This is a genomic window from Bariatricus massiliensis (assembly GCF_900086725.1).
In the GTDB taxonomy this organism is placed as follows: Bacteria; Bacillota; Clostridia; order Lachnospirales; family Lachnospiraceae; genus Allocoprococcus; species Allocoprococcus massiliensis.
The window spans coordinates 431,473-662,158 of record NZ_LT574837.1 but is presented as its reverse complement, the minus strand read 5'-3'; the positions used below and the strand labels follow the sequence as shown (position 1 = coordinate 662,158).

Annotated in this window: 210 protein-coding genes, 1 other RNA gene, 1 pseudogene, 4 riboswitches and 2 other annotated features (2 of these 218 running past the window's edge); of the genes and pseudogenes, 173 read left to right on the top strand and 39 right to left on the bottom strand. The window is 45.7% G+C overall.

Annotated features, from left to right (window positions below; translation table 11 throughout):
* The 11 genes from BN6465_RS09245 to rsmH all read left to right on the top strand — a co-directional run.
* Positions 1-1,851 carry part of the coding region annotated (locus BN6465_RS09245) for a carboxypeptidase-like regulatory domain-containing protein (protein WP_199882812.1) on the top strand (this coding region is incomplete at its 5' end). 320 nt of the annotated region lie to the left of the window's left edge, so 1,851 of the 2,171 annotated nt are shown.
* Between the two features lie 132 nt (positions 1,852-1,983).
* On the top strand, positions 1,984-3,102 hold the full coding sequence (locus BN6465_RS09240; RefSeq protein WP_154670233.1) for a metallophosphoesterase: 1,119 nt from the start codon (positions 1,984-1,986) through the stop codon (positions 3,100-3,102).
* Positions 3,103-3,264: 162 nt separating this feature from the next.
* Positions 3,265-5,202: a 5'-nucleotidase C-terminal domain-containing protein gene (locus BN6465_RS09235; protein ID WP_082891634.1), complete on the top strand. Its 1,938-nt coding sequence runs from the start codon at positions 3,265-3,267 to the stop codon at positions 5,200-5,202.
* 28 nt (positions 5,203-5,230) lie between these two features.
* Complete coding sequence (locus BN6465_RS09230; protein ID WP_066733810.1) at positions 5,231-7,819, top strand: hybrid sensor histidine kinase/response regulator; 2,589 nt, start codon at positions 5,231-5,233, stop codon at positions 7,817-7,819.
* 121 nt (positions 7,820-7,940) lie between these two features.
* A complete protein-coding gene (locus BN6465_RS09225; RefSeq protein ID WP_066733800.1) occupies positions 7,941-9,416 on the top strand; it encodes a winged helix-turn-helix domain-containing protein in 1,476 nt (491 codons plus the stop codon).
* A 350-nt stretch (positions 9,417-9,766) separates the two neighbouring features.
* Entirely contained in the window at positions 9,767-11,323 is a 1,557-nt protein-coding gene (locus BN6465_RS09220) for a sensor domain-containing diguanylate cyclase (RefSeq protein ID WP_066735201.1), read from the top strand.
* A gap of 7 nt (positions 11,324-11,330) precedes the next feature.
* Complete coding sequence (locus BN6465_RS09215; protein ID WP_066733790.1) at positions 11,331-14,039, top strand: bifunctional diguanylate cyclase/phosphodiesterase; 2,709 nt, start codon at positions 11,331-11,333, stop codon at positions 14,037-14,039.
* 130 nt (positions 14,040-14,169) lie between these two features.
* Entirely contained in the window at positions 14,170-16,941 is a 2,772-nt protein-coding gene (locus BN6465_RS09210) for an ATP-binding protein (RefSeq protein WP_066733787.1), read from the top strand.
* A 22-nt stretch (positions 16,942-16,963) separates the two neighbouring features.
* A complete protein-coding gene (locus BN6465_RS09205; RefSeq protein ID WP_066733776.1) occupies positions 16,964-17,698 on the top strand; it encodes a class I SAM-dependent methyltransferase in 735 nt (244 codons plus the stop codon).
* 19 nt (positions 17,699-17,717) lie between these two features.
* Entirely contained in the window at positions 17,718-18,614 is an 897-nt protein-coding gene (locus tag BN6465_RS09200) for a GNAT family N-acetyltransferase (RefSeq protein WP_066733773.1), read from the top strand.
* Between the two features lie 53 nt (positions 18,615-18,667).
* Positions 18,668-19,717, top strand: a complete 1,050-nt coding sequence (rsmH, locus tag BN6465_RS09195; RefSeq protein WP_066733770.1) for a 16S rRNA (cytosine(1402)-N(4))-methyltransferase RsmH — start codon at positions 18,668-18,670, stop codon at positions 19,715-19,717.
* A gap of 11 nt (positions 19,718-19,728) precedes the next feature.
* Here the strand turns inward: rsmH and BN6465_RS09190 are convergent, their stop codons facing one another.
* Both BN6465_RS09190 and BN6465_RS09185 read right to left on the bottom strand, forming a co-directional pair.
* A complete protein-coding gene (locus tag BN6465_RS09190) occupies positions 19,729-21,039 on the bottom strand; it encodes a sensor histidine kinase (protein WP_066733768.1) in 1,311 nt (436 codons plus the stop codon).
* Complete coding sequence (locus BN6465_RS09185) at positions 21,029-21,712, bottom strand: response regulator transcription factor (RefSeq protein ID WP_066733764.1); 684 nt, start codon at positions 21,710-21,712, stop codon at positions 21,029-21,031. Before BN6465_RS09185 ends, BN6465_RS09190 begins: the two co-directional genes overlap by 11 nt.
* Positions 21,713-21,852: 140 nt before the next feature.
* On the opposite strand from BN6465_RS09185, the gene BN6465_RS09180 reads away from it, so the two are divergent.
* The 5 genes from BN6465_RS09180 to BN6465_RS09160 are packed head-to-tail and all read left to right on the top strand — an operon-like array spanning position 21,853 to position 28,303.
* Positions 21,853-24,084, top strand: a complete 2,232-nt coding sequence (locus BN6465_RS09180) for an ABC transporter substrate-binding protein (RefSeq protein WP_066733761.1) — start codon at positions 21,853-21,855, stop codon at positions 24,082-24,084.
* Positions 23,993-24,910, top strand: a complete 918-nt coding sequence (locus tag BN6465_RS09175; RefSeq protein ID WP_074017783.1) for a carbohydrate ABC transporter permease — start codon at positions 23,993-23,995, stop codon at positions 24,908-24,910. Before BN6465_RS09180 ends, BN6465_RS09175 begins: the two co-directional genes overlap by 92 nt.
* Positions 24,894-25,739 (top strand): carbohydrate ABC transporter permease, encoded by an 846-nt coding sequence (locus tag BN6465_RS09170; protein ID WP_066733758.1) that lies wholly within the window; start codon positions 24,894-24,896, stop codon positions 25,737-25,739. Before BN6465_RS09175 ends, BN6465_RS09170 begins: the two co-directional genes overlap by 17 nt.
* Before the next feature lie 16 nt (positions 25,740-25,755).
* Entirely contained in the window at positions 25,756-27,297 is a 1,542-nt protein-coding gene (locus tag BN6465_RS09165) for an HlyD family secretion protein (protein ID WP_066733754.1), read from the top strand.
* Between the two features lie 13 nt (positions 27,298-27,310).
* A complete protein-coding gene (locus tag BN6465_RS09160) occupies positions 27,311-28,303 on the top strand; it encodes an ABC transporter permease (RefSeq protein ID WP_066733751.1) in 993 nt (330 codons plus the stop codon).
* A gap of 17 nt (positions 28,304-28,320) precedes the next feature.
* On the opposite strand, the gene BN6465_RS09155 is transcribed toward BN6465_RS09160, so the two are convergent.
* Complete coding sequence (locus tag BN6465_RS09155; RefSeq protein WP_066733748.1) at positions 28,321-28,656, bottom strand: winged helix-turn-helix transcriptional regulator; 336 nt, start codon at positions 28,654-28,656, stop codon at positions 28,321-28,323.
* Positions 28,657-28,791: 135 nt separating this feature from the next.
* Between BN6465_RS09155 and BN6465_RS09150 the strand changes: the two genes are divergently transcribed.
* Entirely contained in the window at positions 28,792-29,313 is a 522-nt protein-coding gene (locus BN6465_RS09150) for a nitroreductase family protein (RefSeq protein ID WP_066733746.1), read from the top strand.
* A 60-nt stretch (positions 29,314-29,373) separates the two neighbouring features.
* Positions 29,374-30,369, top strand: coding sequence for an SPL family radical SAM protein (locus BN6465_RS09145; protein ID WP_066733743.1), 996 nt, complete (start codon positions 29,374-29,376; stop codon positions 30,367-30,369).
* 38 nt (positions 30,370-30,407) lie between these two features.
* Here BN6465_RS09145 and BN6465_RS09140 read toward each other — a convergent pair whose 3' ends face one another.
* Entirely contained in the window at positions 30,408-31,022 is a 615-nt protein-coding gene (locus BN6465_RS09140; protein ID WP_066733741.1) for a sugar O-acetyltransferase, read from the bottom strand.
* Positions 31,023-31,046: 24 nt separating this feature from the next.
* Positions 31,047-32,417 (bottom strand): MATE family efflux transporter, encoded by a 1,371-nt coding sequence (locus BN6465_RS09135; protein ID WP_227183440.1) that lies wholly within the window; start codon positions 32,415-32,417, stop codon positions 31,047-31,049.
* A gap of 132 nt (positions 32,418-32,549) precedes the next feature.
* Between BN6465_RS09135 and BN6465_RS09130 the strand changes: the two genes are divergently transcribed.
* The 6 genes from BN6465_RS09130 to BN6465_RS09105 all read left to right on the top strand — a co-directional run bounded on the left by BN6465_RS09130 (position 32,550) and on the right by BN6465_RS09105 (position 39,526).
* Positions 32,550-33,446, top strand: a complete 897-nt coding sequence (locus BN6465_RS09130; RefSeq protein ID WP_066733737.1) for a helix-turn-helix domain-containing protein — start codon at positions 32,550-32,552, stop codon at positions 33,444-33,446.
* 105 nt (positions 33,447-33,551) lie between these two features.
* Positions 33,552-34,973 (top strand): MATE family efflux transporter, encoded by a 1,422-nt coding sequence (locus tag BN6465_RS09125; protein WP_082891685.1) that lies wholly within the window; start codon positions 33,552-33,554, stop codon positions 34,971-34,973.
* Positions 34,970-35,563 (top strand): cytidylate kinase-like family protein, encoded by a 594-nt coding sequence (locus BN6465_RS09120; RefSeq protein WP_066733729.1) that lies wholly within the window; start codon positions 34,970-34,972, stop codon positions 35,561-35,563. The genes BN6465_RS09125 and BN6465_RS09120 overlap by 4 nt, the downstream gene beginning before the upstream one ends.
* Positions 35,564-35,673: 110 nt before the next feature.
* Positions 35,674-36,093, top strand: coding sequence for a YbaN family protein (locus BN6465_RS09115; RefSeq protein ID WP_066733726.1), 420 nt, complete (start codon positions 35,674-35,676; stop codon positions 36,091-36,093).
* Positions 36,090-37,847: an ABC transporter ATP-binding protein/permease gene (locus BN6465_RS09110; RefSeq protein ID WP_066733723.1), complete on the top strand. Its 1,758-nt coding sequence runs from the start codon at positions 36,090-36,092 to the stop codon at positions 37,845-37,847. The genes BN6465_RS09115 and BN6465_RS09110 overlap by 4 nt, the downstream gene beginning before the upstream one ends.
* The gene (locus BN6465_RS09105; protein WP_066733714.1) at positions 37,844-39,526 is read left to right on the top strand and encodes an amino acid ABC transporter ATP-binding/permease protein; all 1,683 of its coding nucleotides are present in this window, start codon (positions 37,844-37,846) and stop codon (positions 39,524-39,526) included. Before BN6465_RS09110 ends, BN6465_RS09105 begins: the two co-directional genes overlap by 4 nt.
* A gap of 95 nt (positions 39,527-39,621) precedes the next feature.
* On the opposite strand, the gene BN6465_RS09100 is transcribed toward BN6465_RS09105, so the two are convergent.
* The gene (locus BN6465_RS09100) at positions 39,622-39,858 is read right to left on the bottom strand and encodes a hypothetical protein (protein WP_154670231.1); all 237 of its coding nucleotides are present in this window, start codon (positions 39,856-39,858) and stop codon (positions 39,622-39,624) included.
* A 305-nt stretch (positions 39,859-40,163) separates the two neighbouring features.
* On the opposite strand from BN6465_RS09100, the gene BN6465_RS09095 reads away from it, so the two are divergent.
* The 13 genes from BN6465_RS09095 to BN6465_RS09035 all read left to right on the top strand — a co-directional run bounded on the left by BN6465_RS09095 (position 40,164) and on the right by BN6465_RS09035 (position 54,853).
* Positions 40,164-41,390, top strand: coding sequence for a dicarboxylate/amino acid:cation symporter (locus tag BN6465_RS09095; protein WP_066733710.1), 1,227 nt, complete (start codon positions 40,164-40,166; stop codon positions 41,388-41,390).
* Complete coding sequence (locus BN6465_RS09090; RefSeq protein WP_066733709.1) at positions 41,387-42,475, top strand: PTS transporter subunit EIIC; 1,089 nt, start codon at positions 41,387-41,389, stop codon at positions 42,473-42,475. Before BN6465_RS09095 ends, BN6465_RS09090 begins: the two co-directional genes overlap by 4 nt.
* Positions 42,476-42,633: 158 nt before the next feature.
* Entirely contained in the window at positions 42,634-43,425 is a 792-nt protein-coding gene (locus BN6465_RS09085; RefSeq protein ID WP_066733701.1) for a hypothetical protein, read from the top strand.
* The gene (locus BN6465_RS09080) at positions 43,416-44,693 is read left to right on the top strand and encodes a glycosyltransferase (protein WP_154670230.1); all 1,278 of its coding nucleotides are present in this window, start codon (positions 43,416-43,418) and stop codon (positions 44,691-44,693) included. The genes BN6465_RS09085 and BN6465_RS09080 overlap by 10 nt, the downstream gene beginning before the upstream one ends.
* Complete coding sequence (locus BN6465_RS09075) at positions 44,690-46,258, top strand: leucine-rich repeat protein (protein WP_066733695.1); 1,569 nt, start codon at positions 44,690-44,692, stop codon at positions 46,256-46,258. Before BN6465_RS09080 ends, BN6465_RS09075 begins: the two co-directional genes overlap by 4 nt.
* Before the next feature lie 3 nt (positions 46,259-46,261).
* On the top strand, positions 46,262-47,386 hold the full coding sequence (locus BN6465_RS09070) for a DHHW family protein (RefSeq protein WP_066733692.1): 1,125 nt from the start codon (positions 46,262-46,264) through the stop codon (positions 47,384-47,386).
* Between the two features lie 20 nt (positions 47,387-47,406).
* Positions 47,407-48,042 (top strand): hypothetical protein, encoded by a 636-nt coding sequence (locus tag BN6465_RS09065; protein WP_066733689.1) that lies wholly within the window; start codon positions 47,407-47,409, stop codon positions 48,040-48,042.
* Positions 48,039-48,719, top strand: coding sequence for a polyphosphate polymerase domain-containing protein (locus tag BN6465_RS09060; RefSeq protein WP_066733687.1), 681 nt, complete (start codon positions 48,039-48,041; stop codon positions 48,717-48,719). The genes BN6465_RS09065 and BN6465_RS09060 overlap by 4 nt, the downstream gene beginning before the upstream one ends.
* Positions 48,720-48,740: 21 nt before the next feature.
* Positions 48,741-49,421 carry a DUF4956 domain-containing protein gene (locus tag BN6465_RS09055; protein ID WP_066733684.1) on the top strand — a complete coding sequence of 227 codons (681 nt, stop codon included), beginning with the start codon at positions 48,741-48,743 and terminating at the stop codon, positions 49,419-49,421.
* An 18-nt stretch (positions 49,422-49,439) separates the two neighbouring features.
* Complete coding sequence (locus tag BN6465_RS09050) at positions 49,440-50,870, top strand: CotH kinase family protein (RefSeq protein WP_066733681.1); 1,431 nt, start codon at positions 49,440-49,442, stop codon at positions 50,868-50,870.
* Between the two features lie 28 nt (positions 50,871-50,898).
* Positions 50,899-51,996: a non-hydrolyzing UDP-N-acetylglucosamine 2-epimerase gene (gene wecB, locus BN6465_RS09045; protein ID WP_066733672.1), complete on the top strand. Its 1,098-nt coding sequence runs from the start codon at positions 50,899-50,901 to the stop codon at positions 51,994-51,996.
* Positions 51,993-53,195, top strand: a complete 1,203-nt coding sequence (locus BN6465_RS09040; RefSeq protein WP_154670229.1) for a hypothetical protein — start codon at positions 51,993-51,995, stop codon at positions 53,193-53,195. Before wecB ends, BN6465_RS09040 begins: the two co-directional genes overlap by 4 nt.
* Positions 53,192-54,853 carry a fibronectin type III domain-containing protein gene (locus BN6465_RS09035; protein WP_066733658.1) on the top strand — a complete coding sequence of 554 codons (1,662 nt, stop codon included), beginning with the start codon at positions 53,192-53,194 and terminating at the stop codon, positions 54,851-54,853. Before BN6465_RS09040 ends, BN6465_RS09035 begins: the two co-directional genes overlap by 4 nt.
* A 105-nt stretch (positions 54,854-54,958) precedes the next feature.
* Here the strand turns inward: BN6465_RS09035 and BN6465_RS09030 are convergent, their stop codons facing one another.
* The 3 genes from BN6465_RS09030 to BN6465_RS09020 form a co-directional block, all read right to left on the bottom strand.
* A complete protein-coding gene (locus tag BN6465_RS09030) occupies positions 54,959-55,498 on the bottom strand; it encodes a LytR/AlgR family response regulator transcription factor (protein WP_074017782.1) in 540 nt (179 codons plus the stop codon).
* Positions 55,499-55,675: 177 nt separating this feature from the next.
* Positions 55,676-56,278, bottom strand: coding sequence for a GHKL domain-containing protein (locus BN6465_RS09025; RefSeq protein ID WP_199882811.1), 603 nt, complete (start codon positions 56,276-56,278; stop codon positions 55,676-55,678).
* A 254-nt stretch (positions 56,279-56,532) separates the two neighbouring features.
* Positions 56,533-57,420, bottom strand: coding sequence for a hypothetical protein (locus BN6465_RS09020; protein ID WP_066733644.1), 888 nt, complete (start codon positions 57,418-57,420; stop codon positions 56,533-56,535).
* A gap of 271 nt (positions 57,421-57,691) precedes the next feature.
* On the opposite strand from BN6465_RS09020, the gene BN6465_RS09015 reads away from it, so the two are divergent.
* The 21 genes from BN6465_RS09015 (at position 57,692) to BN6465_RS08920 (ending at position 80,548) form a co-directional block, all read left to right on the top strand.
* On the top strand, positions 57,692-58,213 hold the full coding sequence (locus tag BN6465_RS09015) for an FHA domain-containing protein (protein ID WP_066733639.1): 522 nt from the start codon (positions 57,692-57,694) through the stop codon (positions 58,211-58,213).
* A 3-nt stretch (positions 58,214-58,216) separates the two neighbouring features.
* A complete protein-coding gene (locus tag BN6465_RS09010; protein ID WP_227183436.1) occupies positions 58,217-60,226 on the top strand; it encodes a protein kinase domain-containing protein in 2,010 nt (669 codons plus the stop codon).
* The gene (locus BN6465_RS20755) at positions 60,226-60,363 is read left to right on the top strand and encodes a hypothetical protein (protein ID WP_154670228.1); all 138 of its coding nucleotides are present in this window, start codon (positions 60,226-60,228) and stop codon (positions 60,361-60,363) included. The genes BN6465_RS09010 and BN6465_RS20755 overlap by 1 nt, the downstream gene beginning before the upstream one ends.
* 32 nt (positions 60,364-60,395) lie before the next feature.
* Entirely contained in the window at positions 60,396-61,295 is a 900-nt protein-coding gene (locus BN6465_RS20475; RefSeq protein ID WP_154670227.1) for a hypothetical protein, read from the top strand.
* A 15-nt stretch (positions 61,296-61,310) separates the two neighbouring features.
* Positions 61,311-61,562 carry a zinc ribbon domain-containing protein gene (locus BN6465_RS09000; RefSeq protein WP_066733637.1) on the top strand — a complete coding sequence of 84 codons (252 nt, stop codon included), beginning with the start codon at positions 61,311-61,313 and terminating at the stop codon, positions 61,560-61,562.
* Positions 61,563-61,574: 12 nt separating this feature from the next.
* On the top strand, positions 61,575-62,306 hold the full coding sequence (locus BN6465_RS08995; RefSeq protein WP_066733634.1) for a zinc ribbon domain-containing protein: 732 nt from the start codon (positions 61,575-61,577) through the stop codon (positions 62,304-62,306).
* Positions 62,307-62,320: 14 nt separating this feature from the next.
* The gene (locus BN6465_RS08990) at positions 62,321-63,229 is read left to right on the top strand and encodes a zinc ribbon domain-containing protein (RefSeq protein ID WP_066733629.1); all 909 of its coding nucleotides are present in this window, start codon (positions 62,321-62,323) and stop codon (positions 63,227-63,229) included.
* 69 nt (positions 63,230-63,298) lie between these two features.
* Positions 63,299-63,946, top strand: coding sequence for a YARHG domain-containing protein (locus tag BN6465_RS08985; protein WP_066733626.1), 648 nt, complete (start codon positions 63,299-63,301; stop codon positions 63,944-63,946).
* A 27-nt stretch (positions 63,947-63,973) separates the two neighbouring features.
* Entirely contained in the window at positions 63,974-64,558 is a 585-nt protein-coding gene (locus BN6465_RS08980) for a zinc ribbon domain-containing protein (RefSeq protein ID WP_066733624.1), read from the top strand.
* A gap of 17 nt (positions 64,559-64,575) precedes the next feature.
* On the top strand, positions 64,576-66,099 hold the full coding sequence (locus tag BN6465_RS08975) for a WG repeat-containing protein (protein WP_066733621.1): 1,524 nt from the start codon (positions 64,576-64,578) through the stop codon (positions 66,097-66,099).
* A 52-nt stretch (positions 66,100-66,151) separates the two neighbouring features.
* A complete protein-coding gene (locus BN6465_RS08970; protein ID WP_066733618.1) occupies positions 66,152-68,806 on the top strand; it encodes a hypothetical protein in 2,655 nt (884 codons plus the stop codon).
* A gap of 12 nt (positions 68,807-68,818) precedes the next feature.
* Positions 68,819-70,564, top strand: a complete 1,746-nt coding sequence (locus tag BN6465_RS08965; RefSeq protein ID WP_066733615.1) for a zinc ribbon domain-containing protein — start codon at positions 68,819-68,821, stop codon at positions 70,562-70,564.
* A gap of 52 nt (positions 70,565-70,616) precedes the next feature.
* Complete coding sequence (locus BN6465_RS08960; RefSeq protein WP_066733611.1) at positions 70,617-71,618, top strand: zinc-ribbon domain-containing protein; 1,002 nt, start codon at positions 70,617-70,619, stop codon at positions 71,616-71,618.
* Positions 71,608-72,837, top strand: a complete 1,230-nt coding sequence (locus BN6465_RS08955; RefSeq protein WP_066733609.1) for a glycoside hydrolase family 3 protein — start codon at positions 71,608-71,610, stop codon at positions 72,835-72,837. Before BN6465_RS08960 ends, BN6465_RS08955 begins: the two co-directional genes overlap by 11 nt.
* Before the next feature lie 13 nt (positions 72,838-72,850).
* Positions 72,851-74,053: a zinc ribbon domain-containing protein gene (locus BN6465_RS08950; RefSeq protein ID WP_066733607.1), complete on the top strand. Its 1,203-nt coding sequence runs from the start codon at positions 72,851-72,853 to the stop codon at positions 74,051-74,053.
* Between the two features lie 125 nt (positions 74,054-74,178).
* On the top strand, positions 74,179-75,630 hold the full coding sequence (locus tag BN6465_RS08945; protein ID WP_199882810.1) for a WG repeat-containing protein: 1,452 nt from the start codon (positions 74,179-74,181) through the stop codon (positions 75,628-75,630).
* Positions 75,631-75,680: 50 nt separating this feature from the next.
* On the top strand, positions 75,681-76,082 hold the full coding sequence (locus BN6465_RS08940) for a zinc-ribbon domain-containing protein (protein ID WP_066733603.1): 402 nt from the start codon (positions 75,681-75,683) through the stop codon (positions 76,080-76,082).
* A gap of 16 nt (positions 76,083-76,098) precedes the next feature.
* Positions 76,099-76,764, top strand: coding sequence for a zinc-ribbon domain-containing protein (locus BN6465_RS08935; RefSeq protein WP_066733600.1), 666 nt, complete (start codon positions 76,099-76,101; stop codon positions 76,762-76,764).
* Positions 76,765-76,800: 36 nt separating this feature from the next.
* On the top strand, positions 76,801-78,732 hold the full coding sequence (locus BN6465_RS08930; protein ID WP_066733598.1) for a WG repeat-containing protein: 1,932 nt from the start codon (positions 76,801-76,803) through the stop codon (positions 78,730-78,732).
* A 26-nt stretch (positions 78,733-78,758) separates the two neighbouring features.
* Positions 78,759-80,270: a zinc ribbon domain-containing protein gene (locus BN6465_RS08925; protein ID WP_154670226.1), complete on the top strand. Its 1,512-nt coding sequence runs from the start codon at positions 78,759-78,761 to the stop codon at positions 80,268-80,270.
* Between the two features lie 38 nt (positions 80,271-80,308).
* Positions 80,309-80,548, top strand: coding sequence for a hypothetical protein (locus BN6465_RS08920; RefSeq protein ID WP_066733596.1), 240 nt, complete (start codon positions 80,309-80,311; stop codon positions 80,546-80,548).
* A 181-nt stretch (positions 80,549-80,729) separates the two neighbouring features.
* Here BN6465_RS08920 and BN6465_RS08915 read toward each other — a convergent pair whose 3' ends face one another.
* The gene (locus tag BN6465_RS08915; protein WP_066735186.1) at positions 80,730-82,103 is read right to left on the bottom strand and encodes a TrpB-like pyridoxal phosphate-dependent enzyme; all 1,374 of its coding nucleotides are present in this window, start codon (positions 82,101-82,103) and stop codon (positions 80,730-80,732) included.
* 103 nt (positions 82,104-82,206) lie between these two features.
* Positions 82,207-82,454 (bottom strand) — a binding site (T-box leader).
* A gap of 55 nt (positions 82,455-82,509) precedes the next feature.
* On the bottom strand, positions 82,510-83,049 hold the full coding sequence (locus BN6465_RS08910) for a methylated-DNA--[protein]-cysteine S-methyltransferase (RefSeq protein ID WP_066733595.1): 540 nt from the start codon (positions 83,047-83,049) through the stop codon (positions 82,510-82,512).
* A 163-nt stretch (positions 83,050-83,212) separates the two neighbouring features.
* On the opposite strand from BN6465_RS08910, the gene BN6465_RS08905 reads away from it, so the two are divergent.
* The 7 genes from BN6465_RS08905 (at position 83,213) to BN6465_RS08875 (ending at position 90,921) form a co-directional block, all read left to right on the top strand.
* Positions 83,213-83,527, top strand: coding sequence for a DUF6442 family protein (locus BN6465_RS08905; protein WP_066733594.1), 315 nt, complete (start codon positions 83,213-83,215; stop codon positions 83,525-83,527).
* Between the two features lie 2 nt (positions 83,528-83,529).
* Positions 83,530-83,736, top strand: a complete 207-nt coding sequence (locus BN6465_RS08900; protein WP_066733593.1) for a helix-turn-helix transcriptional regulator — start codon at positions 83,530-83,532, stop codon at positions 83,734-83,736.
* Positions 83,737-83,747: 11 nt separating this feature from the next.
* The gene (locus BN6465_RS08895) at positions 83,748-84,419 is read left to right on the top strand and encodes a response regulator transcription factor (protein WP_066733588.1); all 672 of its coding nucleotides are present in this window, start codon (positions 83,748-83,750) and stop codon (positions 84,417-84,419) included.
* A gap of 13 nt (positions 84,420-84,432) precedes the next feature.
* The gene (locus BN6465_RS08890; protein ID WP_066733585.1) at positions 84,433-85,350 is read left to right on the top strand and encodes a sensor histidine kinase; all 918 of its coding nucleotides are present in this window, start codon (positions 84,433-84,435) and stop codon (positions 85,348-85,350) included.
* A 106-nt stretch (positions 85,351-85,456) separates the two neighbouring features.
* The gene (locus BN6465_RS08885) at positions 85,457-86,161 is read left to right on the top strand and encodes an ABC transporter ATP-binding protein (protein WP_066733582.1); all 705 of its coding nucleotides are present in this window, start codon (positions 85,457-85,459) and stop codon (positions 86,159-86,161) included.
* On the top strand, positions 86,161-88,827 hold the full coding sequence (locus BN6465_RS08880) for an ABC transporter permease (protein WP_066733579.1): 2,667 nt from the start codon (positions 86,161-86,163) through the stop codon (positions 88,825-88,827). The genes BN6465_RS08885 and BN6465_RS08880 overlap by 1 nt, the downstream gene beginning before the upstream one ends.
* A 105-nt stretch (positions 88,828-88,932) precedes the next feature.
* Positions 88,933-90,921 carry a putative bifunctional diguanylate cyclase/phosphodiesterase gene (locus BN6465_RS08875; RefSeq protein WP_066733578.1) on the top strand — a complete coding sequence of 663 codons (1,989 nt, stop codon included), beginning with the start codon at positions 88,933-88,935 and terminating at the stop codon, positions 90,919-90,921.
* Here BN6465_RS08875 and BN6465_RS08870 read toward each other — a convergent pair.
* The gene (locus BN6465_RS08870) at positions 90,862-92,175 is read right to left on the bottom strand and encodes an MATE family efflux transporter (RefSeq protein ID WP_066733568.1); all 1,314 of its coding nucleotides are present in this window, start codon (positions 92,173-92,175) and stop codon (positions 90,862-90,864) included. The two genes, BN6465_RS08875 and BN6465_RS08870, sit on opposite strands and share 60 nt — an antisense overlap.
* Positions 92,176-92,385: 210 nt before the next feature.
* Between BN6465_RS08870 and BN6465_RS08865 the strand changes: the two genes are divergently transcribed.
* The 5 genes from BN6465_RS08865 (at position 92,386) to BN6465_RS08845 (ending at position 98,524) form a co-directional block, all read left to right on the top strand.
* Complete coding sequence (locus BN6465_RS08865; protein WP_066733562.1) at positions 92,386-93,444, top strand: BtrH N-terminal domain-containing protein; 1,059 nt, start codon at positions 92,386-92,388, stop codon at positions 93,442-93,444.
* A 35-nt stretch (positions 93,445-93,479) separates the two neighbouring features.
* Complete coding sequence (locus BN6465_RS08860) at positions 93,480-95,723, top strand: ATP-binding cassette domain-containing protein (protein WP_066733560.1); 2,244 nt, start codon at positions 93,480-93,482, stop codon at positions 95,721-95,723.
* A gap of 32 nt (positions 95,724-95,755) precedes the next feature.
* A complete protein-coding gene (locus BN6465_RS08855) occupies positions 95,756-96,598 on the top strand; it encodes a MerR family transcriptional regulator (protein ID WP_066733558.1) in 843 nt (280 codons plus the stop codon).
* 61 nt (positions 96,599-96,659) lie between these two features.
* Positions 96,660-97,241 (top strand): helix-turn-helix domain-containing protein, encoded by a 582-nt coding sequence (locus tag BN6465_RS08850; RefSeq protein WP_066733556.1) that lies wholly within the window; start codon positions 96,660-96,662, stop codon positions 97,239-97,241.
* A 134-nt stretch (positions 97,242-97,375) separates the two neighbouring features.
* A complete protein-coding gene (locus tag BN6465_RS08845) occupies positions 97,376-98,524 on the top strand; it encodes a DUF6070 family protein (protein WP_066733554.1) in 1,149 nt (382 codons plus the stop codon).
* A 42-nt stretch (positions 98,525-98,566) separates the two neighbouring features.
* Here the strand turns inward: BN6465_RS08845 and BN6465_RS08840 are convergent, their stop codons facing one another.
* Positions 98,567-98,956: a desulfoferrodoxin family protein gene (locus BN6465_RS08840; protein WP_066733552.1), complete on the bottom strand. Its 390-nt coding sequence runs from the start codon at positions 98,954-98,956 to the stop codon at positions 98,567-98,569.
* Positions 98,957-99,105: 149 nt separating this feature from the next.
* On the opposite strand from BN6465_RS08840, the gene BN6465_RS08835 reads away from it, so the two are divergent.
* A complete protein-coding gene (locus tag BN6465_RS08835) occupies positions 99,106-99,954 on the top strand; it encodes a penicillin-binding transpeptidase domain-containing protein (protein ID WP_066733550.1) in 849 nt (282 codons plus the stop codon).
* A gap of 22 nt (positions 99,955-99,976) precedes the next feature.
* Here the strand turns inward: BN6465_RS08835 and BN6465_RS08830 are convergent, their stop codons facing one another.
* The 3 genes from BN6465_RS08830 to BN6465_RS08820 are packed head-to-tail and all read right to left on the bottom strand — an operon-like array spanning position 99,977 to position 102,764.
* The gene (locus BN6465_RS08830) at positions 99,977-100,558 is read right to left on the bottom strand and encodes a DNA-3-methyladenine glycosylase I (RefSeq protein WP_066733547.1); all 582 of its coding nucleotides are present in this window, start codon (positions 100,556-100,558) and stop codon (positions 99,977-99,979) included.
* 29 nt (positions 100,559-100,587) lie between these two features.
* Positions 100,588-102,372: a BlaR1 family beta-lactam sensor/signal transducer gene (locus tag BN6465_RS08825; RefSeq protein ID WP_066733545.1), complete on the bottom strand. Its 1,785-nt coding sequence runs from the start codon at positions 102,370-102,372 to the stop codon at positions 100,588-100,590.
* 14 nt (positions 102,373-102,386) lie between these two features.
* Complete coding sequence (locus tag BN6465_RS08820; protein WP_066733543.1) at positions 102,387-102,764, bottom strand: BlaI/MecI/CopY family transcriptional regulator; 378 nt, start codon at positions 102,762-102,764, stop codon at positions 102,387-102,389.
* Between the two features lie 152 nt (positions 102,765-102,916).
* Between BN6465_RS08820 and BN6465_RS08815 the strand changes: the two genes are divergently transcribed.
* Entirely contained in the window at positions 102,917-103,585 is a 669-nt protein-coding gene (locus BN6465_RS08815) for an HAD family hydrolase (RefSeq protein ID WP_066733541.1), read from the top strand.
* Here the strand turns inward: BN6465_RS08815 and BN6465_RS08810 are convergent.
* On the bottom strand, positions 103,570-104,076 hold the full coding sequence (locus tag BN6465_RS08810) for an HD domain-containing protein (protein ID WP_066733539.1): 507 nt from the start codon (positions 104,074-104,076) through the stop codon (positions 103,570-103,572). The two genes, BN6465_RS08815 and BN6465_RS08810, sit on opposite strands and share 16 nt — an antisense overlap.
* Before the next feature lie 169 nt (positions 104,077-104,245).
* On the opposite strand from BN6465_RS08810, the gene BN6465_RS08805 reads away from it, so the two are divergent.
* The 9 genes from BN6465_RS08805 (at position 104,246) to BN6465_RS08765 (ending at position 113,636) form a co-directional block, all read left to right on the top strand.
* Entirely contained in the window at positions 104,246-105,499 is a 1,254-nt protein-coding gene (locus BN6465_RS08805) for an MFS transporter (RefSeq protein WP_227183422.1), read from the top strand.
* Positions 105,500-105,670: 171 nt separating this feature from the next.
* Complete coding sequence (locus BN6465_RS08800; protein ID WP_066733537.1) at positions 105,671-108,163, top strand: ATP-binding protein; 2,493 nt, start codon at positions 105,671-105,673, stop codon at positions 108,161-108,163.
* A gap of 32 nt (positions 108,164-108,195) precedes the next feature.
* Positions 108,196-109,098 carry a magnesium transporter CorA family protein gene (locus tag BN6465_RS08795; RefSeq protein WP_227183420.1) on the top strand — a complete coding sequence of 301 codons (903 nt, stop codon included), beginning with the start codon at positions 108,196-108,198 and terminating at the stop codon, positions 109,096-109,098.
* A 114-nt stretch (positions 109,099-109,212) separates the two neighbouring features.
* A riboswitch (FMN riboswitch) is annotated at positions 109,213-109,365 on the top strand.
* 272 nt (positions 109,366-109,637) lie between these two features.
* On the top strand, positions 109,638-110,300 hold the full coding sequence (locus BN6465_RS08790; RefSeq protein ID WP_066733533.1) for an ECF transporter S component: 663 nt from the start codon (positions 109,638-109,640) through the stop codon (positions 110,298-110,300).
* A gap of 16 nt (positions 110,301-110,316) precedes the next feature.
* Positions 110,317-110,808, top strand: coding sequence for a pyridoxamine 5'-phosphate oxidase family protein (locus BN6465_RS08785; protein WP_066733531.1), 492 nt, complete (start codon positions 110,317-110,319; stop codon positions 110,806-110,808).
* A 94-nt stretch (positions 110,809-110,902) separates the two neighbouring features.
* Entirely contained in the window at positions 110,903-111,142 is a 240-nt protein-coding gene (locus tag BN6465_RS08780) for a hypothetical protein (protein ID WP_066733529.1), read from the top strand.
* Positions 111,143-111,272: 130 nt separating this feature from the next.
* A riboswitch (NiCo riboswitch) is annotated at positions 111,273-111,359 on the top strand.
* Positions 111,360-111,640: 281 nt separating this feature from the next.
* Positions 111,641-111,781 (top strand): hypothetical protein, encoded by a 141-nt coding sequence (locus BN6465_RS20750; protein WP_154670225.1) that lies wholly within the window; start codon positions 111,641-111,643, stop codon positions 111,779-111,781.
* A gap of 70 nt (positions 111,782-111,851) precedes the next feature.
* Entirely contained in the window at positions 111,852-112,721 is an 870-nt protein-coding gene (locus tag BN6465_RS08770) for a cation diffusion facilitator family transporter (protein WP_066735180.1), read from the top strand.
* Between the two features lie 54 nt (positions 112,722-112,775).
* Positions 112,776-113,636: an EamA family transporter gene (locus BN6465_RS08765; protein ID WP_066733526.1), complete on the top strand. Its 861-nt coding sequence runs from the start codon at positions 112,776-112,778 to the stop codon at positions 113,634-113,636.
* A 95-nt stretch (positions 113,637-113,731) separates the two neighbouring features.
* On the opposite strand, the gene BN6465_RS08760 is transcribed toward BN6465_RS08765, so the two are convergent.
* A complete protein-coding gene (locus tag BN6465_RS08760) occupies positions 113,732-114,322 on the bottom strand; it encodes a hypothetical protein (protein WP_066733525.1) in 591 nt (196 codons plus the stop codon).
* A 206-nt stretch (positions 114,323-114,528) separates the two neighbouring features.
* Between BN6465_RS08760 and BN6465_RS20965 the strand changes: the two genes are divergently transcribed.
* Entirely contained in the window at positions 114,529-114,690 is a 162-nt protein-coding gene (locus tag BN6465_RS20965) for a hypothetical protein (RefSeq protein ID WP_199882809.1), read from the top strand.
* A gap of 2 nt (positions 114,691-114,692) precedes the next feature.
* Positions 114,693-115,352 (top strand): HAD family hydrolase, encoded by a 660-nt coding sequence (locus BN6465_RS08755; RefSeq protein ID WP_408605608.1) that lies wholly within the window; start codon positions 114,693-114,695, stop codon positions 115,350-115,352.
* Between the two features lie 105 nt (positions 115,353-115,457).
* Here BN6465_RS08755 and BN6465_RS08750 read toward each other — a convergent pair whose 3' ends face one another.
* From BN6465_RS08750 to BN6465_RS08735, 4 genes are read right to left on the bottom strand one after another with little or no spacing between them, the layout of a single operon-like run.
* Positions 115,458-115,817 (bottom strand): hypothetical protein, encoded by a 360-nt coding sequence (locus BN6465_RS08750; protein ID WP_066733523.1) that lies wholly within the window; start codon positions 115,815-115,817, stop codon positions 115,458-115,460.
* Positions 115,818-115,825: 8 nt separating this feature from the next.
* A complete protein-coding gene (gene nagA, locus BN6465_RS08745) occupies positions 115,826-116,950 on the bottom strand; it encodes an N-acetylglucosamine-6-phosphate deacetylase (RefSeq protein ID WP_066733521.1) in 1,125 nt (374 codons plus the stop codon).
* A 25-nt stretch (positions 116,951-116,975) separates the two neighbouring features.
* Positions 116,976-117,695 carry a glucosamine-6-phosphate deaminase gene (nagB, locus tag BN6465_RS08740; protein WP_066733519.1) on the bottom strand — a complete coding sequence of 240 codons (720 nt, stop codon included), beginning with the start codon at positions 117,693-117,695 and terminating at the stop codon, positions 116,976-116,978.
* Positions 117,696-117,707: 12 nt separating this feature from the next.
* Positions 117,708-118,337 (bottom strand): carbohydrate-binding family 9-like protein, encoded by a 630-nt coding sequence (locus BN6465_RS08735; RefSeq protein ID WP_066733517.1) that lies wholly within the window; start codon positions 118,335-118,337, stop codon positions 117,708-117,710.
* Between the two features lie 120 nt (positions 118,338-118,457).
* Here BN6465_RS08735 and BN6465_RS08730 point away from each other — a divergent pair, with 120 nt between their 5' ends.
* Positions 118,458-118,727: an acylphosphatase gene (locus tag BN6465_RS08730; RefSeq protein WP_066733511.1), complete on the top strand. Its 270-nt coding sequence runs from the start codon at positions 118,458-118,460 to the stop codon at positions 118,725-118,727.
* Here the strand turns inward: BN6465_RS08730 and BN6465_RS08725 are convergent.
* Positions 118,715-119,449 carry an RluA family pseudouridine synthase gene (locus BN6465_RS08725; RefSeq protein ID WP_066733509.1) on the bottom strand — a complete coding sequence of 245 codons (735 nt, stop codon included), beginning with the start codon at positions 119,447-119,449 and terminating at the stop codon, positions 118,715-118,717. The genes BN6465_RS08730 and BN6465_RS08725 overlap by 13 nt on opposite strands.
* A 257-nt stretch (positions 119,450-119,706) precedes the next feature.
* Between BN6465_RS08725 and BN6465_RS08720 the strand changes: the two genes are divergently transcribed.
* From BN6465_RS08720 to BN6465_RS08635, 19 genes are all read left to right on the top strand, one after another.
* On the top strand, positions 119,707-120,666 hold the full coding sequence (locus tag BN6465_RS08720; RefSeq protein ID WP_066733507.1) for a calcium/sodium antiporter: 960 nt from the start codon (positions 119,707-119,709) through the stop codon (positions 120,664-120,666).
* A 140-nt stretch (positions 120,667-120,806) separates the two neighbouring features.
* On the top strand, positions 120,807-122,627 hold the full coding sequence (locus BN6465_RS08715) for a sensor domain-containing diguanylate cyclase (protein WP_066733505.1): 1,821 nt from the start codon (positions 120,807-120,809) through the stop codon (positions 122,625-122,627).
* A gap of 108 nt (positions 122,628-122,735) precedes the next feature.
* Positions 122,736-122,936, top strand: a binding site (T-box leader).
* A 403-nt stretch (positions 122,937-123,339) separates the two neighbouring features.
* Positions 123,340-124,782, top strand: a complete 1,443-nt coding sequence (gene proS / locus BN6465_RS08710) for a proline--tRNA ligase (protein WP_066733503.1) — start codon at positions 123,340-123,342, stop codon at positions 124,780-124,782.
* A gap of 76 nt (positions 124,783-124,858) precedes the next feature.
* The gene (locus tag BN6465_RS08705; RefSeq protein WP_066733501.1) at positions 124,859-126,211 is read left to right on the top strand and encodes a CCA tRNA nucleotidyltransferase; all 1,353 of its coding nucleotides are present in this window, start codon (positions 124,859-124,861) and stop codon (positions 126,209-126,211) included.
* A 25-nt stretch (positions 126,212-126,236) separates the two neighbouring features.
* Positions 126,237-128,156: a diguanylate cyclase domain-containing protein gene (locus BN6465_RS08700; protein ID WP_066733499.1), complete on the top strand. Its 1,920-nt coding sequence runs from the start codon at positions 126,237-126,239 to the stop codon at positions 128,154-128,156.
* A 116-nt stretch (positions 128,157-128,272) separates the two neighbouring features.
* Positions 128,273-129,259, top strand: coding sequence for a CotS family spore coat protein (locus BN6465_RS08695; RefSeq protein WP_066733497.1), 987 nt, complete (start codon positions 128,273-128,275; stop codon positions 129,257-129,259).
* An 89-nt stretch (positions 129,260-129,348) separates the two neighbouring features.
* Positions 129,349-131,082, top strand: coding sequence for a phospho-sugar mutase (locus BN6465_RS08690; RefSeq protein WP_066733495.1), 1,734 nt, complete (start codon positions 129,349-129,351; stop codon positions 131,080-131,082).
* A 185-nt stretch (positions 131,083-131,267) separates the two neighbouring features.
* On the top strand, positions 131,268-131,543 hold the full coding sequence (locus BN6465_RS08685; RefSeq protein ID WP_066733493.1) for an HU family DNA-binding protein: 276 nt from the start codon (positions 131,268-131,270) through the stop codon (positions 131,541-131,543).
* Positions 131,544-131,622: 79 nt separating this feature from the next.
* On the top strand, positions 131,623-131,772 hold the full coding sequence (locus BN6465_RS20745; RefSeq protein ID WP_154670224.1) for a hypothetical protein: 150 nt from the start codon (positions 131,623-131,625) through the stop codon (positions 131,770-131,772).
* A 167-nt stretch (positions 131,773-131,939) separates the two neighbouring features.
* Entirely contained in the window at positions 131,940-132,179 is a 240-nt protein-coding gene (locus tag BN6465_RS08680) for an RNA-binding S4 domain-containing protein (RefSeq protein ID WP_066733491.1), read from the top strand.
* A gap of 81 nt (positions 132,180-132,260) precedes the next feature.
* Positions 132,261-132,551, top strand: coding sequence for a sporulation protein YabP (gene yabP / locus BN6465_RS08675; protein WP_066733489.1), 291 nt, complete (start codon positions 132,261-132,263; stop codon positions 132,549-132,551).
* 2 nt (positions 132,552-132,553) lie between these two features.
* Positions 132,554-132,874 carry a spore cortex biosynthesis protein YabQ gene (yabQ, locus tag BN6465_RS08670; RefSeq protein WP_227183770.1) on the top strand — a complete coding sequence of 107 codons (321 nt, stop codon included), beginning with the start codon at positions 132,554-132,556 and terminating at the stop codon, positions 132,872-132,874.
* Between the two features lie 102 nt (positions 132,875-132,976).
* Complete coding sequence (locus BN6465_RS08665; protein WP_066733487.1) at positions 132,977-133,306, top strand: FtsB family cell division protein; 330 nt, start codon at positions 132,977-132,979, stop codon at positions 133,304-133,306.
* 95 nt (positions 133,307-133,401) lie between these two features.
* Positions 133,402-134,808 carry a SpoIIE family protein phosphatase gene (locus BN6465_RS08660; RefSeq protein WP_066733485.1) on the top strand — a complete coding sequence of 469 codons (1,407 nt, stop codon included), beginning with the start codon at positions 133,402-133,404 and terminating at the stop codon, positions 134,806-134,808.
* A 13-nt stretch (positions 134,809-134,821) separates the two neighbouring features.
* Positions 134,822-136,255 (top strand): tRNA lysidine(34) synthetase TilS, encoded by a 1,434-nt coding sequence (tilS, locus tag BN6465_RS08655; RefSeq protein WP_066733483.1) that lies wholly within the window; start codon positions 134,822-134,824, stop codon positions 136,253-136,255.
* Positions 136,239-136,760 (top strand): hypoxanthine phosphoribosyltransferase, encoded by a 522-nt coding sequence (gene hpt, locus BN6465_RS08650; protein ID WP_066733482.1) that lies wholly within the window; start codon positions 136,239-136,241, stop codon positions 136,758-136,760. Before tilS ends, hpt begins: the two co-directional genes overlap by 17 nt.
* Positions 136,761-136,779: 19 nt before the next feature.
* On the top strand, positions 136,780-138,630 hold the full coding sequence (ftsH, locus tag BN6465_RS08645) for an ATP-dependent zinc metalloprotease FtsH (protein WP_066733481.1): 1,851 nt from the start codon (positions 136,780-136,782) through the stop codon (positions 138,628-138,630).
* Between the two features lie 92 nt (positions 138,631-138,722).
* Entirely contained in the window at positions 138,723-139,226 is a 504-nt protein-coding gene (locus BN6465_RS08640) for an alpha amylase N-terminal ig-like domain-containing protein (RefSeq protein WP_066733480.1), read from the top strand.
* A 1-nt stretch (position 139,227) separates the two neighbouring features.
* Positions 139,228-141,129 (top strand): glycoside hydrolase family 13 protein, encoded by a 1,902-nt coding sequence (locus BN6465_RS08635; RefSeq protein WP_242868071.1) that lies wholly within the window; start codon positions 139,228-139,230, stop codon positions 141,127-141,129.
* A gap of 75 nt (positions 141,130-141,204) precedes the next feature.
* Here BN6465_RS08635 and BN6465_RS08630 read toward each other — a convergent pair whose 3' ends face one another.
* On the bottom strand, positions 141,205-142,455 hold the full coding sequence (locus BN6465_RS08630; protein ID WP_066733478.1) for an ammonium transporter: 1,251 nt from the start codon (positions 142,453-142,455) through the stop codon (positions 141,205-141,207).
* A gap of 66 nt (positions 142,456-142,521) precedes the next feature.
* A complete protein-coding gene (locus BN6465_RS08625; RefSeq protein ID WP_066733473.1) occupies positions 142,522-142,860 on the bottom strand; it encodes a P-II family nitrogen regulator in 339 nt (112 codons plus the stop codon).
* A 327-nt stretch (positions 142,861-143,187) separates the two neighbouring features.
* Between BN6465_RS08625 and BN6465_RS08620 the strand changes: the two genes are divergently transcribed.
* The 5 genes from BN6465_RS08620 (at position 143,188) to BN6465_RS08600 (ending at position 148,009) form a co-directional block, all read left to right on the top strand.
* Entirely contained in the window at positions 143,188-144,111 is a 924-nt protein-coding gene (locus tag BN6465_RS08620; RefSeq protein WP_066733472.1) for a transcriptional regulator, read from the top strand.
* 74 nt (positions 144,112-144,185) lie between these two features.
* Positions 144,186-145,616 carry a deoxyguanosinetriphosphate triphosphohydrolase gene (locus tag BN6465_RS08615; protein WP_066733469.1) on the top strand — a complete coding sequence of 477 codons (1,431 nt, stop codon included), beginning with the start codon at positions 144,186-144,188 and terminating at the stop codon, positions 145,614-145,616.
* A 95-nt stretch (positions 145,617-145,711) separates the two neighbouring features.
* Positions 145,712-146,764 (top strand): hypothetical protein, encoded by a 1,053-nt coding sequence (locus tag BN6465_RS08610; protein ID WP_066733467.1) that lies wholly within the window; start codon positions 145,712-145,714, stop codon positions 146,762-146,764.
* A gap of 37 nt (positions 146,765-146,801) precedes the next feature.
* Positions 146,802-147,287, top strand: a complete 486-nt coding sequence (tadA, locus tag BN6465_RS08605) for a tRNA adenosine(34) deaminase TadA (protein WP_199882808.1) — start codon at positions 146,802-146,804, stop codon at positions 147,285-147,287.
* Between the two features lie 14 nt (positions 147,288-147,301).
* Positions 147,302-148,009 carry a DUF5714 domain-containing protein gene (locus BN6465_RS08600; protein WP_199882831.1) on the top strand — a complete coding sequence of 236 codons (708 nt, stop codon included), beginning with the start codon at positions 147,302-147,304 and terminating at the stop codon, positions 148,007-148,009.
* A gap of 69 nt (positions 148,010-148,078) precedes the next feature.
* Here the strand turns inward: BN6465_RS08600 and BN6465_RS08595 are convergent, their stop codons facing one another.
* Entirely contained in the window at positions 148,079-148,501 is a 423-nt protein-coding gene (locus BN6465_RS08595; RefSeq protein ID WP_066733463.1) for a bacteriohemerythrin, read from the bottom strand.
* A gap of 429 nt (positions 148,502-148,930) precedes the next feature.
* On the opposite strand from BN6465_RS08595, the gene BN6465_RS08590 reads away from it, so the two are divergent.
* The 3 genes from BN6465_RS08590 (at position 148,931) to BN6465_RS08580 (ending at position 151,098) form a co-directional block, all read left to right on the top strand.
* Positions 148,931-149,890: a CPBP family intramembrane glutamic endopeptidase gene (locus tag BN6465_RS08590; protein ID WP_066733462.1), complete on the top strand. Its 960-nt coding sequence runs from the start codon at positions 148,931-148,933 to the stop codon at positions 149,888-149,890.
* 32 nt (positions 149,891-149,922) lie between these two features.
* Complete coding sequence (locus tag BN6465_RS08585) at positions 149,923-150,705, top strand: hypothetical protein (RefSeq protein WP_066733461.1); 783 nt, start codon at positions 149,923-149,925, stop codon at positions 150,703-150,705.
* Positions 150,706-150,882: 177 nt separating this feature from the next.
* The gene (locus BN6465_RS08580; RefSeq protein ID WP_082891628.1) at positions 150,883-151,098 is read left to right on the top strand and encodes a hypothetical protein; all 216 of its coding nucleotides are present in this window, start codon (positions 150,883-150,885) and stop codon (positions 151,096-151,098) included.
* A gap of 92 nt (positions 151,099-151,190) precedes the next feature.
* Here BN6465_RS08580 and BN6465_RS08575 read toward each other — a convergent pair whose 3' ends face one another.
* Together BN6465_RS08575 and BN6465_RS08570 are read right to left on the bottom strand one after the other, a co-directional pair.
* Positions 151,191-151,619, bottom strand: coding sequence for a pyridoxamine 5'-phosphate oxidase family protein (locus BN6465_RS08575; RefSeq protein WP_066733460.1), 429 nt, complete (start codon positions 151,617-151,619; stop codon positions 151,191-151,193).
* 54 nt (positions 151,620-151,673) lie between these two features.
* A complete protein-coding gene (locus tag BN6465_RS08570; protein ID WP_066733458.1) occupies positions 151,674-152,300 on the bottom strand; it encodes a GntR family transcriptional regulator in 627 nt (208 codons plus the stop codon).
* A gap of 199 nt (positions 152,301-152,499) precedes the next feature.
* Here BN6465_RS08570 and BN6465_RS08565 point away from each other — a divergent pair, with 199 nt between their 5' ends.
* From BN6465_RS08565 to BN6465_RS08540, 6 genes are all read left to right on the top strand, one after another.
* The gene (locus BN6465_RS08565) at positions 152,500-153,783 is read left to right on the top strand and encodes an L-cysteine desulfidase family protein (RefSeq protein ID WP_066735174.1); all 1,284 of its coding nucleotides are present in this window, start codon (positions 152,500-152,502) and stop codon (positions 153,781-153,783) included.
* Between the two features lie 53 nt (positions 153,784-153,836).
* Entirely contained in the window at positions 153,837-155,249 is a 1,413-nt protein-coding gene (locus tag BN6465_RS08560) for an ABC transporter permease (RefSeq protein ID WP_066733455.1), read from the top strand.
* A 17-nt stretch (positions 155,250-155,266) separates the two neighbouring features.
* Positions 155,267-156,793, top strand: a complete 1,527-nt coding sequence (locus BN6465_RS08555; RefSeq protein WP_066733452.1) for an ABC transporter permease — start codon at positions 155,267-155,269, stop codon at positions 156,791-156,793.
* A gap of 16 nt (positions 156,794-156,809) precedes the next feature.
* The gene (locus BN6465_RS08550; protein WP_066733451.1) at positions 156,810-157,787 is read left to right on the top strand and encodes an ABC transporter ATP-binding protein; all 978 of its coding nucleotides are present in this window, start codon (positions 156,810-156,812) and stop codon (positions 157,785-157,787) included.
* On the top strand, positions 157,787-158,773 hold the full coding sequence (locus BN6465_RS08545; RefSeq protein ID WP_066733450.1) for an ABC transporter ATP-binding protein: 987 nt from the start codon (positions 157,787-157,789) through the stop codon (positions 158,771-158,773). Before BN6465_RS08550 ends, BN6465_RS08545 begins: the two co-directional genes overlap by 1 nt.
* Before the next feature lie 63 nt (positions 158,774-158,836).
* A complete protein-coding gene (locus tag BN6465_RS08540) occupies positions 158,837-160,645 on the top strand; it encodes an ABC transporter substrate-binding protein (protein WP_066733448.1) in 1,809 nt (602 codons plus the stop codon).
* A gap of 68 nt (positions 160,646-160,713) precedes the next feature.
* On the opposite strand, the gene ffs is transcribed toward BN6465_RS08540, so the two are convergent.
* An RNA gene (ffs, locus tag BN6465_RS08535) (signal recognition particle sRNA large type) lies at positions 160,714-160,977 on the bottom strand.
* Between the two features lie 117 nt (positions 160,978-161,094).
* Here ffs and BN6465_RS08530 point away from each other — a divergent pair.
* From BN6465_RS08530 to atpC, 19 genes and pseudogenes are all read left to right on the top strand, one after another.
* Positions 161,095-162,318, top strand: a complete 1,224-nt coding sequence (locus BN6465_RS08530; RefSeq protein WP_330384778.1) for a B12-binding domain-containing radical SAM protein — start codon at positions 161,095-161,097, stop codon at positions 162,316-162,318.
* A 30-nt stretch (positions 162,319-162,348) separates the two neighbouring features.
* Positions 162,349-162,917: pseudogene (locus BN6465_RS21705) on the top strand (DUF4080 domain-containing protein).
* Between the two features lie 173 nt (positions 162,918-163,090).
* A complete protein-coding gene (locus BN6465_RS08525) occupies positions 163,091-164,614 on the top strand; it encodes a VanW family protein (protein WP_066733446.1) in 1,524 nt (507 codons plus the stop codon).
* 10 nt (positions 164,615-164,624) lie between these two features.
* Complete coding sequence (locus BN6465_RS08520) at positions 164,625-165,605, top strand: AIR synthase-related protein (protein ID WP_066733441.1); 981 nt, start codon at positions 164,625-164,627, stop codon at positions 165,603-165,605.
* Positions 165,606-165,654: 49 nt separating this feature from the next.
* Positions 165,655-166,137, top strand: a complete 483-nt coding sequence (locus tag BN6465_RS08515) for an Lrp/AsnC family transcriptional regulator (protein ID WP_082891683.1) — start codon at positions 165,655-165,657, stop codon at positions 166,135-166,137.
* Positions 166,137-167,306, top strand: a complete 1,170-nt coding sequence (locus BN6465_RS08510; RefSeq protein ID WP_066733439.1) for a pyridoxal phosphate-dependent aminotransferase — start codon at positions 166,137-166,139, stop codon at positions 167,304-167,306. The genes BN6465_RS08515 and BN6465_RS08510 overlap by 1 nt, the downstream gene beginning before the upstream one ends.
* Positions 167,307-167,358: 52 nt before the next feature.
* Complete coding sequence (locus tag BN6465_RS08505; RefSeq protein WP_066733437.1) at positions 167,359-167,853, top strand: tRNA (cytidine(34)-2'-O)-methyltransferase; 495 nt, start codon at positions 167,359-167,361, stop codon at positions 167,851-167,853.
* 81 nt (positions 167,854-167,934) lie between these two features.
* Positions 167,935-168,765 carry a M15 family metallopeptidase gene (locus tag BN6465_RS08500; RefSeq protein ID WP_066733435.1) on the top strand — a complete coding sequence of 277 codons (831 nt, stop codon included), beginning with the start codon at positions 167,935-167,937 and terminating at the stop codon, positions 168,763-168,765.
* Between the two features lie 8 nt (positions 168,766-168,773).
* Positions 168,774-170,114 carry a sensor histidine kinase gene (locus BN6465_RS08495; RefSeq protein ID WP_066733430.1) on the top strand — a complete coding sequence of 447 codons (1,341 nt, stop codon included), beginning with the start codon at positions 168,774-168,776 and terminating at the stop codon, positions 170,112-170,114.
* 159 nt (positions 170,115-170,273) lie between these two features.
* Complete coding sequence (locus BN6465_RS08490; RefSeq protein ID WP_066733428.1) at positions 170,274-170,507, top strand: AtpZ/AtpI family protein; 234 nt, start codon at positions 170,274-170,276, stop codon at positions 170,505-170,507.
* Between the two features lie 31 nt (positions 170,508-170,538).
* Positions 170,539-170,931 carry an ATP synthase subunit I gene (locus BN6465_RS08485; protein WP_066733427.1) on the top strand — a complete coding sequence of 131 codons (393 nt, stop codon included), beginning with the start codon at positions 170,539-170,541 and terminating at the stop codon, positions 170,929-170,931.
* 17 nt (positions 170,932-170,948) lie between these two features.
* The gene (gene atpB / locus BN6465_RS08480) at positions 170,949-171,680 is read left to right on the top strand and encodes a F0F1 ATP synthase subunit A (RefSeq protein ID WP_066733425.1); all 732 of its coding nucleotides are present in this window, start codon (positions 170,949-170,951) and stop codon (positions 171,678-171,680) included.
* Between the two features lie 42 nt (positions 171,681-171,722).
* Complete coding sequence (gene atpE, locus BN6465_RS08475) at positions 171,723-171,989, top strand: ATP synthase F0 subunit C (RefSeq protein ID WP_066733423.1); 267 nt, start codon at positions 171,723-171,725, stop codon at positions 171,987-171,989.
* A gap of 45 nt (positions 171,990-172,034) precedes the next feature.
* Positions 172,035-172,550, top strand: a complete 516-nt coding sequence (atpF, locus tag BN6465_RS08470; RefSeq protein ID WP_066733421.1) for a F0F1 ATP synthase subunit B — start codon at positions 172,035-172,037, stop codon at positions 172,548-172,550.
* Positions 172,538-173,083 carry an ATP synthase F1 subunit delta gene (atpH, locus tag BN6465_RS08465; RefSeq protein ID WP_066733419.1) on the top strand — a complete coding sequence of 182 codons (546 nt, stop codon included), beginning with the start codon at positions 172,538-172,540 and terminating at the stop codon, positions 173,081-173,083. Before atpF ends, atpH begins: the two co-directional genes overlap by 13 nt.
* A 31-nt stretch (positions 173,084-173,114) precedes the next feature.
* Positions 173,115-174,617 (top strand): F0F1 ATP synthase subunit alpha, encoded by a 1,503-nt coding sequence (gene atpA, locus BN6465_RS08460; protein ID WP_066733417.1) that lies wholly within the window; start codon positions 173,115-173,117, stop codon positions 174,615-174,617.
* Positions 174,618-174,633: 16 nt separating this feature from the next.
* Positions 174,634-175,509 (top strand): ATP synthase F1 subunit gamma, encoded by an 876-nt coding sequence (gene atpG / locus BN6465_RS08455; RefSeq protein ID WP_066733415.1) that lies wholly within the window; start codon positions 174,634-174,636, stop codon positions 175,507-175,509.
* 34 nt (positions 175,510-175,543) lie between these two features.
* Positions 175,544-176,935 (top strand): F0F1 ATP synthase subunit beta, encoded by a 1,392-nt coding sequence (gene atpD, locus BN6465_RS08450; RefSeq protein ID WP_066733413.1) that lies wholly within the window; start codon positions 175,544-175,546, stop codon positions 176,933-176,935.
* Between the two features lie 12 nt (positions 176,936-176,947).
* Positions 176,948-177,346 carry an ATP synthase F1 subunit epsilon gene (gene atpC / locus BN6465_RS08445; protein WP_066733412.1) on the top strand — a complete coding sequence of 133 codons (399 nt, stop codon included), beginning with the start codon at positions 176,948-176,950 and terminating at the stop codon, positions 177,344-177,346.
* A gap of 69 nt (positions 177,347-177,415) precedes the next feature.
* Here atpC and BN6465_RS08440 read toward each other — a convergent pair whose 3' ends face one another.
* From BN6465_RS08440 to BN6465_RS08430, 3 genes are read right to left on the bottom strand one after another with little or no spacing between them, the layout of a single operon-like run.
* On the bottom strand, positions 177,416-178,951 hold the full coding sequence (locus BN6465_RS08440) for a xylulokinase (protein WP_066733410.1): 1,536 nt from the start codon (positions 178,949-178,951) through the stop codon (positions 177,416-177,418).
* 14 nt (positions 178,952-178,965) lie between these two features.
* Positions 178,966-180,423 carry an ATP-binding cassette domain-containing protein gene (locus BN6465_RS08435; RefSeq protein WP_066733404.1) on the bottom strand — a complete coding sequence of 486 codons (1,458 nt, stop codon included), beginning with the start codon at positions 180,421-180,423 and terminating at the stop codon, positions 178,966-178,968.
* A 26-nt stretch (positions 180,424-180,449) separates the two neighbouring features.
* On the bottom strand, positions 180,450-181,244 hold the full coding sequence (locus BN6465_RS08430) for a DeoR/GlpR family DNA-binding transcription regulator (RefSeq protein ID WP_066733403.1): 795 nt from the start codon (positions 181,242-181,244) through the stop codon (positions 180,450-180,452).
* Between the two features lie 337 nt (positions 181,245-181,581).
* Between BN6465_RS08430 and BN6465_RS08425 the strand changes: the two genes are divergently transcribed.
* From BN6465_RS08425 to BN6465_RS08380, 10 genes are all read left to right on the top strand, one after another.
* Entirely contained in the window at positions 181,582-182,613 is a 1,032-nt protein-coding gene (locus tag BN6465_RS08425) for a substrate-binding domain-containing protein (RefSeq protein WP_066733402.1), read from the top strand.
* 48 nt (positions 182,614-182,661) lie between these two features.
* Complete coding sequence (locus tag BN6465_RS08420; protein ID WP_066733401.1) at positions 182,662-183,642, top strand: sugar phosphate isomerase/epimerase family protein; 981 nt, start codon at positions 182,662-182,664, stop codon at positions 183,640-183,642.
* Positions 183,643-183,659: 17 nt separating this feature from the next.
* Positions 183,660-184,724, top strand: coding sequence for a zinc-dependent alcohol dehydrogenase (locus BN6465_RS08415; protein WP_066733400.1), 1,065 nt, complete (start codon positions 183,660-183,662; stop codon positions 184,722-184,724).
* Positions 184,725-184,757: 33 nt separating this feature from the next.
* Positions 184,758-185,732, top strand: a complete 975-nt coding sequence (locus tag BN6465_RS08410) for an ABC transporter permease (protein WP_066733395.1) — start codon at positions 184,758-184,760, stop codon at positions 185,730-185,732.
* Positions 185,733-185,754: 22 nt separating this feature from the next.
* Positions 185,755-187,260 (top strand): sugar ABC transporter ATP-binding protein, encoded by a 1,506-nt coding sequence (locus tag BN6465_RS08405; protein ID WP_066735168.1) that lies wholly within the window; start codon positions 185,755-185,757, stop codon positions 187,258-187,260.
* Between the two features lie 11 nt (positions 187,261-187,271).
* On the top strand, positions 187,272-188,513 hold the full coding sequence (locus tag BN6465_RS08400) for an oxidoreductase (RefSeq protein WP_066733394.1): 1,242 nt from the start codon (positions 187,272-187,274) through the stop codon (positions 188,511-188,513).
* 42 nt (positions 188,514-188,555) lie between these two features.
* Positions 188,556-189,317: a deoxyribose-phosphate aldolase gene (gene deoC / locus BN6465_RS08395; protein WP_082891626.1), complete on the top strand. Its 762-nt coding sequence runs from the start codon at positions 188,556-188,558 to the stop codon at positions 189,315-189,317.
* A gap of 81 nt (positions 189,318-189,398) precedes the next feature.
* The gene (gene gcvPA, locus BN6465_RS08390; protein ID WP_066733393.1) at positions 189,399-190,790 is read left to right on the top strand and encodes an aminomethyl-transferring glycine dehydrogenase subunit GcvPA; all 1,392 of its coding nucleotides are present in this window, start codon (positions 189,399-189,401) and stop codon (positions 190,788-190,790) included.
* 18 nt (positions 190,791-190,808) lie between these two features.
* On the top strand, positions 190,809-192,371 hold the full coding sequence (gene gcvPB / locus BN6465_RS08385) for an aminomethyl-transferring glycine dehydrogenase subunit GcvPB (RefSeq protein ID WP_066733392.1): 1,563 nt from the start codon (positions 190,809-190,811) through the stop codon (positions 192,369-192,371).
* A 2-nt stretch (positions 192,372-192,373) separates the two neighbouring features.
* The gene (locus BN6465_RS08380) at positions 192,374-193,492 is read left to right on the top strand and encodes an ATP-NAD kinase family protein (RefSeq protein ID WP_074017780.1); all 1,119 of its coding nucleotides are present in this window, start codon (positions 192,374-192,376) and stop codon (positions 193,490-193,492) included.
* Positions 193,493-193,834: 342 nt separating this feature from the next.
* Here BN6465_RS08380 and BN6465_RS08375 read toward each other — a convergent pair whose 3' ends face one another.
* Complete coding sequence (locus tag BN6465_RS08375) at positions 193,835-195,181, bottom strand: MATE family efflux transporter (RefSeq protein ID WP_066733391.1); 1,347 nt, start codon at positions 195,179-195,181, stop codon at positions 193,835-193,837.
* Between the two features lie 158 nt (positions 195,182-195,339).
* Here BN6465_RS08375 and BN6465_RS08370 point away from each other — a divergent pair, with 158 nt between their 5' ends.
* From BN6465_RS08370 to BN6465_RS08360, 3 genes are all read left to right on the top strand, one after another.
* Complete coding sequence (locus tag BN6465_RS08370; RefSeq protein ID WP_066733390.1) at positions 195,340-196,788, top strand: DEAD/DEAH box helicase; 1,449 nt, start codon at positions 195,340-195,342, stop codon at positions 196,786-196,788.
* 17 nt (positions 196,789-196,805) lie between these two features.
* Positions 196,806-198,290, top strand: coding sequence for a methyltransferase domain-containing protein (locus tag BN6465_RS08365; RefSeq protein ID WP_066733388.1), 1,485 nt, complete (start codon positions 196,806-196,808; stop codon positions 198,288-198,290).
* Positions 198,291-198,499: 209 nt separating this feature from the next.
* Positions 198,500-199,162, top strand: a complete 663-nt coding sequence (locus BN6465_RS08360; RefSeq protein WP_066733387.1) for a GntR family transcriptional regulator — start codon at positions 198,500-198,502, stop codon at positions 199,160-199,162.
* Positions 199,163-199,243: 81 nt separating this feature from the next.
* Here BN6465_RS08360 and BN6465_RS08355 read toward each other — a convergent pair whose 3' ends face one another.
* Positions 199,244-200,119 (bottom strand): NAD(P)-dependent oxidoreductase, encoded by an 876-nt coding sequence (locus tag BN6465_RS08355; RefSeq protein ID WP_066733386.1) that lies wholly within the window; start codon positions 200,117-200,119, stop codon positions 199,244-199,246.
* Between the two features lie 24 nt (positions 200,120-200,143).
* Positions 200,144-201,199: a zinc-dependent alcohol dehydrogenase gene (locus BN6465_RS08350; RefSeq protein WP_082891624.1), complete on the bottom strand. Its 1,056-nt coding sequence runs from the start codon at positions 201,197-201,199 to the stop codon at positions 200,144-200,146.
* Positions 201,200-201,450: 251 nt separating this feature from the next.
* Here BN6465_RS08350 and BN6465_RS08345 point away from each other — a divergent pair, with 251 nt between their 5' ends.
* The 13 genes from BN6465_RS08345 to BN6465_RS08285 all read left to right on the top strand — a co-directional run bounded on the left by BN6465_RS08345 (position 201,451) and on the right by BN6465_RS08285 (position 215,008).
* Positions 201,451-202,962, top strand: a complete 1,512-nt coding sequence (locus BN6465_RS08345; RefSeq protein WP_066733385.1) for a sugar ABC transporter ATP-binding protein — start codon at positions 201,451-201,453, stop codon at positions 202,960-202,962.
* On the top strand, positions 202,962-203,948 hold the full coding sequence (locus tag BN6465_RS08340; protein ID WP_066733384.1) for an ABC transporter permease: 987 nt from the start codon (positions 202,962-202,964) through the stop codon (positions 203,946-203,948). Before BN6465_RS08345 ends, BN6465_RS08340 begins: the two co-directional genes overlap by 1 nt.
* Positions 203,941-204,918: an ABC transporter permease gene (locus BN6465_RS08335; RefSeq protein ID WP_066733383.1), complete on the top strand. Its 978-nt coding sequence runs from the start codon at positions 203,941-203,943 to the stop codon at positions 204,916-204,918. Before BN6465_RS08340 ends, BN6465_RS08335 begins: the two co-directional genes overlap by 8 nt.
* A gap of 61 nt (positions 204,919-204,979) precedes the next feature.
* Positions 204,980-205,966 carry a sugar ABC transporter substrate-binding protein gene (locus tag BN6465_RS08330; RefSeq protein WP_066733378.1) on the top strand — a complete coding sequence of 329 codons (987 nt, stop codon included), beginning with the start codon at positions 204,980-204,982 and terminating at the stop codon, positions 205,964-205,966.
* Positions 205,967-206,004: 38 nt separating this feature from the next.
* Complete coding sequence (locus BN6465_RS08325) at positions 206,005-206,928, top strand: AEC family transporter (RefSeq protein WP_066733376.1); 924 nt, start codon at positions 206,005-206,007, stop codon at positions 206,926-206,928.
* An 8-nt stretch (positions 206,929-206,936) separates the two neighbouring features.
* Complete coding sequence (locus tag BN6465_RS08320) at positions 206,937-207,599, top strand: GntR family transcriptional regulator (protein ID WP_066733372.1); 663 nt, start codon at positions 206,937-206,939, stop codon at positions 207,597-207,599.
* A gap of 110 nt (positions 207,600-207,709) precedes the next feature.
* Positions 207,710-208,558, top strand: coding sequence for a transketolase (locus BN6465_RS08315; protein ID WP_066733370.1), 849 nt, complete (start codon positions 207,710-207,712; stop codon positions 208,556-208,558).
* Complete coding sequence (locus tag BN6465_RS08310) at positions 208,543-209,493, top strand: transketolase family protein (protein ID WP_066733368.1); 951 nt, start codon at positions 208,543-208,545, stop codon at positions 209,491-209,493. Before BN6465_RS08315 ends, BN6465_RS08310 begins: the two co-directional genes overlap by 16 nt.
* A 3-nt stretch (positions 209,494-209,496) precedes the next feature.
* Positions 209,497-210,630, top strand: coding sequence for a 4-hydroxybutyrate dehydrogenase (locus BN6465_RS08305; RefSeq protein WP_066733367.1), 1,134 nt, complete (start codon positions 209,497-209,499; stop codon positions 210,628-210,630).
* A 104-nt stretch (positions 210,631-210,734) separates the two neighbouring features.
* Entirely contained in the window at positions 210,735-211,841 is a 1,107-nt protein-coding gene (iolN, locus tag BN6465_RS08300) for a 3-dehydro-scyllo-inosose hydrolase (RefSeq protein ID WP_066733366.1), read from the top strand.
* A gap of 37 nt (positions 211,842-211,878) precedes the next feature.
* Positions 211,879-213,330: a 4-hydroxyphenylacetate 3-hydroxylase family protein gene (locus tag BN6465_RS08295; protein ID WP_066733365.1), complete on the top strand. Its 1,452-nt coding sequence runs from the start codon at positions 211,879-211,881 to the stop codon at positions 213,328-213,330.
* An 18-nt stretch (positions 213,331-213,348) separates the two neighbouring features.
* Positions 213,349-214,647, top strand: a complete 1,299-nt coding sequence (locus BN6465_RS08290; RefSeq protein ID WP_066733359.1) for an acetyl-CoA hydrolase/transferase family protein — start codon at positions 213,349-213,351, stop codon at positions 214,645-214,647.
* Positions 214,648-214,714: 67 nt separating this feature from the next.
* Complete coding sequence (locus BN6465_RS08285; protein ID WP_066733357.1) at positions 214,715-215,008, top strand: NifU family protein; 294 nt, start codon at positions 214,715-214,717, stop codon at positions 215,006-215,008.
* Positions 215,009-215,022: 14 nt separating this feature from the next.
* Here BN6465_RS08285 and BN6465_RS08280 read toward each other — a convergent pair whose 3' ends face one another.
* A complete protein-coding gene (locus BN6465_RS08280) occupies positions 215,023-215,991 on the bottom strand; it encodes a serine hydrolase domain-containing protein (protein ID WP_066733352.1) in 969 nt (322 codons plus the stop codon).
* Positions 215,939-216,829: a MerR family transcriptional regulator gene (locus BN6465_RS08275; protein WP_066735159.1), complete on the bottom strand. Its 891-nt coding sequence runs from the start codon at positions 216,827-216,829 to the stop codon at positions 215,939-215,941. The genes BN6465_RS08280 and BN6465_RS08275 overlap by 53 nt, the downstream gene beginning before the upstream one ends.
* 181 nt (positions 216,830-217,010) lie before the next feature.
* Here BN6465_RS08275 and BN6465_RS08270 point away from each other — a divergent pair, with 181 nt between their 5' ends.
* Positions 217,011-217,628, top strand: coding sequence for a hypothetical protein (locus BN6465_RS08270; RefSeq protein WP_066733350.1), 618 nt, complete (start codon positions 217,011-217,013; stop codon positions 217,626-217,628).
* A 122-nt stretch (positions 217,629-217,750) separates the two neighbouring features.
* On the opposite strand, the gene BN6465_RS08265 is transcribed toward BN6465_RS08270, so the two are convergent.
* The gene (locus BN6465_RS08265) at positions 217,751-218,938 is read right to left on the bottom strand and encodes a cation:proton antiporter (protein ID WP_066733345.1); all 1,188 of its coding nucleotides are present in this window, start codon (positions 218,936-218,938) and stop codon (positions 217,751-217,753) included.
* A gap of 48 nt (positions 218,939-218,986) precedes the next feature.
* Positions 218,987-219,058: riboswitch (Fluoride riboswitch) on the bottom strand.
* 34 nt (positions 219,059-219,092) lie between these two features.
* Entirely contained in the window at positions 219,093-220,448 is a 1,356-nt protein-coding gene (locus BN6465_RS08260) for an MATE family efflux transporter (RefSeq protein ID WP_066733343.1), read from the bottom strand.
* Positions 220,449-220,572: 124 nt separating this feature from the next.
* Between BN6465_RS08260 and BN6465_RS08255 the strand changes: the two genes are divergently transcribed.
* From BN6465_RS08255 to BN6465_RS08215, 10 genes are all read left to right on the top strand, one after another.
* On the top strand, positions 220,573-221,088 hold the full coding sequence (locus tag BN6465_RS08255; RefSeq protein WP_066733341.1) for a PadR family transcriptional regulator: 516 nt from the start codon (positions 220,573-220,575) through the stop codon (positions 221,086-221,088).
* A 29-nt stretch (positions 221,089-221,117) separates the two neighbouring features.
* Positions 221,118-223,310, top strand: a complete 2,193-nt coding sequence (locus BN6465_RS08250; protein WP_066733339.1) for a DNA topoisomerase III — start codon at positions 221,118-221,120, stop codon at positions 223,308-223,310.
* A gap of 146 nt (positions 223,311-223,456) precedes the next feature.
* Positions 223,457-223,888 carry a hypothetical protein gene (locus tag BN6465_RS08245; RefSeq protein ID WP_066733337.1) on the top strand — a complete coding sequence of 144 codons (432 nt, stop codon included), beginning with the start codon at positions 223,457-223,459 and terminating at the stop codon, positions 223,886-223,888.
* Between the two features lie 157 nt (positions 223,889-224,045).
* A complete protein-coding gene (locus tag BN6465_RS08240; RefSeq protein ID WP_066733335.1) occupies positions 224,046-224,546 on the top strand; it encodes a shikimate kinase in 501 nt (166 codons plus the stop codon).
* Between the two features lie 259 nt (positions 224,547-224,805).
* Complete coding sequence (locus tag BN6465_RS08235) at positions 224,806-226,098, top strand: UDP-N-acetylglucosamine 1-carboxyvinyltransferase (RefSeq protein ID WP_066733333.1); 1,293 nt, start codon at positions 224,806-224,808, stop codon at positions 226,096-226,098.
* 84 nt (positions 226,099-226,182) lie between these two features.
* Positions 226,183-226,280, top strand: a riboswitch (SAM riboswitch).
* 167 nt (positions 226,281-226,447) lie between these two features.
* Positions 226,448-226,645, top strand: coding sequence for a hypothetical protein (locus BN6465_RS20740; protein WP_154670223.1), 198 nt, complete (start codon positions 226,448-226,450; stop codon positions 226,643-226,645).
* Positions 226,646-226,766: 121 nt separating this feature from the next.
* On the top strand, positions 226,767-227,954 hold the full coding sequence (gene metK / locus BN6465_RS08230) for a methionine adenosyltransferase (protein ID WP_066733331.1): 1,188 nt from the start codon (positions 226,767-226,769) through the stop codon (positions 227,952-227,954).
* Positions 227,955-228,047: 93 nt separating this feature from the next.
* On the top strand, positions 228,048-229,205 hold the full coding sequence (locus tag BN6465_RS08225) for a sensor histidine kinase (RefSeq protein WP_066733329.1): 1,158 nt from the start codon (positions 228,048-228,050) through the stop codon (positions 229,203-229,205).
* Positions 229,198-229,887, top strand: a complete 690-nt coding sequence (locus BN6465_RS08220; RefSeq protein WP_066733327.1) for a response regulator transcription factor — start codon at positions 229,198-229,200, stop codon at positions 229,885-229,887. Before BN6465_RS08225 ends, BN6465_RS08220 begins: the two co-directional genes overlap by 8 nt.
* Before the next feature lie 126 nt (positions 229,888-230,013).
* Positions 230,014-230,686, top strand: partial view of a TrkH family potassium uptake protein gene (locus tag BN6465_RS08215; RefSeq protein ID WP_066733325.1) — the beginning only. Its footprint extends 701 nt past the window's final position; only the first 673 of its 1,374 coding nucleotides appear in the window; its start codon is at positions 230,014-230,016; its stop codon lies off the right edge, out of view.

The window sequence follows — 230,686 nt, the reverse complement described above, 5'->3', positions numbered from 1 at the left end:
CTTGCACCAATCCCTGCCGCCACGGTAAAGGGGACGGTTAAGGATAACGACGGGCATGCGGTTGCGGGCGCGACGGTCACGCTCACCCAAACCGGCACGGCAGGCGGTCAGGCGAAAGCATTCACCGCATTGACCGACACAGCCGGGAAGTACAGCGTGGACGTGCCGGAAGGCAGTTATGAGGCCACGGTTGAAAAACCGGGATATGTTATATCTGTGGTAAGCGGCGGCACGGTTTCCGACGTCTCCGGCGAGAAAGAGAATAATATCAAGGTGACCTGTAAGGACAGCAAATGGATTCAGATGCAGGAGCTCATCGATCAGGCAGAGGAAAACGAGGTCATTGATATTACTGCATTATGCCTTACCTCTGCGGATGTGACGCTCTCTGTTTCAAAAAACATTACGCTCAGAGTGGAGCCATCCGATAAAGCGTTCGCTGACATTGAGATAAAAAATCTATTTTTTGACTTGAGCGATAACGCTACATTGACACTGGAAAATGTGGCTATCACAAATACCCGGCTTGACAAGTCCGTGATAAGCGGAACCGGCAATGTTGTTCTCTCAAAATCAATTTTACAGCCGAGTACGGCAAACGGTACAACGACGGTATATGACCCACCTGCAACGATTGACGTGGCGGGCGACGTGACGGTCAGGACAGATGCAGAGCTGTTCAGCTGCATTGTTGCCGGAGCCACCATTTTGGAAAGAAACAGCGGTAACGCCGGTCAGGCGGGAGCCGCGATTAAAGCGGTAAATGTGACAGTCGAGGGCAGTCTTGTGCAGGGCGGCGCCAGCTTTGAATCGAATTGTGACGGCGGCGACGCGATTATTGCAAGCGGCAATGTCACCATAAGCGGCGGTGCAGAGGTACAGGCCGGCAGCATGGGGGCCAGCACGGAGAATACAACCGTAGGTCTGCCCGTACATTTCACGGAAGACCCGGACACCCAGAGAGTGTTGTCCGTGAAAAGCGCGCATGTATTTGGAAATAGCCGAAGCGAAAATGGCAGCGCCGCTCCGTATACGATTAAGATGTCGGGAAAGGATATCGCCATCATCGATGGCAGCGAGATTGGCTGGTATACGGATATCCCTGTATTTTCCGAGGGCTTTTATTATATTACGAATCCGTTGAACACAAGGGGAACTTTAGATAATGCGACAGAAGTCTATAACTTAGCTGTGACGGGCGCGGCAGTATCCGGTACAAAAGTCGTGAAACAGGGGGATACGGATATGCATTATGCCCCGAAAGACGCAGCCATTACAATTCAGGCGGATGCTCCCGCCGCCGGAAAGCAGTTTAAAGAATGGAAGGTTGTTTCAGGCGGTATCACGCTTGCCGATTCGAAGAGTGCCACAGCCACTTTTGCAATGCCGGGAAAAGATACGGCAGTAACGGTGGCTGCTGTATATGAGGATATTCCCGAGCCGCCAAAGGCTCCTGAATATTCCTATACTGAGGGCGCAAATAGTCAATGGACTGCAGGTTCTGACAAGGGCCTGACGGTGAAGACAAATGGAGATTTTGCGAAATTTAAAGGTGTGAAGGTAAACGGAGCATGGATTGACGCTTCCTGCTATACGGTGAATTCCGAAGACGGCAGCGTCACATTGAAACCGGAGTATTTGAAGACCTTAAAGGCCGGTACCTATCGTCTGGCTGTTGTCTATACGGACGGGGAAGCCGTGACGAGTTTTACAGTCAAGGACGGTGGAAAGCTTGTTGATGGCGCGGTTAAGACAGGTGATAACGCTTCTTCCGGTTTTTGGATAGTGCTCATGGCACTGGCTGCGGGAACAGCCGTGCTGACGGGAAGAAAGAGATATAAAGAAAAATAGAAGAACGGGAAATAGGAAGGGCTGCCTTTTGGGGCAGCCTTTCTGCGTCAAGTGGGAGCACAGGAAATAATTGACGGATATATTGTTTGGTGGTAAACTGATTCAAGCAATTATGAAGGAGGAGAAAATGCAGTGGTCATATTAGTCTTAGCAGGGATGATACTGCTGCTGGCATCCGGCCTGTATTGGCTGACCGGCAGATGGCTTTCGCTCTATCGGATTGATGTCAAGAAGCGGAATATCCGTCTTCTGCGGCTGGGAATTGTATTGCTTGTGGCCCTATTCTGTGTGCTGTGGAGAACAACCATTTTGCTTGTGATGCATTTGATGGCGCTGTTCCTTTTGATGGATATAGGCGCCTTTGTAATACGGCGTTTGGGCGCAAAGAACAGGGAAGAAAAATGGTTCTGCACCTTCAGAAGAATTTACCACAGCGGCCTTGTCCCTGTAGTCATCACATGTCTGATGCTGGCGTACGGGGCTTACAATATGGTACATATTGTACCGACAGAGTATACGGTTTCGACAGAGAAGGTGCAGTCAGATTACAAAGTGATTTTGCTTACCGATATTCACTATGATACGGTTCAGAGTCCGGATATACTAAAAGGCAAAATAGATGAAATCAATGCATGGAATCCGGACTTGATTGTGCTTGGCGGTGACATCGTGGAGGAAGGCACTTCAAAGGCATCTATGGAGGAGGTATTCCGGGTACTTGGCGGGTTGAAGAGCACTTTTGGCACTTACTACGTCTACGGAAATCACGACAGGCAGGATTATGCCGATGCATCTAACAGAACACGTACATATACGCCTCAAGAGCTGCAGGAGGCCATTGAATCTAATGGAATCACGGTTTTGTGCGACAGGTGGGTTCCTGTTGGAGAAGAACTGATTTTGGCCGGAAGAGACGATGCGTCCAGACTGTCCGGGCGGGCCGCCGCAGAGGAGTTATTAAAAGATACAGACAGAGAGCGGTTTATCATAACGGCGGACCATCAGCCCCTTGAGACAAAAGAGAATGCTGAGCTGGGAGTGGATCTACAGCTCTCCGGACATACCCATGCAGGGCAGATATTCCCAGTAGGCTATTTTACAGACTGGCTTCTTGAGCCTAATTATGGAAAGTATAAAGAAGATGAATGTACATTGATCGTGTCCTCCGGGACGACCGGATGGGGTTTTCCTGTCCGTACGCAAGGGAAATGCGAATATGTGGTCATAAATGTAAACTCAAAAAATAAATGACAAACAGAAGGTTGAGAGGCATGTAGAGAACATGTCTCTTTTGCTGTTTAAAGGGCAGACACAGATTGCTTTATAAGGTTTTTGATGCTATAATTTAACTGGTATTGGTTCCAAGAAATAGAAGATAAATATATCTGGTGCAGGAATGTAAGGAGAAAAAATATGGGTAAAAAGATGTCTGCTTTGCTCTGTCTGGCCATGCTTGCAGGGCTGGCGGTGGGATGTGGAGATAAATCAGGGGCGGCAGAAAATAAAACCGTAGTATCCATACTCTATATGAGCAGCTTTCCGGAGTTGGAGGAGCTGGTAGAGTCAACGTACTCGGATATTGACCTGCAATGCGAAATCATGCCTTATTCCACGGAGCAGCTTCGGCGGCTGCGAAAGGGCAACGGCCCGGATTTGGTGATTACTTCACAGCCTTCGTCCGCCGAGATGCGGCAATATCTTGCGGACATCAGCGACACCGGCGCCAGTTCGGCGTATGACGGCACCATTATGAAGCAGATGATGCTGGAAGGAAAGAGTTATCTGCTCCCTTTACCGGGGGAGTATTCGGGTTATATTGTCAATGAGACTCTGCTGGAGCAGGCGGATCTGCCGCTTCCGACAAACAATCAGGAGCTGGTCTCTACTCTGGAAAAGTTAAAAGAGCTTGGTCTGGGGGTAGGGGAGGACGATACGAATTTTGCCATTCAGAGCGCCTACTTTTCTGATTTGGGCATGTTTTATCTAGGCTATATGGTTCCGGATTTCCTTGGGAAGATGGAGGGCGTGAAGTGGCTGGCAGATTATAGGAATAAAGTGTCCACCATTGCAGAGAGCTGGGGGAATATGTTCGACTTGACGGATTCTCTGATTGAGAAAGGCCTGCTTGATAAGGAGGCGCTTGGCGGACAGCGAAACTCCATCCGCAGCCGTCAGAGGATGGGCGAGGGGACGTTGGTGGCAGTCTTTGGCAATTCCACATTATTTTCTCAATGTCAGGAGGAAAATAAAACAGCGGTTACAGAGGGGAAAGCTCCAAATTATTCTTATAGGATGCTGCCCTTCCTCAGCGATGAGGGGAACGAGCCATGGCTGATATTTTCACCCTCTGCATATATAGGCGTTAACGCCGATGCCAGTGAAGAAAAGCAGGAGGCAGGTAAGAGAGTGTTGGAGCTGTTGTCTACGCAGGAGGGGCAGGACGCGGTCATGGAAGACATGAAGATGGGGGTGTCGTGCCTGAAAAATTATGAGTCGGACGGCGCCTACATACCAGCCGGTGTGGACGAGTACGTGGAGTCCGGCTACATCTACAATGTAAATTTTCCGGATAAGATTATAGAATATATGGGAAGCAGCGCGCAAAAAATGATGGCGGATAAGATGACGAAAGAAGAAGTCCTGCAGGCCGTCGATCAATATTATTATGAAGGATCGGAGACAGTCGACTATAATCTTTCTGTCGTGGGCGTGATGGAGAAAGATTTACTGCTGCAAAATTTTAATGTCCGCAGGGAAGAGACGGAGCTTGGGAATTTTCTGGCTGACTGTGTGGCAGAGGTTACCGGTGCCCCGATTGCGGTCGTGAATGGTGGAAGTATAAGAAGCAGTCTATATGCGGGGGAGATTTATGGTGACGATCTGGAGGCTCTTTTTCCGTTCGACAACCAAATCGTTATCATGGAAATGGACGGGCAGACGCTGTGGGATATGTTGGACAACAGTGTGTCGAACTGCAGCGATGAATTCCCCGGAGGGCGGTTTCTGCAGGTATCAGGCTTACGTTATACTTTTGACAGCAGTAAACCCGCGGGAGACCGTTTGTGTGAAGTAACACTGCCGGATGGCACGGCCATTGATAAAAAAGAGAAGTATCAAATCGCGCTCAATAATTATATGACTGGTACGGTTGGATATTCAGAAGGCAACGGAGATGGGTATACGATGCTCAACTGGTATGACAGTACATTGCCGAAAGGCAGTGTAGTGCTGGTGGAGGAGACGAATCTGACATATCGGGACGCTCTGGAGCTTTATTTTGACAAGCATGAAGACAAGGCTGCCGGTGTTGAGCTGGATGGACGCATTGCAGATTTGGCGCTAGAACAATGAGCAATCCAGAGGAAGGGGGAGACTACAGTTGAAGAAGGGCAGTTCTGAGAGAGAAAAGCGGGTTGGCATAACTTTTGCCTTGGGTCTGATGCTGCTGGTTATAGTGCTCTGTGCCGTGGCATGGTCTGCATATAAGAAAGAGATGGCTCAGACCGTGTCCCAGATCAGTGAGGTTTATCTTGAAGAGATGACTAAGCAGCGAAACCAGCATTTTAAAACCAATATGGACAGCCAGTTTGCACAGATTAAGACAATGACCAATTCTCTGTCGAACGCGGAACTGGAAAATGAGAATGCCCTGTTGTCCTTTTTGGAGGAGGTTCAAAAGGATAATGGGTTTTCCCATGTGGCTATTCTGAGCAGCGACGGGATCGCATACTCTCCCGAAGGCGTGATTCCGGCTATATCTAAGATTACTGCGCTGGATGAACTGTTGGAGGGGAAAGAAGAGTTTATTTCTGTAGATGAGACAATTTGGGACAGTGATGTGATTTTACTCGGAACTTCCATTCAGCCGAAAGATTTTGGGAAAGAACAATTGATTGCGGTCATCATCGGAATTGATGCTTCTTCTATTGGGGAAAAACTGGCGCTCAGCCAGGAAGGAACGAACTCCTATGCAAACGTTATCACCAAAGAAGGGAATTTCGTGATAAAGGGCGATAATATCAACCCGGCACTGACAGGGTCAAATTTGTATTCTATTTTTGAGAAGAAGGCGGTTTTTGACAAGGGATACGATTTGGCAGAACTTCAAAGAGGGATTGTACAAGGCGAGAGCGGCATGCTGTCCATGCGGCTGGGAAAGCAGCATGAGTATTTATTTTTTGCCCCGATTGAGGACACTTCATGGTATATGATGACGAGCATGGCGTATGAGACAGTCAACTCTCAGGTCTCATATCTCAGCCGGTTCATGGTGATTGTTGGAGCGGGGATATTTGTCATTGTCCTGATTATTATTTTTGTGTTCTTTGCGCTGTATCGGCGCAGTGAGCATAAGCATCAGCTGCTCTTAATGGAAGAGAAAGAGCGGGCGGAGCAGGCGAACCACGCAAAAAGCGATTTCTTGTCCCAAATGTCCCATGAAATCAGGACGCCGCTTAACGGTATTATCGGGATGGTGGAAGTGGGGCAGCGATACATCGAGCAGCCGGAGCGGATGGCAAATTGTTTGTCCAAGATTAATCTCTCCTCACGGCATCTTTTGACATTGATCAATGACATATTGGATATGTCCAAGATTGAGCGGGGGAAGATAGATTTATGCCAAGAGCCGTTTGACTTTAACCAGATCTTGAAAGCGTTGACGGCAGTATTCTACATTCAAGCCCGCGAGAAGGGAATTGCCTTGGAGGTATATTTACTGGATATAATGGAGGAGGCACTGGTAGGGGATGTGCTGCGGCTCAATCAGATACTCAACAACCTGCTCTCCAATGCTTTAAAGTTTACCCCGGTGGGCGGCAGGATTGCGTTAACGATAAGAATACTGAAGCAGGAAAGCCAACAGACTTGGATTGAATTTGTCGTAAGCGACAGCGGATGCGGAATCGCAGAAGAAAACTTTGACAGAATATTTGAGCCTTTTACACAGGAAACCTCTGGTGTGACACGGCGATATGGCGGTACCGGTCTGGGACTGCCCATCACAAAGCGATTTATAGAGCTGATGGGGGGACACATTACGCTGGAGAGCCGGGTAGGGGAAGGCAGTAACTTTAAAGTTGAGCTGCCCTTTGAGCGGGTGGAAGCTACAGAAGATTACAGAAGATGTGGGGAAGGACAGCGAGTCCTGATATTGAACTCTGTGGGAAGAATCCGGACATATTTGACAGAGCTTTTGCGCTGGCAGTCGTTCACGGTGGAAGTGGCAGACACACTGGAAGAAGCGGCGGCCATGACGGCACAGGCATCTCGGAATGACAGGCCGTATCATTTATGCTTTTTGGGCTGGAGCTTTGAGCCGGATATGAAGAAAGTATCTCGGAAAATCAGGGAGGCGGCCGGAACCTGTGCTCCTAAATTGATTCTCACCGGCTATGACAAAGATGAGATGTCAGAAACGGCCGGTGAAATCGGAGCGTCGGGCACGGTCTCCCACCCGGTTTTCCCTTCTGATATAGCGCAACTTTTGGAAGGGCTAAATGGCGCAGGGAAAAGGACGGACGAGGAAGAAACGGTTTCCGGTTTTGAAGGGAAAAAAGTGCTGGTCGTGGAGGACAATGATATCAATATGGAGATTGTGCTGGAGCTGTTGAAATTTGCAGGGGCAAAGACAGACACGGCAGGCAATGGGCAGGAGGCTGTAGATTGCTTTGCGTCTTCACCGGAGGGATATTATGATTTGATTTTGATGGATATACAGATGCCGGTGATGGACGGCTATCGAGCCACACAGATGATTCGTGCGTTGCCGCGCAAAGACGCAGGTTCAGTGCCAATCATTGCCATGACTGCCAATTCGTTTCAGGAGGATGTGAGGAAGTGTCTGGACAGCGGTATGGATTCCCATATCGGGAAACCCTTTGTTATGGATGACATTATCAGAAAGTATGCGGAGCTCAGGAACAAAGTGGACAAGTCCACTTCAACTCCCTATATCCCTCGCTCATGAGGGACTTGTACACTTTGTGCGCCAATGTGTAGAGGAAAGCTGCCCAATATCTCGGGTTTGACCCATCGAAATTCTTGTGATAAACTGAAAGACATAACAGAAATTCACAGGTGGGTATTCGATGAAAAATGATGTAAATCTATACCAGAAAATATATGATAATCTAAAAAATAAGATAGAATGCGGCCTGCTTCCCGGCGGGTACCGGCTGCCCTCCCGGGCTAATATGTGCAAGGAATTCCAAACGTCGGAAAAGCCCGTGCGGTGTGCGATAGAAATGCTGGTAAGGGATGGACTTGTGGAGTCAAAGCCTCGCAAGCGCCCCACCGTAGCTTACCATCAAAATGTTGTACATAAAGCGGCGGAGCTCTCACTGCAGAGGGCGTCTGCTGTTCCGGCAAATGACGCATTAAAGACAGGTGTTTTGTTGTGTTACCCGGTAATTGGCCGGGGGATTTCTCTGTGCCGGGAGGAAGACTGGGTCATTCCTCAGACAATCGTGGAACATATGGATCCTCGGCAGGAGTCAAAATTCTGGAGACTTTCCAATAATTTTTGGCGGTTTTTTGTGGCCAGAAACGGCAATGAATTTATTCTCCGCACGGTGGACAGCATGGGGTATTCCGATTTAGACTCTCTGATAGGGAGCTATGAGGTCAGGGAAAGATACCACGCTACATTGAAAGAATTTTTAAATACAGTGAGAGACGGAGGGGAGCCGGGCAGTGTTCCCTTTGAGGATATGTCTTTTGTCTATGGCTTCAAGGGAGAGCAGAATAAAGACACGCCCACATACAAGGTGCCGCCGGATTCGGTTTTCGTTCTCGGGGCGGAAGAATTAGAGAAGAAGATGTGTCAGGGTGAGGAGCGGTATTCCAGTGTCTATCTGGATATCATAGGCCTGATTGCCATGGGATATTATAAGCCGGGAGATTTTCTGCCATCCCATAAAGAGATGCAGAAGATTTATGGTGTCAGTATAGACACCACATTAAAAGCTGTTAAGATATTAAAGGAGTGGGGCGTCGTGAATGCGGTACCCCATAAGGGCATTTGGGTTACGATGAGCCGGGAGGAATTGAAGGAATTTCCCATCGATCCTGAGCTGATTTCCTGTCATGTCCGTAGGTTTCTGGACAGTCTGGAGCTGCTCACTCTGATGATGGAAGGGGTGGCGGCCCATGCCATGGAACATGTAAAGGAGGAGGAAGTGGAAGAACTCTGCGCTAAGCTGGAGAGCCACTGGAGCGATTCTCTTTTGTATCATTTTTTCCCCAGCGTCCTGCTGGAATTTATCACGGAACATATTCAATATAAAATGCTTCGCTCAATCTATAACGTTCTGCGCAGGAATTTCCGTATTGGAAGAAGTATACCGAAACTTATAAGCAGAGAAAAAACAAGCGCAGACTATGATAATTATGCAAAATGCCTTAGCGCGGTCAAGACTTTGCGGGCCGGTGACGTCCACTGCTTCGTGGAGAAAATCTCGGAATTGTTTCAGCAGATTCGAGGGCAGATTATAACATCATGTAAGGATTTTGGCTATTGGGAAGCGGCGATGCAGGTATATGACGGAACAAAATTGTGGCAATAAAGGCTTGCCCCTACTTTGGTGGGGGCAGCTTTTTTTATTATATAGGAAAGTCCTTCGAACTTTCCTATATAATAAAACCCTCCGGGGGATGCACACAATGTGCAGAGGAAAGCTGCTTCGCATCCGCACATTGGCGCACAAAGTGTACAAGTCCCTCATGAGTGAGGGATATAGGGGGTTAAAGTGGACTTGTCCACTTTGTTCCAGCCCCTTTGTTCTATAGGAAACCCACTTTATTCCGTTAAAAACGACAAATACTGCAATTGAAGTATCCGGTAAACAATGTTATAATATATTATCTGGCATGAGTACCAAATGAAGTGAACAGTGAAGAAAGGTTGAATTTATATATGAATAGAGAATCTCAGAAAAGGAATAAAGGCGGGAAGTGGGAGATTTCTTTTTCGCCGATTACCCGGTACAGCATAGTATTTTGTGTAATAGTGCTAATTATTATCTTTTTTGGGGGCGCCATTTTATCCATCAATCAGATGAAGTCAAAAGCGGAATTATCTTTGACCGGAAGTGACGCATTGATTTCAGAGCGCGTCAACGGGACGATTGAGTTTCTTGAATCGCTGGCGGATTTACCAGAATTTTATGACCCGGAAGTTCCACCCATCGATAAGGTAAAAAAACTGGATCAGATGAGTCCTCATTTTGGATATATGATGATCTGCTATGTGGATGCGGATATTATCGTATATTCCGACGGCTCCGAGCCGGCAAGCCTTGCGAGCCGGGAGTATATGCAGCAGCTTTTTTCTACTGGACAGCGGCAGGTGACGGATAGTTTTGCGGCCGGTGCGGACGGCGCTACACTGAACTATACGGTAGCAGTACCCCTTCAGGATGAGGAGGGCGAGCTTACGGGATGTTTGTTCAGCGCCATCTACTTTGATGAAGTGGAGGCCATTTTGGAGCGGACGGCGCAGGCCAGCGGTTCGGATGCCACGCTGATTGGCTCTCAGGGGCAGATCATGTCTTCATCGAAGGGTGTTCCTTATGGCAGTCCCGTGATGGAGGTACTTCAAGATTATACGATTTTTGGAACCACACCTGATAAACTGCAGGAACGGATGCTGGCGATGCAGTCCGGCTCATACTGGAGCATTCAGAATGGAAGTTTATGCTATACCACTTATCAGCGCATTGAAAATACGGGCTGGGATATGTTATGTACCATCCGATTTTGGGAGGCCTTTTCCGAGATTCTTCCTAGTTTGACGTTGGTTGCATTTCTGACGATTCTTGTCTGTGGAGGGCTTTTGTGGCTTGTACGTCATTATATTGAAGGCCAGATGAAGGTAGTCGATATGCTGGTGAATTCCATAGGGGAATTGGAGAAGAAGATTTATCAAAACGAAAGGCCGGACAATGTGGACTTCAATGAGATTCTCCGGCTGACCAGCAACGGCCTTTCGGACAGCCTGACAGGCGTAGTTACCCGCTCCGTCTTTCTAAAGCGCGCGAAAGAGCAGATAAGCAAGCTGGACAGTCAGACAGTGAGCGCCTTATTATTTGTGGATATGGATAATCTGAAATATATCAATGATACATGCGGCCACAGCGGCGGGGACATTGCCCTGCAGAGTATTGCCTACGTTTTGCGCGAGTATGAGAAGAAATATGAGGGAGTGGCAGGTCGGTACGGCGGGGATGAATTTGTACTGCTGTTGACCGGTCTGGATGATGAGTCGGAGCTGCGTGGTATCTTGGATGAGATTGTACTGCGTTTTCAGTCCGAGGTAGGGTCAGGCGGCCAGAGCATTCCAATCAAGTGTAGTATAGGAGTCGCAGTTTATCACTCCGGCGCGGGGCTGGAAGAGATGATTGCCGATGCGGACGAAGCGCTCTATTACGTGAAGCATAACGGGAAAGGATATTATCATATCCACCAGAATTGAGGGAAATATGAATAAACACAAACACAAAAGACTGCGCATTTGTATCTCTATCGGTGCAGTACTGCTTGTTTTCTCTTTGGTTGGGGGAATATGGAGTTTTTTACGCCAAGAAATGATTAAAATTCGCCAAAGAGAGGCAGAAAATATTTTATATCATTATAGCGACAAAATTATGCTTCAATTACAGGGAACCTTAAATGAAGCCGAGGCTCTGGCACAGACAGCGCTTGTCATGGACAATGCCAGTACAGATTGGTTCGAGCGGGCGGCATCGAACCTTTTGGAGCGGGAAGAGGTCCGGTTTGCTTTACTGTTCGAGGGCGACACAATGGTAAGCGGATGCCCTCAGGCAGAGTTCAGCAATTTGACAGGAAGGGAGCTGAAAGATTTTTCTTACAGCTTTACTTTGGCAAAAGTTGTCAAAGATGTGGTCATTGAAGGGCCCTCTACGATGGAATTTGATTCTTCCGGGCAGGAGGTTTTTTTGTTTCTTCAGCCGATCGTGAAAGACAATGTCTATTTAGGCGAGGTGGCAGTGGCTCTTGAGCGCGGCTATGTCTTGGAGCAGCTCGGTCTGGAAAATTTATCTGAACAAGGCTATGATTATGAGCTTTGGCGTGTGGAGCCTCAGAGAGGGGCCAAGGAGATCATTGCCAGCACACAGGCGGGAATTGACTTTTCTCAGGCACAAAAAATAGTCTTTTACCTGCCGAATGAATGGAATCTGAGTATTCAGCCAAGATTCGGCTGGCTCTCTCCTGTACAGGAGATGAGCCTCATTATCGTCTGTGGGCTGCTGGCATTTCTTTTGCTATTGTTATTTGTTTTGTTGCAGCGCACACACCTCTTGAGGTGTGCTCTCAAGCAGACAGAACTTAAAGATAAACAGACCGGACTGTACAACCGGAAGGGATTTACCATTAATTTGGAGCAGTGGCTTTCATCCGGTAAGGATTCAGTTATCTTGTTTTATTTTTCAATTGAAGGGTACAGTCAGACGGCTCAGCTGGTGGGTCCAAAGGCGGAGGCAGATTTCCTTGGCAGTATCAAGGAACGATTGTGCGAATATATTCATAGTCCATTCTTAGCAGGACGAGTGAGTGATGGGGATTTTTTGGTGGCCGTCCGGGAGAGGATGGAGGAACGCCAGCAGGAGAGCTTTGCGAAAGGACTTGCCTTGGAGCTGTTGTTTAAGTATCGGCTGGATGGGCAGAAAAACTTTTTGATGCCTCGTTTTCAGTACAAACGCTGTCGGGAAAATAGGACCGGGGCGGAAGCCGAAATCAACGAATTGATTCACGATTATTATCTGCGGGTATCCAAGGAATCGCCGGTGAGAATGCTGACTGAGAAATGCCAGCAGCTCATCGAGGGAAAGAGTGATGTGGTCTTTGATGAATATACGAATTCAGAGATGCTGGAATTGTCCAAGACATTCAACCGATACCGCAAACAGGTGGAGCAGCTGGCATATTCAGACCCGGTGTTCAATGTGGGGAACCGGCTTAAATTTTTCCGGGATGCCAACATGCTTATTTCCTATGATAAGAAGCGGAGGTTCAGCCTTTTTTGTCTGGATATCTGCAGCTTCAGCCAGTACAATGAGCTGTTCAGCGCGGATGTGGGCGATGCAATCTTGCATGAGGTGCGGGGACGTCTGTCACGGCAGTTCGGCTCTTACCTCTATCGTATTAACGGGGATGTATTTTTGGGAACTTCCTTGTCCGACGAAAGTATGGAGTCTATCGCTGAGCGTCTGCTGGAAATGTTCAAAATTCCTGTTACAGTTAAGAGCATATCCTTTTCTTTGCAGGTGCGGATCGCTGCTTGTCAATACCCGTCGCACGGGGACAATCCCAGCGGTTTGATAGACCATATCCAGTCCGCCCTGCGTTTTGCCAAAGAACTGGATCAAAATATAGTGATTTACAATGACACTTTAGATGAAATAGTCCGCACGGAGACTCATATTCTGCACCGCTTGAAGGATGCTATTGAGCGGAGGACGTTGGAGATATGGTATCAGCCCATCAGACTTTTGCAGAGTGGCTGTTATAGCTCTGTGGAGGCGCTGGTCCGCCTGCCGGATGGAAAGGGAGGTTATTTTTCAGCCGCGCAGGTAATCTCACTTGCTGAGCGCAATGGGATTGTGGAGCAGCTTGGCGACTATGTGTTGAGCAGCGCGTGCTCTTTCATGAAACAGCACGGGGAGGAGCTTGGACTTCTCCGTATGGGAATCAACCTTTCTGTGCAGCAGCTTTTAGTGGGAAACAGTGCCGCCCACATACAGAGATTAATTCATGATGCCGGTGTCAAAGCAGAGCAAGTTACGCTGGAGATTACGGAAAGTATCCTGATTCAATCCATTGATCAGGCGGCAGAATCACTGGAAAGCCTGAGGTGTGCGGGAGTTCATATCGCGTTGGATGATTTTGGAGTTGGCTACAGCAGCCTGAACTACCTGTCCAATCTTCCAGTAGATATTATAAAAATCGACCGTTCTCTCACCAGACAGATTCTTACGAATTTCAAGCAGCATACGTTGTTGAAGTCCATCGTAGATATGGCTTCTATTAACGGTCTGATGGTTGTGGCGGAAGGTGTGGAGACGGAGGAAGAGCAGCAGGTAATTGCTGCGTCCGGAGTACAATATATACAAGGATATTATTATGCACGTCCTATGCAGGAGGAAGAATTAATCCGATTCCTTAGGTAAATGCCGCAGTTGACGTTGCTTTACATTTGCCCCAATGATATACTTAAATTAGTATGCTGCCAAGCATACAGATGTAAAAATGATTCTGACTGCAGTTGGTTCGACGCAGCAGAAAGGCAGGATAGAGAGTATGAATAGATTGGGAAAGATGATGACAGCAGGAGCAGCCGTTTTATTATTCTTGCTGGCCGTGATTCCGGCTTATCCGGTACATGCGGCGGATACGAGGAGGGTCGTCCGGGTGGCGTTTCCCGAAGCGGCTGGACTCAATGAGACTTATGAAGATGGAACCCGGGGCGGTACAGTCTATGAGTGGCTGATGGAGATTGCGAAGTACACAGGATGGAAGTATGAGTTTGTAGAAGGTGAAGCCATAGACTTGATGGAGGAGTTGAAGGCTGGCACCTGTGACATGATGGGGGGCATGTTTTTAAGGGAAGATTTGAAGGAGCTGTATAATTATCCCAAGTACAGTACGGGCTCCAACTATTCTTTGCTTATTTACCGTAAGGATGATGAGGATATAAAGGGCTTTGATTATTCCTCCATGAACGGAAAGAAAATAGGTGTGTTTGCAAAGGCCACAGATAAGATTGAACGTTTGAACAAATTTCTGGATTTTAACGGAATACAGGCACAGCTTGTCAGTTATGAACGAGGGGAGGAGTATGAAAGATGTCTGGAGAATCCGGATATTGACATCATGCTGGGCAGCGATGTGTACATGACGGATGCTTATAATGTGGCCGCAAAGTTCGAGTCGGAACCTTCTTACATTGTCACGACAAAGAAGGAAACGGAGCTTTGTGCGGAGCTGAGTCAGGCGATTGAGTCCATTTATTCTGCGGATCCGGAATTCAGCAAAAAGCTGTACGACAAATATTATCCGGGGCAGTATATCAATTCTATCTATTTTACAGATAAGGAGCGTACATTTATTGAAAATAATGGACCAGTGAGGGTAGCTGTGGTAAAGGACAGGTACCCTATTTGCTATGAGCAAGATGGGGAGAAAAAGGGTTCCGCAGTGACTTCCATGGAAATCATAGGGGAGAAAACAGGACTGACATTTGAGTATGTCTATGCCGATACTTATCAAAAGGCGATGGATTTGGTAAAAGAGGGAAAGGCAGACGTTATCAATGGATTTATGGACAGTGATGATACGGCCGTAGAGATGGGCATGGTTCGGACAGCGGCGTATGCCTCCATCAATTCTGTGATTCTCAGGAATAAAAATAGTTATGAGAGTGGAGAAGGACGGGTGATGGCGTTACCTCAGGGCCATAAGCTAAAGACATGGGGAAAGAATGACAGCATAAGATATTACGGCACATATGTGGACTGTCTGAAGGCGGTAAACAGTGGAGAGGCGGATTACACCCAGATGCCTACGGCATTTATGGAGGGGATGTATGCGGAAGATTATTATGCCAATGTGGTTCTGGCGTCGGATAACGATATGCCGCAGGAACTGTCTGTCGCTATGGCGGTGCCTGTCAATGTTCCCTTATATTCTATTTTGAGTAAAGCTGTCAACAATCTCTCGGAAGAGGAACGGTCTGTTATTATCGGGCAGAATACATTGGGAATACGGGAAAGTGCGGCTACATTGAAATCGCTGGTATATTCCAATCCGGTGCTGGCGATAAGTGTTTGTGCAGGAATGATACTGCTTATATCCGGTATTGCCATTTTAATTATTTCCTATAGGTCGCGGGAGAAGATTATGAAAGTTCGTTTGGAGAAGGCGGAGGAGACAAGTAAGGCTAAATCTGACTTCCTTTCCAGAATGAGCCATGAGATACGGACGCCAATGAACGCAATTATCGGTCTTACCAGCCTCACGAAAATGCAGGAGGAAATCCCCCCGGCAGTGAGTAAGAATCTGGAGCAGATAGATTCGTCAGCAAAATTTTTACTGTCCTTACTCAATGATGTATTGGATATGTCCAAAATAGACAGTAATAAAATGAAAATGGAATGCGCGCCTTTTGATTTGAATCACATTTTCGCTCAGATAAACAATATGTTCACAGCGATGATAGAAAGCAAAGAGATGAAGTTTACCATAACTTGTGATTTGAACGGGACGATGTTCAAAGGAGATGAGATGCGGCTGCAGCAGGTACTCACGAATCTTTTGTCCAATGCCTGCAAGTTTACCCCGGATGGAGGCAGGATTGAGTTGATTGTCCGGGAGGAAAGCCGCGATAAGAGGAAAGCAGTGCTTTATTTTGCAGTGAAGGATACCGGGATTGGAATTCGACAAGAGGATTGTGAGCGGATATTCCATGCCTTCGAACAGGCGAAAGAGCATCAGAGCAATACTGCCGGTACGGGGCTTGGTCTGGCAATCAGCTCAAGTCTGGTGCAGCTGATGGGCGGTGAGCTGAAAGTAGACAGTCAGCCGGGAGAGGGCTCAGTATTTTACTTTACCCTCCAGATGCCTGTTTTTGAAGGAAATCTGCCGGCAGAAGAGGAGAAGTGTGAAGGAAAGCGGTATTCCTTAAAAGGGCTGCATGTACTTTTGGCGGAAGATAATGATATCAATGCGGAGATTGCCGTGGAACTTTTGGAATTGGAAGGGATATTGGTGGAGCGGGCGGCCAATGGCCGCAGGGCGGTGGATATATTTGAGCAGAGCGCACAGGGAAGTTTTGATATTATCTTGATGGATATTAATATGCCCGATATGAATGGATTGGAAGCTACGGCTGAAATCCGTGCGATGCCCCGCTGGGATGCGTCTACGGTTCCTATCATTGCCATGACGGCCAATACATTTCAGGAGGACAGGGATGAAGCGGCAGCGGCGGGCATGTCTGGATTTTTGTCTAAACCTTTTGATGTGGAGCATCTGTATAAGATATTGGCGCACTCGGCGGGACGAAAATTTTAAAAGATTGGGAGAAGATGGTGTTATGAAAGAAAATAAATATGATGATGAGCAGTTTTTTAATAAGTACAGTGAGATGGGACGCTCGAAACAGGGACTCAAAGGGGCGGGGGAATGGTCTGAGCTTCAAAAGGTTCTTCCGGATTTTGAGGGAAAGCGGGTGCTGGATTTAGGATGCGGGTATGGCTGGCACTGCCTGTATGCGGCCGAGAACGGAGCAGATTCAGTTCTTGGAACTGACATTTCCCAAAAGATGCTTCAGGCGGCCAGAGAAAAAAATTATCATGAGAAGATAGAATATATGCAGGGCGCTATGGAAGATTTACAATTTGATGAGGGGGCGTTTGACGTTGTGCTCAGTTCGCTGGCCTTTCATTATGTGCAGGATTTTAATATGGTGGTTTCCAATATCGTCCGCTGGCTGGCTCCCGGAGGACAGCTGATATTTTCTGTAGAGCACCCGGTGTTTACTTCCTATGGAACACAGGATTGGTACTATGATGAAAACGGGAAGATTCTGCATTTTCCGGTAGACCGTTATTATTATGAAGGGGAGCGGGACGCCGTTTTTTTGGGAGAACATGTGACGAAATATCATAGAACGCTGACTACGTATCTCAACACGCTTTTGAAGAGTGGTCTGGAGATTCGGGACATTATTGAACCTCAGCCGCCCGAGGAGATGATGGATATTCCAGGAATGCGGGATGAGATGCGCCGTCCAATGATGCTGATAGTAGGAGCATATAAAAGAAAATAAAGCAAATACAAGGTGGAAAATGAAAGATAAGATAAAAAGTGAAGTTATTATCAATGGGCAAAGCTACAAGTTTTATAACCGGATTGGGGACTCTAAGGAGCTGCTGGCAAGCTTTAACAGCCTTGCTTCCCGGACATTCGGTGGATTGACATTTGACTGTGTGGGTGGATACTATGAGCCCCATGTTCTGGTAAGGGAAGGTCAGGTCTGTGCCAATATCTCAGTGAACCAGATTCCCTTTGTCTTTGACGGCAGGGAGATATTCTGTGTACAGCTAGGAACTGTTATGACAGAGGAAGCTTACAGGCAGCGGGGACTTTCGCGCTGGCTGATGGAATATATATTAAGTCAGTGGGAAGGACAATGCGATGTCCTGTACTTATATGCTAATGACAGTGTGACACAGTTTTATCCAAAGTTTGGGTTTGTGGAGGAGAAGCAGTTCTGCGTCTATAAGCAAGGGATTGAGCCGTCTGATAAAAGGGCAGAAAAGCTCCGGATGGACGAGGAGGAAAGCCGGAGGCTGGCGCTTGAAAAGTATGCTCAGGGCAATCCATTCTCCAGACTCTGCATGCGGAAAAATGACACGTTGTTTTCTTTTTACGCCAATCGTGTCATGAAGGACTGTGTTTTTTATTCGAGAGAATATGATGTTATTATTTTCGCAAGCGAGGAAGCGGGACGCCTGTACTGCTATGATATTTTTGGCCGGACAGAGGGGACATTGGAGGATATTCTGGGCGAAATCACCACGGACAAAGACCAGAAGATTTATTTGGGGTTTACGCCGAAAGAGATGGACGGCTTTGCCAGTGAGGAGTATATCGAGGAAGACACTACCTTCTTTGTGCATCGGTCGAGTGACAACATCTTCAGGGCAGATAGGCTGATGTTCCCTGTGATATCTATTGCGTAGGCGGCATTTTGAGATTCAATTAAGTGGATTTGGAAAAGGAGTATAAAAGAAGGATGGAAAATCAAGAGCAGAAGCATAAAAGACGAGTGAGATACAGTGGCACACATCCAAAAAGCTTCCAAGAAAAATATAAGGAGCACCAGCCGGAGAAATACGCGGACACTGTCGCCAAGGTCATACAGAAGGGGAGCACGCCGGCCGGCATGCATATCTCCATCTGTGTCAAAGAGATTCTGGATTTTCTGCAGATAAAACCGGGACAAAAGGGGCTGGACGCTACGCTCGGCTACGGTGGGCATACGCTGGAGATGTTAAAATGCTTGAAGGGCGAGGGGCATATTTATGCGCTGGACGTAGACCCCATTGAATCAGCAAAGACGAGGGAGCGTCTTGCCGGTCTGGGCTATGGGCCGGAGATATTGACGGTCCGGCTTGAGAACTTTGCGAATATTGACAAGATTGCGGCGGAGTATGGAAAGTTTGATTTTGTGCTGGCGGATCTGGGGGTGTCGTCCATGCAGATAGACAATCCGGACAGAGGATTTTCATATAAGACGGAAGGGCCTCTTGATCTGCGCCTGAATCCGGAAAAGGGAATTTCTGCGGCCCAGCGCCTGCGGACGGTCTCTCAGGAAGAGCTGCAGGGGATGCTGACGGAAAACGCGGACGAGCCCTACGCTCCTGAAATTGCGGAAGCCGTTGTGCAGCAGATTAAGCGGGGCGGAGAGATAGAGACTACAACGGAACTTCGCAGAGTGATTGAGAAAGCATTGGCATTTATCCCGGAAAAAGAGCGGAAGGAAATGGTCAAGAAATCCTGCCAGAGGACATTTCAAGCGCTTAGAATCGATGTAAACAGTGAATTCGAAGTATTGTATGAATTTATGGAAAAGCTTCCCGGTGTACTGGCTGAAGGAGGAAGAGCGGCTATACTGACCTTCCATTCCGGCGAGGACCGAATCGTGAAAAAGGCATTCAAACAATTACAGCGGGAGGGTGTATATTCGGATGTGGCAAAAGATGTAATCAGGCCGTCGGCGGAGGAGTGCGCGAGAAACAGCAGGGCGCGCTCCACAAAAATGAGATGGGCCATTAAAGCTTAGAAGGATTGGTGTTATAAACTTTTGAGCCTTAAAGTGAAGGTGCATCCGCCTCCGGGGGTGTCTGTCAGAGTCAGACCTGCCTCGTGAAGGTTGGCCAGCTCTTTCGCAACGCTTAAGCCCAGACCAAAATGTGACTTATCTTTGCGGGATTGGTCTGTGCGGTAAAAACGGTCAAAGATTTGCGGCTTTTTATCATCTGCAATGCCGGGGCCATGATCCGCCACAGATATTGACAGATGGTGCTTTGAGCTTTCCGCCTTAAGCTCAATGAGCCGTCCCCCTGCATCGGAGTCCGGTGATATTCCATAGGCCATGGCATTGTCTATCAGGATGGAGAGAATCTGCTCCAGACGTTCTTTGTCCCCAAGAACGGGGGGCAGAGGCGCGTCCGGCAGGCTCAGAGTCAAGTTGAGGTGCTTCGATGAGCATAGCTGCTCGTAATGTTCGTAGGTATCCAAGAGCAGGGTGTCCATGTCAACATGCTCACGTGCTACCTGCCATCCCTTAGTATCGGCGGAGGCGAGGACCAGCATATCATTCACGAGCCGGGCCATCCTTTTACATTCCTTTTGAATCGTCGATAGGAATTGCCGGCACTTTGACGGGTCTGCAAGAATAGCGGACGAAGATGCGTCGATAACCGCGAGGGGTGACCGAAGCTCGTGGGATGCGGCGGCTACGAAGGCATTCTGCTTTTCTCTATTTATTGCAAGGGGCTTTAGGGAATGGCCCACAAAGAACCAGCTGACTAGAAATATAGCTGCGATGCCGAAAAGTCCGGTGATAAGGAATACAATGCGCCCACTCATAATCTGGGCGTTTTTTTGTGCGTTATCGTGTAGCAGCACGATACTTTTAAACCCTCCATTCTGAGAGGGCAGTACCATCGCACAGGCAAGATAAGAGTCTTTGTTCGAGCCGGTTATAGCCATGACGTCTGTTCTCTGAAGAGAGGTGGAGATAGGAGCGGCATCGGTGTTCACCTGTTGTTCTCTGGCCAGCTCCTTCACTTTTTTGATGAGGCTGTCCCTGTCCGTTTGCGCGGGATAGGAACCCGGAAATAAAAAGGGTACGGCATTCTCTTCTATATGGATAATGAGCTGGTTTTCTATTTCTTGTTCCGTAAGCCAGAGCTGTGAGATGGAGCTGCTATATTGCAGCTTAGACAGGATTTCCATCGTAATTTTCTCAAAGCTGTCTGCATTGCGCTCCGATATATAATGCTCAGTCATGATCAATATCACGGCCAGCACACAGGCAAGTATCATGCCGACGGTGATTGTGTATGCCAGTGTCAGTTTTTTCCTCAGTTTATGAATCATTGGAATCCTCCATACGGTATCCGACCCCGTGAACAGTGACAATTTTTACCCGGCTGTCCAGCGATTTGAGCCGTTTTCTTAAAAAATGGATATAATTGTCCAAATTCCCGTCCTCTACTTCCGTGTCCGGTCCCCAGATATGTGTCAGTATGAGAGAGCGGGGCAAGGTCTGTCCTACATTTTTGATAAAATATTCAAATAAATCTGCTTCTCTTTTCGAGAGGGTTAAAAGCTGGCTGGAACATGAAATTTCATGCTTTTCTTTGAGCAGTGCCAAATCACCAAAGGTGAGCTTATGCTCGGACAACAGTGCGGCCGGGCGCCGGGTCAGCGCTCTCACTCTGGCCATCAATTCCATCATGTCGTAAGGTTTTACAATATAGTCGTCAGCGCCGGAATCCAATCCGTCGATCCGGTCGGAGATATTGTTCATGGCGGTGGCAAGAATGATTGGCGTCTGAATACCATTTCTTCTCATAGACTGGAGTATCGTCAAGCCGTCGATTTCGGGCAGCATCCGGTCTAGGATAATGGCATCGTACACTTGGCGCGAAGTATAATACAAAGCATCTCTGCCGGAATGGCATATATCCGTCTCATATTTTTCATTTACCAAGTGGCAGCGCACGGCCTCACACAAATCTAAATCGTCTTCGATCAGTAATATTCTCATGATGACAGCATCCTTTTTCTTTTTAGTATAACAAATATTTCTCTAAAAAATCTTTAAAAACAATCATAAACCTTAAAAGATTTTTAGAGAACTGTCTGGTAGACTTAAGGCATACTTAAAATGAAATGGAGGCTTATAAAGTGAAAATAAGAAGGTTCATAGTGGCCATGCTGGCTGTATCTATAACTATAGCGGGACTTTCGGGCTGCAGTACGAAGAAAGCCGGAGGTAAGAGCGGTGACGATGGCAAGGGCAGATATGTAGAAAAAGAGATTGAACTCCCCCTAAAAGAGAATGAAGAGGCAGTGGGGCTTGTAAAAGGAGAAGAGAAAGGCGCGGTTCTTTTTGCGCTTAATCAAGCGGACAGTACGTATCTGGCCTACCACTACGACGGGAATGCGTTTACAGAGGGCGATGCGTCATGGCTGACTCACGCAGGACAGTCAAAAGACAGGCTTATAAAAGTAATCCGGGGCGAGGACGGGAATCTCTATGCCTTGTTCAGCGACAGTGAAGGCAGATCCTATGTAGTGAAAGATGCGGGCGATGGCAGCAGCCAGCCCATTGATATACCGGCGCTGGGGATGGACAGCGGGGAAATGTACCCGTATATCACCAATCTTTGTGTGGATAAAGAGGGGAACATTTTTCTGGCGGATTTACTGACGGGTGAAACCGCAATGTATGAGCAGGGCACAGGGGAAAAAATCGGAAGCTTTGTCAGTGGGCAGTCGCTCAATGTGGCGGCGATGCCGATGGATGTCAAAGACAATAAAATCCTTCTGAGCGGCAGTGAAGACGGTGAATTATTCTGTTATGATACGGAAAGCGGGAATGAACTGGATAAAACGGTGTACGCGGATATGGACTTAGGCGGAATTGTCAAACTGGGAGACAGTGATGACTGTATTTATGCCGATTCAAAAGGACTCCACCATTTGACGCTGGGTGGCAGCATTTCTGAAGATTTGATTGGACAGAATACTTCTGGGTTCGGGGCTGCACAAGCAAGTATCGTGGATATGGTAGAAGCGGTGAAGGGCGAGTATACGTTATTGTTTTCAAATCAATCGATAAGCGGCTCGACGACATTCAAAATGTACCGCTATGTATATGACAAGACGGCAAAGGCCAAACCTTCTCAGATTTTGACGGTATATGGCCTGAATGAGAGCAGTGCAGTGCGGCAGGCCATAGCCAAATTTCAGGAAGATCATCCCGACGTAGGGATAGAATACAAGACTGGAAACGTGGGAGAGGGAACAGGGACAAAGGCGGACAGTATCCGTGCGCTCAACACAGAGCTGCTTGGAGGCAGCGGAGCGGATATTCTTATGCTGGACGGCCTGCCGGCGGATTCTTATATTGAAAAAGGTGTTCTGGCGGACTTGGGCAGTTTATTGAAAGAGATAGAGAAAAAGTCTGAGATTATGGATAATATTGTGGGGCCGTACAAAAAGGAAGGAAAAATATATCAGATTCCTACCCGCTATGGCATCCCGATTTTGGCAGGAAGCGGTGATAAGACAGAGATTTTCAAATCGGCAGATGCACTGACTGCCTATATAGCGGAACACGGATGGGAAAATGTCTTTGAGAAGACAAATAAGGAAGCAGTGATGCGCCTTCTGTTAAATATGTATTACAGGGATATTATCAATGATAAACAACAGATTGATACAAAATTACTTGCCAAATTGATTGAAGCGGCAGGAAAAGTCGAGGAATCCGACGACAACTTAAGCTTCTATGGTGAGGCCGGAGGACAGGAAGAATCTGACTGGGACGTAGGAGGCGCCGGCAGTATGGCTGAGGACGGTTCTATAAGCGCCCATGAGATCAAGGGAGTCATGGGGATGATGATGCCGTTCCATTATCTGCGGAAGATGGGAGCCGTTCCGGCGGACGTCAACGAAATCTATACACCTCACGATATTGTCGGTATTAATAAGGCGTCCAAAAATATAGAATTGGCAGAAGAGTTCGTGAAGGTGCTCCTGTCTGAGGAAATACAATCTGTGGATATAGAAGGCGGATTTCCGGTAAATATGCCGGCAATGAAGGCGTGGATAGACGATATAGATGAAGAACCCGGGGAAAATGCAGCCGAGATAGGGGTATCGTCCTCTGCCTCCGCAACCGAAGATGGAGAGCGCGGAGAACCGGTGGAAGATATTATCAGGCTTCCCTCTAAATCAGAAGTACAGTCGCTGGCTGAGCTGGGAAAGAAGCTGGTCGTGCCGGTTCAGAAGGATGATATTATAGGAGAGATGATATTAGATGGAGCTAAAACATATTTTGACGGCAGTAGATCGGCGGAAGAGGCAGCGGCGGATATCGCCGAAAAGGCAGACACGTATCTCTCGGAATAAGGCCAAACCATACCTTTTTCTTTTACCGAGCTTTATAGGAGTGGGAATATTTATTTTATTCCCATTTCTGGATGTATTCAGACGCTCCTTTCTTGATGCCATGGGAGGCAGCTTCGTAGGCGTGGATAATTATCTTACCGTGCTGGGGAAAAGCTCTTTTAAGCTGGCTGTCTCCAATACAGTACGCTTCATAGCTGTCTGTATCCCTCTGCTTATGCTGTTGTCCCTTACGATAGCAGTGTTGATAAGCAGTATTTCAAAATTGAAAGAACTGCTAAAGACCATATTTTTATTCCCTATGGCAATACCGGTTGCCTCCATCGTAGTGCTGTGGAGGCTGGTATTTGACAACAGCGGCTACTTGAACGGATTTATTGAGAAGTTTCATATCAGCCCTACCGACTGGATGAACGGACCGTCCGCATTCTATGTACTTGTATTCAGCTATCTGTGGAAGAATACGGGCTACGACATGGTACTGTGGCTGGCAGGGCTGAATGAGATACCAGAATCGCTTTATGAGGCGGCACGTATAGACGGGGCGGGGAAAAAGGAGTGTTTTTATTATATTACCCTGCCTCTTTTAAAGCCTACGGCAGCGATGATAGCGGTCTTATCGCTGGTGAATTCTTTCAAGGTATTCCGGGAGGCGTATTTGATTGCGGGGGACTATCCCCATAAGAGCATTTATATGCTGCAGCATCTGTTCAACAATTGGTTCGTGAAACTTGACATACAGAAAATGAGTGCGGCCTCTGTCATGATGGCATTGGCCGCAGCGTTGATTATGATTGGAGTGCATGTATCCCATGAAAAGAAAAAATAGAATGATTACGGCTGGCCTTGTCGTGCTGAGCAGTGTGATTTGGTTTCCGCTTTTCTTTATGGCGGCCCAGTCGCTGATGGGGAGCACGGAGCTGATAAAGAACACAGGGGCTGTGCTTGCGGGGACGGGAGGAAAGGCGCGCTTTACTCTGCTTCCTCAGTTCCCCACATTGGCGCCGTATGTGGAACTGCTTCTTGATTCACCGGGATTTTTCGTGATGTTCTGGAATTCATGTAAGCAAGTCTTTCCCATACTTCTGGGGCAGCTGCTGATAGGGATGCCGGCGGCGTGGGCTCTGGCACGCTATAAGTTCAGAGGAAGAAATGTACTGATGCTTTTATATATGATTTTGATGATTATGCCGTTTCAAGTTACTATGGTATCCGGATATCTGGTCTTGAAGAAATTCCAGATACTGGATACACACTTCGCGCTGATACTCCCGGGAATCTTTAATACGTTCCCGGTATTTATCATGACGAAGGCGTTTGCGGGGATACCAGATTCGTTAATGGACGCGGCCAGAATTGACGGAGCCGGGGAATTCCGGGTATTTACTTCCATCGGTATTCCTATGGCACTGCCGGGGATTATATCGGCTGTTATACTCGGATTTTTGGAATGCTGGAATGTAATCGAACAGCCCATGACTTTTTTAAAGACGAAGAACTTGTGGCCGCTATCGTTGTATTTACCTAATATCACAGCCGATAAGATGAACGTTTCCTTTGCCGCCTCTATTGTAATGATGCTTCCTGCGGTCTTCTTATTCTTATGGGGGCAGGCGTATCTGGAGCAGGGAATCGCGGCATCAGGGCTGAAAGAATAGAGCAAGGAGAGGCACTATGGTTCAATGGTTAAAATCTGTTAACATAAAAAATAAGCTAAAAAAGAGGGCGTTCTGGGGACAGATGCTTGGCATCTTTTTTGTGGTGATGCTGCTCTGTACCTTCGTGTCAAGGGCCGCAGACTCTGTGATTATGCCAAAAGCGCAGCTTTTCAAGCCTGCGCCGGGGAACTTGAACTATAAGATGAAGGGGGCAGGCAGTGTCGTAGCTTCGGAAGGAGAGCTTGTCACTGTGCCGGATAGTCTTAGAGTGAAGGAGATAACGAAGCCGGGGACAAACGTTGAGGCGGGAGATGTGCTTGCCGTGATAGAAACGGATGAACTGTCGAGGGTTCTTGAGGAACAGAATGCAAAGCTTGCCCAGCTTAAGCTGCAGTTGGAGGGAGAACGGGTGAATGCCACACCGGATGCGGTGACTCCCCAGACCTTTTCGGCGGGCAAGAGCCTTGCCCTAGAGCAGAAGCGCTATAATGAAGCGGCAGATAAGCTTGCGGCGGCAGTGGCGGCAGAGAAAGATGAAGCGGCGGAGAGACAGAGAAAGGCGGAGACGGATAAGAAGGCCGCCTATGATACTTTCCTCGAGCAGGGGGGAGAAAGTAACCCGGAGGCCAAAAGTATTTACGACCAGACGGTCAGCGGTATTGAGCAAGAGTTAGAGCGGGCCGCAGCGGAGAAGAAGGCGCAGATTGCTGCGCTGGAGGAGAGCAGAAATGCGGCTGCGGACGCCTTGGAGCAGGCACAGACGGCCTATGAGGTGGCTGCCAAGGAAGATGAAAATGCAAAAGCCAACCGCCAAAAAGCACAGCAAGGTTCTGATATTACACAGCAGGGACTGGAGATAGATATCCAACAGCAGCAGAAGGTGGTGGATAGGCTGGAAGCGATAATGGATGACGGGGGAGTCATTAAATCACCGGTGAAGGGAACGGTCACAGAGAACAGTCTGACGGAAGGGATGATTACTTCCGGGCAGGAATATATCAGAATCGGTACAGGTGGATATGAGTTCTTGGCTTCTGTCGACAAGGAGAATGCCCAAAGGCTTAAGGTGGGGGATACCATGGAAGTGGAATTCACTGGTCTGAAAGAGAAGAAAAAACTTAAGATTGCCGATATTCGCACCGAGATGGGGAAACAGGGAGAAGGCGGGAATGGAGATGGCACGGAAGGCAGCCCGGGGACATCCTCGAATCAGGGGGAGGTCATGTATATCACAGCAAAGCTTGAGGGGGATGAATATGCAGACGGCATGACGGGAGATTATGCCGTCAACAAGGATTCCGATATACGCTATGACTGGATCCTGCCCATGGGGGCAGTGCGTGAGGATCAAAAGGGCGTTTACTGCCTTGTAGCACGGAAAAAAAGCACAATCCTCGGAGAGGAGTATGTGGCGGAGAGGCTTAACCTTACGAAAAAGGCCAAGGATGTGGAGCAGATGGCAGTGGAAGGCGCATTCACCAACGAGACGAAAATTATAAAAGGAAGTAACAAAGAAATCAATGAAGGAGACAGGTTCAGGGTTGAGGAAGAAGATTAGGACATCTCAAATTATGTTAACGCTGCTGAGTGTATTCCTTCTGGTGTTTTCCGCCATACAATATATTTATATATATCGGACCGAAAATGTGATACGTGTCAGATTTGAGGATGATGTTATAAGTGCAGTGCAGCTCAGTGAATATTATGAGCAGAAGAAAGAGGAACCGGATATTCCGGATATCACGCTGTGGAAGCTGAAGGAGCAGGCCGAAGTAAGCACAGAAGATTGCTCCCGTGTGGATGGATTTGCGCTTATAGAGGGGTATGGAGATTTGGGAAAGGTCATGCCTGACAGGCTGGTGGAAGGAGGGTATCCTGTTAAGAGCGATACAGACGGATGCGCACTCAGTGAAGCAGGGGCAAAAGCCCTGTTTGGCAGCAGTGACGTGGTGGGAAAGCCACTGAAGTTTGGCGGTAAGGAATATATTATCCGGGGAATCGTAAAGAGCGGGAAACGGATGCTTTGGATTCAGAATCCGGCGGCAGGTTTTCCTTTCGCAGAAATGAGCTATCCGGATAGGGTGGCTGCCTCTGATGCGAAAGGCTGGCTGATGCAGCAGGGGTACGGAGAACCAAAGGTGATGCTTTCCGGTGGTGATTATTCTGCGTTCAATTTTTTGTTTATAACGTTGCCGGTATGGGTATTCTGTATACATTACTATTTCAATTTAAAAAGAACAGTCCGGCGGTTCACGAACAGATATGTAGGTTATGGACTCACATTTCTGTGGTCTGCTGGCCTGATTGTGTTAATCTTTGCCGGGATAAAGTACAGCTTTCGGTTCAGCCTTGACTATATACCAACAAGGTGGTCGGACTTCGGATTTTATAGCGGGCTGGCGGCACAACTGGCCGAGTCGGCCAGAAGCATCGCAGAATATAAACGCCTTCCCGGTGACGCGGAACTTCTGATGCACAGTAGGTACAGTGCGTATTGTGCATGGGGAAGTCTGGCGCTTATGATAGGGGCTGTCACCAGACGGGGGAGAAAACAGGCAAAGTAGACAAGAAATTCAAAGAATTACGAGTCATGATTTCCGGATTCCAGATAATCTGTCCCCCAGCGGCACATAGCGTCAAGGACAGGAATGACGGTGAGTCCAAATTCTGTGAGTGAGTATTCCGTCTTTGGAGGCACTACCGGGTAGACGGTCCTGTGAACCATATTACTGCTTTCCAGTTCCCGCAGCTGCTGTGTAAGCATTTTGGGGGTGGCCTTTGGAATCAATCGTTGGAGTTCACTAAAGCGTAAGGTTTTATCCTTTAAATGCCAGAGAATGACAGATTTGTATTTGCCGCCTATCAGGTGCAGCGTCGCTTCTACCGGATAATTGAATTGCTGTTGACAATATTTCATAAGAATCCTCCTTATAGTTTCTTTTGGATACTATATATTAAAATGCATAGTATATACCGAAATAGTGCGTTCTTGCATAAATGAAAATTAATGTTATGATTATATCACAGAATATAATAAGAAAGGATGGATAAGATGAAATTTTTAGAACTGGCAAAGCAAAGATACTCTGTACGTGCGTATCAGGACAGAAAGGTAGAGCCTGAAAAATTAGAGAAGATATTGGAGGCGGCCCATGTGGCTCCCACTGCCGCGAACCGCCAGCCGGTCCGCCTCCTTGTAGTACAAGAGGAAGAGGGACTTTTAAAGGTTGCGAAAGCGGCAAACATTTATCAGGCTCCTCTTGCTGTCATTGTGTGTGCCGACCATGAAAAGGCTTGGGTTCGCTCCTATGATAATAAGAATACCTGTGATATTGACGCCACGATTCTTACCGACCACATGATGCTGGAAGCCGAGGAGCTAGGTCTGGGAAGCGTATGGATCTGCCATTTCAGACCAGACGTGCTGCGGGAAGAATTCCAAATCCCCGATAATCTGGAGCCAATCAACATTCTGGCTGTCGGCTACAGCAGTGAATCCCCTGCAAGTCCAGAGCGCCACAGCCAGACACGAGTTCCGGTAAAAGATATAGTGCTGGGAGATTTTTCGTTATAATTCAGGCAGAAACGCAGATACTAAGAAAAACGCTGCCATCTGCCAGAGAAAGGACGAAAAATGAAATTTGACGCAGTTTATTATGAGCCGGATAGTCTCAATTATACGCTAGGAGAGAAGTTGAGGGAAGAATTTAAGAATTTGCCTTGGATAGAGATTGAAAATCACAATTCTATCAAGGAGATGCGTGAGAAACCGAATGCTGAATTCGGGCATATGAAGAGGAATCTTATAATCGGTACTCGGAAAACACATAAATATGTGGAAAACCAGAAGGTTTCCGATTATCTGGTCCCTTACACTTCTTCCGGCTGTACGGCCATGTGCCTCTACTGCTATCTGGTATGCAATTATAATAAATGCGCATATTTACGGGTTTTTGTCAATCGAGAGCAGATGCTGGACCGGCTGATTAGACGCAGTCTAAAAAGCGAGTCTCCTCTGACCTTCGAAATTGGAAGCAACAGTGATCTTGTGTTGGAGAATACGATTACGGATAATCTGCTGTATACGATTCCGAGGTTTGCAGAAGAGGGAAGAGGAAAGCTTACATTTCCCACAAAGTTCGATATGGTGGAGCCTCTCCTTGCTCTGGAACACAAGGGAAAGGTGATTTTCCGCATGAGCGTGAATCCGCAGCCGATTATCAGGAGAATTGAGCTTGGGACTTCCAGCCTCAAACAAAGAATCGATGCTGTCAATAAAATGTGTGAGGCAGGATATCCCTGCGGTCTGCTGATAGCGCCGGTAATTCTTGTGGAGGGCTGGAAGGAGATGTATACGGAGCTTTTGGAGGAATTGAATGAAAGTCTTAGTGGGAGCATGAAGAAGCAGATGTTTCTGGAGATTATTTTGATGACATATTCTTATATACACCGTGCAATCAACGGCGATGCGTTCCCCCAAGCCCCGCAGCTGTACGACAAGGAATTGATGACCGGAAGGGGAAGGGGGAGATACTGCTACCGCCCGGAGATACGGGCGGAGGCAGAGGAATTTCTCAGGGCGGAAATAAAGCGTGTACTCGGAGACGTGCCGATTCTGTATATTAGCTGAGAATGGGCGGAGACAAAGGTGCACACGGAAAACGGGAGCTATGGCTGAAGTTCTAAAGGAAATTTCCTGTCTTTAAAATAGTAGACACGGTCGTGCTCATTGATTTCCCGAAGAATTCTGCAGGGGTTCCCCACGGCCACCACCCCCGACGGAATATCCTTTGTCACCACGCTGCCTGCGCCGATTACCACATTATCACCGATGGTGATACCGGGGACAATGACTGCACCTGCGCCGATCCAGCAGTTTTTACCGATATGTACCGGGAAATTATACTGATATCCTTTTTCTCTTGATTCGGGGGCGATTGGATGCCCGGCCGTCGCCACGGTCACATTCGGGCCGAACATAGTATAGTCGCCCACATAGATGTGTGTGTCGTCCACCAGTGTCAGATTAAAATTCGCATAGACATTACGTCCAAAATGGACATGTTTTCCCCCGAAATTCGTGCGCAGGGGTGGTTCGATATAGCAGTCCTCGCCGATTTCGGCAAACATATCCTTCAGCATTTCCTGTCTCTTCTCAAGCTCGGTAGGCCGGGTCATGTTAAAATCATACAATTTATCAAGATATCCCAGCTGTTCCTTCATCAGCTGCTCGTCATTGGGATAATACAATTCACCACTATGCATTTTCTCTTTTATATTCATATTATGTTACTCCTTTTTACTGATTTATTTTGCTGTGTTGTTCGTTGTAAGGTCCTTGACCCATGTAAATTTTTTATAATGCTTATACACTGCAGGAAGTTTGATAATTTCATCCATGCTTATGATAAGATATACGGCCGGCACGGGCAGTTTCCATAGAAAGGCGGCGGCCAGACCGAGAGGAACGGTAATACACCAGAGTGTAATTATATCACATATGAGTCCGAATTTCGAGTCGCCGCCCGCACAAAAGATGCCTGCAATAGTCGCTCCATTTACAGATTTACCAATTATATAGTAAGAACATATAAACAGCATAATCTGCAGATATGTTCCGGCCCGGCTGCTGAGCGTGGACAGAGACAAAATCAAAGGACTTACTGCAAGCAGGACCAGCCCGGAACATATGCCCGCGAAGATAGATAACCTGCACAATCTGCTTCCATATTCAATGGCTCTATCGGGGCGTCCGGCGCCTAGTTCGCCGCCCACGATAATTCCGCCCCCGCTGCCGAGACCGAGGCAAAAGCAGGCGATTAGGTTTTTTACTATATTGGCTATAGAATTAGCCGCAACAGCGTCCGTGCCTAAATGGCCCATGATGACAGAATACATAGTGAACCCACAGCCCCATACCAGCTCATTTCCTAGGACCGGAAGCGTGTATTTCCAGAACGCACATTTTAGTCTAGCATCTGGGTGCAGAAGATATTCTGCCCGGACATGGATTTGGCTCTTCCCTCTAGAGTCGGCCCATACCCATATTAACTCCAAAAGACGGGCTGCTGCAGTAGCAGCCGCAGCGCCGGCAATCCCCATCTTCGGCGCGCCAAGCAATCCAAAGATTAGGATGGCATTCAGTATGATGTTCAGTATAACGGCGGTAGAGCTGATAAGACTGCTTTTTGAGGCTCTACCGGTATTTTTCATAATACAGAGATAAATCTGCGAAATACCACAGAACAGGTAGGACACACTGACAGTTCTGAGATAGACGGCGCCGTCTTTTATCAAATGAATGTCGGGGGTGAAGACCCGCATGACAGACGCTGGAAAACAAAGGGCAGCCAGAAAAAACAGGACAGATACCGTGACAGAGATGCGCAGAACAATGCCCAATATCTGCTCCACGGCGTTTTTGTCTCTTTTTCCCCAATATTGTGCCGAGAACATGCTGGCCCCGATGGTGAGGGCGGCAAGAAAAAGATTGAAGATAAACTGAACCTGACCAGCCAGCGAGACAGCGGAGAGGGAGTTTTGATTGACCAGACCCAGCATAATGGCATCAGAGGCACTCACGACGGCCAGCATGAACTGTTGAAAGGTGATGGGGAGAACAAGAGTCAGTAATTTTTTGTTAAATACTTTATCGTGCGGCAGATATTTTCTTCTCAAACAATACCCTCCTTTCCTGAAGCCGATTGACGAAAATGTTCCAGCGGAATATAATTATATCGCAAGATAATTGATAAATATATCAAAATATAAGTTAATAATATAACAAAAACATATAATGAGGTAAAAATCATGAGCGTTCTCATACAACTAAAAAGCGACCGTTCCGAGAATGTGGCTTATAATTTTCCTGATTTTCCGGTGTATATCGACAGAACCCTCTTGTCCGATTATCCTGATTATACAGCGGTCAGCCACTGGCACGATGATGTGGAATTTATTACGGTCATTTCTGGTGAAATGCAGTACAATATTAACGGTGAAACGGTGACTCTGGCATCAGGGGACGGCATTTTTGTCAATGCCCGTCAGCTGCATTATGGATTTTCTGAAAAGCGTGAGGAGTGTCAATTTATATGTGCTGTTCTGCATCCCGTGCTGCTTTGTGGGACGGCTGGGGTAGAGCAGAATTATGTTTTGCCAGTTATCACGAACGAATGCTATTCTTATAAGCTGCTCCGCCGGGAGGTGATGTGGGAAGAACGTATTCTCGAGGTATTGAGGCAAATGCATGCTTCCCTCTCCCATTCTGCTCCGCAGCTGGAAATACAGGGGCTGTTCTTCCGGCTCTGGAGTATATTATATGAACATGCGCCAAAGCAGAATATGGAGAAAAGAGATGGACGCCAGTTGGGGCTGCTCAGAGAAATGGTAGGATATATACAAAAAAATTATTCGGAAAAAATGAGCCTTACGGATATTGCCGGTGCGGGGAACATGTGTAAGAGTAAGTGCGGAGAACTTTTCCGCCGGTATACAGGGAAGACGCCGATACAGTATTTGACGGACTATCGGCTGAAGAAGAGCATAGAAATGATGAATACAAGTGAATTGTCTATTGGGGAGATTGGATATGAAGCTGGATTTTCAGGAGCGAGCTATTTCAGTGAGACATTCAAGAAGAAGTTCGGATATAGCCCAAAGGAATATAGGAGGACTATTTCTGAGGAAAAAAAACTTGACTTATAAAAAATATATTTGTTATAATGCAGGAGAACCGAGTGGCAGAAGAAGCGTAAATCCAGGAGTTGGATTTACGTTTTTTTTGTCCCTTTTTATTTTGTGAAAGTGAGGATGAATATGCAGGAGGAAAAAGAAATCAACAAACTAGGGACAGCGCCAGTTCCTCAATTGATGCTGTCGATGGGAATTCCCATGATATTGTCTATGGTATTACAGGCTGTGTACAATATTGTGGACAGCGCTTTTGTATCTAATATGGCGGAAAATGGAGAGGCGGCCTTGAATGCTTTGACATTGGCATTCCCCGTACAAATGCTGATGGTAGCGGTTGGAATCGGCACAGGAGTGGGAGCGAACGCACTTCTGTCCAAATCGCTTGGGCAGAACAATTGGGAGAAGGTGAACCGAACGGCTGGAAATGCAGTATTTTTAGGCGTTGTGATTTATGTAGTCTTTTTGCTGTTCGGCATCTTAGGGGCAGGTGCATATGTGGGTACTCAGACAGCCAATCCGCTCATCATCTCCATGACAGAGGATTATTTAAGAATCTGCTGCTGTATTTCTTTTGGAATTGTATTTTTTTCTATCTATGAGAAATTACTTCAGGCATCTGGGCACTCTATGTTTTCAACAATTGCGCAGATCGCAGGCGCCGTCACTAACATAGTTCTGGACCCTATTATGATATATGGCCTGTTGGGCTGCCCGGAGCTTGGGGTGAAGGGAGCAGCGTATGCCACAGTGATCGGGCAGTGTGTATCCTTCGGTCTTGCGTTTGTTTTTCATCTCAAGGTTAATAAGGAGATTTCCAATCATATAAAATATATGAGGCCCTCAGCGAAAACGATTGGGGAAATCTATGCGATTGGCCTGCCGGCTATCATTGCGCAGGCTTTGATGTCTGTTATGACTTATGGGATGAATATCATATTGGGAGGTATCACAGAATCGGCGGTAACGGCATACGGATTGTACTATAAGATTCAGCAGTTCATTCTCTTTGCCGCGTTTGGGCTTCGGGACGCCATTACACCTATTGTATCTTTCAATCATGGGATGCAGAGCAAGTCACGGATAAGAGAAGGAATTAAATGTGGGCTGGTGTACACGATGGTGATCATGACAGCGGGATTTCTTGTATTGGAAATATTTGCGGTACCGCTGTCGGGAATCTTCGGACTGTCAGGTGAGACGCAGAGGCTTTGCGTCAGTGCAATGCGGATCATCTCCGTCAGCTTTCTGTTTGCGGGTGTCAATATCGCGTTTCAGGGTATTTTCCAAGCGCTGGACAGTGGAATCGAATCGCTGGTCATCTCTGTGCTGCGACAGTTTTTATTTGTGCTGCCAATCGCGTGGATATTTGCCCGCATCGTAGAGCAGACTGGAGGAAATACATGGCTTGTGTGGCTCACGATTCCCATTGCGGAAATAATTTCGGCAGGGCTGGCAATAGTTTTGATGAAGCGAATTTATAAAAGAAAAGTGGCAGCGATACAGGAAGAGGCTTGCCGGTGGAAGGAGAGAACAGTATGAAAAACAGGGTGATTACAATCAGCAGAGAGTTTGGAAGCGGAGGCCGGACTATCGGGAGACAGACAGCGGAAAGATTAGGTATTCCTTGTTACGACTCGGAATTAATCGACAAGATAGCGGAGAAAAGTGGGTTTGCAAAAGAGTATATTGCTGAGAAGGGAGAATATTCGGCCAAGGGCGGCTGGTTCGCCAGCGCCTTTTCCGACAGAACTTTTAACGGTACATCCAATCAAGATTATCTGTGGATTGTACAAAGAGATATTATTCTTGAACTGGCTCAAAAAGAATCTTGCGTGATTGTAGGGCGGTGTGCAGACTATTTGCTAAAAGATGTGGCGGACTGCCTGACGGTGTTTGTGCACGCTGATATACAAAAACGGGCAGAACGAATCGTAAAGCGTTATGGGGAGACCAGCCAGACTCCGGAAAAGCGGCTGAAGGACAAAGACAAACGGCGCAGTACTTATTATCGTTTTTACACGGACAGAGATTGGGGAGCTGTACAGAATTATCATCTGGCTATGGACAGCGGCGTGTTGGGAATCGAGAAATGTGTGGAGATTATTACAGGAGCTGCAAAAAGGTCGTAGAGTGAAAACAGTTAATGAGAAAATTATTCATTAACTGTTTTTTGATTGGAAAAAAATGAGATATACAGTATGATAATGAGTTAGATTAAACTAACCAAAAGGAGGAACGTATGAAAAAAGAAATAGTAAAGATATTGTGGATAAGCTTAGGGGTTGTCAGTTTAGGGGTAGGAGCTGTGGGAGCCGTTCTTCCCTTTCTTCCTACATTTCCATTTCTGATGTTGACATTGTTCTGTTTTGCCAAGAGTTCTGAGCGGTGGCATAGGTGGTTCATCAGTACGAAGCTGTATAAAAATAATTTGGAGACGTATGTAGTCAGCCGTTCCATGACGATGAGAACCAAAAGCCGCATTATGCTGACAGTTACTCTAGTCATGGCATTTGGGTTTATAATGATGAGCCGTGTGCCTGCGGCAAGAGTAGTTTTGGTATTCGTATGGGTATTTCATATACTATATTTTATCTTTGGCATCAAGACACAGAAAGCAGGCTGTGTTCCAGAAAAAAAGGGGGAGCAACAGAACGCATGATTAAAATGAGATTGGTGAGACTTTTGTCACACGCAAAAAAATATATTGTATATAACGTGTTATGGCAGTGGATTGCCCTGCTAGCACAGATTGCCGCGGTATTCTCCATCGCGCGTTTTTTGGAAGGAATCTTTCTCGGTTCCGCAGGCCGTTCTGATATGCTAAGAATAGTAGCTGTACTGGCTCTGACAGTCTGCCTGCGGTTTTTGTGCGACAGGATGGCGGCGGGGGCATCTTATGCGGCAAGTGTGGACGTAAAACAAATTCTCAGGGGAAAAATCTATGATAAGCTTCTCCGGATGGGGGCGTCTTACAGGGAGCATACATCTACCTCCGAAGCTGTGCAGCTCAGCAGTGAGGGGGTAGAACAGCTGGAAATTTACTTTGGAAAATACTTGCCACAGCTTTTCTATAGTATACTGGCCCCATTGACATTATTTGGAGTGCTGGGGCCTGTCAGTTTAAAAGCAAGTGCCGTGCTGCTAGTGTGCGTCCCTCTAATTCCGGCGTCCATCGTGGCAGTGCAGAAATTTGCCAAGAAGCTGCTTGATAAGTACTGGGGGATTTATACGGGGCTTGGAGATAGTTTTTTGGAGAACCTACAGGGGCTTACGACACTGAAAATCTATCAAACCGATAAAAAGAAAGCAGAAGAAATGGACGAGGAGGCTCAAAAGTTCCGGAAAATTACTATGAAGGTGTTGACTATGCAGCTCAATTCTACCAGCGTCATGGATATTGTGGCCTACGGGGGCGCTGCGGTAGGCATGATTGTTGCGTTGACAGAATTCCTCAACGGAAGGCTGGGGTTTGCAGAGACTCTTATCATAATTCTTTTAGCCTCGGAGTTTTTTATACCCCTGCGGCTTCTGGGTTCCTTTTTTCATATAGCCATGAACGGTATGGCGGCAAGTGATAAGATATTCCGACTGTTGGACACGGAGGAGCCAAAGGCAGGGACAGAGAGCTTGAAGGGAGGACATTTGGATATCAACTTTACAAATGTTCATTTTTCCTACGAGGAGGGCCGGGAAATTTTAACAGGAATCAATCTACAGCTTCCGGCCGGTGCGTTTGTATCACTGGTGGGCGAGTCCGGATGTGGAAAGAGCACGATTGCCGGTCTGCTTGCCGGGAAAAACAGAGGGTATTCGGGGCAGATTCGAATTGGCGGCAAAGAACTCTCTGACATCAGGGAGGAGGAACTAATGAGCCACGTAACCTTGGTTCGACATAACAGTTATCTGTTTAAAGGAACGGTGGAAGACAATCTTAGGATAGCCAGACCTTGCGCAGCCAGAGAGGAGATGGAGGAAGTGCTTGCGAAGGTAAATCTGCTGGGCTTTCTTAATACACAGGAGGGATTGTCTACAATGCTTCAAGAGCGGGGAAGCAATCTTTCCGGCGGGCAGTGCCAGAGATTGGCACTTGCCCGGGCGCTCCTTCATGACACGCCAGTCTATATATTCGACGAAGCTACGTCCAATATCGACGCAGAGAGTGAAGAATTGATTATGGGAGTCATACACGAACTCGCAAGAAGCCGTACCGTTCTTCTGATTTCGCATAGGCTGTGCAATGTGGTGCCGTCGGATTGCATTTATTTGCTGAGAGACGGTAGAATCGAAGAATGGGGACCCCATGAGACATTGATAAAAGGGAAAGGCAGATACGCGGAACTTTACGATAAGCAAAGGTTATTGGAGACGTATGCGGCCGAGACAGATTCATATAGAAAGGTGGCGGGAGCATGAGAAAACAAACAGGAAGACGAAGTGGAATCGGTATTATGGGGCAGATGATAGGGCTTGTGGCACCGCTTTTACATATTATGCTTGCCGCTGTGCTGCTGGGAACGGCCGGCTATTTGTGCGCAATCTTTCTTACCATACTGGCGGGAGCGGTGCTGGTCAATGGACTGGCTTCTGGCTTGCCGCTCCGTAATCTATATATTCTGCTGGGGGTACTGGCGGTGATGCGGGGAGTGCTCCACTATGCGGAACAGTATTGTAATCACTATATTGCTTTTAAGCTTTTGGCTATTATCAGGCATAAGGTATTCAAAGCCCTGCGTGGATTATGTCCGGCAAAGCTGGAAGGCAGGGACAGGGGGAATCTAATCTCTATTCTGACAACAGATATAGAACTTTTGGAAGTATTTTATGCCCATACCATATCGCCGATAGCAATCGCGTTGCTTACTTCTTTGTTCATGGCGGCCTTTATTGGACAGTATAGTATACTGGCAGCCATCTTTGCCCTTGCGGCGTATACTATAGTAGGAGTATTAATACCGCTATGGAACGGCCGGCACGGGGGTGTGAAAGGAATGGAATTCCGGACATCGTTCGGGGAACTGAACAGCTTTGTACTTGATTCTCTGCGGGGGCTTGACGAGACTATACAGTACGGTCAGGGAGAGGAGCGGAAGAAACAGATGGAAGAGCATTCCAAAGAATTGGGAGGGATACAGAAGGAGCTGAACAGGCTGGAAGGCGTACAGCGCGCAGTTACCAATATGGCAGTATTGATTTGCTCCTTCGGCATGTTGTTTCTGACACTTTTTCTCTATAGGGGAGGGAAGATAGGTCCTGATGGTGTATTAATCTGCACGGTCGCTATGATGGGTTCCTTTGGTCCGGTGGCGGCATTGTCCAGTCTCTCTAACAATCTTAATCAGACACTTGCCAGCGGCGAACGTGTACTGTCCATTTTGGAAGAGAAGCCGCAGGTAAACGAAATAGCAGATGACGGTACAAGCAAATACGATGGAATGGAACATTTTACCGGTGCAAAGACAGAGCATGTGACTTTTTCATATGAAGATGAAATCATATTGGATGACTACTCTATTGTTGCTGAGCCGGGAAAAATCATGGGAATTCACGGAGTAAGCGGTTCTGGAAAATCTACTTTATTGAAGCTGTTGATGCGTTTCTGGGACGTAGATAAGGGGAAAATTACTGTGTCCGGCGATAAGATAAAGCAGATTCCGACGAAAAGGCTGCGGGATACAGAAAGCTATGTTACACAAGAGACACATCTGTTTCATGACTCCATTGCAAATAACATCGCTGTCGGAAAGGATGGCGCGGCCAGAGAAGAGATTGTGGAGGCGGCGAAAAAGGCTTCTATTCATGAGTTTATCCTGTCACTGCCGAAAGGGTATGAGACTCAGGTCGGCGAGCTTGGAGATACCCTATCAGGGGGAGAGCGCCAGCGTATTGGTATCGCAAGGGCCTTTCTCCACGACGCGCCATTCCTCCTATTGGACGAACCCACCAGTAATCTAGATTCTCTGAACGAAGGGATAATCTTAAAATCATTGAAGGATGCCTGTGAGAAAAAGACAATCATACTGGTCTCTCATAGGAAGTCGACCATGAATGTGGCAGATATGGTGGTTGAGATGGAAAACGGCAGAGTATCTTAGGATGAGTATAGTAAGGGCCAGAGACTCTAAAAAAAGAGCTCCGGCATTTTCTGCAACGGAAGTAGTGTCCGATGCAGTCAATGCCGGAGCTGCTATTAGCTTCGTTTATCTAGCTGGGTTTTCAACGCTTGAATTTCTGCTTTTAGAGTGTTGATTACTGTCTGCTGTTCATTGAGCACTGCACGCTGCTCATGAAGCTTTATCTGTTGTTCACAAAGCTGCTCACGTTGCTCATGAAGCTGTTCTTGCTGCTCGTTAAGCAACTCCTGTTGTTCTTCAATCATATATTGCACTGTATTTCGGTCAAGCTCCTGCAATTCTTTTGAAAACATACACATCACATCCTCTACATTCAGACATATATTATACGCTTCTTCATACATGACCTTAAATTCCGGATAGGCTTGAATCAATCGAATGATTTCTTCAGGCTCATCTTCGCACAGGAAGGTAAGCCATGCATCTAATTTGTTGGTTATATTTTTATTGTGTTTGATTTCTCTGAAATTGTCAAGGGAAATGAAGACAAACCCTTGCAGAAACCGCAGAAAACGTGATATTGTATTAAAAGATTAGAGTGGCAAAGCGGATGGGGAAATCTGCGAGTCTCTGAAAATTACTTTATGGGGTGATACATATGAAAAAAATAGTGGAGTGGTACAAAAATCATGTGACGACTTGTATCTTTATCGGTTTGATACTGGGAGTTCTGACGGGGCTGTTTTTTGCCGGGCGTTTTGCGCCGGTACTGACTGTTACGTCTTTGGTGGGCGGTATTTATATGAGTGCCTTGAACATGATGATTTTTCCGCTGGTATTCTGTTCGATTATCGTGGGAATATCCAGTATAGGAAACATGAGGACGACGGGCAAGATTACAGGCGGGGCAATGCTGTATTTTTTGATTACCACAGGATGTGCCAGCCTGATAGGGCTGATTGTTCCCAGACTCATCGGACTTGGGAAGAACGTGCAGATTGAGATGGCTGAGGCTGAGGTGGAGGCCACCCAGTTTACCAGTCTTCTGGATACGGTAAAGACGTTGATTCCGTCAAATCCGATCAAATCTTTTGTGGAAGGCAACATGCTTCAGGTATTGGTGTTTGCCGTGATTATCGGATTTACAATTATGGCGGTGGGGAAAAAGGCGGAGCCGGTCTATAAGGTGATTGAATCCGGAAATGAAATCTGTCTCAGTATTATCGGTGTAGTTATGAAGTTTACACCGATCGGTGTATTCTGTACCATTGTCCCGGTCGTGGAATCCAACGGTATCGGCACGATTGTATCTTTGGCGGCCGCGTTAAGTGCATTGTATATTGCCTTTTTTGCGTTTGCATTTATAATATATGGATTTTCAGTCAAAGCATTTGGAAAGATGAGCGTGAAAGAATTCTTTAAAGCAATCCTTCCGGCCGCGTTGAATGCGTTTGGGACCTGCTCCAGCTCAGCCACCATTCCAATCAGTAAGAACTGTATGGAAGAAAAGCTGGGAGTATCCAATAAAATAACAAGTATTGTAATCCCACTGGGGGCAACGGTGAATATGGATGCAGTATCCATACTCATGTCGTTTATGATTATGTTTTTTGCCAACGCATGTGGTGTACATGTCAGTATTTCACTCATGATTGTGATTCTACTCTCCAATGTGCTCCTGTCCGTAGGTACGCCGGGCATACCGGGGGGCGCCATTGCTTCCTTTGCGGCTCTTTCAACGATGGCAGGGCTTCCGGCCGGTGTCATGGGAGTCTACATCAGTATCAATACGCTCTGCGATATGGGGGCGACCTGCGTTAATGTCATTGGCGATCTGGCGTGCTGTGCAGTTCTCCATAATCAAGTAGAGGTAGACACATTATGATACGAAAAATTTCGTCTTTGTTCTCGACGGGAATGAATCACCTGTCTGCGTGTATGCTGCCGTTGATTCCGATGATTACTGCGGGCAGCCTGATAAAATTAATCTGGCTGCTGCTGGATGCGGCCAATCTGGCGGGAGGCAATACGGGAGCTATCCTGAGTATTCTGGGTGATACGCCCTTTTATTTCCTTCCGGTACTGGCGGGTATTACCGCGGCACAGCATTTTGGGGCAAACCTGTTTTACTCGGTGGGCGCGGCCTGTGCGCTTGTTATGCCCGGTCTTGCCAATATGATGGAAGGCGCGGGAAGTCTTTCATTTCTGGCCATTCCGGTAGTTAAGACGACCTATACATACAGTGTGCTTCCGGTGATACTGCTTGTGTGGTTTCTGGCGAAAATAGAGCCCCATATGGAAAGGATATTTCCCCCCATACTGAGAGGGACTGTCTATCCGCTTTGTATTTTTCTTTCGGCAGTACTGCTTGGGATCTTGGTGATTGGGCCGCTGGGAACGCTGATCAGTCAGGGGCTGGCGTGGATTTTGGATTTTCTTTCCGTACGGGCTGGGGTTCTGGCATGGATGCTGCTTGCCGGCATCATGCCGCTTCTAATTCCGGCAGGCATGCATTGGGTCTTTGTTATGATTGCCATTACCCGGCTGGGTGCGGAAGGGATAGACACTGGAATCATGGTTTCATTCTTTCTGGTAGGCATGGCGCTTGGAGGCGCAGATATAGCGACTGCCCTATTTACAAGAGATTCTGAATACCGGATGCAGGCCGCAAGCGCCGGGCTGACTGTCCTGCTGGCGGGGGTGTCGGAGCCTTCCTTGTTCGGTGTTTGTATGAAAGAGAAAAAGACATTGTTCTGTGTGATGGCGTCGTCGGCCATAGCGGGAGTTTTTCAAGGGATTGTTGGGATACATTGTTATATATATTCCTTTCCGGCTATCAGCTCCATATTGATGTTCAGCAGCAAGGAGGAACCGGATAATCTGTGGAAGGCGGCAGCCGCCGGGGGAATTGCCTTTGTGGTAAGTTTTATACTGGTCACGCTTACAAAGATTAAAAAGACGGATAAATAAGGGATTGAGAAAAAAAGGTGAATGGCCGCTGGATATGGTCATTCACCTTTTATCGGTTGAACGGTATTTATTTGAGGGTATTCGGTCGTTGACTTGATGAAAAAAGTATAGTATCGTGAATGTAAAATCTATGTAAAACGAGGCAGAGGAGGATAGATATGGAAAACAAAGAAAAAAAAGTGATTTACTATTCCAGAACATATCGGCATCTAAAAATAAATACAGCAGGGAGTATCCTATATTTTTGCCTGCTGGTGCTGCCTGTTTTAATATTGTTTATTTTCAATATGAACCATATTACACATTTTATGTCAAAATGTGCGGTCAATGTTCTTGGTAAGCTGTATCCCGGGATTCCGTTGTACATAAGGAAAGACAATTTTTCCATATTAGGGAAGATGGAGTTTGTAGAACTGCCCACCGTATATCCATCCACCGCATTTTGCGTTATAAATTTCATTATTGTACTCTTACTGGTCTTCTTCTGCTGTACCGGAAGTAGGAAAGGACGCCCTGTGTCCATTTATATGACCATTATGCTTGTGGTACATATTATTAACTGTATTTATTTTATTTTTGCCGCAAACTATTTTCCATACAATGCGTTTCAATACTCTAACTTATATATAAAACAGCAGATTGGAATATGGCTTACCTTTATAGTGATGATGGGATTGGTGACTGCCATTCAAGGATCGAAAGCCTTAGTGTGGAAAATATTGTCCTTTTTCTCCGTGCTGGCCTACTCCTTTTTATTTGGATTTGCCAGATACATTTTATTTTTATATATCATTCAAGAATTTTCCATTATATATATGGCGTTGATGTTCTTTGCTTTTGGGCCATTTTTTGATTTCTTATATCTGGTGGGAATCTATGGCTTCTTCATGGATAAAGTAATCAAGTTTTATGAATCTGCCAAGGGAAAGGGGGCGTGGAGATGGTCATAACAATTCTTCGTATCTACATGGTATTTGTTATTATACTTATGATTATTTATGCTGTCAGGCATTTTGTGTTCGCTTACAACCGGCTGTTCGGAAAACAGAGGTTGTACTATAATGATATCTATTCAACCCGTATGCCGTCCATATCGGTATTGATTCCCATGCACAATGAAGAGCAGGTGCTTGACTTTGTCCTCCAGTCTCTTCTGAAATGTGAGTATGACAGGGACCGCTTGGAAATCATTCCGATTAATGACAATTCTACAGACCGTACAAAGGAAATGCTCGATGAGTATCATGAGAAATATGAGTTCATAAGGCCATTACACCGCAACTGCCCGGACAGAGGGAAACCGGCAGGGTTGAATGACGCTATGAAGATTGCCAAGGGAGATATTATCATCGTATTCGACGCCGATTACAGGCCGGCCAGAGATATGCTAAAACAGCTGGCAGTGGCGTTTCAGGATCCTGAAGTGGGGGCTGTTATGGGAAGGGTCATCCCCTACAATACAAATAAGAACCTGTTGACCCGCCTCATCAATCTGGAGCGGTGCGGAGGGTATCAGGTGGATCAGCAGGCAAGATATAACTTGAAGAGCATTCCTCAGTATGGGGGAACGGTAGGGGGATTTAGAAAGGATCTTATGCTGGAGATGGGAGGCTTTAATCCCTTGGTTCTGGCAGAGGATACGGAGCTTACATACCGCTTCTATACGAAGGGGTGGAAGGTTATTTACGCCAATTCGGCGGAGTGCTATGAAGAGGCGCCAGAGACGTGGGCTGTAAGAGGCAGACAGATCAGACGGTGGGCAAGGGGGCACAATCAGGTGCTTTTCCGCTATCTGGGTAAGGTGATTCTTACTCCAAACATGAACTGGCGTGAAAAAGTGGACGGAATTCTTCTTCTGCTCGTCTATGCGGTTCCTTTTTTTCTGGCGCTGGGACAGCTGGACTCTTTTATCTTATTCTTTTTGGGAGAGATGGATATCTTTGCCGGATGGTGGGTGCTTCTGTTCATTGGTGTCTATTGCTCCTTCGGTAACTTTGCGCCATTTTATGAAATAGGTACGGGACTTATGCTGGATGGAGTAAAGGGAGAGACGATGCTTCTTCCGCTCATTATGTTCAATTTCTATTTTTATATGTGGAATATCAGCCTTGGATTTCTGGACGCAATCGCGGATATTATCACGAAGCGTAAGGTGAGCTGGGCCAAGACGAAGCGCTTTGCCAAAGCCGATAACAAAGAGAAGGAGGGAGCGAATTGACGATTATCTGGTTAACAATAGCGGTATTTTTGATTCTTCTCATTCTTCCCATTTTATTTTCCACCATATATTATAAGAGGCGGAAGGGAGAAGTGCTCTTTATCAATCAGGATAAAGTGCGTGATCCCAGATATTTTGGGAAGGCATTCTCCTCCCTCGTGGAAAAAAAGCTGGAGACGGCGAAGGATGGCATCATACATCTCTCAAAGGAAGAGCCTTTTATCGATGGGGATACACAGAAGGTCTATCCGGATACGGTAGATAAACTGGTCATCTGCCAGAAACAGGAATTTTCCCCGGAACAGGGAAAAGAGTTTTCGAAAGAGATATTTTGTAGGGAGAATGTCCTTATAAAGGGAGGAATTACGCTTCGGGCAGTCTACAGCTGCAAAGATATTATTTTGGGAAGCGGCACCACAGTTGTGCGCTGGGCAGACGCACAGGGGACAGTTGCGGTCTATGACGATTCAGACCTTGGAATCAGCGTGACAAGCGGTTCCAGATTAAGTATCGGAAGAAACTGTAAGTTCCGAAGACTGTACGCGCCGCAGATATGTCTGGGACAGTACCCCGGAAATATTGCAGACCCGGCCGAAGGGAAAGATGAAAGAATCTACCGGCTGCCGGTTCAGACAGACCGGGAAAAGAATGTAAGATATATCAATAAAGAGATGGTAAATGACGAAGGGGTCGTTGATTTCACCGTATTGTCGTGGAAAAATGTCAGTGTGACCGAAAGAATTATTGTCAAAGGAGATCTGCGTTCCCACAAGGGTGTGCGGCTCTGTGAGGGAGCGATTGTCGTGGGAAATATTTTTGCGGAGAAGGATGTGATTCTGGAAAAAGACGCCTGTGTCCTTGGAAATGTATTTTCACAGGCGGACGTCTATTTAGCCCAAGGGGCTGCGGTGGGCAAAGCGGGTGCGGTAAGCTCTGTGATTGCCAGAGGAAAGATACAGGCAGAGGCGGGAGCCTTTGTATTTGGATATATGAGCTGTGAGAAGCAGGGAGAGACTTTGAAGGGGAAAAATGTGGCAACTACAGAAGAGCTGTCCTACTTGGAACAGATAAAACCAGAAAAAGTTCTGCGTTTTAAAGATTTACAGGATTATGAAGGGGTGGACCAGCAGGGATACCGGCTGAATAAAACGCTTGAAGAAGTATATATTCCTGAGGGGGCGAAACGAATCCCGAAAAGTATGTTCTTCGGCTGCATCTCCTTGAGAAAAGCTGAGATTCCTGATACAGTAGAAGAAATAGAGGATTTTGCCTTTGCTGACTGTGGGAACTTGGAGCAAGTATCGCTCAGTGGGAAAAAAGGGCTCACAAGGATAGGGATTTCAGCCTTTGAAAATTGCGGGCAGCTGCGTAAGGTAGAGTTTCCAGCGGCTTTGGAGATTTTGGACGCCGCATCATTTGCGGGATGCGGTAATCTGGAGCAGGTACATTTTGCGGAAGGCACCCAGTTGAAATTCGCGGGAGATTATTGTTTCCAGAGATGTACGAAGCTGGGAGATGTTGAAATCCCTATGCAGGAAGAGCAGGAGGAAGAGGTTGCGGATTAGCTGATGAAAAAGAAGAGTGTAAAAATCGCGGCTTGTTTGGCGGCGGCAGTGCTTGCAATCCCTATATTGGGAGGGCTTGATTATCTGGTAAATGAAGACAGAAAGACCGATCCGGTGAAAGAGTCTGTCAAGGCTGCGCAGAAAGATAAGTTTAACCAATATGGGCTGGAACAGGATACAGGACTGTCTGACGAGTCATATTACGAGGATGAAGAATACATATTTTATGCGGACCGTATCTTGAAGAAGTTTGTGTATGAGAGCGGCAATATAGGGGAGATGGCGGAGATTTTAGCGAAACTGCAGAATATAGTGCCTGAAGATGTCAATCAATATCTGCTCCCCATTCCCGAGCGGATTATGTGGGAACCCGGGTATGCTGAGGAGAAAGCAGAATACAGCACATTCCTGCAGGATTTAGAAGGCGTGGTTCCAGATAAGATGAAATTGGTAAATGTACTGCCGGTTTTGGAAGAACATCCGGATGAATATTTGTTTTTCAGGACGGATAGCGGCTGGACAGCCAGAGGAGCATATTACGGCTCTCAAGCCTTGTGCGGAGAAATGGGGATTACTCCCATCGAGCTGGCGGGTTATGAGGAATATATGTTCAACACCTTTCAAGGTTCGCTCCAACAGAGCTTAAAAGACAAATATGAAAATGCTGAAATCAGTACAAAGCTGGAGGGGATTCCGGAGGATCCACTTTATTATTATCTGCTGCCGGGCGCTAAGAACAGGTCTGTCAGAGTGAAACAGGTGAATCATGTTGAAACGACTGATAACATACAGACTGTCTCGAAATCAAGAACTGGGAAAGCCGCCTTTATCGGAAGCAATTATCAGTGGGCAGTGGCGGAAGGCGATGGCAAAAGTAAGGAGAAGGAAAAGAAAACAGCGTTGCTTGTCTGTGATGAAAATGGACAGCTGCTTGTCCCTTATCTTGCCAGTTACTATGATAAAGTCTATGTAGTAAATGGCGTCTACAATGATTTCGGCGTGGAGGATTTCGAAAATATATTTGAGGAACATGAAATATCCGATTTCATTTTAACGCAGAGTGCAGAGCGTATCGGCGATGTGTCGCAAAGTAAATTCTTGAAAAAGATACGTGATATAGCAGACTGACATAGAAGGAAGGGAAGCTTATGAGAGCATTGACGAACGAATTGTTTTTAAGATTTTCTCTGGAGACGGGAATCTTGGACGCGGTAAATGAAAACATTGAGTTTTTATCGGTCATACTGCTGATTTTGGCTGTTCTGACTTGTTTTTTTGGATTTAATATTTACCGGGCAGAATTTTCCGTATTAGTATTTATAGCGGTAACACTGGTCTGTTGTTTTGTGATGAGAGAACGCACAGACTGGGGAACAGTGACAACCGCTTTTGCGGTTTTAGGTACAGCGTTTGCGTTTTTTGCGTTTAGATGGCACCGACTCGGCGGCTTCGTTGTCGCGGGGCTGATTGCGGCGGCCGCTGTCTGGACTTTGAGCCGGACATTGTGGATAACTGTGGCGGCGGGACTGCTGGCGGGGGTATTGGTGCTGATGTTCCCTGTGATTGTAATCTGTCTGATGACTTCACTTTGGGGAACGATGGTACTATATGGTTACCGGAGTGATTTATCGTTTTTGAATGGGAATGGTTATGTGCCGTTTTTTATAATCGTGGCGGCAGGGTTTCTAGTTCAGATGCTGGTAAACAGAAGACAAAAGTTATTTGCGAAAGCATATCCAAGACGTTTGGAGCATTGGATACAGGAGAGAAGAGGTACTGTATGAGGACGGTCTTTAGAAAAGAGATAAAATATGTAATCAGTAGAGTGGAGTTTCTGCGGCTTACAAAACATTTGGACGTCTTGATGCAGAGAGATACGAATGGGGTCAATGGTACCTATATCGTGCGCTCCCAATACTATGATTCTCTGGGCGACCGGGACTTGTACGACAATCTTGACGGCGTGATGGAGAAGCGTAAAATCAGGGTCCGAATCTATTCGCCGGATGACCAGTACGCGAAACTCGAATATAAATGTAAAAGTAACACGGACGGTAAAAAGTATTCCCTCACTATTACACGGGAAGAAGCGCTGCTCATGGAAAAGCGCCAGTATGGCTTTCTGCTGGACTACGAGGAGCCGCTTGCCAAGACATTGTATGTGAAATTGATGCAGGGCGGCTATATGCCGAAGACAATCGTGGAGTACAAGAGGACTGCCTATATGCACACGGTCAGTGATGTCAGGGTTACTTTTGATACGGATATCAGGGCCGGAGTGGTGCCCTATGGAATATTCGCCGAGAATTTGGCATACATTCCCTTGATAGAAGGTGACAGAGGCGTTCTGGAAGTGAAGTATAATGATTTCGTTCCGTCCACGTTGAAGCAGATCATACAGGAGATTAACAGCCTGCCGGAGGCAAGCAGTAAATATTCAAAAGCGAGAAGTTACATTTAGCAGAAGACAAGAGGAGAAAAGATGAGAGAATTTATTATCGAGAACTTAGCAACAACAGAGACAATCAGTATTGCCACAATAGTACTGAATAACATTATAGCGATGGCCGCGGCATTTTTTATTATGTTTGCCTATAAGATAACTTATTCAGGAACCGCGTACAGCCGTAAATTCAACGTATCGCTGGGCTCAATTACTATTATTACCACGATGATCATGAGTGTAATAAGCAACAATATTGCGTTGTCCCTCGGTATGGTCGGCGCCCTTTCTATTATACGTTTCCGGACTGCCGTCAAGGATGTGCGAGATTCCATGTTCATTTTCTGGTGTATTGCCGTGGGGATTGGCTGTGGGGTTTCCCAGTACAGTCTGGTAGGAATCGGCAGTATTTTCGTGTTTTTATTTTTACTGCTTACAAGACAGGCCATCATGGACCAGAGACAGCTTTTGATTGTGCAGTCAGACCTTGACGCTCAGAACGAAATCGAGGCGATTGTGGAAAGTCATTTTGGCAAAGGGGTACATCAGACGATGAAGAGCGTGTCTCAGGAGGGATGTGAGCTCATCTACAGTGTGAAGGAGAATGTGCTTACGAAGGCAAATGAAAAGAATCTGATTGACATTTCCCAGAGGCTGATGAAATGTGAAGGGGTGAGGACAGTTAATATAGTAGAGCAGCTGGATGACATCGGACGTTAGGGCACCGGGAGGGAAGAAATGAAGAAAAGGATATATTCCACTATAAGCCTGTTGCTGTTTTTTGCGGTGATTGTTATAGGCGGTTATATATATAATGAGATTCAGTCCAGACCGATGGAAACCGATGTAAAGCTCAAAAAAACTAAGGTGAAGGACTGGACAGAGCCGGACGCGGACAGTCTTGCATATTACGGTCTCGATGAATTTGACACAGAGCTGCCGGTTCTTCATATTGACACGGACGGCAGACGAATCACAAAGGAAAATAAAATATGGGCGGAGCTGTCTGTCATGAATCAGTCTTTGGACGGAAGCAAGAGGAATATATCAGATACTCCCGACTATCAGGCACCTATCACGATTAATCTCAGGGGTGCTTCTTCGTATTCGGGATTTGACAAGCAGCAATACCGCATAAAGTTCTATAAAAAAGAAGGAGAAACAGGGGCCAAGGACTATGAGTTCCTAGGAATGGGAGCCAACAGCGAGTGGGTCCTGAACGGGCCTTTTCTCGACAGGACGCTCCTTAGGAACAGGATAATCTATCAGGTCTCCAGAGAGCTGTTAGAGTGGGCGCCGGACAGCCGTTTTTGCGAGGTATTTGTGAACGGGGAATATAAGGGGGTCTATCTGGCCGTGGAGCCGGTGACAAATGGCGAGTCAAGGCTGCGGCTGAATGAATTTGGCCTGCTGTCCGGAGAGACCGCGTATGTATTGAAGAGAGACAGAAAAGATACAGAAGACAACCCGATAGACACTTACGGAAAGACAGCGGGAAAAACTTTTAATGAATTATATATCTCCTATCCTACCGCGAAAAACTTAACCGAGACACAGAGAAGCTGGATTATCAAGGACATCAGCCATTTTGAAAAAATATTATACGGTGATGATTTCGCCGATCCGCAGAAAGGGTACGCCAAATACATCGACGTCGACAACTTTGTTGATTATTTTATCATTAACGAAGTGGCAATGAACAACGACGCGGGAAATTTGTCCACTTATGTCTATAAGGAACTAGGAGGAAAATTACAGATGACTGTCTGGGACTTCAACAATGCTTACGACAATTATCAATGGTTCCGCCAAGACTATACGGAATTTTTCCTCCAGACGAATTCTTGGTTTGACAGGCTCCTGACCGACAGAGCTTTTGTGGAGCGGATCGTGGAGCGCTATAAGGAGCTGCGAAAGGACGAGCTAAGTACGGAGCATCTCTATCGTTTGATTGAGGATGGAGAAAAGGAATTGGACGGGGCGATTGAACGGAACTTTGCAGTGTGGGGCTATACGTTTTCGGACGATCTGCTGATTTCCGGGGGGCAGGGCAGCCGAGACCCGAAGAGCTATGAAGAGGCGGTATCACAGCTGAAAGAGGCTATTGCTAAGCGTTTTAGTTTTCTAGATGAACATATGACGGATTTGTACGAGGGATGTATGAATTGAGTGTAAATGCAGAGACGGGAGAAGGATGATGAAGAAAGTAATGATAGTATTTGGCACCAGACCGGAGGCAATCAAGATGTGCCCGGTCGTGCTGGAGATGAAAAAGAGCAGTAAATTTGAGGTACTCGTGTGCGTCACGGGACAACACAGGGAAATGTTGCAGCAGGTTCTGGATATTTTTGAGGTGAAGCCGGATTTTGATCTGGCAGTCATGAAGCCGGGGCAGGATTTGTTCGATATCACGAGCAGAGTGCTTTTGGGGATGCGTGACATATTGCAGGCTGCCAAGCCAGATCTGGTATTGGTTCACGGGGACACGACGACAGCCTATGTTTCAGCTATGGCAGCCTTTTATTTACAGATACCGGTGGGGCATGTGGAGGCGGGACTGAGAACATGGAATATGTCCTCGCCCTTCCCGGAGGAGTTCAACAGACAGGGAATCGGAGTTCTGGCAAAATACCATTTTGCGCCTACGGAGCAGGCGAGAAAGAATCTGCTCAGTGAAGGGAAGCCGGAAGAGTTTATAAAGGTGACGGGCAACACGGGAATCGACGCTCTTGTCACAACAGTAAAAGCCGGCTTCAAACATGAGATTCTCGACTGGGCCAAGGACAGCCGGCTGCTCGTGATTACGGCACACCGCAGAGAAAATCTGGGACAGCCCATGCACGAGATGTTTCGGGCAATCCGCAGAATCATTGAGGAATTTCCAGATGTGAAGGCAGTGTACCCTATCCACATGAATCCGCAGGTGAGAAAGATTGCCGCTGAAGAGCTGGAGGGTTGTGAGCGGCTTCGCATTATCCCGCCTCTGGCCGTGGATGAGTTTCATAATCTGTTGAACGCGGGGTATTTGATTCTCACAGACAGCGGAGGAATTCAGGAGGAAGCCCCTTCTTTAGGAAAACCGGTGCTTGTCATGCGTGACACGACAGAACGCCCGGAAGGTGTGGCGGCGGGAACACTGAAGCTGACCGGCACAAAGGAATCATGTATTTATCAGGCGTGCAGGGAACTGCTGGAGGATGAAGAATTGTACCGCACTATGAGTCAGGCAAGAAACCCGTACGGCGACGGAACGGCAAGTAAACAGATCAGGCTGTGGCTGGAAGAGGTACTATGAGGCATCGTGGGAGGCGTATGCTCGGCATCTGCATATCGGCGGCTGTAATCTGTGGGGCGCTGCTTTTTTGCACTGTGAAATTGTACGATGAGGAGCAGGCGTTGTATCAAGATAAGATAGAAAAGGTGCGCAGTCTGGCGGAAAAGGAAAAACGGTGGATTGCAGAAAATCAAGGCAGTGAAGGGCAGATATACCTGAATTATACGGATGATGGGGCAGGCGATGTAAACCCTTACTTTGCCTGTCTTGCGGCGCAGGGGCTCCTGAGCGGAGAGGCCACGGATGAAGAATTGGAGCAGGCGTTCGCATACATTTGCTGGCACAGAGAGCATTTCTTGGAAGAGCAGGGAGAAATCTCCAATTACAGACTGATAGGCGGCCAGCTTCTGACACAAGGAGACAAAGATTCTGTGGATTCTTATGTGGCAGTATTTTTGTCGCTTTTATGCCGTTTTGGGGAGGCTGGCGGAGACTTGACGGAAGCAGACCCTGACGGAGAAGCACTGTGCCTTGGAATACACAAACTGGAAGAACTCTGGGATGGAGGCTTGACGAAGGTAAGTCCAGACAATGGAATCCGCTATCTTATGGATAATGTGGAGGTGCTGGGGGCGCTGACTGATATGAAAAACTATCTGGATACAGACAGAGGACACTGGCTCTCGGAGGGCAGAAGCCAAGAATGTATGGAAATGCTTGAAAGAATGATAAAAGAGGGCAGGGAAACAACTGAAAGATTGCTGTGGAACGACAAGGAGTCCCGCTACGAAATAGGGCTCGACGATGCGGGACGTATATTCAAGTTCGAAAGCTGGGAGCAGCTTTATCCTGATGCGGTGGCCCAGATTTACGGCGCAGCCTTTTTAAAGGATATGGCTGGAAATAAGAGAGGGCGTGACTTGTATGGGATGTTTAACCGTGTATATGACTGGGAGCGTATGGAACTGCCAGAAGAAGAGGCGTTCGGATGGGCCGTTCTTTCCTATATTGCTGTGGAGATGGAGGACGCGGACCGGGCGGAGACTTACCTTCATGAATATGAGAGCAGTACCAAGAAGGAAAGAGCGTATCCCCTGCATACTGCGGAGGCAGGCTGGACGGCAAGAACATGTGCCGGACTGGAGAAAGTATATGAGAAAGCCTTGAACAGAAGCATACTGGAAGTTGCCGTTGACTGGATAAAGGAGCAAGTGTCATGAATCAGAAAGAACGGAAGATAAAATTAGGCATCATTATATTTTTGGCGGCCGCCTTCTGCGCCAGTGTATTTTTGATTGCTGCAGGCAAATACGGACTTTGGGAAAGCTGGTCTCCCAAGGAGGAAAAAGAACAGGCGCTGGAAATACTCACGTCCGATGCAAAATGGCGGCATTTGGGCACGAAATCGGAGCCGGGGGTTGGGAATGTCTGGACGACTCAGGAATATGACGCCGGTGACTGGGAACAGGTGAGTGGAAGGTATGAAGAGGACTGTCTAGAGACAGGGACGACGACTGCGTTTTTCCGTTATGAATTCAATGTGGAGGATACTGGCAAGTATCAGTATATGGAAGGGAAGATACAATATGCCGACGCCGTGCTTATCTATCTCAACGGAAATGTTATATTTGCGGGAAATGTGCCGGCTGGCGGCTATTATTCCAATCTGGATATGGGGGCATGTAATACGGTTGAGACTACAAGGGAAAGTACCTTTGCGGTGACAGATTTGGAGGGACTGACAGAAGGCCGGAATGTTATTGCCGTCGAGGTCCACAGAAGGGATGAAAGCAGCCAGAACATTGCTTTTCATTTTCAACAATTGAATATGTTTGAAACCGAGTATGAGGAAGAAACTCCTGACACGGAAGGACTCATGCTCTGCAGAGGAGAAGAGTCGGACACTGTGGAGATGAATTGGATTACGGATTTGGAGGAGTCCTATAAGATTGAATATATGGAAGGGACATTGGATACGGTGGAGGAATCCACATTCTCCGAATATGCCCACTCTGTGATTATGGACAGCAAAGAGAGTACCAATGGAACTGGCTATCAGAAAAGCGGGCAGATTACCCGCTTGAAGGAACGGACGGACTATGTGTACAGAGTCATCCGAATCGGTGGGGTAGAGGGTTCCGCTATCTATCAGTTCCGCACCGCAGAAAAACAGGAGACTTCATTTTTGTATACGGGAAATGTCCGGATGAGCGGACTTGGCGAGGCCCTGCATGTTCGAAATTGGAAAAGTAATTTAAAAAAAGCGGTTGATTTCTCCGATAGGCCAGATTATCTTATCGTTGGGAAGACGGAAGAAGAATGGCCGGATACTGCGCAGACGACGGATAAGAATTACGAAAAGCTGTTTCGCTCTGCAGAGGAATTGAAAGAAATACCCGTCATTGTATCTGAAAGTTTCAAGGGGGATGCTGGCACTGGAAAGCCTGAGAGACAGTCCCGGGCATATATGGATTTGCTGCTGATGAGTCTGAGCACTGCAGACAGAGATTACGACGGCATCCGCAATTATATGGAAAGCGCTATGCTGGAGAGAAACCGGAAGTGGAATATGGTAATCATAGACGCTTCCTATCTCACAGAGCAGGGGACAATAGAAGCGCAGTATTCAGACATATTTGAAGAGCTGGATATAGACTTAGTTCTGGTGAGCGGCGGAGAGTATGGCATCCAGTTTACGGGAGGCGGAGACGCAGACAGTAGAGAGGGAAACTATGTTAAAGACAGCGGACAGACCTTGTATGTGTATGGAGGGATGGATGCGGTCGCTATTCAAGTAGCTAGTTCGGAAATCGGAATAAAGGGATACGATGTGGAGGCGGGAACGACGGAGAAGCCTATTAAGCTGCGGAGAAGATAGGCTGTATGAATTGAAAAAGAAAGTGCGGGGAAATGCTCCTTTTTGATAAGAATTAAGGTATGACAATTCTTATCGAGAAGGAGCCATTTTTTGTTAAAACAGAAATTAATTTACACTGCTAAATAGGTTGAACTCTCTTTTTATATCTTTATAATGGGAGCGGCTTATAGGAATTTTTATATTTCCCTTTATAATAGCACAGTCCTTTTCTAGATTTGTAATAGCGTTCATATTGATAATATAACTTCTGTGGCTGATAACAAAGGAACGATTCAAACGCTGGTGGATGATACTTATTTTTTCAGAAGTATAGAAAGTCCTTGCGGCAGTATGGATCTCTGTGGTCCGAAGGATACGCTCGATATAAAGAATATCCGTTTGCTTTATCTTATAATGTTCTTTACTCCAGTCAAATTCCAGATATAGATTATCCTGTTCCCGCAACTTTTTAAGAGCAAGCTCAAGAGCGCGGGGAATATAGGTATCCATATGCTGTTTATTTATAAAATATATGTGCTGTGACTCATATACTGAACTTACATACTCAAGATGCTGGGTAATGTAAATAATCTGTGCATCGGGTATGGATTTATTAAGTTCCTGTGCCATGACGATTCCAGAACCATCCCCCAACTCAATATCCATGAAAACAATGTGATAATTAATGAAATTGTCAGAAAATTGGGGGGGGGGTAAAAAATTCCTTAAATGATGAAAAGGTATATATGGTATGAGGAATAGTAAGAAAATTGTGAATTATCTTTTTAATCATCTCCTGATGGACAGGATTATCTTCAAATAATGCAATAGAAATCATCAGTATTACCTCCTATCTTTATAATAGGAAATATCAGTGTGCAGCATGATCAATGACTGAAATGTATTTCCTTTATCGATCCACTCGCAGGAGCCGTTATATTTGTCTGTAAGTTCTTCTATAATAGCCAGCCCATATCCGTGGAGGGCAGAATCAGGCTTTGTTGTCTTTCCATCAAAAATGATATCAGGACTTTTTGAATTTTCCATATTAATATGTAGAAAATTAGTATTGTAATGTACTTTTAAAGTTAAAAAAGGTTCATTCACACCGGAATTTATGCAGGACTCAATTCCATTATCCAGAAGATTAAAGAAAATGGTGGATAAAACAGAATGTGGTAAACCTATTTCTTCGGGAAGAAGTATCTGGTAATTGGTGAGTATGTGGTTCTTTTCTGCAAGCTCTTTCCTGTCCTGCAAGATAGCATTGAGCAAAGAGTCGGAAGCGATAGGGCGCATCCTTACCTTCTCGAAGTAATCGGAAAGCTGTTCCATTTCCCGGGATGCCTGAGGGATATCTTCCCTCTTAAGCTGTTCCCTCAATATTTTCAGATGTCCGAATATCTCTGTCTGAAATTCCTGTGCCCGCTCCCTGTTTCTTTTCAACTTTTGCGCCTGCTGTCTCTGCACATCTTCTTCCTGCTTTAATAAGATAAGCCGGTTGCTTAGGTGGAACGTATGTAAGGCCTGTTTCAGCGCGATAAAATATGACATATATGCAAACGGACAAGACAAAGCAAATAAGAGCTGGAAAATAAAAGCGTAAAAAACAGATTCAGGGAGGATATTAAATAAGTGGTTCAGGAAAGCAAATAAATATGATGAAAATAAACTTATTAAAAAAAGCAATCTATATTTTGTCATTTCTTATCTTTTTCCAATCCATAGGCATCAAAAATTGAGTCTATATATTTCACGGCTTCATCTGTCTGCTCCTGTTTAATAAGATAAGACAGGGAAAGCAGATGATTGGAAATGTCGTGGTTCCATTTCCGTGTGGCTTGATATTCATCGGCAGCCTTCTGGAAGTGTTCAAGTTGGAAGGCAATAAGCTTTTCATGCATTTTGAGCTGTATATTATAGGATTCCTGATTTTCCAGCTTCTTTAAAGCAGAGTTAAGTACAACAAGGCAGATAATAACAGCAGTCCAATATAAGAGGGAATATAATAAATAGTCTTTTATGGCAGCAAAAGCAAACAGGCCGTTCTGAAGAAATAACAATACAGCCAGTGGGCCGCCAAGCCTCAGTAGAAGAGAAGGCCTGAGGAAGAGAAAGCAATTTTCCAGAAGTCCTCCTAACTTACTGAACACAAATATTAAGAGAAGAAGATCAAGCAGAAACATCAGGGCTGCCAGAACGACAGGCCCATCTTGAATCAGCATTTTAGGAAGAAGATTCTTCTCTGGAAAAAACAGGTTTATCGCCATAAACGGAGCGGCAGATGCAATTTCTGCCAAGGTCAAAATAAAGCAGACAATAAAAAAGGCGCATAACCGAAGCAGAAGCTTTCCTTGAAAGAATAAGATACAGCATACAAGCAAAAGGCTATTGACTAAAATACTAAAGCTAGCGGAGACAGTAAAACCGTAAATAGAACCATATATGATCAAAGCCGCCGCCTGAAGAGAAAAAATTGCAATCTGGGGATGCTTTATACGATCATGTGGTGTCAGGATGCGGCAGTAAAACTTGTTGACAATCAAGTATGTCAGCAGAGCATATATAAGAACTATTGATTGTTCCATTATATTATTCCTCCTAAAGGTATAGTTCTTAATTATAGATTATATATGGGATGACATAATTTGACAATGGAAGGCAGAAAGAAAGGAATGCAGAATATTACATATAAATGCCATTCATGCAGTTTGAATGGAAGGGCTACACGGGGGAGGAATATAATGAATACATATTTTGGGAAAGGAAAACACTGGAAAAGGAGAAAGAAAAGTTGATACGCACTAACGAATTTGGAGTAAAAATATATTGGAATATATAGTAGCGAGGAGGACAGATATGGAGGATATCTTTCAAGGGTGGCAGGATAAAAAAAATAAGTATATTCCACCAGTTAGACAAAAGGGATTTTCACAGGATGTGTTGGTACGGGAATATATTCCTCCTCTTAATGTGGAACCAGAACCGGAGAGCGCAGAGGAAAAGATAATACATAAAAAGAGCGAAGATGAGACATATGATGGAGGAGAACCCACGGTTCTAATAGAGCCAGCTATGAGAATCCATGCTTTTTTAAAGAGAGCAAAAACTGGCAGTATGGAAGAAATTACAAAGAAACAATGGATAATAGGAAAATCTGCGGAAGCAGATTACGTAATTAAGGATAATCCAACGGTAAGCAGAAACCACGCAAAGATTCAGTTTAAAGAAGACGGATACTGGCTTACGGATTTGAGGTCGTCCAATCATACATATGTAGATGGGGAACAGATATTAGAACCGGTCAGGCTTATTAATGGCATGAAGTTCCGATTGTCTGAAGATGAGGAGTTTGAATTTACGATTAGGATGGGACGATAAAATATGGAAGGGATGAAAAGTATTTCAGATACCTATGAGGTACTAGGAAAACTTGGGGAAGGAAGCGGAGGTGTCATCTATAAGGCATACCATAAAAGGCTTAAGATTGAAGTAGTCTTTAAAAAAATGCGAAACAAAAGCATTTCTATGTCATTAAACCGGAAAGAGGCAGATATTCTCAAGAAACTTCATCATTCTTATCTGCCACAAGTGTTGGATTTCTTAGATATTGACGGAGATATCTATACTGTGATGAGTTACATTCCGGGCAAATCATTTCAGCAATTATTGAGAGAAGGAGAACGGTTTAGCCAAAACGATATGATTCGCTGGGGGATGCAGGTATGCAGTGCCCTAAATTATCTGCATAGTCAGAATCCGCCCATCATACATGGCGACATTAAGCCCGCCAATATTATGCTGACACCGCAGAGAGATATATGTCTGATAGATTTTAATGTTTCTTTTTTCCTGAATGAAAATACAATTCTTGGATATACAAATGGTTACAGTTCTCCTGAGCAGTATACAACTGCTTCCAACAGCAGAGGCAAGTGTAGCATTCCAAACGCCTGCTATATTGATGAAAGGGCAGATATTTATAGTGTGGGGGCAACGTTTTATCATTTGGCGACGGGGATAAAAATATCAGATTATAAAGGAAAAAAAGAGTTAAAGTTTTTGGAGGAACATACCAGTCCAGCCTTTGCTCAGGTAATCCATAAGGCACTTATGAAAGAGCCGGGGGCACGGTATCAGACTGCACTTCAGATGTTTCAGGCTTTTCAGGGAATAACTAAGAAAAATCGGAATTACAAGAGCCTGATACACAAACAGACCGGTATTCGGGTTGGAATTGTTATTATGATGCTGGCATTTATACTGGTGGGAGGATACGGCATTCATACGGTGAAGGCTGAAAAGATAGAGCAATATAATAAACTGGTAGAAATGCAGATAACAGCGAGGGAAGATAATGATTATAAGGAAGAAGAGCAAAAACATGTAGAAGCAGTACAAATATATCCCTCGGGACTGGAAAGCTATTATCAACATGCTTATTCTCTGTATCAACAGGAAGACTATAAGAAATGTATTGAATTTGTAGATTATAACATATTCAGAAATGAAAAAGTGGAACAAAAACAAGCGCACATGTCAGATGTGTATTATCTGAAAGCAGAAAGCCTTTATCGTCTGGGAGAGTATCAGAAGGCCGTAAAAGCATATGAGCAGTTATTCCGTTTGGGGGCGCAGAAGCAAGAATATTATAGAGATTATGCAGTGGCTCTTGCCTATAATGGCAATTCTCAAAAAGCGGAAGAAGTTCTGCAGAAAGCAGTGGAAGCCGGACTTAAAGGGGATTCTATCTATTATGCAAAGGGAGAGATAGAAATGACACTCGGCAAGACAGACGAGGCATTGGAGGATTTTGAGCAGTGCATACAGACAACGGATGATATGAATATGAAGGCAAGAGCTTTTCTTACAAAAAGCCGGATATACGAAGAAAAGGGGGACCGGAACACATCAAGAGACATTTTACTGGCAGCTAGAAATACGCTGCCAATCCAAAACCAGATACAGATATTGGAGGAACTTGCCCAGACAGACATAGAACTTGCAGAAAGGGAAGAAGATAATTCCTTTCGGCGAGAGGCAGCAGAGATACTTCAAGAAGTTATAAATCAGGGCTGGGACAGTTATGACACTTATGATACCCTCGTGATTTTATATGAAAAACAGGGGGAGCTTGATGAGGCATACACGATGTTAGAAATCATGGAGCAGCTTTACAAAGCAGATTATAACATATATAAAAGACATGCATTTCTGGAGATAGACAGACAGGAATTAAAGGATAATTCTGACAGAGATTATAATAAATTTGAAGAATATTATGAAAAGGCCGACAAGATGTATTATGAACAGCTAAAAGATAATAACACAGATACGGAAATGCAGTTACTTGACAGTGTATATAAACAGGTAAAAGAGGGAGGATGGCTATAATGCAGCTTACATCGGGTATGATTATGATTGCGGTAAGTATAGTGGGAAATATAGGATGTATTATAGCGCTGGCAGCCACAAAGAGGATATTTACCCGGCAGAGGAGAAAACTTCTGATGGAGATAGAGATGGAATAAAAACAAAGCAGCGTAAAGGGAAGGTGCAAGTAGTGAAATACAAACTAAAATATATGATTGCCTTATTATTAGCAGGGTCAATAGGTATGTGGTTTATGCCGTTGATTAAGATAAACTCTGTAGATATTTCAATCATGGATATCTTAAAAGTAGGGATTGGGAATTATGGTATAAGCGGAACTGCCGGAGAGATATATCCATACATAGAAGAATACTTTAAGCCAAAAGTAATAGTGGTATTCATTGTGTTGGTGCTAGTCTTAGTGGGTGCATTTTTAACGGCGGTTATTAGTGGGAAAAAGTCTTATGTCATAGCAATAATAAGTAGTATTGTTAATAATATTTCGGTTATATCTGTGTGCCTGTATATTAAAAACAAAATGGCAGAGGTGCAGAAAGCGCTGGTCTTGCTGGATATTGGACAAGTAATGAAGTTTTCGTATGTTACCATTATTTTGTGGATTGTAATGTATGCGGTGATTGTGCTGCTATGCATCTTAGGTCTATGGTTATGGAGAAAAAAAGAGTGGCAGGAAGAATATGTGGAGGCTATGCCGGAGAAGATAGATTCAAGGCAAAATGTGTGGGAAAGACCAGTGGCAGTGAGACAGCAGGAGAGTACTGGTTTTGAAGGCGCTGTTGTAGGGGAAACAGGAATATTTGAAGGAAAAGTGTATTCATTGAAAGAGAGAGTGGAAGTATTTTTTGAATGGGAGAACGGAAAGGCAGTTCTAAAAAAACAAAGAAACACACAAAATCTGGCAGGAATATATTATGTTGCTAAATATCAGGAATATTGCATAGATGTTTTTGTAAAAAGTAACGTTTTTCTTAGCAGTGGGCAGCCGTTGGGAGCTGGGAGAACGTATTATCTTCCAAGAGGAACTGAAATATATATCACAAATAAGGAAAATCAATTTTTGCTGGCATAGAAGGAGGCAGGATTCATGAGTGATAGTGATAAGCAAAAGGATATGGAACGATTATTGGATCAGGTATATAGGGAACTTGGAAAAGAGTACTATGAAGGCGGCTTTGAAGACCCGCTTCCACAGCTGCTGCCCTTTTTTGATAAAATTACCCGTTTGAAGAGTAAATACGAAGAACAAAAGGAGCAGGAGAATGTCTGCCCGCAATGTGGAACAAAAATGGAAGAAGATTCGGTATTCTGCGGAAACTGCGGATACCGGCTGAAATAGGAGGAAGATAAAATGGCATTTTTAGAAGATTTGGACAAAAAACTTACTATGTTAGGACAGGGAGCAATACAAAAGACAAAAGAAGTTACTGATTCAGCAAAATTGTTAACGGCTATTAAGAGTTTGGAGCAACAACAAAAAGAAGCTTTCGGGCAATTAGGTTTCATTTATTATAAAGAACATACGGAGGATATAAGCCCTTCAGCAGCTGATGTTATACATAAGATTAAAGATTTGGAACAGCAGATTGAAGCAAGAAAAAGTGAGATGCAGAAAATGAAAGGAACTATTTTGTGTCCCAATTGTAATGCAGAGATACCGAATAATTCATTGTTTTGTAATGTATGCGGGGCTAAGATTGAAGCTCAAAAACCGGTTAATATGCCGGTAAAAGCATCAGCAGGGGTATGTGTGAATTGTGGTGCACCAATAGAAGAAGGGCAGCAGTTTTGTATGAGCTGTGGAACACCAATATCAATAGAGATGCCGAATCCGCCGGAGTCAGGTGATGTATATGCGGAAAGTCAGGAAGAGGCCAATGAGCTGGTTCAAGATTCTGGCAGAGTATGCGCGAACTGTGGCGCACTGTTAGAGGAGGACCAGCAGTTTTGCATTAACTGTGGGACACCAGTAGCAATAGAAGTACAGCAACAGCCGGAAAAGGGTGTTATATGCCCCAATTGTGGTAAAGAGGTATCGGAAGGAATGAGATTTTGTACATCATGCGGAACAAAAATAGAATAAAGGAAGATTAAGCTATGAGATGTCCAAAGTGTGGAAGAGAAAACATAGACAATGCCATGTTCTGCGGAGCATGTGGAGCTCACCTTCAAGTGAGAAAAAAGAAATCGTTTTTGGGAATTGCGGCAGGGATTGTATTGGCTATAGCAATTTTAATTGTAGCAGGGAGTATCATTTTTAATAAATCGGAAAAAGCGGAAAATATTATTGAACAAGGAAAGAAATCCACCGGCGGCAGTAAGAAACTGTCTCAAAAAGAGGAAGAATTAAAGAAAAAACCGGCAGCAGACGAAATTGCTGAGGAGGGATTCTTTTCGTATTATTCAGATGATTTAAAAGTTTCGGTATCCTTATTGAAGAATCGGGAGGGGGAGAATATCTTAAGTTTTCAGTATGACTCACATATTCAGGGGGATTTAGAAAGCTTAAGTTTTCGTTGGGATTCTGACAGCGGGCAGTATCAGCAGATAGGAGAAGAAGAAAAGTACCGGATTGTATTGGAAAAGAAAGATGAATCAATCATTGCCTCATTAATGGATGGCAAAAGCGGACAAGTTGTGTTTGAGAACATACCGTTGGAGAAGAAAAATTATTTTAATCGGGCTAACATTATTATTGCGTTGGAGAGTTACGTTGACTCAGGTGCATCGGGCGTATTGAAAAAAGACAGTATTAGTTTTCCGACAAATGGATTAGAGAATAATCTGTATAATGAAATGCACGTAATTTCAGTATATGAAGCCGGACGGGAAGAAGAAACTCCCATATATGAAATTGTTGTGGCTGGTCCGGCTTTTGAAGAGGCGGGGGAGGCGTCAGTTTATAAAGAAGTGGATTTTCAAAAAATAGTAAATGGTGAAGAGACCTTTATGACAGTGTCCCCGATTGAGGAATTTAACGTAAATGAATACTTTATGTTTGAATAATATTAGTATAGCGTCCTTGAAATAACTGGACTTTATACCAGTAAATGTATCAGAAAGAAGGTAAAAAGTATGAAGTGTCCAAATTGCCATGCGCCATTGGATAAGGAGGATGTATTCTGTCCGGAATGTGGAAACAGGGTAGAGATGCAGAAAAAGTCCGGCTTAGCGGCTGTTATTATTTCATTGTTGGTTTTAGCTGTTATTATAGCTGGAATTACGATTTGGCTGTTGGCAGGGAAACAAGATGCTTCAAAATCCAATAGTAAAACTACGTTAGATACTCAGACATCTGATGATAAAAGGGATACTTACGAAGCGGAAAATAAAGAGGAGAGCGAATTAGAGTCAGAGAAAGATAAAGAAGAGAAAGTACCAGAAGAAAGTCTGGATTTGCCAGACAATACAGCCGAGGAAGATTATGTTATTCCACAAAGTAACAGTAAGTATCTGACAGATTTAGATGTACAGGGCAAGACGGCTCAGGAATTAAATTATGCAAAGAATGAAATCTATGCAAGACATGGAAGAAGATTTGATTCGCCGGAACTTCAAAATTATTTTAATAGTAAAAGCTGGTATACAGGTAAGTATGACGCAAAAGATTTTGATGCCAATTATAGTGCATCCCTTTTGTCAGATATGGAAAAAAAGAATGCAGAATTCTTAAAGGACAAAGAATATGAATTAGCACCGTCAGGGTATCAGTTGGATCAGTAAATATAGAGTACATAAGGAGGAAATACAATGTTTTGTAGTAAATGCGGAAAGCAGATTGAAGAGGGAAGCAGATTTTGCCCTTACTGTGGAAATGTGCAAGAACCGGTGGCAGGCCGTGCAGACAATTCCGTGTATTCAAATAAAGATAGCATACATATGGTTACAAATCACGGAACGGGAATTTTGAAGGGGATGAGCGCGGTTGATATTATTATCGCGGTTGTGTATATCATAATGCTTCTCTGGTGGACGATTCAGTTTTTCTCAAATTTAAAAGGAAGTTGGATAGTTTATGAATTCATGGGACCAGATGCAAAATTTATGGGGATGATTTTTTATATTATTCCGTACGCACTTGTTCTTTGTTTTTCTATAATAGGCATATTGGGAGTAAAAAAGAGAGAATATCACATTAGTACAAGTGTGATTATTGTGGTGATTGGCCTGATTGTAAAAATTGGTTCAATTGTTTTTAACTCTATTAGTTACAAAACCTATGTCATCGTTGCCCAAAGAGTATTTGCAGTATATGGGGCAATTGGCATATCTACAATTGTATTAGGCGTTATAACAGCCGTGCTGCTGTATGCGAAGATGAATCAGAGAAGATAAGAGGGGGCGGGCAGAACATGTATTGTAGTCGGTGTGGATGTGAAATAAAAGCCGGGGGCAGGTTCTGCCCTCAATGCGGGAATGCGGCAGGCGGTTTTCCGCAGCCCAGTGTCGATAAAAAAAGAAATCCCAAGTCCGCTTCGGGAAAAAGAAAAGGGAAAAAATGGATTACCATTATAGTATCTGTGTGTCTTCTAGTCACTGCGGTCGGTGGAGTATTCTTGTACCAAAAGGTGTTTTCAGAAAAATATCTGGCTCTTGTCATAAATGATGAGGGAAAGGTGGGATATATTAATGAAAATGGAAAAGAGGTAATAGAGTGCCAATATGATATGGGCAGAAGGTTTTCAGAAAATGGAATAGCAGTTGTAGGAGAGCGGATAGATGTAGACGATGAAGGAAATCCAATATACAGGTATGGCTGTATTAATCAAAAAGGTAAAGCAATCACAGAGTGCCAATATGTCGATATGGGTGACTTTTCTGATAAAAGTGGTCTTGCATATGTGGTAAAAATATCTGTAGAAGATGAGGAGTCAATATGGAAGTATGGATATATTAATGAGCAAGGAGAAGAAGTGATACCGTTGCAATATAATGGGGCGGGTTCTTTTTCGGAAAAAGGTCTTGCGCTTGTGTGGAAAGTAGTCAGGGAAGATGCAGATTCCATATGGAAGTATGGATATATTAACGAACAGGGAGAGGAAGTAATTCCACTACGATATGACTATGCAGAGCATTTTTCAGAAAGTGGACTTGCATGTGTGGGAAAAATAGTCGGGGAAGATGCAGATGGATATTCAATAAAGAAGTATGGATATATCAACGAGCAGGGAGAGGAAGTAATTCCATTACAATATGACTACGCATATTCCTTTTCAGAAAGTGGACTTGCATGTGTGGAAAAAATGGTCAGGGAAGACGAGGAGTCAATATGGAAGTATGGATACATTAACGAGCAGGGAGAGGAAGTAATTCCGCTACAGTATGATAAGGCAGAGTCTTTTTCGAAAAATAGTCTTGCGGTTATAGGGAAAGTGGAAGGAAAGGATGAAGATGGATATCCAAGATATAAGTATGGATATATTAATAAGCAGGGTGAAGAAGTGATTCCAATGCAATATGATGGAGCAACCTCATTTTTAGAAAATGGTTTAGCGCTGGTGGAAAAAGAAAATGGGGAAGGTATTTATGAAAAGGAGATAATTAATGAAAATGGGGAAAAAATCATGGGTTCCTTATCAACGGATACGTATATGAATACATTTACTGGTGGAAACGGGTTTTTTTATATAACAGAATGGGTTGACGATGCGAAGTACAAGATATTTGACAAAACAGTTCTTACCATTTCGGGGAAATTTGATTATGTGGATTATAATTATGGTGATAATGGAACAATAGCTGTTGGCAAAAAAATAGGGATGTTGTCAGACGGACAAAATAAATATGAATGTAGATATATAAATGAATATGGAAAGACGGTAATGAAGGTACCGGATAAATACATATATGCAGGAGCGTTTGCAAAAGTAAAGTAGGAGAGGGAAAGCGAAGATTAATCAGCTTCTATAGTTATTTAGAGGAATACTTATGAAAAAAAAGATAAAGTGGATTTTATTATTATTACTGCTAATTACGGGAATAGGGGGAATTTGGCTTTTCTTCTTTTACCAGCCCGAGAAAAAAGTAATAGATGAGGTTAAGGACGGAAGCAGGTATACGGAGGAAGAAGTCAAAGACGGAAGCGGCAGTGATGAAGATACGGCAGTATTAAATGAAAATGTGTATTTTTATGTTGATGAGGATGCAAAAAGAATCAATGAAGCTATTACCGCTGTAGAATATGAAGAGTCAGAGCTGGTTATAAAGTTTAACAAAGATACGGATATAGAGCTTGCATCGTTGAAGACAGGTGAACTGTTCTGGTTGGAAGGCAGTAAAGATACGCCGCTTAAGTCTACATATATCGGGAAAGTAGTATCAAACACAGAAGAAGGTGAAGAAATCTTATTGAGTGTAGACATGCCTATGCTGGATGAAGTGTTTGATAAACTGTATCTAAATGATGAGTTGAAGATTGATTCAAGTAATATAAATAATATCAGAACTGTTGAGGGGGTTACGATAACTCCTGTAGAAGCTATAGAAGCAGATTTTTTAGAGACGACAGATAATCAACAGAAAGAAGAGACAACAAATCTAGTTTACAATAAAGAAATGGATACAGAGATGATTCCGGTCTTAAGCAGTCCGCCGGCTAATTTTGTTGTTGAGCTTAATGTTGACTTGAGTGAAACACTGGGTATTGTTCCGGATTCAGAACAGGCAGGGGATTTTGAAAAGAAATGTAAACTTACGGGGAAGATAGGTGTGGAGGACCTGCAGATAAATTTTATTGCTGACTGGGATAAAAAATATGGAATGAAAGAATTAGCTACGGGTGTCAGTGGAAAGCAGGTTGCGAAGGTAGGAGCTGAATTGTCTATAGAAGGAGAAATATCCGGTGATACGACAAAAAAGGACATTGTGAGTTTCATAAAAATGCAGGGGCTGGAAGAAAAAGTATTTCCTATTGCTTATTTTGACTGTACCCCGGCAAAGCCAGTGCTTTTAAAGCCAAATACTGCCGGCAAAATAGGAAACGTGATAAATAAGGAAATAAAAAAAAGTTATGAATACACCATCATGCCTCTTTCCTGTGGGTTCATGGTCTATATGGATATATCAGGGAATTTGTCCATGAAGTTCACGATGGATTATGAACTCACAAATGAATTTGAAAATAAATTTGTTATTGTAAAGGACAATAAATATATATATCAATTTGAAGGAAAGTCTGAACCGAAGGAGAAGCATAACGCAAAGTTGGAAGCGCAGGCAGATGCGGATATACATATAGGGGCGTCTGTCATGGCCTATTTCTTTAATATTAATATGGCGGATGTGGCAATTGCCAAAGTAGGGGCTGAGGCAGAAGGAAAAGGAACATTTCAGACATCATCTGACCAAGAGGAGGATTCAGGTTTAGATGTATCCTTTTATGCTAGGCTGTATTTAAAAATAATAGATGCAAAAGCGAAACTAAAGGTAAAGGCAAATTTGTGGAATATAGTAAATGCATCTAATGGAATCAGTTTTGAAGGAACTTTGCTGGATAAGACATTAGCTGAGACCGGGCAGCGCAAGGATACACATTACGATGAGTCAACTATGTCGTGGAAGAAAATGACGGCAGAAGATAAGGAAAAAATATATTATAAGGGTTTGAATGGTAAGCTGTTCCGGGAAGATAAAAAAGGACATTCAAAAAAAGCAATATATGATGGTGAATTTTTCAGTATCTGTGGTTTGGACCAGTCATATGTCTATTTGCTTCAGGCTTCAGAGGATGAGAAATATAATGTGAGAAGAGTTAATAAAGATGGAACAACATCAAAGATTATTTTAAAAGATGTCAAGTATGTATTATTAATGGAGGAGCAGAATCTATATTATGTATCAGCTTTTTCGCCAAAGGAGATATATTGTTTAGACCGCTCTACATTGAAACACAAACAGTACATCTCTTTTACAGAGGATGTTGAATATATGGGGCAGGAGAATGAAGATTATTTTATTGTGACACAAAAGACGAATGCGTTTTCCTGGCTGTTTGGACCGGAATGTATATATTATCGTATTACCAAAAGTGGGGAAATTGTTCAATCATATGATAAGAACATTGCGCCGGAAGATAATTTAAAAGAAGAGTTTAAGGAATATCAAATAGCTTTAAAATTGGTATCCAATGGCTATCTGAGGGAGAGCGCAGAAGAAGTGTATTGGCTTTCCAAAAGTCCGGGAGTGGTTGTGGAGACAGAAGGAATTTCGGGATGGCATCCGACAGAAGCTGGAATATTTACAGAACAGAGCGATGATGACGGAACATGCAGAATCATACTTTATAATGCCAAGGATGGGACTCCGCAGGAGATAGGAAAAGTATCAGGAAAACAGACATTTTTTACCTTGGTGCAGGATACAAAAAAAGATTGGTATTACATGGATCAGACCGATACAAATCTGGAATTATACAGGATGGATTCCAACTTTCAGAATGTGAAGCTTCTTGACACAATCAGCAGGGAGGAAATCATATCTGATGAGGAGAACTGCAGTATGGAGATTGTGGATAACAAGCTATTTTTCTATACTATGCCGGAATGGTCTAAGTCAGAAGTATTGTATCGTTACAACTTGTTTTAAGAGGATTAAAAAGTGAAAAAAAAGATTTTGAGTATAGTGCTACTGACGGTAGTTATGTGTCTTGTGAAGGCCGTTGATCTTCAAGCGCAGGAGGAATTTAAAGGATATAGAAGCACGAGATGTATAATATCACAGTCGGATTTGGAGAACTTTGTCATGGGAGGGAAAAGTACTCTTGAGATGATTTTGGTCCAGAATCAATCAAAATCATATACGGTTTATACGAAATCTCTAGGCATGGATTTAGAATTATGTATAGAATATTCGTTTGAATCATATGAAGACTATGATGAAAAGACGAGGAAACTGCTTGGGTATAAACCGATTACTACCTATGGGGAATCAGAGGTTCCTTATGTTGAGAATTTTTCGCCTCTAGAATTGTTTAATTTTATCGACGTTGCAATGCAGAAATCAGGAGTGGTGGAAGAGACTAATTTTTGCAGATTGCTGAGTGTTAAGAAGGATGTCGTGGAGCTTAACGGGGGAACATATGAAAGTATAGAGGCTCTGAATACAGCGAAGGAAGATGAAATAGTATTTACCAATATTGATATAGATACAGAATTAACGGAAGGTATATACACCAGAAAGATAGGCTTTTCTATGGAAGAAACGGAAGCTCGGAAAATAGTTCGGGTTTTGAGGGACAGATGTGGTGTAATAGGTGTGGAATTAAATGAGGAAGGAGAAAGAAACTGTTCAGTTACATTTACCTCTGATTCAGAGAAGCAATTGATAAAAGATACAATGATGATCCTGGGAACGGCGGTTAATATTGAACATAAAAAATACTATAATACAGACACATCTGTGAGGATGAAAACCGTGGAACGCATAGACACAGAGAATATTCTAAGTGAAGAAGGGAAACTTTCATTTCATATTAATCTTCCGGAAACGTATACGAACCTTTCCGCAGATATTGAACCTCAAAAAGAGGAGGAAGAAAATGACGGAAGCGATACAAGCGTATCTGGCAGTGTGGTGCGCTATAGTGGTCGTGAAGGAGAAATAGACTATTATTATGACACACCACTGGCTTTTGATAACATCTCAGTAATAACAGACCTTTCAAGTGAAGGGCATAAGATAAACAGGACAATTACATTCTATATGGATTGGAATATTGCGGATGATTATTACAAAGCCACAAAGAAGCAGATGGAAAAAGGGCTTAAGAGGGGGGAAACTCTTAGAATCTACGATGATGAGGGATACAGATGCTATGAGATTACATATTCATCATGGTTTACCAGTAAGATAGACAGTTTTACGAACCGAGTGTTTGGTATTAACAACAGCAAACTGACATTAAAAAGAAGTACATTTCCTTTTGTTAAAAGTAAGATTCGAGATAAGTTTAACGTAGGGAAAGGAGATATAAAAGATTATTCGGAATCAGTAAGTATAAAATATATACTTCCGAATAACACAAAAGTTGAAGAAGGGGTTTACGAAGGAAAAGAAGGGAAAAATGTTTCTTTAATTAGTCCGTTTGACGTTTCAACGGAGATAGAGTTCTCTGCTTTCCATTATTCAAAATTTATTTTATATATGTTGGCAATTATTATATTGGGCGTCGCAATATTTTTGTTTGTGGGGAATGTGCAGAGAAAAATCGTGAAATTTAAAAGAAGAAAAGGCAGGGGAAAAAGAAAGAACGGTCAACAGCATTATCCAAGATACTGTCCTAAATGCGGGAGTGAGAGGAAAAATGGAGCAACATTTTGCGGGAAATGCGGGTATAGGTATTAGAAGATAATTATCAATAATCTATAGAAAAATACTCAGAGAGAAGGTGAAATATTTGAGATGTCAAAATTGTAATGCCTCGGTGGAAGCAGAAGATGTATTCTGTCCATCATGTGGAGCATCGTTGAGCAAAAAAAGACCATCAAAAATTCTTGTAATTACTATTTCTTTAGTGATATTACTTGCGATTGCGGCGGCAATCACCTTCTGGCTGTTTTATGGACATGATAACAAAGAGAGCGAAAAAAGTTTGCAGGTGGAGGAGGCAGAAGTAAAAAAGGATATAGAGCCGGACGCAGAACCAGAGGCCTATGATACTGACTGTACTGTGCCGGGAGATTTTTGGATAGAGGGGGAAATTGTGCAGGAGGGCAATGACTATTATCTGGAATTTGCGGAAAAGAAAGACCTGCTGATCAAAAAGGAAAACGGTAAGGAAACAGTAATGAAAGACAAAAATAAATTAAAGGTTCAGGCATCAGAATCTTTAATCCCATATAATGGCTGCGGCGTACGGGTAAACGGAACGGTATCTTTGGATTTTGATGAGAATTTACAGATTCAGACAGATAATATCATGATATCAGAGTCTAAAGGCGTTGAGGAAGGCGGGATTCACAGATATGAATATATCGTGAGTGACTGTACATGGCAGCAAGCATTTGATGATTGTATAAAACGCGGAGGATATCTGGCAAGAATTAACAGCAAGAAAGAATATGATTATATTTTAAGCGAGATCAGGCAGAAGGGGCTGGAGAAAAAGCATTTTAGAATTGGCGGCAGACGGGATGCAACATCCGAAGATTATTACTGGGTAAATGATAAGAATCAGTTCTATGGAGAGAAGGTAAATAGTGGAGGATACTGGTGTAACAGCGAGTGGATGGCAAATGAACCAAGCTATTCTGACAAGGATATTCAGGAGACCAGTCTTGATATCTTTTACTATGAGAAAGAAGAACGATGGGTGTGGAATGATGTGCCGGACAATATTATAGAGGTAGTTCCGGAATATGCTGGAAAGTTAGGGTATATATGTGAGTATGAAAATTAAAAGAGTAATTCTGATAGTGCTGGTGGTTCTAACAGGTATGGTTTTCGTTATATTGTCCAGACACAAGTCAAATCCCGATAACTTCCAACAAGAACAGAAGCAGGAAATACAGGATAACAACAAGTCTCAGGAAACAGAAGAGGAAAACACAAATGGCGTGGAACAGAAAACTAATAAAATACTTAGTGAATTGACCTTGCAGGAAAAGATTACACAGATGTTTATTGTCACACCGGATGTTTTGACGGAGGAAGATATGGTAACCACTCTTGGGCCGGGATTGCGAAATTCATATCAGGATTATCCGGTGGGTGGATTTATTATGATGGGGGCAAATATTTCATCTCCTGAGCAAATCAGTAATTTTAATATCATGTTGAAAGAGTTAAGCCTGCAAAAGACGGGATTGCTTCCATTTTTATGTGTAGACGAAGAGGGCGGAGAGGTAACCCGAATTGCGTCTAATGATAATTTCCTCATTGAAAATGTAGGAAACATGAGTGATGTTGGAAGTACGGGAGACGTGTCTAACGCTTATAATGCAGGCGTTTATATTGGCGGGTATCTAAAGAATAGTAGTTTTAATGTTAACTTCGCGCCAGATGCGGATGTCTGGATAAATCCGGACAATTCGGTGGTGAGATTTAGAGCCTTTGGTTCGGAGCCGGAACTGACAGCCAGAATGGTAGAACAGACGGTTTTGGGATTTCATAGCCAGAGAATCTGCACTGCGCTGAAACATTTTCCGGGGCATGGGGCTACAGGCCAAGACTCCCATGAAGGAAAGGCTTATTCACAGAGGACATTGGAACAACTGAGACAGTGCGAGTTCCTTCCATTTATAGCAGGAATACAGGCCGGAACGGAATTTATCATGGTGGGACATATTGCACTTCCAGAAGTGACCGGAAGTGATATTCCGGCAACTTTATCCCCTCAGATTGTCACGGAGCTTCTGAGAGAAGAGCTGAGCTATCAGGGGATTGTAATTACAGATGCTATGGATATGGGGGCAGTTACAAATTATTATTCGGCGGAAGAAGCGGCTGTACAAGCGATTCAGGCGGGAGTTGATATGATATTAATGCCGTCAGATTTTGAAGCGGCCTATCAGGGTGTACTACTTGCGGTTCAAAATGGGATAATTTCGGAAGAACGGTTAGATGAATCGCTGAAAAGGATTATATCTTTAAAAATAGAGCTTCAGGAGCAGAAGTGACGGAGGAGAGAATATGTATTGCAGAAGGTGTGGGACGCCAAATGACGACAATGCAGTATTTTGTAAAAATTGCGGAGAACTATTGAGAAAATCAGAGATTCATAAACCGGGAAGAAGAGCCGGTAAAAAGGCTGGGCTGGTTATTGCCGGCATTGTGATAGTGGCGGTTATAGTAATCTTTGTGTATATGATGTATGGGAAGGTACAGGAGAAAAGATATATATCAAACCTCACCGATGGGAAGAAATATCTGGCAGAAATGGATTACAAAAAAGCAGAAGAATCTTTTAATGAAGCAGTTTCTGTCGAACCAAGGAAAATTGATGCCTATCAGGGACTGGCCGACACTTATGAAGGTCTTGAAGATTATGACCGGATGTTTGACAGCTACCGGAAGGGAATCTCTATCGTAAATCAGAATTATAAAGAACAAGGCAGTATGACAAAAGAGGGAGAGCAGTTTTATAACAATGCTATAGATTCATATGTAGAGCAGGGGAATGACGAAGAAGCAAAAGACTTGATTGAACAGATGCAAAATATGATATCGGATGAAAAGAAAAAGGAAGAATTAGAGGAGAAGAAAAAGGAGTTGGGAATTTACCGGCAGTATTATGATTTGTTAATGCAGTATCGGTCAAAGTTTGGGGAAGCCGAAATCAGAACGCTTACAGAGTATTCGGAATATTTGCAGGGACTGTGCTTTGCACAATTATTAGATTTTGATTGTGATGGAAAAGAGGAGTTGATATTAGCGTATGGAATAGAGAATCAGGATGACATTTATTCACTGGCTCCGAAATATACCGTAGAGATATGGGCATATGAAAAAAATAAGCTGAAGCGAATCTATACAGGGGAGCCATATAAATATAATGGTGGGATGGCAGAGATAGTTGTAGCAGAAAAAGAGGATAAATATTATGTCATCACAGGAGCGGCAGATTCTTTTGAGGATATCAATGTATGGATGTATGAAGAAGACAGTGAAATGTTCCGGATAACAAAAAAACTCAATTCAGAGTTCGATATGGAACCAAGTTATCAGATTGATAATCAGATAGTTTCAGAAGAACAATATGAAAGTGAAAAGAGCAAATGGGAACAAAGCCAAGAGCGCTGGGAATTGTATATGAGCAGGAGGGGCGAAGAAAAAACGAAAGAAAAACTGGATGACACTATACAGTTTCTGGAAAGCAAGACGGGAGGAAAATAAGAGGATAGATATCGAGGACAAGAGATGGAGGGTAAATTATGTATTGCGGGAAATGTGGCTATGAGATAAAGAAAGAAGGAAAATATTGTCCCAGATGTGGGAATCTTCTGGAGCGGGGTTGGAATGTGGAAGAGGCAGCTGGAAATGTGAGAAATGTGTCGGTAAAAAAGCAATATAAAAAAAGGATAATTTTTGCTTTAGTATTGTGCGTAATAGTTATTGCTGGAGCGGGAGGGATTAGTTATTACAAATCAGGAGAAGACTATTTGGCAGTTGTAATGAATAAAAATCAAAAATATGGATTTATAAATAAACGTGGGAAAGAAGTGATTCCGTGCCAATATGATATTGTCGGAAATTTTGAAGAAAATGGTTTGATTTCAGTTGGCAGACAAGTGAGCGAAGAGGGAGAAGATTCGTCGTCATATCTCTGGGGATATATAAATAGAGAAGGAAAGGAAGTGATACCTTTTCAGTATACAGGAATTGAGAAATTTCAAGAAAATGGACTGGCTGTGGTTGGCAAGAAAGTGGGTCGAGATGAAGATGGAGAGGATATTTATAAATATGGTTGTATTAATGAAAAGGGAGAAGAAATTATTCCATTTAGATATGAATATGATACCGTAGGAAAATTTAGCAATAATGGACTGGCGAATGTCTGCAGAGAGACAGGAGTAGATTCTGAGGGAGAGCCGGTATACAAAGAAGGATATGTAAATGAGCAGGGGGAAGAAGTGATTCCATGCCAATATGATGCAACTTATGAATTTGGAGAAAACGGCTTGGCAGCAGTGGGGAATATAACAGGAACTGACGAACTGGGAAATGTCATATATAAATGGGGTTTCATCAATGAAAAGCAGGAAGAAGTGATTCCGTTCCAATATGAAGAAGCTGCCGGATTTGGAGAAAATGGATTAGCGGCAGTAGGGCGAAGGACAGGAACTGATGAATTTGGAATGACTACATATAAATGGGGATATATCAATGAAAAAGCGGAAGAGGTAATTCCATGCCAATATGAGGAAGCTAATAGCTTTGAAAAAAATGGATTGGCAATAGTATATAAGGAAGAGGGTGGCGGCTTTATTAACGAAAAGGGAGTAGAAGTAGTTCCGTGTCAATATGATGTTGTTAATGGATTTGGAAAGAATGGTTTAGCTATTGTCGGTAAAAAAGTGGTATTAGACGATGATGGAATCACTGTTTATAAATATGGTTGTGTTAATGAGAGGGGAAAGGAAGTAGTTCCATGTGAATATGAAATGATACATTCAATGAGTGATAATAATGAGTTCCTTATAGGATATAAAGGGAAAAAGGACATTGAAAATGGCACATGGTACAATATGCCAGAATTAATTGATGATACCGGAAAACTAATAATGCCGGAACAATATGACTATATATGGCCCTCAAAAGACTGTGATATGCTGGCTGTTGGGACAAGACTAGAAGGAACAGATGATATGTTTTTTGAATACAAATGTAAATATATTGACAAGAAAGGTAAAGATGTGATGAAACTGCCGGATAGGTATGTTTATGCGGGACCGTTTACAAAAGTGAAGTAATTACAATGAGTTATATCCGACAGGAATCATAAAAGAATGGGGGAAAAGAGATGTTTTGTAATAATTGTGGAGCAGAGATAAAGAATAATGGAAAATTCTGTCCCAAATGTGGACAGCCGGTTAAGCAGGATACAGGTGAAAGGGCCGGGGTATCAATAGAGGAAGCACAGCAGACTACGGAAGACACTAAGACACAGAGCAATACTGCTACTGTTGTAACAGACCCGAATATGGCGCCGGTCATGAGTGTGTGGAGCTATCTGGGACTATTTCTATTATCGTCAATTCCGATTGTAGGAATCATAATGCTTATTGTTTTTGCAATAGGAAGTAATAACCGGAATAAGACAAATTACTGTCGGGCTATCCTCTTGGGGCAGGTAATTATGGTACTTATTATTGTATTGTTCTGGTCCTCTTTTTTAGGGGTTTTGGGAAGCTTAATGTATTAGGTAAGGGGGAAAAAGTATGTTTTGTAGTAAGTGTGGGCAAGAAATAAAAGAAGGAGCGAGGTTCTGCCCTAAGTGTGGAAATCCAATAAATAGTGGTGAAACATATGGAAAGGCAGGCGGGACACATCAGGGATACCAAGGTGAAAACCGGCAGAATCCGGGTACGGAGATGACAAGAAATAAAAAACCGCCTTATCGGGCTATAGGAGTGCTTCTAATAGCAGTAATTATATGTGTGTTGTTTGTGAAAGGTATCTTTTTTAAGAATACATATGAAACTCCGCTTAAGAATATGGTAAAGGCCATAGAAAGCCAAGACATTCAAGGAGTATTGAGTATTTTGCCGCCTAAGCTGTTAGAAGTGGCTGAAGAGAAGTCAGGAATGGACATAGATGAATTGTTGGACTCTGTGGGAAGTGGAGTTCTAGATGAATTTACAGATGAGAGAGGGGATGTCCATATCAATTATAAGATTACAGATGTCACTGATATGACAGATGAAGAGATTCAAGATATCGAACAATATTTTCAAGGATATTTGGGAGATATAAAGGAAGGAAAGAAACTAAATTTTTCTTACCAAGTGAAAATGGATGAACATGAAGAGGACGAGGGTGAAGAAGGCATCGAAGTGATAAAAATAGATGGGAAATGGTACATTAACCCGGGAAGTGTGCTTTAAGAATAATAGATAATTATATGGAAAAGAGGATATGAGATGAAGTGTCATATATGCGGAGAAAAAAATCCCGGTCAGGCAAAGTTTTGTAAAGCCTGTGGCGCGCCCTTGACAGAGAATAAACAGGCCGATTCCAACCAAATAAAGAACAAAGAGACGAATAAACCGCGGAATAAAAGAAAATGGTGGATTATTTTGGCATCCGCGTTGCTAATTGTGATTTTTGTATCTGCGGTTATTGCGTTGGATAATGCAAAACGGGAAAAACAGTATGAAGATTACATTGCTTCGGCAAACCGCTATATTGAGCAGCAAGATTATGACAAAGCAGAAGACGCTTATCTGAAAGCGATTGACATTGACCCCAAAAAAGAAGAGCCATATCTTCGTCTGGCAGACGTATATACAAGCAGGGAGGAGTATGAAAAAGCTGTTCAGATTCTTAAAAAGGCTAAAAAAAATGTCAATCCCGAAAGTGTAAAGAAAGAGGATAATGCAGATGCGAAAAAACAGGAAACTGAGCAGGATAAGGTAAACCAAAAACTAGATGAGCTTGTTAATATGACCGAATACACATGGGTAGTCAAACCGGCAATAGAAGCGGATAATATTTATTATTTAAAGAATAATGATTTCAGTCAAGTTTCGGTAAATGAGATGAACCTACAATTGGATAATGAGTATGCGGTTATAAAAAATGGAGCTTCTTTTGGGCTGATTGATATGGCGGGAAACAGATTTGAGGAGGAGGGATATAAGTCTGTCTCTGTGGAGTCTGATAGGTATGTTATAGAGTATTTTGAAGAAAAGTATGATGAAGAAATGAAGGCTTATACGAATTTATTTTTTTTGATAGATGGAAAACTTAGCTATGCGATGTTTTACGGCGGCCCACCGGAAGGAGGCGGAGGTGCATATTACTGGGCAGGTAGTTTGCGTAATACTATGGAAGAGTTATGGAGTGCTTCGGGAAGTACCTTAAAAAAACCATCTGTGCCAATTCCTGTCAGAATCTCAGACTCGGATTATGAAGTGCGGGCTGATGGAAACTGGATAAAGTGGAGTAATAACCTGACTGGTAAATATGCGATATATTACGAGGACAGATTAGTGTCTGATTTTATATATGATAAATGTGGTTCTTATACAGATGGGTTGATGGCCGTCTGCAAAGATGGAAAATGGGGATATGTAGATAAGGATGGGAAAATAGTAATACCATTTGAATATGATGCATCATGGCAAGAGTATACTTCATACGGAAAAACTTCTAATCAGGAAGACTATTGCTATGCCGCTTTTGGGGGATATGTTCCGCTTGTTAAGGATGGCAAATGGGAAATGCGGGACACTGGTGGAAAAGTTGTTATACCATCCGGTATATTTGAAGCTATACGGCCGGTTCATGACAGCAAATGCTGGGTGAAGAAAGATGGAAAATGGGGAGTGATTGAACTGCAAAAGAGGGGCAAGAACACTGGTAAAGATGAGGATAAGAACAAAGAGAAAGCAGAGACAATCACAGCAGATACATATGTGAATATCTATGGACCGATTCTCCGTGATGTAAATGCTGCATATGCATCTACGAATATATATTATTTTTATGATATAAATAAGGATGGGATAAAAGAACTTTTAGCAGAGGAAGGATTCTGTGAAGGTGATTACATGTATAAAATATATACAATTTCTAGCGGTGAAAGTAAGTACTTGGGAGACGTTTTAGGATATCACAGTGGATTTTATATGGATGAAAATGGGGGTACAGATGATTATATTATCCGGGCATCAGGAGAACAGGGATATGAGACGATAAGCCATATTAGAATTGAAGGCGATAACGTAATAGACGAACAGATATCAGAACGGCAATTAGGGCAGAATGAGGATTACTATTCGAGATCTCATGAGCAATTGCCAAATGCACCTATCACAGATATGTCTTTACTGCAGTCAGACACCAAATAAAAAAATTTAACTATAAGAGGAAGGGCGTGAATAGTAATTATATGTACTGTAAACATTGTGGAGCAGAAAATAAAGACAAGGCAAAGTTCTGTAGAAAATGCGGGATGTCACTGGGAGAAAAACAGGAGCACGCAGGAGAAATTCCTCCCTCAGCATTGGTTTCTGGGGCGAAATACAGATATGGCAAAGTGGTTATAATTTTTGTGGCAATATTTATTATAGCCGCTATATTTGTTGTGAAAAGGGAATACGATAAGTATCAGGATAGGAAGTATGAGAAGTTTGTCGTACAGGCTGATACTTATATAAAGGACAAAGAATATGATAAAGCAGTGAATGCATGTAAGGCCGCTTTGAAAATAAAATCTACGGATGCAGATATTTATATTAAATTGGGAGAGTCATATAACGGCATGCAGGATACAGAAAATGCTTTGGAAAATTATTATAAAGCGCTTGAAAAAGGGGCGGTATCAAAAGACGTCTACGATGGCCTGGTGAAAATATATTATAAGGAAATGATGTGGAATGAATTGCTGGAGGTTTGTGATAGTGCAATTGGAAGCTTAGATAGTGGACAAGAACACTATAAGAATATAAAAAAATTCTATGAAAGCTATGAGAGGGAACGAGCACTTCAGGAGATTTTTAATAATCAGAGAGGAAAAGCCAGTGGCTGTAAATATGATGGCTCAAGAGTACAAGCATTTGGGCTTTGCTTTGCTGAAATGATAGACTTTGAAGGAAGCGGGGAGGAAAAGCTGGTTCTGGCTTACACAGCAGATACATATGATATTGATTATCTTCCCGGGTCTATAGATGATTATGTTCTGGAAGTGTGGGATTATGCAGAAGGAAAGGCACAAAAGGTATTTGAAGGGCAACCTTGTTACGGCCCAAGTAATGAAAGAGAAGTTGTTCTTCTGAATACTGATAATCAGTGGTATTTGAAGGCTGCAGATACTGATACCGGCAAGGAAGATGTATACTATGGATTTAAAGATGGTGAATTTATGCAAAGCGATACTCAGAATATAGCCGGTGGGGATGTTAGAACATATGTGTTGCAAGGATATTACGCAGGGGTAGACAGGAGCGAGGCAGAGCTTGCGTATAATACGGTTAATAATTTAGAACAAAAGGTGTCTCATGTGATTGATTCTTACTGGTATGGACTGAAAAATACTATAGTGGATGAAAAAGACGAGACGGCTTCAATAGAGAATGGAAGCTATAGTTATGAGTCGGCTGATTTGAATATGTATGTTTGTGCATATATAAATGAAGAGGGGAATGCTGAAATATCTTTAAAATACAATTGGGTGGACGGGACTTACAGTAGGGGGCAGAATTTGATTTTTCAATATAATAAAGAGAAGAGGGTTTATGAGGGAAAAAACGTCTCGGATGCAAAAAACGGTGCGTTTTCAATTGAGCAAAATGATGAGAAAATCAATATCGCATTAACTACTGAATTAGCCAAAAAAACATTGATGGCGGAATTAATCCGTGAAACGAAATATGATAAAAGGTATTAAAATATTTCAGGGAGGAGGCTCCGCAGTATCACATTATTGTGGCAGGTTCTCTCTTAGGAATTGCCCTGCATGAAGGCACATCATTTCCGGTAGGAAAAGTTGATTTCTGTAATCTTTATCTACTGACATTCCGCGAATTTTTGCTTGCCTGTGAAGAAGAGCAGCTTCTGGAAGTGTTGGATATCAATGATTTTGACATGATGAAAATATTCAGGTCAAAACATGCGCCAAAGAAAATTGTTACACATCTGGCTTATGGATGTGGGAATGGTATATAAAGTCAACAGGGTGAATAAACCGGATTTCCTGCTTTATAATATCGGTAATCTTAACAAGTATCTAAATGAATGCAGCTGAAAGGGTTAGAATTCTATAGTGCCCCTAGAGCAAAACAGAGAGTGTCCCAAAGACTTACACAATCTTTGGGACACTCTCATTTAGAAATAAAATTCCGCTAATTTATACGTTTGGAAGTCCGGCAAAGCCTTTCGCAAGATCTTCATCGGTAGGAATATAGTCGGTCATATCTCCGTCGTTATATTTTCCGTATGCGACCATGTCAAAGTACCCTGTTCCGGTCAGGCCGAATACGATGGTCTTTTCTTCTCCCGTCTCTTTGCATTTCATAGCCTCATCCATAGCCACCTTGATTGCGTGGCTGCTCTCCGGCGCGGGAAGGATTCCTTCCACTCTGGCGAATTTGGTAGCTGCTTCAAATACGGAAGTCTGTTCTACGGAAACGGCTTCCATCAGTTTGTCATCGTACAGCTGTGACAGTGTGGAGCTCATGCCATGGTAGCGGAGACCGCCCGCATGGTTGGCGGATGGGATGAAGCCGCTTCCCAGAGTGTACATCTTGGAAAGAGGGCATACCATGCCGGTGTCGCAGAAGTCATAGGCATACTTGCCCCGGGTGAGACTTGGGCAGCTCGCCGGTTCTACAGCGATAAAGCGATAGTCTTTCTCACCTCTCAGCTTTTCACCCATGAACGGGGAAATCAGTCCGCCCAGATTGGAGCCGCCTCCCGCGCAGCCGATGATGATGTCCGGTGTAATGTCGTATTTATCAAGCGCCGCTTTTGTCTCCAGACCGATGACTGACTGGTGGAGCAATACCTGTGATAACACAGAGCCGAGTACATAGCGGTATCCTTCCTGTGAGGTAGCCGCCTCTACGGCCTCGGAAATCGCACAGCCGAGGCTTCCCGATGTGCCCGGGAATTCGGCCAGTATCTTGCGGCCTACATTGGTCGTGTCAGAGGGGGATGGCGTCACGTTGGCCCCGTAAGTCCTCATGACCTCACGGCGGAACGGCTTCTGCTCATAGGAGCATTTGACCATGAAGACCTTGCAGTCCAGATTGAAGTAAGCGCATGCCATGGAGAGGGCCGTTCCCCACTGTCCGGCTCCGGTCTCGGTGGTCACGCCTTTTAGGTGCTGTTCTTTGGCGTAATAGGCCTGCGCGATGGCAGAATTCAGCTTGTGGCTTCCGGAAGTATTGTTGCCTTCGAATTTATAATAAATCTTAGCCGGGGTATCCAGTTCTTTCTCCAGACAGTATGCGCGCACCAGAGGGGACGGACGGTACATTTTGTAGAAGTCCTGAATTTCCTGTGGAATATCAATATAAGCGTTGGTGTCGTCCAGTTCCTGCTTTACCAGTTCGTCGCAGAACACATGCCCAAGCTCCTCGGCTGTCATCGGCTCGAGAGTAGCCGGGTTGAGAAGCGGCGCCGGTTTATTCTTCATATCGGCGCGCACGTTGTACCATTGCTTCGGCATTTCACTTTCTTCAAGATAGATTTTGTAAGGGATTGTTTTGTTGTCACTCATCATTTATACCTTCCTTTCAATATTATGATATATTTTGCGGAAGATTCCGCATATGAGAACGGGAGCAAAGCGTATTGATGTATAAAAAAACTCCCGTCCTAATAAATAGGACAGGAGATAGTTCCTGCGGTGCCACCTATATTCATCCCCGAAGGAATGCGCTCAGCCATGTACTGTCATACATGTTCCATATGATAACGGATGGATGCCGTCGCCCCTACATCGGCGGTACGCCGAATTCAGTTTGCCCTCGCAAGTCCATTCACCTTAAACAATATTATCGTGATTCCACCACTCACGACTCTCTGGAAATATGACCTTAAGGATACTACTCTTGCTCATCGGTTCTTAGTTTTGCTTTATTATAATGCAGTAATAAATAGATGTCAATAGCTAAATAAAAATATTATAGTGCCGTTCCCTTTTTAGGAATAAAAAGGTGTGTCATATCCACTGCCTCATGCTGCAGCAGTTTTACTTTGGTATCTATCCCCCCGGCATATCCAGTCAGGCTCCCGTTTGCGCCCACGACCCGGTGGCAGGGGATGATGATAGAGATAGGATTATGCCCCACTGCCCCGCCCACGGCCTGAGCGGACATTCGTTCCCTGCCCAAGTCAGAAGCCACCTTTTTCGCTATGCTGCCGTAAGTAACCACTTCGCCATAAGGAATATCGCAGAGGATACGCCACACACTTTGCCAGAAATCACTGCCGCCGGGGCGAAGCGGAATTTCTGATATGGCAGGCTTTTCCCCTGCGAAATACCGGTCCAGCCAGTTTTTAACAAGCGTGAATACAGGAACAAAATAGTCTTCCGACACCTTTCCGTATAAGGAATGCGCAAAATATTTTTGCCCTTCTATCCAAAGCCCCACAAGATATTCTCCATCACTGGCAAGGGTAAGCATCCCTACCGGTGAGGGACAGTCTGCTGTATAGTACATAAAATCCCTCCTAAAGTACTTTTATTAAGTATAACATATTTTTAGAAGAGTGGCATGCGATTATAAAATGCAAAGTAAACTTTGCAAAATGCTATTGACAAGAAAACTTGGCGTGTTATAATTAGATTACCAAGAAAACTTGGCAGAAAAAGGAGGTATTTTTATGAATAAGGAAGAAATTTTACAAAAAAGCAGACAAGAAAATAAAGATGAAGGAATGATAGCGGCAGAAGCAGCAGGAAGAAAGATTGGAGTGACTGCATTTTGCATAGTATTTGTAATTATTATGCTTCTAAACTTTTTTAGTGGACAGTCTAATTATGGGGTAATGGCCATGTTTTGGGCATTTTTAGCAGCGGAGGCTTATCCTAAATATCGTTTTACGAAACAAAAAACATATCTAGTAACTGTCATTGCCGGCGCCATTGCGTCTATAGCTTATATACTGTGCGTGGCAGTCACAGCGCTGAGAGGTTAGCTATGAACGAGGAGCTAATTTTAAAGAACCGGCTGAAAGAAGCAAGGACGGAGGCGAAGTTATCCCAGTCTGCGCTGGCCGGAATGGTCGGGGTATCGCGCAATACAATCAGCTCCATTGAGACCGGGCAGTTCAATCCCACTGCTAAGCTGGCGTTGATCTTATGTATTGCGCTGGATAAAAAATTTGAAGACTTATTTTATTTTTGATAGGAGGGGCAATGAAACGGATATTAATTATAGAAGATGATACGGATTTACAGGAGGGGCTGGCGTTCACCCTTGCGGCCGAGGGGTATGATATTGCTGAGGCGGATAGCATCCGGGCGGCGAAGAGGCAGCTTGTGGAAGGACGGTTTGACTGTCTGCTTCTGGATTGTAATCTTCCCGACGGCAGTGGTTTTGAATTATGCGGCCAAATCCGGGAAACGAGCCGCATTCCCATCTTAATGCTGACGGCTAGAGATACGGAGTTGGATGAAGTGCGGGCGTTGGAACTGGGAGTAGATGATTATATGTCCAAGCCCTTCTCCGCGGCCGTGCTAAAGGCGAGACTGAAAAAACTTATGAACAGGGGAGAGGAACTGACGACCTATCTTGATTCCAACGGAATTCGGCTGGACAAGGGCGCGTGCCGTGTCTATCAGGGAGAGAAAGCGGTGGAATTGAGCAAGGTGGAGTATAAGCTGCTTTTGTATTTCATGGAGAATAAGAACCAAGTACTGTCGAAAGAGCAGATTCTAAGGCATATCTGGGACAGTGAGGGCAAATTTGTAGACGAAAATATCGTATCGGTCAACATCCGCAGGCTCCGCCGGAAGATAGAAGTCGACCCCGCGGCGCCCCGGCTGATTCGGACGGTTCACGGACTGGGATATATGTGGAAGGATTAACAGGTGATTGAATATGAGATGGCTGTGGTTATTGTCTGCTGCTATGTGTGGCGTGGGCCTATGCGCAGCGTTGTATTTTTATAGACGAGGGCAAAAGTTTTATTACAATGTAGATAAAATGTTGGATGAAATTTTAGATAACCGTGAGATTGAGCAGACGGATCTGGCGGAGGGCCAAGTGTCGGCATTGGCGGGAAAGCTGAAGCGGATACAGGAGAAAGTGGAACTTGAGGTTGGGGAGGCACAAAAGGAGAAGGAGCAGGTAAAGAGCCTGATTTCTAATATGTCCCATCAGCTAAAGACTCCCCTTGCCAATATTATGCTCTATGAGGAGATTTTAGAGGAGGGGAAGGTCTCAGAGGAGGAGCGGAGAAATTTTTTGAGCAAAATGAGGAAGCAGTCGGAAAAGGTCAGCTGGATACTCAACTCTCTGTTCAAGATGGTCAAGCTGGAGCAGAATGCGGTGGTATTTGAGGCGGAAGGCAATTTGATACGGCAGACTCTTCTGGACGCGGTGAGCCGGGTGTATGAACAGGCGGAGCGGAAGCGGATCGGGATTGAGACAGAATATTTTCCGGACTGTGTTCTTTTCCATAATCCCAAATGGACTTCGGAGGTATTTGCCAATATTTTAGAGAATGCAGTCAAATATACGCCTCCGGACGGAACAATTACTATCGGAATGAAGCGGTTTGAGATGTATACGGAAATCTGGATTCAGGATACGGGAATGGGGATTGCCAGAGAGGAGCTGACAGAGGTTTTTAAAAGGTTTTACAGGAGCAAGTCGGTGGAGAACAAAGAAGGGTCGGGGATAGGGCTCTATTTGTCGAAGATGATTCTTGAAAAAGAAAAAGGGTACATGAATGTGGTTTCCGAGGTGGGGAAGGGAAGCCGGTTCTCCGTGTTCTTACAGAACTGCAGAGGGTAGTTTCTGACAGTTTTGTAAGAACTTCTTTTTTATTTGTAGGATTTCTGTAAGCGGGCCTGACTAGAATGAAGGTATCAAATAGTTTTAGAAAAGGAGGGCACAGCAGGTGAAAATATTGGAGATTGACCATGTGGTAAAAATATACGGTTCAGGTGAGAATCAGGTCCGGGCGCTTGCGGATGTGAGTTTATCTGTAGAACAGGGGGAATTTGCGGCGATTGTGGGTGCCAGCGGCAGTGGGAAGAGCACACTGCTTAATTTGATCGGAGGTCTGGACATCCCTACGGAGGGAAGTGTGATTATCAGAAACCATGATATTGCCAAGCTGAAGCGGAAAGAGCTGACTATTTTCAGGCGGCGCAATATTGGATTTGTGTTTCAGAATTACAGTTTGATGCCGGTACTCAATGTATATGACAATGTGGCGCTTCCGGTCACGTTTGATAAGGGGAAGCATATCGACCACGCATATATTAAGGACCTGCTGAAAGAATTAGGACTCTGGGAAAAGAGGAAAAGCTATCCCAATGAACTTTCTGGTGGGCAGCAGCAGAGAGTGGCGCTTGCGAGGGCGTTGGCAAACAAGCCTGCCATAATTTTGGCCGACGAGCCCACAGGCAATCTGGACTCACGGACAGCAATCGAGGTGATTGGACTTCTCAAAAACAGCAGTAAAAAATACAATCAGACCATTCTCATGGTCACGCATAACGAGGCAATCGCCCAGACTTGTGACAGAATTATCCGTATCGAGGACGGACAGTTATTTGACGGGGAGAGAGAGTTCTATGCAAAAGGGGGCGCAGTATAATGAAAAATTGTATCCGCTTAGCTTTTGCATATTTAAAATACTATAAAAAGCAGACATTGGCGCTGTTTCTTGGCGTTGTTTTGTCGGCGGGGCTCCTCACGGGAGTCGGTTCCCTTTTGGAGAGCGGCAGGCGGGCAGCGCTGGAAAACGGGCGGAAAAAGTACGGGGACTGGCATTATTCTATGCGCTGTGATTATCCGTGGTTTTCTGGGTTTGAGCAGGCTAAAAAAGGCGACGGGTATGAGGTGGAAAATGCCGCGGTCATCACAGTCCGCAAGATGATCGAAGAGCCTTATAATATTTCCATGCTGCATGCCGACGGAGCGTATCTTCAAATGATGGGAAGAGAATTGCTGGAGGGGCATTATCCGGAGGCGGAGCATGAAATAGCCATGGATGTTCAGACCCTCAGGAATTTGGACATTCCTGCTGTCTGCGGCAGTACTGTTACCTTGGACGGGGAGGCATTCGTACTTTCCGGTATCGTCTCAGATATGCCGGAGGCGGAAACGATGCAGGTATTTGTGAGCGCGGAGCTGGATTATGGGACGAACGGCAGCTTTCTGTATTTGAAGTTCACAGAATCTTCTAATGTGTACAATCAGATGATGAAGCTGGCAAACACGCTGGGGATAGACAAGTCGAGGATTGCCCGCAATAAGATTAATCAATATGTGGGGGGAGATGCCCCGGCAGGCCTTTGGAGAACAGTCAAGGCGGGCATCCAAATGGATGGGGCGGGGCTTCCCTATATTTGGTCTTTGCTGAATCAGAGTTGGAATTTAACGGAAAAGTCGGTACTTGCGGCATTGGGGATTTTTGGGGTGTTCATTATCTACAGCCTATTTCAAGTGTCTGTCACAAAAAGAATGTCGCAGTACAGTATGATGCAGGCTGTTGGGATGACTAGAGGAACAACGTTTGGCATCCTTGCTTCCGAGTTGGGAATCATTTTTCTGCCGGCTTATTTTACAGGATTTCTGCTGGGAAATGGGGCGGCGGCGTATTTGTACCGAAAGAGTGGAAAAATCTTTGTACAGCCGGAAGAATTCTATGTGCACAGCGGCGCGCAGACAGCGCAGACTCAAGCGGCGGCAAGCCTGCCGGACGCGGGCGCCTTTCACGTATCAGTGGGCGTGATGTGGGGCGGGGCAGTGTTCTTTCTATTGCTGACTCTGTTCATCACATGGATGCTTGTGCGGAAGATGGATAAAATGACTACCCGTGAGATGATGTCCAAAGAGACGGGAAAGAGGCGCAGGAACAGGACCATATACAGTAAAAAGCACGCCGGCCTAACCGGGATTCTCACAAAAAAGTTCATGTTTGAGAGAAAGGGCGCGTTTATAGGAATGTTGTTGTCCCTTTCGGTGGGGAGCCTAATATTTCTGGGGGCCTCCTATGTCGCGGATAATACGAAAAGAAATAATGAACTGACCTTTAAGGCCGACGATGGACTGGGTTCAGATGTACAGATTTATGAGGATACCGATATGCTCACGGATGTGGTGCCTGAGCAGACGGCGGAACGGCTCAAAGAGGTGCCGGAATTGAGCATGGTGAGCCCTGTGCGCTATATGCTGGGAGAAATCCCTCTTATTGACGGCAGTTTTAAGTGGACGGAATATTATGCAGAAGTGGTGGAGGAGGAAGGGTTTGAGCCAAATCCGGTGCTCATGGAGAAATATAATGGTGTGGCGGTGAGGACGGGGGAAGATGATTATAAATTGAAGGTGAACATCTATGGATATGATGATGAGATGCTTACATCTTTGAATGAGTATCTTCTGGAAGGCGAGATTGACCCGGAACAGATGCGCCGTCAGAACACGGTCATTTTTAAACCGTTGATGGGGGGACAGGGAACGTATGAAGGAGTTGACATACAAAACGGAGACGTTATCACGTTAAAGACGCCGGACAATGCAGAAGCCTCACCGGAGGTACTGCGCTTTTTATCCGCCGATGAGCAGTATCAAGAACAGAATTTCAAAGTGGCCGCGCTAGTCAGCCGTCCGCTGGCGAAGGTGGAGACCTTTATCGGGGATGACGGGACGAACAGGATCGATATCATTATGACCAATGAGCAGATGAGGGAGAATTTTGGTGTGGAAGGGTATCATACGGTCAGTATTGCTTTGAAAGAGGGAGCGGATGCCGGTACTGCGGCTGACAAGATACGGGAAATAACATCGGGCATTCCGAAATGTGTGGTGAAGGATTTTACACAGCAGATAGAGGCCCAGAATTTGTTCCTCTCTCAGAAAATGGTGTTCTTTTATGGAGTGGCAGTGATTCTTCTGATTATCAGTCTGATTCATATTATGAATAGTATGCAGTATCTAGTGACTGCAAGAAGACACGAATTCGGTATTTTACGGGCTATGGGTATTACTGACGAGGGCTTTCGCAGAATGCTGGTGAAAGAAGGGCTGCGCTATGGAATCTACTCTTGTATAGTCATGATAGTGCTCTATATGCCAGTGCAGAAAATCCTGTATTATTTTTTAGTCAGAGTCTATCTGTATATTCATCCGCAGACACAGATTTCGCCTGTCCCGCTGCTGATTATGTCAGCCGTTAATATTATGATATGCACAGCGGCCGTGCTGATTTCAGGCCAGTCTATCTTGAAACGGCAGATTATTGAGGAAATTCATGATTAAGGGGCCTGATATAGTGAAATTATACAAATAAATGTAAGAAAAAGCCAAAGGGAGGTGCGTATTTTATGATATGATGAAGAGAGAAATGTAAGGCAGGTGGGGAAATTGACTTGGAATATTGCGCCGGAAGTGATTTCGCTGGTCATATTGACAATTATATGGTTTTATTCCAGAAACGGAAGTTTTCTTCCAACTTTGAAGAACAGGATATTTCAAGGGTGTCTGCTGGTCACCTTTGGGGCCATGTTGACTAATATATTATCGACAACTATGATTTATTACTGTGATGTCTTCCCCGTTTGGATGACGTGGACAGTGACTATGATTTATTTTGTGATGACGCCGCTCATGGGTCTGGCCTATTTTTTATATGCGGTAGCCGTCATATATGAGGAGAATTCCGAGGGACGCCGTGTGATCAAGATAGGCCTTATACCGGGCGCTTTGTATACGATATTAATTCTTCTCAACCCTTTTACGAAGAATATTTTTAATATTACAGTAGCTGGGGGTTATGTGAGGGGCAGCCTTATCTCAGTAACTTACATAGTTTTTTATGCTTATTGTGCCGCGAGTATCATGGTGACGGCTGCGAATTACCGAAAGATGGACCGGAAGATCCGCAGAATATTGGCGGCTTTTCCGGTACTTGCAGTTCTGGTCATTATTGTACAGCAGATTTTCCCGAATATCATTTTGTCGGGTTCCGCCGCCACCTGTGCGCTGTTGATTATCTACCTGCACATACAGAATAAGCAGATTTCTATGGACTATCTGACTAATCTTCCGAACCGCAGGGAGCTTCTGGATATGCTGGAACTGATTCTCAAGAGGCCTTCTCAGGAGGAGTTCACGTTACTTGTCATATCGCTCAGGGAGTTCCGCAATGTCAATAATACTTGCGGACAGCAGCAGGGAGATAAGTTTCTTCAGGAGTTCGCAAGGTTTTTGGGCAGTATTGGGCCTGCGGGAAGGATATACCGGTTCGGCGGGGATGAATTCGCGATTTTATTTATCGATGAGAGCGACGAGCAGATAGCGGACTGTGTGCGGACTGTGGAGCGTCGTATGGAACAACCGTGGCGGATAGGAGATTATCGCTTTACACTGTCGACAGCGATGGGGATAATCCGGCGCAGTGATGTAGATTCTGCGCTGGAGCATGTGATTAACGCCATTGAGTATGCTGTGTTTCAGGCCAAGTCTGGCAGGTATGGCGCTATATGCTACTGTAATAAGGTAATGCTGGGCGAGCTGCAGAGAAGGCGGGAAATCGTGCGGATTTTAAGGGAAAAGCTGGCAGACCAGAGCTTTGAGATGTATTACCAGCCCATATATTCGGTGGAAGATGGACAATTCAGATTTGCTGAATCACTCATGCGGATTAACCATTCTTCGATTGGGCCTATATACCCTTCGGAATTCATACCTATCGCGGAGGAGACGGGGCTGATTATCGATATTACTTATGTGGCGCTGGAGAAGGTGTGCAGATTTATAAACCGCCTTTTGGAAAAAGGGATTGCGCTGGAATCTATCCATGTGAATTTTTCGGCAGTTCAGTTCTCGCAACCTGACTTGAAAGAGAGGGTACTGCAGATTATTGAGAGAAACGGCATCCCGCCGTCGGCCATAAAGATTGAATTCACTGAGAGCACATTGGCGGAGAGCCCCCAGACCGTGACGGAATTCGTATTGGATATGGAACAGTACGGAATAAAGATGGGATTGGATGATTTTGGGACGGGCTATTCTAATTTTGCCACTGTAATAGGCATTCCTTTTGGCACCATTAAAGTTGATAAGAGTATCATCTGGGCGTCGGCCGGAAACCATGTGTCCGCGTCGGCCGTAAAGAATATCATCAAAACCTTCAAGGCGTTGGGAATGAAGGTGGTGGCCGAGGGCGTCGAGACGGAGGAGCAAAAGGAATTTGTGACGGAAATCGGTATCGACCAAATACAAGGTTTCTATTATTCCCGGCCATTGCCGGAGGATGATATGGAGCGGTTCATGCTGAGCCATAATGGAGATTTAGGGCAGAGTCCTGTTGTGTCTGAGGTAGATAATCCATCCAAGTCCGGCAGCCAATAATTCTGTGACCGGAAATGCCAGCCACACCCCGGTAATTCCCCACAGCCCGGCGAGAAGGAAGGCGGCGGGAATTATGATAAATAGGCCCCGCAGCAGGGAGATGATGTGAGCCGGAATGGGCGTTTCCGTGGAAGTAAAATACACGGATAAAATGATGTTGAAGCCCGCGAACGGGATTGCGGTAAAATACAATTTCAGACCCGATATGGCAATCTCCTGCAGCTGCGCATTGTGCTCCTTGTTAAATACAGCCGCAATGGGGTCTGCAAAGAAATTGATAAGCAGGTAGAAAACGCATGAAAGGACGGCTGCCGTTGTTATGGCGCAGCGAAGCAGGTTCTTGATGTTGGCAGTGTCCCGTGTGCCGTGCGCCCTGCTGAGCAGAGGCTGTATTCCCTGTGAGATTCCCGTGTAGATGGAAATGACCACGAGGGAGAGATTCGCGATAATACCGTAGGCCGCAACGCCCACGTTTCCAAGCAGGCCGAGGATGATGATGTTAAATACAATGATGACGATGCCGGATGAGACTTCTGTTATCAGGGCAGGAACGCCAAGCGACAAGATTGAACGTCCTGCAGCCAGTGCCGGTTTTGTTTTGATAAAATGGAATTGATTCTCTTTCCTGCGTCCATAGGAAGAGAGAATTCCCATGCTGATAAGCGGAGCGAGAGAGGTGGCGAATACCGCGCCGAAGATGCCCATTTTCAGCGGAAAAATAAAAATATAATCAAGCACTATATTTGACAGGCTTCCGGCCAGCATGGCCGTCATTGCCAGCCGTGGACTGCCGTCGTTTCTCACAAAGCAGATAAAAATATCGTTGAGCATGAAGGCGGGGGCAAATAAGAGGATGACCTTCAGATAGGTGTGGGTCATGGCAAACACTGCGTCGTCAGCGCCCACAAGCGTGGTAATCTGACGGGATAAGAAGATGCCTGCCAGCACAAAAATAAGCGCCAGTATCCCGTACATATATAAGGTGTTGGTAAATGCTAGATTCATATTGTTCTGCTTTTTCTGACTTTTATAGATGGAGTATTTGGTCGCGCCGCCCATCCCAAGCATCAACCCGCTCCCGTGGACGAAGCTGTAGACAGGAATGGCGAGATTCAAGGCGGTCAGGCCGTCTGCGCCAAGTCCGTTGGATATGAAAAAGGTATCCGCCAGAATGTAGCAGGACAGCCCCAGCATGCCTAGCACATTCAGGGTGGTGTATTTTGCAAATTCTTTTCGATAATGTTTTTTATTCATAGAGACCTCCTATACCATAAAAAAGCATTGGCATTCATATCTTCAATGGCCTACGATATGAATCCAATGCTTTAAATTTACCCGGCGGTAATTTCTGTTTTTAATTTTTCACAGTATATCATAAGGGCAGGATTTTTGTCAAATCTTTTGTTAAAGATACTTGACTCTCCCATTATGGTATACTTTATGATAGTAGGTAGAGGTGACCAGATGAAAAAAATAATAAAAGACTTTATGCCAATGGGAGGCAGACATTGTATTACGAATGCCCTGAAACAAATATTTCACTATTATGGATGCCATCTGTCGGAGGAGATGATTTTTGGACTTGGTGAGGGACTGGATTTTACTTATATTAATTTGTCCAGTTCGCCTATGGTGTCGGGAAGAACAAAAATCATGGAATTTGAAGATGTTCTTGCACAGCGGCTTGGAATCGAGCTGAAATTTAGAAAGGGCAAGGACTATGATGAGATTTTCCGTACTACGAAGAGCATGATTGACGCGGACCAGCCCGTATTTGTCTATGCAGACATGCCATATCTGCCCTACTTATCGCTGGGTGAAAGCGGACATTTTGGAGGGCATGCCGTGGTCATTTTTGGGTATGATGATGAACAGGAGAACTTCTATGTCAGTGACCGCGACAATTCTGATTATTCAATCAATACACCCGGCGGAGAAATTGGCGAGGATTATCATTGTGTTGGTTACGAATGTATGAAGAACGCGAGGTCAAGTTCTTTCAGGCCCTTCCCCGCAAATAATAAGTATATTGCCAAAGCGGAGTTTGGGGGTTATCAGGGTGTAAAACCAGACATGCTGCTTCAGGCTGTCTGGGGGGTGTGCGGAAAGATGCTGTCTCCGTCAGCCAAGCTGAAGGGTGTCTGTGGGATTGAAAAATTTTCTAAGGAAATAGTCAAATGGTCGTCTTTTGATATTGAGAAACGGAAGTTGGCCGGTGTGACGAATTATTTCCAGATAAGTAAGGACGGCGGCACCGGAGGTGGGATTTTCAGGAAAATGTATGGTGATTTTCTACAGGAGGCTGCGGGCATATTAGATAACAATATGTTTGAAAAATGTGCGGCAGGATACAAGGATTTATCAGGCAGGTGGGAGTGTCTGGCAGATGATATGTGGAGTCTGTCTGCCGACGGTGATGCCGGGCGTTTATCGAAAATGTCATTGGAAATTAAAAAGCTTCAGGAAATAGAGTTTGATTTATTGACAAATTTGAAAATAGAGTGTGAGGCTCTGCTTGGATAGGTGTAACAGAAATAAGTGAGAAGAGGTGGAAACAGATGGCAGATATCATAGTGCAGGGACTTACCCAAAATAATTTGAAGCACGTCACATTTCAGATTCCGAAGGAGAAGATTACGGTTTTTACAGGGGTGTCAGGTTCTGGCAAGTCCAGTATTGTCTTTGATACGATAGCGGCCGAATCACAACGGCAGATGAACGCTGCATACCCTGCATTTGTGCGGTCAAGACTGCCGAAATATCCGAAACCGGCAGTAGAACGAATCGACAATTTAACGGCCTCCGTGGTGGTGGATCAATCTCCTCTGGGCGGGAATGCCCGCTCCACGGTGGGGACGATCAGTGGACTGTACGCCAGCCTGCGCCTGTTATTTTCAAGAGCCGGACAGCCCTATGTGGGTCCGGCTTCTAGTTTTTCCTTTAACGATCCTAATGGAATGTGCAAGACTTGTTCCGGGCTGGGGAAGATAACAAAGGTAAAGGTGGAGGCAATTCTGGACGTGGACAAGTCGTGGAATCAGGGATGTGTGAAAGACTCTTTGTACCGCCCCGGCTCGTGGTATTGGAAGCAGTATGCGCAGTCTGGCTTGTTTGATTTGGATAAGCCGGTCAAGGCATATTCCAGTGAGGAATATAACCTTCTTCTGTACGGTTCCCGGGATGGCTGTGGAGAGCCTGAGAATCCGAAAGTGACGGGGTTATTTCATAAATATACCAAAACTTTATTGAACCGGGATATCAGCAGTAAGAGCAGACACACCCAGATAAAATCGCAGAATCTAATAGACGAGATGGAATGTACGGACTGCCACGGGAAGAGGCTCAATGAAGCCGCCCTTAGCTGTAAAATACAAGGCTATTCCATAGCGGATCTGTGTGAGATGGAATTGACGAGGCTGCGGGAAGTGCTGGAGAAGATGAGAGACAGTAAGGTGGGGGTGCTGGTCGAGACGATCATAGAAGGGGTGGACAGGATGATAGAAATTGGGCTGCCCTATCTCCACCTGAACCGGGAGACCCCATCCTTATCCGGCGGGGAGGCGCAGCGGCTCAAGCTGGTGCGTTATATGGGAAGCAGCCTGACCGGGATGACTTACATTTTTGATGAACCCAGCACGGGAATGCATCCTCGTGACGTTTACCGTATGAACAATCTGTTGAGGAAGCTTCGGGACAAGGGGAATACTGTTCTTGTAGTGGAGCATGACCGGGATGTCATATCGATTGCGGACTATGTGATCGATGTGGGGCCGGAGGCAGGGCAAAATGGAGGCCAGATTGTCTTTGCAGGCAATTATGAGGAGCTGCTTCAGTCTGATACTCTGACGGGGAAAGCCATGCTTCGGACGCTTCCGCTCAAACAAAAGCCTCGGAAACCGGCTGGCAGTCTGCCGATCCGTGACGCGTGCCTCCACAATCTGAAGCACATAGATGTGGATATCCCGCTGGGAATCATGACGGTTGTCACCGGCGTGGCCGGTTCGGGAAAGAGCACTTTGATTTCGAAAGTGTTTGCCAGTCAGTATGAAAAAGATATTGTGATGGTGGATCAAGGGCCTATCACGGCAACGAACCGTTCTACGCCGGCCTCCTATCTGGGCTTTTTTGATGAGATACGCAAGCTGCTAGCGAGGGAGAACGGTAAGCAGGAAAGCTTGTTCAGCTTTAATTCTGCGGGGGCTTGCCCGGTCTGTGGCGGTAAGGGGGTCATTTTAACTGAGCTTGCCTTCATGGATCCTATCGTTACGGAATGCGAGGCCTGTCAGGGGGTACGCTATAATGAAGAGGCGCTCGCCTGTACCTACAAAGGAAGAAATATCGTGGAGCTGCTGGGATTGACGGCATCGCAGGCGATGGAAGTGTTCGACGAGCCGAAAATTAAGAGACGCTTGAACGTGATGCGCCAAGTGGGTTTGTCGTATCTGACCTTGGGGCAGCCGCTCAGTACGTTGTCCGGCGGTGAACGCCAGCGGATAAAGCTGGCCAAGAATCTGGGGAAAAAGGGGAGCATCATAGTGATGGATGAACCGACCACAGGGCTGCACATGTCCGATATAGAAAATCTGCTGAAGCTGTTTGACACGATTGTTTCTCGTGGGAATACGCTGGTGGTAATTGAGCATAATCTTGATGTGATGAAGCAGGCGGACTGGATTATCGACATTGGCCCCGACGGAGGGAATAAGGGCGGCCAAGTAGTATTTACGGGAACGCCCATGGAAATGGTAAGTACTGCGGAAACGCTTACGGCGGACAGTCTGCGTGGGTCGTGTTCGGGATAGATTTTAAAATTAGATAGGTTATAGGTGGAGCAATGTTAAAAATAGGAGATTTTTCAAAATTATCCAGAATCAGCATCCGGATGCTACGGAACTATGCTGATATGGGGCTTTTGGTTCCCGCGGAGGTGGATAAGGCTACCGGATATCGTTATTACAGCGAGAGCCAGTTACCGCAGGCGGCGCAAATCCAGATGTTAAAAAATATGGGCTTTGGATTGTCGACCATAGACGCTGTCCTCCAAAAATATCAGGACGTCGAGGAGATGGAGCAGTTTCTGATGGTGCGCCGCACGGAGTTAATTGAACAGCAGCGGATAACGCAGGAGCGCCTGCAGTTTCTTGACGCTGCCATAAAGCACTTAAAAAAGGAAGGGAACACTATGCATTATAATGTCACCTTGAAGACATTGCCGGAGCGGTATGTGGCCAGTGTGAGGCAAGTCATACCTTCATACAGACAGGAGGGCATGCTGTGGGAGATGCTGTATCAAGAGACCGGCCCACAGAAGGTGCGTCCGGCAGCCCCTGCCTATGCGCTCGCTATATTCCACGATGAGGGCTATAAAGAAAGCGATGTGGATGTGGAGATACAGACGACGGTCATGGGGACTTACGAAGACACAGAGCATGTCATTTTCAAAAAGGCAGATTCCATATTGATGGCATCTTCTACCTACAAGGGCAGTTATGAGCACATTACAGCGGTGAATGAAGCGGTGGCAAATTGGATTCAGGAGAATGGATATGAGCTTGAGGGAAGTTCTTTTTGTATTTACCATCTCGGGCCCTGCGATATAACCGACCCCGAAGAGATGGTGACAGAGGTATGCCATCCTGTCCGCAGGAAGCGGCCGGGCGGTGTCTACGATGCGTAGGTTGAGATTGTATATCCGGTAAGGTAAGATAAGGCTATCAGAATAGAAAGAGGTAAAGATTATGAGCTATGTTACTGGAAATACAATCAAAGAATTGAGAGAGAAAAAGGGGTATACCCAGAGACAGCTGGCAGAAATTCTCTGCGTCAGCGATAAGACCATATCCAAATGGGAGACTGGAAAGGGACTTCCCGATGTGGGCATTATCGGGGAGCTTGCGTCATCGCTGGGAGTGTCGCTGGCAGAACTGCTGACCGGAGAGTATACGGAGAACAAGAATCGTTCTGCCAATATGAAGAAAATGGCTTTCTACGTTTGTCCCGTCTGCGGCAATGTGATACAGGCCGCCGGAAACGGCTCCTACAGCTGCTGCGGAATTCTCCTGCCGGAGCTGGAGACGGAAGAGCCAGACGAGGAGCATACCATGCAAGTAGAAGTGGTGGATGGCGAATACTTTGTTTCAATCCCACACGAGATGAGCAAGAGCCATTACATTTCATTTTTATGCTATGCCACATCAAGCTGCGTCCAGACAGTGAAACTATATCCCGAGCAAGGCGCAGAAGCTAGGTTCACGAGACGAGGACATGGCGTACTGTACGCATACTGTAACCGACACGGACTCTACAAAAAACTGATATAACGTATTGGGGACAGGTCCCGATGAGTTGGGACCTGTCCCCGTCTACAATTCTCCGAATTTTCAGACTTTACTTGACTTTTAATTCTTACAAGTGTAATATTTTATACATATATTGTAGGAGGGAAGTGGTAAAAATGAAAATAGCGAAAGGCAGGCCGGGACGTATCGGGAGCATTGTAGTTTTGGGTCTTGTGTTTATCATTTTAGGAATTGTTTTTTGCTTATACAGAGGTGCAGCTGATAAAAATATGGCGCATGAAAGTCTTTTGCCGGCGGAGTGTTACAGGGAGGTGTATGAGGAAGCGCTGAAAAATGGGGAGCTGTCCACTTTGGAGACAGAAAAGGAAATTATGGACTGTCTTGGCGAGGCGGGGTATCCGGCTGTGGACTATGATAACCAGATAGATATGGTTCAGCCGGAGAAGGTGGAAGAATTCTGCCGGAGAGTAGAAGGGAAAGAGAAGGGAGAGGTAACGGTTTTTGTGGTGCTTGACAACGGCGGGTATGTCCGGTATGAGATGCACACGGAAAACGGAGAAGTTGCTATCGCAGAAAGTATACTTACATGGCAGGACGGAGAGCCCCGGCAGGGCACAGCAGATGAGTATGCCGCGTATTCATGGGAGTATGCGGAAAAAGGGTATTTGTTTTTTGAAAAATATCAACCGGAAGGATATGACGGAGCCACCGGACATACTGCACTTCGCGTGAAACCGCTGGACGAGACATGCAGGGAACTCAACCGCAAATATATACTACCTATCGGCTATGAAAGAAATAATATGTTTATTGCGGATTGGAAGGAACAGGGCTGGGGAGAATTGAACTTCTATGACTTGTATGAGATTATGTATCAGATGAAATACAAAGAGCAGGCGGATTTTGATTTTGAGGATATGAAAGAAATCCGCAAGATACGGGCAGGAGATTTTGAAAAAATGTTCCAGACATATTTTGCAGTGGAAAGTTCTGATTTAAAAGACAACATGACTTACGACGAAGAAAGTGACTCGTATCCGTATCGGCCAAGAGGCATATATGAGAGAGCTGCCACATCCTGCCCACGGCCCGAAGTGACAGCTTACAAAGAGAACGAAGACGGTACCATCACCCTCACCGTGGATGCGGTGTGGCCGGAAAGGAACTTGGCGCGGGCCTTCTCACATGAGGTCACAATCCGGCTTCTCCCAGAAGGACGATTCCAGTATGTTTCCAATAGAATCCTTCCGTCCCCACAAAACACACCACCCACTTGGTACACAGAAAGGCTGCCGCTGACATAAAGAAATATTTGTGCAAGCGGCAGCAGATATATTCAACAGTTTCTATATATCCACCTTCCAAAATCCGTGCAGGTTGCAGAAGGCATAGGCTGCCACCGGAGCATCGCCCTCCGCCACTTCAAAGACTGCCTGCGGCTCGGCGTCGGCACAGAGATATACCCGCTGGCATCCCTTTTTAGTCTCAAGATAGACCCATTCAATACTGTGCTCCTCCGTCATAGGGTGCAGAACACTTCCCACCTTCACAGTGACCGTGTTTCCACTCTGCTCGACCACAGGAAGATGCTTTTCCTGTGCGCCCTCTGAGGTGTTAGGAAGCAATTTCTTCATTTTCACTCCACAGCAAGAGTATTCTTGTTTATCGTTACTTATTACTTCAATTACAGTTTTACATGTTTCACAGGCATAAAATTTCGGCTTTTTATGTGACATATGATAGTTCCTCCCAGAATATTTATTATTTTCCTGTGAATATTTTTTGCAGCAATAGCTATTTTATACATGACACTAATTAGATTTCACTTGACAGATAAATATTACAAGTGTAAGATTTGAGACAATAAGAAAAGCTGGAGGGGATTATGAAAAAACAAGTAATAATGGGTATGTGTATACTGATGCTAGGCATATGTGGATGTGCAAAGAGTGAAGAAGAACAAACTGCTGTCAGAAAAAACACCGCGAAGGAAGCCGTGACAGAACCATTGATAGAGACGGTCGACTACGGAGAAATATTTGGAGGCACAGAGGGCTGTGCCGTCATTTATGAGACTTCGAACAACACTTATAGTTTTTACGAGGAAGAAATGTGCCGTAGACAGGCTTCCCCTTGGTCTACTTTTAAAATAGCCGCTACACTGATGGGGCTGCATAATCAGGTTGTAACGTCTGAGGACAGCCGGATGGGTTATGATGGGACAGCATATCCTCTTGAGGCTTGGAATCAAGACTTGAACCTAAAGGAAGCGTTTCAACAATCTTGCGTGTGGTACTTCCGTAAAGTGATTGATGGAGTAGGGGAGGAAGAGGCGCGTGCCCAGCTTCAAGCGTTAGATTATGGCAATTGCGACAGTAGCCAGTGGAGCGGGAGTGGCGTCAATCCGCTGCCGGAGCTGAACGGTTTTTGGCTGGGTTCCTCCCTAAAAATCTCGCCCCTCCAACAGGTAGAGATGCTCCGCAATATAGTTGAGGGCAGAACCATCTATTCCGATAAGGAGGTAGAAACTCTCAAAAACTGTATGCTAACAGAGTCGGACAGTACCCAGAAAATTTATGGGAAAACAGGTACCGGACAACACGAAGGGTGGTTCGTGGGATTTGTGGAGAAGGAAAATACGGTCACATATATTGCGGTATATTTAGATGACACCGATTCGGAAACTGTAAACGGGGCAGGCGCCAGACAGATTGCGATGGAAATACTACGATGACACACAACTGCCGCTCCGCCAATCAGCGGAGCGCGCCTTTGCAGAGGTCATAGGCAAAACAGTCTGTGAGGTGGTCGTTGACCATGCCAACCGCCTGCATAAAGGAATAGATAATAGTGGAGCCCACGAACTTAAAACCAAGTTTTTTCAGATCTTTGCTTATTTGATCGGACAGAGGGGTGTTGGCAGGGACATCTTCTATTTTTTCCCAATGCCCCACAATCGGAGTGTTATCCACGTAACTCCAAATCATCTTATCAAAACTGCCGTATTTTTCTTGAACCGCAAGGAACACTTTTGCGTTATTGACTACAGAGTTTATTTTTAGCCGGTTACGGATAATGCCCTTGTTCTGCATAAGTTCCTCGATTTTGTTTTCATCATAGCAGGCAATCTTGGCTGCGGAAAATCCATCAAAAGCTTCCCGGTAGGCTTCCCGTTTTTTGAGAATAGTTATCCAGGAAAGCCCAGCCTGCATGCCCTCTAGGATTAGCATTTCAAATAATTTGTCGTCGTCATGTACAGGGCGTCCCCATTCATTGTCGTGATAATCAATATAAATGGGGATATCCCCTGCCCATGGGCATCTGTTTTTTTCATCCATTTTATTTTCCTCCTTATAAACGTTAAGAATTACATATCCTGTAAAATCCGCAGTGCGATTTCTTTCGCATGTGTACCGGTGGCGTTAGAATTTCCTTGAATATTGAGAGCAAAGACATAGGAACCTTGAGCAGATTCCGTAAAGCCTACGAACCACCCATTCACTTCCATGCCGTCTACGGCCCCGGTTCCTGTTTTTCCGTACAATCTTCCCGAATCATCAGAACGAACAAGCAAAGCGTCTTGCACTGTCTGTATGTGCTGCCTCCGAAAAGGAAGCTCGCCCGCAAGGAGCTTCTTGAGCAGCTCTGCCTGTTCGAGAGGCGATATTTTTAAGGAAGACTCCAGCCAGCAAGATTCCAGCCCTGCACTAGTGTCCTCGTTACCGTATCTGATTTGGCTGAGATAAGACTGGACGGTATCTTTGCCGGTCCGCTTGTCAAGATAATGGAAATACCAGTTGACAGAATTCTGCATGGCTGTGGCTAGATTTTGATTCTGATTCCACTCTGCAAAAGGATATTCAGTTCCGTCCCAAGTTAACTCGGAGTTTCCGTCTGAGATACTTCCTGCCTCCAGGCCCATTAGAGCGGAGTATATCTTATAAGTAGAATCCGGTGAAATACGCTTGACGGCCAGCTCCTGATTGTAGATTTTCCATGAATCGGCCTTGGTATCGTAAAGAACAAAACTGCCGTCATATCCCCCAAAATAGGCAGACAGGTCAAGGGAAGTGAACTCCGGCCCCTTCTCGGCTGGGGCATAATCCTCCTCCCCCACGGCGTTGGCGGAAAGAACCGGCGCAGCGCCTATAAGGGCTGCCGCAATCACGAGATAAGCGAGTCTCCCTTTGAGTTTTTGACTGCGGGCGGCAGGCCGGAAGGAAGCGATATTTACAATGCGCTTTTTTATTTGCCTGAAATCACCGCCCATGCCTGACGCAAAGGGAAAAGAACAATGAGATATCTTTTCGGCAAATTGAAGCAGTGTGTTTCCATAACAGGGATATTCTGACTCGTCCAGCAGCTCAAGTACGGAAGAATCGCAGGCCAGCTCACGGTCGTCCCGCATTTTTCTTAAGCCTTGGCGTACAGCAGGATTGAACCAATAAATCAAGCCGGCAATACTCATCAGGCACCCTATCAGTGCGTCGCCATGTCTATAGTGCTGCAGCTCGTGCAGCAGTATGTAGCGCATATCCTTGGCGCTGCAATCTGATATCAGATGGAGCGGCAGGTAAATGCGGGGACGGAAAATCCCAAGTGTGACCGGTGACTTGAGGTATGGGGTGCTGTATACAGCAATCCTTCGTCTGACTTTTAATTTGCCGAGACAGTCTTGAAAAAGGCGTTTGATTTCCGGGTTCTGCAGTAAAAGAGCGGAGCGCTCCAGACGATATAAGTAGATTCTTGAGCGCAGAAGCAGCACCAGCATTACCATAAGCCCTATGAGCCATATCAATACAAGGCAGATGACAAGAGCAGAGGGAGCATGTCCGCTCACAGATACCGTAAAATCGTGGAATGCGGACACCGTCTCAGTCCGGGCCTCTCCGGTAAATGCTATACCTGCTTTTGTGCCTTGTGGCAGGCTGCCGGCGGCGGGTGAGACGAGCCGGAAGAAAAGGCGGTACAGATTGTTTGGAGATAGCGGTAGAAAAGGGACTGCCAGTGCGGCCAGCAAAAAGAACCACATATGGTACTGCATGCGGCATGAAAGCTGCCTTCGGAATATCCGCTTCACAGCCAGTATGAGGCCTACAAACGCGGCAAGAAAAAGATTGCTGATAAGAAAAAGGACGACAAAATCCTGCAAGCTGTTACCTCCTTTCAGTTATCCACTTTGTTCTTCAGAAGCGCCCTCAGCTCATCCAGCTCCCCTTCTGAAAGCCTGTCATTTTCCAGATAGGCGGATACCATGCTGCTGATGTGACCGTCATAATAACGGTTCAGGAAGGAGCTGCTTTTCTGGCCTACATATTCGCTTTCCTCTACGGCTGGTGAATAGACGAAGACACGGCTTTGCTTCTCGTAGGTCAGCGCGCCCTTTGTTACCAGCCGTTTGAGCAGCGTCTGGATCGTCTTCGGGCTCCAGTCTGTGGTCCGCATCAAGCGCTCCGTCACTTCGTTGGTGCTGATTGGCGCGTACTTCCATACGATTTTCATTACTTCAAATTCGGCTTCTGAAATTTGAGGCAGAGATGTCATGTGAAAACCCCCTTAATTCTTACGTGTGTAATATAAATTTAGTATATCCATAATGCCGGCCTGTGTCAATGAGTATTGTTCCCACCCATTGCGGACAGGCATACAAAAGTTTATAATCTATTAAGAGATATGATATCAGAGGAGGAAATGCCATGTTGAAAGGAATATTCATTGACTATACAGGGACTACCGTGCAGGAGACCGGGAAAGAAATTGAAGAGGTAGTGATGCGCATCTGCAGAAGCAGCGACCTCCATGAGCCCAAGGAGGCAGTTGCACTTTGGTGGAAATGGTTAAAGGAATATGAGGAGAAAAGTTATAAAGAAACTTACTTGACAGAAGATGAGATAGTTGACCGGGTGCTGGAGCATCTGAAAAAGGACATCAATCTGAGAGAAAATTTTGAGGAACTGCACAGACTCTTTCAGCAGTTCTGGATTCATGCGCCGGCGTTCCCGGAGGTAAGGGACTTTTTTGAGCGCTGCCCGCTGCCCATATATATCATCAGCAATAATGGAATCCAGTATCTGGAGAAAGCGATGGAAGACAAAGGCCTTACTCCGGCGGGACTTGTCTGTGCGGACATGGTCAAGGCTTACAAACCCCACCGGGAACTGTTTGAGAAGGCACTGGAAGTCAGCGGATTCAGTGCGGATGAGGTGCTCCATGTGGGCGATTCCTACAGCTCAGATATAATCGGGGCAAAATCCGCCGGTATCACCCCTATTCTTGTTCAGAGAACGGGCGGTAAGACATATCCTGATGTGACAATAGTAAGAAATTTAATGGAAGTACTGCCCCTTATTCAAGAGGAGATATAGTCCATGTCGAACATCGTGCGGCATATCTGAGTGCCGGTCCGGGTGCGGAAAATATTTGCCAATGCTGTCTGGACGGCTGCCTGCGGGCTGCTGCCCTCATAGAGGTTGACAAGAAAATCAGCTTCCAGCAAGATGCGGTAGTCCATGCCATTTACGCCGGTGTAAGTATGATGATGCCCGACGAGATAGCAGACTCTTTCTGTAACCTTGGAATCAAAGCCAAGTGAGCGGAGCATCTCAGCGGCAGGAGCGGGGCCTTCCTCCTCCTGAAGCTTGCCCTCACAGTGCCCGTATTTTTCTTCGGCCGGCTTGATGCCGATGTCATGTACAAGTGCGGCCGCTTCCAACGTAAACAGCGTATCTTCGTCCAAACCCTCGCCCTCGCCGATGAGACGGGCGAAGCTGTGCACTTTGATGAAGTGCTGTATCCGGTTTGGATCCCCCATATAGAAATCAATCATAGCTTGTGTCAATCGGTAAAGTAATCCCATAGAACCCCTCCTTATCTGACTGTCTGCGGTAATCTGTTATGGTTATACTATTTCACGTTCGTACAAAAGTCAATGTGGAAAGTGAAAAAGGACTCATTTTTAATAAGAATAAAAATTACGCAAATGCAGATACTTGTTAAAAACATCTTATTAAACGGAGGGGATTACTGTGGAAAAACGAAAGCAAACCGGAGGCGGGCTGCACTATGCCTGGGTGATTTTGGCGGCGGTCATTATAATCAGGGGTTTGGCGGGAGGTGGGCTGAATATGACTTCTGCCCTGTTTCTGGCTCCTGTGGCAGGAGATATTGGAACCGGAATCGGAGAATTGTCCGTTTACCTGAGTATAACTTCCGCCGTTATGGTACTCTGGCTTCCCACGGCGGGAAAAATGATTCACCATTTTGATATACGTCTGGTGGCGGCGGTGGGAGCGGCGCTGCAAATCCTTTCCTTTGCGGCCATGGGATTTGCGGACAAGGTCTATGTTTGGTATCTTTTGGCGATTCCCTACGCGATGGGGGCGACGCTGCTTGTGAACCTTCTGGGGCCCGTGCTGATTAACCGCTGGTTCCGCACAAATGCCGGGACTATGATGGGAATCCAGATGGCGTTCGTGGGACTATTTGGAGCGGTGCTCCAGCCATTAGTCTCTTCTATTATTGCGGGGAGAGGATGGCGCAAGGCATATTTTATCGTGGGAGGAATTACATTTGCGGCAGTAATTATTGTATCCTCCGTCTTCCTGAGAAACAGGCCGGAGGAGGGGGGACTTCTTCCCTACGAAGGAGGAGCAGGAAAAACCAGAAAAAAAGTGAATCATACGGGCAGCAGAGAGCGGGGAATCGGCGAAAAAGAGGCGCTCCGTTCGCCCTCCTTCTATCTGCTTTTACTCTTCATGGCAGCCATTACCGGTGTGGGTGTATTTACACAGCACATTCCAACATATGGAAGCCTTCTGGGATACTCTGTGCAGGAAACGGGCGGGGTGCTTGCGGCGGCCTCCGTAGGCTCGGCCATTGGTTCGATTGCAATCGGCATTATCAGCGATAAAATCGGAAGCCTCAAGACTTGCTATCTGATGATTGCGGTTGGCGTGCTTGCGGCGGCGGGATTCTTTCTCAGCGGCGGAGGACTTCTGCTATTTTATGGCTCGGCCTTTTTACATGGGCTGGTAAGCTCTGGAATCATGGTGCTCGGGCCGCTTCTTACACTGAAATTTTATGGACAGAGGGATTATGAAAAAATATTCGCGAAAGTTTCTATGGGAGCCCCTCTCGCTTCTATCGTGTTTGTCCCTCTTTACGGATTCGTTTATGATATGATGCAGAGTTACTACCCCGTGCTGATCGGTCTGCTGGCCCTTCTGGGCACGGCCGCGGTGTGCATAACAATCGGATACAAAAAACGTATAAAATCATAAGGTGTCACGAACAAATCTATGCTATAATGAGCACAAAGTGCGAATTATAGCATTGCGCATGAGGCAGTTTCTGCGGAACCGCAGAAAGCTGCTGCGCATCCGCGGGAGGCATCATGACCGTCTGCGGTCATGCTATGATATGGAGAGAATCTGAAAGGAGGCGGCTAGACTATGGGAAATGAGAAAATCAAGCAGGTTGAATGCCTTGCTGCTAAAATCTTACGAACTTATTTTTGTGAGTCTGATATGGAATTTATGATTTCCACATTTGCAGATGACATCGTCTGGCTGGGGGCGGGAGAAAAACAAAAAGCCGAGGGAAGGGAGGCCGTTGCAGCTGCCTTCCGGGCCGGCAAGGATGAGATGATTCCCTTCGACATGTCGGATGAACAGTATGAGACACTGGAGCTGGGAGGAGGAAATTATCTTTGTGAAGGAGTCAGCTGTCTCAAGGCGAAGCAGGATACCGGCATGTGTCTGGAGATTGTGCAGCGGGTTACCTTTGTCTTTAGGGAGAAGGGAAATCGACTGGAGACTGTACATATACATAACTCGATTCCTTATACCGGAATACGGGATGATGAGCTCTTCCCTGTAGAGTCTGCGCGTCAGGCTTATATGGAATTGGAGAACGCGCTGCGTAAAAGCGAGCAGGATTATATGCGTCAGGCCCAATTTTTGTCCCAGCTCTATAATTCGGTCCCTTGCGGTATTGTACAGTTCGACACAGATTCCGAGTATAAAGTAATCAATGTAAACCGCATGGTGTGGGATTTTTATGGTTATGATTCGGAAGAAGAGTACCGCCGTGAGAATCCAAGCCCCTTTGGAAGAGTCAGACCAGAGGACAAAAGCTGGGTGATCAACATCATTGACGGTTTAAAACTGAATGGAGAGACGGCGTCTTATACAAGAGAATCTTTCCGGAAAAATGGGGAGCAAGTTTTTATCAGGGTACTTATGGATCGTATCGTAAATGCAAACGGTCAGGAGGTCATTCAGGCGGTCTTTACGGATATCACCAATGTGACCCGGCTTCAAAGAGAGCAGGCCAGAGAACAGCTCATGGAGAACCGCTCCCTGAGGGCGGCAATATGCACCGTGTACCCATTGATTATGAGTTTGAACTTGAGCAAAGACACATTCCAATGCTTTGTGGAGGACCAAGAGGGCTATTTGGGACAAAAGGAAGGAATTTACAGCCGCCTGATCGCTCAATATGCCGAAGACGTGTACCCTTCCTATAGAGAAGATTATCTGCGTACATTTAACCGGGAAGAGATAATCAGGAGCTTTCAAAGTGGTAAAAAAGAAGTATATATGGAAATGCAGCAGAAAGGTGTGGATGGCAAGTACCACTGGATATCTATCCACATTGTTGCGGTTGACAATCCCTTTAATGAGGACGTTATGGCTATCAATATGACGAAAATTCTGGATAGCCAGAGAGCAGAACAGGCGCGTCAGGAGCAGCTGCTCAGGGACGCGCTTGCCGCCGCCAATGCAGCGAACAGGGCGAAATCAGATTTCCTGTCACGGATGAGCCATGACATCAGGACGCCCATGAACGCTATTATTGGAATGAGCGCAATAGGCCAGATGAAATCACAGGACGTAGAATGTGTTCAGGATTGTTTTCGAAAGATAGACGCATCATCACAATATCTGCTATCAATTATCAATGATATTCTGGATATGTCGAAAATAGAAAATGGAAAGATGGAAATTACCAGTGTACCATTTGCGCCTGCCGCAATGCTTGAGGAGATCAATGATATTATCCGTCCTCAGGCAGAGGAGAAGGGGCTGTATTATAAGATTGAAAATCATGAGCCTCTGGATTTGTGCTGCATAGGCGACGAACTGAGGTTAAAGCAAATATTGATGAATTTACTGTCAAATGCCCTTAAATTCACACCGGAGGGCGGGCGAGTAGAAGTGGATATAAGGGAGAAAACACGCAGAGATAGTGTGGTCTATCTGGAGATGGAAGTCCGGGATACCGGAATCGGTATGTCAGAGGAATTCATGGAGCGTATCTTCCAGCCCTTTGAGCAGGAAAATCCGGAGCTTGCAAGGAATTATGTGGGAAGCGGACTAGGGCTGTCTATAGTTTATAATCTGGTCCAGCTTATGAACGGCACGTTGGAAGTGCAGAGCTGTCAAGGTAAGGGCTCAGACTTTTTGGTGGTAATTCCACTCAGGCTTGTCAGAGACATGGAAGGAAGAGAAGATGCAGATGAGCTGGGGAAGGTTGAGGAAAAGCCATACGGGAATTCCAGTGTTCAGGGAAAACGTGTGCTCCTCGTGGAAGACAATGACTTAAATATGGAGATTGCCAAGGAATTGCTGGAAATGTGCGGCCTGCAGGTAGAGGGGGCCCGGGACGGGAAAGAGGCAGTAGAGCTGGTGGAAGTCAACCCGCCTGATTATTATGGCGCAGTTCTCATGGACATCCGAATGCCTGTCATGGACGGCATAGAGGCTACTCGTAGAATCCGGTCAATGGGAAGGGCAGATACAGGAAAACTTCCAATTATCGCCATGACGGCAAATGCTTTTGAGGAAGATAAAAAGACGGCAGAGCAGGCAGGGATGAGTGGATATCTGGTGAAACCTATCGATATGGAGGCCGTGATTGAAGAGCTGGAACGAGTAATGTGAAATGACAGAAAGGTTAAATGGAGGATTGTCCGGTGAAGCAATATATTTTTAATGAAAGTTTAGAGGGGCAGAGTGCGGAGATAAGGCTTATGTCTCAAGAAGAATTTCAAAAGGAAGAAGGACATCTGCCCCACAGAAGGACACTGCTCAAAAACATGAGCGCGGTACAGTATTGTAAGGCGGAGATATTCAAGGACTGTATTCTTGGGACGATGAAGGTACCGGTAAAGAATAGCAAGGACAGGGATGCATGGTGCTTTGGCTTTTATCTGAAGGATAATTGCCTCTATCTCATTGACAATGGGAAAGAACTGAAAGAGCTGATACAGAAAATCAAGGACAGCGAGCCGGAGCAATGTACAGCAAGTCAGCTGCTTTTGTATGTCTTCGAATATCTTTTGGTGGAGGATGTCCTCTATCTGCTGGAGCTGGAGGAGCAGCTGGAGGAACTGGAAGAGATTCTTTTGGAGAAAATTCCGGAGCGGTTTTATGAATATTCAATATCATACCGCAAAGAGCTCTACCGCTTTCATGCTTATTATGAGCAGCTCATGAATATAGGAGACTCTATGGAAGATTACGCCAGCCGGAAGCTGGAGCAGGATGAGGCCGCCGCGTGGAAGCATTATACGGACCGCACAGAGAGGCTGCATAACCATACGGAGATGCTGAGAGAATATTTGGTACAGATCAGAGAACTCTATCAGACGAGGATAGATATGCAGCAGAATAAAGTGATGAGCTTTCTTACCGTAGTCACTACCATTTTCCTGCCTCTTACCTTGATTGCCGGATGGTACGGAATGAATTTTACTAATATGCCCGAACTGGGATGGAAATATGGCTACCTTGGGGTGATAGCGGTCAGCGTTGTGATTATGATTTGTGAGATTTTGTATTTTACAAGAAAAAAGAAGAGCTGGAATCCCGAATAAGGAAGCGGTGTCCGCAAAAAATGTCTGCGGGCTATTTACATATGCATACTGCAAGTATATAATGAAAAAAGCAGATGATGTTATACGTCATTACCTGATTTCAAAATTGAATATTGAAGTCTTTGTGGCAGGGTGTAATTCCCTACCGATGGTATAGTCCATGACCCGCGTAAAGCGGCTGATCTGGTGACCTGTATTTACGGCGGCGAAAAGCCTCCGGCGGGGATTCCAGAACCGACGGTATAGTCCGGATGAGAAAAGACATTTTCTGTTTAAATTTACAGCCCGGAGCATACCCTTGTTCCGGGTTCATTTTATTATATAGGAAAGTTCTTTGAACTTTCCTATATAATAAAAGCCCTTCGGGCAGGATGCACACAATGTGCAGAGGAAAGCTGCTTCGCAGCCGCACATTGGCGCGCAAAGTGCACAAGTCCCTCATGAGTGAGGGATATAGGGAGTTGAAGTGGACTTATCCACTTTGTTATTGTAATAGGAAAGTTGGGGACTTCGTTCCCTATGTTCTAGGAGGAGTCAGGATGAACAAGACAAATGAAGAAAAAAATGTAACTCGTAAAACAACAGTGCCGAGCAAAAGCAAATCCCGGATGCGGATTAAGGAAATCGCTTTTATCGGACTCATGGGAGCTGTGAGCGCCGTACTTATGCTGTTCCGGTTTCCACTGCCGTTTCTCCCGCCCTTTTTGTCCTTTGACCTTGCAGGGCTGATGGAGATATTGGGAGGATTTATGTTCGGGCCGGTGGCGGCATTTCTGATCATAGTCGTGAAAATCATGCTTCAGCTGGTGATGCAGGGAAGTCTTTCCCTTGGGACAGGGGAGATTCAGAATCTTATCTTAAGCTGCGCCTATGTCATGCCCGCGCTGTTCTTCTATCACAGGAGAAAGACGAAAAAGATAGCTGCCCTCGGAATGGCGGCCGGAACACTGGTCGTGTCCATAGTGGCTGTGTTTACAAATCTGTATCTGATAATTCCGTTCTATGTGAAGTTATTCGGTATGTCAATGGAGGATATCATTGCTATGTGCAGTACCGTCAATCCGGCAATGAAGAGTGTGGGAACTATGGCCGTGCTGGGAATTCTTCCGTTCAATTTAATTAAGTACGGTGTGACATCTGTGTTGACCCTCTTGATTTACAAGCGGATAAGCAGGCCGGTCAAAGCATTTGTGGAAAAGTAAGAGGAGGAAGAGGAAAATGAAATTTAGTGTGGACAAGTCTATAAGTTACGAAGATGCGGTAAAAAGAATGTTTGAGATGCTGGGAGACTGCAAGATTATGGCTCTTGCGTCCAGTTCCAACGACTATGTTATGGTGAGGAATGTAAGCTGTCTTTTTTATGATGACAAGATATATTTTAAGACAGACAAAAACTTTCGAAAGACAAAGCAGCTATTTGAGAATCCTCGTGTAGCAATGTGCTGGAGCGGTGTGCAGGTGGAAGGCATCGCCGAGAATAAAGGGCTTGTCGTAGATGAGCCGGGACGTAGATTCGAGGAAGGTTATAAAAAATATCTGTGGGAGAGCTATAACAAATACAGCCATGAAGATACAGAAATATTGATTGAGGTATCCCCCAAATATGTAGAGATATGGGACACAAGCGAAGACGGCTATGCATACCAGCTCTTTATTGACTTTGATAGTAAAAGTGTAGAAGTAAAGCCCTATGATAAAAAGGATAATTGACAGAAAATTAATGAGAAATAGCGAAAAACATTGACTATTCATGTGCGTGGAGTTAAAATAAAGAAAACAGGACAATGAGAAAGGAGTGTTAGCTATGTTAGAAAGAATTTGGATGAGTGTCGTTATATTTGCCGGACTGCTGGCAGCGTGCAGGATGCTATTAGAATATTGGCTGCGCTCCCAGAGTCATCTTCCCTATGAGGAAGTATCTTCACTTACATTTTTAGAGAAAGTAACATTTGCTTTTGAAAATTTCTGTGAGAAGATTCAGAGGAGCAAGGACCTATTAAAGATTAAGCTGGAAGAGCTGTTCGGTCAGCAAAAACTGCTCTGATAAGAAAAAATTAAATTTTATTTACATATTTCAATTGACAAACGACCCCAATTTGCATAAGATATAAGGAAACTCTTTGCACTGCAAAGCAGGCCGCTAAGATATTCTTACAAGCCTGCAACAATAATCTACAGTACAAACTGAGCAGGTAACGGTGATACACCGTGGGGCCGGGCTGTAAACACAGCAGCAGATAACACGAATCTGCGGGACAGTAAAAATGTCCCGCAGTTTTTTTCGCGTTGGAACTGAGCCGTGCGACAGCGCAGAAAAGCCGCCAGAGTGCTTGCACGGTGGCGGGTTCTCTACGCTGTCATAGGGCGAAGCCCCGCGACCGAGAAGCTAAGCTTCGAGGTGGCGGCACGGCGGAGAAGAAGTATGGTAAAGCGAGAAGCCGCCAGAGTGCTTGCACGGTGGCGGGTTCTCTACGCTGTCATAGGGCGAAGCCCCGCGACCGAGAAGCTAAGCTTCGAGGTGGCGGCACGGCGGAGAAGAAGTGTGGTAAAGCGAGAAGCCGCCAGAGTGCTTGCACGGTGGCGGGTTCTCTACACTGTCATAGGGCGAAGCCCCGCGACCGAGAAGCTAAGCTTCGAGGTGGCGGCACGGCGGAGAAAAGGCAATTATGTGCAGAGATTATAATCAAATTCGGGAGGTAAAAAAGTTGAAGAAAGAAGAAGCGACAATTCAATCAGAGCAGAAGAGGACTGCGATGAGGGTATCATCTGTGAGTGTGGCTGTGAATATGCTGCTTTCGCTCTTCAAGTTTGCGGCAGGTGTCATCTCACACTCCGGAGCAATGATTTCCGATGCCATCCATTCGGCCTCTGACGTATTCAGTACCTTTATTGTCATGATTGGGGTGACGGTCGCCGAAAAGAAATCGGATGCGGAGCATCCTTATGGGCATGAGCGGATGGAATGTGTAGCATCGATTTTGCTTGCAGTTATACTGTTCGCCACAGGTATAGGAATTGGAGCCGAGGGAGTCAGGAAGATTGCCTCAGGTAATATGGGGGAGATCGGGATTCCCGGGAAACTGGCGCTTTACGCTGCTGTCATGTCTATCATTGTAAAGGAATGGATGTATTGGTACACTCGCGGGGCGGCAAAGAAGATTAATTCTGGGGCATTGATGGCCGACGCATGGCATCACCGCTCAGACGCCCTTTCTTCGGTGGGAGCTTTTGCGGGGATATTCGGGGCGCGGTTAGGATTCCCGGTTCTGGATCCGCTTGCCAGTGTGGTCATCTGCGTGTTTATTGGTAAAGCGGCATGGGATATCTTTAAAGATGCCATGAACAAAATGGTGGATAAGGCCTGCGATGAGCATACTATCGAGAAGATGAGGAAAGTAGTTTTGGAGAGAAAAGGCGTGGTGTCTTTGGATGTCATTCGTACGCGGATGTTCGGGCCAAAGGCATATGTAGACATAGAAATCGGGGCAGATGAGAACCTGTCTCTGCGAGAATCTCATCTCATTGCGGAAGATGTACACCGGTCTGTGGAGAAGCATTTTCCAGAAGTCAAGCATTGTATGGTACATGTAAATCCAGTAGAGATGAGAATTGGCGCGGAATAACCCGTTGAAATAGCGAATAATGGGGAACGTAGATAGACGAGGGAGGAAAATGACATGTGGATTTTGTATGCCGTAGGTTCGGCTGTCTTTGCAGGGGTCACTTCTATTTTGGCTAAATGTGGGATTAAGGAGACAGACTCCAATGTAGCCACCGCAATCAGAACAATCGTGGTTCTTATCTTCTCATGGATTATGGTATTTGTGGCAGGCTCGCAAAATACAATTGGAGAGATAGACACAAAGACATTGTTGTACTTGATTTTATCCGGACTGTCCACCGGGGCCTCTTGGCTGTGTTATTTCCGGGCGCTCCAGCTTGGAGACATCAATAAAGTGGTGCCGGTCGACAAATCGAGTACGGTAATGACGATTCTTATGGCGCTGCTCATTCTCGGAGAGCCGGTAGGCCTATGGAAGGCCGCGGGAGTAGTGGGAATCGCCGCAGGCACATATCTTATGATTCAGAAAAAAGAAGGGACGGCAAAAGAGGGCAGAAAGGGATGGTTTGCGTACGCGTTTTTGTCTGCCTTTTTTGCCAGCCTTACGGCAATATTGGGGAAAATAGGTATTACGGGAGTAGAGTCCAATCTTGGGACGGCAGTGCGTACGGTTGTAGTTCTCATCATGGCGTGGCTGGTAGTATTTGTTACAGGTAAACAAAATACTTTAAGAAAAATACCACGAAAAGAAATGAGATTCATCTGTTTGTCCGGCATCGCCACCGGAGGCTCATGGCTCTGTTATTATCGTGCTCTTCAGGAAGGACAGGCAAGTCTGGTAGTACCTATAGACAAATTGAGCATACTTGTGACGATTGCTTTTTCCTATATCGTATTTCACGAAAGGCTGACTCGAAAAGCAATGTGGGGGCTGGGACTAATCGTAGCGGGAACTTTGGCCATGCTGTTCCAATAAACACTCGAAAAAAAGCACATGCAGTTTTCAGAAACCGTTTTTCCATGGCGGCTGAAAAGCACATGTGCTTTTATCTTTGATTAAAATTAGTATTGTCAGGATATCTCCTCTTCCACATCTTCTGAAGCCTCATCCGCATCTACGGTCAGGGTGCTGCCTGCAATCATTCTCACGGGACTAGACTTGTCGATGTCCTCGGCAATTTTCTGGGCCTTGAGAAGAATGTCGGATAGTTCGCTGTCCTCAGGCTCTTCCTCTGGTACATAACAGCGGGCGCTTTCATCTGGAAACAAGTGGTTTTTCAGCTTAAAAGCCATCAAAAAAGCTTCCAGTTCTTCTTTCAGTGCATCCCGGTAAAATTCAAAATAGAATCGAATCTCCGTTTTTTCAAAGTCGGTACATATACATCCACACTGATGTCCACGGGTTCGGCTCGTCCTGCGGAAATACTCTGCGTCACCTGTCACCATATAAAATATCTGTACCAAAAGGTTCTCTTCAATATCGTTCTCATATGTAAACCAGTGCTTGCCCAGTTTATCCTTCGTAAGGGAAGACTCGTCAATGTCATACTTTTTCAGAAGCTTTTGGTAAAGTAGAATCGCGGAATCTCGTTCCCCTCCCTCACCGCGCTCGGCAAGCGCTTTGATTTTTAAGAGTTTGGCTTCTAATTTGTTCTCGTCCAATGTTACTATCCCCTTAATTCCTTATTAATAATGAATGTGCAATTATTATACCATACTTCCTAAAAGTTGTGATTGAAAAAAGAAAGAATCTTAAGTTTTGTTTAGATTTTGTTAACGATGTTGAATTTCTATGAAAGTATAGTAAAATATAGATATAATTAAAAGAAGCAAAAAAAAGAAAATTGCGAAAGAAAAGAGGGGTCAGCATGACAGCAGATATGATTAAACAGATAAAAGAGATAAAAAAAGCTATGGTCAGCATAGAGATGACCGGCGATGATTGGGAAGAGCGGGAAGTGATTCTGGAGAAGCTGGAGGATGTGACCTCTTATTTAAAGGATATGATGGGCCGGGGGATAGAGTTCTGATGATGGAATTAGAAGCGGTAGTTTTTGACATGGATGGCCTTATTTTCGATTCAGAGCAGGTCGTACAGCGGTCTTGGAACATAGCAGGAGAAGAGCTGGGATATGGAAGAGTAGGAGAACATATCTACCACACGCTGGGATTTAATGTGAAACGAAGGGAGCAGTATTTTAAGGGCGTATATGGAGAAGACTTCAAAATGGCGGAGTTTGGCGTTCTGTCGGGGAAGGCGTTCCGGCGAATTGTGGCAGAAGAGGGGCTTAAGGTAAAGTCCGGTGTACGTGAGCTTTTGGAATATCTGAAAAGGCAGGGAATTAAGACGGCGGTGGCCACATCCTCCAGGAGGGAGTACTCTACGGAGATACTTACAGACGCCGGCTTGTGGGAGTATTTTGACGGAGCGGTATTCGGAGATATGGTGGAGAATGCAAAGCCAGACCCAGAGATATACCGGAAGGCCTGTGAGAAGATTGGGGCAGACCCGGAGAAGAGTATTGCTCTTGAGGATTCACCGGCAGGAATACGTTCCGCGCATGCGGCGGGGATGATGCCTATTATGGTGCCGGACTTGGTGGAGCCGGACGAGGAGATTCAACAACTATATATTAAGAAGTTTCCTACACTGCATAAGGTACTTGACTTTCTGCAGTGTCAGGCTGAATAAGATTTCTCCAATGGGAAAGAGCTGTGCACGGATGCACAGCTCTTTTTGTACACAGAACCTATTGTTCTCTGTACAGGGGTTATATGATATGACTTTCGATAACGGCTAATTCATGAGCGGGCCGCAGAAATCCTCGAAATCCTGAGCGAAGCGGTCTAATTGATTTTCGAGCACAATCTGGCTGTCCAAGGATAATTTTGCTAAAAGCGCGGCAAGATTCTCGTGTATTTTTGCTTGATTATAAGGAACATCAAGCGCAAAATCACTGTAAGCCCGCAATTTCTGGAAATAGAGGGAGGCATTGGACCGCTCTCCGGCGGCCGAACAGATGCCGTACATCGCATGGCAGTCTGTGACTTCCAGCTCTGTACAAGGTTTACATATCCATTTGCCTAGATAATAAAAGTCCTGCCCCAGCTGGTAAACAAATCCGGGGTATATGCTGAGTCTCTCTAATGCATTCATGGTATTTCCTATCCGTTAATAATAATATCTATGATATTTAAGTTTTTGTCAAGAAGAATAAGGTTAGCTACCTTTCCCGGCGCAATACTTCCATAATCTTTGTCGATACCGATTGCTTTTGCCGGATTTATAGTGGCACACGCGACGGCACTTTCCAGAGGAATATCCATCTCTTTCACGGCGGTCCGCATACAGTCCATCAGATTGGTGACGGAACCGGCCAATGCGCCATCGGAAACGAGCGTGGCATATTTACCCTTCACTGTAACAGCCTGACCACCTAAAGTATATTGACCGTCGGGCATGCCGGCGGCACGCATACTGTCGCTGATTAAAATCATACGGTCATCCCCGAACATCTGGAATGTGGCACGCACCACAGCGGGATGGATGTGTACACCGTCACAAATCAACTCGGCCATCACATGGGGACTGTCGCATGCGGCGCCGATAACGCCCGGCGCACGGTGTGTGAAAGGAAGCATGGCATTGTACAAGTGAGTGACGTGTCTGGCGCCTTTATCGTAGGCGGCCTTTGCAGTGTCATAATCCGCCGCCGTGTGGGCCAGAGATATGACGATTTTATCTTTCATTGCCTCGATAAATTCCACCGCGCCCTCTTTTTCCGGCGCGATATCTACTAATTTTATCAGACCGCCGGACATATCCTGCAGCCGCTGGAAGAAATCTACATCACAAGGGCGGATATACTGTTCCGCCTGAGCACCCTTCTTTTCGGCGCTGATAAACGGGCCCTCCATATTGATGCCGACAAGGCCGGCATGACCGGGCTTTATACCGTCTTTTTTATACTGGGCGGCCGACGCCATTACTTGGGCCAGCGTATCCTCCGGGAGCGTCATAGTTGCGGGGCATACGGATGTTACGCCCACGGATGCCTCATAAGCAGTGATCTTTTCGATGGCTTCGACCGTGCCGTCACAGAAATCTTGGCCGACACAGCCGTGAAAATGTATGTCTATAAGACCCGGTATGGCATAGAGGCCCTCCCCGTCGATTGTATCACTGTCATCGACGTCCGGAGAGACGGCAAAACGGCCGTTCTCAATCCATATATCATTTTGGGCGAATCTTTTGTCTTCTCCAAATACCAGAGCATTCTTAATGCGCATAATTCGTGCCTTCTTTCTGAAATGTCTATAGTGCTGATAACGCAGCCTCGTCGGCAACGAGAATCACATCCGGGTGAAGCTGTAAGATAGAAGCCGGAACTTTCGGGGTTACCGGTCCAAAGAAGGCTTTTTTCACTGTCTCTGCCTTATCTTCTCCGCTCACTACCAGAAGAATCTTCTTTGCCTGCATGATAGTCTTTATTCCCATAGTGTAAGCCTGACGCGGCACTTCGTCTGCGGAGGCGAAGAATCTTTTATTTGCCTCGATAGTACTCTCCTGCAAATCTACACAGTGGGTTTCTTTTTCAAAAATCTCACTCGGCTCGTTGAAGCCAATGTGCCCGTTGTGGCCCAAACCCAGAAGCTGCAGGTCCACACCGCCCTGCTCTTGAATCAAAGCCTCGTAGCGGCGGCATTCTGCCTCCCCGTCTTCCTTGGTTCCGTCCGGAAGATAAGAAGCTTTCATGTTGATATGATTGAACAGGTTATGGTGCATAAAATAGTCGTAGCTCTGGTCGTTTTCTTTGGGAAGTCCCTTATATTCATCGAGATTTACAGATACTGTCTCGGAAAAATCCAGTTCCCCGGCCTCGTACTTTTCAATCAAATGCTTGTAAGTTCCAATCGGTGTCGAACCGGTGGCAAGGCCAAGCACGCAGTCCGGTTTCAAAGTAACCTGCGCGGCGATAATATTTGCTGCTTTACGGCTCATTTCCTCATAGTTAGCTGTTCTGTAAATTTTCATAATAATCTCCTTTCAATGACTCCTTGTGTATTCGGATGCTTCTGTGAGTACAGATTGTTCAAAATATTGGGGCAGATGGAAATTCGGGTGGGGCGCCTGTATTGGCGCATAACTTGCATAGTGCTCAATATCGGGAGCTTCTGAAAGTTTGTAGAAATTCAAGGAAAGCGAAGTTCCGTTTTCAAAAGTGAGCTCCCCGTAGATTTCCTCTAAGATGCAGAGGGGAATCCATAGTGACAGGCTCCAGCCGTTCTCTCCAACCTGTGCCCGGCAGCGGCATTTTTCAATCCAGTGGGAAGGAAAAACAGTGCGCTCCGTGCGGGATGTTCCATACATAGCCAATAATGCCCCATTGGCGTTCATCTCAAAGTTCAAATAAATATCTGAGGGGCGCCCCTTCGGCCAGAAGCAGAAAAAAGCCTCCATGGCACTGTCTTTGTATACAGGGGAATTGTCCGCTGTGTAAGTGCGCAGGGGTGACGATTCCTCGCAGGTCAAGCTTAGATAGAATCCCTCTTCTCGTACAAAACCAATGCGTCCATGAGTGGAAGGAATCTCAAGAGTACCCCACAAAAGACAGTTTATAGAAAAAGGTTCACATGTATGTAGTTCATCCGAATGATTTAATATTTTTATTTCCATAGGATAAATGTATCAAATGGAAGGCGAAAATACAAGACAGGGTTTAGGGAAAATCGGAAATATGCAAAAAAAAGCATTGATTGTGCTATACTTAAGAAAAACAAGGTCGGAGGACAGGCTGTGAAAAAGGTGAGAAAGCATTTCATTTTTACCGGGCGCGTACAGGGAGTGGGGTTCCGGTACAGCGCGCTTTATATAGCCCAGAGCATCGGAGTTACCGGCTGGGTGAAGAACGAATGGGATGGAACGGTTGTATTGGAGGCGCAGGGGACGGAGGAAGAACTTGACGTGCTGGTACAGAAGCTAAGGAGCCGCAGTTTCATCCACATTGATTATGTCAGTGAAATTGAAATCCCGCTTCAGCAGGAATCGGGATTTCATGTGCGGTAGAAGGGGGCAAAGCCGGGGCCTTCCGGAGTAATTTTAAACTCCATAGCCTTTTTTGTCTGTGGGTGGGAAAAACAAAGCCGGAATGCACAGAGGGCTACCGGGAAGTACCCGCGCCTGCCGGTGAATTCGGGATTGTATTTTGTGTCGCCCCACAGTGGCAGCCCGGCGTCCGCGAACTGCACTCGTATCTGATGATGCCGTCCTGTTTTAAGGGTTATTTGAAGGAGAGAAAGTGGGGATGTTTCTTCTTTAGCCGATGAAATGGAAGAAGCTGGGGCGGTTTGGAGCATCTGGTAGGAGAGCTCGGCGTGTTTGGCGCCGGGTTCATTTTTGGAGCATACACACGAAGTGTTGGTACGGCCGTCCTTTTTCAGGTAACAGCTAAGGACGCCGTCCGGGGAAGAGGGACATCCACAGACTACAGCCAGATAATGCTTGCCAAATTCACTGCCGGTGAGCTGCCGGTTCAGCTTTGCGGCATCGGCGGAAGTTTTCGCAAACACAAGAATTCCCTCCACCGGCTGGTCCAGACGGTGGATGACGCCCACATAAGGTATGCCTTTCGGCTGCTTCTGTGACAGATAAGACTTAAGAATGCTCACCATGTCGGCAGTCCCCATGCTTTTTGTCTGGACAGGTACCCCGGATGGCTTGACACATACGAGAATATGGTCATCTTCGTACAGTATTTTTATGTTTTTATAATATTTAGCAGCTTCCATTCTAATTTCTCCTTGATTTTTTAATAAAAGAAAGCTATACTAGACCCAGTAAAAGGGAGTAGCTTCCATTGGTACATTCAGTGTGATACGAAATCGTCATCACGATTATTTAAACATAATCCGGTTCGTATTGTCAATTAGCGAGACTTTTATTGCGGATATTCGCACTTGGAGTGCGTCTGTCTGCAATAGGAGTCTCTTTTTTAGTATAGGAAACTGCAGACCTCTTGTTCAGATGAGAAAGAAAGGAAAGAGAAATGGTTTATTTATTTTTGATTTTCGGATTTGTTTTATTAATTAAAGGGGCGGACTTTTTTGTGGACGGAAGTTCCAGTGTGGCAAAGTTATTGAAGGTGCCGGCTATCATTATCGGATTGACGGTGGTGGCGTTCGGGACAAGCATGCCGGAGGCCTCTGTCAGTATCACAGCGGCGCTTCAAGGGAAAAACAATCTGGCCGTCAGCAACGTGCTGGGCTCCAATATGTTTAACCTGTTGATCGTACTTGGAGCGAGTGCCCTGATGAGGCCGATTTTGACTAGCGAGACCGTGACGAAAAGGGAATTTCCTTTCTCCATCTTCATTACGGCGGCGCTTCTGGCATTGACGTCCGGTTTTGCGGTCAGTGACATTGCTGCGGGGCAGGGAGAATATACCTTGGGCAGAGTGGGGGGAGTGATTCTCCTGATTCTGTTCGCTGTATTTTTATTTGTGCAGGTGAAAGGCGCTTTAAAGGCAAGGGATGAACATGACGGGGAAGTATATGAGGCCATGCCGCCTCTGAAAAGCGCCGCATTTATCATAATCGGGCTGGCGGGTATTATATGGGGCGGAAATCTGGTCGTAGACAGCGCGACGGAGATTGCCCAGCGGTTTGGACTGAGCCAGACTTTTATTGGATTGACAATTGTCGCGATGGGGACGTCCTTGCCTGAGCTGGTGACCTCCATGGTCGCGGCTAAAAAGGGTGAGAATGATCTGGCTCTGGGCAACGTTGTCGGGTCTAATATTTTTAATATCCTTTTAATACTCGGCTCCAGTGCGGCTATTTCTCCTATCGTTGTGGACGTTAATGCCATATACGATATGATTATCCTCATCATTATCAGTGTCCTTGTATATATTTGCTCAAAGAGCCAGAAAGAGCTGTCCAAAAAGGAAGGAATTATGTTTCTCCTTGTATATTTGGTATATTTCGGGTATATCTACACAAGGTAAATCCGATTTTTAGTAAGAAAATAGAAAGTATAGTATAAATAGTGAAATTTTATCCGTCCCTGTGGTATCATAAGAGTACAGGGGCGGATTTTCATGTCTGCGGCTGATAAGAAAACAGTGTGAAGGGAACATCAGGAATAATGAATAAAAAAAGAAGCCGGAAAGCCATTGCCTTTCTGCTTCTCGCAATGCTTCTGGTTGTTGTTGCGTCAGTCTTCTATGGCGCGTATATTCATAAGACTGTGGAGGCAGAGACGGGAGACTACTTGGCGGAACTGTCCAATCAAAGTATACGGATTATAAAGGAAAGAATTAGTAATGATTCTCTGTATCTGGAAGGGATATCCAAATCAATCGGCTCGCAGGAAAAAGAGATTTATGCAGATACGATTATGGATATTTTGGAGAGGAGAACGAAGACTACCAGATTTACAGGGCTTTTTGTGGCAGATGTGGACGGAGAAGTCTACTCTAAAAATTCGGTAAAAGAGGATAATGTGGCGGAGCGGGAGTATTTTCAGAGGGCCATGGAGGGAAAAGTCTCGGTCGAATGTGTCCATGATGAAAATGGGGTTCACGAAATGGTGACTGCGGTCCCGATTTTACGGGAGGGCAAGGTCATTGGGGCCATGTTGGGACAGTACCGGATGCAAGAACTGCAGGAGCTGATTGACATTGACTATTTCGGGGGAAAGGGCTATGTCATGATTGCCCGCCCTAACGGGGAAATCTTAGTAAGAGATAAGCGCGATAAGAGTCAGGGCAACGGCAATTTTAACGATGCCGTGGCTGATGACAGGAACGATATAACAAAGGAAGAGGTGGCTCAGATCAGTGAAGCCATGGTGTCCGGAGGGGATGGTACGCTTTCTTTTAAAAATAATAAGGTGGCATATTTTATGAACTATGCATCTTTGGGAATCAACGACTGGTATCTGCTCAGCATTATTCCCAGAGACCTTATAAATGCAAAGACTTTAAATATAATCAACGCCACTGTATTTTATGGGCTTAGTGTATTGATAATACTGGGTGTCGTCGCGGCATGGGCGTTTTACAGCTGGAACAAAAATCACCGCAGCATAGAACAGGCCCGTATGAAAATCCAGTCTATCTACCGCACGGTGCCGAGTGCTATCGTGAGTTTTGTGATTGATGAAGAATGCCGTGTGATGAATGCAAATGCAGCGTTCTACCATTTGCTTGGATGCACAGAAGAAGAATTTGTCAAGCGGTATGACGCAAAGTTGATAAATGTTCTGGAGAAGGATGAGCGAGTGAAACTCAATGATCTGGAGGAAGGGATGGGTTCTCAAGAGTTCTGCCTGCGGGATGCGACGGGGAAAGAAAAATGGATTTTCGCGAATTTTGATGTGCAGGTAATCGAGGGAAAACGAGTAGCACAGGCGTCGCTTGTAGATACGAGCCGACAGAGGGAAAAGCTCACCAAAGCTGAGCAGTCGGCAAGGATGGATTCATTGACTGGGTTGAAAAATAAACGGGCCATTGAGACAGAGATAGAGGAACTATTGAGAAAAAGCAGCGGTAAAGGCACCTGTTTAATCATGGATCTGGATAACTTTAAACAGATTAACGATACCTTCGGACATCTGGAAGGGGACAGAGTACTCCAGAGCTTAGCGGATAGTATACGGAAGATATTCCGGAATGATGACTTTGCAGGACGAATCGGCGGGGATGAATTCCTTGTATATATGAAACAAGCCAGCCGAAAGGATTTGGCGGCGAAAAAAGCCGAACAGCTGATAAAAGAGTTCAACAGCCGCCTGCCGGATGAAGCCCGGGAATTAGGATTGTCCGTGAGCATCGGAATAGCGCTCTGCCCAAGAGACGGCACCTCATATCTGGAGCTATACGACAAGGCAGACAAAGCCTTGTACGCGGCAAAGAACTGCGGAAGAAACTGCTGGAAGTTCTGGGATGAACAAGACGAAAATTAGATTAACCTCAGAATACGGGGTTGACAAACAGAGAAAATTTTATTAGAATTTCTAGTAATTCACAACTGTCGGCATATAACTATCGTGCAAAGACAGATTGTAATCAAATATTTGGCTGTGAAGAGGAATAGTATATAGCGGGAAGTGATACAGAGAAGTCTTTACCGGTGAGAGAAGACTACACGGAAAGTATAGAACCTGCCTTGGAGCCTCCGTATGAAAATACGGCGTATCCGGCGTTAACGGAGAATGAAGAGAACTGTTACACAGTTAATCAGGGTGGTACCGCCGGTCTTACCGGTCCCTAACAAGGGACAATAAGACCGGCGTATTTTGCGTGCAGGCAAGGATTGCGCGCACTACGGGAGAGACAGAGGGAATGTGCTAGCACAATGAGCGCTGTCTCGCCCGTAGTATGGGCAGGCAGCCCACGACCGAGTAGAAGCGAAGCGGAGACGAGGTGCGCAATCCGTAAAAGCAGCGTGCACAGGGAGAGACAGAGGGAATGTGCTAGCACAATGAGCACTGTCTCGCCCGTAGTATGGGCAGGCAGCCCACGACCGAGTAGAAGCGAAGCGGAGACGAGGTGCGCAATCCGTAAAAACAGCGCGCACTACGGGAGAGACAGAGGGAATGTGCTAGCACAATGAGCACTGTCTCGCCCGTAGTATGGGCAGGCAGCCCACGACCGAGTAGAAAAGGAGAATCTAACATGGCAAAGGAAAAGAAATTTGTGGAATCTATCACTTCCCGTGATGAAGATTTTGCGCAGTGGTACACTGACGTCGTAAGAGAAGCAAAGCTCTGTGATTATTCAAGTGTAAAGGGATGTCTGAATTATCTTCCCAATGGATATGCTATATGGGAGAAGGTACAGGCGGACTTGGATAAACGATTCAAGGAAACAGGTGTGGAGAATGTCTATCTTCCGATCTTGATTCCGGAGAGTCTGCTCCAGAAAGAGAGCGACCATATCGATGGTTTTGCGCCGGAAGTAGCGTGGGTAACAAAGGGCGGGATGGAGCGTTTACAGGAAAAGATGTGTATACGTCCTACCTCAGAGACTTTGTTCTGCGATTTGTGGGCGCGGACGGTACAGTCATATCGTGACCTGCCGAAAGTTTGGAACCAGTGGAATTCCGTACTGCGCTGGGAAAAGACTACAAGACCATTCCTCCGCTCCAGAGAATTCCTATGGCAGGAAGGCCATACCATCCACGCAACTTACGAGGAGGCAGAAGAGCGTACACTTACTATGCTGAAAGTATATCAGGACTTTATCCGGGACTCTCTGGCCATTCCTTTTGTGTCAGGACCGAAGACGGAGAGCGAAAAGTTTGCGGGAGCGCAGGATACCTATACGGTGGAGGCACTGATGCATGACGGAAAAGCGCTGCAGTCCGCCACGAGCCATTTCTTTGGAAATGCTTTCCCGGATGCGTTCGATATCAAATATCTGGATAAGAACAATGAGCTTCACAGCGTGTATGAGACATCCTGGGGACTTTCCACCCGTATCATCGGCGCCATCATTATGGTTCACGGCGATGACAGCGGTCTGGTACTGCCTCCTAGAATCGCGCCGGTTCAGACAAGAGTCATTCCGATAGCGCAGCATAAAGAAGGGGTACTGGATAAGGCAAATGAGCTTGTGCAGACACTTGTGAAAGCTGGATACAGCGTAAAGATAGACGATTCCGAGAAGAGCCCGGGATGGAAGTTCAGTGAGCAGGAGATGCTTGGCATTCCGACCAGAATTGAAATCGGGCCAAAAGACATTGAAAATAATCAAGTCGTTGTGGTGCGCCGGGATACAAGGGAGAAGATTATTGTATCACTTGATGAGATCGACGTGAAGCTGGGCGAGATTCTGGAGACAATCCAGAGCGATATGTATAACCGTGCTAAGGATTTCTTGGATTCTCACATTGATACCGCGCTAACACTTGACGAGATGAAAGAGAAGTTCAACGATAACCGTGGATTTATCAAAGCCATGTGGTGTGGAAGCGAAGAGTGTGAAGACGAGATTAAGTTCGAGACGGGCGGAGCGTCCAGTAGATGTATCTGCAAGGGTGAGGAAGCGATTGGAGATACATGTATTTACTGTGGTAAACCTGCAAAACATATGGTTTACTTTGGAAAATCCTATTAAGTTTAAAAATAAGCGGCTGCCGGCAATAGACGGCAGTCGTTTTCCAAATGCCAGTTTATAGATGAGAGGAGCCGCTATGAAAATCATACTGCCGGATAAGGTGGATCAAATCATAACAACATTACAGAAAAGTGGGTACGAGGCTTACGCAGTGGGAGGTTGTGTGCGTGATTCGCTGCTGGGGAGAACGCCGGAGGACTGGGACATCACTACCAGCGCGTCCCCTGTGGAGACGAAGGCATTGTTTGCCCGAACCTTTGACACGGGAATAGAACATGGCACGGTCACGGTTCTTTTGGAGAAAGAGGGCTTTGAGGTGACTACCTACCGGATAGACGGCAAATATGAAGACAACCGCCACCCGTCGGAAGTGACATTCACCCGCAGTTTGAAAGAGGATTTGAAACGCAGGGATTTTACGATCAATGCCATGGCGTACAACAATCATGACGGACTGGTCGATCTATTTGGAGGAGCTGAGGATTTAAGCAAGAAAGTCATTCGTTGTGTGGGCAATCCTCGGGAGCGTTTTGCGGAAGATGCGCTGCGTATACTGAGGGCGGTACGATTTTCTGCACAGCTGGGATTTGCCATTGAAGAAGAAACAGAAGAGGCTATACGATGCCTTGTGGAAAACCTACAATATATCAGTGCGGAGCGGATTCAGGCGGAATTAGTCAAACTGCTCACATCCCCTCATCCTGAGAAGATAGGAGATGCTTACCGTCTGGGCATTACACGTGTAATTCTCCCGGAATTTGACAGGATGGAAATTACGGAGCAGGAGACGCCCCATCACTGCTATAATGTGGGAGAACATACGGAGCAGGCGCTCATGCATGTGCCGGCAGATAAGGTCCTGCGGCTCACTATGCTTTTTCATGATATGGGCAAGCCTCAGAAGAAGACGACAGACGAGAATGGAAGGGCACATTTCAAGGGACACGCGGCCGTCAGTGAGGAGTTGGCAAGAGTTGTTATGAAAAGGCTGAAGTTTGATAACGATACACTCCATAAGGTGACAAAACTTGTGCGCTACCATGATTACCGGATGCCAGCGGAAGCCAAATGTGTGAGAAGGGCCATGTGCAGGATTGGAACGGAGCTCTTTCCAAAGTATTTACAAGTCAGACGGGCAGACACGGCGGCGCAGAGCGATTACCATAAAGAAGAAAAAATCAAGAATCTGGACGAGATTGAAAGAGTCTACAGAAAGATATTGTCAGAGGGCCAGTGTGTCTCCCTGCGGGATTTGGCTGTCAACGGGAAAGATTTGATTGAGGCGGGAGTTCAGCCGGGGCCTCAGATAGGCGAACTTTTGAATGAACTTCTGGAGGAGGTCATAGAAGAACCGGAGAAAAATACGAAGGGGCAGTTGCTGATACAGTTGCGACAGTTTATAATGGAGAGAGAAGATTCCTGTCAGTAATTTCAGGATGTAAGGGGGCGGCTAGATGCAGAAAATAATTGTCCGGTACATTGCCATGGTAGTCGCGGCAGCGCTTTTACTGATTTTTGGCTTGAATTGGCTGCTTCAAGGTAAAAATGCAGAGACAGATATGGTGAAAAATGCGAATCTGAAGCTTGAGCAGATTTCAAGGACTCTTGATAATAATACGCTTGAGCTGGAAAACCTAAAAGAAAGTTTGAGTGAAGATTACCTGACCCGTGCTTATGCTTTTGCATATATTATCGAGCAGAATCCAGACGTTTTAAACAGCCAGACAGAACTTCAGCGGATTACAGAGCTTTTGAATGTAGACGAACTTCATGTGATTGATGAAAACGGCATCTTGTTTGCCGGCAATATCCCGTTGTATTTTGGAATGGATTTTCACAGTACGGAGCAGACGAGTGAATTTTTAAGTATTCTGGACGATCCCAACGGAAGCCTTGTGCAGGAGATACGGCCGAACGGATACGAACAGAAAGTCTTCCAGTATATCGGCGTTGCGAGGCAGGACGAAAAAGGGATTGTCCAAATCGGAATGGCCCCCACCAGAATGCTGGAGGCACAGAAAAGAAATGAGCTGTCTTATATACTTGCGAAGATTCCAATGGACACAGGTGGGACCCTGTTTGCCATTGACAAAGAGACGAAGAAGATACTGGCGCATTCGGATGATTCCCTGCAGGGAAAAGACATGAAGGCTCTTGGATTTACGGAGAAAAATCTGAATGATTTTGAACATGGGAGATTTCTTGGGAAGGGAAACAACAAGAAGTTCTATGTCTTGAAAGAATATGAAGGTATCATGCTGGGACTCGGCAAAGAGGAAAAGGTGCTTTATGAAGAGCGCAACCGACAGAGCCTGATGGTATCAGTATATTTAATTGTTTCATGCCTGATGGTGATCATATTGATCAACCTTCTTCTGAAGCGTGTTATTGTGGACGGAATATATAAGATTATGGGGGAGATAACACGAATCACGGAAGGAAATTTGAACACAGTAGTCAAAGTTGACAGTAACCCGGAATTTAAGAATCTCAGCAGTGGCATCAACCAAATGGTACAGGGGATTTTGGAGGCATCGGGTAAGGTGTCAAAAATAATTGACGGCGTGGATATGCAGATTGGTGTGTTCGAGATTGAAAACGATAAACAGGAGGTCATGGCGACGGCAAAGCTTGGTGAGATTATGGGATGGACCCCAGAAGAGGCGAAGGAGATATATGCGGATAAGGATAGATTTGCAAAAGCCCTCGACAATGTCATGGGACGGCCTCTGGAAGGTGAGGATGGGATATACCAGCTGACGGCATCTGGAAAGAGATGGGTAAAGATTCAAATGGCATCAGAACTTAGAGGACAGTATGGAGTCGTTACCGATGTGACGGAAGAGGTGCTTGATAAAAAGAAGATCCAGCACGAGAGAGATTATGATTCTCTGACCGGCTTGTGCAATATAGACACCTTGAAGCGTGAGGCGGAAAATATTCTGGAGAGCGGTGATGTTGGCTGTGCTGCTATGGTCATGCTGGACTTGGACAATTTTAAGGGCGTTAACGACCAGTATGGACATGATTTTGGCGATGAGTATCTGCGCAGATGTGCTATGCTCCTGAAAGTGTTTAACGGTGCGAAAGGAATCGCGGCCAGACGTTCCGGCGATGAATTCTGTATTTTTTTCCATCACCATGAATCCAGACCAGAGATTATGAACAGGATGGAGGAATTTTACATAAGCCTGCGGGAAGAAGTGCTGTTGTTCCCTGACGGTACAAGGGGGACACTTTCCATTTCAGCAGGTGTCGCGTGGTACGACGAAACATTAAAGTCATATGGGACGCTTCTTAAAGCGGCAGACTATGCGCTGTATGACGCAAAAAACAGTGGTAAAGGGATAATAAAACAGTATACATTATTATAGTTTGGGATTTCTTATGAAATCCCTCTTCAGGCTTCCCAATCTTTTGTGCATGATTGGCATGTCCACCTGCATACATTAGAAAGAATATATCAAATCTTCAGTAACAGGGGGAAGCCATGAAGGACTATGGAATCAGTGTGTTGGAACAATATCAGATGGAAGTTTACAGCACCCGCCGCATAAGGGGTGCTGTTTTATGCGATACAGATAAGGGGCTGTTTCTTTTGAAGGAGGCCGACGGGACACGAGGCCGTCTTCCTGTGCTGGTGGGGTTGTATGAACAGCTTAATAAAAGCGGGTTTGAGTTGGTGGATACACCGCTTCCCAACCGGGAAGGTGAATATTTAAGTCAGGCTGACGACGGTACGGTCTATGTGGTGAAGCGGTGGTTTGCCGGCAGAGAGTGCGATGTCCGGAGGGAAGGTGAGCTTCTGGAGGCGGCGCGGCATCTGGCACGGCTGCACAGAGTCATGATGGTGCCGGAAGGCTTTGAATTCGGGGATAGGGAAAATTTGACAGAGGAATACAAGCGGCACAACCGGGAGCTGAGAAAAGTCCGGGAATTTGTGCGCAGACGCAGTGTGAAAGGCGTGTTTGAATCTGCCTTCCTGACCGCGTTCGATTCTATGTACAATCAGGCGCTCGCCGTGTCTGAGAGGCAGGCAGAGTCGGGGTATGCGGGGCTTCTAGAAGAGGCTGTGAATAAAAATACAGTGGTTCATGGAGACTACAACTATCATAATATCCTTGTGTGCGCGTCGGGTACAGCAGTGACTAATTTCGAACATGCGCACCGGGATATACAGCTGGCTGACTTGTACTATTTTCTGAGGAAAACTATGGAGAAACACCATTTTGATGAGCGTCTGGGGGCGAAGATGGTGGACGCATACAGTTCGGTGAACGCCCTTTCCGCAGAACAGGTGGAATATTTGGCGCTCCGGATCGCTTATCCGGAAAAGTTCTGGAAAATTGCCAACACTTATTACCATTCCAACAAGGCATGGATTCCGGAAAAAAATGTCGAAAAACTTAAGCTTTCTATCATGCAGATGGAGGAAAAGAAGAAGTTTTTAGCGAATATATTTGCTTTTCATTTATAGGGCGGTGGTGTATAATGTTGGATATAGCGAGTACCAGAATTATACCTGCAAAGGAAAACGGGCTCAAAACATAACGGAGGTACAAAGGTATGGAAGATTATTTGAAAAAATACGATGATTGGCGTTCTAATTCCTACTTTGACGCAGAGACAAGGGCAGAATTAGAAGGGATTGCCGGGGATGACAAAGAAATCAAGGAAAGATTCTACAAAGATTTAGAGTTCGGTACGGCGGGCCTGAGGGGCATTATCGGGGCCGGAACCAACCGTATGAATATTTATACTGTAAGAAAAGCGTCACAGGGTCTTGCAAATTATATTATCAAGAACGGGGCAAAAGAGCGGGGGGTTGCCATTGCTTATGATTCACGCCGCATGTCCCCGGAGTTTGCCGAGGAAGCCGCATTATGCTTGGCTGCCAACGGAATCAAAGCATATGTATTCGAGTCTCTTCGTCCGACGCCGGAGTTGTCCTTTGCGGTCAGAGAGCTGAACTGCATCGCTGGTATCAACATTACGGCCAGCCACAATCCGCCGGAGTACAATGGGTATAAGGTATACTGGGAGGACGGCGCTCAGATTACCCCGCCCCACGACAAAGGAATCATGGATGAAGTGCTGGCGGCGACGGATTATACTGCAATGAAGACGATGGTGAAAGAGGAGGCCAAGGACGCCGGTCTGTATGAGGTGATTGGGAAAGCCATTGACGACGCTTATATCGCAAAATTAAAAGAACAGGTCATTCATCAGGACGCTATCGACGCGGTACAGAAGGAGTTAAAGATTGTCTACAGCCCGCTCCACGGAACCGGAAACATACCTGCCAGACGTGTATTAAAGGAGCTGGGATTTGAGAATGTCTATGTTGTGAAAGAGCAAGAGCTTCCCGACGGAGAATTCCCTACCGTCTCCTACCCAAATCCGGAGGCCGACGAGGCTTTTGAGCTGGGACTTAAGTTGGCAAAGGAAATCGACGCGGATTTAGTGCTGGCCACAGATCCGGACGCAGACCGTCTCGGCGTCCGCGTGAAGGACAAGAACGGAGAGTACCATACATTGACAGGCAATATGTCAGGATGCCTGCTCGCAGATTATGAGATTGGACAGAGAAAAGAGCTGAAAGGCCTGCCCGAGGACGGATATTTGATTAAGACAATCGTAACCTCTAACCTTGCGGATGCCATTGCCAAAGGTTATGATATCGGATTGATAGAAGTTCTTACAGGTTTCAAATATATCGGACAGCAGATTCTTGGATTTGAGACAAGTGGTAAGGGTGAATACTTATTTGGTTTTGAGGAAAGCTATGGTTGTCTGATAGGAACACATGCCAGAGATAAAGATGCGATTGTAGCTACCATGGCGCTGTGTGAAGCTGCGGCATATTATAAGACCAAAGGCATGACGCTCTGGGATGCTATGCTATCAATCTATGACAAGTATGGCTATTACAAAGATGATATTCAGTCAATGACCATGAAGGGAATCGAAGGTCTGGAGAAGATTCAGAGTATCCTCCAGTCTCTGCGTGAGAATCCGCCCACACAGATTGGCGAATATAAAGTATTAAAGGCAAGAGACTATCAGGCTGAGACTGTCAAAGATATGACAGATGGCTCTGTGAAAGGGACAGGTCTTCCGAAGTCCAATGTCCTATACTATGAATTGAATGACGACGCATGGGTATGCGTGAGACCGTCAGGAACTGAGCCGAAAGTGAAGTTCTATTACGGAATAAAAGGTAATTCCCTCAACGATGCAGACGAAAAATCAGCGAAGTTAGGAGAGGAAGTTCTGGCCCTTGTAGACACCTTGCTTTAATGGTAAAAAATGAGCAAAAACCCTTAATTTTCGCATGTTTTGGGTGATTATGCTTGACAAAGAATCAAAAACCCGATATAACATTACTTAGGGTGATAGCCCAGCGGGATTTGAGGGGCAGACCTTGGCAGAAATGATAGAATAATTGGGGTTATTCTAAGAAAATTTTACAGGAGGAAATATCCATGAACAAAACAGAATTAGTGGCAGCAGTTGCTGAACAGGCAGAAGTATCTAAAAAAGACGCAGAGAAGGCTTTAAAGGCTTTTGTTGATGTAGTAACAGACGAACTTAAGAAAGGTGAAAAAGTTCAGTTAGTTGGATTTGGAACATTCGAAGTTAGCGAAAGAGCTGCTAGAGAAGGAAGAAATCCTCAGACAGGCAAGACAATGAAAATTAGCGCCTGCAAAGCTCCGAAATTCAAAGCTGGAAAAGCTTTAAAAGACGCTGTAAACGCATAACAAACAGAGAGCACTTTCCAGTGCTCTCTATTTTTTTCATGAGGCAAGGATTGCACGCACTACGGGAGAGACAGCGGGAATGCGCTCGCGCAATGAGCGCTGTCTGTTCCGTAGTATGGGCAGGCTGCCCATGACCGAGAAGGAGCGAAGCGGATTCGAGGTTGCGTGCAATCCGCAAATCAGGAAGCAGGCAAAGCAGAGAGACAGCGGGAATGCGCTCGCGCAATGAGCGCTGTCTGTTTCGTAGTATGGGCAGGCTGCCCATGACCGAGAAGGAGCGAAGCGGATTCGAGGTTGCGTGCAATCCGCAAATCAGGAAGCAGGCAAAGCAGAGAGACAGCGGGAATGCGCACGTGCAATCCGCAAACAAGCAAGAAGGTAAGTGGAGGTCAGGAGATGAGACTGGATAAATTTTTAAAAGTATCCCGCCTAATTAAACGCCGTACCGTGGCCAATGAGGCATGTGACGCGGGCCGGGTTTTGGTCAACGGCGCCGTGGCAAAGGCGTCCGTGAAGGTGAAAAAGGGGGATGTCATAGAGATTCAATTTGGTACGAAGACGGTCAAGGTGGAAGTGCTTGACATTCGTGAGACTACGAAAAAGGATGAGGCAACAGAACTGTTCCGATATCTGTAGATTAGACATAATCCCGTACAACCTCTCATACAATGTTTAGAAAGAAGTTATCGATAAAGCATGGAAGAGAGGTTTGGGTGCATGGAAGAGAGACAGGCGCCGAAAGCGCAGAATCATAAATTGGTGGTCAATAACCGGAAAACAAGTATGGTGACAGGGGTATTAGATGTACTTTCCTTTGACTTGAATGAAATACTTCTTGAGACCGAGCAGGGGATGATGATGGTGAAAGGCACGGACATGCATGTGAATCGTCTCAGTCTTGAGAAGGGTGAAGTGGATTTGTCAGGAAATATAGACAGTATCGCCTACTCTGATATCCGGCCGGGAGCAAAACAAGGTGAGAGCTTTTTGACAAAGCTGTTCCGGTAATTATGATGTCTGGAATCGGAAAGGAATTTGCGGTGTTCCTCCATGCCGGTTTGACGGGAATGCTGGTGGTGGCGGTATATTTGAGTCTTAGAGTAATGAGACGCCTGATTCATCATGCGCTGTGGGTGATTAATATAGAAGATGCTGTTTTTTGGGTACTGACGTCAATATATATGTTTGTGCAAATTTACTATACCAGTGCTGGACTCGTGCGCTGGTATTTTGTACTAGGTGTTGTGGTTGGCGTTGCTTTGATGAAGATTTTTGTTGCTGGCGCAGGAAAAATTTATAAAAAAATGTGCGATTTTACCCGAAAAAAATAAGGTAAAAACTATTGATTAATACTGTTAAAAAAGATAGAATGTTTATTAGAAACATGGGTGAGTAATGCCGGGTGGGACCGGCAGCAAAGGGTGAGTATAAATATGGGAAGCATTAAGCAGGTGAAGGGGCGCAAACAGCGTCCAAAGAGCAGGCTTCGTCATCATAAAAGAAGTGTGGCTGCGATTAGCGGTGTAATCGCTTTAATGGCCGTTATGGTTTTGTTTGGGGGCATGAAGCTTCAGGCAAGGAACCGGGCATATAAAGTGCAGGAAGCAGAGCTGCAGGCACAGCTTGACGATGAAAAGGAGCGCTCAGCAGAGATTGATGAGCTGAAAGATTATGTAGGCACAGATAAATACATTGAAGAAGTAGCGAAGGAAAAGCTGGGTCTTGTTCATGAGAATGAGATTCTCTTTAAGCCGGAGCAATAGAGACAGCAGATTACGAAAGATAAGCTTTAGGAAGTATTTCCTAAAGCTTCTTTTATTACATCAGAAAGTGTTGACAGAATAAGGGGGAGCCATAGATGGAAGACAAAAAGGATGGACAGGCAGTAATCCTAAATCCATATGTGACACAGGCAGATCGTTTTGCGATGTCGCTGCGGCATCTGGCAGATACATTTTTGAAGCTGGAAGGGCCTAGAGAACGTTTTACTACAGAGGAAATCAACGATATGTTCGAGCAAGTGGCGGGCAAGGTGTGCGCTTCCTGTGAGAACAGGAAAAAATGTTTGGAGAACAACCGTCCGCATGTATATCAGATGGTCTACGAACTTCTCTGTGTTGTGGAGGAGTATGGGACGGAGCTGAATGTAGAAATGAAACGCAAGCTGCAAAAACGGTGCATTATGGCGCCGCGGTTTCTCAGGGAGACGCTGGAAGTATTTCAAGAGGCGAAAAAGATGCTCGTATGGAACAACAAGATGGTACAGAGCAGGGAAGGGTGTGCGGTGCAGCTGGACACCTTTGCGAGGATGATCCAGCACGCCACGAGGGAGCTGGAGGCCAGTATTTTTACGGATCCTCCGCTTGAGAAACGGATTAAGACTCGTTTTAAGAAAGCTGGGATACGCCTTCTAAGTACCGTGTTTTTTGTGACGCCTCAGGGGCGTTATGAGATTCATGTGACGGTCAAGCCGGAAAAGGGGAAATGCATTACCACGAAAGCTATGGCCAGACTTCTCTCCCAGTGCGCGAGCCGGAACATGAGCCCCGCAAGGGATGAGCGGCCGGTGCTCAGTCAGGAATATTGTACCATTATTTGCGTGGAGGGACCCTGCTTTTATACGATGCAGGGGATAGCGAAGATAGGAAAAGGGTGTCAGAAGATTTCCGGAGACAGTTTTCTGATGACCCAGATTCCCGGTGGCCAGGAGGCGGCCATTCTATCCGATGGCATGGGCTCCGGGGAGGCGGCGTTTAAGGAAAGCGCTATGGTAGTGGAGATGCTGGAGGAGCTGCTGAAGGCTGGATTTCCCAAAGAGACGGCGCTGGAGATGATGAACACGGCACTCGTAATGGGGCGGGAGGAGGTATTCTTCTCCACGGTGGATATGAGTGTCTTTGACTTATATACGGGGAATTGTGAATTCATAAAGGCGGGGGCAGCCCAGACCTTTATACGCCATGACGGAAATATGGAGCATATTTATTCGGAAAGTCTGCCGCTAGGAGTCGTGAAGAGTACCGCGGCAGCGGCTGTAAAGAGAAAGCTGTCCTCCGGGGATATGGTGGTCATGGTGACGGACGGTGTGCTGGACGCGCTTCCCCACGGCGAGGAGGAGAAGCTTCTGGATATGATTATCGGTGGAACTCCGTTGGAGAATCCGAAGGAGCTTGCGCATTACATTTTAGAAAAGGTCTTGGAGCTGGGAAATACGGAACCGCTGGATGATATGACAGTTTTGGTGGCAGGAATCTGGCAAATGTGATACCATAAGTATTATGAAGAAAAAAGTGGAAGAGTATATTAAAAAGTGGAATATGCTGTCCGGGGTGGACAAGGTCATTGCAGGGGTATCCGGCGGGGCAGATTCGGTCTGCCTCTTCTATCTGCTGTGTGAGCTTTCTGCCGCGGAAGGATTTGCGTTGAGAGCGGTTCATGTGAATCATGGACTCAGGGGAAAAGCGGCGGATGAAGATGAGGCGTACGTGCGGAGAATCTGTGCTGAAAATAATGTGGAGCTGACTTGCTGCCACATTGATGTCGGAGAGCTGGCCCGAAAGGAGAAACTTTCTCTGGAAGAGGCAGGAAGAATTGCGAGACGGCGGGCATTTGAGGAGAGCGCGCGTAAGTGGGGAGGTGCGAAAATCGCGCTGGCCCATCATCAGGATGACAATGCAGAAACATTCTTCCTTCATGCGGCAAGGGGCAGCAAATTAAAAGGACTCGGCGGTATATATCCGGTGAACGGGATGTATATACGGCCGCTTCTTTGCGTGACCAGAAAAGAAATTGAGGTTTATCTGGAAAAAAACGGCATAGACTATTGTATAGACGGAAGTAATGGGGAGGATACTTATACAAGGAACCGTATCCGTAATCATGTACTTCCCTACTTTACAGAATATATCAATCCGAGGACAGTAGAGCATTTGAACGGAGCTATGGAGCAGCTGCGGCAGATTCAGGGGTTCATGGAACGTCTTACTGCGGCGGCTGTGGATTCCAGTGTAGAAAGAACCAAGGACACGGCGTTTTTTATAGACGGTGCAAAGCTGTCTCGGGAGGACGAGGTTCTTCGTGGGATGGTACTCAGAAAGGTGTTGACTGATTTGAGCGGGCAAGAGAAGGATATTCAAGAAATTCATGTACAGATTCTTCTTGAGCTGCTGGAAAAACAGACGGGGCGAAGTGTGAATCTTCCTTATAGTATGCGCGCACTGCGGACATATGGAGGAATCATGCTGGAGAAAATGCCTGCGCAGAATCTCGTGCCCGATGAGGGCAGCGCAGAGCCGGAGGAGCGGATTATTCCGGTGGAACGCCAGAGAGAGGGGTGCGTAGTTTTTGGACAATTCCAAATCAACTGGCGTATTTTTCCGATTTCATCATCAAACGGGCCATTCCCGAAAAAAACGTACACGAAGTGGTTTGATTATGATATAATGGAACATAGCATTAGTGTGCGCACTAGACGGTCAGGAGATAGAATCGCCATCGACGGACATGGGGGCACGCAAAAGCTGAAGTCTTATTTTATCAACGAAAAGATTCCCGCGGATATACGGGAAAGTATCCCTCTGATCGCAGAGGGGCGGGAGATTCTTTGGATTGCCGGATATCGTCAGAGCAAGGCATATCAGGTGACGGACCGGACAACTACGATATTAGAGATTACGATAAATGGAGGTACATGTAATGGCGGAGACTATTAAGGTTCTGATACCGGAGGAAGATGTAAACGCAAGAATCGAAGAGCTGGGAAGACAGATCAGTAAAGATTATGAAGGGAAACAGGTGCATTTAATCTGCGTGCTGAAGGGCGGCGTATTTTTTATGTGTGAACTGGCAAAGCGGATCAGCGTGCCGGTGTCCATGGACTTTATGAGCGTCAGCAGTTACGGGGACGGGACTTCTTCCAGTGGAATTGTTAAGATAGCCAAGGATTTGGATGAATCGTTGGAAGGCAAGGATGTCATCGTGGTGGAGGATATTATTGACTCCGGAAGGACGCTTTCCTATCTTCTTGAGATTCTGAAGAAGAGAGGGCCAAGGAGCATGGGGCTGTGTACCCTGCTTGACAAGCCGGACAGACGGGTGCGTGACGTGAAGGTGGATTACGTAGGTTTTGAGATACCCGATGAATTCGTGGTCGGTTTCGGTCTGGACTACGCACAGAAATACAGAAATTTACCATACATCGGCGTAGTAGAGATGTAGTGGGTGGAAGGAGCAACAGTTGAATAATAATAAGACCAGAGGAATAAGCGGTTTCACATTGGTGCTGTGCATATTGATGTTGTTTGGCATCTACTGGTTTATGAGTCAGGCACAGAACCGAGAGACGGCATACACTTATCAGGATTTCCAAAAAGATTTAAAAGATAAAAAAGTCACAGAGGTAGAGATTCAGCAGAATAAGGTGGCGCCTACGGGAACGCTGCGGATCATGCTTGGGGAAGATACAGCTGAAGAACTACATGTATCCGATGTGAACCAGATGCAGGAGCTTCTGGATTCCTACAATATAGATTACAAGCTCAGAGATGTGCCGCAGGACAGCTGGTTTGCCAATACATTGATTCCGGTGCTTCTTATGCTTGGTGTTTTCGTATTTATGTTTATGATGATGGGGCGTCAGGGCGGCGCCAATAGTAAGGCCATGAATTTTGGCAAGAGCAGGGCCAAGATGAGTACTGAGCTGGAGAATAAGGTTAATTTTTCGCAGGTTGCGGGACTTCAGGAAGAGAAGGAAGAGCTGGCAGAGATTGTTGATTTTCTCAAGACACCGGGCAAATATATTCAAGTAGGGGCGCGGATTCCCAAAGGAGTGCTCCTTGAGGGGCCTCCGGGAACCGGTAAGACATTGCTTGCAAAGGCGGTGGCAGGTGAGGCGGGCGTACCGTTCTTTACGATTTCCGGCTCCGATTTTGTGGAGATGTTCGTAGGTGTGGGTGCTTCCCGTGTCCGTGATTTATTCGAGGATGCCAAGAAAAATGCGCCTTGTATTGTGTTCATAGATGAGATTGACGCGGTGGCGAGAAGAAGAGGGACCGGCATGGGCGGCGGCCATGATGAGAGGGAACAGACTCTGAATCAGCTTCTCGTAGAAATGGATGGATTCGGCGCCAATGAAGGTATTATCGTGATGGCGGCGACGAACCGTGTGGATATTCTGGATCCGGCCATTTTGCGTCCCGGCCGCTTTGACCGCAAGGTATTGGTGGGACGGCCTGACGTACAGGGTCGAAAAGAGATTCTTGAAGTACACGCGAAAGGCAAGCCGCTGGGCGATGACGTGGATCTTCAGCAGATTGCGCAGACGACTGCCGGATTTACCGGGGCAGACCTTGAAAATCTGTTGAATGAAGCTGCAATATTGGCGGCCAAACAGGGAAGGGTCTATCTGCAGCAGACAGATATACGCCATGCTTTTGTGAAGGTCGGCATCGGCGCCGAGAAGAAGAGCCGTGTTATCTCCGAAAAGGAGAAGCGGATTACGGCGTACCATGAGGCAGGTCATGCGATTCTTTTCCACGTACTGCCAGATGTGGGGCCGGTCTATAATGTTTCAATCATACCTACGGGAGGTGCGGCTGGTTATACCATGCCTCTGCCGGAGAAGGATGAGATGTTCAATACGAAGGGCAAGATGCTGCAGGACATCACGGTATCCCTTGGCGGACGGGTGGCGGAAGAGATGGTATTTGACGATATCACCACCGGGGCTTCTCAGGATATCAGGCAGGCCACATCCGTAGCCAAATCCATGGTGACAAAGTTCGGTATGTCGGAGACCCTTGGCCTGATTAATTATGACAATGACAATGATGAGGTGTTCATCGGAAGAGACTTGGCTCATTCATCCAGAGGATATGGTGAGCAGGTGGCGACAACGATTGATATGGAAGTCAAACGCATTATTGATGAGTGTTACGCGAAAGCCAAACATATCATTAAGGAACACGAAGACGTTCTGGAAGCCTGTGCGGCACTTCTCCTTCAAAAAGAGAAAATCACGAGAGATGAGTTTGAGGCATTATTTGAAGGCAGGAAAGTGGAAGAAAAGTCTCCGCTTTGTATTGAGTAGACGGCTTATTTGCTTTCATAAGAATAGAAGGGCGGGCTGGCACAGTCCGCCTTGTCGGTTTTGCTGCTTAGGCTAGAAATGAGGTTAAGATCATGAATAGAGAGGCGTTGTTTTGTGACGGGACGGAGGCTTATGTGAGTCCGCCGGAGCCGGAATCAGGGGAGATTGTTCAGCTTTGGTTTCGAACGGCCAAGGATGATGTAGATAAGGTATATTTACAGCACAATCTTGGCAAAGGCATTGGGGATGAGATGTTCCCGATGAAAAAGATTATTTCAAAGGGGAATTTTGACTATTATACGATTGGATGGCGGCTTGGGGAAGAGGCATTCTACTATCGCTTTGTAGTGCAGGACAAAGGGGAAACATGCTATTACAATAAATGGGGGGCGAGAGATGTCCCTAGTGAGTTTTATGATTTCAAGATAGTCCCCGGTTTTTCTACGCCTGATTGGGCGAAGGGCGCGGTAATGTATCAGATTTATGTGGATCGTTTCTGCAATGGAGATAAGACAAATGATGTGGAGACTGGCGAGTATAAATACATCGGGGATATCAGCAGAAGAGTGGAAGACTGGTCCCGTTATCCACNATGAGATGTTCCCGATGAAAAAGATTATTTCAAAGGGGAATTTTGACTATTATACGATTGGATGGCGGCTTGGGGAAGAGGCATTCTACTATCGCTTTGTAGTGCAGGACAAAGGGGAAACATGCTATTACAATAAATGGGGGGCGAGAGATGTCCCTAGTGAGTTTTATGATTTCAAGATAGTCCCCGGTTTTTCTACGCCTGATTGGGCGAAGGGCGCGGTAATGTATCAGATTTATGTGGATCGTTTCTGCAATGGAGATAAGACAAATGATGTGGAGACTGGCGAGTATAAATACATCGGGGATATCAGCAGAAGAGTGGAAGACTGGTCCCGTTATCCACAGCCCATGGATGTGCGGGATTTCTATGGCGGTGACCTTCAGGGCATTATTGATAAACTGGATTACCTTCAAGGGCTGGGCGTGGAAGTGATCTACTGCAATCCGCTGTTCGTCTCCCCGTCTAACCATAAATATGACACGCAGGATTATGACTATGTAGACCCGCACTATGGCAAGGTTATCGTAGACGGCGGGCGTGTACTGGAGAACGGGAGCCAAGAAAATAAGGACGCGGAGAAATACCGTATCAGAACGACGGATAAGCGGAATCTGGAGGCCAGCAATGAGTTGTTCATCATGCTTGTGGAGGAAGTTCATAAACGTGGAATGAGAATCATTCTGGACGGGGTGTTCAACCACTGTGGCTCTTTCAACAAATGGCTGGACAGAGAGCTTGTATATGAGCAGGCAGACGGGTATGAGCGGGGAGCCTATGTATCGGCGGACAGTCCTTACCGTTCCTATTTCCTCTTTCATAAGGATGACCCCGAAGAGTGGCCGTTCAACAGCAGTTATGACGGATGGTGGGGACATGATACACTGCCGAAGCTGAATTATGAAGATTCTCCTGAGCTGGAAGAATATATATTGTCAGTGGCGAAAAAATGGGTTTCACCACCGTTTAATGCGGATGGGTGGCGTCTGGATGTGGCGGCTGATTTGGGTAGAAGTAATGAATATAATCATGGATTTTGGAAAAAGTTCCGGAATGCTGTAAAAAGTGCCAATCCGAAGGCATTGATCCTGGCGGAGCATTATGGGGACCCGGGCGAGTGGCTGCAGGGGAACGAGTGGGACAGTGTCATGAACTATGATGCGTTCATGGAGCCGGTGACTTGGTTTATGACCGGAATGGAGAAGCACAGTGATGATTACCGGGAGGATTTGCTCGGAAATGCGGATTATTTTGTAGAGTCCATGACTTATCATATGGCAAATATGACAACGCCTTCTCTTCAAGTCGCTATGAATCAGTTGTCCAACCACGACCATTCTCGTTTTCTGACGAGGACTAACCACGTTGTGGGCAGGGTGGGCAAGTTAGGGCCTGAGGCGGCAAACCGGGGAGTGAACCATGCGGTGATGCGTTCGGCAATTGTACTTCAGATGACTTGGATCGGAGCGCCTACACTTTACTATGGTGATGAGGCTGGTGTGTGTGGTTTTACGGATCCTGATAATAGAAGGACTTATCCGTGGGGCCATGAAGACAAAGAGATGATAAATTTTTATCGGGATATGATTCGCATCCGGCGAAACAATGTGGTGCTGAAGAAGGGTTCTCTTCTCATGTTGAAACAGGCGCCGGGGTTGATAGCTTTTGGAAGATTCTGGGATGACAGCCAGATTATCGTGGCCATCAATAACAGCGGCTGTCTCAGGGAAGTGACGCTGCCTGTATGGCGAGCCGAGGTCAGTGATAAGTCAAGTATGGCTAGGCTTATGTATACTTATGAAGAAGGATACGTAGGCGAGTTCGAGGAGTATATGGTGCATGACGGGAAGATTTCTTTCATGATGGGGAAATATTCGGCCATTGTGCTGAAGAATAAGAAGTGGTAGATGAAAGGACAGAGGAATAACATATGGGCGTATCATCCCATGTTTTCCCTGTCCTTTTGTTTTTAGTATATGTGATTATAATCGAAAGTTGAAATCAGCGTATGCCGAACTGCCGTGTTCGTGGATATCCAGACCGTCTAATTCCTCTTCTTTTGATACCCTCAGTCCAACAGTTTTGTCGATGAGCGTGAAAATGAGGAAGGCCATGACGAAGACAAAGGCCATTACGGAAGCTACGCCCAGCAGTTGGATAGTAAAGGTATAATCGGGGGAGAAGATACCGGTGAGGATAGTGCCTAAAGCGCCACATACACCATGAACACTGATGGCTCCTACCGGATCGTCTACTTTCACAATTTTGTCGAAGAATTCTACGGAGAAGACAACCAGAATACCGGCGATGAGGCCGATGATAATCGCTGAATAGCTGCTTACTGTGTCACAGCCTGCTGTGATAGCAACCAGACCGGCAAGAGAGCCGTTGAATGTCATGGAAACGTCAGGTTTGCCATAGCGTAGCCATGTGACTAAAAGGGCGGCGAGAGTTGCTGCTGCTGCGGCAAGATTGGTTGTCATGGCAATGTCACCGATATTGGTGGATGCCGCCGTAGTAGAGCCGCAGTTAAAGCCGAACCAGCAGAACCAAAGAATAAATACACCGAGGGCGGCAATTGGCAGGTTATGTCCCGGAATCGCTTTTGTTTTTCCGCTTTTGTCGTATTTGCCGATACGGGGGCCGAGTATCTTGGCTCCGACCAGTGCGCAGACACCGCCAACCATATGTACGGCCGTGGAACCTGCAAAATCATGGAATCCCATCTCGGCCAGCCAGCCGCCTCCCCAAATCCAGTGTCCGGATACGGGATAGATAAAGATGCTGATTGCGGCGCTGTACAATAAATAGGCTTTGAATTTGGTGCGTTCTGCCATGGAACCGGATACGATGGTCGCTGCCGTCGCGCAGAACACTGTGTGAAAAATGATGTATACGCCTATAGGGAGGCCGTTGAAGAGTCCGTCTACGTCTGCCAGTCTGGCCGGCTCAAAGAATCCAGTGGAGCCGATGATACCATTCCAGTCGGCGCCGTGCATAATGGCAAATCCAAAGATAAAGAAAAACAGGCTGCCCAGTACAAAATCCATCATGTTTTTCATTAGGATATTTCCTGTATTTTTTGCTCTGGTAAAGCCTGCCTCACACATAGCAAAGCCTGCCTGCATAAAGTATACAAGTATAGCTCCGAGCAGTGTCCAAATGACGTTCATTAGAAGTTCCGTTGCTGCAGAAATTTCCATTCCACTTTCTATTAAAGCTGTCAATCCCATAATAATACCTCCTCTTTCTCAATGTTGACTGCACACTGTTGCGTGACGAAAGTCTAAAAAGGATATTTAAAGAGCATCACGACCACGTTCTCCGGTACGGATACGGACGGCGTCCTCCACTTCGTAGACAAATATTTTCCCATCGCCGTATGCTCCGGTCTGAATTTCTTCTACAATCTTCTGTATCAGTGGTTCGGCGGTATCCGGCTCCACCACGGTTTCTACCTTTACTTTTGGAAGAAGGTTGATGCTGTATTCAGCGCCGCGATAAATTTTTTTGTGGCCTTTCTGGTTGCCATAACCCATGATGTTGCTAATCATCACACCGTTTGCATTCGAAGCGTCCAAAATGGCTTTTAGATCTTCCAGCTTTTCCGGCTGAATGATAATCTCCAGTTTCTTCATAAAAATACCTCCTGTCTCTCATTATTGTCAGTGCAGGCACTTTTCGCCTACTACATTTGACCAGCACGCCGGCCAGTGGCATCAAAAAAGGACATTTCCCACAGTTAGGAAACGCCCTCGTTTTTGATAAGCTTAATTATACACTTTGGTGAGTATTTGTCAAACCCTAATTTATAAAAATCATTTTGTCTGCTAGTTGGGCAAATCCCATTGACGGATAAAAATGCATTTGCTACAATAAAAAATAGGGAAAAAGATGGGTTTATGAAGCAATTATTCAGTTAACTCATCCTGTGTATAGATAAAAGCTAATAAGGAGGAGCAAGCATGATAAGTCTTACATTCGGGGAACAAGTCAAGATAATTTTAAGCAGAAAAGGAATGACTATAAAAGAGCTGGCAGAGCTTATTGAGGAGAGGACGGGGAAGAAGATGTCCCGTCAGAACCTGACGCAGCGGCTTGGCAGAGACAATTTTCAAGAGCAGGATATGCGTATGATAGCGGATATTTTAGGGTGCTCTTTTCAACTTAGCATATTAGCCAGCGCGGAGGCGGCGCAGCGCGCGTCAGTTATAGATGAGGTGCTGCCCACCGACAAGGAGCTTCACAAGATTGCTGCCAAGAAAGAGCAGAAGAAGGCTAAGGAAGAGGCCAGGGATATTACAGTGGGCGAATTTGTGGAGATGCTGGAGAACCCCATAGGGTCAGGCGACAGTGAGATGCATGACACACTGCCGGAAGAAGCGGCAGTAGAATCAATGGCCGAAGAGACTGAGCCGGTGGCAGAGGCAGATGAACCTCAGGCAGAAGAAGCGGAAGCCGGTCATGAAGAGGAAACCAGTGGGCTGAGGCTTATGGTAGAAGAGGTACGGGAAAGCGCACAGCCCGAGCCGGAGCCACAGAAGGAAGAAGAGAAGCGGGGAAGCAAGTTCAGCAAGATAACGAATATCATCTCAAGACCCCGTAAGGAAGAAGCTGGGAAGACGGCGGAGCCACAAAGCTTTGAGCCAATCAAAAAACGGTTCGATGAAGATGAAGACAGAGAGCTTGGTGATGTGAATCCATATACCGGACACGAATACCAGACAAACAGCGTGCGGATGCATCCTAAGCGTATCGGTTATGTTCAAGTATATGATAGAAAAGAACACAAATGGACTGACATGACAGAGTGGGCCTTTCTAGGTGTAGAAGAACGGAAAAGAGCGATGCTGGGTAAAGATTACGAGCCACCGATTTACCTTGATTAATCATAGGGGACAGGTCCCAACGCGTTGGGGACTGTCCCCCTCTACAATTTTGAAACAATTCTGGGAGGATGGATATGGAATGGAAACAGTTATTATCAGCCGAGAGAAGTCGTGGGACGTCTGGGAAAATGCGGGTGAATCGTTCTACGGATCTGCGAAGTGAATTTGAGAAGGATTATCATAGAATCATTGGAAGTGCGTCTTTTAGGAGACTGCAGGATAAGACGCAGGTGTTTCCGCTGGACAAGAGTGATTTTATAAGAACGAGACTGACACATTCTCTGGAAGTGTCATCATTCGGTAAATCTTTGGGGCAGAATATTGGAGAGAATATTCTGGCTTACAAAAGGGATCCTGATTTTACGCCGAGAATGAAGGAGGATATCTGTAATATCCTGCAGTGTGCCGGGCTGATACATGATATTGGAAATCCGCCGTTCGGGCATTTCGGGGAGACGGCGATACGTGAATGGTTCGAGAAACATCTCTCAGAGCTGCGCTTTAAGGGACGTCCGGTGGCGGAGGCGCTGACGCCGCAGATGCGAGAGGACTTCTACAATTTTGAGGGTAATGCACAGGCGCTGAGGCTGGTGACAAAGCTCCATTATCTGGTGGACGAGCACGGCATGAATCTTACTTACGCCTTGCTCAACACAATTGTAAAATATCCGGTTCCATCTACGGGAATCGACAAGAGCAGCGGCAATATAAAAGATAAAAAAATGGGATATTACTATGCCGATGAAGAAATATTTGAAGCAGTCCGGCAGGCTACCGGGGCGGAAGGATGCAGGCATCCGCTGACGTTTATTCTGGAGGCGGCCGACGACATTGCTTATAAAACGGCGGATATTGAAGACGCATTTATTAAAGGCTTCCTTTCCTATTATCAATTGCGGAATGAATTAGAAGAACTACAGAAAAAATGCGGCTTCGGTGAGAACGAGGACAAATTTAATGCGTTAGAAAAATTAGAGACTTTGTATGAGCGGGGAAAAATGCGGGGCGAACAGAGCCCGGAGGAGTACGCGGTCAAAAACTGGATCGTAAAAGTCCAAGGATTTCTTATTTCATGCGCCACATTTGGTTTTACGTCTAATTATGAGCAAATTATGAAAGGGACATACTGTAATGACCTTTTCCATGGAACCTTCGGCGAAAAACTAATGGATTTATTAGGGGACATGGCATATAGATACGTGTTTACGTCTCCGCAAATATATAAAATGGAAGTTACCGAGTCTGTCATTATTAATTTTTTGATGGACAAATTTATGGCGGCGGCCGTGAAATACGATAACCCGGAAGAAAAACTGGATTCGATTGATAAGCGGATGATTTCCTTTGTCTCCGACAATTACAAAAGCTGTTACCATTCTCACAGCAGAGGCAGAAGCGAGACGGAAAAGCTGTATCTGCGGCTCCTGCTGATAACGGATTACATCTGCGGAATGACGGACAGCTACGCAAAGCGGTTGTACCAAGAGTTGAAGGCTATATTTTAGCCGTAGCCGGTCTGCCCGGATTTCATGTTCTTTTTTGTACTTCTACTGAATAGTCTAGAAATAGACAAGAATGAAAAAGGGGTGCATGGTGGAATATGAAGAAATTTATCCGGTACTTATATGAATATCAAAACGGGCAGAGAGTACACAACGTAGGATTTGCCAAGGTGGAGCACAATGACGACTGTGAGATAATCCAGATATACGGAAAAGGATTTCCAGTGGCGGGAAATCAGGAGCTGGAAGTTCTTGTGTTCTATATGATGGATGAAACACCTGTAGGAATCTCTATGGGGAAAATAAAAAGTACAAGACCAATGTGCGGTTACAGGCTTGAATATACGCCCGAGGATGTTGGCGGCAGAGAAATCTTTGAGGCTATCGACGGCATTATTTTGCTGAACGATATCAATGGATTTAAAAAGTGGTATGCCGCTGTATGGGGAGAGACCAATGTACCGGTAGAGCATATGATACGAAGAGAAGAGATACTCCGGCGCGATGAGGATAATCAGACAGAGCAGGCTGCAGAGCCCGTAGCGGATGACGTATCATCGGACGAGTGTAAAGAGAATGAGCCAGACAGCCCGGTCGAGGAGGAATGTATCCAGAGCGAAGCGGCAGATATGCCGGCAGAGCCTGCTGCGGATTCGGACAATGTTGTGGAGGAGTGCACAGAGGAGGAACCACTGGTATCCGAAGAAAACGCTCCAGAGGAAGATGCGCCGGAAGAAGATGCTCCGGAGCCGGAGCAATATACTGCTCCAGAGGCAGAGAATATAGAAGATCAGGAGCCGGACCTTAAAGAAGAGACATTAGAGGAAGAACGAGAATTTATACAAATATTCAAAATCACACGCAAGGATTTAGTGCAGCTGCCCCGCAAAGAGTGGCGGCTTGCAAATAATAATTTCCTGCTGCACGGGTACTATAATTACCACCATTTGATTTCCTTTGAGAAAGATAGTTGCTGCTGGCTGGGTGTGCCGGGCATCTATCATCCTAAAGAGCAAAAGGCGGCAGATGCATTTGGATTCGGACAGTTTATGAAACCGGATGAAGGGGAGATAGACTTTGCCGATGGAGAAATGAATGCGGATGAAGATTTTGGGTATTGGTGCAGAAAGGTCGGGGCTGTTATCCACTGAGAGCCGGATTTTACTGCGTTACATAGGAGAGGACGATATGAGAACAAAGTTGACGGAAGATGAGAGATTCATGAAAGAGGCTGTCAAACAGGCCAAAAAGGCATGGAAAATAGAAGAGGTGCCCATAGGCTGTGTAATTGTATATGAAGGAAAAATTATTGGCAGAGGGTATAACCGCAGGACCACAGATAAAAATACTTTGGCACACGCGGAGCTTCTGGCAATCAAGCGCGCGAGTAAGAAAATGGGCGACTGGCGGCTGGAGGACTGCACCATGTATGTGACGCTGGAACCTTGCCAGATGTGTTCCGGCGCTATCATACAGGCCAGAATCAAGCGTGTGGTGGTGGGATGTATGAACCCCAAAGCAGGATGCGCCGGCTCGATTTTGAATCTACTACAGATGGAAGAGTTCAACCATCAGGCAGAGCTGGAAACAGGAGTCCTTGAGGAAGAATGCTCTCTTCTGATGAAGGAATTTTTTAAGGAGCTTCGTAAGAAGCAGAAAGAAAACAAACGGTGAGAGGAGAACCAATGATGAACAAACGAAGAGGCGCTTGTCTAGTATGCGGCAAACCGCTGGTTTACTTGGAAAAACCACAGCAGATGAAATGCAGTATTTGTGGAGGTGATTTCGAAAATAATGTGAGTTGTGAAGATGGTCATTATGTATGTGACAACTGCCACAGTAAAAAGGGAATCGAGGCCGTTTTCGAGGGCTGCCTTGAATCCGATTCAAAGAACCCCGTCAGTCTGATGCAGGAATTGATGGAGAACCCCTATATCTATATGCATGGCCCGGAACATCATGTGCTGGAGGGCGCGGCGCTCCTTACAGCATATCACAACTGTGGAGGAGAATTGGACATAGAAGAGGCTTTGCAGGAAATGGTCCGGCGGGGGAAAGAAGTGCCCGGAGGAATATGTGGATTCTGGGGGTGCTGCGGCGCGGCCGTCAGCACAGGAATTGCATACAGTATTATCCAGAAAACAACGCCTCTCAGCGGTAAGTCATGGAGCAGATGCAACCAGATGACGGCCCGGGCTCTGCAGCAGATAGCTGCCCATGGCGGCCCCCGGTGCTGTAAACGGAATTCATTTTTGGCGGCACAGACGGCGGCTCAGGTGCTGGCAGAAGAGACTGGGGTACAACTTGAAATGCCAGAGAAAATCACCTGCGGGTTTTCCGATGAGAACCAACAATGCTTGAAAAATGGCTGCCCATATTTTAACAATGGGGTCTAGCTAAGATAAAACGACAAAAGTCCGTGTAATTATACACGGGCTTTTGTCAGTTATTCAAATAAATCGAGCTTACAATCTCTCGTTATTCAAAGTCATATTTTTATATTCTGCTACAGAACGGTCAAATCCTTTGATATGGCGGTATAGCCAGTCGATTACATTCTTCTGAACCTGTATCACGAATTCATCTGTAGGGCCTTCCGATTCTTCAAGCATTTCATGTAATTCTGACACGACACGGCGAAGGTCTTCGTGCTGTCTCTTGTGCTCTGCGATTCCGGGGTACTGAATCTCCTCCTGAAGCGCTTCCTCCTCTTTAAAATGAAAATCCGTATAATCGGCCAAATAACCAAGAGTCTGAATGGCCTGCACCTTTCCGGACGATTCTTCACAAGCCTCCAATAATTGATTAATCTTGTCGATTAACTCTTTGTGCTGTGAGTCGATTGTCTCGTTTCCCGTCACTAAACTGTCGTCAAATTCTGCGTACATCACAAATGCCTCCTTTATTTCTTCTGATACTTACAATTAGCTTAGAACATCGGAAGGAGAATGTCAACTACCAGTATTTTTCCACCTCATCCTAATTTGTGGAAACCGCTAGATGGGACTTATTACGTTTCACGCCGTAAGGCGTTTCTGTAGGAAAACCTAGGAGAATTCGCTATACTGGCGCTGGACATTGAACTTCCGGGAATGGCGGAAACTGGGCTGGTTGAACAATTAGAGAAGGGAGAGATTTGTCTTTTTATATTCTTTTCATATAAAAATATTTGGTGATGAGTTTGCTGTTAACAAAAGAATTGTAAAAACAAATAGCAAAGTAAATGACAGATAATCTTTAATAATATAGACTAATGTGATATTATCAGACTATACAACATGGGCATTCCAATGGATCTGATGAAAGAAGGGGTAAATATGAGGAACACAGTTAACAGAAAGAATATGCAGTATGTAATCTTTTTTCTGGTCGCATATGGGGTAAATTTTTTGTTTGGAATCCCATTGCTGATTCGCCCGTACATCGACATAGGTGTGTTTGGAAGCTTTATGGTAATGTTACCAGCTATGGGCGCTTTCCTCGTGAAATACCTATATAAAGAAGAGAAGGAGGAAGATAAAACTCTGAGAAATGTGATGTTTGCATTAAGTCTGTCTTTTCTCGTCCTCATTTTTTTGGAGATATCAGGGATATTAGCCGATAAAACGGCAAACAAGATTGCGGCGTTTGGTGTATGCGCTGGCAGTATTCTACTTTTAGTTGTCAGAGGACGCGGGAAAGAACATACCCCGCTTTTTCACAATGTGGAGTCTGTGGATAAGGCTATTTTTTTATTTTGCGTTTTAATGCTTGTAAGAAATATGATATGTGTGTTACCTTCTGCATCGATGGCTGTACAGAGCCTCTATGGGACAATTCTTTCGGGACTTTACATGGTTATTGCATTTCCGTTAAGCGCAGTCTGTTATTTTGGTGAGGAATACGGATGGAGAGGATTCCTGCAAGAGAAAATGCAGAATAAATTCGGGAAGAGATTAGGAGTTGTTTTGCTGGGGATTCTGTGGGAACTTTGGCATTTTCCGCTTTGGTTTACACAATACAATTTAAAACCATGGGAGATACCGTATAGATTTGTGATGACAATTAGCTTTTCCATATTTTTAGGGTACATATATATGAGGACGAGAAATGTATGGATATGTGCACTGGTACATTGTATAGTTAATACTTTGATAGGGATACCTAGCGAATCGTCACAAGTAGCAAATCCGTTGATTCCATTGATTGCAACAATACTTATGCATATCATATTGGCAACCTTTATCTTTGCGAAAGAATATTCATCAGATGCAAAAACAACAGAAAAAACTGAATAGCTGAGGAAATGTAGCTGGAAGGAGCGATGTTTATGAACAGAAGATGTATTTTTACAATGCTGTTGGTAGGTACGATCTGCTTAACAGGATGCCGTTTGAAGGAGGAGGCGGGCGAGGATAATTCAAGCGCCAACATGGGGAGCTCGCCTATACAAATGCAGGAAATCGTGAATGAATGGGAAATAAATTATGATAAGATTGAGAAACAAAATGATTCTTCAGGGGTGTGTTCCCAGATATTGTTCGATTCAGAACTGGGAATAGAAGTGGATAAGCAGATTACGATATCGGGTGTTCTTTTATGTTCATCGGGTGATGAGATTGAATTGGCCGCAGAGAACCAGATGAGCGACAGAGGACAAATTGGTAAAATTTTACGCTGTCAGACAAACAGCAGAGAACATATCTTGATTCCGGACGGCTCTAACGTCTTCGTCACAGGGCAGTTTGACGACAGTAAAGATGATATGCTTAAAGATTGTGAGATTACTGTCGCTCCGGAGGCCGATGAAAAATATCAACCGAATGTTATGACAGTCTTAAATGGCGAGAATACCGTCTTGGTGCAAGGCGAGATTACCAGACTGGAAAAAATAGAGCAGAGTGAGCCCAAGGATTTTTCTTTATATGATATGTACAGAGCAAATGCGGCATATAGAGGACTTATATCGGGAAATGGAGAAGAGCTGCCATTTTTATGTGATACTGATGAGGGACTGGAGACGGGAAAGAAAGTTGCGTTAAAGGCTGTGCTTCTTACACATGAAGACGAAAAAATCCTAGGTGTTCAGAACAACTATTATATATTGGATTAAAAGAAGGAGCAAATAAAAAACGCTGATAATATTAGAAATCATATCAGAACGCTTGTACAATCTTAATATATGTGGTAGAATACGTCTATAATAACATTCAGAAAAACAATAAGGAGGAGTACCATAATGAAAAAAGTAATTGTATTTTCAAGCGAACATTGACCGGGGTGTCCACCAGTGAAAGAGGCTCTTTCCAAGGAAGGCATTAAATTTGCCAGTGTAGACATTTCATCCGGTATGCTTCCGTTAAAGAAGTTTCTTGTATATCGTGACTCTCGTCCGGAGTTCGATGAGATAAAGAAACAGGGACGCGTAGGACTTCCGTGTATAGTTGTTGATGATGGAGCGCAGATTTATTTCGGATTGCCGGAAAATCTTGAAGAATTAAAGTAAATGAAAATATCCTGACAACATGGAAAAAATCCAGATTGTCAGGATATTTTTTTCAAAATAATTTTTTGCTTTTTTACGGGGATACGATTCGATTACAAGGTGAAATCGATATCATACCGTGTTCCATTGGAAAATAACACTCCGTCTGTCAGTTCGATACAGAGAATACAGGTGTTCTGATCACTAAAATCATTATGGCCATTGTCTATCCACTCTGCAAAGGCTTTTCTTAACTTTTTCGCTATTTCTGCGTTCTCATCCTTACCAAAGTATCCCAGATTCATACCCTTGCCGTGGGCACTAAACCATTCGCCGGAGATTGCAACGACCGGGTTCTTTTCAATCTGCTTTATCTTATTGGAAAGCCCATATGTTATCACGTAAAATGCCTTATTGTCATAAAATGCATTTACGCTGCGGACATAGGGGATGTCGTCTGCTGATGTCGCTAAGGATATAATATTATCTTTTCCAAAACGTTCTGCCATAATTGCTTCTGCTTTTTTACTCAATTTTTCCATCCCTTCACTCTCCTTGTGTGAATTACGGACTCAGGGTATCAGTGTAAATATCTTTTAAAAACGGAAATCATTCAAATCATCCTTCAGATGGACAAGGCACTGGCCAAGGTCACGGTCTTCCAGACTTTGAATAATCATTTTGTGATATTGAATATCGTCGCTTGGATGTGCAGTTGTCCAATGCTTCCAGTAAAATTGAGCGTATGCCCTTTTGAGAGTAAGCATGGATAAGTCCAATTCCTTTTGAGCGAAGATGTTGTTAGAGTAGGAAGCAAGCGCCAGATGAAAATTGGTATTGGCCTCCCAATGTATCCACATATTCTCTTTTAACGTGTTCTGGCAGGCAACGTCAAGACGGCGAAGCTCTGCAATTTCATTAGGGCCAATGGAATCAAAGGATTTCTTAAGCAGGGCGCTCTCCAGAATAAAACGAAACTCAAGAATGTTTTTGACGTCTTCATCGGTAAGGCGGACCACCTCATAGCCGTAGCGCGGATGGCTGATTAAGACGTGCTCGTTGCAAAGCTTAACAAGAGCTTCCCGGACAGGTGATTTGCTGTATCCATATTTTTCGGTCAATTCGCGTTCGGTTAAAATGTCGTTTGGTTTGTATTCTGAAGATAATATGCCATTCATAATCTCCTGATAAACAATATCTTTAATAGTTTTTGATGCTCTCATGTTTTAAGTCCTCTACTTTTAGTTGTATTCTTAGTAAATTATAACAAAAAAAATAAAAATTGCAAATAATATTTGTAAGATGATAATAAATGTGGTATTATTACAAAAATAACAGTAGTAATACTAGAGACAATACTAGTGGTAATTCCATTGGAACGCCGGAGAAATGAATTTTTTGAAGACGGGAGAAAGAAATGTTATGAAAAAAACGGATAAAAAGTATTGTGCATATGTACAAATTTTAGAGGAGGAGCTTGTTCCTGCAATGGGGTGTACAGAACCCATCGCTCTTGCCTACGCGGCGACAAAAGCGAGAGAAGTACTTGGTAAGATTCCGGATAGGATGCTGATTGAGGCGAGCGGAAGTATTATCAAAAATGTAAAGTCTGTAATTGTACCGAACACAGATAACCTGAAAGGAATACCGGCAGCGGCAGCAGCAGGGATTGTGGCTGGAAACTCGGAGAAAGAACTGGAAGTCATCTCTTCTGTGACGAAAAAAGAAATTGAAGAGATAAAGGAGTTTATGAAAAAGGTCCCTATTGAAGTGGTTCATGTGGACAATGGACTCACCTTTGAAATCATTGTAACAGCTTATCACGACAAGTCTTATGCGAAGGTAAGAATTGCAAATTATCATACAAATATTGTACTGATTGAAAAAGATAAAGATAAATTGTTGGAAATTAAAGTAGAGGGAGAGAATGAAGAAGGACTTACTGACCGTTCGCTTCTTGATATGAAAAGTATTTGGGATTTCATCAACTCGGTTGATCTGGCAGATATCTATGAAGTCCTAAAACGTCAGATTGATTATAATACGGAAATTTCTGAAGAAGGCCTATGTGGAAATTATGGAGCAAATATCGGGAGCGTACTTCTCGACATGGAAGGGAATGATATAAGGACAAGGGCAAAAGCCAGAGCGGCGGCTGGTTCAGATGCAAGAATGAACGGATGTGAGCTGCCGGTTATCATCAACTCTGGAAGCGGTAATCAGGGGATGGCATGCTCTTTGCCGGTCATTGAGTATGCGAAAGAATTAAAAGTCAGTGAAGACAAGCTGTACCGAGCTCTTGCGTTATCAAATCTTGTTGCGATTCATCAGAAGACTGGAATCGGCCGGCTCAGCGCATACTGTGGAGCAGTTTGTGCAGGAGCGGCAGCAGGAACTGGCATTGCATATCTCTGCGGGGGTAGTTTTGACGATATTGCCCATACAGTTGTCAATGCGCTTGCCATTACTTCGGGAATCGTGTGTGACGGGGCCAAAGCCTCTTGCGCGGCTAAGATTGCAGCGGCTGTCGATGCCGGAATCCTTGGTTACAATATGTACATCCGTGGACAGGAATTTCAGCCGGGAGACGGAATCGTTACAGATGGGGTGGATGAGACGATCCGTAACGTAGGACGCCTTGGGAAGGACGGTATGAAAGAAACGAATGTTGAAATTATCGACATCATGGTCGGCGGTAAATGTTAAAAATCAGCCGCTCGTGAAACGTCTGATTAAAAATACAAAAGAGAGGTGTAGCAATGAAAAAGAAAAAGTTTAGCGATACATTCGCAAGAATGTACCGTAACCCACAGTATCGAATTTGTCTTTGGATATTTGGGTTCTTTACCATGCTGGTGACTTATTTCACTTTCAAGAGCAAAAAGGGCAAAGATGCATTCGCCAAACTTCAAAAAGAATTGAAACAGGAATACATGCGTCAAGGCCTGCATGAGAAGTTTTATGAGGATGCACTGCTTCAGGTAAAGAAGAAAAATGAATATTTTAAGAAGACAATATCCGAAGATGCCGCTGAAAAAGAGGCACGTGCAATCGCAGAAAGGAACCTGAAACACTTCGTACACGACAAGGCGAAGGAAAAGGCGGAAATGGAGAGCGTTTCAGAGCTCACAATGGCTTCCTGCTATGGAAAGCTTATGGAGAATCCAGTATTTATGATTTTCTCATTTATATTGTCTTTCCCAATGTACATTCTGATGGTGCTATATATCCGTCCGATTGCAAAGTATGCTACTGAGCGTTTATTCCTGATGATTTTTGTACTTTTCGGAGTGACATGGCTTGTATTTACTATTTTATACATAGCCCCCATGGATGCGGCAACCAATATTCTGGGGCAGACGGCCACGCAGGAGCAGATTGATACGTTCAACAGAGTATATGGATTAGACCAGTCCTATTTTACCCAGTTGTTTAGCTGGTTCAAGAATCTGCTGACATTCAATCTGGGCAATTCTTATCAAGGAAATGAAAGTGTAGCAGTTGCACTTATGGCAAAGTTCCCTGTTACATTGATGGTAACGTTTTGGTCCATGTTGGTCGCATTGATTATCTCTGTTCCGGCAGGTATTATTTCCGCGATCAAGCCTTACTCTACATTTGACTATGTTGCAATGTTTTTGGCGCTGTTGGGATTGTCCATCCCGAACTTCTGGCTGGGACTTATGCTGATTCTACAATTCTCGATTAAGCTGGGGTGGCTGCCTGCGACCTTCCAGCTGGGGAATGCGATGACCCTGATTATGCCTGCCATTGTCGTAGGAACCGGTATGTCGGCGTCCATTGCCCGTATGACACGATCGTCCATGCTGGAGGTAAAGAACTCGGATTACATTCTCACGGCCCGCGCAAAGGGACTTGTCGAAAAGAAGGTTGTTCTGAAACACATTTTGGGAAATGCCATGATTCCGATTATCACAATGGTCGGTATGTCTTTCAGTAACCTGATGGGCGGCGCCGCGGTTACAGAGAAGGTTTTCAATATCAATGGTATCGGTTCTTATATTGTGGACAAACAGTTCGTACCGGATATACCGGTCGTATTGGCCGGTGTGGTATATATTTCATTTATTGTTTCAATCATGAATCTGCTGATTGATATCATATATGCACTGATTGACCCGCGTATCAAGGCTAAGATGAAAAATTATTAGAAAGGAGAGAGGCTTAAATGGTTAAGACAGAAACACAAAGAAATGGTAATTTCTATCTCAAAAAGGTATATAAAAGAAAATTAGGCGGCTCTCTTGAATTTACAACAGCGAGACTGGCGTATCAGGTTACATTTATTTTAGCATTGTTTCTAGCTACGCAGGTGGTAAAAAACGGTGTTGTTTCACCGATTATGGCCGCGGTCACAGGGGTATTCGCAGTAGAGTTTCTTATTCAGTTTTTTGTCGCAAAAAGAATTCAGAAGGAGATAATCGGGGGAGATGGAGAAATCTCGAATCGGACGAGAAAGTTCGGATATATCCTGCTGTTGTTTGTTATTACCGGAAACTTTTTGGCGTTTATAGCAGGCGCGATGCTGGTGAAGAGAGAAAAGAATCTGGAATACCAGCTTTCCATCTATTCTTTACTGGTAACTATTTTTATCCTGCTTGTTTCAGCGCTTAATTTATTCAAAGAATATATTGTGGAAACATTCTGGCTCGGAATGGGACTTTACGGATTGTATGCAATATTGAATTTTGGCATTGTTCTTGCAGTAAATAAGTATACGTTTGGCAAAAAACCGGACAAGAAGTTTATGCCGTTTGCGGTAATCTGTTTACTGGGAATCGCGCTTGGAAATGTATTTTCCTTTGTGCTGGGACTAATTGCGATTGGAAAGTACCGCAACAAAAATGAAGAAGTGAGTGTGGAATGGATTGATGTGATTCAGCGGCTGTTCCGAAATTATACGGCGGTCATCGGTATGTTTCTGGTAGCATTTTTTGTTGCAGTTTCTATCGGATCGAATCTTACTTTTGATTATGACCTTGCTGTTTCCAACAACTTTATGACCCGGCTTGCCGAACCTAGTCTTGCGTATCCCTTTGGATGTGATGACTATGGACGATGTGTCTTTACAAGAATTATATTTGGAGCAAGCATTTCCCTTATCATTGGTATGATTTCCACAATTGTTCCCATCATCTTTGGAGGTATTGTGGGGGCGATGGCCGGTTACTATGGTGGAAAAGCAGATAACACAATTATGCGTGTAATCGATGTATTAAATGCGGTGCCTAGTATTTTGCTTGCCATCGCGATTATTGCGGCATTCGGTGTAAGTACAACGAATTTGATTCTTGCATTATCAGTGTCGAGCATTCCGGCCTATGCAAGAACAGTCCGGGCGCAGGTTCTGGGGATATCGAACCAAGAATTTGTGGAGGCTGCCAAGGCCTGCGGCGCAAAGAATGGCACGATTATTTTCAAACATATTATCCCGAATTCATTGGCGCCGATTATTGTTCAGGCGACCATGGGAATTGGGTCGGCGGTGCTTTCAACCTCATCCCTCTCTTATCTGGGCATCGGTGTTGAGGCACATATACCGGAATGGGGAAATGTCCTCAAGGCAGGTTCGACTTTTCTTGAGACCAATCCATACATAGCAATTTATCCGGGACTTGCGATTATCATTATTGTTTTGGCATTTAATTTCTTTGGTGACGGACTCCGCGATGCGCTTGATCCGAAACTTAAATAATGACGGGAGATAAGATATGGAGAATAATGTAGTTCTGAGTATTAAAAACCTTCATGTTCACTATGTTACAGCTGACGCTACTGCGAAAGCAGTAAATGGAATAGACATTGAGGTGAGAGAAGGAGAAGCGCTGGGGCTTGTAGGAGAGACCGGCGCCGGCAAAACGACAACAGCCCTTTCTGTCATGCAGCTCATTCCAGATCCACCGGGAATCATTGTGGATGGTGAGATAAATTTTGAAGGCAAAAATGTAATTTACAACACGGACAGGGAGAATCAAAAAATGCGCGGTAACGGTATCGCCATGATTTTTCAAGATCCCATGACGGCGCTGAATCCGATTATGTCGGTAGGTGACCAGCTTGCGGAAGTTGTGCTTACCCATGAGAAGATTTCGAAAGCGGAGGCAAAGAAAAGGGTTATCGACCTGTTGGAAATCGTAGGGGTGAAGAGTGACCGCTATGATGATTATCCACATCAGTTTTCAGGAGGACAAAAGCAGAGGGTCGTGATTGCCATGAGCCTGTTATGTAACCCTAGACTGCTTATTGCGGACGAGCCGACAACGGCTCTGGATGTGACGATTCAGGCGCAAGTTCTTGATATTATCAATAAACTTCGTGAGCAGTACAAGATGTCCATGATTTTGATTACCCATGATTTGGGCGTGGTTGCGGAGACCTGCGACAATGTGGCGATTATGTATGCGGGGCATATTGTGGAAAAGGGGACGGTGCGGGAGGTATATCTGCACCCGAAACATCCATATACGAGAGGGCTCTTTGATTCAATACCAAAACTTGACGATGATGCCACAGAGCTGATTCCGATTGAGGGAGCGATTTCAAATGCGGCGGATTTACCGACGGGATGCTATTTCCATCCTCGCTGTAAATATTGTCAGGAAATCTGCCGGCGTGAGCAGCCGCCACAGCAGGGCGATGCCCATAAGTTTATGTGTCATTTTGATTTATTCAGCAAGGAGGAAGCGTAATGGGAAATAATGTTTTAATAGAAACAAAAAGACTGAAAAAATATTTCCCTGTTCCGGCAGGATTTCTTCATGCGGTGGACGATGTGAATCTTACGATTAACAAGGGAGAGACCATTGGGATCGTTGGGGAATCAGGCTGTGGGAAAAGTACTCTGGGACGAGTCATCCTGCGTCTGCATGAAGCTACGAGTGGTGATGTCTTATATGACGGTATGAATGTAAATGATTTTACGGACGATGAGATGCGGTATATGCGCCAGAATATGCAGATTATTTTTCAAGACCCCTATGCATCATTGAATCCTCGTATGACAATCGGACAGATTATTGAAGAACCTTTAAAGCTTCATAAAATGTACAAGACGGCGGAGGAAAGAAGAAAGAGAGTAGAGGAACTTATGCAGCTAGTAGGACTGCCTATGCGCTCTTATAACCAATATCCTCATGAATTTGACGGGGGACGCCGCCAGCGTGTAGTTATTGCTCGTGCGCTCTCCATCAACCCGCAGTTTATTGTCTGCGATGAACCGGTTTCGGCGCTGGATGTTTCTGTTCAGGCCCAGATTCTGAATCTGCTGATGGAGCTCCAGAAGAAAATGCAGCTGACATATATGTTTATTTCCCATGATCTGTCGGTTGTAAAGCATATTTCCACAAACATTGGTGTGATGTATCTGGGACAGTTGATTGAAAAAGCGCCTAAGAATGAGATCTTCAATACACCGCTCCATCCGTACACAATCGCGTTATTGTCGGCGATTCCATCGACCAATGTGTTGAAGCGGAATAAAAAGATTATTTTGAAGGGGGAAATCACCTCCCCGATTAATCCAAAGGTTGGCTGTCGGTTTGCGGCGCGCTGTCCCTTTGCGACAGACAGGTGCCACAGTGAGAACCCGGTGTTCGAGGAGGCAAGGCCCGATCACTTTGTAGCCTGCCACAGATGGAAAGAAGTGGCTGACGGCACGTTGAAATTCGATTTGTAAATTTATTTTATAAGGTGGATGGCCATAAGGCATCACATAAATATACTTAAGGAGGAAAAGATTATGAAAAGAAAAGTGATTTCACTTTTGCTCTGCGCGGCGATGGTCTTTACTATGGCAGCATGTGGTAAAACAAAAAAGCCAAGCGGATCATCAGGCGGAGCAAGCGAAGGAAGTGTGACTTTGAGGGTATTAGGATACTCAGCTCAGGAGTCCAGTCTTAACATTTTACGTGATCAGTTGACGAAGGCGGGATTTAATGTGGACCTTAACACACAGCCCGATTATTCAAGCTTTAAGACTGTTCTGGATACTGGAAACTGGGATGTTGCAATGTCTGGCTGGACGACGGTTACCGGTAACCCGGATTATGCGGCAAGAGATGTCTATGCGTCTTATGGAGAGTACAATGCGGGCGGAATCAATGATGAGAAGGTAGATGAGATTATTGACAAGGCTGCAGAAGAAACACCGGCTGAATATCAGGCTACTTATAAAGAACTGGAAGATTATGTGGTAACTGAGAACGTATATACGCTGCCGTTATTTGCTAACAAAGGAATACGTGCGATTAACAATACGGTTGTCGACGAAAGTACGGTTCGTAACCCACAGTCCCGTTCGGCAGTATGGGAAAACTACTCTTATGTAGATCCTTCTCAGAATGAAACGAGAACATTGATGATGACGCAGACCATGAACGTACTTACATCTTTAGACCCGATTCAGGCAAACGATGGTTCTATCAATCAGCTGTCTTCTAATATTAATGTTCGTATTGTTAATCTTGAGGATGATGACACTGTAACTTCAGATGGTTCTCTTTCCTTGAATCATGCAATCGCGGAAGGCAACAGTGATTACTATTTTATTCTTCGTGATGATGTATTCTTCTCAAGAGCAGAGAACAACCATGTAGTAGCTACTGATGTGCGTGTAGGCGCTGAAGATGTTGAGTTTTCTCTGAAGAGAGCGGCAGATCAGAACAGCGTAGCGCTTCACAAAACATACAATCTGCACAACCATATGAAGGATGTAACAATCGTTGACAACTTAGATGAGCTTAGCACTGTTCTTGATTCTGATACAGGCAAGCCGATTCTTGAAGTATTATCAGATGGTCTTCCGAGTGGTATACAGTCTCTGACGACAGACAAGACACAGGTCGACAACGCAAACGGTGTATATCAGGTTGTAAAAGTAACAACAACAACACCGTTTCCACAGGTACTCAACTATCTGGCTCACCAGTCAGCTGGTATCCTCAATAAAGAGGCTGTTACAGAGATGAATTCTAAGTTCGACGTTGCGTCTTATGACGCTACAAAGGACGTGTGTTATGGTGATTCTGCCAATATTAAGGCTGGAAACAACCATCTTTGGATGTCCGGGCCATATGCGTTGGTGGGATTAGATGATTATCAGGTTACTTTTGAAAAGAATCCGGGTTACATGGCAGGGACAGAGTATGAGCCAAAGATTACAAATACAGCGATTAAGTTCATCAAAGATGCTTCTTCCGCTACATCATCTTTCCGCTCAGGTGAAATTGATATTCTTGATACCGTTGCTACAAATGATGTTGCGACCCTTGAGGAAAGTGACGACTACACAGTTTATGTATATACAAGACATGCTACGACTTACTGTGACTTTAATATGAAAGACGGTAACATTCTTTCTAACATCGACTTGCGAAAAGCTGTGTCTTACGCGGTGAATCAGGAAGACTATATTTCCTATAATAATGAGTTGGTAGGGCCGTTATATTCTACCTTCTCAACGCTGATCGACACAGGAAATAAACATGAATTCAGCCTTGAAAAGAGTGCGGAGCACTTAAAGGCATATCTGGAGACTGCGGGGAAATAAGCATATAAAAAAGGAAGGTGTGGTTCAGATGAATCGCACCTTCCTTTTGAATTTTAAAATATTTTTTTACGTGCACTGTGCTTCGAACAAATCCCTCCCAAACGTTACCTTGCCAGCAAGCTCAACTCAGGCTGCCTTACGGCACCCAGAAGATTCTGCTTAGTGCTGCTTCGTTCCCGACCTGACACGGTTCACAGATTTCTGCCGCGTAAGACCCGAATATCAACGCCGCTGGACAAGGGCGGCTTTGACAAAAACTGCCCTCCGCACAGTATCACCCCTACTATAGCGGATTGTAGGTACAAGGTACCGCTACCACCCCGGCTGCACGAGTCTTAATTTTACATGTTTTTTGCGCAAATGTCAACGGATAACGGTATTTTTTGTTTACGAATTTACAAAATTATAGTAGAATGTAAAGAATATCTTGAACCATAGGGGGAAGGGCGATGAAAATCCTTTTGGCGGCAGTCAATGCAAAATATATTCACTCTAATCTGGCAGTATACAGCTTGAAGGCATACGCAGAAAAAAGTCTTGCGCAGTCAGACTGTGGGGGGCTCAACGTAAAGCCGGACATCACTATAGCGGAATACACCATCAATCAGCAGGAAGATGAGATTTTGAGAGATATTTTCCAAGGGAAACCGGACATACTCTGCCTGTCCTGTTATATATGGAATCTGACGTGTGTGGAGAATATCGTGCGGGAGATCCATAAGGTTCTGCCGGATACACATATTTGGCTGGGAGGGCCGGAGGTGTCCTACGACGCGCGGGCTGTACTTGGACGCCTGCCGGAGGTGGACGGAATTATGATGGGGGAGGGGGAGAAGACCTTCCTTGAACTTGTACGGTTTTACTGCGGAGGCACAGAGAGCCTTGCCCAGATAAAGGGAATAGCATGGAGAGAGCGGTCTGCCGGAAAAGAGGAGAGAATCAGGGAGAACCCGTGGCGGGAGGTCATGGATTTGAGTGAGATTCCCTTTGTATATGAAGATATGGAAGGATTTGAGCACAAGATTATTTACTATGAATCCAGCAGGGGATGTCCGTTCTCCTGCAGTTACTGCCTGTCATCTGTTGATAAATGCCTGCGTTTCCGGGATTTGGAGCTGGTCAAACGGGAACTCCAGTTTTTTATCGATCAGAGAGTGCCGCAGGTGAAATTCGTGGACAGAACCTTTAACTGCCGCCATGACCACGCGATGACGGTGTGGCGGTATATTCAGGAACACGACAATGGAATTACGAATTTCCACTTTGAGATATCCGCGGATTTGCTGCGGGAAGAGGAGCTGGAGCTGATGAGACAGATGCGCCCCGGACTGATTCAGCTGGAGATAGGCGTACAGTCCACCAACCCACAGACTATCCGTGAGATTCGCCGTACAATGAAGTTTGAGGAAGTGGGCAGAATTGTGAAGCGCATCAATTCCTTTGGCAATATACACCAACATTTGGATTTGATCGCAGGGCTTCCATATGAAAATTATGATAGCTTTAAAGCCTCCTTTGACGATGTGTACAAGCTGGAACCGGAGCAGCTTCAGCTTGGTTTCCTGAAGGTGCTGAAGGGCTCATATATGGAAGAACGGAAAGAAGATTACGGACTAGTCTATAAAGGCCGTCCGCTCTATGAAGTGCTGTATACGAAGTGGCTGTCCTACTAGGAAATTCTCCGTCTGAAAGGCATTGAGGAGATGGTGGAAGTCTATTATAACAGCCGTCAGTTCTGTTATACCCTTCCTTACCTGATTGGAAAATGTGAAGGTGCTTTTCGTTTTTTGAGGCGCTCAGTTTGTTTTACAGTGAAAAAGCGCTGGATACTATAAGCCATTCCCGGATTACTCGGTATGAGATCCTTCTGGAGTTTGCGGAAAAGCTTTTAGCGGGCCAGAGGGAGGGGGATGAGGCCGGGATTGAGAAGGTCCGCCAGCTTCTGACTCTGGATTTATACTTGCGTGAAAATGTCAAGAACCGTCCGGCGTTTGCGGGGGAGGGGAGATGCACCAAGGAGCTGGAGCGGGATTTTTATGAAAGAGAGGCGGAAGAACGCAGATATTTGCAGGGATATGAATCATATGATAAGCGCAGCCTGCGTAAAATGACACATATAGAAAGCTTCTCTTACGATGTGACTGGAGGGATGGAAGAGCGAAGGACGGTGCTTCTTTTTGACTATCTGAACCGGAGTCCGCTGAATCATCAGGCTAAGATATTCCGTATTTTAGAATGTCAGGAGAATGAAGGGAATGTATTGCAAAAATAAGGTAAAGAGTATAAAATAGAAGAAATATGCGAAATAAGAGGTGAATATTCATGTTTAATCGCAAAAATACACAGAAGATTGCAGCCGGCATCATTATAGTTGTCGTGCTGGCGATGGTGGCAACAATGATTTTGCCATATATTGCATAATGGATATAAAGTGAGGTAATTCGAATGCCTAAACAAAATAAAAAGAAGCGGATTGGCAGCCGGCGCGTGCAGCGCCGGAAACGGCAGAGAATTGCTTTTCTGAGCGGCCTATGTCTGGCGGCGGTTCTGATTATATTTGCCATTTCTTATGGAATACTTTACAAGTATGTACATAAAGTGAAGGATGGAACTATTGCAAGCCACATTTTTATCGGCGAGACGGAAGTCTCAGGAATGACTTCCAAAAAGGCTTTGTCCGCGGTGGAGGCTAAGCTCTCAGAATATGAGGCACTTACGCTGACTATGAAAGTGGGCGACGAGACGGCCGAGGCGACGCTGGGAGAGCTGGGCATTTCCGCCAAGGATGTGGATAAGCTCGTCGAGGAGGCTGTCGCGTACGGAAAGAAGGGCTCTGTCTGGAAACGCTATCACGCGCTGCGGCAACTGAAGGACGGGAAGAAAGTAATAAAACCGGTCTTTACCCTCGATCAGGAGGCAGCTACGGCCATTGTCGACGAGCGGGCCAAATCACTGGAAAAGGGAGCGGTAAATGCTTCTGTTTCTTATCAAAATGGCAGCTTTGTCATTACCGATGAAGAAAATGGCAGAACCATTGACACAGAGGCTGCCTTGAAGACAATCGCAAAATATCTCAATGAAAAGTGGGACTATAAGAATGCAGTGGTGACGCTCAAAGAGGTAGAAGAGGAAGCAGCCATTAAGCGGACGGATTTAGAGTCTATACAGGAGGAGCTGGGCTCTTATTCTACAGAGGCGGGTTCCGGTAATCGTGTGACGAATCTACAGAGGGCGGCGGAGCTTTTAAATGGAACCGTCATTATGCCCGGCGAGGAATTTTCCGTGGAGCAGGCCACGCTCCCCTATTCGGAGGAGAATGGGTATGTGGACGGGGGCGCTTATGAAAACGGCGAGGTAGTGCAGAGCATTGCCGGTGGCATTTGTCAGGTATCCACCACTTTGTACAACGCAGTCCTCTACGCTGAATTGGAAGTGACAGAACGGTCTCCACATTCTATCATTGTCACATACGTGGATCCGTCGAGAGACGCGGCTATCGCCGAGGGAATTAAAGATTTTAAGTTTAAAAATAACTACGATACACCTATTTTGATTGAAGGGTATATCGATTCTAACAACCAGCTGGGCTTTTATATTTATGGTAAGGATACACGCCCGGAAGGCCATTCCGTGGAGTATGAGAGCGAGACGCTGGAGAAGATGGAATACACAAAGAAATTTGTGGAAGACACAGAGAGCAGCCTCGGTACACTGAATAATGAAGGGACTGCAATCAACGGGCGGACGGCCCGGCTTTGGAAGATTGTCTATGAGAACGGCGAGGAAGTAAGCCGTGATGTCATAAATAACAGTACATATAAACCGACAGAGATGAGAATCAAGGTGGGAACGGCCACGGACAATGCGGAGGCGGCGAATCTGGTCAAGACTGCAATCGCAAGTCAGGATGAGGCCGCGATCAACGAAGCCATTGCTCAGGCAAAGGCGCTCATAAATGAATCTCAATAGAGGAAAGAAAATGAAATCTGGTAAAGTGTCACAGACCGTATACAGACGCTCTGTTTTAAAACAACTGCATATCGACGAGCATACGGCGCTGTTTCCACCGTCCAGAGAAGAAAAATGCTTTGGAATCCGGACAGAAGGGGAAGAGCAGGTATTGTCCTGTAATGTGACCTTGTATGGAAATGAACAGGATTTGTGTGTGTTTGCCATCGCAAGGGCGGCCAATGAGCTGGCGGCCCGAGGCGCGAGGATGAAGGGAGCGGCGGTTCATATACTGCTTCCGGAGTCTGCCCGGGAAGCTAGGCTTAAGGAGATGCTCGAGGCGGGGGCTGCCGCCGGAAGGGCACAGGGGATTTCGATTCTCTGTGCCGGTGCGGAGACAGTTCCGGCTCTCACTGAAGCGGTCGTGCACCTGACGGCCATGGGTATTTTTTTGCCCGGTGCGCTTCGACGCAGTAATATGGCAAAGCCGGATGAGGACATCGTACTCCTAAAATGGATTGGACTGGAAGGTACGCTGCGGATAAAAGCTAAGAAAGAGAAGGAACTTACGCAGAGATTTATCCCTGCGTTTATGAATCGAATAGAAGGTTATAAAGAAGCTTTATTTTCCCTCAGGGAAATAGAAGCTGCTGATGCCGTAGGCGTATCTGCCATGCACCAGATTACGGACGGAGGCATCTTGGGGGCTCTATGGGAGCTTGCGGAAGGAGCCGGAATCGGTCTTTCTGTAGATTTGAAGAAGATGTCTGTGAAGCAGGAGACAATCGAGGTGTGTGAATATTTTCACCTTAATCCCTATCAGCTGGCCGGGGCAGGAAGTGTCTTAGTGGTCACGCCGAATGGGGAAGAGCTGGCAGATGCGCTTACACGGGAAGGGATGCAGGCAGCAGTGCTTGGACATACCCATAAAGGAAAAGAACGAATTATTGTGAACGGTGAAGAACGGCGCTTTCTGGACAGAGATATGCCGGACGAACTGACAAAGATTTAGTATTCGGAGGTATGTAATGATGGAAACAAAATCAGAAATGAACAAGGAAATGAGAAGGACTATTTTAAATTATATTGAGCGCAACAGCAAAGCAGATTTGCAGGAACTCGCTATCATGCTGGGCACGGACGAGGTGATGGTCGCCAATGAGATCGCAGAGATGGAAAAGGAAAAGATCATCTGCGGTTATCATACATTGATCGACTGGGACAGAGCCGGCTCCGAGATGATAACGGCGCTTATCGAAGTGCGTGTGACCCCGCAGCGGGATCAAGGGTTCGACCGCATTGCGGAGCGGATTTACAATTTCCCGGAAGTGACGGCCGTGTACCTGATTTCCGGCGGATATGACCTGATGGTGATTCTGGAGGGCTGGACATTGAAAGGAGTCTCTCAATTCGTGTCAGAAAAGCTGGCGCCTGTGGAGGCTATCATGTCCACGGCCACTCATTTTATACTGAAAAAATATAAAGACCACGGAACAATCATGGTTCCGCAGAAGAAGTCGGAAAGGATGCTGGTGACGCCCTAATGAGAAATCCATTATCTGAAAAAGTAGTAGCATTGGAGCCATCCGGTATCCGTAAGTTTTTTGATATTGTCAACGAGATGACAGACGCCATATCACTGGGCGTAGGGGAGCCGGATTTTGACACTCCCTGGAGAATCCGGGAGGAGGGAATCTACTCCTTAGAAAGAGGCCGGACATTCTACACATCCAATGCAGGATTGAAAGAATTGAAGATTGAGATAACAAAATATATAAAGAGAAAAGTAAATGTTTCGTATGACCAGCAGGATGTGCTGGTGACGGTGGGAGGCAGCGAGGCAATCGACTTGGCTTTCCGTGCCATGCTGGACCCAGGGGACGAGGTGCTCATCCCCCAGCCGAGTTATGTATCCTACTTACCCTGCGCGATTCTGGCGGACGGGGTGCCGGTGGTCATTCCGCTGAAGCATGAGAATGAGTTCAAACTGACGGCGGAGGAACTGGAGGCCGCTATCACACCGAAGACAAAGATTCTTGTGATGCCGTTCCCCAACAATCCTACCGGGGCGATCATGACAGCAGAGGATTTAAAGCCAATCGTAGACGTGGTACTCAAACATGATATTTTTGTGGTGTCCGATGAGATTTATTCGGAGCTTAGCTACATGGGGGACCATGTGTCCATCGCAAGTTTCCCCGGGATGCAGGAGCGCACGATTTTGATCAATGGATTTTCAAAAGGGTTCGCCATGACTGGCTGGAGGCTTGGATATGCGTGTGGGCCGAGAGCGATTATTGAGCAGATGACAAAGGTTCATCAGTACGCGATCATGTGTGCGCCTACCAACAGCCAGTACGCGGCTATCGAAGGGCTGCGCAACTGCGACGACGAGGTGCAGAAGATGAGGGAGGCTTATAATCAGAGGAGAAGATTCCTGATGCATGAGCTGAAACGGATGCAGCTGGAGTGCTTTGAGCCTTATGGCGCTTTTTATATATTCCCATGTATTAAGGAGTTTGGTATGACCTCCGAAGAATTTGCGACGAGATTTCTGGCAGAAGAGAAGGTTGCGGTTGTTCCCGGCACGGCATTTGGGGAGTGCGGGGAAGGTTTTCTCCGTATTTCCTATGCTTATTCTTTGGAGGATTTAAAAGAAGCGATTGGACGGCTTGGACACTTTATAGACCGTTTGAGAGCAGAACAAAAATAGAAGTCAAGATACCTGCCGGGAAGCCGGCAGGTATTTTAGGGAGGAATTTCAAATGTTGAATATTGTACTTTTTGAGCCGGAGATCCCGGCTAATACAGGAAATATCGGGAGAACATGCGTGGCCACCAATACGCGGCTCCATTTGATAGAGCCCCTTGGTTTCCGCCTGAACGAGAAGGCGCTGAAACGGGCCGGAATGGACTATTGGGAGGATTTAGACGTCACCACGTACATCGATTATCAGGATTTTATGGACAAGAACCCCGGGGCGAAAATCTATATGGCGACGACAAAATCTCCGAATTTATATACAGAAGCTCAATATGAGCCGGACTGTTATATCATGTTCGGCAAGGAGAGTGCAGGTATTCCGGAGGAAATACTCTGCCACCATAAAGAGGACACGGTGCGCATCCCGATGGTGGGGGACATACGCTCGCTGAATCTGGGCAATTCTGTGGCGATTGTGCTGTATGAGGCGCTGCGCCAGAACGGGTTCGCAGGCATGAATGAGGAGGGACATCTCCATCGTCTGGAATGGGAATAAAACCGTTTCGTCAATCCTTTTTTGTTATGTGCGGGGGGAGTGTAGAATAACATATAAGGAGAGGAGCGTCGGAGGGGCTGTGTGAGAGAAAAGACAGTAAATATACTGCTCGTGTGCTGTCTGGCCGCTGTGGTAAATGTGGCGGCAAGGAACTTGGAAATCATAGGGGACAGGATGAATGATGGAGGGGAGACTGTGAAGCAGGCACATACGAACAGAGAGGTTTTGGGGGAAGTGAAGGCGCAGACGCCGCATATAATAGATGAAAAGGCTGGCACTGTCATTGCGAAAAGTGCGATTGACCGTGAAGGGCTGGAGCGCTGTTTTATTTCCCGTGAAATTACAGAGGCAGTATTTCAGCGAATCAGAGGGAAATCCTACCAAGAGGGCGGGGAGACAGAACTTTCGAACCTTCGTTACTTAAAAGTGCTGCATTATAATTTTGAACATGAAATACAGGTGGGCGAGCTGATTGTAAGTGCCGGACTGGCGGAAGAACTGTGCACCATATTTCAAGAATTGTTTCTCGCGGAATATGAAATACAGTCGATGCGTCTGATCGATGATTACTGGACGGGGGACGGGAACTCTTCGGACGAAGCTTCCATACAGGCTAACAATTCCTCCGCTTTCTGCTACCGCGTGATTGCGGGGAAGGAGAAGTTGTCAAGGCACGCTTATGGCTGCGCCGTAGATATCAATCCACTGCAGAATCCCTGCGTAGCGTATGCAGACGGAATTCCTTGCGGTTATCCGGCGTATTCGGCGGAGTTCGTGGAGTGGCGGCAGGGGGTACGGCATGTCATCACGGAAGACGATGTCTGCTGCCGGATATTTAAGGAGCATGGGTTTAACTGGGGAGGGGATTGGTCGAACCCCAAGGACTATCAGCATTTTGAAAAAAGAGAGTAAAACCACATATGAATATTAATATTTTATGGCATATTTTTCAACTTATCATCTTTATCGGGTACAGCGCTATTTTTGCATACCGGGTGCTGGAAGAGCATTTAAAGGTGGGCAGGAGGGGCTTTTGGGTGAGAGCGGCTGTTTATATGGCGGCTCTTATCAGTGCTGTATGTCTTTTTCTTACAGAATTGTCTCCATGGCAGAATATGAGAATCATAGGGATGCTGCTGCTGTTTCCACTGACATTTCTTTTCTACAAATCCGTTACAGATAAAAAAATCATTTTTCTTTTGTTTGTGCTCTTTCTATTGTTGAATGTACAAATCAGCGCCCTTCTTTTGGCGCAGGCTACGCTGGACTTTCATGTTCTTCCAGTGCTTTTTGCATATGAAAATGGGGATTTCCTATTTTGGACGGCTGTTTATGGAAGCGTGAATTTTTGGCTGGTGTACTTTACTCTGGGTAAATACTACAAAAGAATCGTGGATAAGGACATTGTCTTGGCACAGACAAAATATCTTTACTGGCTTCCCCTTCTGTTCTATGTCATAATTGAGGTTATTTACAATACTGTATTAAAAAACGATGCAGGAATCAGAAAGGACATGTTTGTGCCGCTGCTGCTTCTGAATGTGTTTGCGCTTATCACTTATTATGCCGCGATTAAATCAATTAATGACAATTTTGACGCGGCAGAGGAGCGGGAGAAGCTTCTGGAAGCAGAGGGACGTCTAGAGTTGTGGGAGGCGCAGTATAACAGTCTTCAAGAGAAGGCGGCCGCCGACGCGAAGGGAAGACATGACTGGAGGCAGCATATTATTACGATTATGGGATTGGTGGAGCACAAGGACTTGGAAGGGCTGGACAAGTATCTTTCGGATTATAAGGAGAAGTATTTGATTGAGGAGCAGGCGGCAGTATGCGACATACCTTCCCTCAATATGTTGTTCCAATATTACCAGAGGCAGGCAAAGGACAAGAAAATCAAGATGTCCTTAGGGACGGCTGTGTTTGGCGATTGTTATGTTTCCGTGTCAGAACTTACGGTTTTGTTCGGAAATCTGCTGGAGAATGCGATGGAAGCGTGCGAGCGGGTTACGGACAGGGAGCCCTTTATTAATCTACGGGTCTTGAATGAAAAAAATAGGATAATACTTTTGTGTGAGAACAGCTTCGATGGAATTGTCCACAGCGGTGGGAAAGGTATCAAATCCCGCAAAGATGGCGGGGGGATTGGGCTTTGCTCTGTGAAGGATATTGTGGAGAAATACAACGGCTGCCTGAAAATCGAGAATGAGGCAAATATATTTAGACTGTATGCCTATCTGCAAAAAGTGGGTGAAACAAGGTAAATATATCCCTTGTTTATACACTTTTGAAGGGAATCTATACATACATTTATAGAAAATTGTATAAAAATAGATACAATCATATATAAATACTGTGGACACGATGACTAAAAACCTATATAATATATTTTAGAAAAAGTTCAAGAAACGAGGAATTAGCATATGAAGTATAAGGGAAGTGTATTTCGCACTTTTGCATTGATTTCGCAGCTGGGCATCAGTATACTGGTTCCTGTTTTATTATGCACTTTTTTTGGTTCATGGCTGGAAAAAAAGGTTTCATTTCCGGTGTTTGTCCCATTAGTGATCATCGGCGTGCTGGCGGGGATGCGCAATGCTTATTATTTGGTACGGCATGCCAATGAGGACCCTGAAGACAAGAAAAAAGAAAAGTAGGAGCTTTTGATTGTAAGGAAGGATAGAAACAATGGGAAAGACAGATAATACGGTTTTAAGGGAAATGATAGCAGTTATGGTTCTTTATGGAATCATTCTGCAGGTTGTCTGCCTGTTAATACCGGGGGACCGCATAAGGATGGCAGCCGGGCTGTGGCTCGGAGTGGCTGCCGGAGTCGGGATGGCGGTCCATATGAAAAATTCTTTAGATGAGGCTTTGGACCGCGGAGAAGCGGGAGCGCAGAAGTACATGCAAAAAAGCTACGCAGTCAGATACATCACGGTAGTAGTGGTGTTTGTGGCGGCGGCCGGACTGCATATCGCCAATGTGCTGACGTTATTCTTCGGTGTGATGGGGCTAAAGATTTCGGCTTATTTACAGCCGGCTATGCATAAACTTTTTCTGAAGTTTAAAAAATCTTAGAAAAGGAGGTAAAGAGTGTGGGAAACAGCTTAGGGATACTGGCGGCGAAAGAACCGGATTTTCAAATCCACGGTCTCGTTAAGTTCCATCTGTTTGGACAAGAACTATGGCTAACCACCACCCATGTCAGTATTTTGATAGTGTGTGCACTACTGCTGATATTTGCGCTGGTTGTCCGTTCTAAGCTTAGAGACACAGAGGGGAAACCCGGAGGACTGCAAAACGCTGCGGAGTATATGGTCGAGATGCTTGACAATATGGTATATGGAAGCATGCAGGGCAACGCGACACGTTTTCAGAATTACATCGGGTCCTTGTTCTTGTTCCTCATTGTAGCGAACCTGTCGGGCCTTTTGGGGCTTAGGCCGCCGACTGCCGACTATGGCGTGACACTGCCGCTTGGACTTATCACATTTACGCTGATCCAGTTCAACAACATACGCTACAATAAGTTGGGAGCATTTACAGAACTGTTCAAACCGTTGCCATTCTTGTTTCCGATTAACCTGATTGGAGAGATTGCGGTGCCGTTCTCACTGTCACTGCGTTTGTTTGGTAATGTTTTGTCCGGTACGGTTATTATGGGATTGCTCTATGGTCTTTTGTACAAAGTAGCAATAGCCTGGCCGGGCGTACTGCACATATACTTCGACCTGTTCTCAGGTTGTATTCAGGCGTATGTGTTCTGTATGTTAACGATGGTATTTATCAATAATAAAATACCAGAAAAGCCTTTGAAGAAGGCATAAAATTTAATTTAATAAAAAGTGTAAAACAGGAGGATTTTGATTATGGGAAATATCACAAATGAAGCATTGATTTTAGCGTGTTCAGCAATCGGAGCAGGACTTGCGATGATCGCAGGTATTGGTCCTGGTATTGGTCAGGGTATCGCGGCAGGCCACGGCGCATCTGCAGTAGGAAGAAACCCGGGAGCTAAATCTGATGTTACATCTACCATGCTTTTAGGTCAGGCCGTAGCCGAGACAACAGGTCTCTACAGTTTGGTTATCGCTCTGATTCTCTTATTCGCAAACCCGCTTCTCGGAAAGCTGTAGAAGTCAGGACTTGCCTTAATAAAATAAGAGAAAGGAGGCTAAGCCTTGGAGCGTTTATTTAATTTGGATGCGCAGCTTCTTTTCGATGCTGTTGTAATGGCAGTCAGCATGTTCGTCATGTTCACATTGTTGTCCTATCTGTTGTTCGAGCCGGTAAGAAAAGTGCTTGAAAAGAGAAGACAGCGTGTCGCTGACGATCAGGAGACGGCGAAGAAGGAAAAAGAAGAGGCCACCGTATACAAAGAAGAATACGAGCAGAAATTAAAAGAAATAGATAAAGAAGCAGAAGCTATCTTAAGTGAAGCCCGCAAGAAAGCGAAGAAAAGCGAAGCGCAGATCATTGCGGAGGCAAAGGAAGAAGCGGCGCGTATTGCCGAGCGCGCAAGCGCGGAGATCGAGCTGGAGAAAAAGCGCGCCCTCGACGATATGAAGCAGGAAATGATTGCCATAGCTTCCATGATGGCGGGCAAAGTTGTAGCAGCCTCTATTGATACCAACATTCAGGAAAGTCTGATTGATGAGACATTAAAAGAAATGGGTGAGCAGACATGGCTAAGTTAGTTTCAAAAACTTACGGTGACGCCTTGTTTGAAGCTGCCTGTGAAGCCGGACGTATGGATGAGCTTTTCGAGGAAGTGAAAGCGCTCAAGGAGATTCTGGAGACGAATCAGGAATTTCAGAATCTTATGGTAAATCCTAAGGTCATGCGTGAGGAGAAGGAGACCATCATAGAGACTACATTTAAGGGAAGGATTTCGGATGAAATCATTGCCCTTATGCAGCTGATGATATCAAAAGGGCGTTACGGGGAAATAATTTCCGTGTTCGAGTATTTTATCGGACTTGTAAAGGAAGAAAAGAAAATCGGCATCGCATTTGTCACTACGGCAATCGAGCTGAATGAAAGTCAAAGAGAAGAGATTCGGAGAAGGCTTCTGGAAACGACGCACTACGAGAGCTTTGAGATGAATTATGCGGTAGACGCGGCGCTCATCGGCGGTATGGTTATCCGCATCGGAGACAGGGTAGTGGATTCCAGCATCAGAACAAAGCTGTACGAATTATCCAAGAGCCTGAGAAGTATTCAGGTCTAAAAATATTGAAGAAAGAAGGTGGATTCGCTCCATGAATTTAAGACCAGAAGAGATAAGTTCTGTTATTAAAGAGCAGATTCAAAGATATGCGTCTGAGCTAAATGTGTCTGATGTAGGAACAGTTATTCAGGTAGCAGACGGAATCGCGCGTATCCACGGCCTTGAAAATGCAATGCAGGGTGAATTGCTGGAATTCCCTTCAGAAGTATATGGAATGGTCATGAACTTAGAGGAAGACAACGTTGGTGCTGTACTTCTGGGAGATCATAAGAATATCAATGAAGGAGATACAGTAAAGACGACCGGACGAGTGGTAGAGGTACCGGTCGGAGACTGCATGCTGGGACGTGTTGTAAATGCGCTGGGACAGCCGATTGACGGCAAGGGCCCGATTCAGACGGACAGATACCGTCAGATAGAAAGAGTTGCACCGGGAGTTATCTCCCGTAAATCAGTAGATACACCCCTCCAGACCGGTATCAAGGCGATTGACTCCATGATTCCGATCGGCCGTGGACAGCGTGAGCTTATCATCGGTGACAGACAGACCGGTAAGACGGCTATTGCGGTGGATACGATTATCAACCAAAAGGGACAGGGTGTGAAATGTATCTATGTTGCCATCGGACAGAAGGCATCTACCGTGGCGACCATTGTTAAGACATTTGAAGAGTACGGCGCTATGGATTACACGACTGTTGTCGCTTCCTCCGCAAGTGAGCTGGCGCCGTTACAGTACATCGCTCCTTATGCGGGATGTGCGATGGGAGAGGAATGGATGGAGAACGGGGACGACGTCCTTATAATCTATGACGATTTGTCCAAGCATGCCACGGCATACCGTACACTTTCCCTGCTCCTGAGACGTCCGCCAGGGCGTGAAGCTTATCCTGGTGACGTATTCTATCTTCATTCCAGACTACTGGAGAGAGCAGCACGTCTGTCCGACAAGCTGGGCGGCGGTTCGTTGACCGCACTGCCAATTATCGAGACACAGGCGGGCGACGTTTCCGCATATATTCCGACCAACGTAATTTCTATTACGGACGGCCAGATTTATCTGGAGACAGAGATGTTCAACGCCGGTTTCCGTCCGGCTATCAATGCGGGTCTTTCTGTATCCCGTGTTGGTGGTTCCGCACAGATTAAGGCGATGAAGAAGATTGCGGGTACAATCCGTATCGACCTTGCACAGTACCGTGAGCTTGCTGCTTTCGCGCAGTTCGGTTCAGAGCTTGACGCAGAGACAACAGAGCGTCTTGCACAGGGCGAGCGTGTCAAGGAGATTCTGAAGCAGCCGCAGTATCAGCCGATGCCGGTTGAGTTCCAGATAATTATTATCTATGCAGCTGTCAAGAAGATGATTCTTGATATTCCGGTGGCAGATATTCTGCGTTTTGAAAAGGGATTGTTTGAATTTATCAAGACGAAATATCCGGAGATTCCGGAATCTATCAAGACGGAGAAAGTGTTGACAGAGGAAAACGAAGCTGCGTTAATAAAGGCAATCAGCGAATACAAAGAAGAATTCTAGGAAGAGGTGACAGATCATGGCATCTATGAGAGATATCAAGCGCCGCCGTATTAGTGTTCAGAGTACGCAGCAGATTACAAAAGCCATGAAGCTTGTTTCTACCGTTAAACTGCAGAAAGCAAGAGGCCGGGCCGAGGATTCAAAGCCTTATTTTGATTGTATGTACAAGACGATGACGTCTATGCTCTCCAAAGCGGGGAACATCGAGCACCCGTATCTGAAGTCTAATGACTCCAAGAAAAAGGCTGTCGTCGTGGTTACTTCCAACAGGGGACTGGCGGGAGGATACAATTCAAATATTGTAAAGCTGATTACTGGCAGTGATTTGAAGAAAGAAGACGTCCGCATTTATGCGGTCGGTGAAAAGGGAATGGATCTTCTGAGACACAGGGGATATGAGGTGGTTGCCGATTATTCTGAGGTTATCGAGGAGCCTGTATACGATGACGCTAGGGTCATTGCGGCCAGACTCTTGGAAGATTTCGAAAAGGGTGAAATCGGTGAGATTTACCTTGCCTATACTTTCTTTAAAAATACAGTCAGCCATATACCTACTTTGATGAAGATGCTTCCTGTGGAAGCGTCGGAAGAAGAGGCGGTTCAGGAGGAAGGGGCGGACGCTCTGGATAGGATTACTCCTATGAATTTTGAACCGGATGAAGAAGAGGCGATTACGCTTCTTGTTCCGAAGTATATGAGCAGTATACTGTACGGCGCTTTCGTGGAGGCGGTTGCAAGTGAGAACGGCGCCCGTATGCAGGCGATGGATTCTGCGACAAGCAACGCGGAAGAAATGATAGATGATTTGGAATTGAAATATAACAGAGCACGTCAGAGTGCTATTACTCAGGAGCTGACGGAGATTATTGCCGGTGCGGAAGCGCTGGGATAGTGTTCCTCATTTTCCTGAAAACAAGGAGGAAAAAATGGCAGATAAGAATATAGGGAAAATCACCCAGATTATCGGTGCCGTGCTTGACCTCAAGTTCTCGGAAGGACATTTGCCGGAAATCAACGACGCTGTTGAGATTACCCGCAAGAACGGAGAGAGACTTGTGGTGGAGGTTGCGCAGCATCTGGGTGATGATACAGTCAGATGTATCGCCATGGGGCCGACGGATGGTCTGGTTCGCGGCATGGATGCCGTTGCGACCGGTTCACCGATCAGGGTTCCGGTAGGCGAGGCTACGCTTGGCCGTATTTTCAATGTACTCGGAGAGCCGATTGATGAAAAGGACGCGCCCACTGATGTTGAGTATGCGCCGATTCATAGAAAAGCGCCGAGTTTTGACGAGCAGGCAACAGAAACAGAAATGCTGGAGACGGGTATCAAAGTCGTTGACCTTCTCTGCCCGTACCAGAAAGGTGGTAAGATTGGTCTTTTCGGAGGCGCCGGTGTAGGTAAGACCGTACTTATTCAGGAGCTTATCACCAATATCGCTACCGAGCACGGCGGATATTCTGTATTCACCGGTGTTGGGGAGCGTACCCGTGAGGGAAATGACCTTTATTATGAGATGACTGATTCAGGGGTTATCAAAAAGACGGCCATGGTGTTCGGACAGATGAACGAGCCGCCTGGGGCCCGTATGAGAGTTGGTCTTACAGGCCTTACGCTTGCGGAATATTTCCGTGACAAGGGCGGTAAGGACGTGCTGCTTTTCATCGATAACATTTTCCGTTTTACACAGGCAGGTTCTGAGGTGTCCGCACTTCTTGGACGTATGCCTTCCGCGGTAGGTTACCAGCCTACGCTGCAGACGGAGATGGGTGCTCTTCAGGAGCGTATTACTTCTACAAAGAACGGTTCTATCACATCCGTACAGGCTGTATACGTGCCGGCCGATGACTTGACTGACCCGGCTCCGGCGACCACATTCGCCCATCTGGATGCGACTACCGTACTTTCCCGTGCGATTACAGAGCTCGGTATTTACCCGGCTGTAGACCCGCTGGAGTCTACATCCCGTATTCTGGACCCGCACATTGTGGGCGAAGAGCATTATAACGTGGCCCGCGGGGTGCAGGAGATTCTTCAGAAATATAAAGAACTGCAGGATATTATTGCGATTCTTGGTATGGATGAGCTTTCCGAGGACGACAAGCTTGTCGTTTCCCGTGCGAGAAAGGTACAGAGATTCCTCTCTCAGCCGTTCCACGTAGCGACTCAGTTTACCGGTCTGGAGGGACGTTATGTTCCGATTAGCGAGACGATTCAGGGCTTCAAGGAGATTATCGAAGGAAAGCATGATGAAGTTCCGGAAGGACATTTCCTGAATGCAGGTAATATCGACGACGTGCTTGCCCGTGTGAAATAGGAGGGGCGGCCTATGGCAGAAAAGTTTAAACTTAATATTATTTCTCCGGAGCGTTCCTTCTACGAGGGAGACTGCGAATTCCTTGAATTTGTCAGTACAGAAGGAGAGCTGGGGGTGTATGCAAAGCATATTCCGCTGACTACGATTCTGGAGCCCTGTGTGATGAAGATTCACAGTGACGGCGAGGAGAAAAAAGCCGCTATTTTAGGCGGATTTGTAGAGATTTTAAAAGATAAAGTGACCGTGCTGGCAGAAAACGCAGAATGGCCCGGCGATATCGACGTCGCCAGAGCACATGCTGCAAAGAAACGTGCCGAGGACAGACTTCTTGCAAAGAAAGAAGGAGTGGATATGGTACGTGCCGAGGCGGCGCTCAAAAGAGCTATCGCTCGAATCAATACAGTAGATTAGTTCAAAGGGGACAGGTCCCAACGCGTTGGGACCTGTCCCCTTCTACAATTCTGAGAATATTCTGACAATTTATAAGGTCTTATAGGTGAGATTGCTCATTCTATCACTCAAATCTGCCAACGTGGTGCTCCAATCTCCATAAATATCCAATAATTTTTCGTAATATGCGTTAGTTTCTTTGTCGGGGATCAGGTAGTCCTCGGTCTTGTGTATCTCTAGAATTTTATCATATCCATCCCATAGTCCCACGGAATTTGCTGCCAAGGCGGCAGCGCCCAGTGAGGCGGCGTCTTGGTCGATGTTTGTCTTGAGGACGGGCATGTTATAGATGTCTGCAAAAATCCTTCGCCAGACAGCACTCTTACTGCAGCCGCCGCAGAGAAGCATGTCTCCTTTCAGCTCTACTTGGCTCTGAAGTATATCCAAAGTCTTCCGGAGTGCCATGGCAACGCCTTCCATGGAGGCGCGGACCAAATCTTCCCGGGTGCTGCCGAGGGTGAGCCCCATAAAACTACCTTTTAAATTAGGGCTTGCTTCCTGCGCGCTTCCACCGGCAAGCGTAGGGTTAAAGAGTACGCCGTTGCTTCCGGGCGGGACGGATTCGGCCATGCGGTTCATGACCTCATAGGTATCTGTGCCGCCGCCATAATCCTTGAGAAGATTGTCCCGGACCCAGCGGAAAGAATTACCCGCGGAGAAAATAGACACCGCCGAAGTGTAGTATCCTTTACGGGCATGGGCGAACACAAAGGGCCTTGTCGAGAGGTCTAAGATGGGCTTCCGGGAGGTGACCGCAATCCAGCTGGAGGAGCCAAGAGACGTATAGGCAACATCCTCCGCAAGTCCTCTGGCCCCCAGAGACATACAGGTGTTGTCCACCGCGCCACAAGCAACAGGGGTACCCTCGCACAGGCCGCATTCTAGAGAGGCGGCTGCCGTTACATGGCCAATCACCATATCAGATGGATGAATGTCCGGGAAAATATCCCTGTCGATGCCAGCCGCCTTAAAGAATCGCTCTTCATAATCCCAATTTAATAAATTAAATACGCCAAATCCAGACGCATAGGAGGGATCGGTGCAGATAACTCCTGTAAATTTATAATTGATAAAGTCTTTCGAGCCTACTATTTTATAAATCTTTTTAAAAACATCCGGTTCGTGCTCCCGCATCCACATTAGTTTCAATATCGTATAACATTCGGCCGGATCTCCATTGCCGGTAGTCTCATACCAAGTTTCATAAGGAAGATTATCAAAAAAAGAAGCAATCTGATCCTCGGCCCGCATGTCACACCAGATAGGTACTTGCTCTTGAAGAAGAGCCCCGTTTGCGTCCAAAGGAACTGCCACAAGACTATGCCCCGACAACGCGGCACAGGCAATCTCCCCGGCATTGCAGCCGCTTTTTTCTAATAATAAGCTGGTGGCGTCACATACACCGTGCCACCAATCAAAAGGCCGCTGTTCCACCTGACGTTTGTCGGGGAAAAAGGTATCGTACTGCTGAAACACCTCCGCCAGTGAGTTTCCATCCACGTCAAAAAGAGAGGCTTTGATACCTCCCGTGCCCAAATCATAGGCGATTAATTTATTTTTATTCATAAGTTTGTCCCTCGCTATTCTAATTCTTTAGACAGAGCTTCGACAGAAAGGTAGTTTGTTGAATAGTTCCCGATTTGACGACCGTCTTTCAACAGAATAATGCGGCTGCACATACCGATTAACTCCGAGAAATCCGAGGAAATCAAAAGAACAGTTGCTCCTTCTAAAATTAAAGCATTTAGAATATTGTAAAGTTCCAGTCTGCTCGTGGCATCCAGGTTCTTAGTGGGCTCGTTGTATATGTATATATTTGAATGATTGAACAGAGAGCGCGCGATAATCAGCTTCTGCTTATTTCCCGTGCTTAAATGCGCCACCCTTGTGTCCGGTTTGACATTCCGGAAACAAAGTTTATCCAGATAATGCCTGCCGTATAGGTTCATTTTCTTATTGGAGGTAAATCCATGCCTAGTTATACGTTTAAAATTGGAGGCCGTGATGTTGAATGGAATCGACTGGCAGTTAAAAAGTGCCATATCGGCATCCACTTCGCTGATGATATTGATAAAGGGCCGCTCCTTGCTGCCGGGAAATGTGACGGCGCCGGAAGTCAGCTTTAAATCACCCATGATTGCCTTGACAAGCGACGTGCGCCCTGAAGAAACCAGCCCTGCAAGTCCAATGATTTCCCCTTCCCGGAGGGAAAAATGAACATCCTTCAGCATGCCTCCGGATATATGGTCGATCTTGACCAGCTCTTCGCCGGGGGTCAGCCGCAGCGAGGGATATGTAAAATTCATCTTCAGCTTATCTATATGCTCTCTAAAATCAGGATTAGAAAATTCCTCCCGGCTGTAGGAGCCGATGATTGTCCCGTCATTGATGATAGACACACGGTCACAGTAGCGCAGAAGTACAGAATAATTATGGGTGATGATGATAATTGCTACTTGTTCCCGCTTTAATTCTTCAAGAAATCGAAAGGTTATCTCAATTTCCTGGGAAGTGAGGGAGGAAGACAACTCATCCAGAATCAAAACTCTAGGCCTGCCGAGCAGAGCCCGGACAAGCTGTACAATCCGCTTTTCCATGGCGCTCAGGGAGGAGACCGGGGCATCCAAATCCAAGTCCAGCCCAAATTTGCTTAGATACTGCCTGCAGATTTGATCTGCTTTTTTCTTGGAGGGCGCCCAGATACGCGAACTGCCCACTTTGCGCTCGTTTCCGGAGATGATATTGTCCCGGACGGTAAGCGCAGGAAATAACACCTGCTCCTGCTGTATCATGTAAATGCCCAGATTCTGAGCGGAAACAATATCATGAATCTGAACGTCACTGCCGTTGATCAGAATACTGCCGGACGTTTTTTGCCGCACACCTGCTAAAAGCTTTGCAAAGACGGTTTTCCCCTCGCCATTGCTGCCTATGATGGCGTGAATCTCCCCGGAATACGCCGTGAAATTGATATTATCGACTAGCTTCCGATCCGAAATTTTAGTTAGATTTTTCGTCTCAATCGTAAATTCTTCCATTTAATGTTTACCCGCTGTTTTCATAATTAAAAAGTAATGGGTTTTAAATCAAAACTGGTGTAGGCACGGATGCCGTGCTCTATGAAATACCGCTTATAGACATCGGGAATATTCACATTGGTAATCACTGTATTAACAAGGTCAATATCTCCCACCTTCATAAAAGCTCTCTGGTCAAATTTAGAGCAGTCCACCGCCATGATAGTTTCGCGTGAACGCTCCATAACTGTAAGAATAATGTCATAGACCGCCGTGTCCGACAGCGTATATCCGGCATGTAAGTCCAAACCGTCTATAGAGAAGAATGCTTTGTCAAGATAAATATTGTGAAGCTCCTTGTTCAAATCATCAGGAATCGTATAATTTCCCTGATGCTCCATCTGGCCGCCGAGAAATAATACTTTTATGTTAGGCACATCTCTTAAAACGCCCGCCACTCCAAAATTGTTGGTGAGGATATTGATATTGCTGCGTTCACGCAAGGCTTTCGCAATATAATACGTGGTGGTACCGGGGCCCAGAAAAATCCATTCCCGTTCCCGGATGAGCTTGGAAGCGATTACACCGATATCCTCCTTGTTCTTATCATATTCAACCATGTTATCCCAAGAAGTGCCGGCAGAATGTTCCTTTGATTCAGGGGGATTGATGGTTGCCCCTCCGTGAAAACGCGTGAGAAAACCCTCCTGCTCCAATTCCTCCAAATCATTTCGTATGGTGGCATCGGAAACATTGAGAAGGGTGCTCAAAGAAGAGACATCTATCTGCCCACAGTCTTTTAAAATCTCTTTAATTCGTCTGATTCGTTCTATTTTAAACATGATTTCATCCTTTTGGAAAAACTAATATTATGCGTTCATCATATCACATAAAATGGTGAATATCAATAAAAAACACTAATAATAAAAGAAAATGAAAAGAAATAAAAAAACGTGGTATTGTGTAAAATGCACAATCAGAAAGCGGAGTATATTAGAAAATATGCGAGCTATTCGACAAAATAACCAATATGAAGACTTGTAAAACAAAATAAAATAAAAATATATAAAAATAAATAAAAAAATATAATGACAAATAAAAATAAATGTGATATATTGTGAATAGTTAGACGAGCTCGTGCACGAAAGGTAAATAATAAAAAAGAAAGAAGGTCAAGTTATGAAAAAGAAAAGAGTTTTAGCTGCACTGATGGCAGGCGTTATGGTGGGAGCCCTTGCACTTGGAGGATGCTGGGGTAAGGAAGAAGAAAGCAAAGAGACCGCAGGCAAAACAGAAGAGAAAAAGGACGACGGCAAATATAAAATAGGTTTTGCGAATGCTTCTGTATCGAACAGCTGGCGTGTGAAGATGCGTGACATGTTGATGGAAGAGGCCGAGAAACTCGGTGTGGAGATTATTGAGACAGATGCTCACGATGACGCGAACACGATGAACAGCAATATCGAAGCGATGCTCCAGCAGGATTTGGACGCCATCCTCATTACGCCTTGTGTGGAGGACGCAGTCAATCCGGGAATCGAAGCGGCCTATGATTCCGGAATCCCGGTTATCCTTTTCGACAGAACGGCAACGACAGATAAGTATACCCATTATGTAGGATGGACCGACGAGAACAACGGCGAAGCCTGTGCACAGCTTCTTGTGGATGCACTTACCGAGAAGTACGGCGAGCCGAAAGGAAATATAATTGCACTGGATTCTATCGCCGGCTCAGGTACCGACAACGGACAGAAAGCCGGTCAGGAAAAAGTATTTTCCAAATATCCTGACATCAAGATTATCGACAGACAGTACACTGACTTTGAAGCGTCTAAAGGAAAGGCATGTATGGAAGATTTCCTGAGCAAATATGGCGAGGGAGAGATTGACGGCGTCATTTCTCAGGACGGCGGCGTCACACTTGCCGCTATGGACGCCATCAAAGAAGCGGGCAGAGACGGCGAAGGAATCTTTGTTGTAAACGCGGATGGCATCAACGGTATCGCTAAAATGGTAAAAGACGGTTCCTGTGTAGGGTTCACCCAATTTCCATGTGCGGCATCTGTGGAAGCACTTCATCTTGCCATTGAGACATTAGAGGGAAAAGATCCGGAAGAAAAGGATATTGCAAAGGATCCGATTGTAGTTACAAAGGACAATGTAGATGAATATGTCATTGAGGACGGCGACGACTTCGATTGGACTTATTAATACATATTTACAAGCTCAATATTTAAGAAAGCTTAGGAGGAGTAAAAAGTGAAGATTGGTTTTTGTGTAGTGAATTATTCGGAGAAACCTTTGGAGGAAGTATGTAAAATAGCTGCGGATAACGGTTATGACGCGGTGGAACTGCCGGCATATACAGACAATGGACAGGTAGATGTACCGAAGCTCTTAAAGGGAAATCAAGCAAAAAAGATGAAAAAAATGATAGAAGACCATGGCTTATTTATTTCCGCTCTGAGCAATCATGCTGATTCACCATTGGTCATGGGGCCTTACAGCGCCGGGATGGATAGTATCTGTCCCGGTACTAAGGAAGAGAAGATTAAATTCGCTCAGGAAAGTATGATTCGTTCAGCACAGCTGGCAGCGGAATTGGAAGTACCTTCTGTCGTAGCATTCTCGGGAATGGAAAATTACGGCCATATCAATGACTGGCCGGAGCCGAACGGATGGAAATATGAGGAAGAGCAGTTTGCGGAAAAATGGGGTTATGTATTTGATAAGTATAAAGAATACGGTGTCAAGGTAGCCTTTGAGCCGCATCCTAACAATATCGTGTATGATACCCAGTCGGCTCTCCGGCTCCTTGAGGTGGTGGATCATCATGAAAGTTTTTGTATCAATCTGGATCCGGCGAATATCCTTTTCTCTGGTGTGGATGTAAACCAGTTCGTCGACGAACTTCGGGGAAGAATCGTTACCGTTCATGCGAAAGACTGCGAAATTGTAAGGCATAATCTAGGCAAGGGCGGCCTCAATATGTATATGCAGGACGGCTGGGGGAGGCTGGACCGTTCGTTCCGCTTCCGTATACCGGGCTGGGGCGACGTAGATTGGAAACGGCTCATCAGCGAGCTGTTCATTACCGGATATAATGGAGTCTTTAACTATGAACATGAAGACGTAATCATGAGCCGTGCGGACGGTGTAAAGAAGACCATTGATTTCTTGAGACCGCTGATGATTGACGCACCTTATGAAGGTCGTTCCGATAAATTATTTACAAAATAGATTAGGAGGAAATAAAGATGAGGACAATGAGAGCACAGGTTCTTACCGAGCCAAACCATTTTGAATTAAAAGAAGTACCGGTACCGGAAATCAACGATGATGAGGTGCTGGTGAAAGTGAAATATTGTGGTATCTGCGGTTCTGACTGGGGATCTTACATCGGCAAATATGCCGACGAGGTGGCATGTATTCCCCTGACAACCGGGCATGAAGTGTATGGCGTCATCGAGGAAGTAGGAAAGAGCGCACAGGGACTGAAAGTAGGAGACCGTGTCACGTATGACATCTGCAAACCATGTGGAACATGTTATCACTGCCGTATCGGCGAACCTCTTCTATGTACAGAATTCAAGCAGATCGGCATCCATCTGGACGGCGGGTTCGCGGAATATGTCAAAGTGCCGTGGAAGAATATCTATGTAGTGCCGGATGAGGTGTCCGATGAAAAAGCTGCTTTTGTAGAACCGCTTACGGCTTGCCTCAACGCGTCCCACAAGATGGACTGCACAATCGGGCGCAGCGTGGTCGTTATCGGAGCAGGTCTGGGCATTATGCATGCACAGCTTGCAAAGCTGCGGGGAGCGGCTCCGGTGATTGTGGTCGACGCCAATGCGGACCGGCTGAAAATGGCAAAAGAAGTAGTTGCGGATTACACGATTAATGTAAGAGAGACAGATCCGGTGGAAGAGGTGATGCGTCTTACGAACGGTGTCGGAGCTGACTTTGTTCTGGAGGCGGTAGGAAGCTCCAAGACTTATGAACAGGCATTTAAAATGGTAAGAAAAGGCGGAAAAGTAGAAGCTTTTGGTATTTGTGCCGAAGATGATTATGCCAGTCTGCCTCCGGTAGAATTTGTGACCAGCGAAAAGAAAATCAGCGGGAGCTGTGCCGGCATAGGATATGACTGGGGTGACGCGCTTACCCTTCTCAAATATGACCGTGTCGACCCGATGCCTCTTATTTCCATGATTGTTCCGCTGGAAGAACTGGAAGAAACGCTGCATGAAATCAAAAAAAATCCGAAGCTGATAAAAGTACTGGTAAGCCCAGAAGCAAAAGAACGAACAGTTCTATACGAATAAAACCATTGAGAAGACGGATTGGAGGAGTACGTGGTGGGCAAAGAAGCGAGTAAAACAAGTGGAATTAAAAGGATATTGAACAATCCGGTCAGTGGACCGTATATAGCATTGGTAGTAATTTTTATTATTTCGGCCATTGCTTCTCCGCAAATATTTCCGACCTACACAAATGTAGCGAACATTCTGCGGCAGGCTTCTATCGTAGGTGTTGTCAGTATCGGTATGACGGTTGTTCTTTTAGTCGGCGGAATCGATCTTTCGGTGACCAGTATCATGGCAATCTGTGCCTGCGTGCTGGCAGATATGATGGAGGCAAGGATAGCGGACGGCAAACAGGGAATCATGATAGGGCCTATCCTTATCGTACTGTTGATTGGATGTCTGATTGGACTGGTGAATGGAATCCTGATTGTCACAAGAAATCTGGAGCCGTTTATCATTACCTTAGGTGTCAACATGGTGGTGAAAGGCATCACTATGATTTATACAAAAGGCGCTCCGGGCGGGAAGGTGACGGAGTTCTGGGCCAATTTTGGCTCGAAATCTATCGGGGGAGTTCCCTACGCAGTCCTGCTGTATGCGGTGATGATGGCTATATTTATGGTGATATTACATAAAACGGTGTACGGGCGCCATATATACGCGATTGGAAGCAATGCGGAGGCCGCAAGACTCACCGGCATCAAAGTAAAGATTAATAAAGTCATGGCATATGTACTCTGTGGATTTACTGCGGCACTTGCAGGCGTTATGTTGATGGCGCGTGTAAGAGTCGGAGAACCGAACGGAAGCACCGGCTACGATATGGACGCCTTAGCGGCGGCGGTAATCGGCGGCACCTCCATGGGAGGCGGTATCGGAAGCCTTGCAGGGACTCTTGCCGGCGTTCTGATTATGGCAATCATGAACAATATTCTGAATCTGGTGGGGGCAGACCCCAACCTTCAGGGCGTAATCAAGGGGGGAATCATCCTGATTGCCGTGCTGATTCAGAGGAAGAATGATTAGCAGGGACCGGAAAGGAGAAACTATGAGTGAATATGCATTGGAAATGTTGGGAGTTACAAAGACGTTTTCTAAAGTGACTGCACTTGATGATGTCAGTCTCCGTGTAAAGAAGGGCGAAATCCATGCATTGATCGGGGAGAACGGCGCCGGTAAATCCACGCTAATGAAAGTGCTTTCAGGAGTATACAAGCCGGATCAAGGCACGATAAAGATTAACGGAGAGACAGTTACGATTAAAAACCCCCGGGATGCCATTGACAAAGGGGTGGCAATTATTTATCAGGAGCTGAGTCTGGTTCCGGAGCTGAATGCTATCAAGAATGTCATGCTTGGGCAGGAAAAGAATACTTGTCAGATTATCAATCAAAAGGAAGAAAATGAGTTTGCACGAAAGTATCTGGATTATGCAAGCAGAGGCGCGCTTTCAGACTATAAGACCCCGGTCAAATATTTGAGCGTGGCACAGCAGCAGATGGTCGATATTGCGAAAGCGCTGTCTTACAATTCCAATATCATCATCATGGATGAGCCGACGGACAGTCTGACGAACACAGAGATAGATGTTTTGTTCGAGATTGTAAGAAAACTGAAGGAGGATGGGATTACGGTTATTTATATATCCCATCGTCTGGAAGAACTGTTTGCGCTCTGCGACCGGGTGACTGTGCTTAGAGACGGACAGTACGTCGCGGATGAGAACATTGCAGATATCGACAAAGACTGGCTGATCAGTAAAATGATTGGACGGGATTTAAAGGATACATACCCCGAGAGACACCGGATGGTGAGTCAGGAGACCGTGCTGGAAGTCAAAGGATTGACCGGAGAACGGTTCCGGGATATTTCCTTTCAACTGAAAAAGGGAGAAATTCTTGCGCTCAGCGGACTTGTAGGCGCAGGGCGGACGGAAGTCCTGAGAGCCATCTTTGGCGCCGACAAAATAAAAGACGGAGTGGTGGAAATCTCAGGCCGGCAGGTGAGCATCAATCATCCCAGCAAGGCTGTGAAATGTGGTCTGGGATTCGCCACAGAAGACAGGAAGGCACAGGGATTATTCCTGAATCAGGACATCAGGGAGAATATAGCCGCGGCCGCCTTGGATAAGGTGTCGGTAAAGGGATTCGTCAGCAGCGGCAGAGAAAATGATATGGTGGAGCGGTATTTTAAAGAGCTGAAGGTGGTGGCGCCGGATACGAACAAGGTATGTAAGTTCCTCTCCGGTGGAAATCAGCAAAAAGTGGTTTTGGCAAAATGGCTGGCCAGTGAGTGCAGGATTCTGTTTTTGGATGAGCCGACAAGAGGAATCGACGTAGGCGCTAAATACGAGATCTATATGCTTATGGACAAATTAGTCCAGTCCGGAGTCAGCATTATTATGATTTCATCGGAGATGCCAGAGGTGATTGGAGTGGCGGACCGTGTAATAGTCATGCATGAAGGCCAGATGAAAGGGGAACTTCAGTATCAGGACTTCAGTGAAGAAAGTATCATGAAATTAGCCAGCGGTGAAGAGCTGGCACAAGCTTAAGGAGGAAGAAGATGGGATATAAAGAAACTTTATTGAGCCCGATAAAAATCGGAACTAGAGACTGTAAAAACCGTTTCTTCGCACAGCCGATGGAGTGTGTGGATTCGGACGAGGAAGGGAATCCGACAGACCTCACCTATGAGCGCTATGAGAATCTTTACAAAGGCGGCTTTGGTCTGGTGGATTTGGAAGGAATCACAGTGACGAACGAATCACGGGCAAGGAAGACACAGTTGGAAATCATGCCCCGGAATGAGAAACCGTTGAAAAACTTTATCCGCAGGCTGAAGGAAGTAAACCCGGATACACTGATTATTTTCCAGCTTACCCATTCTGGAGAAATCAGTGAGTCAGAGTTCTCGAGGAAGGTGTGTGTAAAGCCGATGTACGGAATCGGCGGCGATGTGCTGACAGAGGAAGAAGTGGACCACATTATGGACCAGTTCGTGGTTGCCTCCCAGATTGCACATGAAGTAGGCGCGGACGGAATCGATATGAAGCTTTGCCATGGTTATCTTGGCTCTCAGATTATCCGGCCTTTTAATGACCGGGATTGGAAATATGGTGGTTCATGGGAAAGGAGAAGGCAGTGGGCCTTTGATCTTCAGGAGAGAATCATGCGTGCGGTAAATGACAAAAACTTCCTTATCGGCTCCAAGATGTCTATGTGGGAAGGACATCCGGGCGGATTTGGCTCCGCGGGACCGGAATCCCCATTAATGGATATGACAGAGCCGCTGGATTTAATCAAGGGACTCGAAGAGAGAGGCTCTACTTATTTTATCGAATCGCTGGGAAATGTGCACAGTGCTATGAATTATATGGAGTCGCTCAAAGATGCGCCGGAGCTTTCTTATTTACATATTTATTTCTCTGATTTGATGAAGAAGGCGCTGAGGCCGGAGACGGTAGTAATCGGTTCTCATTTTTCACCTTTCAGAGGAAAAAAGAATAAGCTCATGTCTGTCGATCCGGAGAAATCCTCACTCTTTGCAATGGGCGCACATTGTATTGAAGAGGGGATGATGGATATGGTGGGACTGGGAAGACAGTCTTTTGCAGACCCGCTCACTCCGCTCAAACTGATGGAGGGCAGAGAGGATGAAATTAAATACTGTACCCAGTGCATGAATTGCGAAGAGTTAATGATTCGCCAGCAGCCGGTCGGATGTGTGGCGTACAACAAACCTTATACACAGAGATTTGTGGAGTGCAGGAAGAAATATGGGAAATTAAACGAGCTTCACACCTAAGAGAAGTGTACATATAAATTTATCACAAGAAAGGCGATTATCATGAAAGGTATTTTGACAGAAAGACCAAGAAAAGAAATCTTAACCAAGGACGACATTGCATACATGATGGACCCAAGTGTATTAAAGCTTGATACCACTATCCATGATGTGGAGCATATGGTAGATGTCTGTAAGAAGTATGGATGTGGAACTTGTTTCTGCTGGCCGTGTTACTATGAGGAGCTTGTTGAGCTTTTGGAGGACGCAGAAGTGACAAAGTTCGGTACTTCCCTTGGATTTCCTACAGGGCAGGAAAAGACGGAGACAAAGGTATTCTTGGCAAACCAGTTCAATGCGTTAGAACCGGCCACCAATGACATGTCTATGAACGTAGGCTGGTTAAAAGCGGGGAGATATGACCTTGTCTTAAATGATATCAAGGCTGTACGCGAAGCCACACCGGGCGTGCCGCTGAAGGTTATCATGGAAGTAATGCTGCTGACGGACGACGAGATTAGAAAAGCCTGCGAATTATCTATTGAAGGTGGTGCGGATTATGTGAAGACCGGTTCCGGGTTCTCCGTGGGACAGCCGACCACACTTCATCATGTGAAGGTTATCGCGGACACTATCGGTGACAGGGCGAAGCTTAAGGTCGCTGGAGGAGTCAGGGATTTGGATACCCTGCTTAAAATGTATAAGCTCGGCGCCTGCCGTTTTGGTATCGGATGTGCGTCGGCGGAAGCGATTCTTGCCGAAGTGGATGCGATGGGCGGAAGCGTGGACTTGAATAGCATTGTAATCGATGAATCCGAGTTGTAAAAAATAAGAAAAGGAGGGCTGCTGTATACGAAGGTGTTAATTTCGCTGCAGCAGCCTTCTGTAAATCAGGAGGTAAGAAAAATGAGTGGAAAACAGTTTGTACATCCTTACATACCCAACTCTGAGCCGGCGGTGAAGAGACAGATGCTGGACGCTGTGGGCATGAAAAGCGTGGAGGACATTTACGAGGCAATTCCGGAGCATCTGCGTTTTCAGGGCAAGATGGATATGCCGGAACCGATTATATCTGAATACAGCTGCCAGCGTCATGTAGAGGGGCTTCTTAAAAAGAACAGAAACGCAAAAAACAATATTTGTTTTCTTGGCGGCGGAACTTGGAATCATTACGTACCGTCTGTGGTGGATACTATCATGGAGCGCGATGAATTTCTGACTTGTTATGTAGGTGAGGCTTACACGGACCACGGAAAGTTTCAGGCGCTGTTCGAAAGCAGCTCCATGCTGGCCGACCTGACAGGCTTTGAAGCGTGCAATACACCGACCTATGACTGGGCAAATGCGATTGCAATCGCGGCTCGTATGGCATCGAGAGCGAATGGAAGGAAGGAACTTCTTGTGGCAGGCAACATGGATCCTGACCGTCTTCTGGTGGTGCGCAATTACTGTAAACCAGAGATTAAAGTGGAGACAATCGCATACGACAAAGCTACCGGACTTATGGATTTGGAGGATTTGAAGTCCAAGATTTCTGACAAGACGTCCTGTGTGTATTTTGAGAACCCAATCTATATAGGAGCGCTGGAAATCCATGCAGCTGAAATCTGCAGGATTGCTAAAGATGCAGGCGCTTACAGCATGGTTGGGGCAGATCCTACGAGCTTGGGCGTCATGGAAGCACCGGCTGCCTACGGCGCTGATTTTGCGGTGGGAGACCTTCAGCCGCTGGGGATGCATATGAGCTATGGCGGGGGCTTGGGCGGTTTTATCTGTACAAAAGACGACAAGGAATTTTTGGGCGAGTACCCTTCCCTTCTCTTTGGTGTATGCAAGACACAGCAGGAGGGTGAATATGGATTTGGAGAGGTGTACTATGAGAGGACTTCCTATGCGTCCCGTGAAAAAGGAAAAGACTTTATCGGAACTACAACGGCGCTCCATGGGATTGGGGCAGCGGTATATATGGCGCTTATGGGGCCGCAGGGCTTTCGGGAATTGGGAGAGGGCATTCTGCAGAGAGTAGCGTACAGTAAAGAGGAGCTTAAGAAGATTCCGGGTGTCACAATCCCCGTTTCCGGCTACAGCTATTGTGATTTTATGGTTGATTTCAGCGGTACTGGCATGACGGTAAAAGAAATCAACAAGGCGCTTTTAGAATATGACATCATCGGGGGAAAAGACATGAGTGAAGTATTTCCGGAATATGGGCAGAGCGCGCTTTACAGTGTGACTGAGGTTCATACGAAAGAAGACTTGCAGGCGCTATTTGACGCGTTAAAGGAAATTTGTGCATAGAGAAGGAGGTTGAAGCAAATGGCAAAAATGAAAGTGAGAAAGAATTTTCAGCAGGCTAGATGGAACGAGCCTATGATATATGAGTTATCTACGCCGGGGTTAAGGGGAATCATTCCTCCGGTCGTGGAGGACGAAATCGAAGCGGCGGCAGGAGACGTGGCATCCGCACTGCCGGAGGGATTGAAGAGGAAGACCTCTCTGGACTTGCCGGAAGTAGCGCAAAAGCAGATACTTCAGCATTATATTCATCTCTCGCAGGAGACAATGGGCTCCAATCTGAGCAATGATATCTCGGAAGGAACCTGTACTATGAAATACAATCCCCGTCTCTGTGAAACACTGATTGGCAATCCCGGCTTCGCGGATGTGCATCCGGACCAAGAGCCGGAGACCGTGCAGGGAATTCTGGAAATATACTATGAGTTTGAGCAGATGCTAAAACAGGTGTCGGGGATGGATAAGTTCTCCCTCCAGCCGGGCGGCGGCAACCATGCGGTGTATACGGCGGCTTCGGTTATCCGTGCATATCACGAGGCGAACGGTGAGGCGGAGCAGAGAGACGAGATTATCACCACCATTTTCTCTCATCCATGTGACGCGGCCTGTCCGGCGACGGCAGGGTATAAGGTCATCACAATCTGGCCGGACGAGAACGGCATGCCGGACTACAACGCGATCAAGGCGGCTGCCAACGAACACACGGCGGCAATCTTTATGACGAACCCAGAGGATATCGGCATCTATAATGTCCATGCGGACAAGATTGTGGAGGCTATCCATGGAGTCGGCGGGCTTTGTTTTTATGATCAGGCAAATGCCAACGCATTTCTCGGTGTGGCGAGGGCGAAAGAAGCCGGATTCGATATGTGCCACTTTAATGTACATAAGACGTTTGGCACGCCTCACGGAGGAGAAGGACCGGCCTGTGGAGCGTTTGGATGTAAGGAAGAGCTTGCCAGATTCCTGCCGGTTCCCACGGTGGAATTTGACGGAAACAAATATTATCTTGACTATGATAAGCCGGAGAGTATTGGCAGAGTGCGTCAGTATATTGGCCAGTCCGCGGTCGTGCTGAAGGCTTATGCCTGGTCTAGGATGATGGGGGCGGAGGGCATGCGGGAGTGTGCGGAAATATCTGTGCTCAACAATAACTATATGTTGAATATTATGGAGAAGATTCCGGGGGTAACCCATGCTTTCCAAGGCAACGGCATCACACGGCAGGAGCAGATACGCTACAGTTTCCAAGAGTTGAAGGAAAAGTACGGCGTCGGGTCGGACGATATGAACTGCCGCATGGGCGACTACGGTATTCCGTGGTTCTGGTCCTCTCATCACCCGTGGGTAATCCCGGAGCCGATGACGCTGGAGCCTTGCGAATCCTACACAAAGGAAGATATTGAAGAATACTGTAAGGTGGTAGAAATCGTCGCGGGAGAGGCGGCTGAGAATCCGGAGCTTTTGAAAAACGCGCCGTACCATACAGGAATGCACCGCAGGGTCGAGGAGGAAGATTTGGATAATCCGGACAAATGGGCGGTTACATGGAGAGCGTACAAGCGTAAAGCTGGGGTAGAGTAAGTATGAAGAGACTTGGTTTTATCGTGAATCCGGTGGCGGGAATCGGCGGAAAAGTGGGGCTTAAGGGTTCCGACGGTGCGGCGATTCTCAAGAAGGCGCTGGAGCTTGGAGCGGTTCGGGAGAGCGGCAGGAAAGCCTTGATTACGATGAAGGCCCTAAAGGAAATCGAGGATGAGCTTATCATCTATACCTGGCCGGGTGAGATGGGGGAGGATGTCTGCAGAGAGGCGGGACTGAGTGTTACCGTGCTGGGCAGCATCACTCCGGGGCATACGACTCCGGAGGACACCATCCGCGCCGCCGGGCAGATGAAGGAGCTGAAGTTAGATCTGATTCTTTTTGTTGGTGGTGACGGGACAGCCCGAAATATTCTTGACGCAGTGGGAACCGAAGCGGTTGTTCTGGGAATCCCGGCAGGATGCAAGATTCATTCAGGCGTGTACGCGCTGAATCCAAAGACTGCGGGAAACCTGATGAAAGAGTTTGTTCAGGGCAAGGTCAAGGAGACGAAGCTCTGTGAAGTGATGGACATCGACGAGGATTTGTTCCGGCAGGGAATTGTATCGGCAAGGCTGTATGGGTATCTGCGTATTCCCAATGAATCCCGTATGGTGCAGAATCTAAAGAGTGGAAGAGGGTTCAGCGAATCTGCCTCTATTGAGATGCTTTCCAATTACGTGGCAAATGAGATGGAAAAGGATGTTTTATATATCGTGGGAACAGGCTCCACGACTGCGTCGATCATGGAGAAACTGCATCTGCCCAATACGCTTTTGGGCGTGGACTTGGTATATAACAGAAGGCTCGTGGCCTCGGACTGTACGGAGAGAGAACTGCTGGAGACAATAAAGCATTATGATAAAGTAAAGATAATCGTCACTGTAATCGGCGGACAAGGTTATGTATTCGGACGTGGCAACCAACAGATTAGTGCGGAAGTGATAAAAAGGGTCGGTAAAGAGAATATTATTATAGCGGCCTCAAAGAACAAAATATTAGCGTTATTTGGCGGCTCGCTGCACGTAGATACGGGTAACGAAGAAGTGAACCATATGCTGTGCGGTTATTACCGTGTGATAGTGGGATATGGGGAAGCTATGATGCTCCCGATGACCGACTGACTTCAAAGGTGACTTCAAAGTGACTTCAAAGGGGACAGGTCCCAACGCGTTGGGACCTGTCCCCTTCTACAATTCAAAAAATATTCTGACAATTTAAGGCTGTATTTTTAATTAAAATTGTCGTGTATATTTAGCTAGAAACTACTTTTCCTCTGCGTTTAAAAGATGGGGACTTAGTGTGTCCAGATTCATCGAGTGTGGATATAGCTGTTCCGTCAAAGGCGGTGAACTCTGTAATATAATATCTGGCTTTGAAGTGCTTCCCAAAATGCGGCTATGTAACATGGAAATTTTTTCTATATTGTCATAATGATACCTACTGGCATAGTGAGAATAGATTGATTAGCGAGTTACGTTGTTGAGCCATTTTCCACTGCGGTAGCGCCAGACGGAGATGGGAACCTTCAGTATCTCATCGCTCAGAAGGAATACATAGACGATCCGTACATCCAGACGGAAGACAAAGGCAGCTAAAAAGCCTAGCAAAATGGAGCCGCCCCACATCATGGTTATGTCCATGACCAGCCCTGTTTTTGTGTCCCCACCTGCCCGGAATGTACTTACCATTGTGGTGTTGAAGGACTTGGCGATAGAGAAATATGCTACGACAAAGAACATAAATGAGAGATAGTGGCCGGCAAGGGAAGATAATTTCATGCTGTGAACTATCACTGGGCGGATAAGGACAAGTATAAATGCCGCCGCCCCGCCTGTAAGGAGACTTAGTTTTATGAATTTACGGGCATATTCCCGGGTCAGTCGGTACTCGGACGCACCAATTTTTTTGCCTATCATTACTCCGGCCACATTCGCTATTCCGAAGGCTACAATTGTTGCAAGCTGCCGGCACATCTGGGCCACAGAATTGGCGGCCACGGCGGCGCTTCCGAGATGTCCGAGAATAGCGGCATTCGCCGAAAGACCTACGCCACATACAATTTCATTTAGTACAGTGGGGGTAGAATACTTGAGAAAATCCTTCAACAAAAGCGGCGAACTCAGAATCATGTCCGACAGGCGGAAATGGATAACGTGGTTGAAAAAGCGGGCATAGATAAAGACGAGAATCAATTCCAACAGCCGGGACAGCAGCGTGCCCATAGCCGCGCCTCGGATACCCATAGGCGACAGACCAAAGAGTCCAAATATTAATATCCAGTCTGCTCCGATATTGAAGAGAAGGGAGATACTGTAAATAATCGTGGCAACCAGAACCTGCTCTACGCTGCGCATGATGTACAAATAAATGTTAGTGACAGACATAAATAGATAGGAGAGTCCTACAATGCGTAGGTATTGACTGCCCTCTCTGATAATTATATTTTCGGGAGAATAGATGCGTATGAGCATCTCTGGCGTAAAAATAGCCAGAAGGGCAAAAAAAAGACCAATACAAAGCGAAAAACGCATTGTAATGGCCATTACTTTCTCTATCGTTCTAGTATCTTTTTTTCCCCAGTATTGTGCAGTCAGAACGGAAGCACCAGCGGTGAGACCGGAGAAAACCAACATCATAATAAACTGTATTTGTCCGGCTAAAGAGCATGCTGCCAAAGAGGTCTCATTGACGTTTCCCAACATCACGACATCTGTCATGGTAACACCTACATTAATCAAATTCTGAAAAACAATAGGCAGCAAAAGAACTAGTATATCAGAATAAAACTGTTTACTTTCGTATTTATTCATCTTGTTCACTCCATATTCAGTTGGACCTGACTGACTCTTAGTAAAAATAAGTATATCACATAATGAATAAGAAATCAAAAAGAATAGAGCCACAAAAGGAATTCTGTGTTAAAATAAGCGTACGGCGAAGGTAATAAATATAAGCTCGAAAGGAATCTATGGCTATTCAAATACAAACGCAGTTTCAAAATTATAAATTATCAGAAGATATTCTGGAGGCTCTTAGGCTCTTGGGTTACGACAGGCCTACTCGTATCCAGCAGGATGTGATACCGGCTATGCTGGCGGGGAAAAATATTGTGGCGAAAGCGCCTACGGGGAGCGGTAAGACCGCGGCATTTGCCATCCCCATTTGTGAGAACATAGTCTGGGAGGAGAATGCGCCTCAGGCCCTTGTGCTGGAGCCTACAAGGGAGCTGGCGGAGCAGGTAAAGGATGAGATGTTCCGCATTGGGAGGAAGAAACGGCTGAAGGTGCCTGCGTTATTTGGAGGCTTTCCGATAGACAAGCAGATACAGACCTTAAGGCAGAAGTCCCATATTGTGGTGGGAACTCCGGGGCGTGTGGCAGACCATTTGAGGCGGGAAAGCCTGCGGCTTGACAAGGTGGTATATGCAGTAATCGATGAGGCGGATTTGATGCTGGATATGGGATTTGCGGATGAGGTCAACGAGATACTGGCTCTTCTGGGGGAGGGGTGTAAGATTTCCTTGTTCTCGGCCACTTTAAAGCCAGAGATTCAAGAATTGGCGGATACCTATATTCGGGATGCTGCGCTCATTATGCAGGAGCAGGATGAGTCCAAAGAAAATGCCATAACTCAACGGTTGTATGAGGCGGATAGGGACAGCAAGTACGAGACTTTTTGTCAGGTGCTGAAGCTTGAAAATCCGGGGAGCTGCATTATTTTCTGTGGCACGAAGGAGATGGTAAACGTACTTTTCCAAAAGCTTCGTAGGGACAGAATATTTTGTGGAATGCTCCACGGGGACATGGAGCAGCGGGAGCGCCTGAAAACGGTAGACGCCTTTCGGCGGGGTGGATTTCGTTTTTTGATTGCCACGGATGTGGCGGCGAGGGGCATTGATTTTGAGGGCATTACCCATGTGATAAATTATGACTTTCCCACGGGCAGGGAGACTTATGTACACCGGATTGGGCGCACTGGCCGTAATGGTCGCAGCGGAACGGCGGTCAGCCTTGTCTGCGAGGAGGACAGGCGCATGCTTCGAATGGTGGAATCCTACACGGAGCAGGAACTGCCTGTGACGGTCTGCCCGGATGTGAGCCCGGAGGAGGAGCAATTATTTTGGAAGACTCAGCGGAAGCGGGCGGCGGGCAAGCCGCAGAAGGGTGACGCGCTGAATGAGGGAATCCTGCGTCTGTCCATTGGAGGTGGGAGGAAGTCTAAACTGCGCCCGGGAGATATTGTGGGTACGATTTGTAGTATAGAGGGCGTGGCGGAGGAGGATATCGGAATCATCGATATCCGGGATAGTATGAGCTACGTGGAAATAAGAAACAACAAAGGGACGCTTGTGTTAGAGTGTCTGCAGACAAAACCGATAAAGGGGAAAGTAAGGAAGGTCCGCAAGGGCCGCCTATAACAGGATAGAGGAGCAATATGATAAATAAATATTGGAATGAAATTAAAGAGAATCGTGATGTGAGGCAGAATTTGAGTAAGATTAGGCAGGAAATCAAGAAAGCCGGGTCCGGGGTTCCCTTTCTTTATGCGATAGCGGGGGAAGAGGGGCGGTTGATAAGCCTGCTGGAAGCGGAGGATGCAAAGACCCGCAAAAATGCTGCTTTGCTCATGGGTGATTTGGGCAGGAAGGAGTTTCTACAGCCGGTTTATGAGGCTTACGTAAAAGAACAGCAGAGATTCGTGAGAGCGTCGTATTTGACAGCCATGAAGAATTTTGACTATAGGGCATACATGAAACCGCTGAAGCAGCGGCTGGAAGAGATGCGCCGGGAGGAGGCCGCACCGGAGCAGGAGAAGCATTATATGGAAGAACTGCGGGAGCTATCCGCACTGATCGTCGCCATGGAGGGCGTTTCCGCGCATACATTTCACGGATGGGATGAGACCTATGACATCATTTTGCTGACGAACCGCAATTTTGCAGAGACGACGAGAAAAGAGCTCATGGAGCTTGCTCCGGAGACTAAGTCCAAGATAGTGGGAGCCGGGGTGATGGCACGGGTTCCGGACTTGCACTGGCTTCCCCATATTCGCACATATCAGGAAGTCCTCTTTTCCATCAAGGGGATGAAAGCCTGCACCATGGAGCCTGTGGAGGCAGCTAAGACGCTGCTGGATTCGGGGCTTATGGAATTTTTGGATAAGAGCCACAAGGGGAAACCACCCTTTTATTTCCGGGTAGAGTTCAAAAGTAAGCGGCCTCTGGATGAAAGAAGCACGTTTGTAAAGAAACTTTCCGGCCAGATTGAGCGGCTTTCAGAGCGGAAGCTGATTAATACCACATCAAATTATGAAGTGGAACTGCGTTTCATTGAGAACAAAGAGGGAAACTGTAATCTGCTTGTAAAACTGTATACACTGAGAGACGAGCGTTTTTCCTACCGCAGGGAGTTCATGCCCACCAGCATCAGGCCGGTAAATGCGGCTTTGACCGTGGCGCTTGCGAAAGACTATATGAAAGAAAGAGCGCAGGTCTTAGACCCGTTCTGCGGCGTGGGGACCATGCTCATTGAGAGGCATAAGACAGTTCCCGCCAATACCACTTACGGAATTGATATACAGGAAGAGGCGATAGAGAAGGCTAGAATCAACACAGAGGCCGCTCATCAGATTATCCACTATATCAACAGGGACTTTTTCCGGTTTACCCACGAATATCTCTTCGATGAAATAATCACCGATATGCCCTTTGCCATAGGGCGCATGACGGAAGAGGAAGTATTTGAGATTTATAAGAGATTTTTTCAATCCGTTTCCACGTACCTGAAAGAGGACGCTGTGATAATCCTCTATTCCCATAATTACGAATATATCCAAAGCTTAGCACCCAATTGCGGTTTTAAGATAAAAAAGAAATTCGAAATTTCCAAAAAAGAAGGAACCTATGTAGTAGTGTTATAATAGCAAAGGGGACAGGTCCCAACGCGTTGGGACCTGTCCCCCTCTACAATTCGGAAACAATTCAGATAATTAAACGAGAGATAATCGACACATTACGACATATGGTATGTCAGCGTTGTATTAGGCGTATTTTTCTGGTATACTTATTTAAGGAAAATTTTGCCACTTTTAATCATCGATGTGGCGGTAAGGAACTTGGAGGAAGGATTATGGCAAGGAAGAGTAATATGGAAACATTGTCAAAGAAACAGATTGCATATATTAAAATTAAAGAGATGATAATTGACGGAACAATTAAAAAGGAAATGCCCTTGGTTGAAAGACAGCTGTGTGAGGTGCTTGACATCAGCCGCACCCCGGTACGTGAAGCGCTTCGAGAATTGGCGGCTGATGGGTTGGTGGAAATTATAGACGGTAAGGGTGTGTTTGTAAAGCGTATTGAATTTCGGGATATGATTGAGATTTTTGAAGTGAGGGAGGCACTGGAATGTATGGCCATGAAACTGTTCATGGAGAGGGCAGAGCCTGAAAAGGTGTCACTTTTTCAAGAGTATATGAGGCAGCAGGAGGCTGCTTATGAGGCCGGTAAGCATGAGGAATTTATGAAGGCCGATATGAAGATTCACAGCCTGATTGCCGAGGGGGCGCAGAATACCCGTCTGAAGAATTCTATTGCAGTCATATACGACCAGATTCGGCAGATTGCAATCTCTGCTAAGGATGACAAAACCGTACGTGATATGGCAATCAAGGCGCATAGAAAGATTTTGGACGCAGTAATTGCGGGAGACAGTGAGGCGGCCCAGAAAGCTGTGGTGGAACATATTGTTGAGGTCAAAAATATGCATAAAGACAGATATTATATGCTGTAAATAGCAGATGTGATAATAAGGGAGCATGCACAAAGTTTGTGCTGCTCCCTATCTTCTATAAAACGTGCTGGTAAACACAGATTACCCCAATCCGTTCAATACCTCATTCACCATCAAAATTCCGGCATAATCCAGCTCTTCCAGACCATGAGACCGCATAGCCGTGTAATTCTGCTTGGAAATAGAAGTAATCGGCAGAGAGAGACCATGTTTTTTGCCCAAAGAAAGGGCAATTTCCATATCCTTTTCCAGAGTCAGAGCCGTGCACATTGGCGCAAAATCCCGTTTCTGGAACATTTCTTTTTTAGCTTTGATAATCGATGAGGCTGCGGCACTGTCACAGATACATTCAATCATCTTGTCCCAGTCAAGGCCTGCTTTTTCGCCGAGTACTACGGATTCTGCCAACATCTGCATACTTGTCCCAATCATCATATTAATGCAGATTTTCATATAGCGGGACTGCTCCGCATCTCCCAGATAATGCATGCGGTTGCCTAGAATCTGCAGAAGAGGGGTGACGGATTCATAGACGGCCGTTTCTCCAGAGACCATAATTCCAAGAGTCCCTTTTTCAGCAAATTCTGTACTTCCCGTCACTGTGGAGCGTAGGAAATGCCCGCCAGCTCCCTCAATGGCAGAAGCGGCCTGTGCAGAAGCATCAGGATCAATAGTACTCATATCCACAACGATAAAGTCTTTGGGCATTGCTTCTAATATTCCGTTTTCACCGCTTATAATATCCAGTAAGACAGTGGCATTTGGAATCATACAGAAAATCATGTCTGTCTTCCCAGCCAAATCAGCGGGGGATAAGGCGGCAGTGGCCCCTTCTGCTATCAGTTTCTCTTTGTTTTCTTTCACCGGATCGCACACACAAACTTCGTATCCCGCGTTCAGCAGCCGTTTTGCCATTCTGCTCCCCATGAGTCCGACCCCAATCCATCCTATCTTCATATTAACTCCTTTCTCCCCATCAAATTAGGGATGCACAATTACTTTCACAGCTCCATCTTTTCTTTTCGAAAAAATATCCAAAGCCTCCGCCATTTCTGTCATTGGGAAACGGTGTGTAATCAGATGCTCTGTTTTTATCCGCCCTTCAGCGAGCAGTTTTAATATTTCCGGACAACAGTTCGGATTGGCACGGGAGCCTGTCACATGAATCTGGTTACACACAATAGTATTCACAGGCATCACCAAATCTTTATTTTTTGGCATAGAGACAAGAACAACACGGCCGTTTTTGCGGGCGCTCATCACAGAGTTATAGATAGCTGTATCTGTTCCGGCACATTCAATTACCGCATCTGCACCCATTCCGCCGGTAAGCTGTGCAAGCCGCTCTAGCGGTTCGTGCTTTTCATAGTCAATCACCTCGTGTGCGCCGTCCGCCAGACAAGCTTCAAGCCGTGCGCCCCGGCCAATTACAATAACGTGTGCACCTTTGGTGCGGGCAATCTGCATGGCAAGATTCCCGATAGGGCCGGGGCCGTAGATGGCTATGGTTTCTCCCTGCCGGATGTCTGCAAGGCGTACTGCCTGTAAGGCTGTGCCGGCAGAATCACAGAGGGCGGCATCATCATAAGACACGTTGTCCGGAATTTTTGTGCAGCTTTTTGCGGTAAAGACGCCGTACTGAGCGTAAGCACCGTTTACAAGAAAGCCGTAATGCCGATGGCCTTTCAGCAGATTTCCATAGTTCAGGCAAAGATTATAATTTCCTTCCCTGCAGTTGCGGCAGATACCGCATCCACTGTGTGCTTCCCCCGCAACCCGATCTCCGGGACGAAGAGAAGTAACCCGCTTACCTGTTTTTATTACTTCGCCCGTCCATTCATGTCCAAATATAAAGGGATAAGAAGGGGGCCAGCCCATGGAAGCATAATGGCCCGAAAAAAGTCCGGGGTCTGATCCACATATGGCAACGGACTTTATTCTGCAGAGCACTTCGTCGTCTGTGGGAACGGGGATTTCTACTTCCGCAATACAAAAATCATTCTTTCCATAAGAAACAACTGCATTCATTTTGTTCATAGTTCACCTCCTGAAATGTTAGAACACCAAATGTATACCATATACATACTAAAATAACAGAAAGAAAAACTAAATGCAATGAAGATATTAGTAAAAATGACGTAAAGAGTTGAAAAATAGCAATATAACCAAAAGAAAATATACAATTTTGGTTAAAAAAGAGAAAAGAGAATACAGTATTTACATGGTATACCAAATGTGCTATTATAAGAATACAAAAAGGGAGAAGGAAAAAGAAAGGAGATAATAACATGGCGGAAAAAGAAGTTATGCTGCACATAGAATCTCTGCGTAAGGAATATCCCGGGGTCATTGCTGTCAATGATGTGAGTTTTGATATCTATAAAGGAGAGGTGCATATCGTGATTGGCGAAAACGGCGCCGGTAAATCCACATTAGTAAAGATGCTTGCAGGGTTGAATACCATAGATTCAGGGACACTTAAATTGGAAGGACGGGAATATAAGCCGGAAAATGTTTTGGATGCGCAGGCTAAAGGCGTCAACATCATTCATCAAGAATTGAGCATGATGGAGAACCGTACGGTAGCTCAGAACATTTTTATAGGAAGAGAACCGGTCAAAGGTTTTTGGATTGATAAAAAGGCCATGAATGAAAAGTGCAGAGAGCTGCTTGACAGTCTGGAAATTGAGATTGATCCTTCTACGATGGTAAGGGATTTAAGCATAGCACAGCAACAGATGGTGGAAGTTGCAAAGGCATTATCCTTTCAGAGCAAGGTGCTGATAATGGATGAACCCACCTCAAGCCTAACGTCAAAAGAGATAGATAACTTGTTCAGACTGACAAGGAAATTGAGGGACGAGGGAACCAGCATTATCTACATATCCCATCGTATGCAGGAGCTGATGGAAATCGGGGACAGAGTAACGGTCATGCGGGACGGCGCCTATATCGGTACAAGAGAAATTAAAGAAATTAACATGCAGGAGCTTATCATGATGATGGTAGGCAGGAAGATAGAGAATGCTTACCCCCGCAATTACAATGAACCGGGGAAAGAGATGGTGCGCACAGATAAGCTTACGGGGCTTAGATTCCGAAATGTAGATATCCACATCAACGCAGGTGAGATTGTGGGGGTAGCCGGACTTGTGGGAGCAGGGAGGACAGAGCTTGCCAAAGCAATATTCGGTTACGATCCGATTGAATCTGGGGCGGTATTCTTAGATGGAAAGAAAGCAAATGAAAGACATTACTCTACCACCAGAGCAGTAGACGCAGGGATATCTCTTTTGCCGGAAGACCGAAAGAAGGAAGGACTGTTTCTGGATATGTCCATCAGTGAAAACATTGTACAGGCAGTGGCAAGAAAGCTTTTTAAAAACGGAATCGCTGATAAAAAAGTGGAGAATCAGCTTTCTGAGAAATATATAAAAGATTTGGCCGTAGCTACTACATCGGGAGAAAAGCTGGTGAAAGAGCTCTCGGGAGGAAACCAGCAGAAAGTGGTACTTGGCAAATGGCTTGCCACAGAAAGCAAGTTCCTGATTTTTGATGAGCCTACACGCGGCATTGATGTAGGGGCCAAATACGAAATCTATTCCATCATGGACAGGCTGGCCAAAGAAGGGGCTGCAATTATGATGATTTCTTCCGACCTGCCGGAGCTCCTTGGAATATCGGACAGAGTGTATGTAATGAAGGACGGCGAGCTTGCGGGAGAGATAACAAGGGAAGAAGCAGAATTTACACAGGAGGCCATTCTTGAAGTGGCGCTCCGAGGAAAGGAGCGTTCATGATGGTGAAACAAAATATAAAAAAAGTGTCCGGAATTATGTGGGCATCCCTGCTGATGGTTGTATTGATGCTGATTTTTGTACCTAATTTTTCCCAGCCTAGAAACTTTGACAATATTTTGAAAAATACTGCGGTGCTGTTGATAATCTCTATCGGAATGACTATGGCTATCTTAAGCTCCCAGATTGATTTGTCCATCGGCGGCGTTATGTCGGCCAGCGCTATGATAAGCGCGATGTACCTTTCCAGATTTGAAGAACCTACGGCAGTACAGATTCTGATTACTTTTTTAATTGGTATTATAGTGGGGCTTGCATTTGGATTGATAAACGGTGTTATGATAGGCATTTTCAAATACAATTATTGGCTGGTCACCTTTGCGACTATGAGCATGGGATACGGGCTGGCTCAAGTGGTGACAAACGGAAATATCATCGCAGGCTTTTCCAAGACCTTCCGCCATGTGGCGGACGGAAAGATGGGTGGGGCAGTGTCCAACGTCATTATTATCACAATTCTTATAGTAGTGATTATGATGCTTCTTCTGGCACGAACGAGATTCGGCATGCATATCTATGCGGTGGGAGATTCCGAGCAGTGCGCGGCACAGTCTGGGATTGTGGTGCCCAAAATCAGAATACTAGTGTATGCTATCTCCGGCATTTTAGCAGGACTTGGGGGTGTGCTGCTTGTATCTAAAACCAACTCTGCCAGTGCTACGATTGGCAATGGCTATGAGTTCGATGCCATTGCTGCTGTTATTATCGGTGGGACACCATTTGAAGGAGGAAAGGGCGGTCTGGGCGGAACGGTTATCGGAGCACTGGTCATTCAGGCCTTCAAAGCGGGACTTCAGTTGATGGGGGTATCCTCCTATTGGCAGCAGACACTGGTAGGCATTTTTATACTGCTGATTATTGTAGTAGATGTAATCAGTGAAAATCAAAAATTAATTAAAAAGACAAGGAGGATATACAGAGATGAATAGATACAAATTAGCAAAAAGCATGCTCAAATATTCGAGAGTATTTATTTTGATTGTACTCTTTGCCTTCTTTTCTATAGCTACGGATACGTTCTGGTCTCCGACAAAATGGGGCAATGTTACCAATATCGTATTGCAGCAAGTGCCATTTCTTATGCTTTTGGCCATCAGTATGACATTGGCGATTCTCTTGAACGGTATCGATCTTTCTATCGGTTCCGGCGTAGCTTTGATATCTTGTTTTGTTGGATTGATATTAAATAAGACTTACAATCCCTGGCTGGGCATTTTCGGCGGTATTGTGATGGGACTGGTCATGGGACTGATTATGGGAATCCTAATATCCAAAGTAAAAGTATCCGCATTTGTGACGACCTATTCCATGCAGTGGATTTTACGGGGATTTGCACTGGTACTTTTGGGTGGAAAACAAATATATGATTTCGGACCTAAATTCAGACCTATTTTTACCTCAAGTAAGTATACATTTTTTATTATCAGCCTTGTAATTCTGCTGATTATGATGTTTCTGCTTGGCAGGACAACCTTTGGGAAGGCTGTATACGCTATCGGTAAGAACAAAGAGGCGGCAGCCATTTCGGGAATCAATACAGGGCGTGTGATTACGATTTCCTACATGATTTCCGGCGTAATTATTGGACTGGCAGCAGTTCTCTATATTGCCAATCTGGGAAGTGCGGAGCCGGTAATCGGTTCGGACTTTGCAATCAAAGCTATAGCGGCAACGCTAATAGGCGGTACTGCTTTCGGGGGTGGCAAAGGAAAAATGAGCAATGCCTTTGTAGGAGCGCTGATCATGCTGATTCTTACCAACGGTATGATACAGATTGGCGTGCCGAGCGTTTGGCAGCAGTTTGTAATCGGAGCGGTTATTATAATTTCCATTATTATGGAGCGTGGTATGGAGAAATTGGGAAATAAGGTTTCTTTGGCGGAAGCCTCACAGTCATAAATATATCCATGCCGGGCATGGGGATATAGATTAACTAACTAAAGTAAAAGGAGGAAACGAAATGAAAAAGGTGTTATCAGTGTTACTTGTAATGGGCATGTGTGTAGGTCTGCTTGCCGGATGCGGCGGAGGTACGGGAAAGGATGATAAGGGAGAAAACGGAGGAGAAACTTCCGACAAAAAGAAAATCGTCTTTATGGTAAAGAACTCTAATAGTGATTTCTTTGTCTCTATGGGGGAGTATGCCAAAGCTAAGGCTGAGGAATACGGCTGGGAATGTGAAGTGCTTGCACCTATCGAGGCAGACAACAACGAAGAGCAGATTCAGCTTCTGGAACAGTCTCTGTTGGACCCGCCAGATGCATACTGTATCGTCCCAGCAGATTCGGACGGAATTACGCCGGCCATTGAGCAGATCAATGAGGCGGATATTCCGATTATCAATGTGAATACCATGTTTTACGATGAAGAGGTAGAGTATCTAACCTTTGTGGCAATCGACAACTACGGTATGGCTTATGAATGTTCCAAGGCAGGCGCCGAGCTAATAGGCGGAAAAGGGAATGTGCTGATTTTGGAAGGCACCACTGGTTCCCAGACTTCTATTGACCGACAGAAAGGCGCTACTGACGGTTTTGCAGAATATCCCGATATCACCGTGCTGGATTCTCAGACCGCTAATTATGCAAGGCAGGAAGCACTCACTGTCACACAGAATCTTCTTCAGAAATATCCGGAGGTTGACATGATTTGGTCTGCGGCAGGCGAGATGGCGCTGGGGGCTGCTGAAGCGGTTTCACAGGCTGGCAGATCTGATGAGATTAAGATTGTCACAATCAATGCATTTAAAGAAATGATTGAAGCCGTTATTGACGGACGTATCGCACTCACAGCGGACGATGCCTCATGGCTGCAGGGGGAGACGGCTATTGAATGCCTGAAAAAATATTGGGATGGCGAAGAGCTGGAAGAGCAGACATTGATTGACGCGGTCATGGTGACAGATGAAAATCTCGACGAATACAAAGAGATGTGGGGAATTAAGTAAAAATTTATAGGTACTGAGACAGAAGGCGGTGAGAAAGAATGGCGGATATTATCGTACAGTCGATGGTTCTGATATTGATTGTTGCGCTGGGATATATTTTAAAAAAGGCAGGACTTTTCGATAAATATGACTACCGGGTACTGACAAAACTTGTGATGTATCTGACCCTTCCCTGTGTAATTGTCACGAGCTTCTCGCGATTTGAATGGAAGAATTCATTGTTTCTTATCCCTTTGATGGGGTTGGCCGTCAACTGTCTCCTCCAGCTTTGGGCGTATATCCTGTGTAGGAAGGGCAGCGATGAAGATAAGATATTTTATATGCTGAATACTCCCGGCTTCAGTATGGGAACTTTCGCACTGCCCTTTATTCAAAACACATTGGGAGCGCAGGGGGTAGTGGCGGCATGCATGTTCGATGCAGGGGGGACAGTAATGCCCTCAGGGGCGAGTTATGTATGTGCCAGCGCTATCTTGAAAAGACGAAGAGAGAAAGAAAAAATTAGTATTGCATTTGCAGTAAAAAGGATGTTGTCCTCGCCCCCCTTTCTGGCGTATATATGCATGATAACATTGAAGGTTCTGCAAGTGGAATTGCCGGAAATTGTTCTTAGGTTCACAGGAAAGGTAAGTGACGCTAACGCATTTGTCTGTATGATTATGATAGGCATGATGTTTGAGATAAAGCTGCCTCGTGAGAAACTGATAAAAGTTGGAAAGCTTCTTGTCTCCAGAATCATTTTGTCGGCAGTGCTTTCCCTGCTGATTATAACCTGTCTTCCTCTGGAAAGAGAGCTTCGAAACGCACTGGCAATCGTAATGTTTTCTCCCATTGCGGCGCTCAGCCTTATTTTTACTGATAAGATGCAGGGAGATATCGAACTGGCAGGGTTTGCAAATTCTTTATCTATTATTTGCAGTATGGTGATTATGACAGTTTTGATGGTGGTTCTGAAAGGATAGGAGGAAAGATGAACAAAAAAATATTAGCCTGCACACCCTCCAAAAAGCAGATAGCATATGACGGAATTAAAAAAATTATTGTAAACGGCAAAGTAAAAAAAGACGCTCCTTTAGTAGAACGGCAGTTATGTGAGATGCTTGGCATCAGCCGAACACCGGTCAGGGAGGCTTTAAGAGAACTGGCGAATGATGAATTAGTTGAGGTCATTGAAGGCAAGGGTGTATATGTAAAGAAAATTGAATTCCGCGATATGATTGAGATATTTGAAATGCGGGAAGCGTTGGAGCGCATGGCCATGAAATTATTCATGGAGCGTATTCAAGATGAGAAAATTGAGCTTTTCCAAACGTATATGGCGGCACAGGAAGAAGCCTACAAAAATGATGAACACGAGGCCTTCATGGATATTGATATGAAGATACATGTTGCGATTGCGGACGGTGCTCAGAATACAAGATTAAGAAACGCGATTTCTGTGATTTATGACCAGATCAAGCAGATGGCTATATCGGCCAAAGATGACAGTAAAGTGCGGGATATCGCGATTCGTGCCCATAGAAAAATGCTGGATGCGATATTGGCAGGCGACAGCAAGACAGCACAGGAAGCGATAGTGGAACATATCGTAGAAGTAAAAAGTATACACAAAGAGAGATATTATCTACTATAATCTTGTTTGAATAGGAAAAAAATGGTCCACCTAAAAGGTGGACAAAAAAATAGATAGAGCGGTATACCAAATGAATTCAACCAAAATGTAAAATAAAAAGGAGGAGAATAATGGATAAGCAGCTGAAAGATTTTCTGAACCAGAAATGTATCCGAATACGGTATCTGACTATGGATGAAATCGGAGAATTGGGCGTTGGGCATGCCGGTGGAAGCATGTCGATGGTGGAGGCACTGGCTGTGCTTTATTATAAGCACATGAATATTGACCCTAACAACCCCAAGATGGAAGGAAGAGATAGATTTGTTCTTTCCAAGGCACACGCCGGTCCTGCGCTCTACGCAGCTTTGGCTGATAAAGGTTACTTTCCGTTGGAGCTGTTAAAGACATTGAACAAGCCGGGCACCTCACTCCCAAGCCATGCGGATATGGTAAGGACTCCGGGGGTAGATATGACAGCCGGCTCTCTTGGGCAGGGACTGTCCTGTGCCGTGGGAATTGCGCTTGGCTCCAAACTTTCCGGAGATGGTGCCTGGGTCCACGCTATGATTGGGGATGGAGAGACCAATGAAGGACAGATATGGGAGGCAGCCATGTATGCGGCCCATAAAAAACTGGACAACATGATCTGCTTTACAGATTATAACAAAATGCAGTTGGACGGAGGAACGGAAGAAGTCAGTGGTCTGGAGCCTCTGGCCGATAAGTGGAAAGCATTTGGCTGGAACGTATACAGTGTAGACGGGCATGATGTGGAAGCCATTGACGACGCAGTCACCGATGCAAAGAGTAAAAAGGGGAGACCGTCCATGATTATTTTGAATACACTCAAAGGAAAAGGTGTGTCTTTTCTGGAAGCAAAATGGATGAATAACCACAATGTTAATATTTCACCGGAGGAACGGTCGATTGCTTTGGAAGAACTAAAAAGGGGGTGTGAGCAATGTACGAGGCGATAGAGATGCGTAAGGTAATGGCAGACTGGATAGAGGCGAAGATGGAGGAAGATGAGAAGGTGGTTATTATCGATGCCGACCTTGCAAGAGCCAACGGTACATTGGGAATCCGAGATAAGTTTCCTGAGCGTGCGCTGGATGTAGGAGTGGCGGAATGTAATATGGCTTCCATCGGAGCAGGGCTTGCAAGTTACGGATACAAACCTTTTATCTTTTCCTTCTGCCCCTTTGTTACAAGAAGAATCTGTGATCAGGTGACGATATCCATTGTTTACGCAAAACAAAATGTGAAAATTGTGGGAACAGATCCCGGTATTGCCGCGGCATTTAACGGGGGGACTCATATGACACAGGAAGATATAGGCGTGATGCGTTCCATTCCGGGCATGGTAATCTACGAGCCGGTGGACGGCGCCCAGCTTGCACAGGCGCTGCCGCAGATTTTTTCTTATGACGGGCCGGTTTATATCCGGCTTTTCAGAAAAGTTCCGGCAAAGACATATTTTGAGAGAGAGGATTATCAGTTTGAATTATTCAAGGCAGATGTGATGAGGGAGGGAACAGATGTTACGTTGTTTGCCAGTGGCATTGAGGTGAAGGAGGCTATTGAGGCAGCAGAACTTTTGACATTGGAAGGAATACAGGCAGAAGTCATCAATGTGCATACGATAAAGCCTGTCGACCGTGAGACGGTTGTCCGGTCAGTGAAAAAAACTGGATGTGCCGTGAGTTGTGAGAACCATAACATCATCGGCGGCCTTGGAAGTGCTATTGCCGAAGTACTAGTGCAAGAATGCCCGGTGCCGATGGAATATATAGGGACTAGGGACCACTTCAGCGAGGTCGGCAAGACGGATTATCTAGTGAAAAAATATAAAATGGATGCTATAAGCATCAAAGAGGCAGCGATAACATGCATGGCAAAGAAAGAAGGGTAAGGGATGAAAGAATTATTGATAGAGCCCCAGATAGACAGCTTTGATACATTTGCTGAGTTTGCGGATGAATTTTCACTTGGAGGCAAGGATTTAATCCTGACGAATGAATATATTTATGATCCGATTATGAAAAAGGAGGATTTGGACTGCAGTTATATATTTCAGGAAAATTATGGCCCGGGAGAACCGACCGATGTGATGGTAGATGCCATTCTGAGGGAGATAAATGAACTAGATATAAAACGGGTAGTCGCAGTGGGCGGTGGCACGATTATTGATATTGCTAAAATTCTTGTTTTGGAGGGAGCTGAGAATGTAGATGTACTCTATGACAAGAAGGAACTTGCAAAATCAAAAGAGTTGATCATTATTCCGACCACCTGTGGTACAGGCAGTGAAGTGACAAATATTTCTATCATCAACCGCACAAGAAAGGGCACCAAGATGGGGCTTACTTCTCCGGCGATGTTCGCTGACTATGCTGTTCTTATCCCGGAATTTTTGAAGACACTTCCGTACTACGTCTTTGCGTCCAGTTCCATCGATGCATTGATTCACGCAGTAGAATCTTATCTGAGTCCAATCTGTACAGACTATACAGAGATGTTTTCCGTGGAGGCTATGAAGGGGATTTTATCCGGTTACTGCCGGATAGCCAAAACAGGTGAAAATGTCCGGTTTGCCGACAGCAAAATGTATTTGAAAGCAAGCAACTATGCGGGGATTGCATTTGGAAACAGTGGATGTGCGGCGGTGCATGCCATGAGCTATGCACTGGGCGCAAAATATCATGTGCCTCACGGGGAAAGCAACTATCAATTTTTTACTGATGTGCTGCGCAAATATCAGGAGAAAAAACCGGAGGGTAAAATAAAGAAGCTGAACAATCTTATCCGCCGTATTGCAGATGAAAATGGATTTTCAGGAGCGGCCGGGATAGAGGATGGAATTGAGATTCTGGAGAAGCTGCTGGCGGAGGTCCTGACGCGCAAAGATATGAAAGACTATGGGGTGACAGAAGCTGATATTCCGGTATTTGCCGCAAGCACCGTGGAGAATCAACAGAGACTTTTGAAAAATAATTATGTGCCTCTGACACAGGAGGAGATTCAGGAAATCTATCAGGCCAGATTATAATAAAATGGAAGCTGTAAACCTGAGGGATAAATTACCAGAAAGCCTGACCGGCAATTACATCCGGTCTTGTAATACTAAAAAAAATAAAAAAGGAGAGAAATATTATGGCAGACAAATGGTTGACAACAGATTATCCACAAATTAATTTTGAGGACACAGAAATTGGAAGATTGAAAAAAGAAGTATTCGATATGCCTTTCGAGGAAGTAGAGAAGGTATTAAAAGAGGATTTTGATATTCCTAACGTCAATGAATGTGAGATTGGAATTGCAGGTACATATATCCAGAATACACCGAGATATAAGGTGAAAGAGAAACAGCGTAAAAACGATATTGTGCTTGTACCAATCGGCTGCACTGAGAATCACGGTATCCATAATCCGTCTGGTCTTGACACATACATGTGCACAGCTATCTGTGAGGCGGTCAGACGTTATACGGCAAAGAAAGGCTATGAAGTAGCCGTTGCACTTCCGCCGCTAAATTACGGCGGACATCCATACCATCATATCGGTATGCCGGGTACGGTGATCATGAGTGAAGAAGTAGTGCGCGAGACACTTATTTACACATTGGCCGGACTTTGGGATGACGGTTTCCGTAAAATTATTCTGGTCAACAACCACGGGCACAAATGGATGCTTGAGGCGGCGGTTCAGGAATTTTTCAAAAGATTTCAAGTTCCGGCTATCGTATCTGAGTTAGAGTGGCATAGGGCTATCCGTGAATTCTGGGTACCGATTGACAGGGCAGACTCGCTCACCACACATTTCATTCACGCAGACGAGGCCGAGACGGCAGTTGCCAATCTTCTGTTCCCAAGCATGGTGGATATGAGTGTATGTGTAGATGCACAGGCAAAACCGCTCACGCTCAGGAACCATTACGATACCTCCGTGGATAGTATGCAGAGGCCCCATACATGGTCAGAAGGAGAAGGGCAGAGCATGATCGAGCGTTACGGTACACCAGAAGGAGTTGTAGGTTATCCTTCTCGTGGAGACGCATTTAAGGCAAAGAGGCCTGTCCTCGCAATCTGCAAATATATTGTGAAAATGATAGATGACATTCTGGAAGACTTCCCGGCGGGAACTGTGCCAATCGATGGCTTCACCTTCCGTGACAGAGACGAAGTAGAGGCATGCCTGAAAGAGCCATTGACCGAAGGCTGGAAATCAATTCATGAATTAAAGAAGATTGGGATTTTCTAATTATATATTAAAATATCATATGAAAAGGAGAATGGTTATGGCTATGATGACAGGGGAAGAGTATGTAGAGAGCATGCGGAAAATGAATCTTCAGGTATATATGTTTGGCAAGAAGATTGATAATCCTGTAGATGACCCGATATTAAGGCCGTCACTGAATTCGGTTAAGGCTACCTATGATTTAGCCTGCAATCCGGAGTTTGAGGACTTGATGACGGCGACGTCTTCGTTTACAGGGAAAAAAATCAATCGCTTTTTACATATTCATCAGGGGACAGAGGATTTGGTGAAAAAAGTAAAGATGCAGAGGATGCTGGGCCAGCAGACGGCCGCCTGTTTCCAAAGATGTGTAGGGATGGATGCGTTTAATGCAGTGTTCAGCACAACATTTGAAATTGATAAAAAGTATGGAACTAATTATCACAAGAACTTTGTGGAGTATGCCAAGTATTGTCAGGAAAAAGATTTCACGGTGGACGGGGCTATGACGGACCCGAAAGGGGACCGTGGCCTTGCACCGCATGCACAGCCGGATCCGGATATGTATCTGCGTGTCGTAGAACAGCGGGAAGATGGGATTGTAGTACGTGGAGCGAAAGCGCACCAGACTGGGGCTATCAACTCACAGGAAATGATAGTGATGCCAACCATTTCTATGGGGCCTGAGGATAAGGAGTACGCTGTTTCCTTCGCAGTGCCTACCGATGCGGAAGGTATAATCATGATTGTGGGAAGGCAGTCCTGTGACACGAGAAAACTGGAAGGTTCGGAACTGGACGTAGGAAACAGTGAATTCGGCGGCATGGAGGCACTGGTCGTATTTGATGACGTATTTGTACCAAATGACCGTATATTCCTGAACGGAGAGAGCGAGTTTGCGGGGATGATGGTGGAGCGGTTTGCCGGTTATCACAGACAGAGCTACGGCGGATGTAAGGTGGGCGTGGGTGATGTATTGATCGGTGCGGCGGCCGTTGCGGCAGAATACAACGGATGTGCTAAGGCTTCCCACATTAAGGATAAATTGATTGAGATGACTCATTTGAATGAGACGCTATACTGTTGTGGTATCGCGTGTTCAGCGGAAGGTACACGGACAGAGTCTGGAAATTACATGATTGACCTGCTTCTTGCTAATGTCTGCAAGCAGAATGTGACCAGATTTCCTTATGAAATTGCGCGTCTGGCAGAAGATATTGCAGGAGGTATCGTGGTGACCGCTCCGTCCGAGGCAGATTTGAGAAGTCCGGTGACCGGTCCCTATGTGGAGAAATACATGGCGGCGGCCAAAGGCGTAACGGTGGAAAACCGCCTCCGTATCCTTCGTCTGATTGAGAATCTCTGCCTTGGTTCGGCCGCGGTGGGATACCGCACGGAGTCCATGCATGGTGCGGGAAGCCCGCAGGCCCAGCGCATTATGATTTCACGTCAGGGGAACCTGCCGATGAAGAAAGAGCTGGCGAAAAAGATTGCAAAGATTAAAGAATAAAGGACGGAGGTAAGCACAATGGAATGGCAGAAATTATATAAAGAGCGGACTATGAGCGCCGAGGATGCCATCAAGCTTATCCATTCCGGCGACCGCGTGGTAATCGGCCATGCAGTAGGGGTGCCTCTGGCGATTACCGATGTGCTGGCCGCTCATAAAGATGATTATGAAAATGTAGAGATAGTACAGATGGTATCCATGGGAAATGCCAAGTTTGCGGAACCGGAGATGCAAGGCCACTTTCGGGTAAACTCCCTGTTTGTAGGGGCATTTACAAAGCTGGCAGTGAAAGAGGGACGGGCGGATTTTACACCCTGCAGCTTCAGTGAGGTCCCCGGCCTCTTTCAAGAGGAACTTCCGGTGGATGTGGCGGTCATTCAAGTATCGCCTCCGGATAAGCAGGGATATGTCAGTTTGGGAGTCTCCGTGGATTATACACTTCCCGCGGCTCAAATGGCGAAAAAAGTCATTGCTCAGGTGAATACGGAGATGCCCAGAACACTTGGCGATACGGCTCTTCATGTGTCTCAGATTGACTGCTTTGTGGAAATCAGCCATCCGATTCTGGAGCTGGCCCTTCCGAAAATAGGGGAGACTGAGCGGGCTATCGGAGAGAATTGTGCGAAGTTAATCAAAGATGGGGATACCCTTCAGCTTGGAATCGGAGCAATCCCCGATGCAGTGCTTTTGTTTTTGAAGAATAAAAAGGATCTGGGTATCCACTCAGAGATGATTTCCGACGGAGTAGTAGAATTGATTGAAAGCGGAGTAGTGACAAATGCACGGAAAAATTTCCATACGGGTAAGGCGGTGGTCACTTTCCTCATGGGGACAAAGCGTCTTTATGACTACGCAGACGATAATCAGGCGATTGCTATGTACCCGGTAAATTATGTAAATGACCCCTATGTGGCTGGAAAGAATGACAACCTTGTCTCAATCAACTCCTGTGTGCAGGTAGATTTGATGGGGCAGGTGGCGTCCGAGAGTGTGGGGCTTACTCAGATTAGTGCAGTCGGTGGGCAGATGGATTTCGTACGGGCAGCTAAAATCAGCAAGGGGGGACGGTCTATTATTGCTATTGGTTCCACGGCGGGAAAGGGAACGATATCTAAAATCGTACCGTTCCTTGACAAAGGTGCGGCGGTGACCACTTCCCGTACCGATGTCGATTACGTGGTGACGGAGTATGGGATTGCCAAGCTCCGTGGCAGGACATTAAAAGATAGGGCGAGAGCATTGATTGAAATAGCCCACCCGGATTTTAGGAATGATTTGATAAAAGAGTTCGAGTCCCGGTTTCATTGTATGTATTAACAGATTTCTTGGTGCTGCCGTCTGCCTGTTACAGGCGGCAGCACGCCTCCAAGGAAGGGAGAAAAAGATGGAAACAAAGTATCAAGAGATAGAGACTATTTTGGAAAATTATGTGCGCCCAGATTTAAGAGGACACAATGGAAATATACAGCTTGTGGATATAAAAGATAATATTGCTTATGTAAAACTTATTGGAGGCTGCAGCGGATGTCCGGCGGCCAAGTATACGCTGGAGAGCGTTGTCAAAGAAACGGTATTGAAACATACGGATACGGTCCGTGATGTGAAACTATGGGAGGAAGTGAGTCAGGAGCTTTATGATTTTGCTAAATCATTTTTAAGTATGTCCAAGCATGCTTGACTAGGTAATTTTCCCTAGTCGAAAAATCCCTTATCAATAAGCTCAAGTCTATTTTTCGCCCGAGGTACAAATAGGCAGGCCATTGCGACCACTATCTTTTTTTCCGGGTTAACATAAATGATGTTTCCGCCATCACCCATTGCTGCATAGCTATGATCTTTATCCACGTCAGTCCACCATAGATACCCATAGGACAGATTCTGCTGCTGCCACCTGCTATGCTCCTTGGTACTGGCGGCGACCCAGCTTGCGGGTACAATCTGCCGGCCATGCCACATTCCCTCATTCAGATATAGCTGGCCTATCTTTGCCATATCCATCGGCGAAAGTGTAAGTCCCCATCCGGCGCTGTTGGTGCCGGACTCATCGGTCACCCATCCGCTGATGTTTGTCGCCTTGTTAAACACCATCTGTTCTTCTTTACTGCGAAAAACAATGTTTTGCTCTACATGTATTCCCAGCGGAGAGAACAAATTCTCGGCAGCAAAATCGAATACGGACTGCCCCGTTGCCTTTATCAGTATACCGGATAAAATATCTGGTCCGATAAGAGGCGCATATCTGAAATCACCAATTTGTCCTTTGCCTCCCAATAAGTCAAGGGTAAAAGTTACCCAGTCATTACTTGTAAAGTATTTGAAATAAGGGGCAAATTTGTATTTGTACGGCGCCGCCATCGTAAGCATGTCCTCAAGAGTGATGTGCTGTATGGTTTTTTCTCTTTTTTTGATTGTATAGTCCGGGAAAAAATCCAATACGTTCTGCCGGACATCTTTGATATATCCTTTGTCCAGAGCAATCCCGAATAAAATGGAAATGATACTTTTCGTAACTGAATAGACATGGATGGTACTGTCGGCAGAGCATCCGTTAAAATAATGCTCATAAATCATTTCACCGTCTTTGAGGACAGCAACGCCAGCCGTGTTGCTATAGTCCTTCTGGATTAACGCTTCCAACGCTTTCACTTTTTCTTGTTCCATTTGTTTTCTCCTTTTGCGGCCGTTTTTTTACAGGGTAATAGACTTCTGTGATAAGCTCGCTTTCTTTTGAAACTTGAGAAGGATCGGTCACATATACTTCGTAGAGTGCTCCGGTATTTTCGTACCCCTCTTTTTCTGCCCATTCACACTGTCTAGTATATACGTAGGTCAAGTTGGAGTAAGAACCATAGACGACTGTTTTTAGGCACAGTCCCGGACGGAAGTCTCTTGTGCCGGTAACAAATTCTTTTATCGGGATGGCAAATTCTGTGTCCAGACCCGTTGGAGTATATTCAGAGCTGTGGAAAAGAACCATGGGCGGAGCCGATATAGTCAATTTGTCCTCTGTTATTCTGCGGAATAATCTGCCGAAACAATTTCTATATTCGGAAGGAAAATCATCCTCCTGTACCATTTTCCTGATTGACAGCAGGTACATCGTAGGAACTTCTACCAGCCGCACATCAATATGCTCGAGGTAAGAGAGAAGAGATTTGCCCTGCCTGAGTTCTGCAATGTCACCCTTTAACTGGTCTAAATTCTTTTCAAAGTCCTGTAACTGCTTTTCAAGCTCGCGCTTCTTTTTCAGGAGTTCTAGATATAGTGTCTTCTCCGGGGAATCATCCCGTTCCAGCAGTCCTTTGATTTCCTCCAAAGTAAAGTGGTAGGATTTCAGACGGTTTATTAAGAGCATTTTCTCTAGCTGTTCGATAGAGTAGTAGCGGTAGCCGTTTTCCGGATTGATGACTTCAGGCAGAAGCAGTCCGATTTCGGCATAATAACGAAGGGTTTTTGCAGATACTTTACAAATGTTTGAAAATTCTCCGATAGATAACATAGAGTGTTCTCCTTCTATTGTGATATTTTACACCTTGCCCTAGGGGGAAGGTCAACGGGGATAAACAGTCATTATATTCTATTATACCGCTTCTTTACAATATTTAGAAAATTTTCTATAATTGTAGGGTGAGGGAAAGTGGTTCCATGTAATGCCATGGATAGCGCGAAGGAGGAGCAGCATGATTGTACGTAAATTTCGTCCGGTACAGGAGGAGATAACAGGGGTATGGTTTCAGACTGCCTTTATAATTTTCTGGTATTCAACGATTCTGGTCAATATACTCCGCTCTGGCTTCAGAATGAATTATTTGATTTTTATAGTGGCGGGGCTGCTTCCGGTATATATGGTAATACAGTGTGCGCGGAGTGCTTATTTTTATAGACGGGAAAGAAGAGAAGCGATTCGCCTTGGCGATGTACGTCCGGGCAAGATTGTAAATGTAGTGCGAAAAATCGAGACTTACGAGGACAGTAGCAGAAGAAGACAGTATCATCATTATTATTATCTGACAGTGGAGATTATGAACTTAGATACGGGGATTGCCAATGAGTTTGATAGTCAGGCATACCGGCTTCCGGTGCATCGTTATCTATCGTCCCCTTATGTTCAAGTCTATACAGATGAAACGGGATGGAAACATTATATAGAAGGTTTTCAGTTCAAAGAAAATAAACATGAGCCGGACATTATTGCGGGGACAAGAGAATTTGAAGATACGTCTGTATTTCCACGAGTCGTCCAGGCAGTAGTTTTGCTGATGATAATACTGTCGATAGTTAAACAATATTTTAGATGAGAAACGGAATGGGCAATTCCAATAAATGGAGCTGCCCATTCCGTTAATTTGTCTGTAGCCTTAGTTCTGGTTGGAGGGTATATCAAACAACGCGATTTCCTGATCGGTATTTTTATCAATAATCAAAGTAACTTTTTATAACTAATATCCATTCCGAGCGCCCCCAGAGGAGCGGTAATCAGAATTGCTAATACAGACACGGACAGTACAATTTTACCGCAGGGCAGTCCCAGCGATAGGGGAACCGAACCAATCGCTGCCTGTACGGTTGCTTTAGGCAGGTATGCGATAATACAGAAAAGGCGCTCTTTCAAATTGAGCTGAGTCCCTAATAGACAGATAAAGACGCCGGCTGACCGAAATACAAGCGCAATCAAAATCATACCGACTGCAGCTAAACCAGCGCTTAAGGTATAACGGATGTCAACCGCCGCACCTACCAGCACGAACAATATGACCTCCGCCGCAAGCCATATTTTCCCGAATTTCTCTGACAATCTTTTTGAGACAAATGAAATACTTTTTATTTTGAGCGTACAGGCCATACTTACAACTGCCAGCAGGCCGGAAATGGACACGGTGCCTTTCAGCCATGTTTCAATGGCCATCAACATAAATGAAACGCCCAATACGATGATTACCTTCATGCTGTTTCTGACGCAATGCTTGTGAGCATAAGCAGTTTCAAAAAATTGGCTGAGAATAAATCCGGCAATCATACCTAATAGAATGCCTAGCACTATGGAAATTGGAATATTTACAAAATCTATGAGATTTGCGCTTCCGCCCTGTGCCATGCTGATAAAAGTTGAAAATAGTACAATTACAAAAATGTCATCACAGGAGGCGGCAGCCATGATTAACTGCGGGATACTTTTGGAAGTTCCGCATTTCATATCTATAAGCTGAACCATCCTTGGCACGACGACCGCCGGGGATACCGCCCCAAGTACAGCGCCCATGACGGCGGCTTCCATTTTTGTCACACCGAGTATAGGTGGGGCAAATAGAAAAAAAGCTAATATTTCAAAAGTGGCCGGCAAGAACGACATCATGACCGCAGGCCGTCCCACCTTTTTGAGGTCTGACAAATCGAGGGAAAGCCCTGCTTTTAGCAGGATAATGATAAGTGCCATTTGCCGTAAATCAGGGGAAATTGACAGAATAGACGAGTCCAGCAAATCTAAGATATACGGCCCCAGAACGATACCTGTTATCAGCATACCGATAATACGTGGCAATTTAAACTTCTGACAGATAGCAGCCATTGCCAGACCTACAAGAAAAATGAGAGCGAGTGATGTTAACATAATAAATCCTCCTTTGGACGCAAAAAAGCTGATGCTTCCTGCGACATGAAAATCACAGAAGTCATCAGCTTAAAAAGCGGTTTAGGTTTCCCATGGGAGAACTTCATTCCCAGTGCTTATTATACCGTGAGATTTTGAATTTGTAAACATATTTCTACTTCATTATTTCCGCATTCAGCTTTCTGTGCAGATGTAAAGCCATAAATACGGTGATGACAGCAGAGATGACATCGGCCGCCGGCTGTGCATAAAGAATCCCCTTCAAGCCACAGAGGGCGGGAAGAATCAGGATGAGGGGGACAAAACAGATTCCTTGTCTGCAGGCTCCTAGGAAACACCCTTCTCTGGCTTTTCCCAGTGCGAGAAACAGTGACGAATACACCGTGTAGAATCCAAAAAGAACGAAAGATAGGCCATTTGCCCTCAACGCGGTCTGTCCCACCCGAATCATTTCTGTATCATTTTGCGTAAATCCTGATATGATCGACGATGAAAATACAGCTACGGTTAAGCCGAAGACAGCGCAGAAAATGGTGGACCAGATAATGGATAGTTTGATTGTCTTGTGAAGGCGTTCATACTTTTTTGCACCGTAGCTGTATCCTGCGATTGGCTGCAGTCCTTTTAAAAATCCGAATACCATTAGACTTCCTACCGACATCATCTTTGTCACAGGCCCCATGGCAGCCAGAGCGGAATCACCGTATGCTTTAGCCCCGTCGTTGACTAGAGACATGGAGAGGCTGGTGAGCAGCTGGAACACAAGTGTCGGGATGCCTATTTTTAATATTTCAGACATGATTGTTTTGGAGGGGCAGAAGTTTTTGACGTTGAAAGTAAACACGCTTTTTTTCCGGACTATGTAGATGATGTATATCAGTGTAGAAACGAATTGGGAAATGCCGGTAGCGATAGCGGCGCCGGCAATGCCAAAATCCAATACATAGATAAAGAGTGGATCCAAGACGACATTCAGCGCGGCCCCGGCCATCAGCACGCACATGGTTGTTTTTGCAGCTCCTTCACTTGATACGATATTATTCATTGTCACATTAAATACATTAAAGAGGGAGAATACTATGTAGATACTGGTGTAAGTGACGGCATAGGGCATTACTGTTGTACTTGCCCCGAGCATTTCCAAAAGCGGTTTTAAGAAAATCAGACAACAGGCGATGACTGCTGCTCCTGTGCAAATGCTGCTGTATAGAGCGGTGCTGGCGGTCTTCTCTGCATTTTCCATGTCACCTTGGCCCAGCTGCCTTGAGAGGCAGGAGGCGGCTCCGTTACCGTATAACAGCCCCAGTCCTACAATGATTTGACCCAGCGGGTAAGCCACGGTGAGCGCCCCCAGCTGAGCGGTTCCGAGTCCACCGACGAAATAGGAGTCCGCCAGATTGTACAAGGCATTGATGAGCATGCCGATCATGGTAGGAAGCCCCAGCGCTAAAAGCGCCTTTGGCACTGGTGCGCTGTCGAGAAGTTTCATTTTTTTGTTTTGTTCTTGCATAATTAGTAAATTCTCCTTTCAGTATTTATAATATAATGTATACTACTATAAAATATAGTATATAGACTAACGATGATTATACTACTATAATTTACAGTAAGTGTCAAGCGAAAAGGAGTACAATATGGCAACGATTGATTTGATTGTATTAGGGATGTTGAAAAAAGGGGCGCTCAGTGCCTACGACATTCAAAAGTTAGTGGAGTATCGAAACATATCGAAATGGGTAAAAATCAGTACGCCCTCAATCTATAAAAAAGTGATTCAGCTGGAGGAGAAGGGATTCGTGAAAGGGAGTACTGTGAAAGAGGGAAAGATGCCGGAGAAAGTGCTCTATTCTTTAACGAAAGAAGGGGAGAAGGAGTTCGAGGCTCTTATGTTTGAGATAGCCGCACAGCCTATACATTTTTTTCTGGATTTTAATGCAGTGATTGTAAACCTGCCTAGCCTGCCGGAGGAAGAGCAGAGGCAGTGTCTGACAAGAATAAAGGAAAATATAGAACACTTAAAGTCTTATTTGGAGGAAAATATCCGGGAGAAGGAGAGCAATCCGGGAATTCCGGAAACAGGCATGGCTGTCTTGCGGCAGCAATTGATATTGGCCCAGTCCATCGAGGCTTGGGTGGCAACATTATTGTAGCAGAGATACTGTAATAGGGAGGAAAACATATGAAATCATTGGTAATTGCTGAAAAGCCGTCGGTGGGGCGGGATATCGCCCGGGTGTTAAAGTGCACGAAAAAGCTGAACGGCGCGATAGAGGGGAACAAATATATTGTGACATGGGGGCTGGGACACCTTGTGACGCTGGCAGACCCTGAGGATTATGACAAGAAGTATAAGGAGTGGAGGATGGAGCTTCTTCCGATGAAGCCGAATCCGTTTAAGCTGGAGGTCATTAAGCAGACCGGAAAGCAGTTCGCGGCGGTGAAGGGCCTGATTCACAGAAATGACGTGGGAGAAATTATCATTGCCACGGACGCGGGACGGGAAGGCGAGCTGGTGGCGAGGCTGATTTTATTGAAGGCCGGCAGTAAAAAGCCGATTAAACGGCTCTGGATATCGTCGGTGACGGATAAGGCAATCCGGGAAGGGTTTGAACATTTGAAGGACGGCCATGCCTACGATACGCTGTACGACGCGGCTATGTGCCGGGCGGAGGCGGATTGGCTTGTGGGAATCAATGCTACCCGGGCATTGACTTGTAAATATAATGCACAGTTGTCCTGTGGAAGGGTTCAGACGCCGACCCTTGCCATGATTGCTAAGCGGGAAGCGCAGATTAAGAACTTTGTCCCTAAAAGCTATTATGGGATGTCTGCAAAGGGAGAGGGACTGACCTTGACTTGGCAGGAGCAAAAGTCCAAAAGTTTCCGCTCGTTTGATAAAGAAAAAATCGGGGGGATTTTAAAGAAGATTGAGCATCAGGATGGGGTGGTGTCGGAGATTCGAAAGACGCCGAAGAAGACATATGCGCCGCTTCTCTATGATTTGACAGAGCTGCAGAGGGACGCGAACAAGCGCTTTGGCTATTCGGCGAAGGAGACACTTAACATCATGCAGAGATTGTATGAGAACCATAAAGTGCTGACTTACCCGAGGACGGATTCACGCTACCTCAGCAAGGATATTGTTCCCACCCTCAAGGACAGGCTTGCGGCCTGCAGCGTAGGCCCCTATCGCAAGGCGGCGGCCACAGTGCTGAAACGGCCACTTCCTTCAAAAATGAATTTTGTCAATGACGCAAAGGTATCCGACCATCACGCTATTATCCCGACGGAGCAGTTTGTGGATTTGACACATATGACCAATGAAGAACGGAAAATATATGATTTAGTAGTCAGACGTTTCTTGGCGGTATTGTACCCGCCTTTTGAATATGAACAGACTCAGGTGACCGTTACGATAGGGCAGGAGACATTTCTGGCGTCCGGAAAGACCGTGAAGCATCCGGGCTGGAAGGAGGTCTATGAGAATGAGGACTTCGCTGACGGGGAGGAAGCGGATGAAAATGCGGAGGACGGAGGCAGCCTGAAAGGACAGACACTTCCAGAGCTGACAAAAGGCCAGAGGTTAGCCGGCCTCCACATCGCACTGACCGAAGGGAAGACAAAGCCGCCGGCACCTTTTAATGAAGCTACCCTTCTGTCGGCCATGGAAAATCCGGCCGCTTATATGGAGTCGCAGGATAGAGCTATGGCAAAGACACTAGGAGAGACTGGAGGACTGGGCACGGTCGCCACGAGGGCGGATATTATCGAGAAGCTCTTTGCAAGCTTCCTTCTGGAAAAGCGGGGAAAAGACATTTACCTGACCTCTAAGGCACGGCAGCTTCTCGAGCTGGTGCCGGAAGGGCTCAAACAGCCCGAACTCACCGCAGACTGGGAGATGCGTCTCTCGCAGATAGCAAAAGGAACACTCAAACGGCAGTCATTCATGAAAGACATCGAGCGGTACACAGAAGAAGTCCTGACAGAAATCAAAGCAGGGCAGGGGAATTTCCGGCATGATAACCTGACGAATACCAAGTGTCCGAACTGCGGCAAACGCATGCTGGCAGTCAAAGGCAAAAACAGCGAAATGCTCGTCTGCCAAGACCGAGAATGCGGCTACCGGGAGACCGTCTCCCGCACCTCCAACGCCCGCTGCCCCGTCTGCCATAAAAAGATGCAGCTCCGAGGAAAAGGAGAGGCACAAATCTTCGTCTGCACCTGCGGACATAAAGAAAAATTGTCCGCCTTCCAAGAACGCCGCAAAAAAGAAGGAGCCGGGGTAAAAAAACAAGACGTACAAAAATATCTGAATAATCAAAAAACTGAGCCGATAAACACACCGTTTGCAGATATTTTATCCAAATTGTAGAGGGGGACAGGTCCCAACGCATCGGGACCTGTCCCTAACGATGTCTCCAACGATGTTCCTAACGAGTTGGACCTGTCCCCAATGCACCGAACGGTAAGTGGCGCATATGATAAGATATATAGTTTTAGGAAATGGAAGTGTGCCCAATGGAACAGAAGCTGCCTTATTATATGATGTACCCGACGCCGTATTTGTTTGATGATGACAAGATAGAGGAGAGGGATTATGAGTACTTAAAGAGCATGTATCCGGACATGGCGAAACGGATTCTGCCGTATGTGGAGGAAGAGTGCGACCGGATGGAATACGATAACAGTATGATATTTGACGAGTATCCGGATAAACTGCAGCTCCGTTTAATGTGCAGGCGGATTTATGACAATGTGATGAGCCAGGAAGAATTCGACGAATTGGAGCAGCAGGAAGTGGAAATTGAGGAGACATCACTCAAGGCGCAGGTAAGAAGAAGACCGCCGAAGCCGGACAGAGTGCGTGACATGGTGGAGCTGCTTCTCTATCAGGAATTGTTGCGGAGACGGTGCAGCCACCGGAAATGCAGAAGAATCCCGTTGTGGTAATATAGCTACAGCAACGGAAAAGCTATTGATAATTCCGGCAAGGTCTGCTATAATAGCTGGGCAGTCCATAAAGGGCTGCCTTGTGCCATTTACGGCTGAAGTATGCTAAAGTACCTTGTGATACAGAACGATAAGGGAATCGAAAGGCGGAGTACATATGAGAAATGTCATATTTATAGGTATGCCGGCGGTAGGTAAAAGTACAGTGGGCGTAGTGGCAGCAAAGCGTCTGGGATATGAGTTCATTGACACAGACCTGCTGATTCAAAAGCAGGAGAACAAGCTTCTTCGAGAAATTATCGCCGAAGAAGGGGTTGACGGCTTCCTTAAGATTGAGAATCGGGTAAATGCAGAAGTAACAGCAGAACATGCGGTGATTGCACCGGGGGGAAGCGTAGTATACTGTGAAGACGCGATGGAGCACTTTAAAAAAATTGGTACCATAGTTTACCTTCAGGCATCTTTTGACACAATTCGAAGCCGTTTGAAAAATGCCGAAAAACGTGGCGTTACACTTAGAGAAGGCCAGACACTTCAAGACTTATACAATGAGCGCGTAATTTTATTCGAAAAATATGCAGATATCACCGTTTGCGAAGACGGGATCGACTTGGAAGAAACCATTGAAAAAGTGCTGAACGCATTGGAAAAAAGGTAACATTTTACAACAAAATGTTACAAAAATTTTACAAAATCTTTGCTCGGGAGTAGAAAAGATTTTACAAAATCCATGTGGATGTGCTATACTGTCTTGAGAATATCATAACAATTAAAATTTGAAAGTATCGGAAAAAACATCATACAATGGCAGGAATGCCAGTGATATAAAAGTATGAGGTTTTTTATTTTAGAAATAATAAATATAAAGACAAGTAAGTGAAGCTTTGAGGGAAGGAAACCAGCAGTAGAGGTGTAATATGGAACAATATATTATCAAGGGCGGCAATCCGCTTGTTGGCGAAGTAGAAATAGGCGGAGCAAAAAACGCAGCACTTGCTATATTAGCTGCGGCTATAATGACGGATGAAACCGTTTTAATTGACAATCTTCCGGATGTAAATGATATTAATGTTTTATTGGAAGCGATAAGCGGTATCGGCGCAGAAGTAAAGCGCATTGACCGTCACACTGTTAAAATTAACGGAAAAAATATCGGAAGTTTCGATATTGAGTATGATTATATTAAAAAGATTAGGGCATCTTACTATTTGCTGGGCGCATTGCTTGGAAAATATAAACATGCCGAAGTGGCTCTTCCGGGAGGATGCAATATCGGAAGCCGTCCCATTGACCAGCACTTAAAGGGCTTTCGGGCGCTGGGGGCCGATGTGGATATTGAACATGGCAAGATAATAGCAGAGGCTGACCGGCTTGTAGGGAAGCATATTTACTTTGACGTCGTAAGCGTGGGCGCGACCATCAATGTCATGATGGCGGCATCCATGGCAGAGGGTCTGACCATTATGGAAAATGTTGCCAAGGAACCTCATGTGGTTGATATTGCCAACTTCTTGAATAGTATGGGGGCAAACATCCGAGGCGCCGGAACCGACGTGATTAAAATCCGTGGAGTACAGAGACTTCACAAGACATCTTACTCTATCATTCCCGATCAGATTGAGGCGGGCACATTTATGTTCGCGGCTGCCGCGACCCGCGGGGATGTGACAGTGCTGAACGTTATACCGAAGCATTTGGAGGCGACCATCGCCAAATTGCTGGAAATTGGGTGTGAAGTGGAAGAATTTGATGACGCAGTGCGCGTGGTTTCCAAGGGAGACCTGAGCAATACACAGGTAAAAACACTGCCTTATCCCGGATTCCCGACCGATATGCAGCCCCAGATCGGCGTCACTTTAGCTCTGTGCAAAGGGACAAGTACGATTACAGAGAGTATTTTTGAAAATAGATTCAAATATTTGGATGAACTGGCACGTATGGGGGCCAATGTTAAAATCGAAGGAAATTCTGCGACAATCGAGGGCGTAAGCAGCTTTTCGGGCGCAAGAGTGAGCGCTCCCGATCTCCGTGCAGGCGCGGCCCTTGTGATTGCCGGACTTGCGACGGACGGCGTGACAATCGTTGACGACATCGTATATATCCAGAGAGGCTACGAATGCTTCGAAGAAAAACTCAGAGGTCTGGGAGCCGTCATTGAGCGCGTTTCCACTGAGCGGGAAATTCAAAAGTTCAAGCTTAAGGTTTCCTAAAAAGCAAAATCCATTAAATGCATATTGACGGATTATCATATTAGTGCTATTATAGGCAACGTAGAAATTAAATATACGAACTTTCTCTTATTCAGAGTGGTGGAGGTACAAAGGACCTGCGAAGCCACGGCAACCCCGGAAACGGAAGGTGCCAACCTGAGCGAGCAATCGAACAATAAGAGGATTGATGCGAATAATCAGGTCAGTCCTTGCGGCTGACCTATTTTGCGTGCAGGAACTGAGCCGTGCGTCAGCTTCGAAAAGGCGGTGTGTGCTGGCACACAAACCGTCTTATCGGAGCTGACATAGGGCGAAGCCCCACGACCGAGAAGCGAAGGCTTCGAGGTGCGTGGCACGGCGAAGAAAGCCGAGGTCAGGAAAAGACGGTGTGTGCTGGCACACAAACCGTCTTATCGAAGCTGACATAGGGCGAAGCCCCACGACCGAGAAGCGAAGGCTTCGAGGTGCGTGGCACGGCGAAGAAAGCCGAGGTCAGGAAAAGCTGGTGTGTGCTGGCACACAGACCGTCTTATCGAAGCTGACATAGGGCGAAGCCCCACGACCGAGAAGCGAAGGCTTCGAGGTGCGTGGCACGGCGAAGAGACTGGCGTACGCAATAAATCTGGTGAAAAAGAGAGAGGTCAATACAAACAGAAAGGAAGAATAAAATGGAACGATTATTATTTACATCCGAATCAGTAACGGAAGGACATCCGGATAAAATGTGCGATCAAATTTCTGACGCGATTTTGGACGCGCTCATGGAGCAGGATCCGATGAGCAGAGTGGCCTGTGAGACGAGTATTACGACAGGGCTTGTGCTTGTTATGGGAGAGATTACGACAAAGGCTTATGTAGACATTCAGAAACTGGTACGTGACACGGTGGCCGAGATTGGCTATACAAGAGGAAAGTTCGGCTTCGACGCCGACAATTGTGGTGTGATTACTGCAATCGACGAGCAGTCCACGGATATTGCCATGGGTGTGGACAAAGCTCTGGAAGCGAAGGAAAATAAAATGTCCGACGAGGAACTGGAAGCCATTGGCGCAGGGGATCAGGGAATGATGTTTGGCTATGCATCGGATGAGACAGAGGAATTGATGCCATACCCCATCGCACTTGCACACAAACTGGCAAGAAGACTGACCGAGGTCAGGAAAAACGGAACTTTAGACTATCTGCGGCCGGACGGTAAGACACAGGTGACCGTGGAATATGATGAAAATGGCGTTCCAGCCCGTCTGGATGCGGTGGTTCTCTCCACTCAGCATGATCCGGATGTGACACAGGAACAGATTCATGCAGACATCAAAAAATATGTGTTCGATGAGATTCTCCCGGCGGAGATGGTGGATGAGAATACGAAGTTCTTCATCAATCCAACAGGACGTTTTGTAATCGGCGGCCCTCACGGGGACAGCGGCTTGACGGGGCGTAAGATTATCGTGGATACCTACGGCGGTATGGCACGCCATGGGGGCGGAGCTTTCTCAGGAAAAGACTGCACAAAAGTAGACCGTTCCGCAGCCTATGCAGCCCGTTATGTGGCAAAAAATATCGTGGCGGCGGGCCTTGCAAAGAAATGCGAGATTCAGCTGTCTTATGCAATCGGTGTGGCCCAGCCTACATCTATCATGGTGGACACTTTTGGCACGGGTAAATTGTCCGATCATAAGCTGGTAGAGATAATCAGAGAGAACTTTGACCTCCGTCCGGCGGGAATCATCAAAATGCTTGACCTGCGTCGTCCGATCTACAAACAGACTGCGGCTTACGGACACTTCGGGCGTAATGATTTGGATTTGCCGTGGGAGAAGATTGACAAAGTAGATACTTTAAAGTCATATTTATAGAAATTTTATAAAAATTTATGGGTGCTTTGGTGTGAAGCACCCCTTTTTATGCTATTCTATAACTACGAATGCATATTTGAAAGGACGGATATCATGAAATTACGAACTAGACTGATTATTTCGTTCATCACAGTTATCACACTTCCGGTTATTATGACTGGCGTTCTCACATGGGGGATTGCCCAGTACCAGATTGGTGTTATCGAGAAGACATACGGAAGCAGCGGCACCCAATATAAAAGCTTTTCACATTCGCTGCAGGTATTAGGAAAGATGCCCGAGGTGCAGAGATTTATGCTGCACACAGGGATTGCCATCGTTTTGATTCTGATGCTGACAGCTATACTGCTTATTTTCTGGATTTATGGCGGAATTATAAGCCCCATCAACAAGCTGCAGGAAGCGGCCAAGAATGTGAAAGAGGGCAATTTGAACTTTGAGCTGAAGGCGGAGAAGGACGATGAGATGGGACAGCTGATTCAAACTTTTGAAGAGATGAGGCTGCGGCTCAAGGATAACGCCGAGGAAAAGCTCCGCTCCGACAAGGAGAGCAAGGAGCTGATCAGTAATATTTCCCACGATTTGAAGACGCCTATCACGGCCATTAAGGGCTATGTGGAAGGAATCAGAGACGGAGTGGCAGATACACCCGAGAAGATGGACAAATACATCGGAACCATTTATAATAAAGCCAATGAGATGGACATGTTGATTAACGAACTTACGCTCTATTCAAAGATTGACACGAACCGTATTCCCTATAATTTTGCGCCCATTCCGGTCAATGCATACTTCGACGACTGTGCGGAGGATTTAGCCATGGAGCTGGACTCGAAGAATGTGGAGTTCGGGTATTTTAATTATGTAGATGTAGGACAGAAGATAATTGCAGATCCGGAGCAGCTAAAGAGAGTTATCAACAATATTGTAGGCAATTCGCTCAAATACATGGAGAGGGAGCGGGGACTCATCAATCTTCGTGTGAAGGATGTGGGAGACTTTATACAGGTGGAGCTTGAAGATAACGGCAAGGGAATTGCGGCCAAAGACTTGGCAAATATATTTGACCGGTTCTACCGTACAGATGCGTCGCGCAATTCGTCCAAGGGTGGCAGCGGCATCGGACTATCGATTGTAAAGAAGATTATCGAGGACCACGGCGGTAAGATATGGGCCACCAGCAAGGAAGGGACGGGCACGGTGATGTATTTTGTAATCAGAAAATATCAGGAGGTACCAATAAATGAGTAAGATATTGATTGTGGAAGATGAAGAGGCCATTGCAGATTTGGAGAAAGATTATTTGGAGCTTTCAGGATTTGCGGTGGAAGTTGCGAATGACGGGGAGACGGGGCTTAATAAAGCGCTGGAGGAAGATTACGACCTTTTGATTCTCGATTTGATGCTTCCCGGTGTGGACGGCTTTGAGATTTGCCGGAAGGTGAGAGATGAGAAGAATACACCGATTATCATGGTGTCCGCCAAGAAGGATGATATTGATAAAATCCGAGGCCTTGGACTTGGCGCCGACGATTATATGACCAAACCCTTCAGTCCCAGTGAGCTTGTTGCCAGGGTGAAAGCCCATCTGGCCCGGTATGAGCGTCTGATAGGCAGCGCAGTGGAGGAGAATAAGGTCATTGAGATTCGTGGGCTGAAGATAGACACCACGGCCAGAAGGGTGTGGGTGAACGGCGAAGAGCGCGCGTTTACGACAAAAGAATTTGATTTGCTGACATTTCTTGCCAGCCATCCCAATCATGTTTATACGAAGGATGAGCTGTTCAGCCAGATTTGGGATATGGAGTCCATCGGAGACATCGCAACCGTTACGGTCCATATCAAGAAGATACGGGAGAAGATAGAATATGATACATCGAATCCCCAGTATATCGAGACTATCTGGGGCGTTGGATATCGTTTTAAAATGTAAGATAAATACAAAAATGCGTTTTTGGTGCAGAAAACGCATTTTTTGAGTTGTCAGACAAGTGTGAGAATTGTAGAGAGGGACAGGTCCCAACGCATCGGGACCTGTCCCCAATAAGAAGGAAGAGCTATGAGAGCGAAAAAAAACATTAGATTATCAACAATGCAGATATTGACAGCGGGTTTTCTGGGAATCATTCTTTTGGGCGGGATTCTTTTGTGGCTTCCTATATCTAATACACAGCCAATCAGCTTTTTGGATGCTTTATTTACGTCCACCACTGCGGTCTGTGTGACTGGTTTGGTCACCGTTACACCGGCGGTTCAGTTTACGTTGTTCGGGAAGGCGGTCCTTTTGCTGTTGATTCAGGTTGGCGGACTGGGAATTATCGCCTGTACGATTTCGTTTTTTATTTTATTGAAAAAGAGAATCTCCATACGGGAGCGCATTGTTATTCTGGAGACTTATAATATGGATACGCTGTCCGGCATGGTGGCTATGATCATACGTATACTGAAGGGTACTGTGATTGTGGAGGCGGCGGGCGCACTTTGTTATTCGCTGCAGTTCGTTCCGGAATTTGGTTTTGCGAGGGGCGTGTGGTATTCGGTGTTCCACGCGGTGTCGGCTTTTTGTAATGCCGGTATAGACATCATAGGTGATTCCAGCTTTATTGATTACGTTGGGAATCCCATTATCAATTTCACTACCATGGCTCTTATTGTTGTGAGTGGGCTTGGCTTTCCCGTATGGCAGGATATGATGAGTAATTGGAGAAAAGTAAGAAAGGATGAGCTGCCTG

Coding starts and splice junctions, on each gene's coding strand:
- BN6465_RS09060 (WP_066733687.1), top strand. CDS start 48,039: ATGAGGACGGTCTTTAGAAAAGAGATAAAATATGTAATCAGTAGAGTG.
- atpD (WP_066733413.1), top strand. CDS start 175,544: ATGGCAGATAAGAATATAGGGAAAATCACCCAGATTATCGGTGCCGTG.
- BN6465_RS08325 (WP_066733376.1), top strand. CDS start 206,005: ATGGCGGATATTATCGTACAGTCGATGGTTCTGATATTGATTGTTGCG.
- BN6465_RS08555 (WP_066733452.1), top strand. CDS start 155,267: ATGGTTAAGACAGAAACACAAAGAAATGGTAATTTCTATCTCAAAAAG.
- BN6465_RS08935 (WP_066733600.1), top strand. CDS start 76,099: ATGTTTTGTAGTAAGTGTGGGCAAGAAATAAAAGAAGGAGCGAGGTTC.
- BN6465_RS09170 (WP_066733758.1), top strand. CDS start 24,894: ATGAAAAGAAAAAATAGAATGATTACGGCTGGCCTTGTCGTGCTGAGC.
- BN6465_RS20745 (WP_154670224.1), top strand. CDS start 131,623: ATGCGCTCGCGCAATGAGCGCTGTCTGTTCCGTAGTATGGGCAGGCTG.
- BN6465_RS08615 (WP_066733469.1), top strand. CDS start 144,186: ATGGAATGGAAACAGTTATTATCAGCCGAGAGAAGTCGTGGGACGTCT.
- BN6465_RS09190 (WP_066733768.1), bottom strand. CDS start 21,039: ATGATTCATAAACTGAGGAAAAAACTGACACTGGCATACACAATCACC.
- BN6465_RS08790 (WP_066733533.1), top strand. CDS start 109,638: ATGAACAAGACAAATGAAGAAAAAAATGTAACTCGTAAAACAACAGTG.
- BN6465_RS08860 (WP_066733560.1), top strand. CDS start 93,480: ATGGCAGATATCATAGTGCAGGGACTTACCCAAAATAATTTGAAGCAC.
- BN6465_RS08765 (WP_066733526.1), top strand. CDS start 112,776: ATGTGGATTTTGTATGCCGTAGGTTCGGCTGTCTTTGCAGGGGTCACT.
- BN6465_RS08345 (WP_066733385.1), top strand. CDS start 201,451: ATGGCGGAAAAAGAAGTTATGCTGCACATAGAATCTCTGCGTAAGGAA.
- BN6465_RS09080 (WP_154670230.1), top strand. CDS start 43,416: ATGGTCATAACAATTCTTCGTATCTACATGGTATTTGTTATTATACTT.
- BN6465_RS08250 (WP_066733339.1), top strand. CDS start 221,118: ATGAAATCATTGGTAATTGCTGAAAAGCCGTCGGTGGGGCGGGATATC.
- BN6465_RS08915 (WP_066735186.1), bottom strand. CDS start 82,103: ATGAGTGACAACAAAACAATCCCTTACAAAATCTATCTTGAAGAAAGT.
- BN6465_RS08910 (WP_066733595.1), bottom strand. CDS start 83,049: ATGTACTATACAGCAGACTGTCCCTCACCGGTAGGGATGCTTACCCTT.
- BN6465_RS08705 (WP_066733501.1), top strand. CDS start 124,859: ATGAAAATCATACTGCCGGATAAGGTGGATCAAATCATAACAACATTA.
- BN6465_RS08360 (WP_066733387.1), top strand. CDS start 198,500: ATGGCAAGGAAGAGTAATATGGAAACATTGTCAAAGAAACAGATTGCA.
- BN6465_RS08955 (WP_066733609.1), top strand. CDS start 71,608: ATGAAAATTAAAAGAGTAATTCTGATAGTGCTGGTGGTTCTAACAGGT.
- BN6465_RS08720 (WP_066733507.1), top strand. CDS start 119,707: ATGGTTTATTTATTTTTGATTTTCGGATTTGTTTTATTAATTAAAGGG.
- BN6465_RS08815 (WP_066733541.1), top strand. CDS start 102,917: ATGTTGAAAGGAATATTCATTGACTATACAGGGACTACCGTGCAGGAG.
- BN6465_RS08330 (WP_066733378.1), top strand. CDS start 204,980: ATGAAAAAGGTGTTATCAGTGTTACTTGTAATGGGCATGTGTGTAGGT.
- BN6465_RS08630 (WP_066733478.1), bottom strand. CDS start 142,455: ATGGGATTGACAGCTTTAATAGAAAGTGGAATGGAAATTTCTGCAGCA.
- BN6465_RS20755 (WP_154670228.1), top strand. CDS start 60,226: ATGCAGCTTACATCGGGTATGATTATGATTGCGGTAAGTATAGTGGGA.
- BN6465_RS08485 (WP_066733427.1), top strand. CDS start 170,539: ATGGGAAAGACAGATAATACGGTTTTAAGGGAAATGATAGCAGTTATG.
- BN6465_RS08240 (WP_066733335.1), top strand. CDS start 224,046: ATGAGAAATGTCATATTTATAGGTATGCCGGCGGTAGGTAAAAGTACA.
- BN6465_RS08880 (WP_066733579.1), top strand. CDS start 86,161: ATGAAAAATTGTATCCGCTTAGCTTTTGCATATTTAAAATACTATAAA.
- BN6465_RS08770 (WP_066735180.1), top strand. CDS start 111,852: ATGAGGGTATCATCTGTGAGTGTGGCTGTGAATATGCTGCTTTCGCTC.
- BN6465_RS08350 (WP_082891624.1), bottom strand. CDS start 201,199: ATGAACAAAATGAATGCAGTTGTTTCTTATGGAAAGAATGATTTTTGT.
- BN6465_RS08380 (WP_074017780.1), top strand. CDS start 192,374: ATGAAGAGACTTGGTTTTATCGTGAATCCGGTGGCGGGAATCGGCGGA.
- BN6465_RS08540 (WP_066733448.1), top strand. CDS start 158,837: ATGAAAAGAAAAGTGATTTCACTTTTGCTCTGCGCGGCGATGGTCTTT.
- BN6465_RS08865 (WP_066733562.1), top strand. CDS start 92,386: ATGAAAAAAATAATAAAAGACTTTATGCCAATGGGAGGCAGACATTGT.
- BN6465_RS09220 (WP_066735201.1), top strand. CDS start 9,767: ATGAATAGAGAATCTCAGAAAAGGAATAAAGGCGGGAAGTGGGAGATT.
- BN6465_RS08575 (WP_066733460.1), bottom strand. CDS start 151,619: ATGGAAAAATTGAGTAAAAAAGCAGAAGCAATTATGGCAGAACGTTTT.
- BN6465_RS09070 (WP_066733692.1), top strand. CDS start 46,262: ATGAAAAAGAAGAGTGTAAAAATCGCGGCTTGTTTGGCGGCGGCAGTG.
- BN6465_RS08275 (WP_066735159.1), bottom strand. CDS start 216,829: ATGTTATCTATCGGAGAATTTTCAAACATTTGTAAAGTATCTGCAAAA.
- BN6465_RS08840 (WP_066733552.1), bottom strand. CDS start 98,956: ATGTCACATAAAAAGCCGAAATTTTATGCCTGTGAAACATGTAAAACT.
- BN6465_RS08850 (WP_066733556.1), top strand. CDS start 96,660: ATGAGCTATGTTACTGGAAATACAATCAAAGAATTGAGAGAGAAAAAG.
- BN6465_RS08980 (WP_066733624.1), top strand. CDS start 63,974: ATGTTTTGTAGTAAATGCGGAAAGCAGATTGAAGAGGGAAGCAGATTT.
- BN6465_RS08725 (WP_066733509.1), bottom strand. CDS start 119,449: ATGGAAGCTGCTAAATATTATAAAAACATAAAAATACTGTACGAAGAT.
- BN6465_RS08320 (WP_066733372.1), top strand. CDS start 206,937: ATGAACAAAAAAATATTAGCCTGCACACCCTCCAAAAAGCAGATAGCA.
- tadA (WP_199882808.1), top strand. CDS start 146,802: ATGAGAACAAAGTTGACGGAAGATGAGAGATTCATGAAAGAGGCTGTC.
- BN6465_RS08890 (WP_066733585.1), top strand. CDS start 84,433: ATGAGATGGCTGTGGTTATTGTCTGCTGCTATGTGTGGCGTGGGCCTA.
- BN6465_RS09125 (WP_082891685.1), top strand. CDS start 33,552: ATGAATATGCAGGAGGAAAAAGAAATCAACAAACTAGGGACAGCGCCA.
- BN6465_RS08285 (WP_066733357.1), top strand. CDS start 214,715: ATGGAAACAAAGTATCAAGAGATAGAGACTATTTTGGAAAATTATGTG.
- BN6465_RS08270 (WP_066733350.1), top strand. CDS start 217,011: ATGATTGTACGTAAATTTCGTCCGGTACAGGAGGAGATAACAGGGGTA.
- BN6465_RS08260 (WP_066733343.1), bottom strand. CDS start 220,448: ATGCAAGAACAAAACAAAAAAATGAAACTTCTCGACAGCGCACCAGTG.
- BN6465_RS08930 (WP_066733598.1), top strand. CDS start 76,801: ATGAAGTGTCATATATGCGGAGAAAAAAATCCCGGTCAGGCAAAGTTT.
- BN6465_RS08305 (WP_066733367.1), top strand. CDS start 209,497: ATGAAAGAATTATTGATAGAGCCCCAGATAGACAGCTTTGATACATTT.
- BN6465_RS08560 (WP_066733455.1), top strand. CDS start 153,837: ATGAAAAAGAAAAAGTTTAGCGATACATTCGCAAGAATGTACCGTAAC.
- rsmH (WP_066733770.1), top strand. CDS start 18,668: ATGGAAAATCAAGAGCAGAAGCATAAAAGACGAGTGAGATACAGTGGC.
- BN6465_RS08950 (WP_066733607.1), top strand. CDS start 72,851: ATGTATTGCAGAAGGTGTGGGACGCCAAATGACGACAATGCAGTATTT.
- BN6465_RS08425 (WP_066733402.1), top strand. CDS start 181,582: ATGAAAAAGAAAAGAGTTTTAGCTGCACTGATGGCAGGCGTTATGGTG.
- BN6465_RS08245 (WP_066733337.1), top strand. CDS start 223,457: ATGGAACAGAAGCTGCCTTATTATATGATGTACCCGACGCCGTATTTG.
- BN6465_RS09115 (WP_066733726.1), top strand. CDS start 35,674: ATGAAAAAAGAAATAGTAAAGATATTGTGGATAAGCTTAGGGGTTGTC.
- BN6465_RS08430 (WP_066733403.1), bottom strand. CDS start 181,244: ATGTTTAAAATAGAACGAATCAGACGAATTAAAGAGATTTTAAAAGAC.
- BN6465_RS08835 (WP_066733550.1), top strand. CDS start 99,106: ATGAAAAAACAAGTAATAATGGGTATGTGTATACTGATGCTAGGCATA.
- BN6465_RS08735 (WP_066733517.1), bottom strand. CDS start 118,337: ATGGAAATAAAAATATTAAATCATTCGGATGAACTACATACATGTGAA.
- BN6465_RS08225 (WP_066733329.1), top strand. CDS start 228,048: ATGAAATTACGAACTAGACTGATTATTTCGTTCATCACAGTTATCACA.
- BN6465_RS09010 (WP_227183436.1), top strand. CDS start 58,217: ATGGAAGGGATGAAAAGTATTTCAGATACCTATGAGGTACTAGGAAAA.
- BN6465_RS08995 (WP_066733634.1), top strand. CDS start 61,575: ATGGCATTTTTAGAAGATTTGGACAAAAAACTTACTATGTTAGGACAG.
- BN6465_RS08665 (WP_066733487.1), top strand. CDS start 132,977: ATGGGAAGCATTAAGCAGGTGAAGGGGCGCAAACAGCGTCCAAAGAGC.
- BN6465_RS08635 (WP_242868071.1), top strand. CDS start 139,228: ATGTTCCCGATGAAAAAGATTATTTCAAAGGGGAATTTTGACTATTAT.
- BN6465_RS08415 (WP_066733400.1), top strand. CDS start 183,660: ATGAGGACAATGAGAGCACAGGTTCTTACCGAGCCAAACCATTTTGAA.
- BN6465_RS09160 (WP_066733751.1), top strand. CDS start 27,311: ATGTTAACGCTGCTGAGTGTATTCCTTCTGGTGTTTTCCGCCATACAA.
- BN6465_RS09225 (WP_066733800.1), top strand. CDS start 7,941: ATGAAAAATGATGTAAATCTATACCAGAAAATATATGATAATCTAAAA.
- BN6465_RS08845 (WP_066733554.1), top strand. CDS start 97,376: ATGAAAATAGCGAAAGGCAGGCCGGGACGTATCGGGAGCATTGTAGTT.
- BN6465_RS08525 (WP_066733446.1), top strand. CDS start 163,091: ATGCCTAAACAAAATAAAAAGAAGCGGATTGGCAGCCGGCGCGTGCAG.
- BN6465_RS09030 (WP_074017782.1), bottom strand. CDS start 55,498: ATGGATATTGAGTTGGGGGATGGTTCTGGAATCGTCATGGCACAGGAA.
- BN6465_RS08400 (WP_066733394.1), top strand. CDS start 187,272: ATGGGATATAAAGAAACTTTATTGAGCCCGATAAAAATCGGAACTAGA.
- BN6465_RS08570 (WP_066733458.1), bottom strand. CDS start 152,300: ATGAGAGCATCAAAAACTATTAAAGATATTGTTTATCAGGAGATTATG.
- BN6465_RS08755 (WP_408605608.1), top strand. CDS start 114,693: ATGGAATTAGAAGCGGTAGTTTTTGACATGGATGGCCTTATTTTCGAT.
- BN6465_RS08700 (WP_066733499.1), top strand. CDS start 126,237: ATGCAGAAAATAATTGTCCGGTACATTGCCATGGTAGTCGCGGCAGCG.
- BN6465_RS08625 (WP_066733473.1), bottom strand. CDS start 142,860: ATGAAGAAACTGGAGATTATCATTCAGCCGGAAAAGCTGGAAGATCTA.
- BN6465_RS08310 (WP_066733368.1), top strand. CDS start 208,543: ATGTACGAGGCGATAGAGATGCGTAAGGTAATGGCAGACTGGATAGAG.
- BN6465_RS08365 (WP_066733388.1), top strand. CDS start 196,806: ATGATAAATAAATATTGGAATGAAATTAAAGAGAATCGTGATGTGAGG.
- BN6465_RS08295 (WP_066733365.1), top strand. CDS start 211,879: ATGGCTATGATGACAGGGGAAGAGTATGTAGAGAGCATGCGGAAAATG.
- BN6465_RS08280 (WP_066733352.1), bottom strand. CDS start 215,991: ATGGAACAAGAAAAAGTGAAAGCGTTGGAAGCGTTAATCCAGAAGGAC.
- atpA (WP_066733417.1), top strand. CDS start 173,115: ATGAATTTAAGACCAGAAGAGATAAGTTCTGTTATTAAAGAGCAGATT.
- BN6465_RS08970 (WP_066733618.1), top strand. CDS start 66,152: ATGAAAAAAAAGATAAAGTGGATTTTATTATTATTACTGCTAATTACG.
- proS (WP_066733503.1), top strand. CDS start 123,340: ATGGCAAAGGAAAAGAAATTTGTGGAATCTATCACTTCCCGTGATGAA.
- BN6465_RS08510 (WP_066733439.1), top strand. CDS start 166,137: ATGAGAAATCCATTATCTGAAAAAGTAGTAGCATTGGAGCCATCCGGT.
- BN6465_RS09085 (WP_066733701.1), top strand. CDS start 42,634: ATGGAAAACAAAGAAAAAAAAGTGATTTACTATTCCAGAACATATCGG.
- BN6465_RS08435 (WP_066733404.1), bottom strand. CDS start 180,423: ATGGAAGAATTTACGATTGAGACGAAAAATCTAACTAAAATTTCGGAT.
- wecB (WP_066733672.1), top strand. CDS start 50,899: ATGAAGAAAGTAATGATAGTATTTGGCACCAGACCGGAGGCAATCAAG.
- BN6465_RS08600 (WP_199882831.1), top strand. CDS start 147,302: ATGAACAAACGAAGAGGCGCTTGTCTAGTATGCGGCAAACCGCTGGTT.
- BN6465_RS08685 (WP_066733493.1), top strand. CDS start 131,268: ATGAACAAAACAGAATTAGTGGCAGCAGTTGCTGAACAGGCAGAAGTA.
- BN6465_RS08780 (WP_066733529.1), top strand. CDS start 110,903: ATGTTAGAAAGAATTTGGATGAGTGTCGTTATATTTGCCGGACTGCTG.
- BN6465_RS08660 (WP_066733485.1), top strand. CDS start 133,402: ATGGAAGACAAAAAGGATGGACAGGCAGTAATCCTAAATCCATATGTG.
- BN6465_RS08620 (WP_066733472.1), top strand. CDS start 143,188: ATGATAAGTCTTACATTCGGGGAACAAGTCAAGATAATTTTAAGCAGA.
- BN6465_RS09055 (WP_066733684.1), top strand. CDS start 48,741: ATGAGAGAATTTATTATCGAGAACTTAGCAACAACAGAGACAATCAGT.
- BN6465_RS09205 (WP_066733776.1), top strand. CDS start 16,964: ATGAAAGAAAATAAATATGATGATGAGCAGTTTTTTAATAAGTACAGT.
- deoC (WP_082891626.1), top strand. CDS start 188,556: ATGAAAGGTATTTTGACAGAAAGACCAAGAAAAGAAATCTTAACCAAG.
- BN6465_RS08940 (WP_066733603.1), top strand. CDS start 75,681: ATGTTTTGTAATAATTGTGGAGCAGAGATAAAGAATAATGGAAAATTC.
- BN6465_RS08405 (WP_066735168.1), top strand. CDS start 185,755: ATGAGTGAATATGCATTGGAAATGTTGGGAGTTACAAAGACGTTTTCT.
- atpC (WP_066733412.1), top strand. CDS start 176,948: ATGGCAGAAAAGTTTAAACTTAATATTATTTCTCCGGAGCGTTCCTTC.
- BN6465_RS09015 (WP_066733639.1), top strand. CDS start 57,692: ATGGAGGATATCTTTCAAGGGTGGCAGGATAAAAAAAATAAGTATATT.
- BN6465_RS08990 (WP_066733629.1), top strand. CDS start 62,321: ATGAGATGTCCAAAGTGTGGAAGAGAAAACATAGACAATGCCATGTTC.
- BN6465_RS08255 (WP_066733341.1), top strand. CDS start 220,573: ATGGCAACGATTGATTTGATTGTATTAGGGATGTTGAAAAAAGGGGCG.
- BN6465_RS08530 (WP_330384778.1), top strand. CDS start 161,095: ATGAAAATCCTTTTGGCGGCAGTCAATGCAAAATATATTCACTCTAAT.
- BN6465_RS08680 (WP_066733491.1), top strand. CDS start 131,940: ATGAGACTGGATAAATTTTTAAAAGTATCCCGCCTAATTAAACGCCGT.
- BN6465_RS08335 (WP_066733383.1), top strand. CDS start 203,941: ATGAATAGATACAAATTAGCAAAAAGCATGCTCAAATATTCGAGAGTA.
- nagB (WP_066733519.1), bottom strand. CDS start 117,695: ATGAAAATTTACAGAACAGCTAACTATGAGGAAATGAGCCGTAAAGCA.
- gcvPA (WP_066733393.1), top strand. CDS start 189,399: ATGAGTGGAAAACAGTTTGTACATCCTTACATACCCAACTCTGAGCCG.
- BN6465_RS08440 (WP_066733410.1), bottom strand. CDS start 178,951: ATGAATAAAAATAAATTAATCGCCTATGATTTGGGCACGGGAGGTATC.
- BN6465_RS08690 (WP_066733495.1), top strand. CDS start 129,349: ATGGAAGATTATTTGAAAAAATACGATGATTGGCGTTCTAATTCCTAC.
- BN6465_RS08900 (WP_066733593.1), top strand. CDS start 83,530: ATGAACGAGGAGCTAATTTTAAAGAACCGGCTGAAAGAAGCAAGGACG.
- BN6465_RS09120 (WP_066733729.1), top strand. CDS start 34,970: ATGAAAAACAGGGTGATTACAATCAGCAGAGAGTTTGGAAGCGGAGGC.
- BN6465_RS09050 (WP_066733681.1), top strand. CDS start 49,440: ATGAAGAAAAGGATATATTCCACTATAAGCCTGTTGCTGTTTTTTGCG.
- BN6465_RS09175 (WP_074017783.1), top strand. CDS start 23,993: ATGGAGCTAAAACATATTTTGACGGCAGTAGATCGGCGGAAGAGGCAG.
- yabQ (WP_227183770.1), top strand. CDS start 132,554: ATGATGTCTGGAATCGGAAAGGAATTTGCGGTGTTCCTCCATGCCGGT.
- BN6465_RS09090 (WP_066733709.1), top strand. CDS start 41,387: ATGATACGAAAAATTTCGTCTTTGTTCTCGACGGGAATGAATCACCTG.
- BN6465_RS08520 (WP_066733441.1), top strand. CDS start 164,625: ATGAAATCTGGTAAAGTGTCACAGACCGTATACAGACGCTCTGTTTTA.
- BN6465_RS08545 (WP_066733450.1), top strand. CDS start 157,787: ATGGGAAATAATGTTTTAATAGAAACAAAAAGACTGAAAAAATATTTC.
- BN6465_RS09150 (WP_066733746.1), top strand. CDS start 28,792: ATGAAATTTTTAGAACTGGCAAAGCAAAGATACTCTGTACGTGCGTAT.
- BN6465_RS08590 (WP_066733462.1), top strand. CDS start 148,931: ATGAGGAACACAGTTAACAGAAAGAATATGCAGTATGTAATCTTTTTT.
- yabP (WP_066733489.1), top strand. CDS start 132,261: ATGGAAGAGAGACAGGCGCCGAAAGCGCAGAATCATAAATTGGTGGTC.
- BN6465_RS08715 (WP_066733505.1), top strand. CDS start 120,807: ATGAATAAAAAAAGAAGCCGGAAAGCCATTGCCTTTCTGCTTCTCGCA.
- BN6465_RS08800 (WP_066733537.1), top strand. CDS start 105,671: ATGGGAAATGAGAAAATCAAGCAGGTTGAATGCCTTGCTGCTAAAATC.
- BN6465_RS08855 (WP_066733558.1), top strand. CDS start 95,756: ATGTTAAAAATAGGAGATTTTTCAAAATTATCCAGAATCAGCATCCGG.
- BN6465_RS09105 (WP_066733714.1), top strand. CDS start 37,844: ATGAGAAAACAAACAGGAAGACGAAGTGGAATCGGTATTATGGGGCAG.
- BN6465_RS08695 (WP_066733497.1), top strand. CDS start 128,273: ATGAAGGACTATGGAATCAGTGTGTTGGAACAATATCAGATGGAAGTT.
- BN6465_RS08495 (WP_066733430.1), top strand. CDS start 168,774: ATGAATATTAATATTTTATGGCATATTTTTCAACTTATCATCTTTATC.
- BN6465_RS09020 (WP_066733644.1), bottom strand. CDS start 57,420: ATGGAACAATCAATAGTTCTTATATATGCTCTGCTGACATACTTGATT.
- BN6465_RS08895 (WP_066733588.1), top strand. CDS start 83,748: ATGAAACGGATATTAATTATAGAAGATGATACGGATTTACAGGAGGGG.
- BN6465_RS09140 (WP_066733741.1), bottom strand. CDS start 31,022: ATGAATATAAAAGAGAAAATGCATAGTGGTGAATTGTATTATCCCAAT.
- BN6465_RS08810 (WP_066733539.1), bottom strand. CDS start 104,076: ATGGGATTACTTTACCGATTGACACAAGCTATGATTGATTTCTATATG.
- BN6465_RS09130 (WP_066733737.1), top strand. CDS start 32,550: ATGAGCGTTCTCATACAACTAAAAAGCGACCGTTCCGAGAATGTGGCT.
- BN6465_RS08870 (WP_066733568.1), bottom strand. CDS start 92,175: ATGAATAAAAAACATTATCGAAAAGAATTTGCAAAATACACCACCCTG.
- BN6465_RS09210 (WP_066733787.1), top strand. CDS start 14,170: ATGAATAGATTGGGAAAGATGATGACAGCAGGAGCAGCCGTTTTATTA.
- BN6465_RS08595 (WP_066733463.1), bottom strand. CDS start 148,501: ATGTACGCAGAATTTGACGACAGTTTAGTGACGGGAAACGAGACAATC.
- hpt (WP_066733482.1), top strand. CDS start 136,239: ATGGCGGAGACTATTAAGGTTCTGATACCGGAGGAAGATGTAAACGCA.
- atpG (WP_066733415.1), top strand. CDS start 174,634: ATGGCATCTATGAGAGATATCAAGCGCCGCCGTATTAGTGTTCAGAGT.
- BN6465_RS09235 (WP_082891634.1), top strand. CDS start 3,265: ATGGGTAAAAAGATGTCTGCTTTGCTCTGTCTGGCCATGCTTGCAGGG.
- BN6465_RS09155 (WP_066733748.1), bottom strand. CDS start 28,656: ATGAAATATTGTCAACAGCAATTCAATTATCCGGTAGAAGCGACGCTG.
- BN6465_RS08610 (WP_066733467.1), top strand. CDS start 145,712: ATGAAGAAATTTATCCGGTACTTATATGAATATCAAAACGGGCAGAGA.
- iolN (WP_066733366.1), top strand. CDS start 210,735: ATGGCAGACAAATGGTTGACAACAGATTATCCACAAATTAATTTTGAG.
- gcvPB (WP_066733392.1), top strand. CDS start 190,809: ATGGCAAAAATGAAAGTGAGAAAGAATTTTCAGCAGGCTAGATGGAAC.
- BN6465_RS08370 (WP_066733390.1), top strand. CDS start 195,340: ATGGCTATTCAAATACAAACGCAGTTTCAAAATTATAAATTATCAGAA.
- BN6465_RS08820 (WP_066733543.1), bottom strand. CDS start 102,764: ATGACATCTCTGCCTCAAATTTCAGAAGCCGAATTTGAAGTAATGAAA.
- BN6465_RS08505 (WP_066733437.1), top strand. CDS start 167,359: ATGTTGAATATTGTACTTTTTGAGCCGGAGATCCCGGCTAATACAGGA.
- metK (WP_066733331.1), top strand. CDS start 226,767: ATGGAACGATTATTATTTACATCCGAATCAGTAACGGAAGGACATCCG.
- BN6465_RS08830 (WP_066733547.1), bottom strand. CDS start 100,558: ATGGATGAAAAAAACAGATGCCCATGGGCAGGGGATATCCCCATTTAT.
- BN6465_RS08265 (WP_066733345.1), bottom strand. CDS start 218,938: ATGTTAACATCACTCGCTCTCATTTTTCTTGTAGGTCTGGCAATGGCT.
- BN6465_RS09215 (WP_066733790.1), top strand. CDS start 11,331: ATGAATAAACACAAACACAAAAGACTGCGCATTTGTATCTCTATCGGT.
- BN6465_RS08490 (WP_066733428.1), top strand. CDS start 170,274: ATGAAGTATAAGGGAAGTGTATTTCGCACTTTTGCATTGATTTCGCAG.
- BN6465_RS08235 (WP_066733333.1), top strand. CDS start 224,806: ATGGAACAATATATTATCAAGGGCGGCAATCCGCTTGTTGGCGAAGTA.
- BN6465_RS08585 (WP_066733461.1), top strand. CDS start 149,923: ATGAACAGAAGATGTATTTTTACAATGCTGTTGGTAGGTACGATCTGC.
- BN6465_RS09035 (WP_066733658.1), top strand. CDS start 53,192: ATGAATCAGAAAGAACGGAAGATAAAATTAGGCATCATTATATTTTTG.
- atpH (WP_066733419.1), top strand. CDS start 172,538: ATGGCTAAGTTAGTTTCAAAAACTTACGGTGACGCCTTGTTTGAAGCT.
- BN6465_RS08220 (WP_066733327.1), top strand. CDS start 229,198: ATGAGTAAGATATTGATTGTGGAAGATGAAGAGGCCATTGCAGATTTG.
- BN6465_RS08515 (WP_082891683.1), top strand. CDS start 165,655: ATGAGAAGGACTATTTTAAATTATATTGAGCGCAACAGCAAAGCAGAT.
- BN6465_RS08750 (WP_066733523.1), bottom strand. CDS start 115,817: ATGAATGCATTAGAGAGACTCAGCATATACCCCGGATTTGTTTACCAG.
- BN6465_RS09185 (WP_066733764.1), bottom strand. CDS start 21,712: ATGAGAATATTACTGATCGAAGACGATTTAGATTTGTGTGAGGCCGTG.
- BN6465_RS08565 (WP_066735174.1), top strand. CDS start 152,500: ATGAAAAAAACGGATAAAAAGTATTGTGCATATGTACAAATTTTAGAG.
- BN6465_RS09100 (WP_154670231.1), bottom strand. CDS start 39,858: ATGTTTTCAAAAGAATTGCAGGAGCTTGACCGAAATACAGTGCAATAT.
- BN6465_RS09145 (WP_066733743.1), top strand. CDS start 29,374: ATGAAATTTGACGCAGTTTATTATGAGCCGGATAGTCTCAATTATACG.
- BN6465_RS09095 (WP_066733710.1), top strand. CDS start 40,164: ATGAAAAAAATAGTGGAGTGGTACAAAAATCATGTGACGACTTGTATC.
- BN6465_RS08355 (WP_066733386.1), bottom strand. CDS start 200,119: ATGAAGATAGGATGGATTGGGGTCGGACTCATGGGGAGCAGAATGGCA.
- BN6465_RS08290 (WP_066733359.1), top strand. CDS start 213,349: ATGGAATGGCAGAAATTATATAAAGAGCGGACTATGAGCGCCGAGGAT.
- BN6465_RS08905 (WP_066733594.1), top strand. CDS start 83,213: ATGAATAAGGAAGAAATTTTACAAAAAAGCAGACAAGAAAATAAAGAT.
- nagA (WP_066733521.1), bottom strand. CDS start 116,950: ATGCGCATTAAGAATGCTCTGGTATTTGGAGAAGACAAAAGATTCGCC.
- BN6465_RS09040 (WP_154670229.1), top strand. CDS start 51,993: ATGAGGCATCGTGGGAGGCGTATGCTCGGCATCTGCATATCGGCGGCT.
- atpE (WP_066733423.1), top strand. CDS start 171,723: ATGGGAAATATCACAAATGAAGCATTGATTTTAGCGTGTTCAGCAATC.
- BN6465_RS09110 (WP_066733723.1), top strand. CDS start 36,090: ATGATTAAAATGAGATTGGTGAGACTTTTGTCACACGCAAAAAAATAT.
- BN6465_RS08985 (WP_066733626.1), top strand. CDS start 63,299: ATGAAGTGTCCAAATTGCCATGCGCCATTGGATAAGGAGGATGTATTC.
- BN6465_RS20965 (WP_199882809.1), top strand. CDS start 114,529: ATGACAGCAGATATGATTAAACAGATAAAAGAGATAAAAAAAGCTATG.
- BN6465_RS08785 (WP_066733531.1), top strand. CDS start 110,317: ATGAAATTTAGTGTGGACAAGTCTATAAGTTACGAAGATGCGGTAAAA.
- BN6465_RS09200 (WP_066733773.1), top strand. CDS start 17,718: ATGAAAGATAAGATAAAAAGTGAAGTTATTATCAATGGGCAAAGCTAC.
- tilS (WP_066733483.1), top strand. CDS start 134,822: ATGAAGAAAAAAGTGGAAGAGTATATTAAAAAGTGGAATATGCTGTCC.
- BN6465_RS09000 (WP_066733637.1), top strand. CDS start 61,311: ATGAGTGATAGTGATAAGCAAAAGGATATGGAACGATTATTGGATCAG.
- BN6465_RS08975 (WP_066733621.1), top strand. CDS start 64,576: ATGTATTGTAGTCGGTGTGGATGTGAAATAAAAGCCGGGGGCAGGTTC.
- BN6465_RS08315 (WP_066733370.1), top strand. CDS start 207,710: ATGGATAAGCAGCTGAAAGATTTTCTGAACCAGAAATGTATCCGAATA.
- BN6465_RS08550 (WP_066733451.1), top strand. CDS start 156,810: ATGGAGAATAATGTAGTTCTGAGTATTAAAAACCTTCATGTTCACTAT.
- BN6465_RS09165 (WP_066733754.1), top strand. CDS start 25,756: ATGGTTCAATGGTTAAAATCTGTTAACATAAAAAATAAGCTAAAAAAG.
- BN6465_RS08375 (WP_066733391.1), bottom strand. CDS start 195,181: ATGAATAAATACGAAAGTAAACAGTTTTATTCTGATATACTAGTTCTT.
- BN6465_RS08340 (WP_066733384.1), top strand. CDS start 202,962: ATGGTGAAACAAAATATAAAAAAAGTGTCCGGAATTATGTGGGCATCC.
- BN6465_RS09065 (WP_066733689.1), top strand. CDS start 47,407: ATGAGAGCATTGACGAACGAATTGTTTTTAAGATTTTCTCTGGAGACG.